Genomic DNA, 227,300 nt, shown 5'->3' on the forward strand with positions numbered 1-227,300 from the left:
CGGCGCAGCGCTCGAGTGGCGAGACGGCTCGCGCCATGGTCGGTCAGGCGGACGTCCTGCGCCGCGAGTCCTGGACGCTGACCAAGCGCGTCCACGTCCTGCACCGCCAGGCGAGCGACGCGGAGTTGGACGCTCTGACGAACAAGCGTGCGGCCGAGAGCCCTGTCGAGGTGCTCGAGTACCTGAGCGAGCAGGGGATCGCCTGGCGCGACATCGCGAGTGTGGTCGGCGTCAGTGTCGCTGCCGTGAAGAAGTGGCGTCAGGGCGAGACCATGACGGGGGAGAACCGGCTCCGTCTTGCGGGTTTCGCGGCTGTTCTGGACAAGCTGCACGACCGGATGATCTCGGACCCGGCTTCCTGGCTCGAAATGCCGATCGTGCGCGACGTCTTCGTGACCGGTCTCGATCTCCTCATCGCCGACAGGAGAGATCTCCTGATCCAGCACGCGGTCGACTACGAATCCGTGCCGAAGGAGGCCGTCTTGGACGCCTTCGACCCCGAATGGAGGACGACCCGCGTCGACGACTCGTTCGAGACGGTCGTCGGAGCAGACGGGAAGCTCTCGATCGCACCGAAGTCCTCGTTCTAGTGCTCCAGCTTCAGACACCGGCATCGCTGCTCGACCTCTACGCGGCACTCGGCGAAGAGGTGGAGCCCCACCGTCCGCTCTTCACCGGAGACGTGTTCGAGTCGGCGGACGAGCTGGTGCAGGTCGTCCAGCACCCGTGCGCGCTCAGACGTGGGCCGGAGCTCTTGCCGCGTCTGCTCGTCGTCCCTGTCCGCCCCTGTTCGCGGCCGCGGTCCGACTGGGCGAAGGCGGACTACAAGACCATGCCGTTGCCGGCGCTGCTCGGCCCAGCGGGGCACCATGAGGGACTTTTCGCCGAGCCGTCGGTGATCGAGTCGTCCGCGCTCGTCGCACTCCCTCGGATGGCCACGCTGGCGCCGACGGGCGTCGATCTCCTTCTGCAGCGATTCGTCCACCATTCCTCGAGGGTGATCGTGCCGATCGACCGGCTCGACGAGGTGACGAGCGGCCCGTTCGAAGAAGCGGACCTGCATGCGGAGTGGGTCGAGGGCCGACGGACTGCGCCTGAGGAGGCTGCGCTCGAGTTCGACACCTGGATCAGGGAGGAGGAAGGGGGAGATACTCGGCAGTCGCGTTTGGACGTTCCGGCATTCCGATCGACCATCCGTCGCGCTCTCCGTGCAGAGCTGAAGAGGCGGAACGCTCAGAACTCCTCGTAGTCGTAGGGCTCCGGGTCCGGCTCGACCACGGGGCGGGCGACGGTGCGCTTGTTGTTCTTGATCCGCGAGCGGATGTCCTCGACGGCCGAGGCGACGGCCTCGTTCGTCGCGGCCTCGTCGTCGACGGCCACCTCCACGGGCACGGCGACGAGCTCGCTGCTCGCGTCGAGCGTCATCTTCGCCTCGATGAGCACGCCGTCGTCGGTGAACGCCGGGACGGTGACCGCCTCCGAGTGCTCCTGCCGGTCGATCGCGGTCACGAGGTCGAGGAGGGCCTCGGTGACGGCGTCGGTGGTGACGATGCTCTTGGAGGCGTAGGTCAGCTGCTGCATTCCTCCAGTCTGAACGGGGCGGATCCGGATCTCTCGGGGTTGCGGCGGGGGCGGGCGGGCGTCTACCGGGCGGCGGGCTCTCGTGCTCCGTTCACCTCGGAGGCCTTGCGGCGGGCGTGGCGCGCGCCGCAGTCTGGAGGCATGCGAGACGTGCTGAGGAGATCCAGCGGCGGCGAGATCGCCGGCGCCGTCCTGATCGTGCTGGCCTCGATCGTGCTCCTGATCGGCGCGTTCGCCGCCGGCGCGGGCAGCGTCTACGGGATGCTCGGCGTGATCGTCGCGTTCGCCGCCGGCGTCACCGGCCTCGGCGTGCACATCGCCGGCCGCGAGGCCCGGCTCCGCCGCGACGGGCACTGACGCGTCCATGTTGATCGAGTAGCCCTCGGAGAGGGCGTATCGAGATCCACCGTCGTCCGGTGGGTGGGTCTCGATACGCGCTGCGCGCTACTCGACCAGCATGGAACGGGCGTGCCCGCCCGTGCTGTGCGGCGCGCTTGCGCCCGTCCCTGCTGATCGAGCAGCCATGTCGAGGGCGGCCGTCTCATGTTGATCGAGTAGCCCTCGGAGAGGGCGTATCGAGATCCGCCCACCGCCGGCACGTGGGTCTCGATACGCGCTGCGCGCTACTCGACCAGCATGCAAGGAGCGCGGTCGGCCCCACCCGTGCTGTGCCGCGGGTCAGCGGTCGACGAGGGTGATCTCGAAGGAGTAGAGGTCGGGGCGGTAGCAGTGCTGGCCGTACTCGACGGCGCGGCCGGAGTTGTCGAAGGCGGTGCGGGTCATCGTCAGGACCGCGGCGCCCTTGCGGAGGTCGAGGAGCTGGGCCTCGCGCGGGGTCGTGGCGCGGGCGCCGATGCGCTGCTTGGCGACGCGCATCGCCACTCCGCGGGCCCGGAGCAGCTGGTAGAGGCCGTGCGTCTCGAGGGCGCCGAGGTCGAGGTCGACGAAGTCGGCCGGCAGCGTGTTGTCGAGCACGGCGAGCGGGACCCCGTCCGCCGACCGCAGGCGCACGAGGTGCAGGACGGGCGAGCCGACCTCGACGCCGAGCGCCTCGGCGGTCCTCTCGTCGGCCGTGCCGACCGTGGAGGAGAGGGTGCTCGTCGTCGGGCTCTGGCCCGAGCGCTGGAGGTCCTCGAACAGGCTGGTGAGCTCGACGTTGCGGGTGACCCTGCCGTGCACGACCTGCGTGCCGATGCCGCGGCGGCGGACCAGGAGGCCCTTGTCGACGAGGTCCTGGATGGCGCGGCGGATGGTCGGCCGCGACATGCCGAGACGGTTGCCCAGCGACACCTCGTTCTCGAGCCGGGAGCCGGCCGGGAGCGTCTCGTCGAGGATGGCGCGCTCGAGGCGGGTCGCGATCTGGTGGTAGAGCGGGATGGGCCCGGAGCGGTCGAGGTCCATGAAGAGGTCCATCGGCAGGGCGTGCTCCTCCTGCAGCGCCATGTCGTCCCCCTCCGCCCGCCGGCTCACCGCTGGCTGTCCTCGACACCTGTCGGCGTCACTACATTATGCAGCGCACATCAGCAGCTCAGCAGTCCGTCCCATTGTGCTATTGTAACGACATTACAGACCGCCCTCTCGAGGAGTTGTACACCGTCGTATGGTCCAGATGATCCGCCGCGCCCTCGCGCACGCCGCGCCTGCGCTCGCCGCCCCCGTGCTCGCCGCCCCCGCGCTCGTCGTCCCCGGAGCGTCCCGATGAAGGCCGCGGTCGCCGGCGCCCCCGTCAGCTTCGGCGTCTTCGAGCTCACCCCCGAGGGCGCCGACGTGGTCTCGCCCGACGACCTCGTCGACGTGCTCGCCGAGGCGGGCTACACCGGCGTCGACCTGGGACCGGCCGGCTACCTCGGCCGCGGACGAGAACTGCGCCAGCGCCTCGAGCGCTCGGGACTCGACATCGCCGGCGGCTGGATCCAGCTGCCCTTCTCGGACGACGAGGCCTTCGCGGCGTCGCTCCCCGAGCTCGACGCCGCGCTCCGCCTCTTCGCCGAGGCGTCCGAGCACGGCCCCGCGCGGCTCCCCCTGCCGACCCTCGCCGACGACGGCTCCGCGGCCCGGCGCTCCTCGCCCGGTCGCGGCGCCGGCGCCGACCCTCTGGACGACGCCCGCTGGTCGCGGCTGGTCGCCAACGTCGAGCGCGCCACCGCCGCCGTCCGCGCGGCCGGCTTCGAGCCGACCTTCCACCACCACGCGGGCACGTACATCGAGTCGCCGGAGGAGATCGACCGGTTCCTCGGCGCCGTCGACATCGGGCTCACCCTCGACACCGGCCACCTCCTGATCGGCGGCGGCGACCCGGTCGCGGCCGTCGAGCGCTGGGGCTCCCGGATCAACCACCTGCACCTCAAGGACGTCGACGTCGCCGAGCTGCGCCGGGTCCTCGCGGCCGGCGGCGGGATGCGCGAGGTCTGGTCCTCCGGAGCGTTCGTCGCCTTCGGCCGCGGCGACATCGACCTCGACGCCGTGATGACCGCGATCGACGCCCAGGGCTATGACGGCTGGGTCGTCGTCGAGCAGGACGTCCTCAACGCCCCCGACGCCGACATCACGGCCTTCCGCGACGAGCGCCGCGACGACCAGGCCGTCAACCGCGAGGCCCTGCGCGCCTGGGCCTGACCCGCCGCCACCCACTCCCGCCGCCACCCACTCCCGCCGCCACCCACTCCCGACACCCGAACCCCGACCACCCCGACCGCCCCCGGGCAGCAAGGACATCGCCGTGACCGACACCCCTCTCCGCTTCGGACTCATCGGCACCGGCCGCATCGGCCAGGTGCACGCGGCGAACATCGCCGCCGACCCCGAGGCGACGCTCGCCTGGGTCTGCGACCCGTTCGTCGACGGCGCGAACGCCGTCGCAGCCCGCTACGGCGGAACCGTGACGACCGACGCCGCCGAGATGCTCGCCTCCGGTGAGATCGACGCGGTGCTGATCGCCTCGCCGACCGCGACCCACGTCGACCTGCTCGAGGCCGCGATCTCGGCCGGGATCCCCGCGCTCTGCGAGAAGCCGATCGACCTCGACATCGCGCGCGTCGACGCCCTGCTGCCCCGCGTCACGTCGTCGGGAGTGCCGATCGCCCTCGGCTTCAACCGCCGCTTCGACCCGGCCTTCGCCGAGGCGCGCGCCCGCGTCGCCGCCGGCGAGATCGGCGCGCTCGAGCAGCTCTCGATCATCAGCCGCGACCCCGCCGCCCCGCCCGCGGCCTACATCGGCGTCTCCGGCGGCATCTTCCGCGACATGACGATCCACGACTTCGACATGGCGCGCTTCTTCCTCCCCGACATCGTCGAGGTCACCGCGACCGGCACGACGACCTTCGACCCCGGCGCGCGCGAGCACGGCGACTTCGACACCGCCGTCGTCACGCTCCGCTCCGCCTCCGGCGCGCTCGTCTCGATCACCAACTCGCGGCACAGCTCGGTCGGCTACGACCAGCGGATCGAGGCCTTCGGTGCCGACGGCTCGATCGAGGTCGCGAACGCCCTCACCAGCCTGGTCAGCGTCTCGAACGGCACCAGCGTGCAGGCCAAGCCGCCGTACCAGGACTTCTTCCTCGAGCGGTACTCCGTGGCCTACCGGGCCGAGCTGAGCGAGTTCATCAAGCTCGCCCGCGGTCAGGAGTCGACGAGCCCGACGTTCGCCGACGGTCGCGCCGCCCTGGTCCTCGCCGATGCCGCCGCCCGCTCCGCGGTCGAGCGCGTCTCGGTGAGCGTCGAGCTGTAGGGCGCCGGCCGTGACCGTCCGTCTCGCCGCCTCCGCGGAGATGCTCTTCCCGGAGCTCGAGTTCGTCGACCGCGTCCGCCGCCTGCACGAGCGCGGCTTCGAGGTCGAGATCTGGGACTGGTCCACCAAGGACCTGCCCGCGCTCGCGGCGACCGGAGCGACGTTCTCGTCGATGACCGGCTACCTGACCGGCGACCTGATCACCCCCGACGGCATCGCCGAGACGGTCCGGACGGCCGAGCTCTCGCTGGCGGCCGCCGAGATCATCGACAGCCCGCGGCTGAACCTGCACGGCACCGGCCTCGCGCCGGGCGGCCTGCCCGTCCGGCCCGGCACCGAGGTGACGCCCGCGGACCGCGAGCGCGCCGAGGACACCCTTCGTCGGCTGGCCGCGCTCGGCGAGGAGCGCGGCCGGGTCTTCACCCTCGAGAACCTCAACACCGCCGTCGACCACCCGGGCACGCCGTTCGCCCGCGCCGAGGACACCCTCGCGCTGGTCAGCGCGGTCGACCGACCGGGTCTGCGGCTGAACCTCGACCTGTACCACGCGCAGATCGGCGAGGGGAACCTGCTCGAGCTCGTGCGCCGCTGCCTGCCCTGGATCGGCGAGATCCAGGTCGCCGACGTCCCCGGCCGCTGCGAGCCGGGGACCGGCGAGATCCGCTACCCGGCCGTCGCCCGGGAACTGCGCGCCCTCGGCTACGACGGGGTCGTCGGGCTCGAGGCGTGGCCGTCGACCGACTCCGAGTCGGCGCTCGACGCCTTCGAGGCGGCCTTCGCTCTCTGAAGGCCGCCCCGCGGGGGCGTCGGACGGCTCAGGCGTCGTAGGTGACGTCTCCGCTGACCGTCCCGACGCTCTCCCACGCCCGCGAGCGGTCGCTGCGGAGCGCCGCCTCGACGATCTCGGCGGCCGACCAGGCGTCCGCGGCCGACGGCGCGAGCTGGCGACCCTCGAGCACCGAGGTGAGGAAGAGCGACGCCTCGATGGTCTTGAGGTCGTCGAAGCCCATGCTCGTCCCGGCGCCCGGCTGGAAGCGCGAGAAGTCGCCGAAGCCCGGCTGCGCCATGATCGTGCGGTAGCCGCTGGGGTCGTCGGCGAGCTGCAGCTCGTTCAGCCGCTGGAAGTCCCAGCGCAGCGAGCCCTTCGTGCCGTACACCTCGAGGGTGTACTCGGCGCGCGGCCCGACCGCGACCCGGCTCGCCTCCAGCACCGCGACCGCGCCGGACTCGAAGCGGCCGAGGACCGCCGCGTAGTCCTCGTTCTCGACCGCGCCGCGCTCGCCGCCCTCGGAGCCCTTGCTGAAGTGGCCCGCCGCGGCGGAGCCGGGCAGCGGGCGCTCGCGCACGAAGGTCTCGGTGAGCGCGGAGACCGAGTCGATCCGCCCCACCAGGTACTGCGCCAGGTCGGCGCCGTGCGAGAGCAGATCGCCGAGCACGCCCGAGCCGGCCCGCGCCTGCAGGAAGCGCCAGGTGAGCGCGCCGAGCGGGTCCGCGGAGTAGTCGGCGAGCAGGCGCACGCTCACGTTCGTGACGCGGCCGATCGCTCCCTCGCGGATCAGGGCGCGGGCCTGCGCGAGCGCCGGCGCGTGCCGGTAGTTGAAGCCGACCGAGGTGACGACGCCGGCGTCGGCCGCGGCGCGCGCGATCTCGGACGACTCGGCGGCGGAGCGGCCCATCGGCTTCTCGATCCAGAACGGCTTGCCGGCGGCCGCGGCGGCGAGGGCGACCTCGCGGTGCAGGAAGTTCGGCGCGCAGATCGAGACGATGTCGACCTCGGGGTCCGCCAGCACTTCGCGGTAGTCGGCCGTCGTCCGGCGGTAGCCCAGGACGTCCTCCGCCAGCGAGCGCGTGCCAGGATCGGTGTCGGCCGCCGACACGAGGTCCACGGCGACGCCGAGGTCCGGGTAGTGCTCCGGGACCGCGCGGTACGCCCGCGTGTGCAGGCGCCCCATCCAGCCGACCGACACCAGACCCACTCCGAAACGGTGCACCATTGCGCGCTCCTCCCTGCTCTTGACAGCAGCTCGGCACCCGATGTCTCTCACCGGTGAGCCGCTCCGAGCGTAGCGCAATGACAATATGTATTGACATTTGCAACCAGCGATTTCATACTCGACCCGACAACGACGTTCCGGACCGTCAGAGACGACGCCGTCCGCAGAGAAGGAGCTCTCCATGAAGAAGCGATTCCTCGCCGGCCTCGGCCTCGCAGCCTCGGCCGCCCTGCTGCTCAGCGGGTGCACGGGCACCGGGCAGGAGCCCGCCGCGACCACCGGCGGCGGCGGTGGCGCGGGCGGCGGCGGCGACTACACCTACGCGGTCGTCACCCACTCAGGCCCCGGCGACGCCTTCTGGGACCGCGTGAAGTCCGGCGCCGAGGCGGCCGGCGGCGACTACGGCGCGACCGTCACCTACAACGCCGACCCCGACCCGGCGAAGCAGTCGCAGCTGATCGACAACGCGGTCGCCCAGCAGGTCGACGGCATCGTCGTCTCGATGGCGAACCCCGACGGCGTCAAGGACAGCGTCGAGAAGGCCGTCGCGGCCGGCATCCCGGTCGTCACCATCAACTCCGGCATCGAGCGCTCCGCCGAGTTCGGCGCGCTGACCCACATCGGCCAGAGCGAGACGGTCGCGGGCGAGGCGGTCGGCACCAAGCTCGCCGAGGCCGGCGCCACCAACGCCCTCTGCGTCATCCAGGAGGCGGGCAACGTCGGCCTCGAGGAGCGCTGCAAGGCGGCCGCCTCGACCTTCGGCGGCAGCATGAGCAACCTGCAGGTGGACGGCACGAACGACGCCGACGTCAAGGCGACCATCAAGTCCAAGCTGCAGGCCGACCCGTCCATCGACGGCGTGCTCACCCTCGGCGGTCAGTACGCGATCGACGCCGTCGGCGCCGTGTCGGAGTCGGGCAGCTCGGCCCAGGTCGGCACCTTCGACCTCTCCGAGGACGTCGTCACCGCGGTCGAGGACGGCTCGATCGTCTTCGCCGTCGACCAGCAGCCCTACGTCCAGGGCTTCCTGGGAGTGACCGCGCTCCAGCTCTACACGACCAACGGCAACGTCATCGGCGGCGGCCAGCCGGTCTACTCCGGACCCGCCTTCGTCACCAAGGAGAACGCGGCCGCGGTCGCCGAGTTCGCCGCGAACGGCACCCGCTAGCGGCCCCGGCCCGTCCCCGACAGGAGTCAGCAGTGACGACGACAGACATCGTGACGATCGCGACGAGGCCCCGCCTCGAGCGCCGTCCGCTCCGCAAGATCCTGGCCCGACCCGAGACCGGCGCGTTCGTCGCCGCCCTCGCCGTGCTCGTGTTCTTCTCCCTCTACACCCCGCAGTTCCTGAGCTTCGCCGGCGCCGGGGTCTGGCTGGAGTCGGCCTCGACCTTCGGGATCATGGCCGTCGCCGTGGCGCTGCTGATGATCGGCGGCGAGTTCGACCTCTCCGCCGGCGTGATGACGGGCTTCTCCGCCCTCATCGTCGGGATCCTGACCACCCACTACGGACTCAGCATCTGGGTGGCGGTCTTCGTCTCGCTGATCGTCTGCCTCGGCGTGGGCGCCCTCAACGGCATCCTGGTGATGAAGACGGGGCTCCCGAGCTTCATCGTGACGCTCGGCACCTTCTTCGCCCTCGCCGGCATCGACCTGGCGGTGACGAAGATCATCACCGGCCAGGTCGCGATCCAGGGCATGACCAAGGTCCCGGGCTACGACGGCATCCAGCCGCTGTTCGGCTCGTCGGCCGGCATCGGCGGCGGCACCTTCTACGTCTCGGTGCTCTGGTGGTTCGTGGTGGCGGCCGTCGCGACCTGGATCCTGCTGCGCACCCGCGCCGGCAACTGGATCTTCGCCGTCGGCGGGGCGCAGACCGCGTCGCGCCAGGTCGGCGTCCCGGTGCTGAAGACCAAGATCGGCCTCTTCATGGGGACCGCCGGCGCCGCGTGGCTCGTCGGCATGATCTCGCTCTTCCGCACCTCGACGGTGCAGGCGAACACCGGCGTCGGCCAGGAGTTCATCTACATCATCTGCGCGGTCGTCGGCGGCTGCCTGATGACCGGCGGCTACGGCTCGGCGATCGGCGCCGCCCTCGGCGCGCTGATCTACGGGATGGTCTTCCAGGGCATCACCTTCGCCCAGTGGGACACCAACTGGCTGCGCACCGTCCTCGGCGGCATGCTGCTCGCCGCGGTGCTCCTCAACAACTTCGTCCGGACACGAGCAGGAGGCGGACGATGAGCGCCGACACGACGAGCGGCCCCTCGACCGGACAGCCGGCCGCGCCCCGCACCCCGGTGGGCACGACGATCGTCGAGGTCCGCGACATCGGCAAGAGCTACGGCGCCGTCAACGCGCTCGCCGGAGTCTCGACCACGGTCAACGCCGGCCAGGTCACCTGCGTCCTCGGCGACAACGGCGCCGGCAAGTCGACGTTCATCAAGATGCTCGCCGGCGCGCACACCCCCTCCGAGGGCGAGCTGCTCCTCGACGGGACGCCGGTCACCTTCTCGTCGCCGCGCGCCGCGCTGCAGGCGGGGATCGCGACCGTCTACCAGGACCTCGCGGTCGTGCCGCTGATGCCGGTCTGGCGCAACTTCTTCCTCGGCTCCGAGATCACCAAAGGGCGCGGACCGCTGCGCCGCCTGGACGTGAAGCGGATGAAGGAGATCACGCAGAGCGAGCTGGCGAACATGGGCATCGACCTGCGCGACGTCGACCAGCCGATCGGCACCCTCTCCGGAGGCGAGCGCCAGTGCGTCGCCATCGCCCGCGCCGTGTACTTCGGTGCCCGCGTGCTGATCCTGGACGAGCCGACCGCGGCGCTGGGCGTCAAGCAGTCGGGCGTGGTGCTCAAGTACATCGCCCGCTCCCGCGACGCCGGGCTCGGCGTGGTCTTCATCACCCACAACCCGCACCACGCCTACCCGGTCGGCGACCGCTTCCTCCTCCTGAACCGCGGCACCAGCCTCGGCAACTTCGAGAAGAACGAGATCACCCTCGGCGAGCTGACCAGCCTGATGGCCGGCGGCGCCGAGCTCGCCTCCCTCGCCCACGAGCTCGAGCGCTCGATGCCCGACTCCGCGGTCACCGCCGAGCTCGCGCACGAGGCCGCCGCGAGGCCGGAGTGACGGACGCGCCGGCGCCCTGCGACGTCCTGACCATCGGCCGGGTCGGGGTCGACATCTACCCGCTGCAGGACGGCCTCGGGCTCGAGGACGTCGAGACCTTCGGCAAGTACCTCGGCGGCAGCGCCGCCAACGTCGCCATCGCCGCCGCCCGGCACGGGCACTCCGCCGCGCTGATCTCGCGGGCCGGCGACGACCCGTTCGGCCGGTACGTGAAGCGCGAGCTGGTCCGGCTCGGCGTCTCGGACGAGTTCGTCGGCACCGAGCCGGACCTGGCCACGCCGGTCACGTTCTGCGAGATCCTCCCGCCGGACGACTTCCCGCTGTACTTCTACCGCAAGCCCAAGGCGCCCGACCTGGCGATCACGGCGCAGTCGCTCGACCTCGACGCGATCGTCCGGGCGAAGGTCTACTGGTCGACCGTCACCGGGCTCACGGAGGAGCCCAGCCGGTCCGCGCACTTCGTCGCCTGGCAGGCGCGCGACCGCCGGCCGTTCACCGTGCTCGACCTGGACTACCGGCCGATGTTCTGGCGCTCGCCGGAGCGGGCCTCGCAGGAGGTCGCGAAGGCGCTGGAGTGGGTCACCGTCGCGGTCGGCAACCGGGAGGAGTGCGAGGTCGCCGTCGGCGAGACCGACCCGTCGCGCGCGGCCGACGCGCTCCTCGACCGGGGCGTCGAGCTCGCGATCGTCAAGCAGGGGCCGCGCGGCGTGCTCGCGAAGACCCGCTCCGAGACGGTCGAGGTCGCGCCCTTCCCGGTCGAGGTCGTCAACGGCCTCGGCGCCGGGGACAGCTTCGGCGGCGCGCTCATCCACGGCCTCGTCGAGGGCTGGGACCTCGAGCGCATCCTCCGCTTCGCGAACGTCGCCGGCGCGATCGTCGCCTCGCGGCGCGAGTGCTCGACGGCGATGCCCACCACAGCCGAGGTCGAGGCCTTCCTCGAGGAGCGCACCGATGTCACGCTCTGATCGCGACTTCGCGGAGCTGCGCCGGCTCCGCGCCGAGGACCCGACCGCCGTCGCACGGGCGCTCGCCGGGCGCCGCCGCCGTCCGCTGCTCGGCGGGAACGGCCGGCTGCTGCTCGTGGCCGCCGACCACCCCGCCCGCGGCGCGCTCGGCGTGCGCGGCGAGGCGATGGCGATGGCGGACCGCTACGACCTGCTCGACCGCCTCGCGACCGCGCTCTCGCGGCCGGGAGTGGACGGCGTGCTCGGCACGCCGGACATCATCGACGATCTCGCCCTGCTCGGGCTGCTCGACGACAAGGTCGTGGTCGGATCGATGAACCGCGGCGGCCTGCGCGGCGCCTCCTTCGAGATGGACGACCGCTTCACCGGCTACGACATCGACGGGATCGTCCGCGACGGCCTCGACTTCGCGAAGACGCTGCTGCGGATCAACCTCGCCGACGCCGGCTCGGTCGCGACACTGGAGGCCAACGCGGCGGCCGTGACCGCGGCCGCGGCGGCCCACGTGCCGATCATGCTCGAGCCCTTCCTGAGCGAGTGGGTCGACGGCGCCGTCGTCAACGACCTCTCCGCCGACGCCGTCATCACCTCGATCGCGATCGCCTCCGGGCTCGGCTCGTCCTCGGCCTACACCTGGATGAAGCTGCCCGTCGTCGACGAGATGGAGCGGGTGATGGCCGCCACCACCCTCCCGACGCTGCTGCTCGGCGGCGACCCGACGGGGAGCCCCGACGAGACCTACGCGGCATGGGGCGCGGCTCTCGCGCTGCCCGGTGTCCGCGGCCTCGTCGTCGGGCGCACCCTCCTCTACCCGGCCGACGGCGACGTCGCGGCAGCGGTCGACACCGCCGCCGCGCTCGTGCACGGCTGACCGCATCCCCTGACCGACAAGCCCCTCTCCCACGAACCCCCTCTCCCACGAACAGAGACAGGAACCATGTCCGAGACCATCGGCACCACCCCGCTCCACCAGCTCGCCGTCGTCCCGCACTGGATCGACGGGCGCGAGTCGCCCTCGACCTCGGGCCGCACCGCCCCGGTCTTCGACCCCGCGCTGGGTGTCGCGACCAAGGAGGTCGCCCTGGCCGATGCGGACGAGATCGCCGCGGCGATCGCCTCCGCCAAGGCCGCGTTCCCCGCCTGGCGCGACCTCTCGCTCGCCAAGCGCCAGCAGATCCTCTTCACGTTCCGCGAGCTGCTCGAGGCGAAGAAGGGCGAGCTGGCCGAGATCATCACCTCCGAGCACGGCAAGGTCGTCTCGGACGCGCTCGGCGAGATCACCCGCGGCCAGGAGGTCGTGGAGTTCGCGACGGGGCTCGCGCACCACCTCAAGGGCGAGTACTCGGAGCAGGTCTCCACCGGCGTCGACGTCTACTCGACGAAGCAGCCGCTCGGCGTGGTCGGGATCATCTCCCCGTTCAACTTCCCGGCGATGGTGCCGATGTGGTTCTTCCCGATCGCGATCGCGGCCGGCAACACCGTCATCCTCAAGCCCAGCGAGAAGGACCCGACCGCGGCGATCTGGCTCGCGAAGCTGTGGAAGGAGGCCGGCCTGCCCGACGGCGTCTTCACCGTGCTCAACGGCGACAAGCAGGCCGTCGACGGGCTGCTGACCTCGCCCGACGTCCGCTCGATCTCGTTCGTGGGCTCCACGCCGATCGCGCAGTACGTCTACGAGACCGGGACGAAGCACGGCAAGCGCGTGCAGGCCCTCGGCGGGGCGAAGAACCACATGCTGGTGCTGCCGGACGCCGACCTCGACCTGGTCGCCGACTCGGCGATCAACGCCGGCTTCGGCTCGGCGGGGGAGCGCTGCATGGCGATCTCGGTCGTCGTCGCCGTCGAGCCGGTCGCGGACGAGCTGATCACCAAGATCCAGGAGCGTGCGTCGCAGCTGCGGATCGGCGACGGCCGCCGCGGCTGCGACATGGGCCCGCTGGTGACCGAGGCGCACCGTGACAAGGTCGCCTCCTACATCGGCATCGCCGAGCAGGACGGCGCCGAGGTCGTCATCGACGGCCGCGGCATCGAGGTCGACGGCGACGAGAACGGCTTCTGGCTCGGCCCGACGCTGCTCGACAGGGTGCCGACGACGTCGCGCGCCTACACGGAGGAGATCTTCGGACCGGTGCTCTCGATCGTCCGCGTCGCCTCCTACGAGGAGGGCGTCGAGCTGATCAACAACGGTGCGTTCGGCAACGGCACCGCGATCTTCACCAACGACGGCGGGGCGGCCCGCCGCTTCCAGAACGAGGTCCAGGTCGGGATGATCGGCATCAACGTGCCGATCCCGGTGCCGGTGGCGACGTTCTCGTTCGGCGGCTGGAAGTCCTCGCTGTTCGGCGACACCAAGGCCCACGGGGCCGAGGGCGTGCGCTTCTTCACGCAGCAGAAGGCGATCACGTCGCGCTGGCTGGACCCGTCGCACGGCGGCATCAACCTGGGTTTCCCCCAGAACTGAGTCGTTGTGCCTCGCTCCTCCTTCGTCGTCGCTCGGCCGCGGTCGGCTTCGCGAAGGGGGAGCGTCCCGCAGAGCGTCCTGCGTCCGCGCACGTCGAATCGCTGGCACGCGATTCACCGGTTGCGCTCCACCCTTGCGCAGACGCATCGGGCTCACATGCTGGTCGAGTAGCCGCCGCAGGCGGCGTATCGAGACCCGCCCCGCCAGCACCCCCGCACCGAGACACGACGGAAGGCCCGAGATGACCACGCACAACGAGTGGCTGTTCCCGCGGGGCGCGCTCGCCCGCGACGGCTGGGAGTCCGTCGTCGACGCCGGCCTGCCCGGCTGGCGGCACACGGGCCTCCGCGTCGCGGACCTGGGCCCTGGCGACGAGGTCGCGCTCCCCGCGGCGGGCGTCGAGCGCCTCGTCGTCCCGCTCTCCGGCTCCTTCACCGTCCGGCACGAGGCCGGCGGCCCCGCCGAGACCACCGTCCTGGCGGGCCGGGCCTCGGTCTTCGACGGACCGAGCGACGTCCTCTACCTCTCGACGCTCTCCTCCGCGACGGTGTCGGGGGAGGGTCGCGTCGCGATCGCGGAGGCGCCCGCCGCGACCGCGCATCCGAGCCGCTACGTCCCGCGCGTCGAGGTCCCCGTCGAGCTGCGCGGCGCCGGCCGCTCCAGCCGCCAGGTGCACAACTTCGGCACCCCGAGCGCACTCGAGGCCGACCGCTTCATCGTCTGCGAGGTGATCACTCCGGCCGAGAACTGGTCGAGCTACCCCGCGCACAAGCACGACGAGGACGTCCCCGGGCACGAGTCGCGGCTCGAGGAGATCTACTACTTCGAGACCGCCGTCAGCCGCGGCGTCGAGGCGCCCGCGGGCGCCGAGCCGTTCGGGATGTTCAGCACCTCCACCTCGCCGGCCGGCGAGATCGCGATCGACGCGACCGTGCGCACCGGCGACATCGCCCTCGTCCCGTTCGGCTACCACGGCCCCGCCGTCGCGGCGCCGGGCTACGACCTCTACTACCTCAACGTGATGGCCGGCCCGGGCGAGGAGCGCGCCTGGCTGATCAGCGACCACCCGGCGCACGGCTGGATCCGCAGCACCTGGGACGACCAGGCCGTCGACCCCCGACTCCCGTACACGCCCGACAGCACACCCAGCACCACCGGAGGACAGCACTGATGGCCGACAAGACCCAGCGGATGACCGTGAGCCAGGCGCTCGTGGAGTTCCTCGCGCGGCAGTGGACCGTGGACGGCGACCACCGCGAGCGCACGATCCCGGGGATGTTCGGCATCTTCGGGCACGGCAACGTCGCCGGGATCGGCCAGGCGCTCGCGCAGTCGAACGCCCTCGACCCGACCCTGATGCCGTACCACCAGGCCCGCAACGAGCAGGCGATGGTGCACCAGGCCGTCGGCTACGCCCGCATGCACCGCCGGCTCGGCACCTACGCCAGCGCCGCCTCCGTCGGCCCGGGCGCCGCCAACATGCTCACCGGTGCCGCCCTCGCGACCGCGAACCGGCTCCCGGCGCTGCTGCTGCCCAGCGACACCTTCGCGACCCGCGTCGCGGACCCCGTCCTGCAGCAGCTCGAGCTGCCGCACGACATCGGCATCACCGTGAACGACGCCTTCCGGCCGCTCTCGCGCTTCTTCGACCGCGTGCAGCGGCCCGAGCAGCTCTACTCGATCGCCCTGGCCGCGCTGCGCGTGCTGACCGACCCGGCCGAGACCGGCGCGGTCACCATCGCCCTGCCCGAGGACGTCCAGGCCGAGGTGCTCGACGTCCCCGTCGCCTTCCTCGAGGAGCGCGAGTGGCACCTGCGCCGTCCGGTCCCGGAGCGCGGACCGCTCGAGCGCGCGGTCGCCGCGATCGCCGCCGCGCGGAACCCGATCGTCGTCGCCGGCGGCGGCGTGATCTACTCCGGCGCCGAGGAGGCGCTGCGCGCGTTCGCCGAGGCCACCGGCGTCCCCGTCGCCACCACCCAGGCCGGCGGCGGTGCCCTCGCCTGGGACCACCCGCAGTACCTCGGCGGGATCGGCGCCACCGGCTCCACCGCCGCGAACCGCCTCGCGGCCGACGCCGACGTCGTCATCGGCATCGGCACGCGCTACAGCGACTTCACCACCGCGAGCCGCACCGTCTTCCAGAACGACGGCGTCGTGTTCGTGAACATCAACGTCGCCGCGTTCGACGCGTACAAGCACGGCAGCCGGCTGCCGATCATCGCCGACGCCCGCGAGACGCTGGAGGCGCTGCGCGAGCAGCTGAGCAGGTTCCACGTCTCCGAGGAGTACGCCGAGCGCCTCCGCCGCGAGAAGGCGGAGTGGGACGCCGCGGTCGACGCCGCGTTCGCCCCCTCCGGACTCGCGCTGCCCGGCCAGGCCGAGATCATCGGTGCGGTGCAGTCCGCGACCGACCCCGAGGACGTCATCGTGCAGGCGGCCGGCTCGCTGCCCGGCGACCTGCACAAGCTGTGGCGGGTGCGCGACAGCCTCGGCTACCACGTCGAGTACGCCTTCTCCTGCATGGGCTACGAGATCGCCGGCGGCCTCGGCGTCAAGCGCGGGGCGGAGGCGTCGGGTTCGGACCGCGACGTCGTCGTCATGGTCGGCGACGGCTCCTACCTGATGCTGCACACCGAGCTGGTGACCGCGGTGGCCGAGGGACTGAAGATCATCGTGGTGCTGATCCAGAACCACGGCTACGCCTCGATCGGGCACCTCTCCGAGACCGTCGGCTCCGGCCGCTACGGCACGCAGTACCGCGGGCTCGACGACCGCGAGATCCCGCTCGATCTCGCCGCGAACGCGCGCAGCTACGGCGTCGACGTGATCGAGGTGGCGCCGAGCGGGTCCTCGATCGACGACCTGCGCGCCGCGATGGCCGCCGCGAAGGCGTCCGACCGCACGACCCTCATCCACATCAACAGCGACCCGCTGCTCTACGCGCCGAGCGGCGAGGGCTGGTGGGACGTGCCCGTCGCCGAGGTGTCCGAGCTGCCGAGCACGCAGCGGGCGTTCGAGGAGTACACGCGGCAGCGGGCGGCGCAGAAGCCGCTGCTCGGCTGAGCGCGCGGATGTCCGTGCACCAATGTCAGGACATTCGGACAGATAAAGGCTAGGATGAGAGCATCCGCCACCGGCGCCGCGGCGCCCGATCCCCTGGAGAAGACCATGAGCGCCACCGCCACCGCCCCGTACGAGCCGCTCCGGGCCGGCGCCGCGACGGCGACCAGCCTCTGGAACGACTCCGCGGACCTCGAGGAGCTGCGCCGGTCGATCGCGTTCGGCGCGGTCGGAGCGACCTGCAACCCGGTCATCGCGCTGACCACGATCGAGAAGCACCTCGACGTGTGGGGTCCGCGGATCGCGGCGCTCGCCGAGCAGCACCCCACCGCGGGGGAGAGCGAGCTCGGCTGGCTGGCCATCGAGCAGATGTCGATCGAGGCGGCCGAGCTGCTGCTCCCCGCGTTCCGCGCGAGCGGCGGACGGGACGGGCGCCTCTCGGTGCAGACCGACCCGCGGCTGCACCGCGACGCCGACGCGCTCGTCGCGCAGGCCGTGCACTTCTCGGAGCTGGCCGAGAACATCATCGTGAAGATCCCCGCGACGGCGATCGGCATCCGCGCGATCGAGGAGGCGACCTACCGCGGCGTCAGCATCAACGCGACCGTGTCGTTCACCGTCGCGCAGGCCGTGGCGGTCGCCGAGGCGATCGAGCGCGGCTTCGACCGCCGCGCGGCCGAGGGGCTGCCGGACCACGAGTTCGGCTCCGTCGTCACCATCATGGGCGGGCGTCTCGACGACTGGATCAAGGCGTCGGTCGCGGCCGACCGCCGCCTCGTGCAGCCCGGCCACCTCGACTGGGCGGGCGTCGCGGCGCTCAAGGAGGCGTACCGGATCTTCCGGGAGCGCGGCTACCGCGCGCGCATCCTCTCGGCCGCGTTCCGCAACCACCTGCAGTGGTCGGAGCTGGTGGGCGGCGACCTCGTCGTCTCGCCGCCGTTCGAGTGGCAGCTGCTGATCCACGAGAACCGCATCGAGGTCGACCCGGCGCAGATCGACGTCCCGGTCCCCGCCGAGATCCTGGCCGCGCTGCTCGAGCTGCCCGAGTTCCGCCGCGCCTACTTCGAGGACGGCATGACCGTCGACGAGTTCGGCTCGTTCGGCGCCACCCGCCGCACCCTCCGCCAGTTCCTCGACGCCGACGCCCGCCTCGACGCCCTCGTCCGCGAGATCCTCCTCCCGACGATCTAGCCCGAGCGTGCCGATGCGCGCCTTCATGCTGATCGAGTAGCCCGCGGAGCGGGCGCACTCCATGCTGATCGAGTAGCCCGCGGAGAGGGCGAATCGAGATCCACCGTGCTGCAGAGGTCGGGTCTCGATACGCCCCCGCGGGGCTACTCGACCAGCATGGAACGCGCTGCGCGCTACTCGACCAGCATGGAACTGACGCGCTGCGCGACCAGCAAGGAAGTGCATGCTGCACGCTGCGCGACATGCAGGGGGCGCACTTCATGTTGATCGAGTAGCCCGCGCAGCGGGCGTATCGAGATCCACCGTTGTGCAGAGGTCGGGTCTCGATACGCCCCTGCGGGGCTACTCGACCAGCATGGAACGCGCTCTGCGCTACTCGACCAGCATGGAGCGCGCTGCGCGCTACTCGACCAGCATGGAACGCGCTGCGCGCTGCTCGACCAGCAGGGAAGGGCGGCGTCAGCGGGCGAGGTAGGCGCGCCAGCCGCCGAAGGCGGTGATGTCGTCCGCGCCGGCGAGGGCGATCGGCTCGACGAGGAAGCCGCTGACGAGCGAGCCGTCGGCGAGGGAGACGGAGCCGATGGCCATCGGCTGCGGGAGCGCCGCGACGAAGGAGCCGAACGCGGCCTCCGTCAGCCGGTAGACCTCGACCTCGAGCGCCGCGCCGCCCTCGGCGACCCGCACGACGCCGGGCTTCGGCGGCACGGTCGACAGCGCGTAGAGCCGGTAGTCGGCGCTCGTCGTGGTCGCCTCGACGAACTCCGCGTCGCGATCCGCGAGCTGGTGGTGCAGCGGCTGGTCGCGCAGGTGCGCGCCGGCGACGGCGAGAAGGACGGTGTTCGCGGCGGTGCTCATGAGCGGCTCCAGACGAGGTCGGCGAGCTGGTGGTCGGTGAAGGCGGGGCCGATCAGCTGCACGCCGAACGGCAGCCCGTCGACGACTCCCGCGGGGTAGGCGACGGCCGCGAGGTCGAGCAGGTTCGCGAAGTTGGTGAAGCGCCCGAGCCGCGAGTTGACGCCGATCGGGTCGGCGGCGACGGCCGCGAGCGTCGGGTGCTCGGTCGTCGTCGGCAGCAGCAGCGCGTCGATCCGCTCGAACACGGAGTCCGAGGCGACCCGCGCCCGGTCGAGCCGCTCCTGGTCCTGGAAGAGCTTCCAGGCCGGCAGCTCCCGCGACCGCGCGACGATGCCGCCGACCACCGGGTCCACCTCGTCCGGGTGCGCGTCGACGAACGCGCCGACCGCCGCGTAGCGCTCGGCCACGAACGCGCCGTCGTAGAGCATCCGCGCGGTCTCGAGGAACACCTCGATGTCGAGCTCGACCAGCGTCGCGCCCGCCTCGGCCCAGCGGGCGACCTCGGCGTCGAACGCCTCGGCCCAGCCGTCAGCCAGCTCGCCGAGCTGCCCGGGCCGCGGGACGCCGATCCGCGCGGTGGCGGCGAACGGCTCGGCGACTCCGCTGCGGCTGAGCGGATCGCGCGAGTCAGGCCCGGCCATCACGTCGAGCGCGCGCCGGGCGATCGCGGGATCCGCCGCCATCACCGTCACCACGTCCAGGCTCCGGCAGGCCGGCACCACGCCGGCGGCGCTGACCCAGCCCTTGGTCGGCTTGAGCCCGACCAGCCCGTGGAACGCGGCCGGCACCCGGCCGGAGCCCGCGGTGTCGGTCCCGAGCGCGAAGTCCGCGCCGCCGAGCGCCACCGCGACCGCGGAGCCGGAGGACGAGCCGCCGGAGATCCGCGACGGATCCACCGCGTGCCGCACCGCGCCGTAGGGCGAGCGGGTGCCGACGAGGCCCGTCGCGAACTGGTCGAGGTTGGCCGAGCCGAGCACCACGGCTCCGGCCGCGCGCAGCCGCGCCACGACGGTCGCGTCCTCGGCGGGCGCGTACGCGAACGCCGGGCAGGCCGCGGTCGTCTCCAGACCCGCGACGTCGATGTTGCCCTTCACCGCGAACAGCAGCCCGGCGAGCGGGAGCGCCGGATCGACGGCGGCCAGCTCCGCGGCCACCTCGGCCTCGGGCCGCAGGGCGATGAACGCCTCGGGCCGGGCGGCCAGCCGCCGGTAGCGCTCGGCGACGTGCGCCGCGGGGTCCTGGTGCGCGGGGTCCTGCGCCGGGTCGTCCCTCATGCTGCGTCCTCTTCCTCGGCCTGCTCGGCCCTCGTCTCCAGCACCACGAGCACCGTGCCCGCGGCCACGTGCGCCCCGACCTCGGCGACCACGGCGACCACGCGCCCGGCCGCCGGAGCCGTCACGGGCGCCTCCATCTTCATCGCCTCGAGGGCGACCAGCGTCTGCCCGGCGGCGACCGCATCCCCCACGGCCACGTCGATCCGGAACACCGTCGCCACGAACGGCGCCTCGACGCCCTCGCAGCCGTCCGGGATCTCCACGGCGGAGGACGCGGGCGGCGCGGGCACCGCCTCCACGCGGTCGAACTCGCCGGACGCCTCCCAGGCGGCGCGCTCGGCGCCGAACGCCCCGGCCTGCACCGCGCGGAAGTCTGCGATCGACTCCGCGTTCTCCGCGAGGAACTCCTGGTACTCCGCGAGCCCGAACTCGCCCTCCTCGATCCGCAGCGGCAGCCGCCCCGCGGCCATCTCGGAGCGCAGCTCGAGCAGCTCCTCCGGCTCCACCGGGTACCAGCGGATGCGGTCGAAGAACCGCAGCAGCCACGGCACGCCGGTCTCGAACGCTCCGGCCTGGTGGTGCGTCGACCAGATCGGCACCGTGCGGCCGACGAACTGGTAGCCGCCCGGGCCCTCCATCCCGTAGATGCAGAGGTAGGCGCCGCCGATGCCGACGGCGTTCTGCGGCGTCCAGGTGCGCGCCGGGTTGTACTTGGTGGTCACCAGGCGGTGCCGCGGGTCGAGCGGAGTCGCGACCGGCGCGCCGAGGTAGACGTCGCCGAGCCCGAGCACCAGGTACTCGGCCTCGAACACCGTGCGGTAGACCTCGTCGACGCTGTCCAGGCCGTTGATCCGGCGGATGAACTCGATGTTCCACGGGCACCAGGGCGCGTCGTCGCGGACGCCGGCCATGTAGCGGCGGATCGCCTCGCGCGTCGACGGGTCGTCCCAGGCCAGCGGCAGGTGCACGGTGCGGCTCGGCACGCGCAGGTCGGCCGTCGCGGGCAGCAGCGCCTCGGCCGCGAGCACCGCCTCGGAGACCGCGTCGGTCGAGGTCGTCCGCGGGTCGAAGTGCACCTGCAGCGAGCGGATGCCGGGGGTCAGCTCGATCACGCCCGGCAGCGCCGCCTGCTCCAGCGTCTCGGCGATGGCGTGCACGCGCATCCGCGAGGCGAGGTCGAGACTCATCTCGCCGATCTCGACGAGCAGGTTCGCGTCGCCGCTCCGGCGCAGCACCAGCGACGGGTCGCCGTCGTGCGCGGGCCGGCGGTGCAGCACGCCCTGGTCGTCGACCGCCGCGCGGCCCGCCGCCGACTCGTCGAGCGGAGCGTCGAGCAGCCCGGTCGCCTGCGCCGCGGTGACCGGCACGAAGCGCACCGTGTCGCCGGGGCGGAGCTGCCCGAGCCGCCAGAGGTGGCCGGTCGCGACGCTCGCGGGGCAGGTGAAGCCGCCGAGGCTCGGGCCGTCGGGTCCGAGCAGGATCGGCAGGTCGCCGGTGTAGTCGACGGCGCCGACCGCGTACGGGGTGTCGTGGATGTTGGAGGGGTGCAGCCCGGCCTCGCCGCCGTCCTCGCGCGCCCAGCGCGGCTTCGGGCCGAGCAAGCGGACGCCGGTGCGCGCCGAGTTGAAGTGCACCTCCCAGTCGGTGGCGTAGAAGACGGCCATGTCGTCCTCGGTGAAGAACTCCGGAGCGGCGTGCGGGCCCTCGAGCGCGGCGAGGGTCCAGGCGTGCGGGAACGCGGGGCGCTCCTCCGCCGGCACGATCGCCACGGCGTTCGGGACGCTCGGCGTCCGCAGCCCGAGCACGTCGCCCGGGGCGAGCGCGCGCCCCGCGTGCCCGCCGATCGCGCCGAGGTCGAAGGTGCTGGCCGAGCCGAGCACGAGCGGGATGTCGAGCCCGCCCTCGACCAGCAGGTACAGCCGCATGCCGCTCTCGGCCGTGCCGATGGCGAGGACGCCGCCGGCCGGCACCGCGACCGGCTCCCACTGCGCGATGGGCGCGCCGTCGAGGGTCGCCGGCGCGGGTGCCCCGGTCAGCACCACGCGGGTGGCGGTGTGGAAGCGGAGGGTCGGCCCGCTCATCGTGATCTCGAGCCCCGGCGCGTCCTCCGGGTTGCCGAGCGCGGTGTTGCCGAGCCGGAACGACAGCGGATCCATCGGCCCCGACGGCGGCACGCCGACCGGCCAGTAGCCCAGGCGCCCGGTCGCGTCCTGCACGGTGGTCAGCATCCCGCCCTTCAGCACCTCGACCCGCGGGCTCGCGTCGCGCAGGTCGTCGAGGGTCGCGGTGGAGTGCTCGGCCGCGAGCACCGAGGGCTCGGCGGCGATGGCCCGCAGCAGTCCGACGTTGGTCGCGATGCCGTCGACCCGGGTGGCGGCGAGCGCCCGTCCGAGCGCGGCCCAGGCCCCCTCGCGAGTCGCGCCGCTGACGACCACCTTCGCGAGCAGCGGGTCGTAGGAGGTGGAGACGTCGCTGCCGGGGCGGATCCAGCCGTCCACGCGGACGTCGTCCGGGAACTGCAGCCCGGTGATGGTGCCGGAGCTCGGCGCGTTGCCGAGGTCCGGGTTCTCCGCGTAGACCCGCGCCTCGACGGCCGCCCCGCTCGGCTCCGGGACCGCGTCGAGGAACGCCGTCTCGCCCTGCGCGAGCCGCAGCATCCACTCGACCAGGTCGATGCCGTAGCGCGACTCCGTCACCGGGTGCTCGACCTGCAGGCGGGTGTTCACCTCGAGGAACGCCGCCTCCTGCCGGACCGGGTCGTAGATGTACTCGACCGTGCCCGCACTGCGGTAGCCGGCCTCGGCGCAGAGCCGGCGCGACGCCTCCGCGATGCGCTCGCGCACGGCGTCCGGCAGATCCGGCGCGGGGCTCTCCTCGACGACCTTCTGGTTGCGGCGCTGCAGCGAGCAGTCGCGGTCGCCGAGCGAGACCACGCGGCCGGCGCCGTCGCCGAAGACCTGCACCTCGACGTGCCGGGCGCGCTCGACCAGCCGCTCCAGGAACACGCCGGCGGAGGAGAAGCCGGCCTCGGCCAGGCGCCGCACCTCGCGCCAGGCGGCGCGCAGCTCGGCCTCGTCGCGGCAGGCGCGCATGCCGATGCCGCCGCCGCCCGCCGTCGCCTTGAGCATCACCGGGTAGCCGATCCGGTCGGCCTCGCGGGCCGCGTGGTCGGCGTCGTCGAGCAGCCCGGTGCCGGCCAGCAGCGGCACGCCCGCGCGCTCGGCTGCGTCGCGCGCGGTGTGCTTGGCGCCGAACACCTCGAGCTGCTCGGGAGTGGGGCCGACGAAGACGATGTCGGCCGCCGCGCAGGCGCGCGCGAACTCGGCGTTCTCGCTGAGGAAGCCGTAGCCCGGGTGGATCGCGCCGGCGCCGGTCTGCGCGGCCGCCGCGAGGATCCGGTCGATCCGTAGGTAGCTGTCGGCCGCGGGCGCCGGGCCGAGCCGCACCGCCTCGTCGGCGAGCGCGACGTGCGCGGCGCCGAGGTCGGCGTCGGAGTAGACCGCGACCGTGCGCAGGCCCATGGCCTTCGCGGTGCGGAGGATGCGGACCGCGATCTCGCCGCGGTTGGCGACGAGGAGGGTGTCGAAGGTCATGCGGTGCCCGTTCCCGCGTTCTCGCCGCTGTGCACGATCATCTCCGCGCGCGACGGGTCGAAGCCGTTGCACGGGTTGTTGATCTGCGGGCAGTTCGAGACCACGACGAGGGTGTCCCGCTCGGCCCGCAGCGTGACGCTGAGGCCGGGGGAGGAGATGCCGTCGACGATGCCGAGCGCGCCGTCCGGGTCGACCGGCACGTTCATGAACCAGTTCACGTTCGAGACCTGGTCGCGCTTGCCCATCCCGTGCCGGGAGAGCTCGGCGACGAAGTTCTCGGCGCAGGCGTGCTGCGCCGTGGTGTGGAAGCCGTAGCGGAGGGCGTTGCTCTCCTTCGAGCAGGCGCCGCCGAGGGTGTCGTGGCGCTCGACGTCGGTCGCCACGACGGTCAGCAGCGGGCGGTGCTCGGCGTCGCGGAGCACCGAGCCGGTGACGAGGTACACCGTCTCCTGCGCCTGCAGCGTCGCGGCGGCGGAGTAGGCGGTGCGGTCCTCCGCGTCGTAGGCGAGGAAGTCGACGGCCTGGTTGCCGTCGACGTCGACGATGGTCAGGAACTCGCCGCGCTTCAGGAGGCGCGACCAGGGGGCGCGGGCGGCGACCGTCTCGCGGTGGGTCTCGGTGCCGTAGGCGGTGGTGGTGTCGCTGCTGCTCGTGCTCGTGTCGGTGCCGGTGGTGCTCATGCGATGCCCCTCGCGCTCAGGTACTCGTCGGTCTGCAGGAAGGCGCGGCGGCCCTCCGGAGTGGCGGCGCGCTCGTCGGCGCTCGCCGGCCCGCCCGCCCAGGCGTGCACGTCGACCGCGCCGACCGTGAACTCCGGCCGCGGGTCGAGCGGATGCGCGGTGTTCGCCAGCAGGACGATCGCCGGCATCTCCAGCCGCAGCGTCACCGAGCGGCCGGGCCCGGCGCCGCCGAGCCACTCCGGGCTGCCGTCCTCGCGGATCCGCACCCCCTGGAAGTACGAGACGCTCGGCGGCAGATCGCGCCGCCCGAGCCCGTGCTTGGCCGCGCCGAGCAGCAGCAGCTCGCGCCCGGCCGGCGACGGGCCCTGCGGCGAGCCGTCGCCGTAGCGCTCGACGTTCCGCGCCAGCGCGGTCGTGCCGTAGATCGTGTCGTGGCGGCCGGAGTCGTCGGCGACGACGCTCGCGAGCACGCGGCCCTGGTCGCTGAGCAGCAGCTGGCCGGCGCCGGCGTAGACCTGCCACTGCACCTTGACGGTGTCCGCGACGTTCAGCCGCTCGTGCGGCTCCAGCGCGTTGTACACCAGGAGCGAGACGCAGGCGTCTCCCGTGACGTCGGTCAGGCGGAGGTGCGTCCCGCGGGCGAGGACGCGGTGACCGTAGCCGCCGCCCTCGATCCGCTCGGACCAGCGCAGGTCCGCCGGGGCGACGCCCTCCGGCGCGTCGGGGCGCGTGCTCGCCGCCGCCGCCTCCTGGGCGCGGGCGTGCTCGCGCGCGCCCGCCGTGGTCGAGGTGCCTGATGTCGTCATGCTGCGCCTGCTCCGTCTGCTGGTCCGGTCGCTGCCGGGGTTTCTATCGCTCGACAGGAAGTCAACCGCGCCCCCGTGTCGCTGCTGTGACCCCGACGTTGCGATCGTGTTTCGCGCGCGTCCCACCCCACCCCACTCTCCAGAAGTTGTCGTACTCGACCGCCGAGTACGACAACTTTCGAGGAGCGGAGGGGGCTCCGGGCGCTGCTACGGTCGAGCGCATGGCCAGCGCACCCCCCGGACGGCCGCGCGCCTCCGGGGCGTCGCTCACCGGGCTGGGCACGCGGGCGGACATCCTCGCGGCGAGCGCGGCGCTCTTCTGCACGGAGGGGTTCGGCGGCACCAGCACGCACGCCATCGCCGCGGCGGCCGGCATCCGCCAGGCGTCGCTCTACCACCACTTCGGCGGCAAGCACGCGGTGCTGCTCGAGCTGCTGCTCGGCACGGTGCAGCCCTCGCTCGACACCGCCGCCGTGCTGCTCACCCGCGACGAGCCGCCGGCCGCGCGCCTCTGGGCGCTCTGCGTCTCCGACGCCCGCCTGCTCGCGGCCGGCGAGCACAACGTCGGCGCGCTCTACCTGCTGCCCGAGCTCGGCGACGAGCGCTTCGCCGTGTTCCGCGACCGCCGCTCCGAGCTGGAGACCGCCTACCGCACCCTCGTCGCGGCCTGCGGCGCCGCCGACCCCGCGACCGGCGCCTCCCTCGTGCTCGCCCTCGTCGAGAACGTCATCCTCCAGCGCCGCCGGCAGCCCGCCGAGCCCGGCCCCTCCGCGGAGGCGGTCGCCCTCGCCGCCCTCCGCGTCCTCGACCTCCCGCGCCCCGCCGTCGCCGAGGCGCTCGCCGAGGGCCCGGCCCTGCTCGCCCACCTGCGCTGACGCCCCGCCGCCACTCCTGAGTGCCCACCCACTCCCGAGCGCCCGCCCACTCCCGAGCGCCCGTCCACTCTCCAAAAGTTGTCGTACTCGAGCGCCCGATACGACAACTTTTGAGGTGTGGCCGAGGGGCCCGCGCGCCGGAGTTAACAGGATCGACCCACGCCCGAAAAGAACCGCGACCGAGCGCGCGGCAGGATCCGTGTCTATCAACCGATAGAAACACCCCGCCGCACCACCCAGCAGCTCGGAGCACGCATGATCATCCTCGGAGTGGGGATCACCGTCGTGGTGATCCTCGCCGTCGGCATCGCGGTCGCCCGCAAGATCGACGGCGACAGCGCCAACTACCTCGTCGCCGGACGCCGCCTCGGCATCCCGCTCGTCGCCGTCAGCCTGACGGCCGCCGCGGTCGACTCGAACGCCACCGTCGGCAACACCGACCTCACCTCGCAGTTCGGCTTCTGGGCGGGCGCCTCGCTCGCGATCGGCCTGGCGATCTGCCTCCTGATCACGGGCCTCTTCCTCGCCAAGCCGATGAACGCGATGAAGCTCTTCACCCTCGCCGACTTCTTCCGGATGCGCTACGACCGCACCACCGAGGTCGTCGCCTCGGTGATCATGGTCTTCTCCTTCACGATCCTGCTGGCCGGCAACCTGGTGGCCTGCGGCTTCCTGCTCGAGCGCTTCGCCGGCATCCCGTACGCCTGGGGCGTGATCCTCTCGGTCGCCCTCGTGCTCAGCTACACGATCGCCGGCGGCCTCTTCTCCGACGCGTACACCGCCGCCATCCAGACCGTGATCACGGTCGTCGCGGCGATCTCGCTGCTGGTCTGGGTCGCGCTCGCCTACGGCATCGTCATCCCCGAGGGCATGGGGCCGTTCGACTTCGAGCAGCTCACCGACCCGGCGATGGGCGCCCCCGTCAACTGGGCCACCCTCGTCGCCCTCGGCATCGGCGACCTCGTCGCGATCGACTTCATGCAGCGGATCTTCGGCGCCAAGTCGCCCGAGGTCGCCCGCCGCGCTTGCTACGCCGCCGCCGTCGGCACCGCGGCGATCGGCTCGATCTTCGCCATCGTCGCCCTCAGCGCCACCGCCGTCCTGGGCCTCTCGGCCGCCGACGGCCCGGTGCTGTTCACGCTGCTCGACGACTACGCGCCGCCGGTCATCGCGATCCTGGTGCTCTCCGGAGTCGTCGCCGCGTCGTTCTCGACGGCGTCCGGCGCCATCCTCGCCACCTCGGCGATCGTCGTCCGCAACGTGCTCTCGGTCCGCCGCCACTCCGGCAGCGGCCCGGACCCGCTGCTGCGCTGGACCCGCGTCGCCATGGTGCCGATCGTGATCCTCGGCTCGTTCCTCGCGATCCGGGTCAGCCAGACCGGCATCCTGCTGACGCTCGCGTTCGACATCATGCTCGCCTGCCTCGCCGCGCCCTTCCTGCTCGGCGTCTTCTGGAAGCGCCCCGGAGTCGTCGCCGCGCTCACGGCGGCCGGCGTCGGCCTGGTCGTCCGCCTGGTCTTCCTGGCGCTCACCCCGACGCTCTACGGCGTGCCGAACGACATCCTCTACGTCCCGAACGACCTGATCGGCGCCGGCTTCGACGGCTACGCCACCCTCGTCGCCGCGGCGATCGGCTTCGGCACCTTCATCGTGGTCGGCCTCCTCGCCCCGCGCACCCCGCGCGAGCTCGCCGGCGAGCGCTCGGTCCGCACCGAGCTCGACCGCGAGCAGCAGGGAGCCCTGGAGCCCGCGGGAGTCTGATCCCCTCCGCGAGCCTGCCTCTCTCCGCGAGATGCCACTTGTGAGCGCTTTCCACGGCGTGTCGCGCTCATAAGTGGCATCTCGCGGGGAGCGGCTCACGGCAGGGGGAGCAGGACCGTCGGGGCGGGCGCGGCCTCGCGGCCCTCGAAGGCGACCGGCTGGCAGACCATCAGGTAGTCGCCGGGCTCGACCTGCGCGAGGTCCGCGTTCTCGAGGATCACGACGCCGGCGCCGCAGAGGATCACGTGGGTCGGCCACTCCTCGGTGTGCGCGGGCGCCTCCATCGTCATGTAGTCCAGCCCCGCGAAGAGCACGCCGTGCTCGACCAGCCAGCGCGCCCCGCTCGGCGCGAGGCCGACCCAGGTCTCCGACTTCACCGCGCGGGTCAGCGCGTCGGTCGAGTTGCGCGTGCGGAACAGCACGCGCACCGCCCCCTCGGCACCGGCCGCGACGAGGTCCTCGTCCGTGATCTCCTCCGCGACGTGCCGCAGGTCGAGCACCCGGACCGGCCCGACCACGCTCTCGAGCGCGATCTCGTCGACGGTCGCACCGCCCGGCACGAAGTGCGAGGGCGCGTCGACGTGCGTGCCGGTGTGCGCACCGATCAGCCAGCGCGAGACGTCGGAGGGGTAGCCGTCCACGATCTGCTCGACCATCTCGTAGGTCGGCCGACGGCCCCAGTGGAGCATCTCGGTAGTGATCGGGATGTTGATCGGGATGGCGCCGGTCATGCGAGCCCTCGTCTCGTGCGGAAGGATGGTCGTGGATTCATTCACGACTATATTGGATCCAATCCGAAGAGCTGCAGGAGGTTCCCGTGATCGCCGACGACTGGCCGGGCGCCCTTCCGCTCGGCCGCCCCCGCCGCCTCGTCCCGCTCGTGCTCGGCCACGAGCCGATCGCGGAGTCGATCTCGCTCCGCGGCGGCGACCCGGCGCGCTTCCTGCTCGAGCCGGTCACCGGCGCCGCGATCGACCTCGGCGACTCCTGGATCCTGATCGACGGCGGATTCCACCTCGACCGGGTCCGCGACCCCGCCCAGCGCGCCGCGCACTACGACTACGAGAGCTACACCGCCGTCGTCCCGCCCGGCGACGCGCTCGCCGAGCAGGTCGCGGCGGCTGGCCTGGGCTGGAGCGACCTCGCCCTCGTCGCCCTCTCGCACCTGCACCTCGACCACACCGGCGGGCTGCGCCTCGCTCCGGCCGGCACTCCGGTCGCCCTCCAGCGGCGCGAGTGGGAGTGGCTCGGCGAGGGCCTCGGCCGCCGTGAGACCGTCGTCCCGCAGGACCTCCTCGACGCCGACGTCCGGGTGCTGCTCCTCGACGGCGACACCGAGCTCGCCCCCGGCGTCACCGCCCTCGACACCCGAGGGCACACCCCGGGCCACCAGTCGTTCCGGATCGACCTCGCCGACCGCTCGATCGTGCTCGCCTGCGACGCGGCGGACCTCCGCCGCAACCTCGACGAGCGCACCGCCTGCGGCTGGACGGCGCGTCCCGGTGACGCCGAGGCGGCCCAGCGCTCGATCGAGCGCCTCGCCGACCTCGCGGCGGAGCCCGGCGTCGAGGTCTGGCCCGGTCACGACCCGGAGTGGCCCGCCTGGCAGCGCTGAATCGCGCGTCTCCGGCGGAACCGGTACACAACTAAGGCTGGATGCCCCGATCGACGCGATCTCTCGCGATTTCGGGCCGTTCAGCCTTAGTTGTGCACGCCTTCCGCGCGAGACGAGGCGTCCGTCACTCCGCGGCGCGGCCCGAGTCCTCGATCAGCCGGACCTTCACGTTCACGGCGAGCGGGCCGGTCACCGTCGGCTCCGCGTCGAGCAGGCGCCGCAGCTCCTCGCCGACCGCGCGCAGGGTCTCGGGCGCGGGCAGCGCCGCGGTCGCCGCGATGTGCGCGCTCACCGTGGTGAAGCCGTCCGAGCGGTCGATGTCGACGAGCACGTCGGGCTGCCGCAGGGCGAGCGTCACGGCCAGCGCATCGGCGGCCGCCTCGAGGATCGGCTGGGCCGGATAGACGCCGGTGACCCCCTCGGAGTCGCGGATCGCCGCGGTGAGGCGCTGCGAGAGCGCGGTGTCGTCGCGGGCGGTGTCCTCGCGGGCCGAGTCGACGAGGGCGCTGTCGTCGAGGGTGCTGTCGTCGGTCCCGGTGCTGTCGATCCCAGTGCTGTCGGTCGCAGTGCTGTCGGTCACGGCTGGTCCTCCCTGCTCGGGTACACGTCGTCCACGGTCACGTCGATCGCGCCGACGACGAGCTCGGTGTGCCGCTCGAGGGCGTAGCGGATCCGCTCGCGCAGGCGGTCCGCGACCGTCGCGACGGGGATCCCGAACTCGAGCGCGAAGGTGACGTCGACCCGGATCACCGCGCCCGGCGTCCCGACGTCGCCGTCGAGGGTGCAGCGGCCCATGATGACGCCGCCCATGGTGTCGCCGGCGCGCCGGATCATCCCGCGCACCGCCGCCTCGGTCAGGGCGAGCCGCAGCGTCGGGTCGGGGTGGCGGATCGGCACGTCGCGCCCGGAGCGCACCTCGGAGCGGATGGCGTCGAGGAGTCCGGCGATCCAGACCTCGTCGCGGTCCGGCTCCGCGTCGGCGCGGCGGCGCAGCGCGGTGGCCGACAGCTCGTTCAAGCGGGTGAGGTTCGCGAGCGCGAGCCGGCAGGCCGCGGAACCCTCGATCGAGGGATCGACGGGGGTGCGCCCGCGGTCGAGGTACTCGCCCAGCTCCTCGAGCGTGTGGCCGTCGAGGTCGTCGTCGGGCACGTCGTTCTCGGGCACGTCGTTCTCGGGCACGGCGCTCTCGGGCACGGCGTTCTCGTCCGGCTCGGCGGTGGGCATGTCGTCGGTGGTCATCGCCATGCCTCCAGTTCGTGAAGCAGGAAGCGGCGGGCTCGGGCGAGCAGGCCGCGGACCGTCGAGACGGGGAGTTCGAGAGCGTCGGCGATCTCCTGGTAGCTGTAGCCGGCGGTCTCGCGGAGCAGCCAACAGCGTCGCTGATCGGAGGGCAATCGGTCCAGTGCTTCCCAGACGGCGTCCAGCTGGAGCCGCGCCTCGACGATCCGCTCGGGCGAGTTCTCGGCGGGCGCCGGCGGGTCCCAGTCGTCGATGTCGTCGTGACGGCGCCGGACGCGGATCCGGTCGATCGCCTTGTGCGAGACGATCCGCATCAGCCAGTTGCGGATGTGCGCGGGGCTGTCGAGGTCGCCGAGGCGGCGCCAACCGGTGAGGAACGCCTCCTGCACGATGTCGTCGGACTCCGCCTCGGAGCCGAGCAGCTTGGCGGCGTAGACCCGCATCAGCGCGCCGTGGCGCCGGGCGAGCTGCTCGAACGCGGCGACGTCGCCGTCCACGGCCCGCGAGGCGAGCGTGGCGTCGGAGGCGCGGAGCAGCGGGTCGTCCGGCTGAGCGTCGTCGGGCCGGGCGTCGTCGGGCCGCGCGTCGTCGGGCTGCGCCGCGGGCAGTGCCTCCGCCACGATCGCCACCTCCCGCCGTTCCGCCGTCGTTCCGCGCCTGCGGGCGTTCTCCGCAGGCGCCGCTCCGAATGCCTATCAGCCTCCACCCTCCCCGGCGAATCCGCTGGCCGGATTGCGAGCACGCCCCGGATCCGTGACGTTTCCGGCCGTCGACCCGTCTGTATCTGTAGAGCCCCGAGGCCCACCCCCGTCCGCCTCTGATCTCCCAGACCCCGAGAGAAGCCCGACCATGCACACCTCCCCGCCACCGACGGCACGCCCGGCCGTCCCCGGCTCGACCGCGACCCCCGGCTCGACCTTCACGATGGGCAGCCCCTTCGCCTCCGCCGGCGACCTCTCCGGCGGCACCGAGCGCCGGTTCGAGGCCGCCGGAGCCGACCCGGCCGAGGCGTCCGCGGTCTACGCCGAGGCCTACGGCGGCGGCTCGTTCCGCGTGGAGCCGGGCTCACGCGGCTTCTCCTTCCGCTACGCCTACCGCGGGAGCGAGCGGGTCACCCTCCGCACCTCCGACTGTGCGGGCGCGCTGACCGGCGAGATCGCGCACCTGCGCGAGTACGTCGTCGGCTGGTTCCGCGCCGGCGGCGGCCAGCTCAACCTGCGGCCCTTCACCCGCACCGGAGCCGCGTCCGCGCCGTTCCTGCTGCCCGCCGAGCGCCAGTTCGGCCTGGCCTACCAGCCGCACCGCCAGAACCTCGTGCACTTCGCGCCCGGCTTCCTCGAGGACGTCGCGACCGAGTCGCACTCCGGCCCCCGCCAGCCCGTCTCCTTCGACCACGAGGCCGACGCCGACCCCGGCGTCCTCGCCCGCTGGCGCACCGCCGTGACCGACGCGACGGCCGCGCTCGCGAGCGCCGCGATCGCCCCGCTGGTGCGCTTCACCGCCGAGCTCAACCTGGCCCGCGCGCTGCTGCTGCTCTTCCCGTGGCGCGCCTGGGACGTCCCGGCCGTGCTCCGCCGCCCCTCCGCCTCGCGCACCCGCGTCGCCCTGGACTTCCTGCAGCACCACGCGCACGAGCCGATCACCCCGGCCGACGCCGCCCGCGCCGCCGGCCTGCACACCCGCACCCTGCAGCAGGCCACCCAGCGCCACCTCGGCGTCTCGCCGTCGGTCTACCTCCGCGACGTCCGCCTCGACCGCGCCCACCACGACCTCGTCGAGGGCGACCCCTGCTCGACGACCGTCGCCGCCGTGGCCCGCGACTGGGGCTTCGGCAACCTCGGCCGCTTCGCCAGCGCCTACCAGGCCCGCTTCGAGGAGCTGCCGAGCCACACGCTGCGCCGCTGAGCGCGCGGCCGCCGCGCCGCGGACGTCACTGCCCGCCGATCATCGCGAGCGACGGCGCGCGGCCCTTCTCGATGTGGGTGAAGGCGATCGACTCGGCGAGGCGGTCGTTGCCCGCGCGGATCGCGTCGAGCAGGCCGTGGTGCTCGTCGGACTGCTGGCGCTGGTCGCGGGCGCTGGTCAGGTAGAACAGCCAGGTCATCCGGCCGGTGACGGCGCGCATCAGCGAGGAGAGCAGCGCGCTGCCGGCCACCTCGACGATCGCCTCGTGCACGACGGTCGAGGTCTCGGCGACCTCCAGCCAGTCCTCGCTGTCGAGGGCGCGGTGCTCGGCGTCGATCGCGTCGAGCAGCGGAGCGAGGGAGGCGCCGCGGGCGACGGCCTGCGCGGCGAGGCGCGCGGCGAGCGTCTCGAGGCTCAGGCGGACGTCGAAGAGCTCGACCACGTCCTCGACGCTCCACTGCGCGACGCGGGTGGAGCGACGGGGCAGCATCCGCACGAAGCCCTCGTTGGCGAGCTGCGGCACGGCCTCGCGCACCGGCAGCCGAGAGACGTGCAGCTCGGCGGCCAGCGAGGCCTCGACGAGCCGCGACCCCTGGGGGTGCTGGCCGAGGATGATCTGCCGGCGCAGCGTCCGGTAGGTCTGGCTGGCGAGCGACTCCTCGGTGCTGGCGAGTGTCATGACGGTCCTCCTCGCGACGCCGGTGCGACCATTCAACACGCTCGGCCCGGCCTGCGCGGTCGGCCGGCCGCCGCGCCCGTCCGCGTGCTCAGCCGCCGGGCCAGCTGCGCTCCTTCGGCAGCGGCCGGGCGTAGCTGTCGATCCGGCTGGTGCCGAGCCGCTGGCGGACGAGGGTCTCGACGAGCGCGGCCGCCGCGGCGACCCCGTCGACGACCGGCACCGGCAGCCGCGCGCCGACGTGCTCCTCGAGCCCCGCCATGCCCGCGCAGCCGAGGCAGATCACCTCGGCGCCGCGGGCGATCGCGCGCTCGCCGGCGGCGACGAAGGCATCGAGGGTGGCCTGCGGATCCTCCTCCAGCTCGAGGACGCCGAGCCCCGTGTCCTCGATCGCGGCGCAGTGCGCGATCAGGCCGGCGGTGGTGAGGCTGTCCTCGATCTGGCCGACCGCGCGGCGGACCGTGGTGACCACCCCGTAGCGGCGGCCGAGCAGCATCGCGAGATGCGCCGACGCCTCCGTGATGTCCACGACGGGCACGTCGAGCAGCTCGCGCGCGCCCTCGCGGCCGTGCTCGCCGAAGCCGGCCATCACGACGCCGTCGATGCCGGCCGGCAGCCGCTCCAGGGTGTGCAGGACGGCCGCGGCGCTGAGGAAGCTGTCGTACCAGCCCTCGGCCGAGGCGACGCCCCAGCTCGGCGTGATCGCGACGATCTCGGTGCCCGGCCCGACGGCGAGCCGGGCGCGGGCGGCGGCCGTCTCGGTCATCGACTCGGTCGTGTTGCAGTTGACGACGGCGATGCGCATCAGCGGCCCGCCGCCGCGGGGACCCCGGACAGCCGGACAGTGCTGCCCGCGTCCCGCAGCCGCGCGAGGTCGATCAGCGCGGCGGCGACGGCGAGGTCCTGCGCGGCGAGGCCGACGGAGTCGAAGACGGTGATCTCGTCGTCGCGCGTGCGGCCGGGAGCGGTCCCGGCCACGACGTCGCCGAGCTCGAGCAGCCCGGCCGCGGCGTCGAGGGCGCCCTCCGCGATCGCGAGGACGAGGTCGCCGGACTTCGCCCGCGCGGTGGCGGCGCTGTCGACGACGAGGGTGCCGAGCGCCATCGCCGCCGAGTCGAGCTCGCGGTGCTCCGGCCGCGGGCGGGCGCCCACGGCGTTCACGTGCTGGCCGGCGTGCAGCCAGGCCCCGCGCACGATCGGCTCGACCGACGGCGTCAGCGTGCAGAGCACGTCGGAGCGCTCGGCGACGGCCCGCGGATCCGCGGCGCGGGTCACGGGGCGCCCCACCGCCTCCTCGAACCGGTCGAGCGTCGCGTCCGACCGCGACCAGACCACGATCTCGTCCAGGTCGCGCACCGCCTGCAGTGCGCGGACGTGCGCGACGGCGAGGTTGCCGGCGCCGATCAGCCCGAGCACCCGGCTGTCCGCCCGGGCGAGGTGCCGGGTGGCGACCGCGGAGGCGGCGGCGGTCCGGGCCCGGGTGATCAGCGCTCCGTCCAGGACGGCCACGCACTCCCCGGTGAGCAGCGAGGTGACCAGGATGGTCGAGCGCTGCGTCGGCAGCCCGCGCGCCGCGTTGCCGGGCAGGTCGGCCATCAGCTTCACGGCGGCCAGGCCCAGGGCGTCGGAGCGGACCGCCATCGGCAGGATCAGCCCGTCGTCCTCGCCCGCGAGGGCCGTCGGCGCGCCCTGGTGCAGCGCCCCGGAGCCGAGGTCCGCGAACACCTGCTCGACGGCGCCGAGCACGTCGACGTCGGGGAGCAGCCCGGCGATCTGCTCGGAGGCGAGGACGAGCGTCATCAGCGCGCGCCGACCGTCGTGCGGCCGGTCAGCTCGGCGAGCGAGGGGGCGCGGGTGACGAGCCCGGCCTCCGCGAGGATCCGCATCCAGCGGTCGGAGGCGGCCTCGTCGATCACGGTCGTGTCCCAGACCCCGCCGGCGGCCATCTCGTCGGCGGCCTCGTGCAGCAGCACCGAGTCGCGGTCGGGCCAGCGCGCGGCGAGCACCGCGTCGATCTCGGCGCCGGCCTGGCCCGCCGTGATCCGCTGCATCGCGGTCTCGATCGCGTCGACGAAGCGCTCGGTGCGGTCGGCGAGCTCCTCGACCCGCTCGGTGCGGGTGTAGTAGACGCTGTTGGGCATCACGCCCGCGTCGAGGTGGCGGAAGACGATCTGCCCGCCGCCGGCCGCGACGAGCTCCTTCGCCGAGAGCAGGTCGAGCACGATCGCGTCGCCGAGGCCGTCGCGGTAGAGCTCGAGCATCATCGCCGTGGACAGGTCGCGCGCCCAGCGGGTGGCGGAGACGTCGAGGCCGGCCTCGCGGATCAGGCCCGCGGTGAACTCGAACGGCGCGCTGCCGCCGGCGCCCGGGGCGAGCACGACCTTGCCGGCCAGCCAGTCCAGGCCGACCGGTCCGGAGCCGTGGCGGGCCACGATCGTCATCGGGAAGCGGTGGTTGAGCTGGCCGACGACGGTCAGCTCGCGGCTGGTGCCGGCGTACATGCCGGGGACCCAGAGCCCGCCGAGGGCGAGGTCGGCGGCGCCGGAGTCGAGGTCGTCGAGGACGCCGGTCCAGGGGTCGCAGGCGGTGGCGGTGACGGCGAGGCCGCGCTCGGCGAACAGGCCGCCGACATCGGCGACGTACTCGGGGAGGTAGTTGAGTCCGTTGGCGGTGGCCGAGACGGTGAGGGTGTCCATGGTGCTCCTTGAGGTGCTGTCCGGTGGTGGGTCGCGCCCCCGGCGCCGGAGCGCCGGGGGCGGGGGCGGGTCAGTGGGCGGCGGCGGCGATCGCGTTCTCGTTGACGTCCTCGAGCGAGCGTCCCCGGGTCTCCGGGGCGAAGCGGGAGGCGACGACGAGCACCGCGTACATCACGGCGGCGAGGCCGAAGACGCCGGCGAAGGCGAACGAGCCGTAGAGCGCGACGGCGAGGAACGGCATGACCGCTCCGGCGATGTTGCCGATGCCGTTGACGATCGAGGCTCCGGAGGCGCGGATCGCGGTCGGGAAGATCTCGGCGGTCCAGGTGGCGAGGGTCGTGTTGGTGACCATCGTGAAGAACTGGAAGAGAGCGCCGAGCACGAGGATCGCCCCGGTGCCGTTGCCGAACCCGGCGAAGGCGAGCGCGGTGAGGCAGCCGAGGACTCCGGCGGCGCCGACGGCGGTGCGGCGGCCGACGCGACCGGCGATCAGGGCCGCGGTCGTCGCTCCGAGGAGCGAGCCGATGTTCATGATCATCGTGTAGAGCAGGCTCTCCGAGACGGAGTAGCCGCGCTCGACCAGCAGGGTCGGCATCAGGAAGTTCAGCGTGACCTGCGAGCCGAAGGCCATCCAGGACGCGATGCCGAGGGCGGCGGTGCGGCGGATCACCGGGCGGCTGAACACCGCGGCGGGGGAGGCGGACATCCGCACGGGCGGCAGGTCGTCCGGCGAGAGCTCGACGGGCGGGCGGGCGGTGGTGGGGGTGAGCGAGTTCGAGGCGAGGATCGCGAGCGAGCGGTTCGCCTCCTCCGTGCGGCCCTGCGAGAGCAGCCAGCGCGGCGTCTCCGGCAGCTTGCGGCGGTAGAAGACGACCAGCAGCGCGGGGACCGCGAGGATCACGAACGACCAGCGCCACACCGAGTCGGGGCCGCCGAGCGGAGTCTCCAGCGGGCCGAGCAGCAGCAGGAACAGGCCGTAGGAGAGGAAGTTGCCCAGGCCCCCGGCGCCGACGTTGACGGCGCCGATCGCGGTGCCGCGGAAGCGGGTGGAGACCATCTCGGAGAGCATGACCAGGCCGATCATGAACTCGCCGCCGATGCCGATGCCGACGATCAGGCGGCTGACGAGCAGCATCTCGTAGTTCATCGCGACGGCGCTGAGCAGTCCGCCGAGCGTGTAGATCAGCAGGTTCAGGCTGAGCGAGAAGCGGCGGCCGTAGCGGTCGGCGAGGTAGCCGGCCAGCAGGCGGCCGATCAGTCCGCCGATGACCGTGGCGGTGTTGATCGTCGTGAGCTGGATGTCGCCGATCTGCAGCGTCTCCTTGATGTGGCTGCCCATGGCACCCACCGAGTTCTGCTCGAGCGTGTTGAAGAACTCCCCGGCGAGGATCAGCAGGAAGATCCAGAACTGCGCGCGGGTGAAGCCGATGGAGTCGAGGACGGAGGCGACCGTGTGTCCGGAGGCGGGCGGAGCGGTGGTGCGGGATACAGCTGACATGTGTAGCTCCCAGCAGGGCGAGGGGTGAGGCGGCTCCAGAGTGATGGTCACCGCGAGGACTCCTCTTTTGTATCCCAAACACCGTTTCGGGCAGGTTTCCACGATGCTACAACCTGCGCACACGGGCGTCGAATCGCGCGAGAGGGCGCCGACCGTGCGGTGTTTCTGCGTCCGCTGTATACAAAACGGGCCTGGGCGCAGTGGGGAGCCCGCCCCGAGACCGCGCAGGGTCCACCCGGAGCCCACCCGGACGCCCGCTTCACCGACAGCTGCCGCGCATCTCCCCGGCCTGTGGACGGCGCTGGCCGCAGAGCGCGTCGTCGCTCGATGTTTCCTGCGCACTGGCTGATCCGGCGGGACGATCCCGGAGCCCCGCACGTCTGATTCATGTGCGACGGATCGTCGTCACCGCGACCGAGTCGCGCATCACCTTCTACCAGGGAGAGCATCATGACCAACGTCACCCCCAGCACCGTCGCCACCACGACCGCGAAGCACGGCACCGAGACCTCCACGGGCAAGAACACGATCGCCGACGGCGTCGTCGAGAAGGTCGCCGGCATCGCCGCCCGCCAGGTCGCCGGCGTCCACGACCTCGGTGGCGGAGCCGCCCGCGCCATCGGCGCCATCCGCAACGCGATCAACGCGCAGGACCGCGGCCAGGGCATCTCCGTCGAGGTCGGCGAGAAGCAGGTCGCCGCCGACATCACCGTCGTCGCCGAGTACCCCGTCGCGCTGCAGAAGCTCGCCGACAGCATCCGCTCCGCCGTCTCCGAGGCCATCTCCTCGGTCGTCGGCATGGAGGTCACCGAGGTCAACGTGACCATCGCCGACGTCTACATCCCCTCGGACGACAAGGACGAGGACACCGAGAGCCGCGTCAAGTGACTCCGTCCCACCTCGGCCTGATCCTGGGCGCCGTCCTCGCCGTCACCGGCCTGGTCTTCGGCTTCTGGGCACTCCTCTGGGTCGCCCTCGCCATGGCCATCGGCTACGGCGTCGGCCGCGTCGTCGAGGGCAAGCTCGACCTGAGCTCGCTCGCCGACACCCTCCGCGGGCGGCGGTCCTCGTGACCGCGGCGGTGATGGCCGACCAGGCCCGCCACGGCCGCACGACGATCACCTCGCGCGCCGTGCGCAGGGTCGTGTCGGCCGTCACCGCGGAGGCGCTCGACGTCGACGCGTCGGACGTCTCGGTCGAGCTGGACGACGACGGGGGGAAGCTGCACGTCACCGCGCAGGCCCCCCTGCGCATCCGTCCGCTCGGCGAGGGGGACCGCCGCTCCGGCACGGTCCTCAGCCGTCTCAGCACGGCCCAGTCCACCATCCGCACCCGCTGCCTCGAGCTGACCGGGTCCACCATCGGGCGCGTCGACCTCCGGATCACCGGGGCCGACCTGCGCGAGCGAAGGAGAGTCTCGTGACGACCCCCGCAGCCTCAGGGACCCGCTCCACCGGAGCCCTCTATCCCCGGCTCGTCCGGCGCGAGATCACCTCGTCCCGCTCCACCTCGGCGATCGTCCTCGCGGTCCTGCTCATCCTCGTCTTCGCGTGGATCGGCACGGAGGCGGTGCTCGCCGCCCTCGGGCAGCCCGCGCTGCTCGTCGCCCCGCAGGACGGAGCGGCCGCGGTGCTCGGCGCCGCGAGCGCTCCCGTCCCGCTGATCGTGGCCGGCGGAGTGGTCGCCGCGCTGATCGGGCTCGTCCTGATCGTCGTGTCCTTCTCCCCGGGTCGTCGCGGCCGCCGCCGCGCCGCCGCCGACCGCACCGCGGCCGTCATCGACGACCGCGTGATCGCGCAGAGCCTCGCCCGCACCGCCGCCTACGCCGGCGACGTCGACCCCGACCAGGTGTCGGTGTCGATCGGCGGACGCACGGCCGGCGTCACCGTGGGCCGCACCTCCGGGCGCAGCCTCGACGTCGGCAGCATCCGCGAGGCGGTCGACGCCGAGCTCGCGGGCTACGACATCAGCCCGAAGCTCACCGCGCGTGTGCGCCTGTCCGAGAAGGGGACGGTCCGATGACCACCACCAACCGGTTCCTCAACCGCCTCCTCCTGTTCGTCGTGGGCCTCGTGCTCCTGCTCGCCGGCGGTGCCGTCGCTGCGGGCGCGCTGTTCCCCGACGTCCAGCAGACGGTGTCCACCGGCGCGGAGGACGCGACGCAGCCCACCAGCGACGCCCTCTCCGGCGGGCAGCCGTGGATCCTCTGGGTCTCGGCCGTGGTCGCCCTCGTGCTGATCCTGCTGCTGGTGCGCTTCATCGTGCGCCAGGGCCGGGGACGCACGTCGACCCTGCTGCGCGTGGGCTCCGGCTCCGGCGCGGGCACGCCGACCGGCGGCTCCGTCACCATCGACGCGAAGGTCGCCGAGCACGTCCTCGAGGAGGCGCTGTCGCACGATCCCTCGATCGTCGCGCTCGACGTCACCGCCTTCGAGGTCAAGCACCGCACCGTCCTCCGCGTCACCGCGCACACCCGCCGCGGCGTCTCGCCGATGCGGACCCGCCGCGCGATCGACGACGCGGTGAAGAGCTGGGACGCTGTGCTGGGCGAGGAGACCCCCGTGGTCATCCAGATCGTCAGCGGCCTCCGCACCAGGATGAGCAGCAGCGCCCGCGTGCAGTAGCGGCGTCCGCGCCGCCCCGTGCCGCGCACCCGCCGCACCGGACGATCCGGCCCTCCCGCTCGGGAGGGCCGGAAGACCACTGAGGAGTACCCCATGACCGACACCGTCGGAACGAACGACCTCCGCGCCATCGACGGCGCGCACCCGGAGGACGAGTCGATCGAGCGACTGCTCGCGACCGCCGCCGCGGAGACCACCGCCGGTGTCACCGGCGTCCACCACCTCGGCGGCACCGCCGCCCGCACCCTCGACCGCGCGACCCGCGCCGTCCTGGGCACCAGCACGAGCCCCGGCGTGAGCATCGCCCGCGTCGACGGCGCGCTCGTCCTCGACCTCGACCTGGTGTCGGAGTACCCGCGCCCCGTCCAAGAGGTCATCGACGCCGTCCGCGAGCAGGTCGGCAAGGCCGCCGCGCAGCTGACCCGCGAGCGCGTCGTCGTCAACGTCAACGTCACCGACGTGCACGGCCCCTTCGACCCGATCGAGGTGCCGGACTCCGAGCGCGAGGACGGCCCCTCGCTGGTCGAGAAGGCCGGCGACGCGATGGACTCGGCCCGCGAGAAGGGCGGCGCCGCCCTCGACTCCGCCCGCGAGAAGGGCGCCGCGGCGCTCGACACCGCCCGCGAGCGGACCGCCGACGCGCTCGACGACGCCTCGGACCGCCTCGACGAGGCCGCCGACCGCGCCGCCGAGTCGGACGCCACCGCGGACTCGCTGTCCGACGAGGTCGCGACCCGGCCGGCTGCGCCCGTCACCGACGCTCCTGACGCCGAGCGCGCCGACGACTCCGACTCCGACGCCGTCGAGACCGTGGTCGTCACCGCCGATGCTCCCGCCGCCGAGTTCGTCGTCCGCGTCGAGGTCGAGCCGGTGGACGCCGACACCTCGGCCACCGATGCTTCGGCCGACGACACCTCTGCCGACGACGTCTCTGCCGACGACATCTCGGCCGACGACGCCGATGTGATCGTCGCCGAGCGCCGCGGGTCGGAGTAGACCGTGCGCACCCGCTCCTACGGCTCGCGCCGGAAGCCGCGCGCGGCCTGGGCCGCCCTCGCGACCGGCGTCGTCGTCAGCTTCCTGATCGTCGTCGGCGTGCTGCTCCCGGTGCTCGGCCTGATCGGCGCGGCCGACGCGACGACCGCGGGCGTCCTCGACGTCCCGGTCGGCGCGATCACCCTCTCGATCGTCCTGAGCTACCTGGTCGCCCTGGCGTTCCTCGCCCTGGCCCTGGTCTCCCGGAACGCCGCCCTCGCCTGGGTCGCCGCGGTCGCCGCCGTGATCGCCACCCTCGTCGGCTCCGTCTGGCCGCTGCTCGCCACCGCCTTCGCGAGCGTCGACCAGGCCGGCGACGTCATCCCCTTCATCCAGGACCTGATCGCCCGCGTCACCGGCTGACCCCGCTCCGCATCCCGCCGGTCGAGCAGGCGAAGCCGCTTCGAGCCTCCGCGATGGGGAGTGGACGCGGCGGCCGCCCTTTTTCATGCTGGTCGAGTAGCCCCGAAGGGGCGTATCGAGACCCACCGTCATCCGCAGGGCGGTCTGCAGACTCGCCTTCCGACGCGAGCGGACCTCCACACGCCCGCTGCGCGTGCTGTGCGACCACCGGAGGGCCCGCTCGAACGGTGTGGAGCGCTCGAGCGCTGCAGAACATCAGCTGAGAAGGGGGGGCCTCCGCTGTCAGGGGAGGCCCCCTGCTCTCAGCTGATGTTGTGCGCACCCCTGCCGGTCGAGGAGCCAGTAGGGGGGTTTCGAGACCCGCCGTCACCAGCAGGGCGGATCTGCAGACTCGTGTTCTGACTTCGGTGGATCCACCGGGAAGAGGCGGCGGCGAACATGCTGGTCGAGTAGCCCCGCAGGGGCGTATCGAGACCCGCCGTCCTCAGCGCGGCGGGTCTGCAGACTCACGTTCTGACGTCGCTGGATCTCGATACGCCCGCTCCGCGGGCTACTCGATCAGCATGGGCACCCCGAGGCGATCTGCACCCCCCCGCCCGTAGCGTGGCGGGATGACCACCAGCACCCACCCCGACGACCTCCGCGCGCAGTACCTGCGCGTCTACGACGAGCAGCTCCGCACCGACGCCGAGACACCGAGCGCCGTGGCGGTGACTCTCGCCGGGCCGCTCCGGCTGGTGACCTTCGCCGGCGGGCGCGGCTTCGTCACCTACCGCGACCTCGGCGGGGCGGACGAGTCGGCGATCGACGCCCTCGTCGCCGCCGCCCGCGCGCACTTCGACGCCGACCCGGAGATCCGGAAGGTCGAGTGGAAGACCCGCGGCCACGACCGGGCGCCCGGTCTGCACGAGGCGCTGCTGCGGCACGGCTTCGTCGCCGAGGAGACGGAGTCGATCATGATCGGCCCGCTCGAGGCGCTCACCCGCGACGCTCCGGTGCCCGACGGCGCGACCCTGCGCCGCGTCGTCGACGAGCCGGACGTCCGCGCGTTCAGCGCGATGATCGACGCCGCGTTCGGCGAGGACGTCGACACGGACATCGCCGACGCGCTGGTCGCACGGCTCGCTCGCGGCGACGGCATGGAGCTGTGGGTCGCCGAGGTCGACGGCCGCATGGTCGGCGGCGGCCGGCTCGAGCCGGTCGCGGACTCCGACGTCGTCGGCGTCTGGGGTGGCGCCGTGCTCGAGGAGTACCGCGGCCGCGGCATCTACCGGGCGCTGACGGCCGCGCGCGCCGCCGCCGCGCTCGAGGCGGGCCGCACCCTCGTGCACAGCGACTCGACGGAGTACTCCCGCCCGATCCTCGAGCGCTCGGGCCTCGTGAAGGTCTCGACGACGACCCCGTACCTCTGGCGCCGCCCGTGAGAGGCACCTGCTGATCGAGTAGCCCGCGGAGCGGGCGTCTCGAGATCCGCCGTTCTGCAGGGGCCGGGTCTCGATACGCCCCTGCGGGGCTACTCGACCAGCATGGACGCGGCCCGTTTCATGCTGATCGAGTAGCCCGCGGCGCGGGCGTATCGAGATCCACCGTCCTGAAGACGCCGGGTCTCGATACGCCCCTGCGAGGCCACTCGACCAGCATGGGCGGCATAGGCGCTCAGCTCGGCGAGCTGATCTCCAGCGCGATGTTGTCGGGGTCGCGGAACTCGAGGATGCTCTGGCCGCCGGCGTCCTTGATCGGCTCGTGCGCGATGCCGAGCTCGTCGAGCGCGGCGGCGGCGGCCTTCAGGGCGTCGAGGTCGGCGACGGCGAAGCTGAGGTGGTCGAGGCCGATGCGGTCCTCGTCGAAGCGGTCGCCCGCGTCGGCGACCGGGCGCAGGCCCAGCAGTCCGCCCGGGAACTGGTAGATCACTCCGCCGAAGAGGAACGCGAGCTGCTCCTTCTGCTCCTCGGGGGCGTCCGCGGGCGGCGCCTCGAAGGCGACGGCGAAGCCGAAGACGGAGTCGTAGAAGGCGCGCGAGACGGCGATGTCGCGGACGGTCAGGCGGATGTGGGCGTAGTCGACAGCGGGGATCGGCACGGTGGTTCCTCTCGGGAGCGGAAGGGCAGGAGTCGCCCTCCTCCCATCATTCGGAGCGGGCGCCACACCCGGAGAGGGCTGGCGCCGCGCTCCGGGATCGGGTAGCGCCGCTCACTCCAGCTCGGCGGGCCGCGCCGGCTCGGCCAGCAGCGCCCGCGCCGCCATGCCGATCACCGCGCTGTAGGTCGGGTAGGCGAACCGCACGTTCGCCAGGGTCGCGACGTCGACGCCGGCCGCCATCGCGGTCGTCACGGACTGCACGACCTCGATCGCGTTCTCGCCGACCGCGTGCGCGCCGAGCAGCAGCTCGCGGCGGCGGTCGGCGATCAGCGTCAGGAATCCGCTCTCGCGGTCGTCGATCACGGCGCGGTCGACGCTCGAGAACGGCACGGACGCGACGATGCACTGCGGGTCGCGCTCGCGCGCCTGCTCCTGCGTGAAGCCGACACCCGCGTAGTCCGGGTCCGTGAAGCCGCCGGCCGGCAGCAGGAACTGCGGGGTGCGCCGGTTCGCGCCGAGTACCGCGTTCTCGGCCGCCGCCTCCGCCTCGAACTGCGCCGCCTGCACGAGCATGTCGCGCCCGTTGGCGTCGCCGACCGCGAACACGTGCGGCACGATCGTGCGGAAGTACTGATCGGCCGGGATCGCCGAGCGGACGACCTCGATGCCCGCGTTCTCCAGCCCCAGGTCCTCGACGTCGGCGGGCCAGCCGGTCGCCATGATCACGGCGTCGACGCCCTCGGTGCGGGCGGAGCCGTCCTCGCGCCAGGTGATGTCGATCGAGCCGTCCTCCGCGCGCTCGAGGCGCTCGACCGTCTCGATGCCCAGGTGCACGCGCACGCCCTGGCGCTCGAAGGCGCCGGCGACGTGCTCCGAGATGCTCGCGTCCGAGGTCGTGAGGATGCGTGGCGCGAGGTCGAGCAGCGTCACCTCCGACCCGAAGGCGTTGAACACCGTGACGAGCTGCGCGCCGGTGTTGCCGCCGCCGATCACCGCGACCCGGCGGGGGAGGGCCGGCAGCGCCAGCACGTCCTCGGGGACGGTGGCGAGCTCGGCGCCCGGGATCGGCAGGCGGCGCGAGTGGCCGCCGACGCAGATCAGGATCGAGCGCGCGCGGATCCGGCGGCCGCTGTCCAGGACGAGGGTGCTCTCGTCGACGAAGCGAGCGCGGCCCTCGTGGATCAGCTCGACTCCCGCCTCCTCGAAGCGCTGCGCCTCGCGCTTGATCGAGCGGACCTTGTCGACCCGCGCGTGCACGTGGCGGACGGTCGCGGCCCAGTCGACGACGGGCGTGCCGACGTCGACGCCGTAGTCGCCGGCGGTGCGGGCCTCGCGGACGATGCGCGCGGTCTTCGCGAGCACGCGGGTGGGCACGCAGCCGGTGTTGACGCAGGTGCCGCCGACGCGGCCGGCCTCGAGCACGACCACCTTCGCGCCGAGCTCGGCCGCGCGGAGGGCGGCGGCGGTGCCGGCCGGGCCCGCGCCGATCACGGCGACGTCGTACTCCTGCGGCGCGGTGGTGCCGGAGTCGGTGGCGGCGGTGGCGTTCTGGGTGCTGGCGGGCACGGCGGGGCCTCTCAGGTCGGTGCTCGGCGGAGCGGGCGGATGTCCCCGCATCCTGGCGCCCGCGCCCTCGGTTTCTCTGAGCGCCCGCGCAGGCTTGACAGGCGCGTTCAGCGCTCGGTGCTCGCGCCGTCAGGACCGCCGGGCGCGGAGGAGCAGCTCCCGGTGAGCGCGAAGGGCGCCCTGGGCCTCCGTCGCCGAGATCGGCCGCGCCGAGTAGCCCGCCTTGGTCTTCAGCGAGAGGAGCCGCTCCAGGTGCTTGGCCGCCTCCGGATCGGCGCGCCGGAGCAGCGCGACGGCCTCGGCGTGCGAGCCGGTGGGCGAGTAGCGCCCGAGGCGGCGGATGCAGATCACGTCGCTCGCGGCGATCCCCGCGTGCACGGCCATCGTCGTGAAGGCGTCGGTGCTCTCGATGGTGCCGTCCGAGCCGACGAAGACCGCTGCGGCGTCGGCGAACTCCTCCGCCTTGGAGAGCCGACCCGCGGCGACGGCCAGGTCGGCGTCGCGGTCCGCGGTCATCGCGCGCCCACGAGCCGGCGGAAGGCGAGGGGCGAGCCGATCAGGGGGATGCCCTCGTCGACGATGGACCGGAGCACCGGCTCGTCCGCGGCGGCGTCGCGCAGCTCGCCCTCGGACATCTCGAGGACGCGCGGGTCGTTCCCGGTCCAGGCCTTCGCGTCGCGCACGAGGGCGGACACCTGCTCGTGCCAGGCGTCCGTCGGTGCCGCGGGCTGCTGGAGGAAGAGATCGAGGTCGCTGCCCGCCCGCATCTCCCCACGGGCGGCGGAGCCGAACATCGCCGCGTAGCCCGGCTGGGGCGCCCAGCCCTCGAGGGTCGAGACGAGACGCTCGTGCAGCGTCTCGTCGAGGCGCGCGAGCTCCATGATCGCGCCGGCGGCCAGATGGGAGCGATTGAGCCGGTAGATGGTCGTCCTGCCGACCGCCTGGCTCGTGACGATGCCCTCCTCGACGAGGCGGGTGAGCGTGCGGCGGATGCCCTCGAGGGAGCGGCCGCCGATCCGTGCGCGCAGCTCGCCGACGGTGAACCAGTCGTCGGCGCGCGCCAGAACGGTCAGCACGTCGCCGTCGACGGTCGGCGTCACGACGGCGAGTGGGCTCTGCGTCCGCATGCGGTGCTCCTCACTCAGAAAGGTTGGTGATCACCAATAATAATACGCGTGCGGCGCTACTGCGATCTTCGGCGCAGAAGTGGCGCCGCTCACGCCTCCGGGCCCGGCGTGGCGACGAGTTGGAAGCCGCCCTCGACGGAGCCGTCGGGGCGGAGGGTGACGCGCGTGTAGACCGGGGTGTCGTTGCCGGTCGCCGTGCCGACGACGTCGAGGGCGTCGCCGGCGAAGAAGGCCTCGAGGCCGGTGCAGCCCGCCGAGAGCGAGCCGTCGGGGCGCTCGAGGGCGAGGCAGATCCGGGTGGCGTCGGGCGCCGTGAGCAGCAGCCGGTCGTCCTGGGCGGTCTCGAAGGTGGGGCTGTAGACCTCGGCTCCGCCGGAGATCAGCGATAGGCCCGGGGGGACATCGGTTGTCGCCGCCCAGCCCTCGACGAGCGCGGCGAAGCGGTCGGCGGCGTCCGGAGTCGGCGTGGGGGAGGCGATGGTCGAGACCGGATCGGGCGTCGCCGCGCCGATGACGGAGGCGGTGGCCGCGCCGACCACGAGCCCGCCGACGAGCAGCCCGGCGCCGAGGAGGACGAGGCGCGACCGGGCGGGGGGCGCGGCGGGCGAGGGTTCGCCGGCCGTCCGCGCGGGTCCGGCGCCTCGCGGGCCGGGCTGCGCCTCCGGGGCAGCGGCGGTCGGGAGCCGACGCTGCGCTTCGGCTTGCAGTGCTTCGGCGCGCTGCGCCTCTATCCGCTGCGCCTCGACCCGCAGCGCTTCGGCCCGCAGCGCTTCGGCCCGCAGCGCCTCGTCGCGGTCGTCCCCGGTCGGGCGGGCGTAGAGCGCGCGCTCGAGATCCTGGCGCTCGTCGTCCTCGTCCTGCACGCCGTCAGTATGCCGGAGGGTCGCGAGGCCGGCGGGTCGATCGGCGGCTCAGGGCCCCATCGTCCCGGTGCCGGGCGTCCCGTCCACCCGCAGGTACTGCAGGCGCACGACTCCGCGCGGCGAGGTGACGGCCGGCCCGTCGAGCCGCAGGTTCGTGGGCACGGCACCGCCGCCGAAGACCGGCTTGCCGGAGCCGAGCAGGATCGGGTGCAGCCACAGGGTGAGCCGGTCGAAGAGCTGCTCGGCGAGCAGCGTCTGCACCAGGTCGAGGCTGCCGATCACGTGCACGGCGGAGTGGCGCTCGCGCACCTCGCGGACGGCGGCGGGCAGGTCGGCGCCGAGCTGCACCGAGCCGGACCAGGGGAGTGGCGGGGTGCCGCGGGAGGCGACGTACTTCGGGATCCGGTTGAACAGCTCCGCGATCGGCCCCTGCTGCTGCGGCCAGTAGCCCGCGAAGATCTCGTAGGTGCGCCGTCCGAGCAGCAGGGCGTCCATGCCGGCCATCCCGTCCAGGACCTGCTCGCCGACCGCCTCGTCGACCAGCGGCGCCTGCCAGCCGCCGAACGCGAAGCCGCCGCCAGGGTCCTCCTCCGGTCCGCCGGGCGCCTGCGCGACCCCGTCGACGGTGCTGAACAGATCGATGTCGAGGGTTCCCACGGTGCGCTCCTCTGCGTCGGCGGCTGTGGCCCACGGTCCCACTCGAGCGGGGGCGGGGCAAGAGGCCGCCGCGTCATCGCGGCCTCGGCCGCGTCACGTGTCCGGGGACACCGGCGCAACGGCAAGGAGTCCCCCGTTAGGGTGACACTCCGTCGATCCGCGCCCGGATCCCCGGCAGATCCGCGCCGGGCCGGCGATCGCGCCCTGTACTCCTGCTCAGGCCCGGGGCTACGGTTCGACTCCACTCACCTCGGGTGTCACGAGCCCACGCTGTCGTGGGCGGATCGCTGCGCAACGATGCCGCACGGAACTCCTTCCCACGTTCGACGAGACCGGGCCCGTTGGAAGGTGGGGATCGCAGCGTCGACCGGGATCCTGCTCCTGTCCGCGGGGCTCCTCTCCGCGACCGCCGCCCAGGCGGCGACGGCGCCGACGCTCGGGAGGGCGGGGAACTTCTCGGTCCTCGGCGGCTCGACCGTCACCAACACCGGCGACACGCTCCTGCCGCTCGACCTCGGCGTGAGTCCCGGCACCGCGATCACCGGCTTCCCGCCCGGCGAGGTGCTCGGCGCGACCCACGCCGCGGACGCCGACGCGATCGGCGCGCAGTCCGACCTGGTCAAGGCCTACGACCAGCTGACCTCGCAGGCCACCACCGAGTCCGTCGCCGGCGACCTCGTCGGCCGCACCTTCACTCCCGGCGTCTACACCGCCTCCGGCCCGATCGACGTCACGGGCACCGTGACCCTCGACGCCGAGGGCGCGAACGGCGCCGTCTTCGTCTTCAAGGCCGCCTCGACGCTCATCACGGGCTCCGGGAGCCGGATCGAGCTGATCAACGGCGCGCAGGCCTGCAACGTCTTCTGGCAGGTCGGCAGCTCCGCGACCCTCGGCACCTCCTCCGACTTCGCGGGCTCGATCCTCGCGCTGACCTCGATCACCGTGACCAACGCGGTCACCGTCGACGGCCGCGCCCTCGCCCGCAACGGCGCCGTGACCCTCGACGACGACACCTTCGTCTCGTCCTCCTGCACCCCGGCGACCACCGCCCCGCCGACCACCGCGCCGACCACGGCACCGCCGACGACGCCGCCGACGACCCCGCCCACGACGCCGCCGACGACCCCGCCCACGACCCCGCCGACGACGCCGCCCACGACTCCGCCGACCACGCCGCCGACCACGCCGCCGACCACGCCGCCGACGACCCCGCCGACCACGCCGCCGACGACCCCGCCGACCACGCCGCCGACGACCCCGCCGACGACGCCGCCGACGACCCCGCCGACGACCCCGCCGACGACTCCTCCGACGACTCCTCCGACGACTCCTCCGACGATTCCGCCGACGACGCCTCCGACGACGCCTCCGACGACGCCTCCGACGACTCCGCCGACGACTCCTCCGACGACTCCTCCGACGATTCCGCCGACGACTCCGCCGACGACGCCTCCGACGACGCCTCCGACGACGCCTCCGACGACGCCGCCCACGACTCCTCCGACGACTCCTCCGACGATTCCGCCGACGACTCCGCCGACGATTCCGCCGACGACTCCGCCGACGACGCCGCCCACGACTCCGCCGACGACGCCGCCCACGACGCCTCCCACGACGCCGCCGACCACCCCGCCGACGATTCCGCCGACGACTCCGCCGACGACGCCGCCCACGACGCCGCCGACGACTCCGCCGACGACGCCGCCCACGACGCCGCCGACAACGCCTCCGACCACGCCGCCCACGACTCCGCCGACCACGCCGCCCACGACTCCGCCGACCACCCCGCCGACGACCCCGCCGACGACGCCTCCGACGACGCCTCCGACGACGCCTCCGACGACGCCTCCGACGACGCCTCCGACGACGCCTCCGACGACGCCTCCGACGACGCCTCCGACGACGCCTCCGACGACGCCTCCGACGACGCCTCCGACGACGCCTCCGACGACGCCTCCGACGACGCCTCCGACGACGCCTCCGACGACGCCTCCGACGACGCCTCCGACGACTCCGCCGACGACCCCGCCGACGACGCCTCCGACGACGCCGCCCACGACGCCTCCCACGACGCCGCCCACGACGCCTCCAACGACGCCGCCCACGACGCCGCCGACGACTCCGCCGCCCACGACGCCTCCGACGACGCCGCCGACGACGCCGCCCGTGGTGACGCCGACCCCGACACCCACACCCACCCCGACGCCCACGCCCACGCCCACGCCCACGGTCCAGCCCACGCCCCGGGCCTCCACCCCGCCGGTGATCCCGGCGAAGTCCGGGACGCCGCCGACCAGCGGACTCGCCTCGACCGGAGTCGAGACCGGTGCCGGTCTGTCGCTCGCGTTCCTCGCCCTGGGCGGCGGCGCACTGCTGCTGCTCCAGCAGCGACGAGCACGACGCCGCAACCGCAGCTGATCACCGCGACGCGGCGCTGCCGCTGAGAGGGGGAGCCGGGCCTCCCCCTTCCGGCCGGCGGGTGCCGTGGTGACAGCACTGCGGCACCCGCAGAACACAGGCTGAGAGCGCCGGATCCCTGACTGACAGGGGGTCCGGCGCTCTCAGCCTTCTCTGCGCCGTGCGGCGCGCGCCCGGTTCAGCCGGACGGGTTCTCGACCGGGTCGCCCTCGGGGTCGGTCGCCGTCTCGGGGTCGACCTCGTCGGGCTCGACCGGCTGGGTGTCGGGGGTGCTCTTGTCCGTCATGGGATCCTCCTCGTTGCTCGTTCCGCGGTCGGTCCTGCTCCAGCGGGTGTTCGGATCGTGCGTCGGCCACGCTACGGTCCGCCCGGCCCGCCGTGACCCCCGTTGACGCGAGCGGGGGGAGCGTGAACGGGGCCGTTCCGCGCGTGTCCTGCGCAGAGTCCGCGAGCGCGCGTGGCAGTCCGCCGCCTCCTCCGCAAGGCCTGGCTGCACTTCGGCGCGATTCGTAGGGTGAGGGCTCCCGAGTCGAGGAGCAGGCGCGCCAGATGATCCGAACCACCGTCACCATCGAGGGCAAGACCTACGGACTCTCCCAGGGGACGGACGTCGACGATCTCAAGGAGTCCGCGACCCGCGCGACCCAGGCCGGCGGCGGACTCATCGACTTCGTCGTGGTCGGCAACCGGCAGGTCAGCGTGCTGATCTCCTCCGGCGTGCCGGTGATCTTCGAAGAGGTCCAGGTCCCCGACGACGACCGCGACACCGGCGACCTGCAGGAGCCGTGGGACGACATCGACTACCTCGACTGACCCCGAACCTCCGCCCGGACGCCTCCCGAGGGAGCGCCGCCCGCGCGGTCTCAGACGCCTGAGGGGCGCCGCCGGCTGGACCCGGCGTCCCTCGGGCTCCTTCCCTTCTGCTCCTTCCCTCCCGCACCCGCCGCTGCGATCCGCGTGTCAGAGGGCGGTGTTCTCGGCGTCCTCCGCGCCGGCGTCGGCGAGCTCGCCCGCGACGAGGATCGCCGCTGCACTGCCGAGGGCCGAGCGCACCTGCTCGGCGCTGATCTCGAGGAGGTCGGCGATCACCGCGATCTCGTGCCCGCCGGTGTGGCGCAGCAGCCAGCAGTGGCGCTCGAGGGCGGGCAGGCCGTGCAGGCGGCGGTGGAACGCGGAGCGGAGCAGGTCGTCCTCGCGGAGCCCGACCGGAGCGGACGCCGGAACGAGCGCGGCGCGGCGGCCGACGCTGTGACGGCCGATCTCCGTCCGTGCGATCTCGAGGGCCGACTGCTCGTCGACGACCCGCGGTGATCCCGAGCGGAGGGTGACCGCGGCCTGGTGCAGGGCGGCGGTGGCCATCGACTCCGAGAGCGTGAGCCGGTAGGCGTAGGCGTAGAGGCCGGCGGTGCGGTTCAGCGCGGGGGACTGCGCCTTCTCCGCTCTCGTGGGCTGGGCTATCGCGGGCAGGGCCGTCGCGGGCAGGGCCGTCGCGGGCAGGGCGTTCGCGCTCACGGGTCTCTCCTCGTCTCTGCGCGGCCGGGGCGGGCTCGCGTCGAAGCCGATGCTAGAGGTGTCGAGAACGATCGTTCTACCCTTGACATTCTCAGACGATTATCGATACATACGCATCCTTGCCCTCCGTCACTCGCGTGCGGAGAGGATGCAGAACTCGTTCCCCTCCGGATCCGCGAGCACCACCCACGACTGCTCGCCCTGGCCGACGTCGATCCGGGTGGCGCCCAGCGCGATCAGCCGGTCGACCTCCGCGGCCTGATCGTCGGGCACGAAATCGAGGTGCAGGCGGTTCTTCACGGTCTTCCGCTCCGGGACGTCGAGGAAGAGGAGGCTCGGGCCGCGGCCGGATGCGGGCAGCAGCTCGATCCCCTCGTCGTCCTCGTCGACGATGTCCCAGCCGAGCGCCTCCTGCCACCAGTGCCCCAGGGCGCGGAAGTCGGTGCAGTCGACGATGATCTCTTCGAAGCTCAGGCTCATGCCGCCGACGCTAATCGGCGTCCGCGGTGTCGCGGAAGGGGTCGCGGAGATCGGTGGAGAGAGCCCCGCACTCGGCACCTGGGGAGGAGCCCGTGCCGAAGCGGCACGACGGCTGGCTCCGGAGCGCGCGGTCCGGCATCCTCGAGCGGAGCCGGACGCACGCGCCGCGCTCGCCGGAGGGAACGACATGAGCAGCGAGCACGAGCACGAGCACGACACCGAGCCCGGCAGCGCCCGCGAGCACTGGGAGGCGCGCTACTCCGACTCCGACCGCGTCTGGTCGGGCCGGCCGAACGCGACACTCGTCGAGCTCGTCGGCGACGTCACCCCCGGCCGCGCCCTCGACCTGGGCTGCGGCGAGGGCGGCGACGTCCTCTGGCTGGCGGCGCAGGGCTGGACCGTCACCGGCCTCGACCTCTCCGAGACCGCGCTCGAGCGCGCCCGGGCCGAGGCGCTCGCCCGGGGTCTCGTGATCGACGTCCGCCAGGCGGATCTCAGCGCCGACTGGCCGGTCGAGGGCGTCTTCGACCTGGTCGCGTCGAGCTTCCTGCACTCGATGGTGGAGCTGCCGCGGATTCCCATCCTGCGCCGTGCCGCCGATCTCGTGGCGCCCGGCGGCGTCCTCGCGGTCGTCTCGCATGCCGCTGCGCCGCCCTGGTCCGCGCACTCGCACCGGCACGAGGGCGGGCCCGTCCTCGCCTCGCCGGAGGAGGAGCTCGCCGCCCTCGCCCTCGATCCGGCGGAGTGGACGCCCCGGCTCGTCGAGACCCGCGAGCGGACGGCGACCGGACCCGACGGCGAGGACACGGTCCTCCTGGACGGGGTCCTCCTCCTCGAGCGCGCTGCGCCTGCACGCTGAGGCGCCCGCGCCGCCGCCGTCGCTCCTCCACAGGAGCTCTTTCGCGGAGTTGTCTTAGGGATGCTCAAGACGGCAAAGCGGGTGTCGGCGGTCCCTGCTTCGATACTCGTATGGATGAGATCAGCGACGCGAGCAGCGCGGAGGAACCGAACGGGCCGGTCGCCGCGGTCGGCGCGGTGCTCGGCGTCGCCGCCGATCTCGGTGTCACGTCGGCGCGGTTCCTGCTCACGCGGGCCGAGGCCGTGCATCTGGCGTACCGCACGGCGCTCACCGCTCCCGAGGAGTTCGCGCGGGGCGGCGGCCTCTCCCGGAGCGAGGCGAGCAGCCTCGTCGAGCGGTCGATCCGGGCGCAGTTCGCGGTCGCGCTGCGCCTGTCGGAGCGGGCGGCGTCGAAGGTGATCGATCACGCGATCCTGCTGGTCGAGGAGCTGCCGTGCACCCGCGCCGCGGTGGCGGAGGGACGCCTCCTCTGGGAGTCGAGCGAGGTGATCTGCGCGATCGCCGCGACCCTGCCCGCCGCCTCTCGCGCCGCCTTCGACGAGCGCGCCGCAGGCGTCGCGCCGGACGTGACGCCGACGCAACTGAGGCGGATCGTCGCCCGGCTCCGCGACGAGCTGCACGAGGAGCCGTTCGCTCAGCGCCACGCCCGCGCCCGCCAGGACCGCGCCGTGTGGATCTCGCCCGAGATCGACGGGATGGCGACTCTCTGCGCGCTCCTCCCCGCACCGGACGCGATGGGCGTCGGGGATCGTCTCGACCGCATCGCCCGCTCCCTCCGGGAGGGCGGCGACGAGCGCACGCTGGCTCAGCTGAAGGCCGATGCCCTCACCGATCTGCTGCGCGACGGCGACATCGCCGGGACGACACCCGCGAGCGACGGTCCTCAGGTGTCCGAGTCGTACGTCCCCGGGATCCGAGCCGAGGTGCGGCTCACCCTCGCCGCGTCGACCGCCGCGGGACTCGACGACGCACCAGCCGATCTCGACGGCTACGGCCTCATCCCGGCCGACCTCGCCCGCGCGCTGGTCGAGACCGGCGCCTCCTTCACCCGCGTCCTCACGGATCCGGACACCCGCGCGGTCGTCTCCGTCGGCCGCACCTGCCGGGTCCCGCCCCCGCAGATGCGCCTGCATCTGCAGCTCCGAGACCAGACCTGCCGCTTCCCGGGCTGCACCCGCAGCGCCTCGAGGTCGGAGGCGGACCACACGATCGAGTGGCGCAACGGCGGCGAGACCGCCCTGGAGAACCTCGTCTCCCTCTGCACATCGCACCACCACGTGCGCCACGGCGACCGCTGGACCTACGTCCCCCTCCCCGACGGCGGCATCGTCTGGACCACCCCGACCGGCCGCACCGTTACGATCCGCCCGCCCGCCCTGGCCGGGGCGCCGCCGGGCCCCCGCTTCGAGGACGTCCCGCCCCCGTTCTGACGCGCGGGTCTCGATACGCGCTGCGCGCTACTCGACCAGCATGCTCCGCTCCGCGGACACCGGGCTGGAGCGATCCATGCTGATCGAGTAGCCCTCGCAGAGGGCGTATCGAGATCCACCGTTCTGCAGAGGGCGGGTCTCGATACGCGCTTCGCGCTACTCGACCAGCATGGGTGATTCATGCTGATCGAGTAGCCCTCGGAGAGGGCGTATCGAGACCCACCGTCCTGCAGAACGCTGGCTACCGTGGTCTCCGTACCCCGCACCCTCCAGGAGGCACCGTTGCCGCTCGATCCCTACCTCGCCGCCCGCCTGCCGCTGCTCGACGGCGTCGCCTACCCGCTCGACGCGGCGCAGGCGGCGAAGGTCGCCGAGTTCGAGGAGGACCCCGGCCCGTGGTCGCTCCCCACGGGCGTCACCGTCTCCGACGCGGCGATCGACGGCCCGCACGGCCCGATCCCGCTCCGGATCTACGCGCCCGCAGAGCCCGCTGCCTCCGCCCTGCTCTGGGTGCACGGCGGCGGCTTCCAGGCCGGCGACCTCGAGATGCGCGAGTCGCACGTCGTCTCCGCCGAGCTCGCCGCCCGCGCCGGCAGTCGCGTCGTCTCGGTCGGCTATCGCCTCGCGAGCGCCGAGGTCCGCTTCCCCGTCCCGCTCGACGACGTGCAGGCCGCCTGGCGCCACCTCCGCGCCCAGACCCCCGAGGCGCTGCCCGTCGCGATCGGCGGCGCCAGTGCCGGCGCCGCCCTGGCCCTCGCCGCGACGCTCCGCGAGCGCGACGCCGGCACCCGCCTCCCGGACCACGTGCTGCTCGCCTACCCGTTCGCGCACTTCCCGAACCCGGCGCTCGACGACGCCGTGATCCGCGAGCTGTTGCCGCTCCCGCCGCTGCTGCGCTTCCCGACCGCGGGCATCGAGGACATGGTCCGCATCTACGTCGGCCGACTCTCCGACCTGCCCCCGCACGCGCTCCCCGGCGCGGCGCCGCTGCACGGACTGCCGCCGACCTCGGTCCTCGTCAACGAGTTCGACGAGCTGCGCAGCTCGGCCGAGCTCCTGCTCCGCCAGCTCGCGGAGGCGGGCGTCGCCGCGACCGGCTACCTCGCGCAGGGCATGCCGCACGGCCACCTCAACCGGACGCCCGCGCTGCCCGAGGTCGACCGCTCGCTGGCCTTCTTCGCCGCTCAGCTGCGCGCGCTGACGCAGGACAGGCGGTGAGGTCCCCGAACCCGCCCTCGGCGCCCCGGCCAGCACATGGTGATGAGATGTCCTGTCTGCGCGGTCACCGGTCGTCGGTGCTGGGCTGTGAGTGATGGCCGGAGCCGTACGCTGCCCACCGCGTGACAGTGGGCCGGATTGACCGCCGGCCCGACGGTGTGTGCTCGCTCCGGTGCGCCTACCGACTCACCGCCCGACTGCGCCCCGCAGGGCGCTCCGGCTCACTCCTGCAGCAGATCGACCTCCCAGTTGGTGCGCTGGATCGCCGCGTCGAGGTCGCGCAGCTCACGCGCGAGCACGTCGGCCCGCGCGCGCAGCTCGCGCACCGGCAGCGCCGGCAGCCGCCGCAGCTCGCTGCGCAGCTGCCGGTAGCCGCGGTCGCCCGCCGCCGCGTCGGCCGCGCGCACGACGATGCTGTGCTGCGACCGGAGCGACTCGCGCCGGGCGAGCGCCGCGGTCAGCCGCACGCCGTCGGGCGTGGTCGCCGCCGTGTTCGTCAGATTGACCGCCGTGACCAGGCGCTCCAGCGCGTCCAGCGCGCGCAGGCACTCGGCCAGCAGCTCCGACGGGTCCTCCGTCGGCTCCTCGCCCTCCTGGTAGGAGGCGTTCGCGACGATCCGCGACTGGAGGGTCTCGATCCGCTTCTGCAGATCGGCCCGCTCGAGGAGTGCTTCGGCAAGCTTCATGCCCCCAGGCAACCACACGCGCGGCGTCCTCGCTGCCCGTCTAGGCTGCCGATCGTGCCGCTGCAGAATCACCCGGGAGACGTCGAGTTCCCCGTGCGCTCCCGCCTGCGCTACGCGCGTGCCGCGGACGCGCACCGGCGCGCCCCCGGCGGCGGGATCGGCCGCCGCGCCCTGCTGGTCACGGCCGTCGCCTCTCCGCTCGGGATCGTCGGCTTCGTGCTCGGCCTCGCGAGCGCGGACGGCAGCACCGGGCTGCCGATCTTCACCTTCGGCATCGGCCTCGTCCTCGGGCTGGCCCTCGCGTCGATCGCCTTCCAGATCCGCGACGCCGGAGCGCCCCGCCGGCAGCAGCTCGCCTACCGCGCCGAGGCGCGGACGCCCGCGCCGACCCTGCGCCAGCAGCAGCTGCTCGCCCTCGACGCCGTCAGCGACTTCTCCTTCGGCGGCTGGAACTCCTCGCTCGCCTTCCAGCCCACCTGGGCCGAGCTGCCCGCCGCGCTCCGCGCCCGCTTCGCCGACGGCGCCAAGGGCTCGCCCTGGCCGGAGCTGCCGATGCCCGCGCTCACCGAGCAGCGCGGCGCGCTCGACCGCGACTTCCGCATCGCCTCGGCAGAGGACGTCGAGCTGTTCGTCGCCGACGTCCTCGCCCGCGGTCCGCTGTCGACGCGCTTCGCCGAGGTCTCCGCCTCGGAGGACGCCGAGCGGATGCGCTCCCGCATCGCCGCCCTCACCGGCGAGAGCGAGTTCCACCTGCTCGAGCGCGCGCAGCCGGTCGGCGGCCGCCCGCCGGTGCTGCTGCTCGCCGGCGACGCCGAGCGTACGATCGGAGCGATCCGCTACGCCTACGTCGCCGGCTACCTGACCGCCGACCGCGCCTGGGAGCTGCTGGAGAGCATCGGCTCCCGCGTCTTCGCGCAGTACAGCGGCTGGGACGGCTACTGGCGCGACGCCGCCGTCGCGATCGCGTTCCGCACCGACTCGCTCAGCGCCGTGCAGCAGTACCACCGGCTGCGCGGCGAGCTGCTGGCCTCGGACTGGCCGGCGGCGAGCACGCCGTATCCGGAGAGCGCATCGTGACCGGGTCGCGTCACGATCGAGACGCCCACGATCCCGAAGTCCCGGACGACCGCGACCCCGCCCAGCAGGCGCTCGAGGCGATCCAGCGGATCAGCAGCGGAGGCGATCCCGCCGCCGCGGCCTTCGCGCTGTCGAACGCGTGGACCGACCGGCAGGTCGACCGGCTCAAGGCCTTCTGGCGGCGTTCGCGCCGGGACACCAGCGGCTCCTGACATCGGAGGCTCATAGGCGACGCAAAGGGTCCCGCCTGCCGCGCCGGTCACTCTGGGGTTCCCCGAGCCCCCGAGTGACAAGGATCCCCCGATGTCCCGCATCCCCGAGCCCGACCGCACCCCCGACGGCCTCCGCTACGAGGGCCGTGCCCTCGTCCGCCCCGACGACGAGGTCGTCGACCAGGGCCTCTCCTTCGACGTCGGCACCCTGCTGAGCCGCCGGATGTTCGATCGCCGCCGCGTGCTCGGCCTGATCGGGGTCGGCGCCGCCACCACGGCGCTGGCCGCGTGCTCGGCCGTCGCGGGCAGCGCCTCCGGAACCGCGACGAGCAGCGCGAGCAGCGGCGCCGCCGCGACCACCGGCGAGATCCCCGACGAGACCGCCGGCCCCTACCCCGGCGACGGCTCGAACGGCCCCGACGTGCTGAGCGACTCCGGCATCGTCCGCAGCGACATCCGCTCGAGCATCGACGGCGGCGCCACCGCGGTCGGCGTGCCGCTCGCCTTCACCCTGACGATCCTCGACACCGCGAACGGCGGCGTCCCGTTCGAGAACGCCGCCGTCTACGTCTGGCACTGCGACGCGTCCGGCGGCTACTCGATGTACTCCGACGGCATCACCGAGGAGACCTACCTCCGCGGCGTGCAGATCGCCGACGCGAACGGCGAGGTCGGCTACACCTCGATCTTCCCGGCCTGCTACTCCGGCCGCTGGCCGCACATCCACTTCGAGGTCTACCCCGACGTCGACTCGATCAGCGACTCCGGCAACGCGATCGCGACCTCGCAGCTGGCCGTCCCCGAGGACGCCTGCACCGCGGTCTACGCGCTCAGCGGCTACGAGGGCTCGAGCGAGAACCTCGCCCAGGTGAGCCTCGACGACGACAACGTCTTCGGCGACGACGGCGGCGAGCTGCAGCTGCCGACCGCGACCGGCGACGCCACCTCCGGCTACCGCTTCGCCCTCACGGTCCGCGTCGACACGACGACCGAGCCGACCGGCGGATCGGTGCCCTCGGGCGGCGGCGGCGCGGGCGGGGGACGTCCGCCCTCGGCCTGACGGCACTGGGCGTGCCAGGCTTGCCGCATGGCTGTCGAGGTGGGTGCGGATCTCGAGGTGTCCGCGCGCCTGACGATCCCCGCGTCCGAGCTGCAGTGGCGGTTCTCCCGCTCCTCCGGCCCGGGCGGGCAGCACGTCAACACCTCCGACAGCCGCGTGCAGCTCACCTGGAGCGTCGCGGAGTCGGCCGCGCTCACGGACGACCAGCGGGAGCGCCTCCTCCAGCGGCTCGCCCAGCGCCTGGTCTCCGGAGCGATCACCGTCACGGTCTCGCAGGAGCGCTCGCAGCTGCGCAACCGCGAGGTCGCCCTCACGACCCTCCGCGACCTCGTCGCCACCGCCCTCGCCCCGCCCGCCGCCCCGCGCCGGCCGACCCGCCCCACCCGCGGCTCCGGCCGCCGCCACCTCGCGAGCAAGCAGCAGCGCTCCGCCACCAAGCAGCAGCGCCGCCGCCCGACGGAGGACTGAGCACGCAGGACCGGCGCTAGAGCCGGTCGCTCCGCCACTCCGCCGCGAGCTCCTCGCCGCGGGCGAAGGCCTGCTCCTCGCGCTCGCGCAGCTCGACGCGGCGGATCTTGCCCGAGATGGTCTTGGGCAGCTCGTGGAACTCGATCCGGCGCACCCGCTCGAAGGAGGAGAGCAGCTCGTCGGTGTGCCGGAAGATCGCCGCGGCGGTCTCGGCGGTCGGCTCCCAGCCGTCCGCGAGCGCGACGTAGGCCTTGACCACGCTGTGCCGGGTCGGGTCGGGCGCCGGGACGACCGCGGACTCGGCGACGGCCGGGTGCTGCAGCAGCACGCTCTCGACCTCGAAGGGCGAGATCTTGAAGTCGGACGACTTGAAGATGTCGTCGGTGCGGCCGAGGAAGGTGATGGTGCCGTCGACGGCGCGGACGGCGACGTCGCCGGTGTGGAAGTAGCCATCGGCCCGCGCGCGCGAGGTGCGCTCGTCGTCGCCGTGGTAGCCGGACATCAGGTTGACCGGCTCGGTGGACAGGTCGAGGCAGATCTCGCCGGTGGAGGAGGACTCGCCGGTGACCGGGTCGATCAGCGCGATCGCGACGCCCGGCAGCGGCCGGCCCATCGCTCCGGAGACGACCTCGGCACCGGGCGGGTTGGCGATGATCGCCGTGGTCTCGGTCTGGCCGTAGCCGTCGCGGATGGTGAGGCCCCAGTCGCGCTCGACGGTCGCGATCACCTCGGGGTTCAGCGGCTCGCCGGCCGAGAGGATCTCGCTGAGCGCGCGCGGGCGGGCGCCGAGGTCGGACTGGATCAGCATCCGCCAGACCGTCGGCGGCGCGCAGAAGGTGGTGACGCCCGCGCGGTCCAGCTGCTCGCGCAGCGCGACCGGCGAGAACCGGGAGTAGTTGTAGACGAAGACCGTCGCCTCGGCGTTCCACGGCGCGAAGAAGCAGCTCCAGGCGTGCTTGCCCCAGCCCGGCGAGCTGATCGCCGAGTGCACGTCGCCCGGCTGCACGCCGAGCCAGTACATCGTGCTGAGGTGCCCGACCGGGTACGACTCGTGGGTGTGCACGACCATCTTCGGCTTCGAGGTGGTCCCCGAGGTGAAGTAGATCAGGCAGGCGTCGGTGCTGTCGACGACGACCCTCGGCGCGATGCCGGGGGCCTCGATCGAGTCGGCGTAGTCGAGCCAGCCCTCGGGCACGTCCGCCGCGCCGCCCACCGCGATCAGCCCGACGTCCTCCGTGAGGCCCTCGAACTTCGCGGTCTCGGTCGCGTCCGCGATCACGTGCGCGACCTCGCCGCGCTCGAGGCGGTCGGCCAGGTCGGCGGGGGAGAGGAGCGTCGTGGTGGGCAGGATGACCGCGCCGAGCTTCATGATCGCGAGCATCGACTCCCACAGCTCGAGCCGGTTGCCGAGCATGAGCATCACGTGGTCGCCCTGCTCGACGCCGACGGAGTGCAGCCAGGCGGCGACCTCGTCGGAGCGCCAGCGCATCTCGTCGAAGGAGACCTTCGTCTCCGAGCCGTCCTCCTCGACGATCCAGAGGGCGGTCCTCTCGTTGCCGATGGCGATCTCGTCGAACCAGTCGACGGCCCAGTTGAAGTGCGGGCCGATGTCCGGCCAGCGGAAGGCGTCCGTGGCGGCCGCCGCGTCGGTGCGGTGCTCGAGCAGGGTGTCGCGCGCGGCGCGGAGGCGCCCGGTGGGGTTCATCCGACCATCCTCTCGCGCCGCGGCGCCCAAGGGTGTGGGCGACTAGTACTTGATCGACTGCCCGCCGTCGATCGGCAGCACGACCGCGTTGATGTAGGAGGCGTCGTCCGAGAGCAGGAAGGCGACGACCGAGGCGATCTCGGCGGCCTCGCCGTAGCGCTTGGTCGGGTTCACCTGGATGAACTCCTCGGCGGCCTTCCGCGGGTTCTCGGCGTCGAGCTGCTTCATCGAGTTCTCGACCATCGGCGTCCAGATGGCGCCCGGGGCGATCGCGTTGATGCGGATGCCGTACTGCCCGTACTCGATGCCGGAGTTGCGGGTGAGGCCGACGACGCCGTGCTTCGCCGCCGCGTAGCCGGACTGGTTGCCGATGCCGGTGATGCCGCCGACGCTCGCGGTGTTGACGACCATGCCGGAGCCCTGCTCGCGCATCACCTTGAGTACCTTCTCGAGACCGAGGAACACGCCGCGGAGGTTGATCGCGACGACCTTGTCGAACTCGTCGGCGGTGAAGTCCTCGGTGCGGTTCTGGCGGCCCTCGATGCCGGCGTTGTTGAAGAAGCCGTCGATGCGGCCGAAGCGCGCGAGGGTCTGCGCGACGTAGTCGTCGACGTCGGACGCCTTCGACACGTCCGCGATCACGGTGAGCGACTCGGTGCCCTCGGGGAGCGCCTCGACGGTCGCGGCGAGACCCTGCTCGGAGACGTCGACGAGGGCGAGCTTCGCGCCCTCCGCGGCGAGGCGGACGGCGGTGGCGCGGCCGAGGCCGGAGCCGCCGCCGGTGATGAGGACGACGCGATCGGTGAAGCGGGTGCTGCTGATATCCATAGGTGCACTATATACCTAGTAGTACTCGGGAATCTGGGCGCGGGCTCCGCGGATCCGATGCCCGGAACCGCCGCGTCCGGTGCTCCGCGTCCCTGTTAACCGCCGCAGAGACCGTCCCGCTCGGCGGCCGCCTCGGGTAGACCGGAGGGACCGACACGACCGCCGACACGAGCAGGGGGAGCCGTGAAGAGCAGGAGAAGAACGATGACCACGGGGGCCGCCCTGGCCCTCACCGGGCTGGCGCTGGCCGCCTGCACCGCCCCGGCGGAGAGCGGAGCGGAGGCGACGCCGACCGTCTCGGAGGCGCCCGCGGCCTCCTCGACCGCCTCGGCCTCCGCCTCGCCGGGCGACCGCCCGATCGGACCCGTCCGGCTGCCCGAGGGGGCGACCGCCGCCGTCGAGTGGGTCGACGAGACCGGCGCCGTCGAGCCGCGGACCGTGCGCCTGACCGGCGAGCCGCTGCACGTGACCGTCTCGGTCGCCTGCGACACCGCCGACGCCGAGGTGACCGTCGAGGTCGAGGGCCTGATGACCACCGGCTCGTCCTGCGTCTACGACCCGGGCACCACCCGGACGACGAGCAACGGCGGCGGCAACACCGGCTCGATGGAGATCGCCGTCGACCAGGACGCGCGCATCACCGTGACGACCGACCCCGCCGACGCCCACTGGTCCGGCGCGGTCTCGACCGGCCCGCAGACCGTGCCGCTGGGCTGATCCAGAGGCGCCGGCTCGGCGCTAGCCCAGCGGCACGCCCAGGGCGGCCATGAACGGCACGGCGTCGACCGCCTCGCCGTCGACGCGGGTCTCGAAGTGCAGGTGGCAGCCGGTGGAGGCGCCGGTCGAGCCGCGGGTCGCGATGACCTCGCCCGCGACGACGGTGTCGCCGACGTCGACGAGCAGGTCGGTGTTGTGCGCGTAGCCGGTCTCGATGCCGCCGCCGTTGTCGAGCAGGATCCAGTTGCCGTAGCTGCCGGAGTAGGCCGCCTCCTCGACGGTGCCGCTCGCGGCCGCGAGGACCGGGGTCCCGCAGGCGCCGGCGAGGTCGGTGCCCTTGTGGAAGAGGTTCACGCCGGCGACCGGCTGGTCCGGGCGGGGGCCGTAGCTGCTGCTGATGTGGCCGGCGATCGGGAGCACCCAGGTGCCGGAGACCCCGGCGGCCGCGGCGGTCGACTCGCCCGCGCCGGCGGTGATCGCGTCGAGCGAGGCGGTGGGCACGAGGACCTCGGGCTTGGCCTCGGCGGCGAAGGCGTCGCGGGTGACACTCTGCTGCACGACGCCCGCGGCGACGAAGCTCTGCGGGCGGGCCGCGGCGACGGCGTTCGCGGTGTCGGTCGCGACGGCGGACTCCGGGGTGTCGCCGACGGCGAAGGCGGGCATCGTCGAGGTGACGGCCAGGCCGACCACGAAGGTCATCGCGGCGAAGGCGGACACGCGGCGCGTCGAGGGGCGGCGGACGGCGGTGCTCCGGGCCGTGCTGCGCGCGGCGGCGGTGCGGGCGGCGGCGGTGCGGGCGACGCTGCGCGCGGCGACCTGCTCGGCCTCGCGCTGCTCGCGCAGCTGCCGGCGGGTCGGGAGGGCCTGCGCGGTCGCGGCGGAGACGGGGGCCGGCGCGTGGTCGGAGTGGTGCATGCAGTCGTGGTTTCCGGGTCGTTCGCCGCGGGGGAACGGGGGCGCGGCAGGGCGGGTCGGGGCGGCGGAGCGCTCAGCAGGGCTCAGCAGGTGGTGCTCAGGGGGGTGTCAGCCGGGGCTCAGGGGACCGCGCGGCGACCCTCCAGAGTACCTGCGCAGCTCCGGAACGCCACTGGGAGAATGCCGAGTGGTGCACGGTATCGATGCCGCAGGCTCAGGCGAGCGCCTCCGCGCAGTGGCGGAGCAGGGCGTGCAGCTCGCGGATCCGCGCCCCGTCCAGCCCCGTCAGCATGCGCTCCTCGACCGCCCGGACGGCCGCGCTCGCCTCGCCCAGGAGCTCCTCGCCGGAGGCCGTGAGCCGGATCGGCAGTGCTCGGCCGCTCGGCGCCGTCTCGGCCCGGATGAGGTGGCCGTCGCGCTCGAGCGACTGCAGCAGCACGTGCATCGACTGCCGCGTGACGAACGCGCCCCGCGCCAGCTCGGAGCTGGACAGCCCCGGCCGGTGCGCCAGCAGCTCCAGGCAGGAGTAGGCGGTGACCGTGATCCCGAGCGGCCGCAGCGCCGCCTCCATCACGACGCGCAGGGCGCTCGACGCCTCCTTCAGCACGTAGCCGACGGAGGTGTCCAGCTCGATCCGTGCCGTGCTCTCGCCCTGTTGACTCATGTCAGTAGTCTGACATACGCTCCATGTAAGAAAACTGACACCCACCCCCGACGTAAGGCGCTCCCATGGCGATCACCGGCCCCGACTTCCTCTCCCTCCAGGTCCGCGACCTCGAGCGCTCCGCCGAGTTCTACGAGACCCGCCTCGGCCTCTCCCGCCGCCCCGGCCCGCCGCACGCCGTCGTCTTCGACACCGCGCCGATCCCGTTCGCCATCCGTGACGTGATCCCCGGCACCGAGCTCCCCGCCGAGCCCGGCCGCGGCGTCGCGCTCTGGCTGCACGCGACCGAGGTCGCCGCCCTGCACGACGACCTCGCCGCCGCCGGCGTCCCGATCACGTCGGCTCCCGCCGAGGGCCCCTTCGGCCTGACCTTCACCTTCGCCGACCCGGACGGCTACCTGATCACCCTCCACGACCGCGCCTGACGCGGCTGCGACTGCGAGACGCTAGGCGTCCGCGCCCGCCGGCTGCCAGAGCTGGAGGCGGTTGCCCTCGGGGTCGTGCAGGTCGGCGAAGCGGCCGTTGGGGTAGGTCTCGGGGTCGATCTCGACGGGGATGCCCGCGGCGCGGAGCTGGGCGACGAGCGCGTCGAGCGAGCGGACGCGGAGGTTCAGGGTCCAGCCGGCGGGGCCGAGCGGCTCGGAGCCGGCCGGCATCGGGGCGAGGACGGTGGTGCCGGCGTCCTGGCGCCAGGAGGGGGCGCCGTACTCCATCGGCACCTCGTCGATGCCGAGGTGCTCGGCGTACCAGCGCGCCAGCGCCGCCGGGTCGCGCGCGGCGAAGAAGAAGCCGCCGATGCCCGTGACCCGCTCGCGCGACACGATCAGTACCGGCCGCTCGTGAAGACCAGCAGGGCGATCAGGCCGGCGACGGTCGCGGCGACGCCGGAGCCGAGGCGCCACCACATCCAGCGGTCGCGCTTGGGGCCGCGCATCGGGCGGCGCAGGGCGTTCCGGCCGTGATAGCCGCCGGGGTTCGGAGTGAAGACCATGACTCCAGCCTGCCTCACCAGGCTCGCCGGGTCACGGCCTCAGGCACTCCACTCGCTGTCGTCCCGCCAGGGCGCGAGGTCGACCTCGTTGCCCTCCGGGTCGGCGAGGGTCCACCACTCCGGCGCGTTCGAGTCGTCGACGACGCGGCCGCCGGCGGCGAGGGCCGCGGCGAGGCGGGCGTCGACGACGTCGCGCGGCAGGTAGAGGTCGAGGTGGATCGTGTTGCGCTCGGGGCGCGGGCCCTCGATCCGCTGGATCCAGAGGTTCGGGCCGAGGGCGCGCGGATCGGCGAGGTCGGCGTCCTCGACGGGGGCGTAGCCGAGCACGGCCCGCCAGAAGGCGCGGACCGCGGCGACGTCGACGGCGTCGATCGCGATCTGCAGGCTCTGCACCGCGGCCGGCTCGGCGGGGAGGCCGAGCGCGCGGGCGGCGGCCGAGATCTCGCGGGCGAGGGCCAGGTCGCGCTCGCTGATGTCGCCGACGTCGTGGCTGATCAGGCGCACGCCGACGCCGCCGTAGCGCAGATCGACGTCGGGGTGGTGGCCGGCCTGCTCGGCGAGGGCGGCGATCGCGGCGACCAGGGCGGCGCCCGCGGCGAAGGAGTCGGCCCCGCGATCGCCGGTGCGGAAGTAGGCGCGGGCGCCGTCGCCGACGACCCGCCAGTCGGCGGTGCCGGGGGCGGCGCGGAAGTCGCGCGGGGAGATCGCATCGGTCATGCGGCAGTTGTACTCCCCGGCCGGCCGTTCTGCCCAGGCCCGGCTGCCCAGGCCCCGTGCGGTGCCCGCTCGCTACGGTGGACCCACGACCGATCGGGTCGACGAGTGTGAGGAGCCGGCATGGCGCAGAAGAAGAAGTCCGATTCGAAGAAGTCGTCGCAGAAGACCGACGACAAGGCCGCGCAGAAGCGCGCGAAGAAGGCCCTGGCGAAGGCGGAGAAGTCGGTCCGCGCGGCCCACGACGCCGTGCGCGACTCCAGCAAGAAGCTGCGCAAGAAGGCCCGCAAGCTCGCCGAGCAGACCGACACGCTCAAGCGCCGGCAGGAGAAGGCGGCGAAGAAGGCCGCCCAGGCCGAGAAGCGCAGCGCGCCCTCCGCGCCCAAGCACGTGGTCGAGCGCGAGCACATCGCCGTCGGCGCGGCCGACCCGTCGGTCACGCCCGACTTCACGCCGCCGCTGCCGAGCGCGGCGCACGACGAGCAGGACCAGGAGCAGGACAAGGCTCCCGAGGAGCAGGCCGAGCAGCAGCCCGAGCAGCAGCCCGACGCCGACCCGGAGCACGTGCCGGACCTCACGCTGCCGCTGCCGCACTCCTCGAACTGAGCGGGCCCCGCGGGACGCCCCTACCCTGAGAAACTGCACAGGGTAGCCCGGCGCGCCGCTCGGAGAGGTGAACAGCCGGTGAACGCCCCGGCGAACCCTTCCGAGCGGCTTGCGCGGGCGAGAGGATCTCCTCCGTGGATCCCTTCATCCTTCTCGCGCTCGTCATCGTCACCGCTCTGGCGTTCGATTTCACCAACGGCTTCCACGACACGGCGAACGCGATGGCCACGTCCATCGCGACCGGCGCGTTGAAGCCGAAGGTGGCCGTCACGCTCTCCGCCGTCCTCAATCTGGTCGGCGCGTTCCTCAGCATCGAGGTGGCGCTGACCGTCACCAACGCGGTCGTCAAGATCCAGGACTCCACCGGCGCGCCCGACCCGGCGCTGCTCGAGGGCGGCGGCTCGGCGCTCCTGCTGATCGTGCTCGCCGGCCTCATCGGCGGCATCGTCTGGAACCTCCTCACCTGGCTGCTCGGTCTGCCCTCCAGCTCGTCGCACGCCCTCTTCGGCGGCCTGATCGGCTCGGCGCTCGCAGGCCTCGGCCTCAACGGCGTCAACTGGGCCGGCGACGGCTCGAAGCTCGACGGCGTCGTCGGCAAGGTGATCCTGCCCGCGCTGATGTCCCCGGTGCTCGCCGGCGCGGTCGCCGCGATCGGCACCTGGCTCGTCTTCCGTGTGATCGGCAACCTCGCCGACCGCCGCATCCACCGCGGCTTCCGGATCGGCCAGATCGGCAGCGCCTCGCTCGTCTCGCTCGCGCACGGCACCAACGACGCGCAGAAGACCATGGGCGTCATCACCCTCGCGCTGATCGCCGCGGGCGGCTGGAGCGACACCGAGTCCGTCCCGTTCTGGGTCAAGCTCAGCTGCGCGCTCGCCATCTCGCTCGGCACCTACATCGGCGGCTGGCGCATCATCCGCACCGTCGGCAAGGGCCTCGTCGAGATCGACACCCCGCAGGGCATGGCCGCCGAGAGCGCCTCCGCCGCGGTCATCCTCGCCTCCAGCCACCTCGGCTTCGCCCTCTCGACCACGCACGTCGCGACCGGCTCGATCCTCGGCTCCGGCGTCGGCCGCCCCGGCGCGCAGGTCCGCTGGCGCGTCGCGCTCCGGATGGTGATCGCCTGGGTGATCACGCTCCCGGCCGCAGCGCTGATGGGCGCCGTGATGTGGTGGATCGGCCACCTGGTCGGCGGGGCCGCCGGCGGCATCCTGATGACCGCGATCCTCGTCGCCGTCGCCGTCTTCATCTACGTCCGCTCGCGCCGCGACAGCATCGGCGCGCACAACGTCAACGACGAGTGGTCGGACGCGGGCACCGCGGCGAAGCAGACCGCCGGCGTCTAGCCCGGATCCCTCCGTACCGACTCGAAAGGACCGACCCGTGCTCTCCCTCTTCTTCACTGCCGCCGGCCAGGTGGCGCTCATCGCCGTGCTCCTCGGCGCGGGCCTGCCCGTGCTCTTCGCCGTCGGCGTCCGCTCGTTCGCCCTCGCCGGCGGTGACGGAGCCACCGGAACCGCGGCCTCGACCTCGCAGGCTCCCGGCCTCCCCGCGCCGCTGCTGCGCGCACTCGGCGTGCTCTGCTTCGTGATCGTGGTCGCCGCCGTGGCGGTGGGCCTGAGCATCATCATCGCGACCGGCCTCGGCCAGGCCGTGAGCTTCGAGCACGTCTTCCCGACGTTCGTCCCCAAGGGCTGAGCATGGCGGCGACCGACCCGGCGGCGACCGACCCGGCGGCGTCCGATGCGGCGGCTCCCGCTCAGGCGGACGGCGTCGTCGCGCGGGTGGTCAGCTGGCTCCGTGCGGGCTACCCGACCGGGGTGCCCGAGACCGACTACCTGCCGTTGCTGGGCATCCTCCAGCGCAGCCTCACCCGTGACGAGCTGGAGCAGGTCGTCCGCGAGCTGCTCTCCGACGCCGTCCGCGCCGATGCGGCCGGCGAGGAGCTCTCGGCGGCCCGGATGCGCGCGCGCATCGAGGAGACGCTCCTCGGACCCGCGCTGCCCGAGGACCTCGTCCGGGTCTCGGCGCGGCTCGCGAGCGCGGGCTGGCCGCTGGCCCGCCCGGAGGAGCTCGCCGAGCCGGAGCGCCCGGCCTCGGAGCGCGCCGGACTCGTCACGCGCGTCGTCCGCTGGCTGCGCGCGGGCTACCCCGCGGGGCTGCCCGAGCAGGACTTCGTGCCGCTGATCGCGCTGCTGCGCCGCCGGCTCTCCGACGAGGAGGTCGCCGAGGTCGCGACCCGCCTGGCCGCCGAGGGCGGGCTGCCGGCCAGCCGCGTCGACGTCGGCACGGCGATCGCCGCGGTCACCTCGGAGCTGCCGTCGGACGCCGACATCGAGCGGGTCCGGCTCTCGCTGGCCGAGCACGACCGGCCGGAGGAGTTCGCGAGCTGAGCGCGCCGGTGCAGCCGGCTCAGGCCAGCAGCACGCGCTCCGGGTAGGGGTCGTGGCTGAAGCACAGCGTGATCCCCGCCTCCTCGAGGCGCTCCAGCTCGAGCGACGTGCGGTGGTGCGCCTCCGCGTCGTGGCTGATCAGCCGGGGGAGGAAGCGCAGCCGGTCCGACCAGGTCAGGAACTCGCGGCCCCAGGCCGCGTCGCCGGCCAGCAGCACGCGGCCCTCGACCAGCGCGCCGAGGTGGCCGCTCGCGTGCCCGGGCAGCGGGGGGATCACGAAGCGGCCGTCGCCGAAGAGGTCGTAGCCGGAGACGCCGCTGGGAGTGGTCGCCACCGGCTGGTCGTCGACGAGGGTCGCCGTGTCCACCCGGGTCGGGATCAGCGCCGCGAAGACGCCGTCGGTGATCCGGCTCCGCTCGATCGTCTCGAGCTGGCCGCGCGAGAGCACGAGCGTCGCGTCCGGGAACCAGCGCAGGCCCCCGACGTGGTCGGGGTGCAGGTGCGAGAGCACGACCGTGTCGATGTCGGACGGCGCGAGGCCGACGGCCGCGAGCCGCCGGTCGATCGTCTCCTCGGCGCCGACGCGGGCCGGCAGGATCCGCCGGTAGAGCGCGCCGACGGCGCCCGTTCCGCGCAGGGTCGGCGGGTAGCCGGTGTCGAAGAGCACGCGCCGGCCGCTCGGGTGCGTGTAGAGGAAGGCGGCGGAGGGGAAGGTGCGGCGCGCGGGGCTCCCGCCGCGGAAGACGCGGGAGAGCGGGAAGCTCGTCTCGCCGCAGGCGAAGACCTGGAGGGCCGGCCCGTGCTCACTCATGCAGTCCTCCGGTAGTGCTCGCCGACCCTCCGCAGGCCCTCCGCGAGCGGCACCCGCGGTGCGTAGCCGAGCTCGGCGCGCGCCCGGGAGATGTCGAGGGTCTGCGCGTAGGCGAGGGTGGCGACCGTGTAGCGGGTGAACGGCGGCTCGGCACCGCCGGGGAGCACCGCGTACACCCGCTCGAGGACGGCCGCGAGCGCGCTGAGCACCCGCAGGTCCACCGTGAGGTAGCGCGGCTCCTCGCCCATCGCGGCGAAGAAGCGGTCGAGCAGCTCGCCGAGCGGGGCCGGCTCGCCGTTGGTGATGTTGTAGACACCACCGTTCGCCACCGGGGCGTCCGCGGCGAGGCGGAGCGCGAGGGCCGCGTTCTCGACGCAGGTGATGTCGACCGGGTTCCGGCCGCCGTCGAAGAGCGGGACGCCGCGGCGCCGGCTCGCGGCGACGAAGCGCGGGATGAGGCTCGGGTCGCCGACGCCAATCAGCCCGCGCGGTCGCAGGATCACCAGCTCCGGGATCCGCCCGGCGGCGTGCGCCTCCTGCAGCAGCCGCTCGGCGGCGATCTTGCTGCGGATGTAGAGGCTCATCCGGCTGCGGTGGTCGACGTCCTCCTCGCGGATGCCGAGCCGGTGGCGCCGGGCCGAGTAGATGCTCGGCGAGGAGACGAAGACGAGGCGGCGGATCCCGCAGCGCTCCGCGAGGTCGATCATCGCCGCGGTGCCGGCGACGTTCGCCGCGTGGAACTCGCGCCAGCGGCCCCACGGGCTGGAGAGGGCGGCGGCGTGCACGAGCACGTCGGCGCGGACGTCCTGCGTCGCGAGCTCGGCGAGGTCGGCCGCGATCGTCTCGGCGCCCGTCGCGCGCAGGCGGGCGAGCGCGTCGGCGTTCCGGCCGGTCGCGATGACCTCGTCGCCCGCGGCCAGGAACTCGGCGACCGCGTGGCCGCCGAGGAAGCCGGTCGCCCCGGTGATCAGGACGCGGCGGGGCCCGGGCTGCTCAGCGGACTCCCGCGCGTCAGCGGACTCCCGCGCGTCAGCGGACTCCCGGGCGTCAGCGGACATCGACGACCTCCGCGGCGCCCGCGCGGCCCCAGCGCTTGCGGCCCCAGTACCAGAGCAGGATCCCGAGGTAGCCGAGCGCCTTGCCCTTGCGGATCGACATCCGCACCACGGCCTTCCGGTCGAGCCGCGCCTGCGCCCGCGGGATCACCCGGCAGACCTTCAGGTGCAGCTCCAGGTCCTCGTCGGTGTCGTCGATGCTCGAGCGCGGGAAGCCGCCGACCTCGAGGTAGAGCGCGGCGTCGATCGCCAGGTTCGAGCCGGCCGCCATGAACATCCGGTAGCGCTGGCCGGGCCGGCGGTAGAAGATCCCGGGGGCGTGCTCCATCAGGCGGATCATCGCGGTGCCGATCACGCCGTCGTACCAGCGGTAGACCGGCTCGTCGGTGCGGGGCACGAGCCTCCCGCCGATGAAGCGGACCCCGTCGGCGACGTCGGCCTTCAGGCGCGCCACCCAGTCCGGGGCGGGCAGGCAGTCCGCGTCGGTGCGCGCGACCGTCGCGGCGCCGTGCGCGACGGCGTGGCGGAAGCCGGTGTCCGAGGCGGCTCCGGTGCCCTTCTGCGGCTCGTCGATCACGAGGACCGGGCGGTCGGGCCGCCGGGCCCGGAACGCGTCGATCACCGCGCGGGAGCGGTCGGTGCTGCCGTTGTCGACGAGCAGCAGGGTGAAGCCGGGGTCGGTCTGCCCGGCGAGGGCGTCGAGGGCGCCGCCGAGCAGCTTCTCCTCGTCGTAGAAGGGCACGACCACCCAGAACGCGCCACTCGTCGACTCGGTCACGCCGGACCCCCCTTCCGTCCCGCCGGAGCCTAGCGCGAGCGGGCGCGGGCTCATCGGCGCTATACAGGACCGTGGCCGACGCGCTCCCGCTCCTGCTGCCCGTCCGTGTCCTCGGCACCGGCGAGGCCCTGCCGTCGCGCGTCGTGCCGACCGCCGAGGTCGCCGCGCTCTGCGGCATCGACGCGGAGGAGGCGGCGCGCCGCTCCGGAGTGCTGACCCGGCACTGGCTCGCCGACGACGAGGATCCGCTGGAGCTCGGCCTGCTCGCCGCCCGGCGGGCGCTGGACGCGGCGGGGATCGACGCGCGCGACGTCGACGTCGTGCTGAACGCCTCCGGGACCCAGCTGCAGGCGATCCCCGACGGCGGCGCGCTGATCGCCGCAGGCCTCGGCCTCGAGGACGTCTCCGCCTACAGCCTGAACGCGACCTGCCTCTCGTTCCTCTTCGCGCTGCAGGAGGCCGGCTTCCTGCTCGCGACCGGCCGCGCCGAGCGGGTGCTCGTCGTCTCGACCGAGGGCGGCAGCCGCGGCATCGACGTCCGGCAGCCCGAGAGCGCGCTGCTCTTCGGCGACGCGGCGGCCGCCGTCGTCCTCGGCCGTGCCGAGCGCCCGGACCAGGGCATCGTCACCTCGCGCTTCGAGACCCGGCCGAGCGGCGTCCGGCACGCCGAGATCCGCGGCTTCGGCTCGCGCATCCGGATCGAGGACGCCCCGGGCCGGCTCGACGACTTCCGCTTCGACATGCACGGCGGCGCGCTGCTCGTGGACGCGCTCCGGCACTTCCCGGCCTTCCTCGAGCGGGTGCGGCCCGGCCTCGGCACCGGCCTGCCGGGCATCGACCGCGTCGTGCCGCACCAGACCAGCAAGGCCGGCCTCGACGGCATGGCCCGACTCTGGGGCCGCGAGCGGATGGTGATCACCCTCCCCGAGGTCGGCAACACGATCGGCGCGGCGATCCCGCTCGCGCTGCACCGCGCCCGCGTGCAGGAGGGCGAGTCGGTGCTGCTGGTCGGCACCGGCGCGGGCACGCACTACGGCGCGGTGATCCTGCAGGCCTGAGGCCCGCCGGATCGAGCGCTCACCACGTGCTGACGGTCGTGCGGGTGATCACCCACTCGTCGCCGACCGGCACCAGCCGGCTGGTGAGCTGCAGCCGCCAGGTGGCGTGCAGCGAGCCGATCGTCGCCTCGGTCAGGGTGCGCGAGACGAGCACCGGGTGCGCGGCCGTGCCGGAGACCGCGCTCTCGACGTGGTCGATGGCGTGGTACTCCTTCAGGCCCTCGGCGATGTCGTCCATCCAGTCGAGCTTCGACTGCACGAGCCCGGTCGGGTGCTCGATCACGAAGCGGGTGTCGAGCAGCGCGTCGAGCACGGGCAGGTCGACGAACACCAGCGCGTCGAAGAGCTCGTCGTGCGCGTCGCGGGGCTCGGGATCGCCCTCGCCCGGTGTCAGGTCGTCCGGTGTCAGGCCGTCCGGTGTCAGCGCGTCCGGCATCAGGGTGTCCTCCGCATCGAGGGCGGCGCGGTCGTCGCGCGGCGCACCAGCTGGGTCGGCAGCTGCACGTGCAGCGAGGCGGGGGTGCCGCCCGCCATCAGTGTGATCAGCATCTCGGCGGCCGTCGCGCCGAGCGTCTGCATCGGCTGCCGGATCGTGGTCAGCGGCGGGTCGAAGCGGGCCGCCTCGGGCACGTCGTCGAAGCCGACCACCGAGAGGTCCCGCGGCACGTCGAGCCCGAGGTGCGCGGCCGTCTCGATGATCGCGAGGGCCGAGACGTCGTTCGCGGCGAAGACGGCGGTCGGCCGGTCGGCCAGCGAGAGCATCGTCGAGGCCGGCAGCCGCGCCGTGTCGTGGTGGTAGCTGCCCACCCGGAGCAGCCGCTCGTCGAAGGCGATCCCCGCCTCCGAGAGCCCGGCGCGGTAGCCGGCCTCGCGCAGCCGGGCGGAGCGGAGGTCGACGCGGCCGGCGACGAAGCCGATGCGCCGATGGCCGAGGGCGACGAGGTGGCGCACGGCCTGGAGGGCGCCGCCGAAGCTGTCGGACTCGACGGTCGGCACGTCGGCGCGGCCCGTGTGCGGGTCGACGGCGACCAGCGGGATGTCCGACGGCGTGCTCACCACCGAGGGCGTCACCACGATCGCGCCGTCGATCAGGGTGCCGCTGAGCCGGCTGAGCGAGCGCCGCTCCCAGCCCTCCTGCTCGCCCTCGTGCGAGCCGCTGTAGGCGAGCAGGTCGAAGCGCGACCGGCGCAGCACCGAGCCGACGCCCTTGAGGATCTCCGCGCTGAACGGCTCGAAGCCGGCGACCAGCACGCCGATCACCCCGGTGCGCCGCGAGCGCATGCTGCTGGCGACCAGGCTCGACTCGTAGCCGAGCTCGCGCACGATCTCGAGCACGCGGTTCGCCGTCGCGGGCGCGATGCCGTAGCGGCCGTTCATCGCCTTCGACACGGTCGCGACCGAGACGCCGGCGGCGGCGGCGACGTCGTGGATGGTCGGGCGGAGGGACATGCGGTCGACCCTAGACCCCGGAAGCGCGCCGATGAGAGCGCGATCCGAATCCTTGACCCGGCGCTTCGAAAATGGTTTCGAAAACGTTTGCCGATCCTTTCGGCCGCTCTGAGACTGATCGGGCCCGTCCTGGACGGGCGCACCCCGGCGCCGCTCTCCCTGGCGGCGCCTCTCAGCGAAGAGAACGGTTCGAACGATGAAGTTCACGAGATCAGCATTCAGGAAGACGGCGGTGGCCACCGTGGCCCTGCTCGGCGCGGCGGCGGCCCTCAGCGGCTGCTCCGCCCAGGACGCGGGATCCTCCGACGGCACCGTCGCGATGACCCTGTGGCAGAACTCCACCACCGGCCCCGGCCAGGAGTTCTGGGAGAAGACGATCGCCGACTTCGAGGCCGCCAACCCGGGCGTCACGATCGAGTCGCAGGCCATCCAGAACGAGGACCTGGACGGCAAGCTGCAGACGGCGCTCAACTCGGGCGACGCCCCGGACATCTTCCTCCAGCGCGGCGGCGGCAAGCTCGCCGCGATGGTCGCCGGCGGCCTGGTCAAGGACCTCACCGGCGGCATCTCGGACCAGGCGCGCAGCGAGATCCCCGAGGGCTCGTTCCTGGCGAACACGCTCGACGACAAGGTCTGGGCGATGCCCGTGGCCGTGCTCCCCGGCGGCCTCTTCTACAGCCAGGACCTCTTCACCGAGGCCGGCATCACCGAGACGCCGAAGACCCTCGACGAGCTCGACTCCGCGGTCACCGCGCTCAAGAGCGCTGGAGCGCAGCCGATCGCGCTCGGCGCGAAGGACGCCTGGCCCGCCGCGCACTGGTTCTACTTCTTCGCCCTGCGCGAGTGCAGCGCGGACACCATGGCCGAGGCGGCCGACTCCAAGGACTTCTCGGACGACTGCTGGCTGAAGGCGGGCGAGGACCTGCAGTCCTTCGCCGGCACCGAGCCGTTCAACGAGGGCTTCCTCACCACCGCCGCCCAGCAGGGCGCCGGATCCTCGGCCGGACTCCTGGCCAACCACCAGGCCGGCATGGAGCTGATGGGCGCCTGGAACCCCGGCGTCATCGCCTCGCTCACCCCCGACGAGAAGCCCCTGCCCGACCTCGGCTGGTTCCCCTTCCCCGAGGTGGACGGCGGCGCCGGCGCGCCCGGCTCGATCATGGGCGGCGTCGACGGCTACTCCTGCTCCACCGCGGCGCCCGACGAGTGCGTCGACTTCCTGAACTACCTCGCCACCTCCGACGTGCAGAAGGAGTACTACGCCGCCTTCAACGCGCCGCCGGTGAACACCGTCGCGCAGGAGGCCGTCACCGAGCCGTACCTGAAGGACATCCTCGCCGCGTACAACTCGGCGCCCTACGTCTCGCAGTGGCTCGACACCGTCTACGGCCAGAACGTCGGCAACGCGCTGAACGTCGCCGTCGTCGACCTGCTCGCCGGCAAGAGCGACCCGGAGCAGCTCGTCGAGGCCGTCGACGCCGCCGCGGCCAAGGCCTGACCGTGACGACCACAGCGCTCCGCGAGGACGCGCGCCCCGAGGCCCCGGCGGCGAAGCGACGCCGCCGGGGCCTGCGCCCTCGAGGATTGGGCTGGTCGGGCCGCCTCGAGGTCGCGATCCTCGTCGGCCCGGCGCTGATCGTCTTCCTCGCCTTCGTGATCTTCCCGGTCGTGATGGCGGCCTACTACGGCTTCTTCAGCTGGCAGGGCTACGGCGTCCCCACCGACTTCGTCGGCTTCAAGAACTACCTGACGATCCTGCAGGACCCGACCTTCCACGAGGCGCTCAGCCACAACGGCACGATCGTGGTGCTCTCGCTCGTCCTGCAGGGGCCGGCCGCGATCCTGATCGCGCTGCTGCTCAACCGCAAGCTGCGCGGGCAGTCGATCATCCGCGTGCTGATCTTCGTGCCCTACGTCATCTCCGAGGTCGTCGTCGGCACCGGCTGGAGCCTCATGCTCCAGACCAGCGGCGCCGTCAACGGCTTCCTCGAGAAGGCCGGGCTCGGCGCTCTCAAGCAGGACTGGCTCTCGGACCCCTCGATCGCCCTCTGGACCCTGATGCTGATCATCACGTGGAAGTACATCGGCTTCGCCGTGATCCTCTTCCTCGCCGGCCTCCAGGGCATCCCGGAGGAGCTGTCCGAGGCCGCGTCGATCGACGGCGCGTCCTACTGGCAGGTGCAGCGGCGGATCACCCTGCCGCTGCTCGCGCCGACGCTGCGGATCTGGGCGTTCCTGTCGATCATCGGCGCGCTGCAGCTGTTCGACCTCGTCTACATCATCTGGGGGCAGTACGTGTCCTCGACCGCCGGCACCTCGACCATGGCGACGTACCTCGTCACCAACGGCCGCAACGCCGGCAACTACGGCTACGGCAACGCGGTCGCCGTGGTCCTGTTCCTCGTCTCGCTGATCGTCGCGCTGCTCTACCAGCGCTTCGTGCTGCGGCGGGACACCGAAGGCGCCCTCACGGGAGACACGAGGAAGGCCGGAGCCAAGAGATGACGACCCTGACAGCGGTGCCCCCGGGCATCGAGCCGCCCACCGCGACCACGCCGCTCTCGCCGCGTCCGCCCAAGCCCCGCCGCCGCCCGCTGGGGCGCGGCACGATCATCGCCTACGTCGTCGCGATCGTCGTGATCGCCCTGATGCTCGCGCCGGTGGCGTACATCATCATCGGCGGATTCCGCACGAACGCGCAGATCACCACCGACCCCTCGGGCTTCCCCGCGCCGTGGAACGTGCAGAACTACCTCGACGTGATCACCGGCGGCATCTTCTGGCGCGAGGTCGGCAACTCCGCCATCGCGGCCGGAGCGACCACCCTCGGCGTCGTCGTGCTGGGGCTGATGGCGAGCTACGTGCTCGCCCGCTACAGCTTCAGCGGACGCGGCGTGTTCTACGCGCTCTTCGCGGCCGGACTGATGTTCCCGATGACCGTCGCGATCACCCCGCTCTACCTGGTGATCAAGAGCCTCGGCCTGATGAACTCGCTCGCCGGCGTCGTGCTCCCGCAGATCGCGTTCGGCCTGCCGACGACGATCATCATCCTGGTGCCGTTCCTGCGGGCGATCCCCGACGAGATCCAGGAGGCGGCCTTCATCGACGGTTGCAGCCGGATCGGCTTCTTCTGGCGGATGGTCGTCCGCCTGGCGATGCCGGGCGTCATCACGACGGGCATCCTCGCCTTCATCGCGAGCTGGAACAGCTACCTGCTGCCGCTGTTCATCCTCAGCGACGAGTCGAGCTTCACCCTGCCGCTGGGCGTGCAGGCCTTCTCGTCGCAGTACTCCGTCGACACCGCGAAGGTGCTCGCCTTCGTGTCGCTGTCGATGATCCCGGCGCTGATCTTCTTCAGCGTCTTCGAGCGCCGCATCGTCGGCGGACTCACCGGAGCGGTGAAGGGATGACCCCCATGAACGAGAGCCCGACCACCGAGACTCCCGCCCCGTCCGCGCGCGTCGCCGACCTGATCGGCCGGATGACGCTGGAGGAGAAGCTGACTCAGCTGGTCGGCTACTGGGTCGATCAGGGCGGCGAGGTCGTCGCGCCGCTGGCCGGCGAGATGGCCACCTCCACCGGCTACGCCGACGCGACCCGCGAGGGCATCGGCCAGCTCACCCGCGTCTACGGCACCCGCCCGGTCGACCCGGTCGAGCGCGCGCAGTGGCTGTGGGCCGAGCAGCGCCGGCTGGTCGAGGAGACCCGGCTGGGCATCCCGGCGATCGTGCACGAGGAGTGCCTGACCGGCCTGGCGGCGTGGAAGGCGGCGACCTTCCCGACTCCGCTGGCCTGGGGCGCCTCGTTCGACCCGGAGCTGGTCGAGGAGATGGCCGCGGCCATCGGCGGCTCGATGCGCGAGCTCGGCATCCACCAGGGCCTCGCCCCCGTGCTCGACGTGATCCGCGACCCCCGCTGGGGCCGGGTGGACGAGTGCATCGCCGAGGACCCGTACGTGGTCGGCACGATCGGCACCGCCTACGTGCGCGGGCTGCAGTCGGCGGGCGTCGACGCGACGCTCAAGCACTTCATCGGCTACTCCGCCTCGCGCGGCGGCCGCAACCACGCGCCGGTGCACGCCGGACCGCGCGAGATCGCGGACGTGCTGCTGCCGCCGTTCGAGATGGCGATCCGCGACGGCGGGGCGCGCTCGGTGATGAACTCCTACGCGGAGATCGACGGCGACCCGGTCGGCGCGACGCCGGCCTACCTCACCGGCGTGCTCCGCGAGCGCTGGGGGTTCGACGGCGTGGTGGTGGCCGACTACTTCTCGGTCGCCTTCCTGCACCTGATGCACGCCGTCGCCGCCGATCTCGGCGAGGCCGCGCAGCTGGCGCTCGAGGCCGGCATCGACGTGGAGCTGCCGACCGGCGACGCCTTCCTCGCGCCGCTCGCCGAGCGGATCCGCTCCGGCGGCGCCGACGAGGCGATCGTCGACCGCGCGCTGCTGCGGGTGCTCGCCCAGAAGGAGCGGCTCGGCCTGCTCGACGCCCGCTTCGACGACCCGCCCGAGTCGGTCGACCTCGACTCGCCCGCGCACCGCGACCTCGCCCGCCGCCTGGCCGAGGAGTCGCTCGTACTGCTGACGAACGACGGGCGACTTCCGCTCGCCCAGCCGCGCCGGATCGCCCTCATCGGCCCGAACGCCGACAGCGCGCCCGCCCTGATGGGCTGCTACTCCTTCGCCAACCACGTGCTGGCGCACCACGAGGGCGTGCCGCTCGGCTTCGAGATCCGCACGGTGCGGGAGGCGCTCGCCGCCGAGTTCCCGGGGAGCGAGCTGCTCCTCGCCGAGGGCTGCTCGGTGGAGGGCGAGGACTCCTTCGCCGACAGCGCCTCCGACGACACCGCAGGGATCGCGGAGGCCGTCGAGGCCGCCCGCGGCGCGGAGATCGCCGTGGTCGTCGTCGGCGACCGGGCCGGGCTCTTCGGCCGCGGCACCGTCGGCGAGGGCAACGACGTCGAGAGCCTCGAGCTCCCCGGCCGTCAGCGCGAGCTGGTCGAGGCGGTCGTCGCCACCGGCACGCCGGTCGCCCTGGTGCTGCTCACCGGCCGCCCCTACGCGATCGACTGGGCGATCCGCGGCGCCTCCGCCCCCGCGGCGGTGCTGCAGGCGTTCTTCCCGGGGGAGGAGGGGGCCGGCGCGATCGCGGGCGTCCTCTCGGGCCGCGTCTCGCCGTCCGGCCGGCTGCCGGTCTCGCTGCCGCGCTCGGCCGGCGCGCAGCCGTTCTCCTACCTGCACCCGATCCTCGGCGGGCCCTCCGACGTGACCAGCGCCGACAGCACGCCCGTGCTGCCGTTCGGGCACGGGCTGACGTACACGGCGTTCACCCGGTCGGAGCTGGCGCTGGAGTCGGCGGGTCCCGGAGCCGCGGAGGCACCGACCGACGGCGCCTTCACCGCGACCGTGCGGCTGCGCAACACCGGCGACCGCGACGGCGTCGACGTCGTCCAGCTCTACGCGCGCGACGTGGTCGCCTCGGTGACCCGGCCTGTCGCGCAGCTGCTCGGCTACGCGAGGGTCGAGCTCGCGGCGGGGGAGGAGGCGCTCGTGCGCTTCGACGTCCCCTCCGCGCGGCTCGCCTTCACCGACCGGCGCGGCGTCCGCTCGGTCGAGCCGGGGCTCGTCGAGCTCTGGGTCGGGCCGGACTGCGCCACGAAGGAGGCGACCGCCGAGGTCGTGCTGACCGGCGAGGTGTCGCCCGTCGGCGCCGAGACCCGGCGCACCGTGCTGACCGAGGTCGTGCGCGAGGACGCTCGGGTGGCGGTGCTCTGACGGCGGGGCCAGGCTGGGGGGATGAGCAGTGATCAGAGCGCCATCGATCCGAGCAGCGCCCATCAGAAGCAGACTCTCCTCCGCTATCTGCAGGAGGGCCGCAACGCCCTCCTGCAGAAGCTCGACGGCCTGGGCGAGTACGACCTCCGCCGGCCGCTGGTGCCCACCGGCACCAACCTGCTCGGCCTGGTGAAGCACGTCTCGGGGACGGAGGCCGGCTACCTCGGCGCCGTCTTCGGCCGGCCGTTCCCCGAGCCGATGCCCTGGATGGAGGACGAGTCCGAGCCGAACTCCGACATGTGGGCGACGGCGGAGGAGTCCCGCGAGCAGGTGGTGGAGCAGTACCGCCGGGTCTGGGCGCACTCCGACGCGACGGTGGCCGCGCTGGACCTCGACGCGCCGGGCGTCGTGCCGTGGTGGACGAATCGCGACGTGACGCTGCACCGGATCCTCGTGCACCTCACCGCCGAGACCCACCGGCACGCGGGGCACGCCGACATCGTGCGCGAGCTGATCGACGGCCGGGTCGGGCTGCGCACGCCGGGCGACAACCTGCCGCCGGTCCCCGCCGAGTGGTGGCCGGAGCACGTCGCCCGGCTGGAGACGGTGGCGCGCGCGGCGGAGCAGTAGCGCTCCCGGCGGGGCTCCCGGGCGCCACCTCCCCCGTAGGGGTGGCATCCGGGCTGAGAGGGCTCGCAGGGACTCGGCTGGCCGTCAGGTGTCGGTTAGCGTGGGCGCGTGTCCCCGGAAGGGGGACCCCCCGCGCCGACGTCTGGAGACGACATGACCACCGCCCCCTCCCGCCGCACCACTGCATCCCGCACCACCGCATCCCACACCCTCGGCCGCCGCACGATCACGACCGCCGCCGCCTGGAGCGTCCCGATCGTCGCGGTCGCCGCCGCCGCCCCGCTCGCCGCGGCCTCGACCACCCCGCCGCCCGCGCCGTCGGTCCGCTCGGTCGAGTACACCTCCTTCACCGCCGAGAGCTTCCGCGAGGAGCAGATCAACGTGAACCGCCCGCTCGCCATCGCGATCACCGGGCAGCTCACCGCCGGCGAGCTCGTCACCCTGACCGTCGCGCCACGGATGACCCGCTCCGGCTCCGGCGACTCGCGCGCCACTCCGCTGCGCATCACCGCCGCCGACGGCCCCAACTTCTCGGTCGTCTCCTCGAGCGTCGGCTCCGACGGGTCGCAGACGCTCCTGCTGCGCACCAACCGGGACCTCGCCGACGGCTCGTACCGCAAGACCATCGCCTGGGTCCCGGTCGACGGCCGCACCCAGGAGCAGACCGCCGATCTGCTGCTGACCTGGCCGCTCGGCACCTACACGGCGCCGATCACGGTGATCGTCGCGGGCGTGGCCGGCAGTGAGCAGGCCTACACGCTCAACCGCACGCCCGTCGGCGGCGCGGAGGAGTAGGGGGAGAGGAGCTCTCGGGCCCTCCGTCAAGGGGGTGGGAGCTCTCAGCGCCGCGTTCTAGCGTCGGATCTCGGCGCGGTCGTGCGCGCGAGAGGGGAAGACGATGCAGAAGCTGTACTACGCGAGCGGATTCGTGCTGCTGGGGGACGCGGTGTGCACCGCGGTCGTCGAGTACGCCCAGGCCCTGGCGAACGTCGGGAAGTCCGACCTCGTCGTCGTCCCGGGGCTCTCCGACGAGGGGCTGCGCGGCGAGACCCGCCTGCTGCTCGGGCCCGCCAGCCAGCTCTTCACCAGCCCGGCACTCGACCGCGGGATCGACCTCGACGACGACGAGGCGGTCGAGTCCATGCGCGACAAGACGCGGCGGCTGCTGCCGGCCCGGCCCACCACGGAGGCCCGCGCGAGCGAGGACCACGACAGCGGCGGGGACTTCTTCTAGGCGCCGGTCACTCGGGCGCCGGTCACTCGGGCGCGCGTCACTTCTCGAGCGTCGTGCTCGGCCGCTCGCCGAAGCGGTGCGCGTACGACGCCGAGAAGCGGCCGAGGTGCGCGAAGCCCCAGCGGTGCGCCACCTCGGTCACGCTGACCTCGCCCGAGGCCTTGGCGCGCAGCTCCTTGCGCACGGCGTCGAGCCGGATGCGGCGCAGGTAGTCGACGGCGGTGAAGCCGAACTCGCGGCGGAACTCCGACTGCAGGGTGCGCAGGCCCACGCCGCAGGCCTCGGCGATCGTCTCGGTGCGGATCGGCTCGTGCGCGTGCGCGTACATGAACTCGATCGCGGTGCGCAGGCGCCCGCTGCGCGGCACGGCGAGGTCGGTCGGCGCCGCGAGCGACTCGTGCGGGAACGTCTCGAGCAGCGCCACGGCGACGGCGCGGTCGGCCTCCTGGCGCAGGAGCGCGGAGCTGTCGACGTCGTAGATCACCCGGGCGACCGCGGCGACGGTGGCCGACCAGCGGCGCAGCGCCTCGCCCTCGGGGCGCGCGGTGGTGTCGAACAGCAGCGGTCCGCCCGCAGTGCCCTCCACCTCCTGGGCGACGCCCTCGAGGTAGCCGCCGTCGAAGTGGATGAGGTTCTGCCGGTAGTCGTGGAACTCGAAGGCGTTCGGCCGGCCGGTGACGAAGATCGCGGGGCGGCCGTAGATCTGGCGCATCGGCGCGTGGTCGAGGTCGGTGACGCCCTCGCCCGCGGTGAGCCAGGAGACGACGTACTCGCCGTCGGTCTGGATGCGGCCCTCGATCGAGCCGGCGAACTGGCTGCCGCGGAGCGTGACGTCGCTGTCGCCGACCGAGGTGTAGCGGTAGGAGAAGTCCTCGCCCGGCTCCACCGAGAAGCGGTGCCCGTTGTACACCGACTCGAGCAGTGCGCGTGCCTGCTCGAAGTCCCGCCCGCCGATGTCGGAGCGGATGACCTCGCCGTTCGAGTCGTCCATCGCGACCAGCGTCGCATGCGTGCGCATCGAGGTCGAGAGCAGCGGCGCGGAAGTTCGCTGGGCGGATACAGCCTGCGGCGACGGCCTAGGCGGCGGCGCGGCGCTTCCGCGGCCCGAAGGCCTGCGTCATGGCGACCACCGTGGCGCCGCGGAACTGTGAGAGCAGCACCACCGAGTGCCGGGCTCCGGACTCGACGGCGAGCGAGAAGGTGCCGCCGGTCGGGGTGTCCCACCAGGAGCGGATGTCGAGCGCCCGCAGCCGGACGGTCGGCTGCGTGCCGCCCAGGACCAGCAGTCCCTCGGTGACGCAGAGCGAGCCGGTCACACCGCCGAGCGTCGTGGAGCAGGCGAAGTCCGCGTCGCGGTGCGCCGGCCCGGCGAGCCGGAGGAAGTCGGGGGCCCAGTGCTCGGTGCCGTGCATCATCGTCTCCCCGCCCCCCGGCTGCGTGGCGGGATCAGGCCGCGGCGGTGGCGACGGCGGAGTCCGGCTGCTGCGCCGGCTCGGGGACGATGCGCAGCCCGCGGCCGCTGTTGGCCTCCTCCATCAGCGCGCGCACCCAGGCGGCGTTGATGGCGGGGACGCGGCTGCCGTGGAAGGAGAACTGCAGCGGGATGGTCGGGTGCAGCCAGAGCGTCTGGCGGCCGGTGCCGTGCGCGCTCGAGGCGTCCAGCTGGAAGGCGAAGGCCTCGTTGCGGCGGAACTTGTTGATCATCACGATCTGCAGGTGCGCGAGTGCGCGGTCGTCGATCTCGTGGGAGGTGGCCGGAGTGCCGTAGAGGAGAGCGCCCATGTGCGGAGCCGCCGTTCTGTGTGGGAGTCGCGGTGTCGGCCGCGACGGGACGTGGGGGAACCGGCGGAGCGCCGGGACGTCGTGCGAGTCGGAGGAGGCCGACCCACCGCCGGGCGCGAGGGGCCCTGGCGGCGACTCCCTCTGCCGGGTGCCGGGCGGAGGGGGGAGTCGAGCGAGTGGTCGCAGGAACGACCGTTCTCCGAAGGTACGGGGAGCGGCCCTGGAACGGGGGCCGCTATCCGCTTTGCGAAGCAGCGCCCGGGTGCCGCGGGCGGACTCCCAGGAACGCGATGCCGCGTGCTCAGAACGCGTAGCGGACGCGGCAGTAGGGCAGCCGCTCGGCGAGCAGGGCGAGGAAGCGGTCGAGGGCGGCGCGCTTGAGGTCGCGGCGGTAGCGGATGTTGACGGCGCCGTTCTCGGAGACCTTCGACTCCTGCATCCGGGGCGCCCAGAGCAGGTCCTCGGCCTTGGGGTGCCAGCCGAGGTTGACCTCGTGCAGGCCCGCGTTGTGGGTGAGCAGGATCACCTCGGCGGCCAGCTGCGCCTTCGCCCGCGGGTGCAGGGCGGCGTCGAGCTGCTCGAAGAGCTCGGTCCAGTCGCGCTGCCAGGTCTCGGTGAGGATCACCGGCGAGAAGTTGACGTGCACCTCGTAGCCGGCGTCGACGAAGTCGTTGATCGCGGCGATCCGCTCGGCCATCGGCGACGTGCGCACGTCGGTGACCTTCGCCGTCTCGGCGGGCATCAGCGAGAAGCGGAGGCGGGTGCGGCCGAGCGGGTCCCACTCGAGCAGCTCGCGGTTGACGTACTTGGTGGCGAACGAGGCCTTGGCGGTCGGCGACATCCGGAACAGGTCGCAGAGGTCGCGGACGTTGTCGCTCAGCAGCGCGTCCACCGAGCAGTCGCTGTTCTCGCCGATGTCGTAGACCCAGGCCTCGGGGTCGCACTGGTTCGCCTCGGCCTTCACGCCCTGCTTCGCGATGTGGCGGGCGAGGTGGCGCTGGATCTGCTCGATGTTCGCGAAGACGGTGATCGGGTTGCTGTAGCCCTTCCGCCGCGGCACGTAGCAGTAGACGCAGGCCATCGCGCAGCCGTTGGCGGAGGAGGGGGCGATGAAGTCGGCGGAGCGGCCGTTGGGGCGGGTGACCAGCGACTTCTTCACGCCCACGACGAGCGCCTCCGTCTTGATCCGCACCCAGCGCGCGACGTTCGCCTCGTCGCCGTGCACCTCCGGGATGTTCCAGTGCGAGTCGACCGGCACGATCTCGGCCGCGGGCCAGCGCTCGACGATCTCCTGCCCGCGGGGCAGCTCGAGCGCGGCCGGCTCGGCGTAGATGCGCCGGACGTCGAGGAGGGTGCGCTGACGGGTGCCGGACATGCGTCCGTTCTACCGGCGACCACCGACAGGGATCGGGATCGGCAGTGCCGACCCGCCGACGGTGCGGGTGACCTCGGGAGTAGAGTCCCGCGCATGGACGCCGCCGTCTCCTCCGCCCTCGGCGCCGCCGCCGTCACCGAGCTGCCGCCCGACTTCGTGCTCGCCCTCGCGGCCGTCGGCGAGGCGCTCGCCGCGATGGCCGCGGGCGACGCGGAGCCGTACCGCCGCTGCTGGGCCGACACCGCGGACTCGACGCTCTACGGCGCGTTCGGCACGATCGAGCGGGGCCGCGCGGCGATCGACGAGACGCTCGGCTGGGTCGCGGGCCGCTTCGCCGGCGGCGGGCTGACGCCGCACTACGACCTGATCCACGTCGCCGGCGACCTGGCCTACACGGTCGGCCGCGAGATCGGCGCGACGCGGATCGACGGGCGCGAGAGGGGTCCGCTGATCATCCGGGTCACCCACGTCTACCGCCGCATCGACGGGCAGGGCTGGCGGATCGTGCACCGGCACGGCGACCACCCGCCGCACCTGGAGCGCTGAGGTCAGCGCGGGCGGCGGGCGGGGTTCCCGCCGTCGCCGATGTAGCGCGAGGAGCCGTAGCCCACGACCAGGTAGCCGATGATCGCCAGCAGCCAGAGCAGCACGATGCTGAACAGCGCGCCCTTGCCGAACGCCCGGCCGACGCCGAGGGCGATGAAGATCGCCCAGATCACGTTGACGAACGGGATGAGGAAGAGCAGCACCGTCGCGCCGTGGTAGCCGGCGATCTTGGTCAGCAGGTAGGTGTTGTAGATGGGGATGAGCGCACCCCAGCCCGGACGGCCCGCCTTGGTGAAGACGGGCCAGAGTGCGACGACGGCGATGACGTAGCCGATCAGGCCGCCGAAGAAGCTGCCGACCGAGGTCGCGGCGTTGAGGCCGGTGGGGACGTCGTTCTGGCTGAGCAGGGACGTCTGGGCGAGGGTGATGACGGCGTCGAGCACGGCGGGGTCCTCTCGGAGGGGTGGATGTCCGCTCACCGTAGCGGCGCGGGGGCGTGCTGAGGGGATCCCGTTCGCGGGGCATCGCGGAGGATGGAGGCATGGAGCCGACCGCCGACCGCTACCGCCGCGCCGCCGTCGAGCTGGCGCAGACCTCCGAGCTGCAGGTCGAGTGGGCGCTCGCCGTCGCCGGCGACGGGGCGCTGCTGGCGCTGATCGACGAGCTGCCGCCCGCCCACCGGCAGCCGTCGCTGCTGTTCTCGGTGGCGCGGCTGCTCGGGGCGCCGGCGGTGGACGGCGCGGCCTTCGCGGAGTGGCTGCGGCGGGAGTGGCCGCGGGTCGCGCCGGTGGCAGCGGAGCGGCTCACCCAGACGAACGAGGCGCTGCGCTGCGCCCCGCTGGTCGCGGCGCTGGAGCGCATCACGGAGCCGGGAGAGCCGGTCGCGCTGATCGAGATCGGCGCGTCGGCCGGGCTGTGCCTGGCGCCGGAGCGGTACTCGTACGTGTTCACGGGGGCGCAGGGGACGACTCGGCTGGGGCGGGGCGAGCCGGTGCTTGAGTGCGCGGTGACCGGGGGAGCGGCGCCCTCGCGGCTCCCCGTCGTGGCCTGGCGGCGCGGGCTGGACCTGCGTCCGCTCGACGTCGGCTCCGCCGAGGACCGCGCCTGGCTGGAGGCGCTGCTGCCGCCGGACCGGCCGGAGCGCACCGAGCGGCTCCGGGCCGCCGTGGCGACGCTGCGGGAGGACCCGCCCGCGATCGTCGCGGGCGACGCGGCGGAGGCGCTGCCGGAGGTGCTCGCCGCGGTGCCGCGGGGGCTGCGGACGGTCGTGGTGTCGCTCGGGACGCTGGTGTACCTGCCGTGGGCCGCGCGGGAGCGGGTGCTGGCGACGGTCGCCGAGTCGGGCGCGAGCCTGGTGACGCTCGAGGCGGAGGCGCTGCTGCCGTCGCTCCGGGAGCGGACCGCCTCGCTGACAGCGCCCGAGCGCACGCCGTTCCTGCTCGCGGCGGACGGGGTGCCGCTCGCCTTCGCGGCGCCGCACGGGGGCCGGCTCTCCTGGCTGAGCTGAGGCGGCGGGTCTCGATACGCGCTGCGCGCTGCTCGACCGGAAGGGGGTCCGCACAACATCAGCTGAGAGCAGGGTCCCTCGCCTGACAGCGGAGGCCACCCCTTCTCAGCTGATGTTCTGCAGCGCTCGAGCGCTCCAGACCGATCCGGCGGCACCTCTGCTGATCGAGTAGCCCGCGCAGCGGGCGTATCGAGATCCGCCGGCGTCGAGACGGAGGCTGCCGACCACCGTGCTGACGACGGTGGGTCTCGATACGCCCCTGCGGGGCTACTCGACCAGCATGGGCCGCCCCCGCTGCGGGGCTACTCGACCGGCATCCTGCTAGAGGGCGTCGACGAAGAGCTGGGTGGCCTGGGGGACGTAGGAGGTGTTCGTCGACGGGTCCCAGCCGACGAGGGCGACGACGTCGCCGCCGACGCGGGTGGTGATGCCGACGAGGGTGAAGGGGGCGCCGCCGACGTCGCCGGTGACGGTCCAGCCGACGGCCTCGTCGGTGCCGGTGATCGTGGGCTCGGTCTGCTCGACGGTGGTCTGCACGGGGGTGCCCTGCAGGGCGAACAGCTCGGAGCCGTCGGCGCAGCGTTCGAGCGCGTCCTCGGCGGAGGCGACGAGGGCGGAGGCGGTGTCCGCGTTGCCGGTGCTCGCGACGACCGAGGTCATCGAACGATCGGCGCTCGTCCCGTAGGCGAGGCCGGCGTCGGTGAGCGTGTCGTCCGCGTCCCAGCCGACGCCGAACGGCGCGAGGCAGGAGGCGTCCGTCGCGGTGAGCCCCGGGTAGACCGAGCCGAGCATCTCCTCGGTGCTGGTGAACTCCGCGGGCACGAACTGGATGTCGTCGAAGATCGTCGCGAGCTCGGCGTCGGTGTGCTGCGGCAGCGCCTCGGCGGTCGGCTCGGGCTCGGCGGCGGCGGTGCAGCCGGTCAGCGCGAGCAGCAGAGCGCCCGTGAGGGCGAGTCCGGCTCGGGCGACTCCGGCTCGGGCGGCGGTGGTGTGCGTCATGGTGGTTCCCCCTCTGCTCCGCCGTGCGTCGGGGCGGAGGCGGCCCGAGGCTAGCAGAGGCCTCGGACACTCCCGCCGCAGCCCGGCCCGCCCCGTCCCGCAGGCCCGCCCGCTAGATCTCCGTGTGCCCCAGGTCCGCATGCGCGAGCAGCCGGATCTCCGGCTCCGCGATCGACTCGAACTCCAGCACGACCACCTCGTTGCGCCCGACCCGGGTGACCGGCGACGGCACGATCAGCGTGCGCTGCGGCCCGCGCCGCCAGTAGCGGCCGAGCAGGAAGCCGTTCACCCAGACCAGGCCCTTGCCCCAGTGCAGCGTGTCGAGGTGCAGGTCGGCCTGCGCGTCGAGCTCGAAGGCGCCGGAGGCGAGCCCCGGTCCGGCCGCGAACGACCCGCTCCCGGGCACCCGGCCGCACTCGGGCAGGCACTCCAGCGCGAGCGGCCGGGCGACCCAGCCGCCCAGCTCCGCGCCGTCCAGCCGCACGCCGCCGATCAGCCCCTTGTGCTCGCCGATCCGCTCGCCGTAGTTCACCCGGCCCTGGTCCTCGACCAGGACCGCCAGCTCGCCGGTGCCGCGGGGGAGCGTGATCGCCCGCTCGTGGTCGTCGCGCGCGAGCACGCCGACCGGGACGCCGTCGAGCAGCACCCAGGCGCGATCGCGCACCTCCTCGCCGACGACGAGCCGGGCGGGAGCGTCGCCTGCCGCCAGCGTCGTCGTGAACAGCGCGAACCCGCCGGCCAGCCCGAGGTCGTCGAAGCTCGCCATCGACTCCAGGCGCGTCGCCGGCCCGAAGACCGCGTCGAGCCCGAGCAGTGCGGGGCCGGGCACGAGCGGCGCGGTGAGCACCGGTGCCGGGGGGGAGACCGCGGGCACCTCCTCCGGCACCGGCGCGTAGCGCGCGATGACCTCGCGGAAGGCCCAGTACTTCGCCGTCGGGTCGCCGCTCTCGTTCAGCGGGGCGTCGTAGTCGTAGCTCGTGGTGATCGCGGCGTAGCGGCCCTTGTCGTTCGCGCCGCTGGTCAGGCCGAAGTTGGTGCCGCCGTGGAACATGTAGATGTTGACCGAGCCGCCGACCGCGAGCAGCGCGTCGAGCTCGCTCGCCGACGCCGCCGCATCCGTGGTGTGGTGCTGGGTGCCCCAGTCGTCGAACCAGCCGCACCAGAACTCCATGCACATCAGCGGGCCGGTCGGCTGGAACTCGCGCAGCGTCGCGAGGCGCTCGGCCGTCCGCGAGCCGAACGAGCCGGTCAGGTGCAGGCCGGGCAGGCTGCCGTCGGCGAGCATCTGCGGGGTCGGCTGGTCGATCGTGGTGAGCGGCACCGTGATGCCGCTGTCGCGGGTGACCCGGACCAGCTCGGCGAGGTACTCCTTGTCGGAGCCGTACGCGCCGTACTCGTTCTCGATCTGCACGAGGACGACGGGCCCGCCGCTGTCGATCTGCCGCGGCGCCACGATCGCGGAGATCCGGCGGAGGTAGTCGCTGACCGCGGCGAGGTAGTGCGGCTCGGAGCGGCGCACGCCCACCTCGGGGTCGTGGAGCAGCCAGGCGGGCAGGCCGCCGTTGTCCCACTCCGCGCAGATGTAGGGGCCGGGGCGCACGATCGCGTGCAGGCCCTCGGCGGCGATCAGGTCGAGGAAGCTTCCGAGGTCGAGCCCGGCGTCCTCGCGCCAGGCGCCGCGCTGCGGCTCGTGCGCGTTCCAGGCGACGTAGGTCTCGATGGTGTTCAGGCCCATCAGGCGGGCCTTGCGGATCCGGTCGGCCCAGAGGTCCGGGTGGATCCGGAAGTAGTGCAGCGCTCCCGACAGGATGCGGTGCGGCCTGCCGTCGAGCTCGAAGTCGGTCGCGCCGATGGCGAAGCGGCTCTGGGGCGCGCCGGTCGGCGCGGCGGCCGGCGCGGCGGAGTCGGGAGCGGTGGTCATGCGGGATCCCCCTCAGGATCGTGGGACGGGTCGAGGCCGGCCGGAGCGATCCGACCGGCCTCGAACGCCGCCAGTGCTACTTGAGAACAGTGCTACTCGGAGACGGTGAAGCCCTGAGCGTTGCCGTACTCGACGAGCTTGCTCTGCCAGGCGGCGATGCCGTCGTCGAGGCTCGACTTGTTGGCGTAGGCCTGGCCGACGGTGTCGCCGAAGACGCTGTTCGCGTAGACCTGGAAGGGCAGGTACGACCAGCCGGGACGGACGTCCGTCGAGGCCTGGGTCAGCACCTCGTTGATCTTCTGGCCGCCGAAGTACTCGGACTCGGCGCCGGTGAAGTCCGGGCTGCTGAGGTCGGCCGAGGTCGACGGGAATCCGCCGCTCTCGAGGAAGACGTCGACCGAGGCCTCGTCGCTGTTCAGCCAGCGCAGGAACGCGGCGGCCAGCGCCGGGTTCTCGCTCTGCTTGGTGACGGACTGGCCGCCGCCGCCGTTCTCGGCGCTGACGGCGGTGCCGTCGTAGGTCGGGATGGGCGCGACGGCCCAGTCACCGGAGGCGTCGGGGACGCTGGACTCGAGCACGCCGGGCATCCAGGCGCCGGTGATCAGCGAGGCGATCGAGCCGTCGCCGAGGCCCTTGTACCACTCGTCGCCCCACGCGGGGGTGTCGGAGAGGAGGCCGCCCTCGACGAGCTGGTTCCAGACGCCGGTCCACTTCTCGGTGCCCTCGTCCTCGAGGTTCACGGTGACGTTCGTTCCGTCGGTCGTGAAGGGCTCGCCGCCCGCCTGCCAGATCATGCTGGTCGCGAAGCCGGCGTCGCCGGTGTCGGCGGTGATGAACTTCGACGGGTCGGCCGCCTGCAGCGCCTTGGCCGCGGCGATGTACTCGTCCCACGTGGTGGGGACGGCGATGCCGTACTGGTCGAAGACCGTCTTGTTGTAGAACATCGCCATGGGGCCCGAGTCCTGCGGGAGGCCGACGAGCTTGCCGTCGATGTTGACGCTGCCCCAGGTGGACGCCGAGAACTTGTCCTCGAGGTCGCTCATCCCGTACTGGGAGAGGTCGAGCAGCGAGTCCGACAGCGCGAACTGCGGCATGGCGTAGTACTCGATCTGGACGACGTCGGGGGCGCCCGAGCCGGCCTTGATCGCGTTCTCGAGCTTGGTGTACTCGTCCTTGTTCGTGCCGGCGTTGACCAGCTCGACGTCGACCTTCGGGTAGGCCTTCTCGAACGCGGCGACCTGGGCCTCAGCGCTGGGGGTCCAGCTCCAGTAGGTGATCTTGCCGCCGGTCTCGAGCGCGGCGTCGAGGTCGGCCGCGGTGCCGGAGGCGGTCGTGCCGCCGCCGGTGGTGCCGCCGGACGAGCAGGCGGCGAGCGAGCCCGCGGCGAGTGCTGCGGCCGCGACGACCGTCAGGGTCCGCCGGAGGGCGGAGTGGGCGATCTTCATGGTGATTCCCTTCACTTCTTCGTGCTGTGGGGTGGTGCGGGTGGAGTGGTGCGGGGCAGGACGCTCCGACCGGGGAGTGGGTACGGGGGGAGGGCCTAGCCCTTGACGCTGCCGGCGCTCAGGCCGGACTGCCAGAAGCGCTGGAGGCCGAGGAAGGCGACGACGATCGGGATGATCGTCAGCAGCGAGCCGGTGATCACCAGGTTGTAGATCGGCTGCGCGCTGACGCCGGTGGCCTGCGCGTTCCACTGGTTGAGGCCGACGGTGAGCGGGTACCACTGCGGGTCGCTCAGCATGATCAGCGGGAGGAAGTAGTTGTTCCAGGTCGCGACGACCGAGAACAGCAGCACGGTGACGATGCCGGGGGCGAGCAGGCGGATCGAGATGGTGAAGAAGGTGCGGAACTCGCCCGCGCCGTCCATCCGAGCCGCCTCGAGCAGCTCCGTGGGCACCGACTCGACCGCGTAGACCCAGACCAGGTAGAGGCCGAAGGGGCTGATCAGCGAGGGGATGATGATCGCCCACGGGGTGTTGGTGAGGCCGAGCTGGCTGAACATCAGGAAGGTCGGGACCGCGAGCGCGGTGCCGGGGACGGCGATCGCACCGAGGACGACCGCGAAGACCGCCTTGCGCCCGGCGAAGCGGAACTTCGCGAGGCCGTAGCCGGCGAGCGTGGCGAGCAGGGTCGCTCCGCCCGCGCCGACCACCACGTAGAGCAGCGTGTTGCCGAGCCAGCGGAGGAAGATGCCGTCGCGGTAGGTGAGCGTCTCGGCGATGTTCTGGAAGAGGACGAAGTCGCCGTCGAACCAGAGGCCGAAGCTCGAGAACAGGCCGGCCTGGGTCTTGGTCGCGTTGATCACGAGCCAGGCGAGCGGCACGAGGCTGTAGAGGATGAACGCCGACATCAGCAGGGTGAAGGCGATCGACTTCTTCGGGGCGACCGAGGAGCCGCGGCGGGCGGGGCGCTTCGCCGGGGCGGCCTTCGTGGGGCGGGGTGCGGTTGCGATGGCCATCAGTTCTCCTTGCGCGCGCCGCGGAGCTGCACGACGTAGGCGATCACCGCGGTGATCACGCCCATGACGATGGCGACCGTGGCCGACGCGTTGTACTGCTGACCCGCGAAGGACAGGTTGTAGGCGTACATGTTCGGCGTGAAGTAGGTGGTGATGATGTTCGGCGCGAGCGTCCGGAGGATGTTCGGCTCGTTGAACAGCTGGAAGCTGCCGATGATCGAGAAGATCGAGGCGATGACGATCGCGCCGCGCAGGGCGGGCAGCTTGATCGAGCGGATGACCCGCAGCGGGCCGGCGCCGTCGATCTCGGCGGCCTCGTAGAGCTCGCCGGGGATGGTCTTCAGCGCGGAGTAGAAGATCAGCATGTTGTAGCCGACGAACTCCCACGTGACGATGTTGCCGATCGAGACCAGGATCCAGTCGCGCGAGAACGGCGCGATCAGGTCGGAGCCGAGCAGGTCGTTGACGTTGGCGGTGAGGCCGAAGTTGTCGCCGTAGATGAAGCCCCACATCAGGACCGCGACGACCGCGGGGACCGCGTAGGGGAGGAAGACGACGATGCGGAAGAAGCCGGTGCCGTGCAGCCGGCCGCTGTCGATCGCGAGGGCCGCGACGAGAGCGAGGACCAGCATCACCGGGACCTGGACGACCAGGAACAGCAGGACGCGGCCGAAGCCCTCCCAGAAGTTCGGGTCGCGGAAGATCGCCAGGTAGTTCTCGAAGCCCACGAAGGCGTTGCCGCCGATGAGCTGCTCGCGGAACAGGCTGAGGTAGATCGAGTAGATCACCGGCGCGATGAAGACCAGCAGGAACACCACGAGGAAGGGGGCCACGAAGGCCAGGCCCTTCCACTCGCTCTTCGCACGACTGCGCGGAACGGCGAGGGGTGCGGCCGGAGGGGTGACCTCGCGCAGCGGGACAGGGGGAGACGTCGTCGTCATCGAGGAGATTCCGTTCGGGGTCGGTTCCGACATGTTCACGTCAACATGGCAGGACGCCACCGTAGCATGGCCACGTCAACACGCGCACGATCCGTTAGGTTTCGATGGGGAAACGATGTTCCGCCACCGGCGCGGGACTCGTGGAGGGACGGCATGGCCATCGAGACGAACGCGGCGACCGCCGTCCCACGCCGACGGAGCGTGTCGATGGCCGACGTCGCGCGACGCGCGAACGTGTCCGGGCAGACCGTCTCGCGGGTGTCCAACGGGAAGCAGAACGTCGACACCGAGACGCGCGAGCGCGTGCTCGAGGCGATGCGCGCCCTCGGCTACCGGCCCAACAGCGCCGCGCGGGCCCTCCGCACCGGCCGCTTCCACAGCATCGGCGTGATCATGTTCACGCTGTCCTCCTTCGGCAACATGCGCACCCTGGACGCCATCGCGGTCGCCGCGGCCGACGCCGGGTACTCGATCACCCTCATCCCCGTGCCGCACCCGACCCAGGGCGAGGTGTCCGTCGCCTTCCACCGCCTGAGCGAGGAGGCGGTCGACGGCGTCATCATCGTCATGGAGGCGCACCTGCTCGACGAGGCCGACATCGTGCTGCCGCCGGATCTGCCCGTCGTGGTCGTCGACTCGGCCGGCGGCGACCGCTACCCGGTCGTCGACACCGACCAGGTCTCGGGCGCGCGCCAGGCCGTCGAGCACCTGCTCGGGCTCGGCCACCGCACGGTCCACCACATCGCCGGGCCGGAGCGCTCCTACTCGGCCGAGCGGCGCCGGGAGGCGTGGGAGTCGACGCTGCGCGCGCAGGGCGCTCCCGTGCCCGAGGCGCTCGTCGGCGACTGGTCGAGCGCGTCGGGGTACCGGATCGGCCGGGAGCTGGCCGCGGACCCGGCCGTGACGGCGGTCTTCGCCGCGAACGACCAGATGGCGCTCGGCGTGCTGCGCGCCCTGCACGACGCGGGCAAGGCGGTGCCGGGTGAGGTCAGCGTCGTCGGCTTCGACGACATGGAGGAGTCGGCGAGCTTCTGGCCGCCGCTGACCACCGTGCACCAGTCGTTCGGCGACACGGGGCGCCGCTCGGTCGACATCCTGCTGCGCGAGCTGGAGTCGGGCGAGCGCTCGGGCGTGACGCTGACGCCGACGGAGCTCGTCGTGCGGGAGAGCACGGGGCCGGCGCCGCGCTGAGGCGCCCGGGCCGCCCCGAGCCGCCCCGAGGTGTCGACTGCGGGCGATACTGTGAGGCTTCTCACCCGTCCTCGCTAAGGAGCACCCATGTCGGTCGGCCTGCTCGCCGTCGTCGATGACATCCTCACCGCCGCCCTGAAGGCGAGCGCGAAGACGGCCGGTGTCGTCATCGACGACGCGGCCGTCACTCCGCAGTACGTCCAGGGGCTGACGCCGGCGCGCGAGCTGCCCGTGGTCGGGCGGATCGCGCTCGGCAGCCTCGTCAACAAGTTCGTGATCATCATCCCGATCGCGCTGCTGCTCTCCTCGTTCGCGCCCTGGGTGCTGCCCTACCTGCTGATCGTCGGCGGCGCCTTCCTCTGCTTCGAGGGCGCGGAGAAGGTGCTCGAGTGGTTCGGCGTGCACCACGCGGCAGGCGAGACGGAGGCGCGCGACGAGAAGAAGCTCGTCTTCGGCGCCGTCCGCACCGACCTGATCCTCAGCACCGAGATCATGCTGATCGCGCTCGACGGGCTCGACACCGACCTCGGCTTCGGCGGGACGCTCGGGGCGCTCGCCGTGGTCGGCCTCGGCATGACGCTGCTCGTCTACGGCGCGGTCGCGCTGCTGGTGAAGATCGACGACGTCGGGCTGCGGCTGATGAAGAACGCGGCGCGCGGCGTCCGGCGCTTCGGCGTCCGCATCGTCGCCTCGATGCCGGCCGTCTTCCGCACCATCAGCATCATCGGCACGCTCGCGATGCTCTGGGTCGGCGGGCACCTCGTCACGGCGAACCTGGCCGAGACCTTCTGGCACGGTCCGTACGACCTCGTGCACGTCGTCACCCACGCGGTCGAGGGCGCCGGCCCGGTCGTCGTCTGGATCGCCGACACCTTCGTCTCGATGATCTTCGGCCTCGTGCTCGGGCTGATCGTCGTCGCCGCCGTCACGGGCGTCCGCCGCGTCCTGAAGCGCGGCGAGCCGGCCGAGGCCCACTGACGGGTCAGGTCTCGATACGCCGCTCCGCGGCTACTCGACCAGCATGCAGGTGGCCCGCGGGCCTTGCCTGTTGATCGCGTGGCCCGTGGGCCGGCCTCCCTCTGTTGATCGAGCAGCCCCGCAGGGGCGTATCGAGATCCCGCGTCCTCAGCTCTCCAGGTGCGAGTACTCCGGCAGCGCGATCGCGTCGGCGGGCGGCGTGAAGAACCGCCCCATCGTCCGCCCGATCACCGGCGTCGCGGCGACCTTCACCGCGAGCCCGAACGCCGCCACTCCGAGCCGCGACACCGGGTTCGCGACCCGCGGCACCCCCGGCGGCAGCGCCTGCGCCTGCTTGACGTAGGGCCGCATGATCCGCTCGTACCCCGCGAAGCCGTCGCGCGGATCCACGTGCGCCGCGAGCTCGCCGGCCAGCACGTACGCGCCCGCGAGCGACAGGCTCGTCCCCATCCCGCTCACCGGGGAGGCGCAGTAGGCGGCGTCGCCGATCAGCGCGACCCGCCCGCTCGACCAGCGCGGGGCGTGCACCTGGCCGATCTGCTCGTAGTAGAGGTCGTCGGCCTCGTCGAGTCCGCGGAGGACGCGCTGCGCCTCCCAGCCGGCGTCGCCGAAGACCGCGCGGAGGTGCGCGCGCTGCTCGTCGAGCGAGCGGCGCTCGGTGCTCGCGCGGTCGAGGCGGCGGTCGATCACCTGCGAGAGCGCGACGCGGAGCGTGCCGTGCGGGTCTGGGCGGAGGGTGATGCTGCGCCCGCCGGCCGCGCTGTACCAGCGCCACCAGTCGTCGTCCGCGGCGGTGCGGGGGATGGTGGCGTAGGAGGTCTCGAGGCCGAGCGAGCGGATCTCCGGCTCGGTGCCGAAGACGAGGCGGCGGGTGCTCGAGCCGATGCCGTCGGCGGCGACGACGAGGTCGAAGCGCTCGTCGGGGGCGTTCTCGAAGGAGACGGTGACGCCGGTGCCGTCGTCGTCGAGGCCGCTGATGCGGTCGCCGTAGCGGTACTCGGTGTGCTCGACGGTGCGGTCGACGAGGAGCCGCGCGAGGTCGCCGCGGAGGATCTCGAGCTCGGCGGTCGCGCCGCCGCTGTCGGTGGTGCCGGCCGGGAACTCGGCGAGGGTGCGTCCGCCGCGGCCGACGAAGCGGGTGCCGACCTCGCCGGTGGTCGCGGCCCGGATGTCGTCCTCGAGGCCCATCCGGCGGGCGACCTCGCGTCCGGCGCCCCGGACGTCGACGTTCTGCCCGCCGAGCCGCAGGGCGGGTGCGCGCTCGACGATCGTCGCCTCGACGCCGTAGCGGTGCAGCCAGAACGCGAGGGCGGGTCCGGCGATGCTGGCGCCGGAGATCAGGACACGGGTCACGTTTGCCGCCTTCGTTGATAATCAATGAGATTGGCAATCTACACCGTTATCGTGGAGGCATGAGTGACAGCGCGCCCGATCTCGGCATCCGGACCCGCGTGCGCCAGGTGACGGAGCGGCAGCGGCTCTTCGAGCAGTCGCTGACCCGCGCGCTCGCGGTCGACGCCGTCGGGCTCGACGCGATGACGCACCTGATGTCCGCGGGTCCGCTGACGCCGACCGAGCTCGCGGGGCGCCTCGGCGTCTCGACGGCGGCGATGACCCTCGTGCTGAACCGCCTCGAGGCGGCCGGCCACGTCCGCCGCGAGCGGCACCCGACGGACGGGCGCAAGCTGATCGTCACGGCCTCGGAGGAGTCGGCGCGGCGTGCGCAGGAGCGGGTCGCCCCGCTGATCGCGGGCGTCGAGGCGGTCGTCGCCGACCTCGACGAGGCCGAGCGTGCGACGGTGCAGGCCTTCCTCGACCGCCTGCTCGCGGTCTACGACGCGGTGACGGACTGACGCGCCGGCGTCCTGGCCGTGGTGGGTCTCGATACGCCGCTGCGCGGCTGCTCGACCAGCAGGGAAGGGGCGCGCCGCGTTCCGTGTGAGTCGGCGTCTTCATGCTGATCGAGTAGGCCGCGGAGCGGGCGTATCGAGATCCACGTGTTCGGAGGGTGGGTCTCGATACGCCGCTGCGCGGCTACTCGACCAGCATGAGCGCGCCGCTGCGCGGCTACTCGACCAGCATGCAGTGCGCGGCTAGGTGGCCAGCATGAGGGTCAGCAGCTGCGCGCGGAGTACGCGGCCGGGATCACCGTGGTGACGGGGGCGCCGTCGACGGTGGCGGTCGCGGTGACGGTGGCCTGGCCGGCGGGCACCGAGGCGGCGCGCGTCGAGAAGGCGGCGGAGGCGTTCTTGCCGGGCAGGATGCCGGTGAACTCCTTCGAGCCGTAGGCGGAGGCGACGGTCATCGAGACGGGGACGGTCGCGTTGTTCTGCGCCGTGACCGTCAGGGTGACCTTGCCGGCGATGCAGCGGGTCGTGGCCGTCGCCGCGACGGCGAGGGCGGCGGGCGCCTTCAGCGTCACGGTCACGGTCGTCGTCTGCGAGACCGTGCCGTCGGCCGACGTGATCACCACGGTGCCCACTCCGCCGTTCGCGGTGGTCGGCTGCGTCACGCGCACCCGGGCCGCCGAGTCGGTGGCCACCGCGGTGAGCACCGGCATCGACGTGCCGTCGACGGTCACGGCGTAGGAGCCGCGGGCCGGCTCGAAGCCGGCGACGCCGACTCCGTTCACGCGCAGGGCGCCGAGGGTGGCGACCGCGGCGGGCGACGCCACCGACTCGTACAGCTTCGTCTCCGACACGATGAGGTGCGTGTTGGCGTAGGCGTTCATCACGACGCGGAAGGCCTTGGCCGTGACCGGCGCGAAGGTCGCGTTCAGCGTCGGCGCGGTGCCGTCGGCGGGCGCGGCCAGGGCGACCGCGGACTCGTAGCCGGGGACCGCGGTCCACGTGCTGCTCGAGGCGCCCTGGTACTGCAGCTGGTAGCTCTGCGCCCAGCTGGTGCCGCCGTCGCGCTGGAACTGCACCGACGCCTGCTGCACCTGGCGGGTGGCGGGGAAGGTGTAGGTCAGGCTGCTCTGCGCGGCCTTGGTGCCGCTCGTCCAGTTGGACCAGCCCTTGTCGCCGTCGACGCCGTTGCGGGTGCGCTCCGGTCCGTAGCCCGACTCGGACGAGGTCGCGGTCGCGACGATGCCCGCATCGGGGTTGAAGTTGCGGAGTGTGCCCGCGGTGACCAGCACCGTCAGCGTGGCGGGGAGGGTCTGGCCGTCGGCCGTCGCGGTGCCGGAGATCGTCACCGATCCGGGCGCCGCGAGCGAGGCGGTGGTCAGCGGCGTCCAGTCCCAGGTGACCGGCACCGCGAAGGTGCTGGTCGAGGCGCCGACGCGGGCCGGCACGGTGGCGGGGGCCGCGGCCTGCACCGCGGCGACGGAGGCTCCGGCGGCGACGGTGAGCGACGCCGGGTCGGTGGCGGTGAGGCCGCCGACGTCGACGAGCGCGGTGACGGGGATCGACTGGCCGAAGAGGTCGGTCGCGGTGCCGGTCACCTCGACGCGGCCGGCCGCGGCGTAGGCCGAGTCGGCCGGGCGCTGCCAGGTGACGGCGACCGGTGCGCCGGTGCCCCAGGCGTACTGCGGGGCGATCGAGGCGGGCAGGGTGGGCGCGACGCCGACGGTGGTGCGCACGGCGACCGTCTGCGCGGAGGACGGGGCGAGGTCGCGCAGTGTCCAGGACTGGTTCGCTCCACCGTTCGAGCCGTAGACGCCGACCGTGGTGTTCTCGGTGCTGGACTGGCCGTTGACGTCGAGCGAGAGCCCGATCGACTCGTTGACCAGCGTGTAGGCGGTGCCGTCGGTGGTGCTGACGATCCAGCGGGTGGCGGCGTCGGCCTTGGCGGCGTCGACCGAGAGCGTGCGCAGGTCGGTGCCGGCGCTCGTGGCGCCGAGCACGCGGCCGTCGGCGTTCTGCAGCACGACGCGGCGGGTGGCTTCGCGCTCGCCGGGGGCGACCTCGCGGACGGTCCAGCTCTGCTTCGCGGCGGCGGCGGAGTCGGTGGCGAGGGTGGTGATCGTGGTCGCGGCGCCGGTGGGGTTGCCGGTCAGCGCCTTGCCGCTCTGCGTGCCGACCAGCTGGTAGCGGTGGCCGTCGCGCAGGGCGGGGGCGGAGTCGGCGACGCCGGAGACGCCGTCGATCGAGAAGGAGGTGACCGATTTGGCGGGCACCGTGACGGTCGCGGTGCGCGACTCCCGGTCGATGGCGACCGCGGGCTTCGCGACGAGTGCGTTGCCGGTGGGCGCGGCGGCCGAGGCGGCCTGGGTCGTCACGTACGGGGTGACCGTTGCGCCGGCGGCGATGCTGCCGAAGCGGGAGAGGTCGAGCACGACGGTCTTCGCCGTCGCGGCGGTGTTGGTGTGCACCACGGTCGCGCCGCTGCCGTCGCCGCGGACGGCGGCGGTGGAGGAGGTGTCGTTCGTGGGCATCAGGTGGTCGCCCTCGTGGATGAACTTGGTGAAGTTGCGGATCGTGTTGAACTTCGAGTTCGTCTCGACGCCGCAGGCCGGGGCCTTCGTGGAGTCGCCGCCGGCGTCCGCGACGCGGCGCGCCGACTTCCAGACCTCGGCTCCCGCCTCCTGGTAGGGCTTGCAGTCGAGGTCGATGAAGATCGAGCCCCAGTTGAGGTTCTCGCCCTTGGGGCTCATGTTGTAGAGGTCCTCGACCGGCTGCCAGAGCACCCAGGCCTTCGGCTCGAGCTCGCGGAGGTCGTCGTTGATGCGGCCGGCGATGCCGAGGCCGTTCTCGATGTTGACCGGGTCGTAGCCGGCGACCCAGTTGCCCTCGATCTCGCTCATCCAGAGGTCCTTGTCGGCCTGCTTGGCGAGGTCGCGGACCGCGAGGCGGTCGGAGGTGCCGTAGGTGTGCACGTTCATCCGGTCCACCTCGGCGCGGACGGCGGCGGAGTAGGCGGCCCAGTTCGTCTTGAAGATGCTGGGGTTGGTCTCGTCCATGGCGGCGATGCCGGCGTCGCTCGACGAGGCGTCGAGGGCTGCGGCGACGTCGGGGATCAGGTCGGCCTGGCGGGTCGGGCCCATGTGCATGCCCTCCTGCCGTCCGCCGGTGGGGACGCCGTTGGTGAGCTGCGTGCCCCAGTAATTGGTGTTGGGCTCGTTGAATGGGTCGAGGGTGTCGAACTCGATGCCGTACTCGTCCTCCATGTGCGCGGTGACGGTCGCGAGGTACTGGGCGAACTTCGCCTCCGCGGCGGGCTTCAGCTGCTCGCTCGAGGCGTTGAAGCCGCCGGAGACGTAGCCGCTCTCGGTCATGAAGTAGGGGGCGGAGTTGGCGAACGCCTCCCAGTGCGAGATCTGCTTCTCCTCGGCGAGCTTCTCGACCCACCAGCGCTGCGTCTCGTCGCTCGTCCAGTCGTAGGAGGAGGCGTCGCCGGCGTTCCACTTCGCCAGGAGCGCGTCGCGGTCGGCGTAGTTCGTGCTCGTGCCGCCGTAGGTCGCGGCGTCGCCGGCCGGGTTCTGCTTCCACCAGCCCTCGACCGCGCCGCCGGGGCGGAGGTAGTCCTTCACGTCGGAGGCGTTGCCGCCGCCGATGTTGTAGCGGGCGATGTTGAGGTCGAGGCCGTCGTCGCCGAAGACCTTCTGGTAGAGCTCCTCGCGGAGGGCCTCGGGGTAGTTCCCGGTGGCGTTCGCGAACCAGACGAGGCTGGTGCCCCAGCCCTCGAAGGACTCGCCCGCCGCGGCGGGGTTGGGGGTGATGCGGAAGGCGTCGGCGGCCTGCGCGGGGGCGGCCGCCGCGGGGAGCGCGAGCAGCGCTCCGGCGGCGAGGGCGGCGCTCGTGGCGAGCGCGGCGATGCGGCCCGCCTTCCGGCGAGTGCGTCTGGCAGTGGACATCGACATCGATGCGTCTCTCTTTCAACTCTGAAAGGGGAGCTGTTCACGTGAACACACCCGTGGCCTCCGACTGTACATGTTGACGTCAACAGGCGGAAGGGCGACGGGCGTGCTCGCGACTCCGCAGAAGTTGTCGTGCTGAAGCGCCGAGTACGACAACTTTCGCGGAGGCGTGCCCGCTTCCGTCGCGGCCCTGCGCAGAAGTTGTCGTAGTGGGGCGTCGAGTACGACAACTCTTGCGGAGGAGTGGGGAGGAGTAGCGGCGGGGCGGCGCTCAGATCGCGTGCGGGCGCTCCGGGAACGCCTCGGGCTCGCACTGGATGGTGGCGTGGTCGATGCCGTGGCCCTCGCGCAGGACGGCGAGCACTCCGGCGAGGGCCTCGCGGTAGTCGGCGTCGGGGGCGACGACGATGTGGCCGGTGGCGCTCTCCATGCCGGAGGTGATGGTCCACACGTGCAGATCGTGCAGCGCGAGCACGCCGGGGACCGCGCGGACGTCGCGCTCGACCGCGGCGAGGTCGACGTGCGCGGGCGCCGACTCCATCAGGATCCCGAGGGCCTGGCGGGTCAGCGACCAGGTGCGCGGCAGGATCAGCAGGCCGATCAGCACGCCGACGATCGGGTCGGCCCAGGCCCAGCCGGTGGTCAGCAGCACGATCGCGGCGAGGATCACGCCGATCGAGCCGAGGGCGTCGCCGAGCACCTCGAGCGAGGCCCCGCGCAGGGTGATGCTCTCCTTCGCGCCGGCCGAGAGCAGGCGCAGGCTGACCAGGTTGACCGCCAGGCCGATGATCGCGGTGATCAGGAGCGGCGCGCCGGGCACCGCGGGCGGCTCGGCGAAGCGGCGGACCGCCTCCACGATCACGAAGCCGGCGACGCCGAAGAGCAGCACGCCGTTGGCGAGTGCGGCGAGCACCTCGAGCCGGTAGGAGCCGTAGGTGCGCGCCTTCGCGGCGGGGCGGGCGGCGAGCGAGATCGCGGCGATCGACATCCCGAGCGCGATCACGTCGGTGCCCATGTGCGCGGCGTCGGAGATCAGCGCGAGCGAGCCGGTGGTGAGGCCGACGACGAACTCGACGACCGCGAAGGCGGCGGTGAGCACGAAGGCGATGACGAGGGGGCGCCGGTGGCGGGCGGCGGCGGAGCCGGCGTGCCCGTGGTCGTGTCCCATGCGACTCCCTGTGCCCCACTCGCCGCGACGACCGCGGACGTATTGTCGTATGCACACTCTTGCACATATCGGCTCGGATGCGAAGGGTGCCCGCGCCGATCCGCCTGCGGCACTGGAGAGGTGTCGTCCTCCCGCTCGCTCCGCACCCTCCGCGGTGTCGTGGCGGCGACGGTGGCGACCCTCACGGCCCTGTTCTTGCACGTCGCGGGCGGCGGCGAGGTGCCGGGCCTGCTCGGACTCGCGGTGCCGCTCGTGCTCTCGGTGCCGGTCTGCGTCGCACTCGCCGGCCGCGGGCTCTCGCTCGCGCGCCTGGCCGCCTCGGTCGGAGTGAGCCAGCTGCTCTTCCACGCGCTCTTCGAGATCGGCGCCGCGGCCGGGCCGGCCGGTGCGGCGCACGCCCACGGCGGCCCGATCGACGTCAGCGCCGCGACGGCCCACGCGGGCGGGCACGACTCCTCGATGGGGATCGCGCACCTGCTCGCGGCGGTCGTCACGATCGCGGTCCTGCACCGGGGCGAGGCGCTGCTGATCGCGGTCGCCGCGACGACGGTCCACGCGGCGGCGCGACTCGTGCGGGTGCCGGCCGTCCCCGTCCTCGCGGCGGCGACCGGGCGCCGCTGGTCGTCCGCGCCGCGCGCGATCCTCCCGGTCGTGGCGGACGTGCTCGCCGACGCCGTGCCCCGCCGCGGGCCGCCCGCCGCCCCCGCCTCCTGATCCTCGACGCGCGCTGCGCGTCCTCATCGACCCCTGCCCGCGGGCGGGGTCTGTGCGCGATGCCCCGTCCCTCCGGACCGGCCGCGCGAAGGGAGCCACTGCTGTGGCGCACGCACCGTCCTCCACACCCCTCGGCCACGACGACCACGGTCCCGGCGGCCCCGGCGGTCAAGGCCCCGACGACGACCTCCTCCCACCCGGGCGGCCGGCCGCCGCTCCGCTCCGCGCGGCGGAGGCGACCCTGCTGCTCGCCGTCCCCGCGGCGGTCGCGGTCGCGCTCGCCGGGCTCACCTGGACCGGCGCGTTCTCGACCGAGACGCGCCTGATCGACCCCGGCGAGCTGGTCACCCGTGGCCTGCCGATCGCGCGGGTCGTGCACGACACCGCCGCGTCGCTGACGATCGGCCTGCTCGCGGCCGCGACCTTCCTCCTGCCCGGGCAGCGGATCGCGCCCGGGATCGTCTCGTACTCGCAGAACCGGGCGCTGCGCTGGGCGACCTGGTCGGCGGCCGTCTGGGTGGCGTCGGCGCTCGCCGTGCTCGTCTTCACGGCGGCGAACGCGATCGGGCAGCCGCTGGACGCGCCGGGCTTCCGGACCCAGCTGGTCTTCTACGCCACGCAGCTCGAGCTGGGGCAGACGCTCGTCGCCTCGACCGCGTGCGCGACGGCGGTGCTGCTGCTCACCCTCTTCTCGCGGCGGCTGGGCTGGGTGGCGGCGGCGACCGCGATCGCGGTGCTGGCGCTCCTGCCGCTCTCGCTCTCCGGGCACGCGGCCGGCGCGGACGAGCACGCGAACGCGGTGAACAGCCTCGCGGTGCACCTGATCGGAGTGACGGCCTGGGCGGGCGGGCTCGCCGCGGTGATCCTGCTGCGGCGGACCGTCGGCGGCGAGATCGGCACCGTCGTCGCGCGCTACTCGGTGCTGGCCGGCTGGGCGTTCGGAGCGGTCGCCTTCTCCGGGCTGGTCAACGCGTCGCTCCGGATCGAGGGGCTCGAGGACCTCGGCACGCCCTACGGGCAGCTGCTGATCGTGAAGGCCGTCGCGCTGCTCGCGCTCGGCGGCGCGGGGGCCTGGCACCGGCTGAGGCTGATCCCGCGGCTGCGCGCGGACCCGGCCGACCGCCGTGCGTTCGTCGCGGTCGCCGTCGGCGAGGTGCTGGTGATGGCGCTGACCATCGGCGTCTCGGTGGCGCTCTCGAACAGCGCGCCGCCGGTCTCGCAGGACCCGGTGAGCGGCGACGCGCGGCGCAGCCTGCTCGGCTTCCGCTACCCGCCCGAGGTGACGCCGGAGCGGATGCTCGACCAGTGGCACCTCGACGCCGTCTGGCTCGGGATCGCCGTCGTCGGCGCCGCCCTCTACGTGCACGCGGTGCTGAAGCTCCGGCGTCGCGGCGACGCCTGGCCGCTCGGCCGCACGCTCGCCTGGGTGGCCGGCTGCGCCGCCCTCGCCTACACGACCAGCGGCGGGCCGGGCGTGTACGGGCAGGTGCACTTCAGCACGCACATGATCCAGCACATGCTGCTGATGATGGTCGTGCCGCCGCTGCTGGTGCTCGGCGGGCCGGTGCTGCTCGCGCTGCGGGTGCTGCCGGTGCGCCGCGACGGCGGTCGGGGGCTGCGCGAGTGGATCCTCGCGGTCGTGCACTCGCGCTACCTCGCCGTGCTGTCGCAGGCGCCGGTCGCCGCGGTGCTCTTCGCGGGGAGCCTGGTGGCGTTCTACTACACCGGCTGGTTCGAGTGGGCGATGTTCAGCCACCAGGGCCACGTGCTGATGACCCTGCACTTCCTCGCGACCGGCTACCTCTTCTTCTGGGTCCTGATCGGCGTCGACCCGGGGCCGGATCGCCCGGGGCACGTGCTGCGGCTGCTGGTGATGCTCGCGACGCTGGCCTTCCACGCCTTCTTCGGCCTGGCGATCATGTCGCAGACCACCGTCCTCGCCGCGCCCTGGTGGACGGCGCTCGGGTACACCGACACGGACGCGCTGCTCGCCGATCAGGGTGTCGGCGGCGGGATCGCCTGGTCGGCGGGCGAGATCCCGATGGTGCTGATCGCGCTGGTCGTCGTCGCGCAGTGGGTGCGCTCGGAGGAGCGGACGGCCAAGCGCTACGACCGCCGGGCCGACCGGGACGGCGAGGCCGAGCTCGCGGCGTACAACGCGCGGCTGGACCGGCTCGACCGCCGGGGGTCCCGAGCGGCGGGGTGTCCTGAGCGGCGGGGCGACCGGCCCCGCCGGTGCGCGTCAGGGGCGCGAGGCGGCGTCCGCGTCCCAGAGGGCCTCGAGCGGGTCGTCGGCGTCCTCGCCGGCGAGGAGCTCGGCGTGCCGGCGCTCCGCCTCCTCGGCGGAGATCTCGCCGAGGTCGATCGAGGCGCGCAGGGCCGCGGCCCGGCCGCCCTCGCGGGTGAGGAACGGGTCGGCGGGGGTGGCGTGCCGGACGCCGTCGCGGGCGTCGAACGCGGAGGCGGTGATGCCCGTCACCGCGGGGGAGGAGGCGAGCAGGGCCATCGCGACCCGGTCGGCCGCCTGCCAGGCCGAGGCCGACGAGCCGCGCTCGGCGATGATCGGGCCGTCGGGGGTGCCGATGGTGAGCCGCTCGATGTCGGGGAGGAGGCGGAGGATCCGCGCCGCGGCGTCGAGCGCCTCGGCGGGCACGGAGTCGACGGGGCCGGAGAACAGCGGGGTCCAGTCCTCGATCGGGAGACGGTGCCTCCAGGTGTCCATCCGGGCTCCTTCCGTGATCGTTCACGGCGTCGTCACGACGTGCACGTGCCTGAAGGCTAGAGCGGGCCCCCGCGCGCGTCGACCCCCGGATCGAGGGAGTGCGTTTTCGGGACCACTCCGGTCGGGGGCGGCGAGGCCGTCCCTCCGGGCGACCTGTCGAGCTGTGCGGGCGCTGTGCCGCGCGGAGCGCGGGTGGGTGCCTGCGGCGTGATGCCTGGTCGATCCACGTGCCCCGGGGTGACCCCGGAGAGGACGGAGCAGCGCGTGCCCCGTCCGCCTCGCCCGGAGGGGCGGTGCCGCCCAGCCTAGGCTGGAGCGCACGAGGCGGGGGGGGTCGTCGTGCACGGACGGGACGCGGTGGTCGAGGCGCTCGCGCACGCGTTCCTCGGCGCGGAGTGGACCCCCGCCGGGCTGCGCGCCGCGGCCGCCGACTCCCTCGGCGCCCGCCGCCGCTGGATCGGCCCGCTGGTCACCGCCGTGCTCGTCGCCTTCCCGCATCCGCCGCTCGACGCGCCGCGCGAGCTCGCGCAGGTGGTCGCGGGGCTGCTCCCGGAGCGCGCGCAGCCGGTGGTCGCGCACCTCGCGCCGGTTCCCGCTCAGGCCGTGCCCTCCTCCTCGCCGGTGCCCGCGATCGACGGCCGGGACGACCTCGCGCGGCTGCTCGGGCTCGCGGCGGCGCAGCTGGACGGGTTCGCCGATCTCGGGCAGTGGAACCGCCGGACGCCGCACGGTGCTCCGCACCCCGGCGCTCTCCAGAACTACGACCACGTCTGGCGCTCGCGGCCGGGCCGCGCACCGCGGCTGCTCGAGGTGCCGCGCACGCGGCTGCGGGCGGTGCAGCGGAGCGTCCTCGACGAGATCGTCGGACTGGCTCCCGTGCATCCGGCCGCGCACGGCTTCGTCCCGGGCCGCAGCGCGATCACCGGGGCGGCCGTGCACGCAGGCTCGGCGATGCTGGTCACCCTCGATCTGCAGCGCTTCTTCGCGCAGGTCACCGCGGCGCGGGTCTTCCGGCTGCTGCGCGGCGAGGGGCTTCCGGAGGCGGTCGCCTTCGCGCTGACCGGGCTGTGCACCCACGCGGTGCCGGTCGCCGCGATCCACCGGATGCCCGCCGGCGGCGAGCCGGAGGAGCGGGCCGCGCTGCGCCGCTCCCTCGCCCTCGCGCACCTGCCGCAGGGCGCGCCGACCTCGCCCGCGCTGGCGAACCTGGCGCTGCGCCGCCTCGACGCCCGGCTGACCGGCTACGCCGAGGCGGCCGGCGCCCGCTACACCCGCTACGCCGACGACCTCGCGTTCAGCGGCGACGCGCGCTTCGCCCGGCGGGCGGAGGCCTTCGCCCGCGGGGCCGCGCGGATCGTGGAGGACGCGGGCTACGCCGTGAACCCGCGGAAGACGCGGCTGCGGCCCGCCTCGACGCGGCAGAGCGTGACCGGGATCGTGGTCAACGCGCACCCGGCCGTCCGGCGGGCCGACGTCGACCGGCTGCACGCGATCCTGCACAACTGCGCCGTGCACGGGCCGGGCGGGCAGAACCGGGCGGGGGTGCCCGACCTCCGGGCGCACCTCCTCGGCCGGATCGCCTGGGTGAGCGCGGTGCATCCTGGCCGCGGAGCGAAGCTGAGGGCGGTCTTCGAGCGGATCCCGTGGCCGGAGCCCTCGGGGGCCTCCCCGTCCCTCGATCCCGCGGGGCCGCGCCCGTAGGATTCAGCGGTGCCCGTCACCCTCCCCGCTCCGCGAACGATCGACCCCGCCTCCGTCCCCGCCCTGCGCTGGGGAGTGATCGGCACGGGCATCGCCGACGCCTTCGTCGCGGCGATCCACTCCCGCTCGGTGCAGCGCGCCGTCGCCGTCACCGCGCGGGACGCCGAGAAGACCCGGGCCTTCGCGGACAAGCACGGCATCGCGACGGTGCACGCGACGGTCGAGGAGCTGGTCGCCGACTCCGGGATCGACGCCGTCTACATCGCGACCCCGCACCCGCTGCACCGCGCGCAGGCGCTCGCCGCGCTCGCGGCCGGCAAGCACGTGCTGATCGAGAAGCCGATCGCGATGTCTGCGGACGAGGCGCGCGAGATCACCGACGCGGGCCGCGCCGCCGGCCTGCTGGTGATGGAGGCGATGTGGGCGCGCTACCTGCCCCAGGCCGACGTCATCCGCCAGGTCGTCGAGAGCGGGGTGCTCGGCGAGCTCCGCCTGGTCACCGCGGACTTCGGCTTCTCCGTCCCCGTCGATCCGACCGGTCGGCTCTGGGCGAAGGAGCTCGGCGGCGGCGCGCTGCTGGACGCCGGCGTGTACCCGATCTCGTTCGCGTCCTCGGTGCTCGGCGCGCCCGTCTCGGTCGTCGCCTCCGGGACCGTCGACCCGGGCACGGGCGTCGACGCGAGCGCCGATCTGCTGCTGACCACCGGCTCCGGCGCCCGCGCGCTGCTGTCGACCTCGCTCCAGACGTCCCTGCCGGTCGAGGCGATGGTCCTCGGCTCGGAGGGGCGGCTCGCGGTGCACAGCCCGTTCTTCGGCCCGAGCGGCGTGACGCTGACGCTCGGCAGCATGAGCTCGGGGCAGGACTCGGAGGTCTGGACCGACGAGGGGCCGTGGCCCTACGGCGCGCTGTCCTTCCAGGCGACGGCGTTCGCCTCCTACGTCGCCGCGGGGCTCGTGGAGTCGCCGGTGCACCCGCACCACGAGGTCGTCTCGGTGCTGGCGACGATCGACGAGGCCCGGCGGCAGGTCGCGGCGCAGGCGCAGGCGCAGGCGCAGGCTCAGGCGGCCCCGTCCACCCCGGCCGCGTCTCCCGCTCCGGCCGTCTGATGCGCATCCTCACCTGCCTGCACACGATGGAGGTCGGCGGCAGCCAGATCAACGGGATCGAGCTCGCCGGGCGGATGGCCGCGCTCGGCCACGAGGCGGTGGTCTACGGGCCGGACGGCGATCTGCGCCCGCTGGTCGCCGAGCTCGGGCTGGACTGGGAGGAGGCGCCCGAGAAGGGGCCCCGCCTGTCCTTCCGGAGCATGGCGCGGCTGCGGAGGATCGTCCGCGAGCGGCGGATCGACCTGATCCACGCCTACGAGTGGGCGCCGACGATGGACGCCGCCTTCGGGCCGCACCTGATCGACGGCGTGCCCGTGGTGACCACGGTGCTCTCGCCGGAGGTGCCCGACTTCGTGCCGGCCGCGTTCCCGATGATCGTCGGCGTGGTCGAGCTGCTCGAGGAGGAGTCGCGGCGCCGGCCGACGCTGCACCTGATCGAGCCGCCGGTGGACACCGAGCTGAACGCGCCGGTCGAGGACGCCGCGCGGACGGCGGAGCTGCGGGCGCGCTTCGACGTGCAGGACGGCGAGATCGCGGTCGTCACGGTGGCGCGGCTGGTCGTCGACCTCAAGCGCGAGGGGATCCTCGCGGCGATCGAGGCGGTCGGCGCGATCGGCGACGAGCACCGCCTGCGGCTGATCGTCGTCGGCGACGGCCCGGTCCGCGGCGAGCTGCAGGCTGCGGCGGACCGGGTGAACGCGGGGCGCTCGCGCGAGCTGGTGACGCTGACCGGGCAGATGCTCGACCCGCGCGACGCCTACGCGGTCGCCGACATCGTGCTCGGGATGGGCAGCAGCGCGCTGCGGGGGATGGCGTTCGCGAAGCCGCTGGTCGTGCAGGGCGAGAAGGCGTTCTGGCGACTGCTGACGCCGGAGTCCCTGCCGTTCTTCCTCGACGGCGGCTGGTACTCGCTCGGCGACGGCGTCGACGGGCCGGGGCGCCTCGCCGGGATCCTCGCGCCGCTCGCGGCCGACGCGGAGCTGCGGGAGCGGCTCGGCGCGCTCGGGCGCGAGGTGGTCGTCGAGCGCTTCAGCCTCGCGGCCGCGGCGCGCACCCAGGGGGCGATCTACGCGGAGGCGGTGGCCGCGCGGAGCACGCTGCCGCGGCGGCTGCGCGCGCTGGCCCACCCGGCGGTGCGGTACGCGGCGTACCGGCTGCACCCGCTCAAGCGGCGCGTCCTGGGGCTGCTCGGGCGCTGATCCGGGCGCTCCCCGACAGCTGTTGCCCACGCCGGCGATTCCGTCAAGGGTCTCCTCCTGGCCGCTGAGCGCGTCCTACAGTCCTGTCATCCGGCCGCATCCGGAGACGCCGTCGTCCCGCGACGGCTGCGGGCGCGGCCCCGACGACGGGGAGGACCAGATGTCCAGAGACGACGTGATGCCGGGCCGGTTCGCCCGCTTCGTGAAGTGGGTGCACCGTGCCGACGGCTGGGAGCCGCAGTACCTGCGCGGCCGCGTGCTGGCGAAGACCGACGGCGCCTGGATCGTCGCGGTCGACGGCCAGGAGACCCGCGTGATGAAGAAGGAGTGGAGCGTGTACCGCTGAGACTGCCCGATCGCCGGACGCCGGAGATCCGTGAGACCGGCCCCGGCGCGTTCGTGCTCGAGTTGCGCCGCACCCGCCGCCGGCCGTCCGAGGAGCTCGGCCTGCTGCTGCGCGACCGCGGCCGCTGGATCGCGATCGGCCCGGAGGGCGTGCTCGCCTCCGCGGAGAGCTTCGACGAGGCGCTCGCGACCCTGCAGCCGCCATGCTGATCGAGTAGCCCGCGGAGCGGGCGTATCGAGATCCGGCGACGCCGGGAGGTGGGGTCTGCCGGCTTGCCTACCGGGACACGGTGGGTCTCGATACGCCCCTGTCGGGGCTACTCGACCGGCAGGGGGCGTGCAGGCGGTGGTGGGTGCCGCAGAACATCAGCTGAGACGGGTGGGCCTCCTCTGTCAGCGGAGGGCACCCCTTCTCAGCTGATGTTGTGCGGAGCTCGCGTCCCTCCATGCTGATCGAGTAGCCCGCGGAGCGGGCGTATCGAGATCCGGCGACGCCTGGAGTGGGGTCGCCGGGCCCGCCGTGCTGGGGAGGGCGGGTCTCGATACGCCCCTGTCGGGGCTACTCGACCAGCATGGGCGGCGGCGGCGGCTCCTCCGAGGAGACCCGGCGCCGGCCGGGGCGGCGGCGTCAGCGGTGCTTGCCCGGGGCCTGGACGCCGAGGACGGCGAGGGTCAGGGTGCCGGAGGTGCTCTGCGCGGCGGACGGGGACGACTCCGGGAGCCGGAGGGTGAGGCGGAGGTGATCGGTCGCTCCGATGGCGAAGGCGGGGGAGGCGGGCAGGTCGATGCGGGCCGTGGCGGGGCGGTCGGCCGCGACGGTGGTCGTGGTGCCGGGGCAGGTGGCGGCGTCGGACGACCAGGCCACCGAGCAGCGCTCGAGGGCGAGCTGCAGGCCGTCGGAGGCGCTCGCGCCGACGGTCGTGGCGGCGGACGCGAGCTGCAGGGCGCCCATCGAGACGGTGCCGGCGTTGGTGAGGTCGACGAGGCGCCGGGCCGTGCCGCCGGGCAGCAGATCGGTGACGGGGACCTGCACGGTGGTGACTCCCGTGGCGTCGAACTCCGCGACGACGGTGCCGGCGCCGACCTGGGCGCCGGCGGTCGCGCGGTCGAGGAAGAGAGCGGATGCGGAGGCGCCGGCGCCGAGCACCAGCGCGATCGCCGCGGCGAGGGCGAGCGGTGCGCGGGAGCGGCGGCGGGCCGGGACCGCGCGCCGACGGCCGTGCGCGCGGGTCGCGGGCGTGCCGCTCACGACCGCACCTCCGCCGGCCGGCGCCAGATGACGACGAGCACCGCGCCGACGAGGAGCGCCCCGCCGATCGCGAAGAACGCGAAGCGCGCCTGGGGCTGCGCAAGCGCGATGCTCGGCCAGCCCAGCAGCGGCACGACCGACTCCTCGCGCCAGATCCGCTGATCCGCGATGGTGACGATCCACGGGTCCGCCTGCGGGTTGTTGTCGCCCTTGGTGGTCAGCGCGAGGAGTCCCGGCGACCAGCCGCGCAGCTCGGCGGCCTCGGCCTCGGAGTAGACGAGCGTGACGCGGTGGATCACTCGGCGCTCGGGCACGTCGGGGTCGGTGAAGACGATCACGTCGCCGGCGCGCACCGCGGCCTGGTCGACGGGGAGGGTGACGGCGAGCGAGCCGACGGGCATGTCCGGCGCCATCGAGTTCGAGAGCACGGGCACGAGGCGCACGACGCCGAGGGCGGACGCGACGAAGACGGCGACGCCGGCGATCGCGACGAGCGCGACGACCAGGCCGAGGAGGCGGCGGAGGCCCGTGACGACCGATCTGCTCGCGACGGGTCCGCTCACGACTGCGTCGCTCCTGTCCGTGCTGCTCACGATCGAGCCTCCTTCCGCCGGCGGCCGGTGGCGGCGAGCAGCAGTCCGGCGCCGAGGGCGAGCAGGCCGCCGAGCAGCGCGGCGCCGACGTCGCGGCCGGTGACGGCGAGGCCGTTCCCCGGTCCGCCGTTCCCGAGGGCGCCGGTCCCCGAGGCGCCCTCGCCGACCGCGCCGTTCCCGGAAGGGCCGTCCCCGGGAGCGCCGGAGTCGTCGATCGCCCCGGTCTCGCGCACGAGCACGCGCAGGGCGGCCGACGTGCTCTCGAGCGCGTTGCCGGAGCCGGCCGGGAAGCTCACCCGGACCCGCACGCCGACGGTCTCGCCGAGGTCGAGCGCCCGGGACCCGTCGAGCCGGCCGAGCGACGCGGCCGGTCCGGTGCCCATCGGCTCGACGCCCTCGGGGCAGCGGTAGCGCTCGACGGAGCGGCCGTCGGCGACGAGGACGTCGTCGATCGTGAAGGCGGCGGGGCAGAGATCGACGACCAGCTGGAGCCCGGCGCGCGGGTCCGTGGCGAGCGCGTCGCCGCCGTCGACCGCGAAGGCGACCGACACCTGGTGCGCCGACGAGCCGACGTTGGTGACCTCGGCGGCCCACTCGGTGGTGTCGCCGGGGGCGAGGCCGGTGAGGGCGGCGGGAGCCGTCAGCTCGCGCACGTCGAGCAGGGCGGCGGGCGGAGCGACCGACGCCGCGGACACCGCGGGCGCGAGGAGGACCGCCGCGAGGACGGCGCCGATCGCGCGCAGGGCTGGCATGGGGCTCCGAGGGGAAGAAGGCGGGAAGAAGAGGGAGAGGGGAGAAGGGCAGGAAGAGGAGGGGGAGCTCCCGCCCCGGCCGCGCGTGCGGGCGGGCACGGCGCCGGGGCGGGAGCGGTCGGCTACTTCTGGATGCCGGCGCGCTGGATGGCGGCGGCGGTGAAGGTGATCTGCGCGGCGGCGTTCTCGTAGTCGTTGTCGGCCGCGGTGGGCAGCACGAGCTCGATCAGCGTGTTCAGCGAGACGTCGCCGGCGTCCGACGGGAAGGTGCCGGTCGCCGTGGGGGTGAGGCCGAAGTTCGCCGGCGTGAAGTTCGCGGCGTTGGCGACTCCGCCGATGGTCGACAGCTTGCCGCTGCCGGTCGTCGTCGTGGTCCCGGCGCAGGTGTACGGGCCGTTCACCGCGGGGGCGGTCGCGGCGGTCGTCCACGCCACGGTGCAGGTCAGCAGGCGGTAGTCGAGGCCGTCGGTGCCGGTGACGAGCGACTCGCCGGGGCCGGCGAGCAGCGGGTCGTCGGTGCCCGTGGTCTCCGAGGTGACGTCCTGGTAGAAGCGCACGGTGGAGACGAGGTCGCCGTCGTTGGTCGCGTTCGGGAGCACGAGGGTCAGCGGGCGCTGGATCGTGTCGCCGGGCGCGATGTCGGTGACGGTGAAGCCGCCGGTGACGTTGATGTCGGTCTGGCCGGCGTCGACGTTGCCGACCGCGGTGCCGGAGTCGGTGAAGACGGCGAAGGCGCCGGCGCCGGCGAGGGCGCCCGCGGCGAGGAGGACACCGCCGGTGAGGGCGATCCTCTTCCAGGGGGCGCGCTTGCGGGAGTCGTTCTCGGTGTGGGCTGTGGCGGTCATGACGGTTCCTTTCAGATGGGTGCCCGGTGCGGGCCTGGTCTCCCTCACGCGGGCGTGTGCAGGACGGGTGGGAGGGTTCGTGGGGCGAGGCGGCCGCGGCATCAGCAGCCCCTCGCGGTGGTGACGGCCGGCTGCGCGACGGCGGTCGAGGGGGCCGACGCGACGCCGAGCCAGCGCTGCAGGTCGGGTCGGACCCGCCACTGGTAGCTGCGGCCCTCGCCGAGTCGGTCGTCGGTGAAGGAGGTGGCGCTCGCCGCGGGCGTCGCGACGACGGTCCAGGCGCCGGGCGTCGCTCCGGCCAGGCGGCGCTCGAGGGTCCAGCCGGTGGCGCCGGGTGCGGCGGACCAGCTCACGAGCGTGCTCGGGCGGTTCGCGGTGCAGCTCGCGACGGGGGTGGCGACGACGGAGGAGCGGGTCCAGGCGCCGAGGCCGATCGCTCCGCTGGTCGTGTCGGTGTCGGTGAAGCCGCGGGGGACCAGCGGTGCCGGATCGACGAAGACCGTGATCGTGCTGCTCGCGGTGAGTGCGCCGTCGCTCGCGGTGTAGGCGATCGGCACGGTGCCGGTGAAGGCCGCCGCCGGCGTGTACGTGCAGGTCGCGCCCGTGCAGGAGAATGTGCCGCTGCTCGCGGTGCCGACGGCGCTCAGGGTCAGCGTCGTGCCCGCGTCCTCGTCGGTGTCGTTCGCGAGCGGCGAGACGGTGACGGCGGGGCCGCCCGCGGTCGCGACGGCGCGGTCCGGGCGGGCGATCGGCGCGTGGTTGAGCGCGGTCACGGTGATCGTGACGCGGACGTTCCAGGTGCCGTAGGTGCCCGAGAGCGCGTAGTCGAAGACGTCGGTGCCGACGAAGGCGGCGATCGGGCGGTAGGTGCACTGCCCGCGGGTGGCGCCGCTGTCGACGCAGCTGACCGAGCCGGAGACCGGGGTCGCGGGGGCGGGGGTGGCGGCGCCTCCGACGACCTTGGGGGTCGCCGAGAGCTGAGCCCGGGAGAAGGTCGCGCCGGTCGCCGCGGCGCCGTCGTTGGCGAGCACGTCGACGACGACCGAGCCGCCCTGGACGACCGTCGCCGCGTCAGGCAGCGGGTCGGGGATCACCGAGATCGTGACGGAGGCGGTGCGGGTGATCGCGGAGCCGGTCGGCGGTGTCGCGGTGGCGGTCGCGGTGTTCGAGATCGTGCCGGCCGTCACGTCCGCCGCGGTGGTCGTATAGGTGGCGGTCGCGCTGACGACCTGGCCGGGCGTGAGCCGGCCGGCGGTGCCGGGCCAGCTGAAGGTCAGCGCCGAGAGGCCGGACTTCGGGTCGGTGATCCCGACGCTGGTGAGGGTCGTGTTGCCGGTGTTGGTGGCGCGGAAGGTGTACGTGACGACGGTGCCCGCGGTGCTGATGAAGGCGGGGTTGGCGGTCTTGGTGAAGGCGAGGTCGGCGGCCCGGGTGAGCGTGATCGTCCGGGTGGCGGTGCTGGTGACGGCGGCGCCGGTGGGCGGGGTGCCCGTCGCGGTGGCGGTGTTGACGACCGAGCCGGCGTCGACGTCGGCCTGGGTCAGCGGGTAGCTGGCGGTCGCGGTGACCTGCTGGCCGATGCCGAGCTGGCCGGCGGTGCCGGGCCAGGCTCCGTAGACCACGGTGACCTTGGGGTCGGCGATCGCGACGGACGTCAGCGGCACGTTGCCGGTGTTCACGAGGGTGAAGGAGTAGGTGATCGTCGAGCCGACCGCGGCGGCGCCGTTGAGCGCGCCGTTCTTGGTGAGCGTCAGGGCCGGCGCGTAGCGGATGGGCGTGGTGGTGCTCGAGCTCGCCGTGACCGTCGTGGGGCTCGCCGCGAGGGTGCGGCCGGTGACCGTGGCCGTGTTGGGGATCGCGGTGCCGCTGTTGATGTCGGCCTGGGTCACGGTGTACGCGGCGGAGGTGAAGACGGCCTGCGCGGTGGGGGCGATCGTCGCGGTCGCCGGGGTGATCGAGGCGACCTTCGTGTCGGTGACGGCGACGTTCTGCAGCGTGACGTTGCCGGTGTTGGTGGCGCGGAAGGTGTAGACGATCTGCTCGCCGACGTCGGCCTGCAGATTGCCGTTGGTGTCGGTGAGGGCGCCGGACTTGACCAGGGTGATGACGGGGGCGGGCGTGCTGATCGGGGCGGTGACGGTCGCAGTGCGGCTCGTGACGGTGACGGTCGTCTGGCCCGGAGTCGTCTTGGTGGCCGAGGCCGTCGCCGTGTTGACGAGGTTCCCGGCGACCGCCTCCGCCGCGGTGACGGTATGGCTGCCGGTGCAGATCACCGACGCGAGTGGGGCGAGGGTGGTCGTCGGGCAGGTGACGGTCGGCACCTTCGGGTCGGAGACGGCGACACCGCTGAGCGTGCCGGTGACCGAGCCGTTCGTGACGACGAACTGGTAGGGGATGACCGAGCCCTCGTTGTAGGCGGCGGGCTGGGTCGTGGTGCGGTCGATCTGCTTCACGAGCGAGATGTCGTCGAGGTCGTTGATGGAGGAGACCGAGACGTTGCGGATCAGGTGGGTGTCGCTCGATCCGCCGGTCGACGCGGTGAAGCCGAGCTTGTAAGTGGAGGGGGCGGCGGTGGTCATCGTGAACTGCAGCGCCTGGGTGAGCGAGGCGGCGGCCATGCCGGCGGTGGCGCCGTAGTAGACGGTGACCACCGGGAACGCGGCCGACGAGACGGTGACGCGGATGGTGCGTCCGGCGCCGGTGCCGGGAGCGCTCGTGTCGCTGAGGTTGACGGTCGGGCGGAGGGAGGCGAGCGTTCCGGGCGGGGCGGTGCCCGCGATGTAGCAGTAGCCGGTCTTGCCCTGCCCGGGTCCGCGGGCGACGATGCGGTTGGCGGTCGTGCCCGGAGGAGTGGGCGGGGTGGCGCAGCCCGCGCCGAGACCGCCGCCGGTGCTGGAGAAGTTGCCGAAGACGTCGAGGCCGATGCCGAGGTAGCCGCCGTTCACGCCGTCGACGGTCGTGGACTGGCCGTAGCCGAGCGAGCCGCCGGGAGCGCCCGCAGCGGTGAGGCTGCGCGAGCCGTCGGTGAGGAAGAAGCCGATGCCGTCGGCGCCCTGCAGGCCGAGCGCCGCCTGGTACTGGTACTGGTCGAACTGGACGTCGAGGCCGCCGGTCGCGGGGATCGGGCGGTTGAAGACCGCGCCGCCTTTGGCGTTGGTGCGGGTGTCGGTGAGCTGCAGGAAGCCGGGGGTGGTCGCGGCGGCGGGAGCCTGCGTGCGGTTGGCGCAGACGCCGAGGGTCGAGGTGCCGGCGGGCGGCGCCGTCGTGGCGCGGGTGATGCAGGCGCTGTCGAGGGCCTGCCAGGCGGGGTCGACGACGCTCGCGCCGCCGAAGCCCTCCTGGAGCAGGACGGTGGCGGCCTCCGCGCGCGGGGCGGGCAGGACGACGAGGACGGCGGCGAGCAGGACGAGGATCAGCGTCAGGGCGAGTGGGCGCGGTGCTGCCGAGGTCGGGGTCTGCGGAGTGGGGTGACGGTGGCGGGCGAGCGCGCGCACTTCCGTCATGATCCGATCCCTCCGGGCTGCTCCAGCGGGCGGTCCGGGTGGAGCAGGCATCAAGATACGTTTCGGGTCGACGCGTCTTGACCCCCGGACTGGGCACTCGCAGGTCCAATCCAGTGACGTGCTCTCAGGCGGCGTGCAGGGTGCGCTCAGCGGCGAGTGGTCACCGATGGCGACGCGCGGCGGCGGCGGCGCGCGGGCTGGGCGGCGGGCGCGCTGCGGGCGGGCGCGAGTGGTGGCGTCGGACCGCGGGATCAGCGAGTCGTCGCGGTCAGCGCGGGGGAGCGGCGGCGGGCGAGCCGCCACCGCGGGCGGCGGACGAGGCGGTGGTGTGCCGGGGTGGAGCGGTGATCGCAAGCCCCGGCACTGGCGGCGATGGGCGGACGACTGGCGCGACGGCGCGGTCGGCCCGGGCGGGGCGCGCGCCGCGCGTCCGTCATCCTGCGCCGATACAGGGTCTCGATACGCGCTGCGCGCTACTCGACCAGCATGTCTGCGCGCACTTCATGCTGATCGAGTAGCCCGCGCAGCGGGCGTATCGAGATCCACCCCCTGCAACCGCCGTGTGCCTACCCGCGCCGCCGGATGCGCCACGGCAGCGCCAGCCAGATGCCGGCGATGAGGACCGCCGTGATCGACGCCATCGTGATCGCGAGCGGCCGCGTCGTGACGACGTCGAAGATCAGCAGCACGGTCCCCACGAGGACCAGCGCCACCGCCATCAGCGTCAGCCGCAGCAGGACGTCGGCCGCGCGCACCAGCGTCCGCTTCGCCCGGCGGCGGAACAGCTCGCGGTGCAGGCTGACCGGCGCCAGCCCGAGCAGGGTCGCGAGCACCGAGCCGCTGATCAGCACCAGGTAGACGTCGGTCTGGAAGAGGTCGAGGTCCTCGAAGCGCTGCTGGAAGGCGATCGCCAGCAGGAACCCGGTGAGGATCTGCGTCCCGGTCTGGATGACCCGCAGCTCCTGCAGGATCTCGCTCCAGTTGCGGTCGAGCCGCTCGTTCTCGGTCTCGTCGCGGCCGTCGCCGGGCAGGTCGTCGCGCGGATCGGCGGCGGGGTCCGGCTGCGGATCCGGGCGCGGGTCGGCGGAGGTGGGCGGCACCGTCCCATTGTGCCCGGCGACGTCCGTTCACCCCGCGTTCGCCCGAGCGCGGCCCTCCGCACCGGCGGGACGGGCGCCGGCGAGGCACCCTGGTCGCATGACGAGGCGGTGGTGGCTCCCCCTGGCGGCGGTCGCCGCGACCGGTCTCGCGGTCGGCGTGAGCAGCGACGGCACGCAGTCGGACGGCGTCGACATGGTGCAGGTCACCGCCCCGGAGAGCGAGCAGGCCGCCATCGAGGCGGCGCTGCGCGAGTCGGGGCTGTCCATCGCGGACCTGCCGGTGCGATTCCTGCCCGAGTCCTGAGCGCGGATCCCTCCGCGCTGCCCCGCTACAGGTGCAGCAGGCTCCAGTCGATGATGACGGCGAGCGCGGTGAACAGCGCCGCGACCGCCCCGACCGCCTTGCCGGCCCGGTCGAGGTCGCTGCGGGGGCCGGGCCGCATGTCCGCGACGACGCGCAGCAGCGCCCCGAGCAGCGCGATCACGGTGACGGCCAGTATCCAGACCTTCAGCGAGACGTGCGAGTCGACGTCGAGCAGGGTGAGGGTCACCACCGGCACGAGCACGGCGAGGACCGACACGACGACCAGCAGGACGCCGCGCCGCGTGAGGTCGGTGGGGCCGTAGGAGCCCTGGCTCAGCCAGGCGCGGAGCGGGCGGCGGGCTGCTGCCTCGACCTCGGCCTCGGCTCCGTCGGTCCCGGTCTCGGCCTCGGTCGCGGCGGAGGCCTGGGGTGCGCTCGTGCTCACGGGCGGGCTCCTGAAGTGGATGCGGGAGTGGCGCTGCCGCGGACGCAGAGGGGATCGGTCGAGTCTGACGCCGCCCGGCCGCCGGCGGAAGAGCCGCTTGCGGACGTGTCCGGAACCGGACAGGGGGTCGACTCCGGCTCAGGCGCTGGTCACGGCCGGAACGCTGGCGAGGTACTCCTCCGAGGCGACCTCGGTCCGGAACTCGAGGATCTCGACGGCGTGCGCCTTGAGAACGCCGAGTACTTCGTCGGGGGTGACGTAGAAGAACTCCCGCCGGAGATTCACGCGATTGACGCGCTTCTCCGAGAAGGTCTGGTGGAGCATCGTCTCGATCCCGACCGCGTCGTCGGCGAAGAACAGCGCGTGGACATCGAATCGGAAAGGCACGGAGGCATCGCCGAGCTCGTTCACCCGGTCCATGGGCTCGAGGCGTCTGGTCATCCCGATCTTCACCATGCGGTCACCGAACGCGCCCCTGTTCGAGATGACGTAGACGTATCCCGCGCGGATGTTCGCAGCGCGGTAATCCACGTCGTGCAGTGCTCGATCGACATCGGCGATCCGGGCGCGGAGCCTCTCAGCACCCTCCAGATCCCCGTTCGCCTCCAGTGCGAGGAGAGTAGCCGTGTAGTGCGCCTTCTCCTTGTCGAGCCGCTCGTGCTCGCGTGCCAATTCCTGCTCCGCCTTCCGCTGCTCGCGGAGTTCCTCCCGCCGAGCGCGTTCCATCTCCTTCTCCCGCTGCAGCGCCTGGAGATGCTGATTGGCCAGCTGGATCTCCGTGAGCCTCAAGTGGTGGTACTCGGGATCGATGGTGAGAGCGATCATCGATCCTTGACGCTCGATCATCTCCGCGGCCTTGCTCAGTCTCGCCTGGGCCACCGCGAGGTTGCCCGCGCGGACCGTCTTCACGCAGTTCTCCGCCTCCGCGTTGTAGGCCCGCAGGAGGATCTTCGTCATGTCGCTGACGAAGCGCTTCCCCTGGGCCTGGGAGTTGTTGAAGGTGAAGCCGCTCGCCGCCCGCGCGGCGTTCTTGTCGCGGATCGCCGTCTTGATCCGGGAGCGGACCACTTCGAGTCGCGTCGCAAGATCTGCCGAAGCCTCCGCAGGGTGCTCGTAGTCGTAGAGTCCGAGCTCCTGGATGTCGATCGTCTGCCGGACGCCGATGATCTGGTCCGCCAATTCCTCGAACTCCCGGCGCCGACGGGCGACGTGCGTCTCGATCTCCTCGAGGACCGTGCGAGACGCGGCTGCGCGCGTCTCCTCCTGAGCTGCGCGCATCGCGACATCGCTCTGCCAGCGCGCCTGCTCCTCGGCGATCTCGGCACGCCGACGGATCTTCTCCGCGTCGAGCTCCGTCAGCTCGAGCAACCCGTACCGCTCCTGGGCGCGCTCCAGTTCGGCGACGCGCGCCGCGAGCTCCTTCGCCGCCTTCCGCGCTCCGAAGAACGGGATGTCGGGAGTGCTCTCCGCCGCTGCCCCGGCGGTCGACTCGCTCCGGCTCTGCACCGCGTTCTGCTCGGCCTGCCGGTTCTCGCGCCGAGAGGTGGACGGCTGAGCCGCCGTCGCTTCGGCAGGTGCGACGGGATGGGTGTGCTCCGTCCAGGCGGTGCCGTCCCAATAGCGGAGAAGTGACGGGTCGGCGGGGTCGGGATACCAGCTGGCGGCGGCGGTCATAGGTCTGAGCGTAAAGGGATGGAATGGTATGTCCGATGCCTGCGCGACTATCTGGTCATGCCCGGATCACTCCATTCCCACATCGTCGAAGGATCGCGACTCCGAGTGGATGTGATCTCGGATCAGGGAGCGACGCTCTTCTTGGTCGGCGACTACACCGATCTCGAGCCGAGTGTCGAGAGCGGCGGTGTTCTCGAGAGCAATACCGCGCTCCGCAGCAACATGTGGGCCTTTGCGAAGACTTGGCACGCGGCCCGGACGGCGTCGAATCTGGACGCACTCGGCATCGCCGATCCTGCGGAGCAGAAGGCCGCCCTGAAGATGCTCGAGATCGAGCGGAAGACCGCGGAGAAGCGCGCGGACGAGTACGCGAAGACGGCCCAGTGGATCGCCGACGTCGCGGACGACGTCTCGCTCCTCACGGTGGAGCGCGGCTGGTGCTCGTCCTGCTTCTTCCGCACGGAGCACCGGAAGTCGAATCGACCCGCTGGCCAGCTCCCGGTCTACGTCTGCCAGGGCTGCGGCTCTCCGACCCTCCCGTGCATGGCTCCGGGCTGCGACAACATGGCGGTCCGGGATCGCGGTGCCCTCCGCGTCCCGCAGTTCTGCGCGGAGCACAAGCGCGAGATCCCGGGCTTCGAGAAGGCCCAGGGCTCCTTCGGGGAGCTTCACGACTACGAGGACTTCCTCAAGTACGAGAAGCCGGACCTCGATGCGATCTCGAAGATCGCTGTCGGCAGTGTCGTCGCTCTCGGCGTCGCCGCTCCGCTCGCTCTCGTCGCCGCGCCCGCCATCGGCGGAGCGCTGGGCTCACTCGGAGTGTTCGGCGGCCTGTCCGGCGCCGCGGCGAGCTCGCACGGCCTGGCTCTGCTGGGCGGGGGCACACTCGCCGCCGGCGGGCTGGGGATGGCCGGTGGCACCGCGGTCGTCACCGCGGTCGGTGCGGCGGTCGGCGGCGCGCTGGGCGCGTCCGTCTCGAACGCCTACCTCCGTGAGGACAAGTCGTTCCGGATCGAGCTGCTCCGGCCCGGCAGGGGCGGAGTGCCGGTGATCGTCGCGAACGGGTTCCTCACCGACGGCAAGAGCGAGAAGTGGGGTGGCTGGAAGTCGATCGTCGATGCGCGCTACCCGGACTCGCCCGTCTACCGGATTCATTGGGGCTCTAAGGAGCTCGACGACCTCAGCGACCTCCTTGCGGGCGTGGTCGGCAAAGTCAGCGGGCTCGGGCTCGTCAAGGCTGCCGCAGCGATCGGCACCAAAGCCGGCGCGAAGTTCCTGGGGAACGTCGTCGGTCCGGCGTTCATCGCCGCTGATCTCCTCAAGAACCCTTGGCATGTCGCGAAGAGCCGGGCGGACAAGACCGGTGTCATCGTCGGGGATCTCCTGGCCCGGACCGACGCCGAGTCCTACGTGCTCATCGGGCACAGCCTCGGAGCGCGGATGATGGTCGTCGCCGCCGAGGCTCTCGGCACCAAGCCCGGCGGGCCGCGGATCGAAGCCGCGCACCTGCTCGGCGCCGCCATCGGCGCGAAGAGCAACTGGGACTCCTTGACCGCCGCCGTGGACGAGGCGGTCTACTGCTACCACTCGCTCAACGATGCCGTACTGAAGTACGTCTACCGGACCGCACAGGGCGGCGAGACGGCCGCAGGGCTCGTCGGCTTCAGCCCGGTGTCGAGCAAGCTGCAGAACATCGACGTCTCCGACGCCGTCAAGACGCACTTCGACTACCAGGACGAGGTCCGCCTCCGCGCCGACAAGTGATCGACTCGCCCAAGAAGGCTCGTTCTCCGGGTGGGGAACGAGCCTTCTCGGGCGAGTGAGCGGCCGGGTGAGCGGCTGGCGGCTAGCGGCAGGCCGTCAGGCTCGCCACTCCGTCGGAGAGGGTGCCGGTCCCGCCGAGCAGCACGACGCTGGTGGCGCCGAGGCTCTTGATGTCGTCGAGGACGGGCTGGGGGACGCAGTCGGGCTTCACCGTGTAGAGCGGGTTGCGGGTGAAGCCGGCGGCGGCCGCTCCGGAGAGGGCGTCGGGGAACTTCTCGCCGGTGGCGAGGTAGACCGTCGACGCGGCGGTGAAGGCGGCGCGGTTCAGCTGGACCGAGGTGTCGTAGCGGTCGACGCCGCCGATGCGGATCGGCGTGATGCGGAACGAGTTCTCGATGCCGGTGCTGACCGAGAGCGGGTCGCCCGCGATGGTCAGCTTCTTGACGCCGAGGCCCTGCACCAGGGAGCGGGTGGTGTCGTCGACGGCGCTGAGTCCGCCGTTCACCAGGAGGACGGGCGCCCGGACCGAGCCGGCCGCGGCAGCCGCGGCGAGGGCGTCGGGGAACTTCTCACCGGTGGCGAGCCAGGCCTGCGAGGAGCCCTTCGGGAACGCGGCTTCGACGAGCTTCGCCGCGGTGTCGTAGCGGTCGACGCCGCCGATGCGCTGGACCTCGCCGGTCTTCGCGTAGGCGGCGAGCTCGGTCACGAGGCGGTCGCTGACGCTCAGGTTCGAGCCGACGACGACGATCTTGCTCGGCTTGAGGCGGCGCAGCTCGTCGCGGACCGGCTGCGACATCGAGTCCTGGTCGACCAGCAGCAGCGGGCCATTCTGCTTCGCGGCGGCGGGTGCCGCGGCGAGAGCATCGGGGAAGTTGCCGCCGGTGGCGATGAAGACGACCGGCACGTTCGCCTTGAACGTCGCGGCCGAGACCTTCGCGGCAGTGTCCTGACGGTCGACGCCGGCGATGCGGGTGACGACCACGGGGCCACCGGGCGTGGGAGTGGCGGTCGGCGTGGCGGTCGGGGTCGCCGTGGGCGTGGCGGTGGGGGTCGCGGTCGGAGTCGCCGTCGGCGTGGCCGTCGGCGTGGCGGTCGGCGTGGCCGTCGGCGTGCCGGTGGCGGTCGGGGTCGGCGCGGGCGTCGACCCGTCGTCGCAGGACGCGGCGGTGACGTCGTAGGTGTACTGCACGTTGGCCGAGCTGCCGGCCCAGACCACGAGGCGGTCGCCCGTCTTGACGGGCACCGGGGCGAAGGCGAACGGGCCGCCGGTCGCCGGGACGGTCGTCTGGGTGGCGGTCGTGCCGTTGACGGCCAGTCCGAGGTTCGTGGCCCCCGTGCCGGCGACCGGGCCGCCGGTGTCGCCGGCGACGACGGCGCTGACCGGGGCGCCGTCGGTGCAGGTGACGTCCGTCGAGGCGGTGGGGGCGGCGGCCGCGCTGAGGGCGGGCGTGAGGCCGACGGTGCCGGCGATCACCGCGGCGGCGATCAGGGCGACCCGTGAGCGGCGCGGGGCCCTCACAGTGCCACCACCGCGGCGGTCGGCGTGCAGGAGAGGTGGAGCGATGACGACATCGTGTCGCCTTTCTCGAGAGGGCGGATCGGGCCGCTCCGGTCCCTCGTCGCGGTCCCTCCTCCCTCGCGGCCGCGGCGTCGCGGGCGGGGTGTCGGGGTCGACAGGGGAACGGATCGGTGCTCGAAAGCTAGCGAGACGGCCACCGCCTCGGCAATGGGCACCGGCAGAGGGTCCCCCTGTCGGGGGGCGTCAGGCCCTCACTCGATCCACCCCCCGCCCCTCACCCCTGCCCTGCCGCGAAGCGCCGCACCACGGGCCGCTCCACCACGCTCACCAGCGCGTACAGCGCGACGGCGACCGCGACGACGACCACCGTCTCCGACCACAGCGCGCTGAAGCGCGAGGCCGCGTAGTCGCGGACGAGCATGCTGCCGAGGCCCTCACCGGTCGCGAGCCACTCCGCCAGCGTCGCACCGGCGAACGCGCCCGGCACCGCGATCCGAGCCGAGGCGAAGATCGCGGGCAGGGCGTAGAGCAGGCGGACCTTGCGGGTCACCATCGCGGTCGAGCCGCCCATCGAGACGACGAGGTCGCAGGCGAGGACCGGCGCGGCGCGCAGGGCGGCCGCGACGCTCACCAGCGTCGGGAAGAAGGTCACCAGCGAGACGATCACCGTCACGCCGAGCAGCCCGCGCCCGAAGACGAGGGCGAGCAGCGGGGTCATCGCGACCAGCGGGATCGACCGCATCACCACGGCGGCCGGCAGCACCGTGCGCTCGACCCAGCGCGACAGCACGATCCCCACCGCGACGAGGCAGGCGAGCGCGGTGCCGATGGCGTAGCCGACCCCGGCGTCGCGGAGCGTGATCGCCAGGCCGTCGAGGATGAGCCCGCGATTCTCGGCGGCGTCGGGAGCCGCGAAGAGGTGGGTCAGCACGTCCAGCGGCGTCTTCGCGAAGTACGGCGAGAGGTCGAACGCCAGGATCGCGCCCCACCAGACCGCGACGACCACGGCGATCGAGCCGAGCAGCCCGAGGAGCGCCGTGACGGCGCTCCGGCCGCCGCGCAGTCCCGACGCGGTCGCGATGCTCTGGCCGACCGCGGTCGAGACGTCGCGCGAGACCCACGGAGTGGCGGCGCGTCCGATCAGTCCCGCCGCGAAGTAGACGAGCCCGGCCAGCGCCGACATCGTCAGTGCGACCGCCCAGGTCCGCGGCACCTGGAACGACGACTGCGCCTGCACGAGCATCACGCCGAGGCCGCGGGAGGCGCCGAGGTACTCGCCGAGGATGGTGCCGAGGATCGCGGCGGGCGCGGCGATCTGCAGGCCGGCGAAGAGGCCGGGGAGCATCGCCGTCAGCCGCGCCTTCCGCAGGACCACGCGGTCCGAGCCGCCCATCGAGCGGACGAGGTCGACCGTCGCGCCGTTCACCGAGCGCAGGCCCAGCAGGCAGGACACGAGGGTGGTGAACAGCACCGACAGCCCGGCCAGGATCTACTTGGGCATGTCGCCCGGGAAGACCACGACCAGGATCGGCGTGATCGCCACCAGCGGCACGCAGAAGCTCATCACGGCGATCCGGAGCAGCACCCGCTCGGTCCACGGGACCTGGACGAACAGGATCGCGGCGAGCACGGCGACCGCGTTGCCGACGACGTAGCCGATGCCCGCGTTCGCGAGGGTCGCGCCGACGTTCATCGGCAGCACGGACAGGTCGTCGACGAACGCGCCCACCACGGCCCACGGCGTCGGGACGACGCGCAGGGGAGCGGCGACGAGCGCGACGAGCCACCACAGCGCGATCAGCCCGAGGATCGGGACCACGCGGCCGACGACACCGCGCGGCCGACGGCGGATCAGCACGGCGCTGGTGCGGGTGCTCGGCTGCTCCGGCGGGGCGAGCGCCGTCACCGCGGCACTCCCGCCGCGATCGTCTCGCCGAACAGTCCGCGGGAGAGCCGGTCGCAGTAGGCGTGGAACTCCGGCGTCTGCTGCAGCTCCGCGGTGCGCGGGCGCGGCAGGTCGATGTCGACGATCTCGACGATCCGGCCCGGTCGCGCCGCCATCAGCACGACACGGTCGGCCAGGAACACGGCCTCGCTGATGCTGTGGGTGACGAGCAGCGTCGTGGTCGCGCGCTCGGTCCAGATCCGCTGCAGCTCCAGGTTCAGCCGGTGCCGGGTGACCTCGTCGAGGGCGCCGAACGGCTCGTCGAGCAGCAGCGCGTCCGGCTCCATGGCCAGCGCGCGGGCGAGGGACACCCGCTGGCGCATGCCGCCCGAGAGCTGCGCGGGCTTGGCCTTCTCGAAGCCGGTCAGGCCGACCAGCTCGATCAGCGCGGCGATCGCGGCGCGGTCGGTGCGCCGCCCCGACACCTCGTAGGCGAGCGCGATGTTGGACGCGGCGCTGCGCCAGGGCAGCAGCGCCGAGTCCTGGAACGCCACTCCGACGCGGTGGTCGATCCGGGCGCGCTCCGGGTCGGCGCCGTGCAGCTGCGCGACGCCCCCGCTCACGCCCTCGAGACCGGCGAAGATCCGCAGGAGCGTCGACTTGCCGCAGCCCGAGGGCCCCAGGAGGGCGGTGAACTCGCCCTCCCGGGTCTCCAGGTCGACGCCGTCGAGCGCGCGCACCGTGCCGCGGCCGACGTCGAACTCCTTGACGACGCCCGCGGCGGAGAGGCCGAGGGTCACGCCTTCCACTCCCCGGCGGCGCGGAGGCGGAGGATCTCGTCCTTCAGCGCGCTGTCGCGGCCCGCGACCTCGTTGACCAGCTCGGAGCCGCCGCCGTCGCCCCAGAAGTCGTCGACCGAGCGGCCGGCGAGCTGGCCGCGCCGGGTGTGCACGTCGAGCGCGTACTCCGGGATCTCGAACGGCTTCTCGGACGCGTTGATGAGGTGCATGGTCAGGTTCGCGAGCTCGTCCGAGGTGCGGTCCTTGGTGCGCTCGGAGAGGAAGCGGATCGCGTGGGTCGCGAACAGCCAGCGGTCGCCGAACGAGCGGTCGAGGCGCTGGTGCATCAGGTAGAGGCTGTTGACGACGACGGGCTCGGAGTAGCTGCCGTCGCCGACGTCCTCGCAGGAGACGACGTTGAGGCGGGCCCACATCATCTCCTCGAGGTCGGCGCTGGACTCGAACATCTCGCGGCCGACGAGCAGCGCGAGCTGGGTGTCGCCGCGGCGGATCGACTTCTGCAGGGTCGAGATGAGCTCGTCGGCGGGGTAGCCGCGGACGGAGGTGACGCGGGTCCAGGGGTCTTCGGAGAAGTGCACGGGCATGGGAGGTCTCGCTTTCAGGAGGAGCGTGTCGGTGGAGAAGGGTGGGCGCGGCGTCAGCCGGCGTGGATCTCGTCGAGGATCGAGGTGTCGAAGAGCGAGTCGAGGTCGCCCTCGACGCCCTGGCCCTCGAGGGTCGCGATGTTCGCGGCGATGCCCTCGGGGCTCATCGTGAGGAGGCCGTTCTGCTCGGTCTCGGCGGTCTGCACGAGCGGGACGAACGCCTCCGCGGCGAGCTTCTGCTGCTCGAGGTCGAGGTTCTGGCTCTTGCCGGGTCCGTCGACGACGTAGGCGGCCGCGTCGTCGGGGTCGGCGAGCGCGGTGGTCCAGCCGGCGATGGTGCCCTCGACGACGGCCTTCACGGCGGCGCGCTGCGTCTCGTCGGCGAGCGCCTCCTCCGTGGTGAAGAGCACGTTGCCCCAGGCCTCGTAGCCGTAGTCGCTGAGAGGGAAGGCGACGGTGTCGATGCCCTGCAGCTCGAGGGTGACCGGCTGGTTGTTGAGGAAGGAGACGAACGCGTCGCAGTCGCCCGCGACGAGCGGCGACGGGTCGAAGTCGGCCGTCACGTACTCGACGTCCGAGGGCTCGATGTCGTTGGCGGTGAGGATGCCGTCCATGATCGAGACGCCCGAGGTCTGGATGCACAGGCGCGAGCCGACCAGGTCGTCGAGCGTGTTCACGGGCGACGAGGCGAGCGACATGATGCTCATCGGGTTGACCTGGAGGGTCGCGCCGACGATGACCAGCGGCGCGCCCTCGTTGCGGGCGCGGGCGACGACGTCGGCCGAGGAGAGGCCGACGAGCGCCTTGCCGCTGGCGACCAGCGGCTCGACGGTCGTGCTCGGGCCGCCGGGCGTGATCGTGATGGCGACGCCGGCGTCGGCGTAGTCGCCGTCGCGCTCGCCGATGAACGGGCCCATGTTCTCGACGTTGGCGATCCAGCCCAGCTGGAGGGTGGCGGCCTGGGTGCCGCCGCCCTCGGACGCGGAGCTGTCGGAGCCGGCGCAGCCGGCGAGGAGGCCGACGGTGCAGGCGCCGGCGAGGAGGGCGAGGGCGGCGCGGGGAGCGCGGCGGAGCAGGGGTGCGGGCATGACGACCTTCACGGGGAGGGGAGCGCGGAGCGCTCGAGAGGAGGTGCGGGCGCGCTGGAGGCGTCCGCGACGGACCGCGGCAGGGCGCGGTCGGGAGCGCGCACGACGGAGCCGTCGGTGCGCGGAGGAGGGGTGGTGCCGGCTCAGCCCGCGGCGGGCGCGCGCGAGTTCGAGAGCCGCCAGGTGCCCAGACGCCAGGCACCGCTGAGGCGGTGCAGGGGCGTGGACTCGGGCACGGCGGGACTCCTCGGGCGGGGCGGGACGGCGGCGGGACGGCCGCGGGCGACGGATCAGGGGGACCGTCTCCGAAGGACCCTATGCGGCCCCTGCGCGCCCCGACGAACCGACGACGGAAGGTTTACGCGCCCGAAACCTGGCGAAACGAGTCGGTGATCCGTCGCCGCATAGTGTCGACGGGCACGGGAAAAACGACAGGCGGGGCACCTCGTCATCGCGACATTCCCGATCCTGCTGTCGCGATCACGGAAGAGGCACCGCCATGACCACCCCCGCCATGACCACCCCCGCCACGCCCACTGTCGGCGTCTACCTCGCCGGATTCGAGGTCTTCGCGCCCGACGGGCCGGCCCTCGCCGAGCGGATGCGCGCCACCTGCCGCCGCTACGGGCTCGAGCCGATCTCGCCGCTGGACAAGGGCGCCGACGCCGATCAGGCCGACGCCGACCAGGGGCCCGCGCTCGAGGGCGAGGCGCTCGCGGATCTGATCTACGCGAACAACATCGCGATGATCGAGCGCGCCGACGCGATCCTCGCCAACCTCAACCACTTCCGCGGCCCGGATCCCGACGCGGGCACCTGCTTCGAGGTCGGCTACGCCGTGGCGCGCGGCAAGGCCAGCTACGTCTACGCCTCCGACGGCGCCACCGCGGTCGAGCGCACCCGCGACTTCTTCGGCCCGGTCACCCCCGACGGCGCGGGCGGCTTCACCGACGCGGACGGCTTCACGGTCGAGAACTTCGGCGCGCCGTTCAATCTGATGCTGTCCTCGTCGAGCACCGTCGTCCTCGGTGACTTCGAGGCGTGCGTCGCGCGGCTCGCGGCGGACGCGGCGGCGGGGCGCCTGCTGAAGCGGGCAGCGGTCGTGAGCACCGGGTCGTGAGCGTCGGGAGCATCGCCGAGCTGCGCGCCGCGCTCGCCGTCGGGGCCGTGTCGGCCGTCGAGGTCGCCGCCGATCGGCTCGCCGCGGTCGCCGCGCAGTCGGGCACGGTCGTGGCGTGGGACGAGGCGGCGGTCCTTCGCGCCGCCGCCTCGGTCGACGAGCGCCGCAGGCGGGGCGAGCCGCTCGGGGCGCTCGCGGGCGTCCCGCTCACGGTCAAGGACTCGTTCGACGTCGCCGGGCTCGACGGCAGCGTCGGCACCGCCGAGAGCGTGCACCGCTCCGTCGCGGACGCCCCGGCGGTCGCCGCGCTGCGGGCCGCCGACGCCGTGATCCTCGGCAAGACGGCGGTGCCGCCGTTCCTCGACTCGTTCGACACCGCGAGCGCGCTGCACGGCCGGGCGGTCAATCCGTGGGGCGCGCAGCTGACGGCGGGCGGCTCCTCCGGCGGGTCCGCCGCCGCGGTCGCGTCCGGCCTGTCCTGGGGCGACCTCGGCAGCGACCTGACCGGGTCGATCCGCGTGCCGGCCGCCTGGAACGGCGTCTGCGGGCACCGGCCGAGCAGCGGAGTGATCTCCAAGCGCGGGCACCTGCCCTGGCCGGTCGGCACCCGGCTCGAGCCCTCCGCGTCCGCCGCCGGGCCGATCGCCCGGAGCGCCGACGATACCGCGGCGCTCTTCGCGGTGCTCGCCGGGTCGGTCTCCTCCGGACCGTGGCGGCTCGCGCTGCCCGAGCCGCGGTTCTCCCGGCTGAGCGAGCTGACCGTGGGGCTGTGGCTCGCGGAGGAGAGCGCACCGGTCGACGACGAGACGGCGGCGGCGCTCGCCGGCCTCGCCGACCGGCTGCGCGATGCCGGGGTGACGGTGGTCGATCTCGGGCCGTCCGTGCTCGGCACCGCGGCGGCCGAGGCGCTCTTCGACCGGCTGGTCCTGCACGAGATCAGCTACCCCGGCGGCCCGGGCGCCCCTGTGGCGCAGGTGTGGGCCGACTGGGACGAGCAGCTGCGGCTGCGCGCGGAGTGGGAGCGGGCCATCGCCGGCGTGGACGTCGTGCTCGCGCCGGTGGTGCCGTTCGCGGCGCCCGCGTTCCCGCTCGCCGAGGCCGACCGCCGGGCGATCGGCCGCTGGAGCTGCCTGGCGAACCTCGCGATGGGCCCGTCGACGGTGCTCCCGATCGGTCTCGGCGCGACGTCCGGCCTGCCGCTGGCCGCGCAGCTTATCGGCGCGCACGGCGACGACCTCGCGACCCTCGGCGCGGCCCGGCTGCTGGCGGCCGAGGGCCTGGCGCCGCAGACGCTGCGGGCGCCCGAGACGGCCTGACCCGGCGTCCTCCGCTCGGGACAAAGAGAAAACCCGGCCCCAGAGGGGCCGGGTGGTATTCGAAAAGCATAGCCGAACGCCGCCTGCGGGCGGCGACGTGGCGCCGGATTGTCACCAACCGTCTGGTCGGGAGAGCCTGTCGATCCGCTCGGGAAGCTGCGAACTCCGAAGGTCGTGGTCGGTCAGCTCGTACCACCAGTGACCGCCCGCACCCTCGCCGGGTTCTCCCGCGAGCGCGCCGGCGCGGTAGGCGGGAGTGGGGTTGACCACCCCGACCGGCACTCGACGACGCGCTTCGCGGATGGGGAACTCGAGATCGCTGTCGTTGCTGATGACGACGGCGCGTCGACCGAGCGTTCCAGCACATCGATCAGGAGGTGCGAGGCGACGTTCACGTCGGATCCCTTCTCCTCCCGTCGGGCGATCGAGGCCATGAAGGTGGCTCCCGGGGCGTCGGCTCCGTCCCGGTCCCTGATCATCAGCGGCCAGGAGGGGGTGCTGAGGACCGGTCGCCCGCGTCGGTCCGGCGTCGCGAGTGGAGCGGTCGCTACCCGCGAGACGTAGCTCCCGAGAGCGAGGACGTCGATGGATCCATGCCGCTGCAGTGCACGGAGGTAGGTGTCCTGATCGCGTTGCCCCTGCGGATGAGAGGCCCCGCTGACGCGTGCGGTGCAGAAGACGATGCGCGTGCTCGATACCGCACCCCATCCTGCGCCGGGACCGGTGAGGAGGCCCGCGGCGAGTGCGCGCAGGTCGAGCCAGCGCCACCCCGGTGTGCCGCGGCCGCAGATCCGGCGCGCTCCGTAGTAGAGGTTGAACCCATCGATGTAGACGCCCACTCGCATGGACGGACGATAGACGCGTCGATGTCCGACCGGAGGCCGGTGGCGCCTGATCCGCGCCGCGCCTCACCCGCGCCGCTTCACCATCCGCCAGTTCACCAGCTCCACGCCCGCGCGCACCGGGTACTGCTCGGCGACCGCGACGAAGCCGTGGTGCTCGAAGAAGGGGCGCGCGGTGATGCTCACGTCCGCCGACAGCTCCGGCGCGTCCCGTGCCTGCGACTCCGCCTCGGCGAGCAGGCGGGTCGCGACGCCGCGGCGGAGGAAGCGCGGGGCGACGAACATCATGTCGATGTACCCGTCGGCGCTGACGTCCGAGAAGCCGGCGAGCTCGCCGTCGATGATCGCGACGAAGGCGTTCCGCGTCAGCATCGCGGCGTGCCAGGTCGGCACGTCGCGCTCGCCGGCCCAGGCGCGGATCTGCTCGGGGGAGTAGTCGGCGGCGGCCGTCTCGGTGACGGCGGCGAGGAAGACGGCCAGGGTTCCGGCGGCGTCGGACTCGGCGTAGGGGCGGATCGCGATCGGAGGCACCTCGACACCCTCCGCGCGAGATGCCACTTATGAGCTCGACACGCCGTGGAATCGCGTCATAAGTGGCATCTCGCGGGGTGGCGCGGGGGTCAGCGCCCCAGCACCCGCGCGTACACGCGGAGGTAGTCGTCGACCATCCGCTCGACGGCGAAGCGGCGGACGGCCGTCTCGCGGACCAGCGCGCGGTCGAGCCGGCGGGCGCGCGGCACGGCGGCGACCGCCTCCGCCGCGGATGCCACGACGAAGCCGCTCACGCCCTCGTCGACGATCTCGGGCATCGATCCGCGCCGGTACGCGATCACGGGGGTGCCGCAGGCCATCGCCTCGACCACCGACAGGCCGAACGGCTCGTCGAAGCCGATCGGGTGCAGCAGCGCGACCGCCGAGCCGAGCAGCGCCGCGCGCTCGGCCGGCCCGACGGAGCCGGCGTAGACCACGCGGTCGCCGTCGACGTGCGGCTCGACCTCCTCGCGCCAGTAGCGCTCGTCCTGCACGATGCCCGCGATCACGAGGCGCAGGCCCGCGCCGGCGGCGATGCGCACCGCCTCCGCCGTGCCCTTGTCGGGGTGGATGCGGCCGAGGACCACCAGGTCGTCGGAGCCGGGCTGCGCTGAGAACGGCAGCTCCGACAGATCGATCCCGTGGTGCACCGCGGCGACGTAGTCGAGCTCGGGCGAGCGGTCGCTCTCCGAGATCGAGACCAGGTTCGCGGTCAGCGGGTGCCGCAGCGCCTCGCGGTACGCGGGCAGGATGCCCGGGCCGGAGAAGCCGTGCACCGTCGTCACCAGCGGCACCGGCCACTGCGCGGCGAGCGCGAGCGGCAGCCAGTCGAGGTGGTTGTGCACGAGGTCGAACTCCCGCGAGCGGGCGAGCGCGTGCGCGATGTGCAGCGACTCCTGGACCCGCCCGTCGGCACCGGACTCGGCGTAGCCCTCCGGCACGACGCTCGAGAGCCGGCCCGCGGTCTCGGAGTCGCCGGTCGCGAACAGCGTCACGTCCACCCCGCGGCGAACCAGGCCCTCGGTGAGCAGGCTCGCCACCCGCTCCCACGGCCCGTAGTGCCGCGGTGGGGTGCGCCAGGCGACGGGCGCGAGCATCCCGACGCGCAGGCCCGCGATTCCCGGGACGCCCGTCACGCCGCGGCCGCCTGCGCGGGCTCCGCGCGGCGGACGACGAGCGAGGTGTGCAGGGCGGCGATGGTCGACTCCGCGCCCCGGTTCTCGTTGCGGCCGGTCGGCGTCAGGCCGTCGTAGCCGGCGCCGGTGACCGGGTCGATCATCACGGTCCCGGAGTCGTTCACCCCGTGGAACCAGGCCCAGCACGCGGCCAGGCCGTCGCGCCAGAGCGGGTCCTCCTCGATCGTCAGCGCGCGGGCGCAGGCGGCCGCGAGCGCCGCGACCTCGATCGGCTGCTGGTCGAACAGCGCGCCCGTCTCGCCGGGGCCGCGGCCGGCGACTCCGCAGACCGACAGGCCGTTCTCGCCGGACTCGAGCGCGAGCAGGAACGCCAGCTGCCGGAAGCCGCGGGTGAGCAGGACGGGGTCGCCGAGCGCCGCGCCGGCCGCGAGCAGCGCCTCCGGGAGGCAGCCGTTCGCGTAGCGCAGCCGCGGCTCGGGCCAGGGCCAGTCGGCCTCGGTGATCGGGAGCAGCGGCGTGATCGGGAGCAGCGGCGTGATCGGGAGCAGCGGCGCCTGGTGCAGCAGCGCCGAGCCGTCCGCGACGAGCTGCGCGGCGGCGGCGTTCTCGGGATGCGCCGCGAGCACCTCGACGGCGCCGAGCACGGCCGAGGTCATCGCGCGCAGGTGCGGCGAGCGCCGTGCCGCGAGGCGCAGGAACAGCCGCATCCCGCGGTGCCGGCTGAGCGGCAGCTCCGCCCGCGCCGCGACGACGCCGGCGGCCCAGACGGCGCGGCCCCACCAGTCGCCGAGCGACGGCTCCTCCGGGGAGTCGCCGTCGGCCGACACGCGGTTCCGCACCGTGCCGTCCGCGGCGCTCGCGCGCTCGAGGAAGCGCAGGTACTGCTCGGTCAGCCGCCGCGTCACCTCGGACTGCTCCGGCTCCTGCGCCACCACGATCAGCGCGCGCGCCACGTCGTCGACGCAGTAGCCGTGCTCCCGCCGCGGCACGTCGAGCAGCGCGTGCTCGAAGAGCCCGCCCGCATCGGTGAGCGCGTCGAGGTGGGAGTAGGGGAGCGCGGTCGAGAGGACCGGCGCCGTGCCGTCCACTCGGGAGGTCACGCCGCGCGCTCCACCCGGAGGCGCTCGACCAGGTCCAGGTAGCGGCCGGCCGCGGCGGGCCAGGACAGCGCCTCCGAGGGCAGCGCCGACGAGGGCAGCCCCGTGGTGGACGGCCCCGTGGTGTCGGACGCGGCCCCCGCGGCCCCGGCGAGCACCTCCCGCAGCGCGTCGGCCATCGCCGCCGGGTCCTCGAGCGCGACGGTGCGGCCGCGCGGCGCGGTCAGCAGCTCGAGTGCGTGCGGGAACGCGGTCGCGACGACGGGGCGCCCCGCGGCGAGCGCCTCCACCAGCACGCCGGAGGTGACCTGGTTGCGGGAGTCGTAGGGGAGCAGCACCGCGTCGGCCTCCGCGACCGCGGCGGCGAGCTGGGCCGGGTCGAGGTAGCGGCCGTCGAGGTCGACCCGGTCCCCGAGACCGAGCTCGGCGACGAGCGCGGCGAGCGACTCGCGGTACGCCTCCCCGTGCGAGGCGACGACCTTCGGGTGCGTCTGCCCGAACACCGTGTAGCGGGCGTCGACGCCGGTGTCGCGGAGGAGCGCCGTGGCGCGGATCCCCCACTCGATGCCCTTGCCGGGGCCGATCAGGCCCCACGTGATGATCTGCGGCGTGTCGCCGGAGTCGGCGCGCGGCGCGGTGCGCTCGGCGCCGCCCGTCCAGACCGGCACGCCGTGGGCGATGACGCCGACCTTGCGGGTGTCGACGGAGTAGTGGCGCTCGAGGATCTCGGCGGCGACGGCCGTCATCACCACGACCGCGTCGGCGAGAGCGGCGACGCGCTCCAGCACCGAGCGCTGCGAGTCGCTGGGGGTCTCGAGGACGGTGTGCAGCACGACGATCGCCGGGACCGTGAGCTGCTCCATCAGCGCGAGGACCTCGTCGCCGTCCGGGCCGCCGTAGATGCCGTACTCGTGCTGGATCACGGCGACGTCGCTGCGGCTGAGCTCCGCCGCGGCGTGCGCGATGCTCGCCGGGTCGCCCGCGACGAGCTCGGCGACGACACTCCGGCCGACGGCCGAGCCGGGGACGGCGAGCTCGTCCATCACGCGGACGGTGCGGATCGTCGCGCCGTGCTCCGCGGCCAGGGCGTCGCCGAGCGACTGGGCGAAGGTGGCGAGGCCGCAGCGGGTCGGCGGGAAGGTCGAGAGCATCCCGACGACGGCGCCGCCGCCGTGGACGAAGGGGAGGTGCTGCGTGGGGGTGAGGGGGTGCGCCATGCTGACTCCAGCCGCGGTCGTGCGGCCTCGGGGGAGCGACCGCGAACGGGCGAGGCGACTGCCGACCGGCACCCCTCGCGGGATCGCGGCAACCGGATCCGGTCCATCGCCGGCGGACCGGTCCTGAGTGACGTCACCCTAGAGGGGGTGGATGAACATCCGGGGTCGACGTCGTTCTCCGGCCATCGAGATGCCACTTGTGCACGCCTTTCACGGCGTGTCGCGTGCACAAGTGGCATCTCGCGGCGGGGGTCAGACCCTCGCGGGCGTCAGGGCGGTGGCCACCAGGGCGGCGCAGAGGAGGGCGATCGCCGTCAGAACCGCGGCGACGCCCAGGGGCGCGGCCAGGAGGGGGGTCGCCAGCACCGCGAGGGCGGCGGGCAGGACGAGGGAGGCGCGGAGCGGGCGGCCCTCGGCGAGGGGCAGGTGCACGGCCCACAGCATCACCAGGAAGGCGGCGACCGGCACGGCGACCGCGGCGCCGATCACGGTGTCGCTCGCCTCCAGGTGCCCGGCCGTCGCCGCGACCGCCGACTCGAGGCCGGCGCCCAGGCCGCCGAGCGCCGCGAAGATCACGAAGTGCGCGTACCCCCAGCGGAAGGAGAGGTCGCGCCGCCGCGCGAGCAGCTCGCCCGAGGGGTGCAGGAACGACAGCCACCACAGCGCGAAGACGATCACCAGTGCGCAGGCCGCGACGATCACGAGCGAGAGGCTCACGCCCGACTCCGTCACCGCCTGCTGCACCCCGGTCACGGCCGCGAGCACGCCCTCGCCGAGCAGGATGATCGTGAACAGCCCGTAGCGCTCGGCGATGTGGTGCGGATGCCAGCTCGACTCGCCCGCCCGCAGCGCCCAGAGCGGCACCGCCAGCTCGAGCGCCGCCAAGACGACGAAGCTCACCACTCCCCCTCTCTCGGGCAGGAGCAGCTCGTCCGGCAGCAGGAGCCGCAGCAGCCAGCCGACCTGCACGAGCGAGAATCCGCCCGCACTGCGCAGCGCCGACACCCGCTGCTCCGGCGTCGACACCGCGACCCGCAGCCACTGGCTCACCAGCGCGAACCGCATGATCGCGTAGCCGACGGTGATCGCCGTGAAGTCGCCCTCCTCGAACGCCGTCGGCACGCCCGCCGCGAGCACGAGCACCCCGCCCATCTGCGCGAGCGTGAGCAGGCGGTAGGGCACGTCGTCGGTGTCGTAGCCGGAGGCGAACCAGGTGAAGTTCATCCAGGCCCACCAGATCGCGAAGAACACCATCGCGAAGGGGAGCACCGTCTCGCCGAGGTGCCCCTCCTCCGTCGCGTGTGCGAGCTGCGCGGCGATCTGCGCGATCGCGACGACGAAGGTCAGGTCCACGAGCAGCTCGAGCGGCGACGACACCCGGTGCGGCTCGTCGACGGCGCGCGGGCGCATCCGGACGCGGAGGAGGGTCATGCGCTCATCCTGCACCCGCGTGCCCCGCCGCCGCGCTGCCGTACTCTGCTGCCATGCATCGAGGGGCGGCCGTGCGGTGGGGGCGCGCCTACTTCGCCGTGCAGGCGCTCGGCGGGGCGGCCTGGTGGCTGGCGGTCGCGCTCGTTCCGGCGGTGCGGCTGGCGACGCTCGGGCCGCTCGATCCGGTGCCGGTCGCCGTGCTCGACCTGCCGCTCTTCGTCGGCGCCTCCGCAGTCGCGGCGCTCGGACTCCGCTGGGCGGCGTGGACCGCGACCGTCTGGACCCTGCTCGTCACCCTCGCGCTCGCCGTCGTCGCGACGGTCACCGGCGAGGCCGGCTGGGGCGTCGTCCTGATGCTCGCCGCGTCCGGCGGCTCGGTCGCGGCGCTCTGCCTGCTGACGCTCGGGCGCATCCCGACGCGCTGGCTCGCCTCCGGGCCGTTCGCCTTCCGGCTCGCCGCCCGCGGCCGGACGCCGCTCGCGCACCTCGCGGCGACGCTCGGGCAGATCGCGGTGTTCTGGGGCGGCGCGCTCGTCGTGATCCCGCTGGTCGTCGCGGCGCTGGAGTCGCGCTGGGGGCTCGCCGTCGCGTTCCCGGAGCCGCTGCGCGCGGTCGGGCTCGCGCTGCTCGTGCTCGCGAGCGCGCTCGGGCTGTGGTCGGGGGCGACGATGTCGCTGCTCGGCGACGGCACCCCGCTGCCTGTCGCGATGACGAACCGCCTCGTGATCGCCGGCCCCTACCGCTGGGTGCGCAACCCGATGGCGGTCGCGGGGATCGGCCAGGGCGTCGCGGTCGGGCTGCTGCTCTCCTCCTGGCTGGTCGTCGTCTACGCGCTGCTGGGCGCGCTGGTCTGGAATCTCGCGGTGCGCCCGCTCGAGGAGGCGGACCTCGAGGCGCGGTTCGGCGCCGAGTTCCGGCGCTACCGCGACGCCGTGCGGTGCTGGCTGCCGGGGCGTCCGGTGCCCGGCGCGCGCAACATCAGCTGAGAGCAGGGGGCCTCCCCTGAGGGGCGAGGGACCCTCTTCTCAGCTGATGTCGTGCGGCGACCCGGCGCCTACGATGGTCCGGATGACGATCGACAGGGCGACCGCCACCTCCGAGCGCGGAACGACTCCGCCCGGGAGCGACCGCTCCGTCCTCGCCCGCCGCGCTGTCCTCCTCCGCCGGGTCGGCCTCGGCCTCGCGCTCGTCGCGGCTGCCGCGCTCCTCCGCGTCCTCTCGCCCGACGCCGCCGGCGACGTCCTCTCCGACGCCGTCCGCGACTTCCTCACCCTGGCGATCAGCGTCGTCATCGAGTCGCTGCCGTTCGTCTTCCTCGGCATCGTGCTCTCGATCGCCGTGCAGCTCTGGGTGCCGGAGGCGGTGCTGCTGAGGATCCTGCCGAAGCGCGCCCTGCCGCGCCGCCTGGTGATCTCGCTGCTCGGCGTGCTGCTGCCGGTCTGCGAGTGCGGCAACGTGCCGCTCGCGCGCGGGCTGATCGTGAAGGGCCTGTCCGTCTCGGAGTCGATGACGTTCCTGCTCGCGGCGCCGATCGTCAATCCGATCACCATCGTCACGACCTATCAGGCCTTCGGCTGGGCCGACGGGATCCTGGTCTGGCGCATCGTCGGCGGCTTCGTGATCGCGAACCTGGTCGGCTGGATCTTCAGCCGGCACACCGACCCGATGGCGCTGCTGACCCCTCGGTTCCGCGCGGCCTGCGAGGCGGGCGAGCGGCCCTCCCGCACCGTCCGCGCCAAGGCCCGCCGCAGCGTGCTGCTCTTCGCCGAGGAGACCGGCGCGATGCTGCCCGCGCTGTTCGTCGGCGCCGCGATCGCCGGACTCATCCAGGTCGGCGTCTCGCGCGACGTGCTGACCACCCTCGGCGGCGACCCGCTCTGGTCGGTGCTCGCGCTGATGGTCCTCGCCTTCGTGATCTCGATCTGCTCCAACGTCGACGCGTTCTTCGTCCTCTCCTTCGGCTCGACGTTCCTGCCCGGCGGCATCATCGCCTTCCTCGTCTTCGGCCCGATGATCGACATCAAGATGCTCGCGCTGCTGCGCACCACCTTCTCCGCGCGCACGCTCGTGCGGATCACCGCGCTGGTCGGCCTCTGCGCCGCGGTCCTCGGCCTGGCGGTGAACCATGCGCTCTGAGCGCCTGCTGGCCCGCTGGAAGGGCGTCGTCCTCAGCCTGATCGGCGTCGTCTCGACGCTCTGGCTCGCGGCGACCGGCCGCCTCGGCCTCTACATCCACCCGCGCTACTTCGAGTTCTCGGTGATCCTCGCGGCGGTCGCGGCGGTGCTGCTGATCTGTGCGTTCGCGATCGTGCCGGGCGCGGAGGAGGACGACGGGCACGCGGAGGACCACCTGCACGAGCACGCCCCGCGCCGGCGCTGGGGGGCCGGGCTCGCCGCGCTCGGGAGCCTCGCGGTGATCGCCTGCGCCGCCGTCGCGCTGCTCGTCGTGCCGCCCGCCGCGCTGACCGCCTCGACCGCGACCCAGCGCGAGGTCAACACCAGCGCCGTCGACGCCTCCGTCACCGCGCAGGCGCCCACCGGCGACACCGCGTCCTTCACCGTCCGCGACTGGGCGACGCTCCTGCGCCAGGGGGCGAGCGAGCAGTTCCTGGCCGGCCGCACCGCGACGGTCAGCGGCTTCGTCACCCCCGACGCGAGCGACCCCGAGAACGTCTTCTACGTCGCCCGCTTCATCGTCACCTGCTGCGCCGTCGACGCCCAGCCGGTCGGCGTGCCGATCCACCAGCCGGGCTGGGCCGACACCTACACCGAGGGCGAGTGGCTGGAGGTGACCGGCGGCTTCGGCGCGAACCCGAGCGTCACCAGCGCCGAGGCGGTCGTCCTCGAGCCCGACGTCGTGACGCCGATCGACGAGCCCGCGATGCCGTATGTCTACTGAGCGCGCGTTCTCCCGCGTCTTCTGGAGCGCCACCGCCGTCCTCGTCCTCGCCGTCGGCGGCCTCACCGCCGCCACGATCGCCAAGGGCCCGCGCGTCGCCTCGCTCGAGGTGAGCACCTCCGGCGTCGTCGAGCGCGACGGCGGCCGCGCCCGCGTGCACCTCGACCAGGCGATCGAGCCCGACGCCCTCGACCGGGTGCGCGTCACTCCGGATACCCCGCACACCGCCGAGCTCGAGGGCGGCGTGCTCACCGTCACCTTCGACGACACCCTCCGCTACGCCACCGAGTACGAGATCGCCATCGACGGCGCGCAGGGCACCGCGACCGGCGCCGAGTCCGACCTCTCCGCCGCGTTCACCACCAAGGACCCCGACCTCTACACCCTCGACCGCACCGCCGACGATCCCGCCCAGCCCGACGCGATCCGGGTGCGCCCGCTCTCCGGCGGCGACACCCGCGTCCTCTACACGGCGGACCGGATCCAGGACTACGCCGTCGTCGGCCCGGTGCTCGTCGTCGTGACCCTCGAGCCCGACGACACCACCCTCCTCCGCACGCTGACCCTCGACACCGGCTCGGAGGGCGTCATCCCGCTGCCCGGCCCCGGCGTCGTCCGCGAGCTGCACGCCTCGCCCGAGAAGGGCGTGCTCGGCTGGACCTTCACCGGCTCCGCGCCCGCCGGCCCGCTCGACCGCGCGCTCTACGCCTACGACCTCACCGACCAGAAGGCGGAGGCCGTGCCGATCACCGGCATCGACGGCGGCCCGCTGCGCGCGACCGACTGGATGTTCGTCCCCGGCACCACCTCCGTCGTCACCCACTCGCTCGACGACACCGTGCTGCTCGTCGACCTGCTGACCCCCGGCACCATCAGCCCTCTCGGCCAGCACGCCGAGCTGCGCGGCTTCGTCCCCGGCGCGAACCGGCTGGTCGTCGCCGACCCCGACTCCGGCTCCGTGATCGACCTCGCCGACGGCTCCGTCGAGACCCTCGCGCTGCCGCCCGCCGACGTCGGCCCGACCACGTCGCCCGTGCAGCTGCTGCTCCTGGACTCGTCGAGCTACCTCGAGCTCGAGGCCGACTACTCGCCCGAGACCGGCACCGCCCAGTACTCCGTGGTCCGCGTCGACGCGAGCGGCACCACCGAGATCTTCCGCACCTCGCCGACCGGCCGGATCCGCGGCGTCTGCCTCTCGCCCAACGGCCAGTTCGCCGCCGTCGAGGCCGTCTCGGCGGAGGGCGTCCCCGACGACTACCCCGACGTCCCCGGCTTCAGCGCCACCTCGACCGTCCTCGTCGACCTCGGCACCGGCGACACCTCCCGCAGCGTCAACGGCGTCTCCCGCGACTGGTGCTCGTAGCCCCCGCAGGGCTGCACTTCATGCTGGTCGAGTAGCCCCGCAGGGGCGTATCGAGACCCACCGTCACCCGCAGGGCGGACCTGCAGACTCACGTCCCGACGCCGGCGGATGTCGATACGCCCGCTGCGCGGGCGACTCGATCAGCATGAGCGTCCCCACCTCGTCGAAGTGCGTGCCCGGTTCGACAAGCCCCAGGTGACCTGCGCCCCGCAGCCGCACGCCGCCGGTACCTCGATGAGCGTGGTAGTGCGCTAACAATCACGCAAGCGAACAGCAGCTAGTCTATTGCGCAGCGCTGATAGTGCGCTAACATCGCTTCATCCCACCCCACAACAAAGGAGTTGACGTGACTGAGCCGTACACCGTCGTTGCCCTCTCGCCCCTGCAGATCCCGATCGTCGAGCCGGAGGACGCGGTCCGCAACACCAAGCGGATCATCGGATTCATGCGCACTGCCGTCGGCATCGCCTCGACCGAGGGCTACCCCGTGAAGCTCGTCGTGATCCCCGAGATGGCGATCCAGGGCATGCACATGGCCTTCAAGGCGGGCGACCGCGAGGCCGAGAAGAAGTTCGCCCGGACCATCCCGGGCCCCGAGACCGACGAGCTGGCGAAGGCCGCCCGCGAGCTCGGCACCTACATCGCCGGCGAGCTCTACCTCGTCGCCGACGACGACTTCCCCGGCCGCTACTTCAATGTCGCGTTCATGATCGACCCGGCCGGCGAGGTCGTCTACCGTCGCGCGAAGGCGACCAGCGACGGCTTCGAGGGCGGCACCCTCGGCACCACCAACCCGCACGACCTCTGGGACGAGTGGGTGGAGAAGAAGGGCGGCGGCGACGCGCTCGAGGCGATCTACCCCGTCGCGAAGACGCCGGACATCGGCAACATCGGCTACGTCATCTGCCACGAGGGGGCCTACCCCGAGATCGCCCGCGGTCTGGCGATGAACGGCGCCGAGGTCATCATCCGCGCCACCCTGATCGAGCCGCAGACGATGAACGGGATGTGGGAGGTCCAGAACCGCGCTCACGCGATGTTCAACAACGCGATCGTGGTCGCCCCGAACCTCGGCCCCGAGCTCGGCCCGGACGGCGTGCTCAACGACCTCTTCGGCGGCCAGTCGATGATCGTCGACCACAAGGGCACGGTCATCGTGAAGCAGGAGGGGCTCACCCCCGGCGACAGCTTCGTCAGCACGGTCATCGACATCGACGCCCTGCGCCGCGCCCGCCAGTCCAACGGCGTCTTCAACGGCTTCAAGGATCTGCGCACCGAGCAGTACGCGGCGATCTACGCGAAGCCGATCTACCCGAAGAACCAGTACCTCGAGGCGCCGCCGGAGGCCGGCTGGCTCGCCCGCGAGCGCGCCACGCGTCAGCGCAACATCGATCTGCTGATCGAGCGCGGTGTCTTCACCGCGATCGACACTCCCGCGGCGAGCGAGCTGCAGGCCGACGAGGAGACGCTCCAGCTGCAGGACTCGGCGCTCTAGGCGCCGGCCGCAGGCCCTCTGCCCCTGCCCCTGCCGGGCCGGGCCGCCCTCCCCGCGGCCCGGCCCCCTCCTCCCACGACCTCCCCCGCACGCCCCTCCCTCCTCCCACGACCCCCCTGCACGACCCCCCCGCACGACCCCGATCACCCTCACGAAGAAGTGGAACGCATGATCATGTCCGAGAACACCCGCATCCGGCGCCGCCTGCTCGTCGGCACCACCCTCCTCGTCACGGCGGCCTTCGCCCTCAGCGGCTGCCGGGCCGGCACCGACGAGTCGTCGGCGGACAAGGCGACCGGCCAGGGCCTCGTCATCGGCTGGAGCCAGCGCGGCATCAGCGGCAGCGACTGGTGGAAGACCCTCGTCGAGGGCGGCCAGGCCGAGGCCGAGAAGCTCGGCGCGACCATCCAGCTCCTCGACGCGAACGGCGACACCGTCCGGCAGAACTCCGACGTCCAGACCCTCGAGACCAAGAACGTCGACGTCGTCGTCATGAACCCGAACGACCCGATCGGCGTCGGGCCGTCCGTCGCCTCGCTGGCGGACGCCGGCATCCCGCTGGTCACCGTCAACTCGAGCCTCGACGCGTCCCTCGTGCCCGACATGTTCTGCTACGTCGCGGAGGACCAGGAGTACACCGGCTCGCTCGCCGGCACCGAGGCCGCGAACCAGGCGCTCGCGCGCTTCGACGGCGGCGCGGTCAAGATCCTCGGCATCGGCGGCTTCCCCGGCGACGTGCTCAGCGACCTCCGCTTCAACGGCTTCAAGGAGGGCTTCGACGCCGTCATGGCGGAGCACCCCGACACGGAGGTGACCTACCTCGACACGAAGTACGGCGAGTGGAAGCCCGACAAGGCACTCGACCCGATCCGCGACGCGGCGACGGCCAACCCCGACCTCAACGTCGTCTACAGCATGAGCGACGTGATGAACGGCGGCGTCGTCCAGGGGCTGCAGCAGGCCGGGCTCTGGGGTCCGGACGTCCTGCTCGCGAGCTACGACGGCGGGATGGTGTCGGTCCAGCAGATGGTCGACGACCCCACCGGGCCGCTGATCGCGACCGCGTCGAACCAGCCGTGGGACCAGGGCGCCGAGGCCGTCCGGATGGCGGTGGCCGCCTACAACGGCGACACCGAGGCCTGCCCCGACAAGACGCTCTACATCGACACGACGGTCGTCACGCCGGAGAACGCCGCGGACTACCTCATCCCCGAGGACACCTACGTCCGCGCCAAGGACGACGAGTGAGCACCGCCGCCGCCGTCGACGAGCGACCGGTCGAGCTGGTCCTGGAGGGCGTCACCAAGTCCTACCCCGGCGTCCAGGCGCTGAAGGGCGTCAGCTTCGCAGTCCGCCGCGGCAGCATCCACGCCCTGGCCGGCCAGAACGGCGCGGGCAAGTCGACCCTCGTGAAGATGCTCTCCGGTGCGGAGGCCCCGGACGCGGGCACGATCACCCTCGGCGGGGTCGTGCAGCGCTTCCGGGACCCGGCCGAGGCGCAGGCCGCCGGCATCCACACCATCTACCAGGAGCTCAGCCTCGTGCCGTCGCTGACCGTGGCCGAGAACATCTTCCTCGGCCAGCTGCCGCTGAAGGCCGGTCGCGTCGACTGGGCGCGGATGAACGCCGAGGCGCGCACCGCCCTCGCCCGGGTCGGCTTCGACCTGGACGTCCGGCTGCCGGTCTCCCGCTTCTCGGTCGCCGAGCAGCAGGCGGTGGAGCTCGCCAAGGCCCTGCGCAAGAACGCGCGGGTCCTGCTGCTCGACGAGCCGACCTCGACCCTGCCGCGCCCGGACGTGCTCAAGCTCTTCACCGTGCTGCGCCGGCTGGCGGAGGAGGGCGTCGCGCTGATCTTCATCTCGCACCGGATGGACGAGGTCTACTCGCTCTGCGACTCCGTCACCGTCCTGCGCGACGGGGTCGCCGCGGCGAGCATGACCACGGCGGGCAGCACGCCGGCCGACGTCGTCACCGCGATGATCGGCAAGAGCCTCGAGGGCTCGATCGCCGACGCCGCGCTGCGCGGCGAGCGCAGTCCGCGGCTGGGCTCCGGCGGTGGCGAGGAGGTCCTCCTCTCCGTCTCCGGGCTGAGCGAGGAGGGCCGCGTCGAGGACGTCTCGTTCGAGCTGCGCCGCGGCGAGGTCCTCGGGATCGCCGGTCTGATCGGCAGTGGGCAGTCCGAGCTGGCGGGGCTGCTCGCCGGCGCCCGGCGCTCGACCTCGGGTCGGATGCGCGTGGCCGGCGAGAAGGTGGCCTTCTCCTCGCCGCGGGACGCGATCCGCCGCGGGATCGGCCTGCTGCCGCAGGACCGGAAGGCCCAGGGCTTCGTGCCCGAGCTCGGCGTCGCCGCGAACATCACCCTCGCGAGCATGCCGATGTTCAGCCGCTTCTCGGTGCTCGACATCCGGCGCGAGCGCCGGGTCGCGCTCGAGATGATCGAGCGGCTCGGGATGAAGGTCTCCGGCGTCGACCAGCCGATGAGGACCCTGAGCGGCGGCACGCAGCAGAAGGGCATCCTCGCCCGCTGGCTGGTCCGATCCTCCACGCTGCTGGTCTGCGACGAGCCGACCCGCGGTGTCGACGTGGGCGCCAAGGAGGACATGTACGAGCTCCTGCGCGCCTTCGCCGACTCCGGCGGCACCGTGATCCTCGCGAGCTCGGAGATCTCCGAGGCGATGATGTGCGACCGCGTCCTCGTCATGGCCGGCGGCCGCGTCGTCGCGGAGTTCGACCACGACGACATCGATCCGAGCGGCACCACGCTCCTCGAGCGCCTCGCCTGACGGGCGATCCGCGACTCTCCCTCCCGCCGGCGCCGCCGGCCCCCACGACCTCAAGGACGAGAACACCATGCCGAAGAACACCCTCGACCGGCCGCCCGCCTCGCGGCGACCGGACACCTCCTCCTTCGCGGCGGTGACGCAGCGGCCGACGTCCGCGGCGGGCGCCCTCGCCCGCCGCGTCCTGCCCAAGAGCTACCTCGTGCTCGTGCTGATCGCGATCATCATCGCGGGCTACTACGTCTCCGCCGACTTCCTCACCCTGCGCAACGCCGAGAACGTCATCGCGGCGGCCTCGATCGTCGCCGTCCTCGCGGTCGGGCAGTTCTTCGTGGTCCTCACGGGCGGCATCGACCTGTCCGTCGGCTCCACGCTGGCTCTCTCGACCGTCGTCGTCGCGCTGACCCTGCAGTCCGGGCTGTCGGCCGAGGCCTCGGCCGCGGTCACCCTGCTGTGCTGCGCCGGAGCGGGTCTGATCAACGGCCTGCTGATCGTCTGGCTGCGCATCCCGCCGTTCATCGCGACCCTCGCGACGATGAGCGCGATCAAGGGCTTCAGCTACATCATCCAGTCGACGAGCCTGATCCAGATCCTGGACGAGCGCTTCATCGACGAGTTCTCCCGCGCCGAGGTGCTCGGGGTCCGCAGCCCCGTGCTGATCTTCGTGGTCGTCGCGATCCTCGCCGGACTCGTCGCCCGCTTCACCACGTTCGGCCGCTCGCTCTACGCGATCGGCGGCAACCCGGAGGCGGCGAGACTGTCGGGCCTGCCCGTCGCCCGCAACCTGATCATCACCTACACGCTGTCGGGACTCCTGGCCGGGCTCGCCGGGCTCATCGCCGCCGCGCAGCTCCGGCAGGGCTCCTCGCTGATCGGAGTCGGCTACGAGCTGGACGCCATCGCGGCGGTGGTCGTGGGCGGCGCCTCTCTGATGGGCGGCAAGGGCGATCCGATCAGCGCCGTGATCGGGGTGTTCGTCCTCGCGACGATCATCAACATCATGAATCTGGTCGGGATCTCGTCCGAGCCCCAGCTGGTGATCAAGGGCGGGGTGATCATCCTCGCGGTCTTCCTCTCCAGCGCCGGCGGAGTCGCCAGGATCGGCGCGTTCGGCGGGAAGCACGCCCCCCGCCGCCGCGCCGCCCGGACGGCCTGACCCGCGTGGCCAGGGGCGCGGCGGGGCCGGGAGGCGCCCGCGGGGCGCGGATGGTCGACGTCGCGCGCCTGGCCGGGGTCTCGCAGCAGACGGTGTCCCGCGTCGTCAACGGCTCGGACAACGTGGCCGCCGATGTCCGCGAGCGGGTGGAGCGGGCGATCGCCCAGCTGCGCTACCGCCCGAATCCGGCGGCACGGGCCCTCGCCAACCGGCGGTCGATGAACATCGGCATCGTCAGCTTCGGCCTGGCGCAGTACGGTCCGTCCGTCGCCCTCACCGGCATCGCGGACGAGGCCCGCCGCTCCGGCTACGCCACCAACCTGGTCACGCTCGGAGCGGTCGACCGCTCGAGCATGCGCTCCGCACTCGATCACCTCGTCGCCGATCTCGTCGACGGGATCGTGGTCCTCGCGCCGCTGACCTCGGCGGTGCACGCCGTCCAGGGCTTCGACGCGGCGGTGCCGCTGGTCGCCTTCGAGCCGGGCGGCGTCCCCTCCGGCTCGACCGTCGTGACGGACGAGGAGGCGGGGGCGCGGCTGGCGACCGAGCACCTGCTGGGGCTCGGCCACCGCACGGTGCACCACCTCGCCGGACCCGCCGGCTGGCTGGCCACCGAGGCGCGGATCCGCGGCTGGACCTCGGCGCTCGGCACGGCCGGCCGGGTGCTGCGTCCCGCCCTCGCCGGCGACTGGTCCACCTGCTCCGGCTACCGCGCCGGCGCCGAGCTGGCGGCCGACCCCGACCTCACGGCGGTCTACGCCGCGAACGACCAGATGGCGCTCGGCCTGCTCGCCGCGTTCGCCGACGCGGGCCTCCGGGTCCCCGCCGACGTCAGCGTCGTCGGCTTCGACGACATCCCCGAGGCGCGCTACTTCCGCCCCGGCCTCAGCACCGTCCGCTTCGACTTCGAGGCGGTCGGCCGCCTCGCCGTCGACCGCATCCTCGCCCTGATGGGCGCCGACGACGTCCAGCACGTCACCATCCCCGCCGTGGGCGCCGACCTCGTGCCGCGCGCCAGCACCGCGGCGCCCCGCTCCAGCCATCGACCACCCGCCTGACCAGGCCTCTCGAGAGAAGGAACCACCATGACCATCGACAGCACCGGAGCCGCCGTGCGCGCGTTCGGCCGCACCGACCTCGCCGTCTCGAGCGTCTGCGTCGGCACCAGCGCGCTCGGCAGCTTCCCCGCCCAGTACGGCTACGAGGTGAGCACCGACGTCGCCGTCGCGACGATCCGCCGCGTCTTCGAGGGGCCCTTCACCTTCATCGACACCTCGAACGAGTACGGCGGCGGCGACAGCGAGCGCCGCATCGGCTCCGCGATCCGCGAGAACGGCGGAGTCCCCGACGGCGTCGTCGTCGCGACGAAGGTCGACCCGCTGCCGGGCTCGAGCGACTTCTCGGGCGACCGCGTGCGCCGCTCCGTGGAGGAGAGCCGGGAGCGCCTCGGCCTCGACGTCCTGCCGCTCGTCTACCTGCACGACCCCGAGAAGATCACCTTCGAGGAGGGGACCGCTCCCGGCGGCCCGCTCGAGGCGCTGCTCCGGCTGCGCGACGAGGGCGTCATCCGCTACCTCGGCGTCGCCGGCGGACCGATCGATCTCGAGCTGCAGTACCTCGCCACCGGCGCCTTCGACGCCGTGATCAGCCACAACCGCTACACCCTCGTCGAGCAGACCGCGGTGCCGCTGATCGAGGACGCGCACGAGCGCGGCGTCGCGTTCGTCAACGCCGCGCCCTTCGGCGGCGGCATGCTCGTGAAGGGCCCGCGCGCCGTCCCGCGCTACTGCTACGCGCCCGTCGGCGATCGCACCCTCGCGCGCGTGCTCGAGATGGAGCGGCTCTGCGCCGACTTCGGCGTGCCGCTCGCGGCCGCCGCGCTGCAGTTCTCCACCCGCGACCCGCGCGTCGCCTCGACCATCGTCGGCATGTCCGAGCCCGACCGGATCCAGCAGACCCTCGACCTCGCCGAGACCCCGATCCCGCAGGAGCTCTGGGACGCCCTGCTCCCGCTCGCCGCGGTCGGCCGCGACGGCCTCGAGAAGTGATCCCGCGGTCCCCGGCCCGCGCGGTCCTCGACACGAAAGGAACACCCGCATGACCAGCATCAAGAACCCCGAGCCCGTGGACGTCGTCATCGTCGGCGCCGGAGCGGGCGGCGCGACCGCCGCGAAGGTCCTCACCGAGGCCGGGCTGCGCGTCGTCGGCCTCGAGCGCGGCCCCTGGCTGAAGCCCGAGCACGCCTCCGGAGACGAGCTGAAGTACCTCAACCGCAACTTCATCTGGCAGGACCCGAAGCTCAAGCCCCGCACGTACCGCCAGAACGAGAGCGAGGAGGCGGTCGTCACCAACTTCTCCGCCACCCCGCAGGTCGTCGGCGGCGGCACCACGCACTGGGGCGGCATGGTCCCGCGCATGACCGAGTCCGACTTCAAGCTCCGCTCGCTGCACGGCGACGTCGAGGGCGCGAGCCTGGTCGACTGGCCGATCAGCTACGACGAGCTCGAGCCGTACTACACCCGGGTGGAGTGGGAGTTCGGCACCTCCGGCCTCGCCGGCGCGAACCGCTGGGAGGGCCGGCGCTCGAAGGGCTACCCCACCAAGCCCTCGCCGCTCAGCCAGATCGGCCGCACCTTCGCCACGGCGATGGACCGGCTCGGCCACTCGACCTTCCCGATGCCGCAGGGCATGGTCACCGAGCCCTACCGCGGCCGGCAGCCGTTCAGCGAGAACGGGTTCTGGCAGCAGTACCCGGACCCGGGCACCGGCAAGTCGTCCACGCTGATCAACTTCATCCCGGACGCCGTCGCGACCGGCCTCTACGATCTGCGTCCCGACTGCTACGTCAGCGAGATCCTGGTCGGCCCGGACGGCCGGGCCACCGGCGTGCGCTACCAGGACGAGGACGGCAACGAGTTCGTGCAGAAGGCGAAGGCGGTGATCGTCGCCGGCGGCGGCATCGAGACGCCGCGTCTGCTGCTGATGTCGAAGTCCGCGCTGTTCCCCGACGGGCTCGCGAACGGCAGCGGTCAGGTGGGGAGGAACGCCACCTTCCACCAGTACTCGTTCTCCGTCGGGCTCTTCGACCGCGAGGTGAGCGACCCGCTCTACGGCTGGGCCGGCCACTACATGAGCCTGTGCTCGTTCGACTTCTACGAGACCGACGCCAGCCGCGGCCACATCCTCGGCTCGCTGATCTTCCCCTCGATGATCGGCCACCCGGTCAACTGGAGCTTCCCCGGCCGCCCGAGCTGGGGGCAGGCCGCCAAGGACGCGGACCGGGAGCTGTTCAACCACTCGATGAAGATCGGGATCCTCCTGCACGACCTCCCGCGCGAGAGCAACCGGGTCGACCTCGACCCGACGGTGAAGGACGCCTGGGGCCTCCCGGTCGCCCGGATCACCCACACCCCGCACCCGAACGACTTCGCGCAGGAGAAGTGGCAGGTCGCGAAGAACGGCGAGATCCTCGAGGCGGCCGGTGCCGCGAAGGTCGTGCCCGTGAACATGGAGCGCATCACCGGCAACACCTCGCACGAGCTCGGCACGGTGCGGATGGGGAACGACCCCGCCACCTCCGTCGTCGACCGCTGGTGCCGCTCGCACGAGGTGCCGAACCTCTACGTCTTCGACGCGAGCTTCTTCCCGACGGCGACCGGCATCAACCCGGCGCTGACGATCATGGCGAACGCCTGGCGCTGCAGCGACCGCATCATCGCGGTCGACTCCCGCGGCTGGTCGTCGGACGACTGAGCCCGCGCGCGGCACCGCGCACCACATCATCACGAACCGGCAAGAGAGGACATCATCATGGGACAGGCAGAGTGGGTGACCGTTCCCGTCTCGACGCGAGACGTCGACGGGCCGCTGTTCTTCGACCAGCACGAGTGGGACACCATCGAGGCCGCGACGGCCCGGATCATCCCGACCGACCACCATCCGGGCGCGCGAGAGGCGAAGGTCGTGCGGTTCATCGACCGCATGCTCTCGGGCACGCGGTTCGTCTTCCCCGCGGCGGACGGCGTCGGCTGGCTCCGGATGGAGGGGCTCGAGGAGCAGGCCTGGCAGGAGCGGATCGACAGCCGCCGCACCTTCTACCGCGAGGGCGTCGTCGAGCTCGACCGCCTGGCCGCCGAGGCGCACGGGCGGCCGTTCGTCGAGCTGGACGACGAGCAGCAGGACGCGGTGCTCGTCGCGCTCTCGCGGGAGGAGAAGCCGGCGCGCTTCCTCTTCGCGGAGTCCGACGGCCAGGGCAGCGGAGGAGCGCCGGCCGGCAACCAGCCGGTCAACGAGGACTTCCTCGAGTTCTTCCCGCTGCTCGTGCTGAACACCCGGCAGGGCTTCTACGGCGACCCGGTCTACGGAGGGAACGAGAACCGGGTGGGCTGGGGCGTCATCGGCTTCGACGGCCCGCCGACCCTGAAGTCGACGATGGACGGCAGCTACACCACCACGCAGTACATGGTGCCCGAGGCCGAGTGGCCCTACGAGCGCCACCCCGCGGTGCTGCGCTACCGCCGGCCCTAGGACGGGCGGGGCGCGAGACAGGGCGGCGGTCCGGCGCAGGTCATAATCGGGTATGCCCTCGACCGGATCGCCGCCCCCTCCCGCCGGCCGGGCCGCGGCGTGAGCCGGGTCTCCTCGCGGGCGCACGGCCCGCGGATGGTCGACGTCGCCGCGCTCGCCGGGGTCTCCCAGCAGACCGTCTCGCGGGTGATCAACGGCGCGCCGAACGTGTCGCCCGAGATCCGCGAGCGGACCGAGAAGGCGATCGCGCAGCTGCGCTACCGTCGCAACACCGCCGCGGCCGCCCTGGCGAGCAACCGGACGATGAACATCGGCGTCGTCAGCTACTCGCTCTCGGTGCACGGCCCGTCCGTCGCGCTCTACGGCATCTCGGAGCAGGCGAGGCGGAACGGCTACTCCACGCGGCTGATCACGCTCGGCGACGTCGGCCGCTCGAGCATCCGCCACGCCCTCGACGAGCTGACCGCCGACGAGGTCGACGGCATCATCGTCCTGGTCCCGCTGGGGAGCGCGGTCGAGACGCTCCGGGGGCTCGACTCCCGCGTCCCCATCGTCACGTTCGAGCAGGGCTCCGCCCCCGGCGCGTCCAGCGTCTCGATCGACGAGGTGCACGGCGCGCAGCTCGCCGTCCGGCACCTGCTCGAGCTCGGGCACGAGACCGTCGCCCACGTCGGCGGACCGGAGGGCTGGATGGCCTCCGAGGCCCGGGAGCGCGGCTGGTCGACCGAGCTCGCGCTCGCCCGTCGCGTGGCGCGCCCCGTGCTCCGGACGACGGACTGGAGCGTCGCCGAGGGCTACCGGGCCGGCGTCGAGCTCGCCGCCGATCCCGACGTCACCGCGGTCTTCGCCGCCAACGATCCCTTCGCGCTCGGCGTGATCAAGGCGTTCGACGACCACGGGATCCGCGTTCCCGCGGACCGCAGCGTGGTCGGCTTCGACGACGTCCCCGAGGCGGGCTACTACCGGCCCAGCCTCTCGACGGTGCACCTCGACTTCGCCGAGGTCGGCCAGCTCGCCGTCGACCGGGTGTTCGCGCTGATGCGCGGCGAGGCGGTCGAGCCGCTGCCCCTGATCGCGCCCACTCTCGTCGCGCGGGGGAGCAGCGCCGCGCCGCGCTGAGCGTCGCTGCTCCGGTTCTCCGGTTCTCCGGCTGGCGGCTCAGACGCCGTGGATCTCGACCGGCAGTCCGTCCGGGTCGCGGAGGAAGAACATCGCCCGCCCGGTGTGCGGGTCCGTGCGCAGGGGCTCGCACGCGACCCCGCGTCGGACGAAGTCGGACCGCACCGCCGCCGGGTCCGCCGCGGCGAGGGCGAGGTGCCGCAGCCCCAGCGCCTCCGGATCGGACACCCGCTCGGGCGACGACGGGAAGGTGAACAGCTCGAGCAGGTACTCGCCGTTCAGGCTCAGGTTCGCCATCCACGATCCGCGCTCCTCGCGCAGCACCTCCGAGTCGAGGCGGAAGCCGAGCACGTCGAGGTAGAACCGCTTGGCGCGCTCGTAGTCGCTCACGATGATCGCGACGTGGTGCAGCCCGAGCAGCGCGCTCATCGGGGATCCGTTCCGGTCACGGTGCCCCAGCGTAGCGACGCGTCCTTCCGCCGCAGGTCCTTCCAGCGCAGGTCCTTCCAGCGCAGCGCCGGCCGCTCGACCAGCCACCACGAGGCCACCGCGAGCAGGAGCGTCACCGCCACGACGAGCGCCAGGTCCGCCGCCGTCGGCAGCCGCCCCAGTACCTCGAGCACGATCTGCTGCACCGGATAGCTCCACAGGTACAGCCCGTAGGAGAAGTCGCCGAACCGCGCCGCCCGCCGCAGCACCGGCAGCGACCCGGTGCCCACCACGATCACGAGCACCGGCAGCGCGATCCAGAGCGCGACCTGCTGCAGCGGAGTCCCGGCCGCGAGGAGCAGCACCGTGAGCGCCACGACGCCGGCCGGCCAGCGCAGCCATGCGGCCGGCACCAGCAGCCGCACCGCCGCGGCCGCCGCGAAGAACGCGCACAGCTCCGCGGAGGACCCGAGCGCTCCGCCCAGCCCCGTCACCACCGCGAGCCCCACGAGCGCCACCACCGCGAGCACACCGCGAGCCCGCCCCGGCACCCACCGCAGCGCCAGCACCCCGAGGTAGCAGCAGAACTCCACCCCGAGCGTCCAGAGCGAGCCGTTCACCGCCGGCCGCGCGTGCACCGCCGAGTCGAAGACGCCCGGCAGCTCGTACTGCGCCAGCAGCGGCACGTTGAGCGCGTAGGCCCAGGTCTGCGGCGACGAGAAGTACGCCCCGGCCGGCAGTGACGTCACCAGCGGCCCGAGCACGAGCATGCTCAGCGCGACCACGACGATCAGCGCCGGGAAGATCCGCAGCACCCGGTGCCAGAGGAACCGCCCCACGCTCGGCGCGCGCTCCATGCTCCCCGCGATCAGGAACCCGCTGACGCAGAAGAACACCGAGACGCCGAGCGAGTGCACGGGCAGCCCGAGCAGCCGCGGCGCCGGCTCGCCGAGCAGCACGGCGCCGTGCCCGACGACGACCATCAGTGCGGCGACCAGCCGCAGGGCGTCGAAGTCGTTGCCGCGCGCAGTCACGCCCTCACCGTAGAGGGCGCGAGCGACACTGCGAGCATCAGTCGAAGCGCATCCCCTCCGGCCGCGGCGGCAGCACGAACAGGATCAGCAGGAACACCGCGCCCGCGATGGGGATGAACAGCGCGAAGATCCACATCCCGCTGTGGTTCACGTCGTGCAGCCGTCGCCAGATCAGCGCGAGCGAGGGCACCAGCGTGCCGAGCGCGATCGCCCCGGCCAGCACGGCGACCCACGGCGTCGCGAAGTCCAGCTCGCCCGAGCGGAACGGCGTGAACGACAGCTGCAGCCCCGGCTCCGAGCCGTCGATCAGCTGCAGCGCGAGGTTCAGCAGGGTCCCCGCGAGGATGATCCACCAGTACTCCGCGCGGCTCGCCCTGCCGCGGAAGCGCGCGTACTGCGAGAAGAAGCGCCGGATCGCGGCGAGCGGAGGAGCACCGTAGTACGGCTGCCCGGGGACGGGGATCGTGCTCTGACTCATGCGCTTCACGCTATCCCGCACTCGTCGGGCAGGTCGTCGTCCGCGGGGAGGAGGCGCCTCGCCCTAGCGGACCGCCGCGGCCTGCTCGCGCCGCACCGCCGCCGACGAGCGCGCCTCCACGATCAGGCTCACCACGAGCCCGATCGCGATCATCACGATCGCCACCCACGGCAGCAGGTCGAGTCCGCTCAGGTCGATGGTCAGCCCGCCGACGATCGCGCCGCCGCCGATGCCGATGTTGAACGCGGTCGTCTGCAGCGCCGCGGCGAGGCTGCGCAGCTGGAACGAGGAGGTGCGCAGCATCCGCGTCTGCAGCATCGCCGGGATGCCGCCGAACGCGATGTTCCAGACGATCGCCGCGACGACGATCGCGACCGTGGCCTGCGAGCCGGCGGCCAGCCCGAGGGCGACCAGCGCGAGCACCACGGCGATCGCCGCGACCACGAAGCCGGAGCGCGGGAAGCGGTCGGTCGCGAAGCCGGCGAGCACGAGGCCCACCGCGCCCGCGCCGCCGAACGCGAAGAGGAGGAGCGGGACGCTGTCGGGGGAGAACGACGCGTTCTCGAGCCACGGCGTGACGTAGGTCGAGAGCGTGTTCTGGCCGATCAGCACCAGCAGGATGACCACGCAGACGCCGATGATGCGCGGCAGGCTGCGGTCCTTCCGGGCGGGCAGCCGGATCTCGCCGGTGCGCAGCGGGATGCTGTGGTCGACCGCCGGCAGGAACTTCACCACGAGCAGCGCCAGCAGCAGCACGATCGCGCCGAGGATCGCGAACGTCGGCCGCCAGCCGAACACGTGGCCGAGCGCGGTGCCCACCGGCACGCCGAGGACGAAGGCCGCCGAGCCGCCGCCGGCCGTGATCGCGGTCGCCCGGCCGAGGTGCTCCGGAGCGACGAGGTGTGCCGAGTAGGCCGCGACGATCGCCCAGAACAGCCCGTGCGCGAGCCCGCCGAGGATGCGCGCGCCGACCAGCAGCGCGAACGTCGGCGCGAGCGCGGCCAGCACGTTCGCGACCGCGATCGTGCACAGCGCGACGAGGAGCAGGCTCTTCCGCGAGAACCGCTGCGTCACCAGCGTCAGCGGCGTCGTCGCGATGACGACGGTCGCCGCGAAGATCGTCACCAGCTGACCGGTCAGCGGGATGCTCACGCCGAGGTCCCGTGACATGTCCGGGATGAGGCCGGTCGGCAGGAACTCGCTGGTCACCGACACGAAGACGGCGCCGGCGAGGGTGAGCAGGCCGATCCAGGGGAAGGCTGCGGGGGAGGTCGTGCGGGTGCTGGAGCTGGTGCGCGGAGGGGTGTTCACGGTGTCCTGAGGGAGGAGGGGCGGGCGGCGACCATCAAGCCTCGCACGCCCGCGCCTCCCTCAGGTGTCCGGGGGATTACTTCACGACGGTGCTCACTTCACGGCGGTGCTCACTTCACGACGGTCTTGGCCGCGCTGGTCTTGCTCAGCGTCGTGTAGCCCGCCTTCGTGCCGGTGACCGTCACCGTGATCGCCTTGCCCGCGTCCGCCGACACCGTCTTGTAGGTCGCCGACGTCGCGCCCGAGATCGCCGTTCCGCCGCGCTTCCACTGGTAGCTCAGCGTGACGGGGGCGGGGCTCCAGGTCCCGGGCACCGCGGTGAGGGTCTGGCCGACCTTCGCGGTCCCGGTGATCGTCGGGGTGGCGCCGGTCAGCACGCCGCCGGTGACGAGCGCGGTGGTGGCGCTGGTCTTGGTGGCGGGGGAGTAGCCGGTCTTCGTGGAGGTGACGCTCACGGTGATCGTGGCGCCGGCGTCGGAGGCCTTGAGCACGTAGGTCTTCGCGGTTGCGCCGGAGATGTAGGTGCCGCCGTTCTTCTTCCACTGGTAGCTCAGCGTCGTGCCCGCGTCCCAGGTGCCGGGGTTGGCGGTGAGGGTCGAGCCGACCTTCGTCGTGCCGGTGATCGTCGGCGTCGGCATCAGCGTCTGCAGTGCCGCCTTCGCGGTGACGGCGGCGCTGGTCTTCGTGACCGCGGTGTAGCCGGACTTGGTGCCGGTGACGGCGACGGTGATCGCCGCGTCGGCGTCGGCAGCGACGAGCGTGTAGGTCGTCGCGGTGGCGCCGCTGATCGCGGTGCCGTTGCGCTGCCACTGGTAGGCGAGGGTGACGGGCGAGGGCGTCCAGGTCCCGGGGACCGCGGTCAGCTTCTGCCCGACGGTCGCCGTGCCGGTGATGGTCGGCGTCGCTCCCGTGATGACCGCGCCGTTGGTGACGGCGGCGGTCGTCGCGCTGGTCTTGGTCGCGGGCGAGTAGCCGGTCTTGGTGCCGGTGACGCTCACGGTCAGCGTCGCTCCGGCATCACTGGCCTTGAGGACGTACGTCTTCGCGGTGGCACCGGAGATGTACGTGCCGCCGTTCTTCTTCCACTGGTAGCTCAGCGTCACGCCGGAGTCCCAGGTGCCCGGATTCGCGGTGAGCGTCGACCCGACGGTGGTGCTGCCCGAGATCGTCGGCGTCGGCATCAGCGTCTGCAGCGGCAGCCCGACCTGGGTGGCCGAGCTCGTGCGGGTCGCGGTCGTGTAGCCGTACTTCGTGCCGGTGACGCTGACGGTGAGCGCGGTCCCCGAGTCGGCGGAGGCGACGACGTAGCTGCTGCCCGTGGCCCCCGCGATCGCGGTCCCGTTGCGCTTCCACTGGTACGCCAGCTCGACGGGCGCGGGACCCCAGTTGCCCGGGTTCGCCGTGAGCGTCCCGCCGATCGCAGCTGACCCGGTCACGGTCGGCACCGAGTTCGTGAGCGAGCCGGAGGTGACGGTGACGGCGGCACTGGTGCGCGCGGCCGTCGCGTAGCCGGCCTTCGTGCCGGTGACCTGGACGGTGATCGACTCGTTGAAGTCCGAATCGGCCACCACGTACTGCGGACCGGTGGCGCCGTTGATGGGATAGCCGTCGTTCAGCCACTGGTAGCTCAAGGCCACGGGCTGCGGTCCCCAGGTGCCGGGCACAGCGGTCAGCGTGTTTCCGACTGTTGCCGAGCCGGTGATGGAGGGCGTCGGCGCGGTCAGTGTGGCGACGTTGCTGAGCTTGAGGACGAAGTCGCCGCGGTTGAAACCGAAGTTCGAGACCTGGATGAAGTACGTCTTACCGGCGACGGTGGTGAAGTCGGTGTTCGCCCGGTCATAGGAGTAGTCCTCACCGGCTTCCGTCGACTGGTCCGGGCACTCGAGCAGAGTTCCGGGAGTGACGCCGTCAGAGTCGTAGACCCCTACATTCGCGGGGAAGTAGCTCTCGCCGAGATCTGCGTGCACGGTGCCGGAGCTGGCGGCGCGGTACTTGTACCAGACCGACCCCATGAAGGCGTTGAAGTCGCAGCCGCTGTATGGCCGGTACCAGTTGCGGTCGATTTTGGAAGTCGAGCCGTTGATCGTGGCAGGAAGCGCCGAGACGACAGATGCGGAGGAGTACGTGGTGTTGGGGATCGCAGCACTTGCGGAGAGGAAGAACTCCGCGGTGCCGGCCGGTTCGGTCGAGGTCGAGTAGTAGTCGGCGCTGACCTGGAAGTAGTAGGTCTTCCCCGCTTCTGCCTGCACGAAGTTCTCTGCCCGGAAGCCCGATTCCGTGCAGCTGATCCTGGTGCTGTCCGTGATCGGACCATCGACGAAGGCGCTGACGGTCGATGTCGACTCAGGCACCGTGCCGCCGAAGGTGAGGGTCTGCCGCTTGGTCGAGACGTACTTGAACCAGACCGACCCGCGGCCCTCAGAGAAGTACTCGGTGTTGTCGGGGTCGGTCGTCCGGCACGACGCCGTCTCCCCGTCAGAGAGCGTTGCCCCGTCGTACTGCGCGCTGTAGGTCGAATACGGCAGGCTCGTGACGACGGTCGCGTTCTCGCGCAGGTCGTTCGCGGGCGGAGTCGCGGCGACCAGCGCTCGCGGCTCCACTGCCTGTGGTGCGGCCTGCCGGGCGGCCGGTTCCTTCGTGTGCCACTCACCAGAGGTCTCGGAGACCGGCGCAGCCGAGGGCGCAGCCTCCGCCGCCACAGCCGCCGGAGCGACGAGGAGCCCGAAGCCGACCGCGAGGGCGGTGGCGAGGGCGAGGACCCGCGCGCGAGCGGGACGGGGTTCGGGCATGACGACTCCAGGGCGAGCGGCGAGCGGGTGGCAGTGCTGTGCCTGCGGGACCCGAGCGCGGCTGAACCACGTTCGTCGAGAAGGCTCCTCAGTGTGATGAGATTCACAGGGAGTGGATACCACCCGTTCGGGGCAGTCTGGAGAGAACTACTCAGCCGGGTGCGCTGCTCGGCCGAGCCCCGGCCGCTACTGCAGCGGGTACGCGCGCCCGTTCACCAGCAGCGTGTCGCCGGTGGCGCTGTCGGGGCCGAGGTGGTCCTCGAGCGACGCGGCGGCCGTGTCGGCGGCGGCGCCCTGGGCGGCCACTCCGGTCGAGAGCAGCAGGCCGCAGGCCAGCGCGGTGATCACGGTGGTGCGGTTGCTCGGCATGCGGTTCATCGGCGTCGTCCTTGGCGTCGTGGGGGTCGCCGCCCCCGGGGTGTGGGAGCGGTTTCAGAACGCTCCGAGCCTACGGCTCCGACCCGATGCACCGCCTGGCACCTTTCTGGGGTTCCCCTGTGCGCCTTGTGGTTCGGCAGAGCGGAGGCCCCAGTCACGGACGCGCGGAGATCGCGTCCGACGCTCGGCTCGTGCTGAGGATCTGGTCTCGGAGGTCGGGCGAGAGCGAGCGGGCGACGAAGACGAGCGAGCGGCGGATGTTCTCGGGACGGCGGTCGAACACGGACTCGTTGTGAGCGAGACGGTTCCTGACATCTCGCAGGTCGGTGAGGGCGGCATGGATCTTCACGCGATCGGTGCCGGGCCGGTACGCCCGATTCAGTGCCGGCACCCACAGCGTCTTCTCGTGGAGCCCGTCCGAGAGGTAGGTCCAGAAGCCGAACATCAGTTCCGCGATGACCTTGCCGCGGGGCGTCCGCCCGCCGGCCGTGTACCTCGCGTACCTGCGGGCGGTCTTGATCGCGGCGCGCGGGGTCGCGTTCTTGTCCTGAGGCACACCGTGAGAGTCGAGAGAACGATGAACGGGCAGCAGTTGCTCGAACGACGCCTGTTCGATCCAGTCGCCGCCGCGAATTCCAGGGTGGGCGAGCAGTGCCCGGTCGTACGCGTTCCGCAGACCGACCTCGAGGTGACCGAGGTCGTGGAGCAACTCCGCCGACAGGCGTGCGTTCCACTCGTAGAAGGCGAGAGCGCGAGAGTGGTCGCCCCCTGCGGCTCGAACGTATTTAGCCAAGCGCTCGACGGTGAGCCAGTCGACGATCCATGATTCAGCACTGCTCGGCATGCTCCGCCCTCCCGGCGTACAATCGACCCATCGAGAGCCTTTGATGACCGATGCCGCTCAGGCGGCATGTCCCTCTGGCCACGACACGGGAACCCCGGTATCAGGCTACTGACCCGGGGTTTTCCTCTGCCCGCCCTGGCGCCCCGCGCTGCCGCGCGCACGCCCGCCGTAGGCTGGCCGGATGACGTCCCGGGTGCGCCTCCTGCTGGCCTCGTCGCACCCCGGGCCGACCGTCACCGTCACCGTGCTGGCGACCGTGCTCGCCGCGGCGTCCGGGCACGCACCAGGGATCGTCGTCCTCGTGGCGCTCGCCGTCTTCGCCGGGCAGCTCTCGATCGGGCTGGCGAACGACTGGATCGACGCCGACCGCGACCGCGCCGTCGGCCGCACCGACAAGCCCGTCGCGCTCGGCCGGATCGGCGTCGGCGAGGTCCGCGCCGCCGCACTCGGCACCGCCGCGGTCGCCGTCGTGATCTCGCTCCTGCTCGGGCCGGTCGCCGCAGTCGCGCACCTCGTCCTCGTCGCCGCGGGCTGGGCCTACGACGCCGGGCTCAAGCGCACCGCGTTCTCCGTCGTCCCGTTCCTCGTCGCCTTCGGGCTGCTCCCCGTCGTCTCCGTCGCAGCGGGTGGCGGGCAGCTGCCGGCCTGGTGGGCGGTCGTCACGGGCGCGGTCTTCGGCGTCGCGATCCACTGCACCAACGTGCTCCCCGACCTCGTCGACGACGAGGCGACCGGCGTCCGCGGCTTCCCGCACCGCCTCGGGCTGCGCCTCTCCGGCGTCGTCGCGTTCGGCTCGCTGATGCTCGGCGCGGTGCTCGTGCTGCTCGGCCAGGTCGCCGGCGACGATCCGGTCGGCGGCCCGGGAATCGTCCTCGCCGTGGTCGCGACCGTGGCGGTCCTCGTCCTCGCGGCCGCCGGCATCCGCCTGGTGCTCACCGGCCCGCCGACCCGCACGCTGTTCCGCCTGGTGATCGCCTCCTCGCTCGTCCTCGTCGTCGAGCTCGGCCTGGCGGGCGCGCGACTGGTCGCCTGAGCCGGCCCCACCAGCAGCCCTACGACCACCGCATCGAGTACACCCGCGCCAGCAGGTCCGAGGTCGGCAGCGCCAGCAGCGCCCGCAGCAGGCCCTCGCGCCCGAGCAGCCCCGCGCCGCCGGTCGGCCGCCCCGCCGCCATGTTCAGCTCGGCCTGCCGCGCTGCGCGCCGCGCCACCCGCATTCGCCGCCGGGCGAACGCGGGGAACGGCCCCGCCGAGCCGCTGCGCACGGCGTCTGCGAGCAGCGGCGCGAGCTCGGCCGCGTCGAGCCAGCCCAGGTTCATCCCCTGCCCGCCGATCGGACTGATCTCATGCGCGGCGTCGCCGATCAGCACCACCCGCCCGACGCCGATCCGCTCGGCCGCCCGCCGGCGCACCTGGAAGCCGCTGAGCATCGTGCAGGTCGCCGGGTCCGGCTCGGCGCCGGTCCGCGCCCGCACCACGGTGCTGAGCGCCAGGGCGGAGGCCGGATCGGGCGCCGCGTCCGGCCGCCACGCGGGCGCCACCAGGTCGTCCCCCGCGAGCGCCACGTAGCGCCGCCGCCCGCCCGGCAGCGGGAACGACTCCACCACGCCGTCCGGCCCGACGTCGACGAGCGCCGACGACGCCCGCGCGGCCGGCTCCGGGTCGGCGAAGTCGCCCATCACGTAGGAGTCGGGGTAGTCGCGGCCCGTGCTGCGGATCCCGAGCAGCTCGCGCACTGCGCTGCGCGCCCCGTCCGCGCCGACGACGAAGGCGGCGCGCACCGTCACCGGAGCGCCGTGCTCGTCCGCCCCGGTCGCGTCGACGTGGTCGCGCCCGCGAGCGAGCCCGGTCAGCGAGACACCCGAGCGCAGCGCGCCGGGCGCCGCAGCCTCCAGCCGCTCCCGCAGGATCGACTCGGTCCGGTGCTGATCGAGGGTGACGACGTACGGATGCGTGCGCGAGGCCCGCGCGAACGACAGCGCCCCGAGCACCCGGCGCCGGCTCACCGCGACGCCCTCCGCGACCCGGACGCCCTCGGCGAGGATCCGCTCGGTGGCACCGACCTCGGCCATCGCGTCGAGCGAGGGCGGATGGATGCCGATCGCCCGCGACCCGGCGGGCACCGCGGTCCGCCGCTCCCAGACCTGCACATCGACCCCGCGCCGGGCGAGCAGCGCGCCCAGCAGCACGCCGACCGGTCCGCCGCCGACGACCAGCACGTCGGTCCGCTGCAGGCTCATCCCCCCATGCAAGCAGACGCGCGGGAGCGACAGGCCGGGGGAGAACGTCACGGCCCCGAAACAGCCCCGGCATCTGCGCTCCCTAGCCTGGCCACGGTCTCCGCGGTCGGCGCGGAGCACGACGCCGCTGAACGGGGCACACATGAGTGGGAACACGGTCCGCCGCGACGCGATCAAGGACGTCGAAGCCTACGTCCCGCCCGCGGTCGTCTTCGATCAGACCGAGGCGCCGGGAGAGATCTTCGGCTCGAACGTCTTCAGCACGATCGTGATGCGGCAGCGCCTGCCGAAGTCGGTCTTCAAGTCGGTCATGGCCACCATCGAGCACGGCGCCGTGCTCGACCCGCTGGTCGCCGACGCCGTCGCCTCGGCGATGAAGGACTGGGCCCTCGAGAAGGGCGCCACCCACTACGCGCACGTCTTCTACCCGCTGACCGGGCTCACCGCCGAGAAGCACGACAGCTTCTTCGAGCCGGTCGGCGACGGCTCCGCTCTGGCCGAGTTCGCCGGCAAGACCCTGGTCCAGGGCGAGCCCGACGCGTCGAGCTTCCCCAACGGCGGGCTCCGCAACACCTTCGAGGCCCGCGGCTACACCGGCTGGGACGTCACCAGCCCGGCCTACGTGCTCGAGAACCCGAACGGCAACACCCTCTGCATCCCGACCGTCTTCGTCTCGATGACCGGCGAGGCCCTCGACCACAAGACGCCGCTGCTGCGCTCGCAGCAGGCGATGGGCGAGCACGCCGTCCGCATCCTGAAGCTCTTCGGGCACGTCGCGCCGAAGCCCGTCGTCTCGTTCTGCGGACCGGAGCAGGAGTACTTCCTGATCGACCGGCACTTCTTCCTCGCCCGCCCCGACCTGCTGAACGCCGGCCGCACCCTCTTCGGCACCAAGCCGCCCAAGGGCCAGGAGTTCGACGACCACTACTTCGGCGCCATCCCGGAGCGCGTGCTCGGCTTCATGATGGACACCGAGCGCGAGCTGTTCAAGCTCGGCATCCCCGCGAAGACCCGGCACAACGAGGTCGCGCCCGGGCAGTTCGAGATCGCCCCGATGTTCGAGCGCGGCAACATCGCGGCCGACCACCAGCAGCTCCTGATGACCACGTTCAAGTCGGTCGCGAAGAAGCACGGGATGGAGTGCCTCTTCCACGAGAAGCCCTTCCTCGGGGTCAACGGCTCGGGCAAGCACGTCAACTTCTCGCTCGGCAACAGCGAGCTCGGCTCGCTCCTCGTCCCCGGCGACACCCCGCACGAGAACGCGCAGTTCCTGGTGTTCTGCGCCGCGGTCATCCGCGCGGTGCACCGCTACGGCGGGCTGCTGCGCGCCTCCGTCGCCTCCGCCTCGAACGACCACCGCCTCGGCGCCAACGAGGCCCCGCCCGCGATCATCTCGATCTTCCTCGGCGACCAGCTCGCCGACGTCTTCGAGCAGCTCGCGAAGGGCCCGGCGACCTCGTCGAAGGGGCGCGGCGCGATGCAGATCGGCGTCGACACCCTGCCGATCCTCCCGACCGACCCGGGCGACCGGAACCGGACCAGCCCGTTCGCCTTCACCGGCAACCGCTTCGAGTTCCGCGCGCCGGGCTCGATGCAGTCCGTCGCCGGCCCGATGGTGACGATCGCCACGATCATGGCGGAGTCGCTCGACTTCGCCGCGACCGAGCTGGAGACCGCGGTCGCCGCCGGCACCGACTTCGACACCGCCGTTCAGGACCTCCTGACCGCGATCATCACCGAGCACGGCGCGGTCGTCTTCAACGGCGACGGCTACGCGGACGCCTGGCCGATCGAGGCCGAGAAGCGCGGGCTCGCCAACCTGCGCACGACGCTCGACGCCCTGCCCGAGCTGATCACCGACTCCGCCCTCGAGCTCTTCGAGAAGTACAGGGTCTTCAACCACCGCGAGATGCACAGCCGCTACGAGATCGGCCTCGAGCAGTACGCACTGTCGGTCGGCGTCGAGGCGCGGCTCACGCTCGAGATGGGCACGACCTCGATCCTGCCGGCCGCCGTGCGGCACCAGACCGAGGTCGCGCTGAACGTCGGCGCGCTGAAGTCCGCGGGAGTGGAGCCGGATCTCGCGCCGCTGCACGAGGTGAGCGCGCCGATCGCCGACCTGCGCACGGCGCTCGCCACGCTGAAGGACGCGCTCGCCGCGGAGCCGGGCCACACGGCCCTCGCCGAGGCGGAGCACGCCCGCGCCGCGCTGATCCCGGCGATGGCGGCGGTCCGCGAGGCGGCCGACACCATCGAGAGCCTCATCGCCGACGACCTGTGGCCACTGCCGACCTATCAGGAGATGCTCTTCATCCTGTAGCCGGGCAGGCCTGATCGCCTCGCCCTGCTCGCCGCCTCAGCGCGCGCGGAGCAGGGCGAGGAACTCGTCCGCCATCGCCAGCTGGTCCTGCAGCTTCGCGCGGCGGAGCGACGCCTCCTCCTCGAAGGCGGCCAGCCGCGCGCGGATCGCGGCGGTCTCCTCCGGGGTCTCCGCCTGCTCCAGGCTGTCGACGACGCGCAGCAGCTCGGTCATCGCGTCGAGCGTGTAGCCGAGCGGCTTCATCCGGCGGATGAGCAGCAGGCGGTCGAAGTCGCGCTCGGTGTAGAGGCGGAACCCGCCCTCGGTGCGGCCGCTCGGCCGGAGCAGCCCGACCTCGTCGTAGTGCCGGATCGTCCGCAGCGACAGCGACGACCGGTCGGCGAGCTCGCCGATGCGCATGGTCGCCTCGACCTCCTCGGCCGTCAGCTCGGTCGTGCGGTCGTCCGCCATCGTCTCTCCGTTCCGGTCAACCCTCACGTTGCGGTAGGTTTGCTGTCGAGGGTCCCGCACCATTCTCCCCGTGCGCGGGTCCGGCTCGCGCGACGCCGCGCTCCTCCCCTTCCGACCGCCGCTCCCACCGAGCCCGTCCGCCCCTGGAGACCGTCGTGTCCGTCCCCACCAGCCCGACCAGCCTGCCCGGGCCCCGCCCCGCCGTCGCGAATCGCGCGATCACCGTCCTCGACGCCCTCCGCTCGCCGCGCCAGCTCTCCCGCGAGGTGCTCGCCGGCATGGTGACGACGCTCGCGCTGGTGCCCGAGGTGATCTCCTTCTCGGTCGTCGCGGGAGTGGACCCGATGGTGAGCCTCGTCGCCTCGATCGTCCTCGCGCTGACCATGTCGATCCTCGGCGGGCGCCCCGGCGTGATCACCGCGGCTGCCGGCTCCGTCGCGCTGGTCATCGCGCCGCTCGTCTCGGAGCACGGCGTCGAGTACGTGCTGCCGACGGTGATCCTCGCCGCGGTCATCCAGATCGTCTTCGGCTTCGCGGGCCTCGCCCGGTTGATGCGATTCATCCCGCGCTCCGTGATGATCGGCTTCGTCAACGCGCTCGGGATCCTGATCTTCCTGGCGCAGGTGCCGCATGTCATCGACGTCCCGTGGATCGCCTACGCGCTCTTCGCCGCGACCCTGCTGATCATCTTCGTGCTGCCCCGCTTCACCACCGCGGTGCCGGCCCCGCTCGTCGCGATCGTCGTCGTGACGGCCGTCGTCATCCTCGCGAACCTGGCCGTCCCGGACGTCGCGGACGAGGGACCGCTGACCGGGCAGCTGCCCGGCATCACCCCGTTCCTGGTGCCGCTGGACCTCGCGACCCTGCAGCTGATCCTGCCGACCGCGCTCAGCGTCGCCTTCGTCGGCCTGATGGAGACGCTGCTCACCGCCAAGCTCGTCGACGAGATGACCGGCACCCCCTCGCACAAGGGCCGCGAGTCCTGGGCGCTCGGCGTCTCGAACCTGCTCGCCGGCTTCTACGGCGGCATCGCCGGCTGCGCGATGATCGGCCAGACCGTGCTCAACGTGAAGACCGGCGGCGCGCGCACCCGGATCTCGACGATCGTCGCCGGCGTCTTCCTGCTCGCGCTGGTCACCGGCCTCAGCTCGGTGATGGGCCGCATCCCGATGGTGGCGCTCGCCGCGGTGATGATGATCGTCGCGATCAGCACCGTCGACTGGCACAGCCTCCGCCCCTCGACCCTGCGCCGGATGCCCGTGCCCGAGACGCTCGTGATGGTCGTCACCGTGGTCGTCGTCGTCGCGACCGACAACCTCGCGCTGGGCGTGCTGGTCGGCGTGATCCTGGCGATGATCCTCTTCGCCCGCCGCGTCGCCCACGTCATCGCGGTCGAGCGCGCGGTCGCCGCCGACGGCGCGTCCGTCCGCTACACCGTGACCGGCCCGCTCTTCTTCGGCAGCAGCAACGACCTCGTCGACCGCTTCGCCTACTCCGACGACCCGGCCGCCGTCGTCATCGACCTCGGCCGCGCCCAGATCTGGGACGCCTCCACCGTGGCCGCCCTCGACTCCATCGAGACGAAGTACCGCGACCACGGCGCCATCGTCACCATCGAGGGCCTCGACGAGCGCAGCACCGGCTTCCACCGCCGCCTGACAGGCCGCCTCGGCAGCTGAGCAGCGTCCATGCTGATCGAGTAGCCCGCGGAGCGGGCGTATCGAGATCCACCACCGTCAGAACGCGAGTCTGCAGCCCCGCCCTGCTGATGACGTCGGGTCTCGATACGCCCCTGCGGGGCTACTCGACCAGCATGAAAAGGGGCGCGGCGCGTCCTCTCCCTCGTCCGGCACGGTCCGGGTTGCGCGCGGGGGACCGAGTGGAGGAGCCTCGGAGGCCCCCGGAGTACGCTCGCGCGCATCCCTTCCGACGCTCAGCAAGGAGTACGACCATGACCGACGACGCTCAGGGCTTCACCCTCACCCGGCTGTTCGACGCGACGCCCCAGGAGATCTGGAGCGCGTGGACCGACCCCGACGAGCTCGCCCAGTGGTGGCACCCCCGCGGGCTGACCACTCCGCGCGACACCGTCGAGGTCGACCTGAAGGTCGGCGGCCGCTATGCCTACACGATGGTCTCGACCGCGAGCGGGGAGACCTACCCGACCGGCGGCGTCTACCGCGAGATCACGGCTCCCGAGAAGCTCGTCTTCACCTGGGGCGAGCCCGGCGACGCGGACGCGCCCGTCGTGACCGTGTCGATCCGCTCGGCCGGCGAGCTGACCCGGCTGACCTTCGAGCTGGCCGGCGTCGACGGCGAGCAGGGCGACGACTCGTTCTACGACGGCTGGGACCAGGCGATCGACGCGCTGGCCGACCACCTCGATCCCGCCGCCTCCGTCGCCGGCTGAGACCTTCGCCTCCCTGCTCGGAAGCGTCAACCCCTGGAGCGGACGCCGCTGCGCGGGGTTGTCTGGTGGGCCCGCTCGACTCCGAGACGCGGGAGAGACGGAGGCCGCCCTTGAGCGCGCACACCAGCAGGAGCGGCGACCGCATCGCCGCGATCGAGACCTACGCCGACGACGCCGGCTGGCACAACCGCATCGCGGGCGCCGCCGTCCCGCTCACCCGCCACGACTCCCGCGAGGAGGCCGAGCGCCTCGGCGCCGAGATGGCGCGGCAGCGCGGCGGCGGCCACCGGGTCCTCGCCTAGCGGCGCTGCCCCGCCCCCGCCGCCGCTGCCCAGGGCCTGCCCAGGGCGCGGTGACAGGCTGGCGGCAGCCGATGACGGCGAACCGGACGAGGGAGCAGTACCCGGCAGCACGACAAGACTGACTCGAAGGAGTGAGTCGTCGTGTCCTGGATCGTCCTGATCGTCTCCGGTGTCCTCGAGGCCGTGTGGGCCACCGCCCTCGGCAAGTCCGAGGGGTTCACCCGACTCTGGCCGTCCGTGATCTTCGGGTTCGGCGTCGTCGCCAGCCTGTCCGGCCTGGCCTACGCGATGCGCGATCTGCCCACCGGCACGGCCTACGCCGTCTGGGTCGGGATCGGCGCCTCGCTGACCGTGCTCTATGGCATGTTCATCGGCGGCGAGGGCTTCTCGCTCGTCCGCACACTGCTGGTCCTCGGGATCGTCGGCTGCGTGATCGGGCTCAAGCTGCTGCACTGAGTCGGCGCCTTTCCAGGCGACGTTCCGCGCCATCGCATTGCAGGAGAACGATCGTTCCCCTAGGCTCGGAACCCCAGGGAGAGCACCGGTACGGCAGGTGCTCCCCGCCCCGAAGGAGGAACCATGCCCACTCGTTCTGCACGCACCGCCTGGAACGGCTCGCTCGAGACCGGCGAGGGCCAGGTCGAGCTCTCGAGCTCGAAGCTCGGCACCTACGACGTCTCGTTCCCCAAGCGCGCGGCCGACGACGCCAACGGCTCGACCAGCCCCGAGGAGCTCCTCGGCGCCGCGCACTCCGCCTGCTACGCCATGCAGTTCTCGGCCGTCCTCGGCCAGGCCGGCGGCACCGTCGAGGCGCTCGACGTCCGCGCCGACGTCTCGCTCGGCCCGGACTCGGCCGGCGGCTTCAAGCTGACCAAGATCGCCCTCGTCGTCAGCGGCGAGGTCTCCGGCATCGACGAGGCCGCCTTCCTCAAGGCCGCCGAGGACGCGAAGAACACCTGCCCCGTCAGCAAGGCGCTCACCGGAGTCGAGATCACCCTCGACGCCACCTTCGAGGGCTGACGCTCCTCGCTCACGCACACGAGCACCCCGTCGCGCATCGCGGCGGGGTGCTTCTGTGCGTGCGGTGGGGGATCTCGATACGCCCGCTCCGCGGGCTGCTCGATCAGCAGGGAGGGACCCGGCGTCAGGCGTCCGCGCGGTAGCGGAAGCCGGCGCCGAGGTGCTCCTCCGGCAGGCGGTCGCCGCGGCCGTGCAGCTTCTGGCGGAGGGTGCCCTCGACGTACTCGTCGGGGTAGGCGCCGCGGCGGCGCAGCTCCGGCACGATGAACTCGACGACGTCCTCGAAGGTGCCCGGGGTGATCGCGTAGGCGAGGTTGAAGCCGTCGACGTCGGTGTCCTCCACCCACTCCTGCAGGTGGTCGGCCACCTCGGAGGGCGAGCCGACGATGAACGGGCCGAGGCCGCCGATCGCGCCGAGCTTCGCGATGTCGCGGACCTTCCACTCGCTGCCGTCCTCGTTCGCCTCCTGGAAGTTGGCGACGGTCGACTGGATCGCGTTGCTCTTCACGTTGCCGATCGGCTCGTCGAGGTCGTACTGCGAGAGGTCGATGCCCATCCAGCCGGACATGAAGACCAGCGCGCCCTCCTCGCTCGCGTAGGAGAGGTAGTCGCGGTGCTTCGCGTGCGCCTTCTCGCTGGTCTCGTCGGTGATGATCGTCAGCAGCGTGTAGATCCTCGCGGAGTGGCGGTCGCGGCCGGCCGCCTCGAGCGCGTCGCGGATCCGCGAGACGGTGGCCTTCAGGCCGGCCTTGGTCGATGACGCGACGAAGATCGCCTCCGCGTTGCCCGCCGCGAAGCGGATCCCGCGCGGCGACGCGCCCGCCTGGTAGATGACGGGGGTGCGCTGCAGCGACGGCTCCGAGAGGTGGATGCCGGGCACGGTGAAGTTCTTGCCGCGGTGGCCGATCTCGTGCACCTTCGCCGGGTCGGTGAACACGCCGGACTCGCGGTCGCGGAGGACGGCGTCGTCCTCCCACGACCCCTCCCACAGCTTGTAGAGGACCTCGAGGTACTCGTCGGCGACGTCGTAGCGGTCGTCGTGCTCGAGCTGGTCCTCGTGGCCCATGTTGCGCGCGGCGCTGGGGAGGTAGCCGGTGACGACGTTCCAGCCGACGCGGCCCTTGGTCAGGTGGTCGAGCGTCGACATGCGGCGTGCGAACGGGTACGGGTGCTCGTAGGCGGTGCCGGCCGTGATGCCGAAGCCGAGGTGCTCGGTCGCGGCGGCCATCGCCGAGACGAGCAGGATCGGGTCGTTCACCGGGACCTGCGCGCCGTGCCGGATCGCGGCCTCGTTCGAGCCGCCGTAGACGTCGTAGGTGCCGAGGACGTCGGCGATGAAGATGCCGTCGAAGGTGCCCCGCTCGAGCAGCTTCGCCAGATCGGTCCAGTAGGAGAGGTCCTTGTAGCGCCAGGACTGGTCCTGAGGGTGGCGCCACATGCCCGAGGACTGGTGGGCGACGCAGTTCATGTCGAAGGCGTTGAAGCGGATCTGACGAGTCATCCCTCGATCGTGCCCAGAGTCGCCGGGAATCGGCACCGCTGTCGTCGCACGACGTCACAAAGCGATGCCCGTCGGACTGCGCCTGCAACCCGAAACAGCGCGACCGCTGATTCGGGTTGTAGCCTTAACCCGAAACAATGCACCCGCTGATTCGGGTTGTCGAGGGGAGCCGGATGACGTCCGAGTGGCCGGCGCACGAGTACGAGACGCGGCCCTGGCGACAGACCGTCCGGGCCGGCACGCGCGCTGACCGGATGCTCAGCGAGGTCGTGGTCGCCCTGCCGCCGCTGATCGCGGAGTCCTCCTGGGAGCCGCCGCCCGCCTCTCGGCCGGCCCTCGACGACGCGCGGCACGCGGTCATCGCCCTGGACGCCGAGTACGGGAACCGGCTGGGGGTGCTCGGTCGGCTCCTGCTCCGAACCGAAGCCGTCTCCTCCTCCAAGATCGAAGACGAGGACGCGACCCTGGAGGACTACGCCCGCGCCACCGTCGGCATCCGGGCGAACTCCAGCGCGACGTCGATGGTGGCGGCGGCCGACGCGATGACGGGCATGGTCGACGCCGCCGGCCGGACCGGACTGATCGACGAGGCCGCGATCCTCACGGCGCACCGGATCCTGATGGCCGACGACCCGGTGGACGCCCGCTACGCCGGGGCCTGCCGGCCGATGCAGAACTGGATCGGCGGCAGCGACCACTCCCCGCGCGGTGCGGTGCACGTCCCGCCGCCGCCCGAGGCGGTCCCGGCGCTGATGGCCGACCTGATCCGGTTCTCGAATCGGAGCGACCTCGACCCGATCGTGCAGGCCGCGATCGCGCACGCGCAGTTCGAGTCGATCCACCCCTTCACCGACGGCAACGGGCGCATCGGCCGCGCGCTGATCACCGCGATCCTCCGCCGTCGCGGGCTGACGAGGACCACGGTCGTCCCCGTGGCGTCGGCGCTGGTCGCGGATCGCGAGCGCTACTTCGAGCTGGTGAACGACTATCGGGATGGGGCGCTCGCGCCCTTCGTCGACGAGCTCGCGCGGGCCTGCGCGGTCGCGGCTCCGGAATCGGCCCGGACGGCCGCCGTCCTCGAGGCGCTCCCCGCGGCGTGGTGGGCCGCCGTCCGGCCGCGCGCGGGGAGTGCGGCGGCGCTCCTCCTCGACGGGCTCCTCGATCACCCGATCGTCACGACTGCCCGCGCGATCGAGCTGACCGGACGGGCGCCCTCGAGCGTCGGCGCGGCGATCGGGCAGCTCGTCGCCGCAGGCGTGCTGACGGCGCTGACCGACCGCAAGCGGGACCAGGCCTGGGTGGCGGTCGACGTCCTCGACGAGCTGGCCGACCTGGAGGACCGCATCGGCACGGCGATGCTCGACGCGCAGTCGGGCTGAGCCGGTCGAGCTGCTCGCCCTCTACGCCAGCTCGCGGGCCAGGAAGCGCACGTGCTCGCGGATCTGGAACACCTCGCCGCCCTCGTGGCCGTTGAACGGGTAGACGCGGATCTCGCGCGGGCCGGCGTAGCGGTTGTAGGAGGCGTAGACGGTGGAGGGCGGGCAGATCTCGTCGAGCAGGGCGACGGAGAACATCGCCGCGACCTCGGCGTGCGGGGCGAACGAGGTGCCGTCGAAGTAGGACAGCGTGTCGAAGACGAACGACTCCGAGCCGCGGTGGGTGCGCAGGTAGCGCACGACCTCGCCGTAGGGCATGGTCTCCACGATCCGCACGGCGTGGCCGATGTGGCTGAGGAACGGGACGTCGATGATCGCGGCGCGCGCCGACTCCGACTCGCCGAGCAGGCCCAGGATGCCCGCGACGGCGAGGCAGATGCCGCCGCCCTGGCTGCCGCCCGAGATCGCGACGCGCGCGGGATCGATGGCGGGGTGGGCGCGCAGCACGTCGAGCGCGCGGACCGCGTCGGTGAAGACGCGGCGGTAGAAGTGGTCCGCGGGCGACTCGATGCCCTGGGTCATGAAGCCGCTGACGTGCGGGCCGCTGCCGACCGGGTCGGGGGTGTCGCCGCCGCGGTGGCCGGAGCCCTGGCCGCGGGTGTCCATCACCAGGTGCGCGTAGCCGGCGGCGCTCATCGCGGTCCACTCGTCGACCAGGCCGCGGCCGCCGCCGTAGCCGATGTAGGTGACCAGGGCGGGGAGCGGGCCCTCGACGCCGCGGGGGAGGATCAGCCAGCCGCGGATCGGGTGGCCGCCGAAACCGGAGAAGGTGACGTCGAACATCTCCAGGAGCGGGAAGCCGGCGTCGACGGGCTCGAAGACGGGCTCGGTCGCGAGGCCGCGGGCCTCGGCGATGGTCTCGCGCCAGAAGTCCGCGAAGCCCTCGGGCTCCGGCAGGTCGGGCTGGTACTGCTCGAGGAGCTCGAGCGGGAGGTCGAACTGCGGCATCGCGGTCTCCGGGGTCGTTCGTCAGCGGACGCTCGAACCTATCGCGGCGACACGCGTCCGCGGTGCCTGGACGCGGCGTGGGAGTGCGCCCCAGGACGGAATTCCTCCCCTCCGCGGGCGTTCCCTTCCCCATGACCACTTACGGAATCATCGGAGCAGGCAACATCGGCAGCCAGGTCGCGCGCGCGGTCCTCGCCCAGGGCGACGAGGTCGTGATCGCGAACTCGCGCGGTCCCGAGACCCTCGCCGACCTCATCGCGGAGCTCGGCCCGAAGGCGCGCGCCGCCACGGCGCAGGAGGCGGCCGAGGCCGCGGAGATCGCGGTCGTGACCGTGCCGCTGAAGAACCTCGAGGAGGTGCCGGTCGCGCCGCTCGCCGGGAAGATCGTCCTCGACACGAACAACTACTACTTCGAGCGCGACGGCCGCATCGAGGCGCTCGACAAGGGCGAGACGACCACGAGCGAGATGCTGCAGAAGCACCTCCCGGAGTCGAAGGTCGTCAAGGCGTTCAACCACATCATGGCCGCGGACATCACGACCGACGGCACCCCTGCCGGCAGCGAGGACCGCCGCGCCCTCGCCACGTCGAGCGACTACCCCGAGGCCGTGCACTTCGTCACCGACCTCTACGACCGCCTCGGCTTCGACACCGTCGCGATCACGCCGCTGAGCGAGTCCTGGCGCGTCGAGCGCGACCGCCCCGCCTACGTGGTGCGGCAGAACCGCGAGGAGCTCGAGGCCAACCTCGCCAAGGCGCCGCGCACGGTCTGACCGAGCGGTCGGTCCGACCCCTCGTCCCACGGGAGGGGGGCAGCGCCTGCGACACTGGAGCGAGACCCACCGCGCACCAGTGAGCCCGCCGGCTCCGAGAGGAGAGGTCCGCGCATGCCCCCCGAGATCCCCGACGTCCCCGCCGTCGATCGGCTGACCCGCCGCGGCCTCACCCGCCGCGGCGTCGTGCTCGGCGGCCTCGCCGTCCTGCCGCTGCTGAGCGCCTGCACCTTCGACTCCGCGTCCCCCTCGGACTCCGAGCCGCAGGAGGCGCCGCGCACGCAGGCCGCCGCGCCCGCCGGTCCGGTGGCGCTCGCCGCCGACGCCGCGAGTGCGAGCGCTCTGCTGTTCACCGCGGCGCCGCTCGTCGTCGTGGTGGAGGACGTGCCCGCCTCGGTGCTGCTCGCCGCGCAGGTGAGCATCGCCTGGGGCGTGCCGCTGCTGGTGGAGAGTGCCGGATCCACGTCGACCGCGACGGCCTCGGCCTCGCCGTCCGACTCCTCGATCGACGCCGAGCTCGCCCGGCTCGGCACCACCCGAGTCGTCGCCGTCGGCGCCGTCGCGGAGCACGCGGGTGTCGACACCGTGACCGCCGCCGCCGAGGCCGCCGCGATCGAGGAGGCGACCGGAGTCGCGGTCGGCGCGCTCGACGTCGCCTCCCTCGTCGCCCTCGCGCCCGGTGCCCCCGCGGCGCCGCCCTTCGGCGCGCTGCCGACGCGGGCAGAACCGCTCGCCGGGGTGACCGCCCTCGCCCAGGCCGCCGACGTCGCGGCCGTCGCCAACGCGCGCGCCGTCGGCGTCCCGGTGACCCTCGTCGGCGACTCCGTGACCGACCTCCTCGCCTCGGGGCCGGCCGTCACCGCGATCGCCGACGCGGGCGCCTCCTGCACCCTGCTGCTCGGACCCGTGCTCGCTGCGCAGTCGCTGCCGGAGTGGTCCGTGCGCGCCGCCGCGAGCGGCTGGCAGCTGCCCGGCGGCGGGCAGCGTCTCTTCGGCGGGCACCTCTACGTCGCGATCTACGGCACGCCCGGCGCACCCGTGCTCGGCGTGCTCGGCGAGCAGGGCCTCGACGCGACCATCGCGCGGGCGGAGGCGGTGGCCGAGCCGTACCGCTCGCTCACCGATCTGCAGGTGGTGCCGAGCCTCGAGATCATCACCACCGTCGCGGCGGGCAGCGCCGGCGGCGACGGCGACTACTCCAACGAGCTCGACCCCGCGGGCATACGCCCCTACATCGACGCGGCCGCCGCGGCGGGCATGTACGTCGTGCTCGACCTGCAGCCGGGCCGCTCCGACTTCCTCACTCAGGCGCAGGCCTACGAGGAGCTGCTGCGCCTCCCGAACGTCGGCCTCGCCCTCGATCCGGAGTGGCGGCTCGCGCCCGACGAGGTGCCGCTCGCGCAGATCGGCCGCGTCCAGGCCACCGAGGTCGACAGCGTCTCGAGCTGGCTCGCGGACCTCGTGCAGCGCGAGGGCCTGCCGCCGAAGATGTTCGTGCTGCACCAGTTCCGGCTGTCGATGCTGCAGGACCGCGACAGCATCCGCCGCGACCGCCCCGAGCTCGAGTTCCTGATCCACGTCGACGGCCAGGGCGGCCAGCCCGACAAGCAGGCCACCTGGAATGCCCTGCACGAGGGCGCCCCCGAGGGCATCGCCTGGGGCTGGAAGAACTTCTACGACGAGGACCTCCCGATGCTGACCCCCGCCCAGACGATGGCCCAGGTCGCCCCCCTCCCCGACCTGATCACCTACCAGTAGCCCCCCCTCCGCGAGATGCCACTTGTGCACGCGACACGCCGTGAAAAGCGTGCACAAGTGGCATCTCGCGGTCGGGGTCAGCGACATGAGCGCCGTCGAGGGAGACCTCGTCGATGTCGACGGTCGTCCTGGTGAGGAGGCGGGTCATGCTTCGTGCAGGCCACGCTCCAGGGTGTCCCCGGAGTGTGCGCTCGCGACCGCCGAGAGGAGTCACGTCCACCCGCTGACGTCTGAGTTCTCGCGAGATGCCACTTATGAGCGCGACACGCCGTGGAAAGCGTGCACAAGTGGCATCTCGCGGAGGGGGACGGACGGGGCCGGGGTCAGGAGGGCTGGTGGGCGGCCTCGCGGCGGCCCTCCTCCTTGGCCTGCTCGACGAGGGTGGCGACGCGGCGGCGGGAGCGGGTGCGGCCGGCGAGCAGCGCGGCGAGGATCAGCGCGAGGCCGAGCAGGACGGCGAGCTGGGGCAGCGGGACGGCGGCGGTGGTGGTCGACTCGGTGAGCGGGGCGATGTCGACGGGGTCGAGGCCCTCGGGGGTGACGACGGTGGGGGCGACGGTGAGGTCGGTGCCGACGGCGAAGAGGGGCCAGACGTCGTCGAGCTGGAGGGTGACGGCGCGGCGGTCGCCGGGGAGCAGCTCCTGCTGGGCGGCGTCGGCGGCGACGAGCGGGGCGGAGGCGCCCTGGGCGGTCGCGCTGCCGTCGAGGAGGAGGCGGACGTTGCCGGTGTTGACGATGTCGGCGGTGACGGTGAGGGAGCCGGGCTGGAAGGGGTTCCAGGAGAGGCGGTAGTCGCCGGTGAGGTTCTCGACGGCGACGGCGGGGGCGACGTCGCCGGTGACGCGGGTCATCACGCGGAAGCCGATGCGGCTCTCGACGCCGACGGAGGAGCCGCCGACGTCGGTGCCGACGGAGACGAGGGAGGCGGCGAGGCCGGCGGCGTGGTCGCCGGGCTCCGCGTCGTCGGGGACGGTGACGGTGAAGGGGACGATGCCGGTGCCGCCGGGCTCGACGGTGACGGTCTCGGGGGCAGTGATCCAGGTGCCGGCGTCGACGGACTCCTGGTCCGAGGGGAGCATGTTGAAGCGGCCCTTGTCGGTGAAGTAGCCGTCGGCCGCGTCGATGCGGAACGTGACGGTCTGGTCGCTGAGGTTGCGGACCGCGGCCTGCTCCTCGGCGGTGGCGCCGGGGTCGAGGTCGAGCTCGACCCAGGAGCGCTTGTCGACGGCGCCGTCGGTCGCGGGGCTGACCGCCCAGGTGATCTGGTCGGTCGCGGCGAGGGCCGGGGGAGCGGCGGTGAGCGCGAGCGCGCCGACGAGGACGGCGAGGAGGGCGCGGAGCACGGAGGTCATGGGGAGTCCAGGTTCTCACGGGGTGGGTCTCGATACGCCGCCTGCGGCGGCTACTCGACCAGCATGCAAGGAGCGGGCGGGGCCGCTGCATGCGGATCGAGTAGGTCGCGGAGCGGGCGTATCGAGATCCACCGTGTCCAGCACGCCGGGTCTCGATACGCCGCCCATGGCGGCTACTCGACCGACATGGACAGCGCGGGCCGACCGCTCGCGGGACCAGCCCGCGGAGCGGGTCCGTTCCATGCTGATCGAGTAGGCCGCGGAGCGGGCGTATCGAGATCCACCGTGTCCTGCAGGGTGGGTCTCGATACGCCGCCTGCGGCGGCTACTCGACCAGCATGACGGGGCCTACTCGAAGAGGGAGAGGGTGAGGGTCGAGCTGTAGTCGCCCGCGTCGACGGTGGTCGGGGTCTTGAGGGTCAGGGCCGCGTTCGCGGTCCAGGAGCCCTCCTCGGCCACTCCAGCGCTGTCGTTGGTGATGGCCAGGAGCTCCTGGTCGACGAGGCCGACGCCGTCCGGGCCGCCGTCGATGGCGGTGTCGACGACGTCGCCCTCGGCGACGAGTCCGGAGTCGCCGCCGTCGATCAGGTTCGGCGCCCAGCCGAGGTTCTCCGCGCCGATGGTGTCGCCGGTCGACGAGGTGAAGTCGCTGGCGGTGCCGAGGACGTACCAGCCGGCGCCGGCGGGGATGTCGGCGGCGTCGCGGGTGTCGGTGACGGTGACCGTGGGCAGGGTGCCGGTGAACTGGCGGACGACGCTGGTCGAGCCGTTCTCGGTCAGGGCGGTGGAGTCGCTCGCGACGGTCATCGAGAGGGCGCCGCCGCCGGTGAGCGGGGCGATCTGCACGTTGACGTCGACGTCGTCGGCGCCCTGCTGCTCGTCGGCGAACGCGGTGCCGGCGACGCCGAGCAGGAGCAGGCCTCCGGCGATGCCGGCGGTTCCGCGGAGGAGGAAGGAGCGAGTGTTCATCAGGGTGTTCTCCGTTCTCGAGACGGCGTCGTCGCCGTCCGGTTCAGTGGTGTCGGGTGGTCAGTGGAGTCTTGGAAGGAACAGGGTTCAGCCGCAGCTCGCCGCCGCGTACGGCGCCGTGGCCGTCGCGGTGGCGGGCTTGCCCGCGACGAACGCGGTGGCTGTGGCGGTCGCGGAGCCGGCGGGCAGCGCGGCGGTGCGGGTCGTGAACGAGTGGGTGACGGACTTGCCGGCGGCCACCTCCTCGAACGTCTTCGAGCCCGAGGTCGAGGTGACGACCATCTTCACCGGGAAGGCGTTCGGGTTCGTCGCGACGACCGAGAGGACGACCTTGCCCTGCACGCAGCGGGTCGACGCCGTGGCGGTCGCCGTGATGGCAGGGGCCGCGGTCGGCACCGTCTGCGGGCTGACGCTGGTGAGGGTCGGGACGACCTTCTGCATCAGGCCGGTCGCCGGGTCGAAGGTCACCTTGTCGATGGTGGTCTCGCGGTGCTGGCCGTCTCCGCCGGGGATGGCGAAGCGGTGGTAGGCGATGTACCAGTCGTCGGTGCCGGGGACGTTGATGATCGAGCTGTGGCCGGTGGCGAGGATGCCCTGCGAGGGGTCCTTCTCCAGGATCACGCCGCGGTAGGTCCACGGTCCGTCGATGCTCGTCGAGGTCGCGTAGCCGACCTTGTAGTTCTCGGAGCCGGTGTCGTCGATCGAGTAGGTCAGGTGGTAGAGCCCGTTGCGGTGGTTCATGAACGCGCCCTCGCGGAAGTCCGTGAGACCCGAGATCGTCTTGATGGTGCCCGCCTTGACCGAGAGCATGTCGTCCGAGAGCTCGGCGTACACGGGTGCGCCGTTGCCCCAGAAGAGGTAGCTCTTGCCGGTGGCCGGGTCGGTGAACGCGGCCGGGTCGATGGCCTGGCCGGACTTCACGGACTCGCCGTTGGTGATCATCGGGGACTGCTGCGCGGTGAACGGGCCCATCGGGCTCGACGCCACGGCGACGCCGATCGTCTTGCGGTCGAGCGCGGCGTTGTGGCCGGAGAAGTAGAAGTAGTACTTCCCGCCCTTCTCGATGATCGTCGGCGCCCAGGCGTTGCCGGTCGCCCACGGGACGTTCCCGTTCGCGCCGTCGAGGGTCAGGATCGGCTGCGCGGAGCGGGTCCAGTCGACGAGGTTCTTCGACGACCAGGCGTAGAAGGTCTTGCCGCCCCAGCCGGGGAAGCCGTCGGACGTCGCGTAGAGGTAGTAGGTGTCGCCGAAGACCGCGATGTTCGGGTCGGCGTAGAGGCCCGGGAGGACGGGGCTCTTCATCTCGACGGCCTTGAGCGTCCAGGTGGTGGTCGCTCCGCCGCCGGCCGGGGTCAGCACGACGGTCTGCGGGGTGCGCAGGTCGCGGACGGTGCCGGAGGCGGGGCTCGCGGTGACGCCCGCGGCGGTCGAGTAGGTGGCGGTGAGCTTCGAGCGGTCCGTGCCGGGCTTCACCGGGAGGGTGACGGTGCGGGTCCCCTGGTCGACGATCGGTGCGGTCTTCAGCACGTCGCCGGTGAGCGTCACGTCGGCCAGCACGGTGGTGTTGCCGGAGGAGGCGAGCACCTCCGCCGAGCTCAGCGCCCGGTTGTAGAGAGCGAACTCGCGGACCTGGCCGCGGAAGCGGTTGTCGGCGTCGTAGTTCGAGCGGCCGATGGAGTTCGCTGTGGTCGTGCCGCCGCCGATGTCCTTCGGGTCGGCCGTGACGGTGCCGCCGCCGACGCGGACGCCGTCGAGGTAGAGCGTCGCGGTGGTGCCGGAGAGTGTGTAGGTCAGTTGCGCCCACTGCCCGCGGGGCACGGCCGAGCCGGAGGAGACGGTCTGCTCGGTGGTGTAGTTCCCGGTGGTGAGGCTGGTGCGGTAGTTGTTGCCGGAGGTGAAGAGGTAGCCGTCACCCGCGCCGTTGGTGGTGTTGCCGAGGCCGTAGAGGAAGTACGCGCCGCTCTGCGCGGGGTCGATCCAGACCTCGGTCTGCACGGTGACGTCGGTGACGCCGGCGAGCAGGTCGTCGGGCAGCTCGATGTAGTCGTCGGTGCCGTCGAGCTTCACCGAGCCGGTCTGCCAGGTGCCGCCCGAGACGATCGTGCCGTTCAGGCCGTTGCCCGAGCTGTCGGTCACGGTCGTGCCGGAGCCGCCGTCGAAGGTGTAGCGGAGGATCTCGCCCTTCGAGTTGACGGGCTTCGGGGTCGGGCCGGTGCTCGTGGCGCCGTAGGCCGCAGTGATGCGGGCCTCCTCGGCGCTGGAGAGCCGCAGCACCGAGCCGTGGCGGAAGGGCTTCGAGAACGAGTAGGTGTTCGCTCCGGTGGTGCCGACGGGCAGGGCCGTGAACCGCATGTCCGCGAGGGTGTCGGTGACGTAGGCGGAGTAGCCGAACGAGTCGCCCATCACGACCCAGCGGCCGTCGGGCAGCTGGTAGACGGTGAGGCCCTCGAGGTGGTCGGCGAGGCCGCGGGAGGTCTCCTCGCCGCGGGCGATCACGCGGGTCCACGGGCCGGCCAGGCTCGAGGCCTTGTCGACGACGGTGCGCCAGTCGGAGGTGGAGAAGCGGTAGTAGACGCCGTTCTCGACGGCGATGGTGGTGTCGATGATGTTCGGGCCGTCGGCGTTGTTGGTCGACGAGTTCTCGTCGAGCCAGACCTTCGGGGTGGAGAAGGTCTGGAAGTCGCGGGTGGTGGAGACGTAGACGCGCAGCGCCCAGTCGTCGGTGCTCACCTGCGTCCTGTCGCGGCCGGACCAGTAGACGTAGTACTGGCCGGTGGCCTCGTCCCAGATCGCCTCGGGCGCCCAGACGTTGCCCGCGTTCGGCGCGCCGGCGAAGACGAGGTTCTGCTGGCCCCAGGTCACGAGGTCGGTGGAGCGCCAGACGACGAGCTTCTGGCTGGCGTTCACCTGGTCCCAGGAGCCGCCGCCGGCGGTGCCCTCGGCGTGCAGGTCGGTGCCGAGGATCCAGTACTCGTCGCCGGTGGGGGAGCGGACCAGGTGCGGGTCGCGGACGCCGAGCGTGCCGGCGAGGTTGGCGAGCACGGCCTTGTCGTTGTTGAGCTTCGACCAGTGCAGGCCGTCGGTGCTGGAGCCGAAGTAGATCTTCTCGTAGTCGGTCGAGGCGAAGTGGGTCCAGAGGTAGCCGGCGTCGTACTCGGTGTCGAGGTCCGCGGGCGCGGCGGTCACGGTGACCGGGAGCTGCCGGGTGGCGGTGGTGCCGGGGACGGTCGCGGTGAGGGTGACGGGGGTCGAGGCGGCCTGGCGCTTCACGACGCCGGTGGTGCTGACGACGGCGGTGTTCGAGGAGGTCCAGGTGACGTCGTAGGAGCCGGCCTTCGCGGGCAGCGTGACGTTGCCGCGGACGTCGCCGGCGTTGACGATGCTCAGCGCGTCGAGCGCCTTCTGCGCGTCGGCGTTCGCGTCCTGCGCGGGCACGGTGGCGGTGAAGGTGCGGGTCTGCGTCGCGGAGCCGCGGGTGACGGTCGCGGTGAGCACGGCCTGGGCGGTGCCCGTGGCGGGCCGGGTGACGACTCCGCTCGAGGAGACGACGGCGGCGTTGCTCGAGGACCAGGCGATCGCCGAGCCGTTGGGCCCGGTGGTCGGCAGGGTGAGGTTCGCGGTGACGGCGGAGAGGTCGCCGAGGCTCAGCGCGGCGGCGTCGCGGGTGGTGCGCGTGCCGTCGCTCGCCTGGAGGGTCGCGACGTCGGCGGCGCTGAGCGCGCTGCTGTAGATGCGGAAGTCGCGCACCGAGGCGGCGAGGAACTTGTCGCCGGTGTAGACCGAGCGGCCGATCGCGTTCGCGGTGGTGCTGCCGCCGCCGATCGCGCCGGGGGTGATGGTCACGCCGGTCTGCTGCGCGACCTGGGTGCCGTCGAGGTAGAGCCGCGCGGTGTCGGAGGCGTCGTCGAGCGTGTAGGTGAGCGTCTTCCAGACCCCGCGGGCGAGGTCGGCTCCCGAGTTCACGGTCTGCTCGGTGGTCCAGTTGCCGGTGGCGATGGAGGTCTTGTAGCTGTTGCCCGTCGTGTACAGGTAGCCGTTGCCCGCGTTGTTCGTCGTGTTGCCGAGGCCCCAGATGAAGTACGGGGTGCCCTGGCTCGGCTTCACCAGCACCTCGGTGCTCACGGTGATCGAGCTGAGGCCGGCGAGCACGTTGTCGGGCAGCTTCACGAAGTCGTCGACGCCGTCGAGCGTCACGCCCGCGGCGCCCGAGGCGACCGCGCCGCCGGAGAGGACGCCGTCGCGGCCCTTGCCGGAGCTGTCGACGGCGGTCGTGCCGCTGGTCGCGTCGAGCGCGTAGCGGAGGACGAGATCGTCGGCCGGAGCGGCTGCGGCGGACTGCGCCGTCAGCAGCGGGACGGTGAGCGCGAGAGCCGTCACGAGGACGACCGGTCGCAGGAAGGGCTTCATCGCACTTGCTCCTAGTTCGGCACCATTGCTGAAGGGAAAGGCTCCGGCACGCACCGGCGATGTTCACGGTAACACGATGTTGACGTCAACGCGACGGGAATCCGAAGGGGATTTCCGCGCCTCGGATCGGTCGCGCCGAGACGTCGAGAACGGTCGCCCCGAGAGTTCCGAGGCGACCGTTCATGACGGATCGAGTGGCGCTGCGCCCGGACGTCAGGTCCGGTTGCGGGCCATCACTGCGCGCTGCAGGAGCACGAAGACGAGCAGGATGCCGCCGGTGATGATGGTGGTCGCCTCGGGCGGGATGCCGCCGTCGCGGGTGATCAGGACGTTCATCAGGCCGAGGACGAGGGCGCCGATCACCGAGCCGAGGACGAAGCCGACGCCGCCCGTCAGCAGCGTGCCGCCGATGACGGTCGCCGCGATGGCGTCGAGCTCCCAGCCGGTGCCGGTGATGTTCTGCGCGCTGCCGAGGCGGGCGGTGTAGACCACGCCGGCGAGGCCCGCGAGGGTGCCGCTGATCACGTAGATGAGCAGCTTGGTCCGGACGACGGGCAGGCCCATCAGCGCGGCCGACGGCTCCGAGCCGCCCATCGCGTAGACCGTCCGGCCGAGGCGGGTGCGGTGCAGCACGAAGAACGCGGCGGCGACGACGAGCACGGCGATGATCACGCCGGGGCTGATCACGAAGTCGTTGACCTTCGGTCCGTCGATCAGCTTCATCGGCGTCGCGAGCGACAGCACGGCCGAGTCCTCGGGGAGGCGCTCCGGGACGGTGCTCAGCATCGAGGCGAGGCCGCGGGCCAGGAACATCATCGCGAGGGTCGCGATGAACGGCTGGACGTTGAAGTACTGGATCAGCACGCCCGAGATCAGGCCGAACGCGGAGCCGATCAGCACCATCAGCAGCATCACGAGCCAGGGGTTCCAGCCGCTGTTGATGAGCAGCACGCCGCTCACGCTGCTGAAGGCGATCACCGCGCCGACCGAGAGGTCGATGCCGCCGGTGAGGATCACGAAGGTGAGGCCCACGGCGAGGATGATCAGGTGCGCGTTGTTGATCAGCAGGTTCGAGATCGTGCTCGCCTGCAGGATGCGCCCGTAGGCGACCTCGCCGTAGACGATCATGCCCAGGAAGATGACCAGGGCGGCGAGGGTCGGCAGCTTGTCGAGGTGCTGGCTCAGCCACGAGGTGGCGGAGGAGCGGTTCGACTTCGCCGGCGGGGCGGGTCGGGTCAGCACGGCGCTCATGCGGGGATCGCCTCTTTCTGCGGGACGCTGCGGCGCGCCTCGCGACGGTTCTTGAAGGCGGAGCGGACCCGCTCCGACTGCAGCAGGCACAGGGCGACGATGACGATCGCCTTGAAGGCGGGTGTCGCCGAGGACGAGACGCCGAGGAAGACGACCGTCTTGTCGAGGGTGGCGATCAGGATCGCTCCGACGGCCGCTCCGGTGATGTTGAACTTGCCGCCCGCGAGGGAGGTGCCGCCGACCACGACCGCGAGGATCGCGTCGAGCTCGAGCTGGTAGCCGGTGCGCGAGACGTCGACCGTCATCACGCTCGCGGTGGCGAAGACGCCCGCGACGCCGGCGAGGACGCCGGAGCCGATGTAGGCGGTCATCAGCAGGCCGCGGCGGTTGATGCCGGCGAGGCGGGCCGCCTTCGGGTCCATGCCGATGGCCTCGATCATCAGGCCGAGCGCGCTGCGGCGCACCAGGACTCCGACGACCACGACGATCGCGATGGCGAGCAGGAAGACGACGGGGAGTCCGAAGACGTAGCCGTTGGCGAGCCAGCGGAACGGCTCGTTCGTGGCGGCGGTGTTCTGGCCGCCCGTGATGACCTTCGCCAGGCCGCGGCCGGCGAGCATCACGACGAGCGTGCTGATGAAGGGCTGGAGTCCCACCACCGAGACCAGGACGCCGTTCACGGCGCCCAGCACTCCGGCGACCAGCAGCGCGAGGCCGAAGGCGGCCGCGGCGGCGCCGAGCGAGTCCGGCGCGCCCTGGGCGTTGAGGAACTCCATCGAGACGGCGCCGGCGACGACCATGATCGAGCCGACCGAGAGGTCGATGCCGCCGGTCGCGACCACCAGGCACATGCCGACCGCGATCATCAGGATCGGGGCGGCGGCGCGGGCGATGTCGATCACGTTGCCGACGAGATAGCCCGTGGTCGGGCTGACGGTGACGCCGAGGTAGCTCGGGTCCTTGACGACGTTGACGAGCAGCAGCAGCACGATGGCCACCGCTCCCCAGAAGTACTGACGACGGATCAGGCTCGCGAGGAGCGAGCCCCGGTCCGGTCGCGTGTCGCTGCTCATGATGCGGCCTCCTGCGTGGCGCCTTCGAGAACGACGACGTCCTCGTCGACGACTCCCTCTGCGGCGATGGTAGTGACGATCGACTCCGCAGTGACAGCGGGTCCGTTGAGGATCTCCGCGATCACGCGGTGGTCCTTGAGGACGATGATGCGGTCGCTGAGGCGGACGACCTCGTCGAGCTCGGACGAGATGAAGACCACGGCGACGCCCTCGCCGGCCAGGGCGACGACCTTCTCCTGGATCTCGGCCTTGGCTCCGACGTCGATGCCGCGGGTCGGCTCGTCGAGGATGAGGATCTCCGGGGCGGTGGCCAGCCAGCGCCCGAGTAGCACCTTCTGCTGGTTGCCGCCGGAGAGCTTGCTGATCGGGCGGTCCGGGTCGGCGGGGCGCACGTTGAGCTCGACGAGGTACTTCGCGACGATCTCGTCCTTCTCCTTCTTGGAGAGGGGGCGGGCCCAGCCGCGCTTGGCCTGGACGGCGAGGATGAGGTTCTCCCGGACCGAGAGGTCGCGGATGATGCCCTCGTCGCGGCGGTTCTCGCTCGAGAAGGCGATCTTGTGCGCGAGTCCGGCGGTCGGCGTCGGGACGTCGACCTTCTTGCCGTGCAGTGTGATCTCGCCGGTGTCGGGCTTGTCCACGCCGTAGATCAGGCGGGCGAGCTCGGTGCGGCCGGAGCCGAGGAGGCCGGCGAAGCCGACGACCTCGCCGCGGTGCAGGGTGAGGTCGGTGGACTCGATGGAGCCCTTCTTGGCCAGGCCCTTCGCGGTGTAGAGCGGGGCCTCGCGGTAGAGGTGGTCGCTGTCCGCGCGCTCGGAGTCGAGGGAGCGCAGGGCGGCGATGTCCTTGCCGATCATCTTGGAGATCAGCGAGGTGCGGTCGAGCTCGTGGGTGAGGTACTCGCCCACGTAGGTGCCGTTGCGCAGCACGGTGAGGCGGTCGCTGATCGCGTAGACCTGGTCGAGGAAGTGCGAGACGAAGAGGATCGCGACGCCCTCCGCGCGGAGGCGGCGGATGACGACGAAGAGGTTCTCGACCTCGTTCGCGTCCAGGCTCGAGGTCGGCTCGTCGAGGATGAGCACGCGAGAGTCGCTCACCGTGGAGCGGCTGATCGCGACCAGCTGCTGCATCGCGATCGAGAGCGAGGAGAGCGGGCGGCGCGGGTCGAGGTGGCCGAGGCCGAGGCGCTCGAGGGCGCGCTTCGCGGCGTCGTGGGTCGCCCGCCAGTTGATGCCGAAGGGACCGCGCACCTCGTAGCCCAGCATGACGTTCTCGCCGATGCTGAGGTTGGTGCAGAGGTTGACCTCCTGGTAGACGGTCGAGATGCCGGCCGCCTGCGCATCCGCGGTGCCGGCGAGGCGCCGGGGCGTCCCTCCGACGACGATCTCGCCGCTGTCGATCTTGTAGACGCCGGTCAGCGCCTTGATGAGGGTGGACTTGCCGGCGCCGTTCTCGCCCATGAGGGTGTGGACCTCGCCCGGGAACAGGCGGAAGTCGACACCGTCGAGGGCTTTGACGCCGGGGAAGCTGATCGAGATGTTCTTCATCTCGACGATCGGAGGCGAATCCGCCATGTCGCGTCGTTCCGTTCTCGAGTGGCGCTGCTCTGCGCCGGAGGTGGGAGCGACCGGGACCCGCGGTGGGGTCCCGGTCGCTCCGGAGGGGGGTGGTGCTTAGAGGTGTTTTCTAGAACTTGCGGTCGGGCAGGGCGGTCGCCGCGGCCTCGGGCGAGTCGAAGGTCTCGCTCGGGACGACGATCGAGGACTCGACGGTCTCGCCGGCGAGGGTCTTCTCGACGGCGTCGAGGGCGGTCTCGCCGAAGAGCGGGTTGTACTCGGCGACGAAGCTGAGCTCACCGTCGGCGAGGGCCTGCAGGGCGTTCTTGGTGCCGTCGATCGTGGCGATCTTGACGTCGACGCCCGGGGTGAGGCCGGCCTCCTGGACGGCCTGGACCGCGCCGAGACCCATCTCGTCGTTCTGCGCGAAGACCATCTGGACGTCGTTGTTGTTCGACTTCAGGACGGTCTCGAAGACGCTCTTGGCCTCCTCGGTGGACCAGTTGGCGGTCTGCGCGCCGACCTTGGTGAAGGCGGAGTCGGCGCCGATGACCTCGTCCCAGCCCTCGTTGCGCTCGTTGACGACGGAGACGCCGGCGGGGCCCTCGAGGGTGAAGTACTTGGCGCCGTCCGGGAAGGCGCTCTTCGCCCAGTCGGCGACCGAGGTGCTGACCGCGATGTTGTCCGGCGCGATGCGGGTGACGTAGAGGTCGCTGTTGTCCGGCTCGATGCCGCGGTCGATCAGGATGACCGGGATCTCGGCCTCCTGAGCGCGCTCGAGCGAGTCCTCCCAGCCGGAGCCCTCCGTGGCCGACAGCAGGATGATGTCGACGCCCTCGTCCACGAAGGACGTGAAGGAGTCGATCTGCGACTTCTGGTCGCCGTTGGTGGCGGGGGCGTACTTGAGGTCGTAGCCCGCGTCGGCGGTGAACGTCTCCTCGATGTTGGTCTCGTTCGCCTGACGCCACGCGCCCTCGGGGCCGACGGCCACGAAGCCGATGGTGGTGACGTCGTCTCCTCCGCCGCCCGCGGCCGTGTCCGAGCCGCCGGAGCAGCCGGCGAGGCCGAGCGCGAGTGCGCCGACTGCTGCGAAACCGAGGAACTGGCCGAAACGCCTCGTGTTGTACATGGATCTCCTCCTTGAGATCACGGACGCGCGGGAGCGCCCGTGGGTGCGGGCCCAGGGGCCCGGATGTGATGAGTGCAGTGCGGGCCTGGCGCCCGAGGTGCAGTGAGTGCAGGATGTGCGGTGGACGCCCGTCGTGAAGTGACACGTCCGGATGCGTCCTGGGCAAAATGTTACCGTGAACAATTCTTGTGACGCAACAGCGCATCGGCGTCTCCGGTAACGATCGTGCATTAACGCCGGAGACCCGCCGCCTCCCGGGGGAGGGGCGGGTCTCGATACGCCGCTGCGCGGCTACTCGACCAGCATGGAGGCCGCTGCGCGGCTACTCGACCGGCATCAGGCGGGTGCTACTCGCCGTGCTGCAGGCGGCGCCGCAGGAGCAGCGCCCCGCCGCCGAGCAGGAGCGCGAGCGCTCCGAGCGGCAGCAGCGACAGGTCGGTGCCGGTGGCGGCCAGGTCACCGTCGGGTCCGGCGACGGGCGCGGGCTCGTGCGGTGCGGGATCGCCCGGCGCCGGAACCACGGGCGGCGCGGTCTCGGTCGGCATCGGCACGGGCGTCGCGGTGGCGGTCGCGGTCGGCTCCGGAGTGGGCGTCGGCGTCGGCACCGGCTCCGTCCCCTCCTGCGCCAGCACCGGGACCGTCGACCAGTCGATGTCGCTCGCCAGGCCGTACGAGGTGTACGACGGCTGGTTGTACGCGGTCTGCTGGCGCGCGACCTCGACCCGGTACTGCGGGTCGTGCATCAGCGTCGTCAGCTTGCGGTCGGTGACCTCGGTGCTCGAGTAGATCCGGATCGCGCTCGAGTCCGCGGTCGGCAGCAGCAGCTCCTCGCGCCAGTCGCCGAGCACGTCCGCCACGAGAGACGGGTTGCCCTTCGTGCCGTTGTTCGTCACGGTGCCCTCGGCCGAGAGCAGCACGGTGCCGTCACCGGTGACGATCGTCGGAGTGACGGGCGTCGCGTCCTGCATCGTCGTGCTGGCCACGATCTGCGTGGTCATGTCCGCGGCCCAGCGGATGCTCTGGTTGGTGCCGGGCTGCTCGGCGGGATCCCCGCCGTCGAGCGGGTCGCCGCTCGCCGAGAGCTTTCCGATCGCCCAGACCTCCTGGCCGGGGATCGCGGGGTCGATGTCGCCGATCATCCCGCGGCCGGTGTCCTTGCCGGAGTAGGCGCCGAAGAGCACCTCGCCGGTCGCGGCGTCGCGCAGCGCGTAGCCGTAGGGCGCGCCGACGCCGCCCTCGTGCACGCTGAAGATCTCGAGCCCGGGGTTCGCCGGGTCGATGTCGGTGACGTGCATCGCGTCGCCGTGGCCGAGCTTGGCCTCGGTGCCGGGCGCGCTGCTGCCCTCGGGCAGGGTGTCGTAGGAGCTGTAGAGCAGGCTGCCGTCGTCGTCGAGGGTGGCGGAGCCGTAGACGATCTCCTGCCGGCCGTCGCCGTCGACGTCCGCCGCGCTGAGCGAGTGGAAGCCCTGGGTGGTGAGCGTCGCCCACTCCGGGCTGGAGCCCTCGCGGCCGTGCGGGGTGTCGTTGAAGGGGTTGGTCAGCGGGACGTGACCGCTGTCGGCGACCCAGCGCTGCGACAGCTCGCTGCCGTCCCAGTCGTAGGCGACGACGACCGCGCGGGTGTAGTAGCCGCGGGCGAAGACGGCGGACTGCGTCTCGCCGTCGAAGGAGGCGACGCCCGCGAGGAAGCGGTCGTTGCGGTTGCCCGGCTCGATCCGGGAGTAGGCGTAGTCGCCCCAGAGCAGGCCGTCGTCGCCGCGGGCCGGCTCGTAGGCGACGGTCTGCAGCTCCTCGCCGGACTCGCCGTCGAAGACCGTGAGGTACTCGGGGCCGGTCAGGATGAAGCCCTCGAAGGTGGTCAGGTCGTTGCGGTCGCTCCGGCTCGGCGCGTAGACGTCGATGAAGTAGTCGGCGAGCTCCGTCGCCCCGGCGCGGTCGAGCGGGTAGGCGTGCGTCGGCGCGATGCCGAACGCCTCCTCGAGTGTGGCGGGCCACTGACCGGAGGTGACCTCCTCGCGGGTGCCCCAGCCCTCGAAGATCCCGATGAGGTGCTCGCGGTAGCCGGCGGCGGAGAGGCGGTAGTCGTCCTGCGGGGTGACGCCCGCGGCGACGTCCTCGGGGAGGAGCGTGATCGACTCGGCGCGGGCGGTGTCGCCGCCGGGCAGGATCGTCGTGCCCGGCGCGGTCTTCGTCATGATCTCGGAGCGGCCGTCGCCGTCGAAGTCGGAGACGAGGAACTGCGTGTAGTGCGCGCCGGAGCGGATGTTCACGCCCAGATCGATGCGGTGCAGCAGTGTGCCGTCGGCCTCGTACGTGTCGAGATAGGTGCTGCCGGTGTAGCCCTTCTGCGAGACGTCCTTCGCGTTCGAGGGGTACCACTTCACGACGTACTCGTAGTCTCCGTCGCCGTCCATGTCGCCGACGCTCATGTCGTTGGCGCTGTAGGTGTAGGCCTCGCCGGCCGGAGTGACGCCGTCGGCCGGCTTCTGCAGCGGCAGCGTCTCGAAGGCGTCCGCAGAGGCGGTGGCCGGAGCGCTCGGTTCGCCGGGCTCGCCGTCGACGAGCGGGACGACGCGGTACTCGTCACCGGGCGCACCCGCCGGGTCGTGCAGGTTGGTGCTGTCGGTGACGACGCCGATCCGCTCCGCCCCGCGGTAGACGGCGAAGTCGGCGCCGACCATCCCACTGTCGGAGGAGCCGGTCACCTCCGTCGCGAGCAGCCGCCAGCTGACGAAGACGCCGCCGTCGGGCGAGGCGAGCGCCACGACCCCGCGGTCGAGGTCCTCGAGCTGCGCGGTGAGGACGGGGTTGGCGGGGACGGCGGGCGGCGCGGTGGTCTGCGCTGCGGCAGTGGACGCGCCGGTCAGCGCGAGCCCCGCGGCGAGCGCGAGGCCGAGGCCGGAGCGGAGCGCCCCGGCGGCGGTGGTCGGACGGAACGGACGTGAATTCGGCATTGAATCCCTCGGCATCGATGGTCCGGGATGCAGGAATGCGCTTTCCCCGGTCCCGCGCCACCCTACGTGAGACGTTTCACAGGGGTCAACCGTGTCCCCCGGATCTCGATACGCCCTCTGCGAGGGCTACTCGATCAGCATGAGGCGCGTCACCAGGCGTCGTCGGCCGCGTCGTCGTCCGTGGTGTCCGCGGCGATCATCTCGACGATGGTGTCGACGGTGAGCCAGGGGCCGTTGCTGACCTCGCCGATCTTCTCGCGGTCCTTGAAGACGACGATGCGGTCGCTGAGGCGCACCACCTCCTCCAGCTCGGAGGAGATGTAGACGATGGAGACCCCCTCCTTGGCGAGCTGGGCGATGTGCGCCTGGATCTCGACCTTCGAGGCGACGTCGATGCCGCGGGCCGGCTCGTCGAGCACCAGCAGGCGCGGCCGGGTGGCGAGCCACCGCGCCAGCACGACCTTCTGCTGGTTGCCGCCGGAGAGGTACTTCACCGGCATGTCCGGGTCGGCCGGCGTGATGTTCAGCGCCTCGACGTAGGTGGCGACGAGCGTGTCGGTCTCGGCGGCCGACAGCGGGTGCGCCCAACCGCGCAGCGCCTGCAGCCCGAGCACGAGGTTCTCGCGCAGCGACAGGTCGCCGATGATCCCGTCCTCGCGGCGGTTCTCGCTGGAGTGCGCGATGCGGTTCCGCAGCCCCGACACCGGGTCGACGATGTCCGCGTGCTCGCCGTCGATCAGCACCTCGCCGCTGTCCGGCCGCTCGACGCCGCTGAGCAGCGACGCCAGCTCGGTGCGTCCGGAGCCGCGGAGGCCCGCGAAGCCGACGATCTCGCCGCGGTGCAGCTCGATGTCGGTGGGGGAGACGGCGCCCCGGCGGCCGATGCCGACCGCGCGGTAGATCGCGGGGCCGGTGGGCTGGCGGCGGTGCTCGCGGCGGTCGGAGCCGATCTGCCGGAGCGCGTCGATGTCCTTGCCGATCATCTTCGCGATCAGCTCGGCCCGGTCCATCCGCCCGGCCGGGTACTCGCCCTCGGTGCAGCCGTCGCGGAGCACGGTGATGCGGTCGCTGAGGGTGAGCACCTGCTCGAGGAAGTGCGAGACGAAGACGATGGCGACGCCCTGGCCGCGCAGCCTCCGCAGCACCGTGAAGAGCCGGGCGACGTCGCCGAGGTCGAGGCTCGAGGTCGGCTCGTCGAGGATCAGCACCCGCGGCCGGTCGACCATCGCGCGGCCGATCGCGACCAGCTGCCGGATCGCGGGCGACAGCGAGCGCAGCGGCAGGCGCGGATCGAGGTCCTCGAGACCCAGCTCGGCCAGCATCTCGGCCGCCCGCGCGTGGGTGCGCGACCAGGAGATGCCGAGGCGCCCGCGGATCTCGTGCCCGATCATCACGTTCTCGCCGATGCTGAGGTTGTCGGTCAGCCGCTCGTCCTGGAAGACCGCGGTGATGCCGGCGGCCTTCGCGTCGGCCGGTCCGCTGAAGCGCCGGGCGACGCCGTCGACGACGATCTCACCGGCGTCGGGCTGGTGGATCCCGGTGAGCGTCTTGATCAGCGTGGACTTGCCCGCGCCGTTCTCGCCCATCAGGCCGTGGATCTCGCCCGGCACGAGGCGCAGCCGCGCACCGGCCAGCGCGGGCCCGGAGGAGAAGGAGACGTGGATGCCCGTCATCTCGACGACCGGGTCCGGGCGTGCGGGACCGGGGCGTGCGGGAGTCGTCGTCGACTGAACTGACACGTGCCGTCCTCGGTTCGTGTGCGGGGCGGCGCCGGGGGAGCGTCGCGCCAGGGGTGCCGCCGATGATACGCGAGCGCCGGTCGCGAGCGTCAGCTGCGGGGCGGCGCCGTCGACTCGCGCACCACGAGCTCGGTGGGGATGCGGGTGCGCTGCGGGATCTCCTGGCCGCGGATCCGCGCGTGGATCACCTCGGCGACGGTGGTGCCGAGCTTGTCGAAGTCCTGCCGCACCGTGGTCAGCGGCGGCAGGAAGTGCCGGGCGGTGGGCAGGTCGTCGAAGCCGACGATGCTGACGTCCTGCGGCACGCGGATGCCGCGCTCGACGAGACCGTGGATGACGCCGAGCGCCATCTCGTCGTTCGCGACGACCATCGCGGTGAACTCCGGGACGGACTGCAGGCTGCGGGCGAACTCGTAGCCGGAGTCCGGGGTCCAGTCGCCGATGACGATCGGGCGCTCGCGCATCCCCCACGCCTTCGCCCGGCTGTGGAAGGCGCGCTCGCGGGCGCGGGCGTCGAGCCAGTCGAGCGGGCCGGACATGTGCAGCACGTCGCGGTGGCCGAGCGAGGCGAGGTGGTCGACCGCCTGGCTCATCCCGGCCTGCTGGTCGACCGAGACGGTGAGGAAGTTCGCGTCCTTGTCGGACTTCACGACGAGCGTCGGCACGCCGATCTCGACGGTGCGCAGCGTCGCGACGGAGGAGGAGCGCGGCGCGATCACGCAGAGCGCGTCGATCCCGAGACCGGAGAGGTGCCGGATCGCGTCGACGGGGCTCATGTCCTGGTCGTCGCGCAGCGCGACGGAGGTGACGGAGTAGCCCTTCTCGCGCGCGGCCCGCTCGATGGCGCGGAGGGTGCTGGACGGGCCGAACTCGGCGCCGCTCTCGATCATCACGCCGATGCGGTCGGTGCGCTGGGTGACGAGCGAGCGCGCCGCGATGTTGGGGCGGTAGTCGAGCTCGGAGACGGCCTCGAGGACCTTCTGCCGGGTCGACTCCTTGATGTTCGGGTGCCCGCTGAGCACGCGGGAGACCGTCATGTGCGAGACGCCGGCGACCGCGGCGACATGCCGGAGGTTGGGCCGATCGGCCATGGCGCGGACCTCCTCCGCTCCCCTGAGGGGAGAGCCGGGCACCCTCGGTGCGGCGGGATGACGAGGGCTCGACATCGCGGGTCCGTTCAGCATAGTCAAGCGGACCCGTGGGATCGCTCTCTCGGGAGTCGGCCCGCGTCGTGCAGGACGAACGAGCGGGCGCCCGGCTCCCCGGCGATGGAGCGGACGGTGAGCAGGCCGGCCCCCGCGTCCCAGCGGGTGGCCCAGGCGGGCAGGCTCGCGGGGAAGGCCGTCCGCACCTCGACCGCGCGGCCGAGGAGGCTGGGGAACGCGAGGGTCGTCTCGCCCGCGTCGTCGCCGCGGTCCCAGAGCGAGAGGGAGATCGCGTCCGGTCCGCGCAGCGCGGAGGCGACCCAGCGGTCGGTCCAGCCCGGCAGGCCGAGCGGCCAGAGCGGCACCGACGCGACCAGGTGCGCCCGGAGTTCGCCGGCGGTGCGCACGGCCTCGGCGACGAGCGCGCGCTGCTGCGCCGTCATCCGATCCAGGTGGCCGGTGAGGAGGAGCCGGCCCGCGAGGCCCGTCACCAGCGTGAAGGCGATCGCCTCGTCGCTCATCTCCGGCTGCGGGCAGGCCCAGTTCGCGGCCTGCTCGGGGAGCATCGAGAGCGGGGCCGCCGCGGCGATCGGCGGCGCGAGCAGCGGATCCTCCTGGTCGGAGGTCGACTGCAGCTGCAGCCGGGAGAGCATCGCGGAGTCGGCGCGCATCGCTCCGGAGGCGCAGTTCTCGAGGATCAGCTGCGGGTGGCGGTCGAGCACGCCGTCGATCCAGGCGAGGTGCGCGCGGGAGTGCTCGAGGAGTCCGGCGCCGGCGCTCGTCGCGTCGCGGTCGGTGCCGGGGCCCGGATCGATGTTGTAGTCGAGCTTGACGTAGCCGATGCCGAACTCGCGGACGAGCCGGTCCACGGTCTCGTCGAGGTGCGCACGGGCTGCAGGATGGCGCAGATCGAGGTGGTGGCGGCCGCTCTCCTCCACCCGGATCCCCGAGCGGGAGAGGAACGCCCCGTCGGGCAGGGATCGGGCGAGCGGGCTTCCGGTGCCGATCACCTCGGGCTCGAGCCAGAGCCCGGGCACCATGCCGTGGCCGCGGATCGCGTCGACGACCTCGCCGAGTCCGCCCGGGAAGCGCCGGGTCGACGGCGTCCACTCGCCGACGGTGTCCCACCAGGACTCGGTCTCGGCGTACCAGCCGGCGTCGACGCAGAACACCTCGGCGCCGACCTCGGCCGCCGCGGCGATCAGCGGCAGGAGCTTCGCGGTCGTCGGGTCGCCGCCGAGGGTGTTCAGGTAGTCGTTGAAGACCAGCGCGGGGCGGCGGTCGTCGGGGTGGGCGCGCCGGGCCGACCGCTTCGCCCGGGTGAGGGCCGCGGCGGCGTGCTCGAGGCCGGTGCCGACGGCGACGAGCGCCGGCACCGAGGTGAAGGGCTCGCCGGGCGCGAGGAGCACGGACCACTGGTGGTCGCGGTCCGTGGGGCCGGAGGCGGCGAGGTAGGCGTCGCCGATCTGCTCGCCGGCCTCCCAGCGCCACGGGCCGTTGTGCGCGACCTCGCAGAGCCAGGTGACGTCCTGCCGCCGTGAGCGGAGCGCGGCGAGCGGGAGGGCGCCGCCGGTCGACCAGGTGCCGGTCGCGGTGCGGACGACCGACTCGCGCGGGGGCTGCTCGGTGTGCTCCGGATGGAGGTCGGGCAGGAGTGCGCGCAGCTCGCGCGCCTCCCAGCGGCCCTCGCCCAGCCACTCGCTGCGGCCCTCGAGCAGCTCCCAGTCCGCGGCCGGGTCGGCGGCGGCGCCGACGTCCAGCCGGGTGCCGAGAGGCATCGCCCAGCTGGTGACGGCGGTGAGCAGCACCGGCCCGGTGCCCGCGTTCTCGACGGTCGTGCTCACGCGGAGGGCGGTGCCGAGCGCGTCGATCGTGGTCGTGGCGCGCAGGCCGTCGGCGCTCGCCGAGACGATCCGAAGGACGGTCGCCCCGGCCTCGCCCCCGCCCCCGGCCTCGTGCGAGACGTAGCGGAGGGAGTCGCCGATCGCGGTCTGCACGAGCCGGTCGGTCGAGGTGACGTGGCCCCGGCCGGCGGTGAGGATCCCGACCAGCGGCAGTGCGTGCTCGAAGCGGATCTCGAGCTCGCCGGAGACGAGTCGCGCGAGGCTCACGGGGGCGTCGGGGGAGCGGCGGAACTCGAGCTCGAGCGGCCCGGCGCGCCAGGAGAGGGTCTGCGCTGACATGGGGGATCTCCGATCGCACGAAACGTTCGCCTCGGACTCTAGGCGGGGTGCGCGGGAGGGATCAAGCGCGGAAGCGAAACGTTTCGCCCCAGTGGTGGGAAAGGGCGGGAGAAGGGTTGCTCGGAGGGGTTTGACCTTGCGCAACTGCCGCTGTTACCGTGAACAAATTCTCGCCCCGGCTCTCGGGGCCGCGCTCTCGCGGCCCGACGGGGGCGCCCGCATCACGATCGACGACGGAGTCATCCATGCACCTGACCGCGCCCGCACCGGGCCTGCGCCGCCGGCTGATCGCCGGTCTCCTGATCCTGCTGGCGACGATCGTGGCGCTGCCGCTGGCCGCCGCGAGCCCCGCGGCCGCGATCGGCGAGTCGACCTTCACGAATCCGCTCGAGCCGGACACGGCCGACCCGACGATCGAGTTCCACGACGGGAACTACTACCTGGTCGCCACGACCTGGGACAACCGCGTGGTGATGCGCAAGGCGCCGACGCTCGCGGCGCTCGGCACCGCGACTCCGGTGACCGTCTACTCCGACACGAACCCGGGCCGGAACGCGAACATGTGGGCGCCCGAGCTGCAGCGGCTCGAGGGCCCGAACGGCTGGCGGTGGTACCTGATGTACACGATGGGCACCGCGGGGAACTTCGACGGCCAGCACCTCCAGGTGATCGAGAGCGCGGGCGACGACCCGATGGGCCCGTACAGCTACAAGGGCCGGCCGGTCCCGGTCGACTCCTGGAACATCGACGGCGCCTATCTGCAGCTGAACGGCGAGCTCTTCATGACCTGGTCGGCGTTCCAGCCGGGCAACGGGCTGCAGAGCAACTACATCGCCCGGATGTCGGACCCGTGGACCGCGGTCGGCCCGCTGAACGTGCTGTCCGAGCCGGTCGAGCCGTGGGAGACCATCGGCATGCCGGTCAACGAGGGTCCGATCCCGCTGCAGAAGGACGGCCGCACCTGGATCGTCTACTCGGCGAGCTTCTGCGGCACCGAGGACTACCAGCTCGGCACGCTCGAGTACGACGGCACCGGCGACCCGGTGCTCGCCTCCTCCTGGACCAAGAGCGACGGCCCGGTCTTCTCGAAGGCGAACGGCGAGTACGGCACCGGTCACAACGACTTCTTCGACTCGCCCGACGGCACCGAGACCTGGAACCTGTACCACGCGAACCCCGGCCCGAACGACGGCTGCAGCCGCCAGCGCTCGGCCCGCGCGCACCTCGTCGACTGGACCGCCGAGGGCGAGCCCGACTTCGGCGTCCCGCTCGGCACCGCCGCGCGGATCCCCGTGCCCAGCGGCGAGAACGCGCCGATCACGGCCCGCGTCGAGGGTGCGGCCTGGCAGCTGGTCAGCCGCAGCACCGGCCTCTGCGCCACGGTGTCCTCCGCCCAGAGCGGCGACGGCGCCGGCGTCGTGCAGGGCTCCTGCGCCACGCCCCGCGCGAGCTGGACGCTCGACAGCACCGGCGACGGCTTCGTCCGCGTCGTGAACGCGAGCAGTGGGACGTCGCTCGGGCCGGTCGGCTGCTCGACCGCCTCGGGTGCGTCGCTGCAGCAGTCCGCGTGGCTGACCACCTCCTGCCAGCAGTGGACGGTGGCTCCGGGTTCCGGCGGCTACTCGACGCTGACGAACCGCACCAGCGGCAAGGCGCTCGACGCGGCCTCCGGAGCGATCCGCCAGTCGACGCCGAGTGCCGCCGCCTCTCAGGAGTGGGCGCTGCGCCCGGTCGGCGCGGTCGCCGTCACCTCGCTCGTCACCGGCAAGTCCTTCGACCTGCCGAACTGCTCCACCGCCGACGGCGCGGTGCTGCAGCAGCGGGAGTGGCTCGGCTCGCCGTGCCAGCGCGTGACGTTCACGGCCGCCGCGGACGGCGCCGTCGAGATGCACCCCGTCTCGGCCGCGGCCAAGTGCCTCGCGGTCACCGGAGGCTCCACCGCCGACGGCGCGACCGTCACGCAGGGCGCGTGCGGCGTGACCGGCAGCAGCTGGCGGCTCCGCCCGGGCAACGACGGCACCGTCGAGCTCCGCGCCGTGCACAGCGGCAAGGCGCTCGACCTGTCGAACTGCTCGGACCAGAACGGCACCCGGATCGGCCAGTGGAGCGTGCTGAACAACGACTGCCAGCGCTTCCGCGTCTCGCTCGGTGCGCCGGCCGCGCCGGTCGCGCTGCAGCTCGCCGCCACCTCGTCGGTGCGCTGCGTCGCGGGCAAGCCGGTGCTCACCACGACGGTGAAGAACACGGACGACCTGCCCGCCGACATCACCGTCACCACCGCCTCCGGCACCAAGACCTTCCCGGCGGTCGCCGGCGGGAAGAACGCCACGGCGAGCTTCACGGTGCGCCAGCCGACGCTGGCCGCCGGCTCGGCCTCGGTGACGGGCGCCGGAGTCGACGACGCGGGCCGTGCGGCCACGCAGTCGGCCGCCTACCCCGCCATCACCTGCTGACGCCGGGTCTCGACAAGCCACCCCCCCCGTGCAAAGGAGCACCATGCCCACCCCCACCCGCCGCGCGCCCTTCCGCGCGGCCCTCGCCGCCCTCGGCCTCGGGGCGGTGCTCGCCGCCGGCCTCGTCGCCCCCACCGCGACGGCCGCCGACGCCGCGGTCCCCACCGCCGGCCTCCTCGCCGACTACCGCTTCAGCCAGACGACCGGCGCGACCGTCCCCAACTCGGCCGGCGGCGCCGTGGGAGCCGCGCGCGTCGTGAACGGGACGGACGCGCTCTGGACCGGCACGTCACTCCGTCTCGCCGGCGGCGCGAAGACCAGCGCGGCCCCCTGGGTCGAGCTGCCCGACGACCTGCTCACGGGCAAGACGTCAGGGACGGTCACGATCGAGACGCGCGCCGACGCCTCGATGCTGTCGACCTTCCACTTCCTCTGGAACATCGGCAGCGACAGCACCTCGCAGTACTGGTTCGCGTCCGTGCGCGACAAGGTGCGCACCGCGATCACGACCACCGGCGGTGGCGGTGAGAACAACGCCCGCGGCGCGTCCGGCATCGCGGCCGACCGCTGGTACAGCCTCAGCTCGGTGATCGACGGCGCCGCCGGCACGATCTCGTTCTACGTCGACGGCACCCGCGTCGCCTCCGCGCCCACCGCGCTGCGGCCCGCCTCGGTGACGGATCAGTCGCTGAACGCCATCGGCCGCGCGCCCTACCCCGACCCCTTCTACAAGGGGGAGGTGTCGACGTTCCGCGTCTACGACCGCGCCCTCACCGGCGAGGAGGTCGCGACGGTGTCGACCGTCGACGCGAAGCTGCACGCCTCGTCGTTCGCGCCGCTCACCGCGGCCGTGCTCGACGGCGTCACCCCGCTGACCATCGACGACTCGACCACGAACCTGCCCGACTACGGTGGCACCGTGACCTGGGCCTCGAACGACCCCACCCTCCGCGTCTCCGCCGACGGCCGCAACCTCGCCGCCGACCGCCCCGCCGCGGGCCAGGCCGCCCGCACATCGTCGCTGACCGCGACCGCGTCGATCCGCGGCGTCGCGCAGTCCCGTGCCGTCGCCGTCACCGTCGAGCCGCAGGTCGGCGTGGACACCCCCTACGGCTATCTGATGGTGCACTTCGTCGAGGACGCGCAGGGCTACGCCGAGAAGATCTACCTCGACGTCTCCCGCGGCGACGACCCGGAGAAGTGGGACCCGCTGAACGGCGGGAAGCCGATCCTCGCGTCCGACCTCGGCACGACCGGCGTCCGCGACCCGTACCTCACCTACAACCCCGAGACGAAGAAGTACTACATCATCGCCACCGACCTCCGCGTCTTCGGCGGCGACCAGGGCTCGGGCTCGTGCACCACCTGGTGCTACTGGACCACGCAGGGCAGCACGAAGATGAACGTCTGGGAGTCGAGCGACCTCGTCTCCTGGAGCGACCTGCGCCAGTTCGACGTCGCGCTCGACGCGGCCGGCACGAAGCAGCTCGAGGCCGGCATGATGTGGGCGCCCGAGGCGACCTGGGTCGCCGACTACAACGGGGCCGGCAAGGGCGCGTTCGTCGTCTACTGGTCCTCGACCGTGTACCCGAACGCCGCGCACACGCCAGGCACCGGCGCGTCGCGGGTGCTCTGGGGTGCGACCACCGACTTCACCCAGGCCACGTACTCCTACGGCGGCACCTTCATCGACACCGGCGCCGACGTCATCGACACCACGATGATCCAGGACGGCGGCACGACCTACCGCATCTCGAAGGACAACGGCACCGGCCGCGGCATCTACATGGAGTCCACGACCGCGAAGCAGTGGTGGCTCCCGTCCACCGCGTGGACGCAGCTGCAGGACCGCATCGGCGCCGTCTGGGCCGGCGGAAACGCCGGGGGAGTCGAAGGACCGGCCGTCTTCAAGGACCACGACGCCGATCGCTGGTACCTCTACGTCGACGTCATCCCCTCCACCGGCTACCGGCCGATGGTGACCACCGACCTCGACGCCGGCTGGACCCAGCTGAACGACCCCGGCTTCTCGCTGGCGCCGTCGACCAAGCACGGCGGCATCGTGTCGCTCACCGCCGGTCAGTACGCCGAGGTCCGCGCGGCCGACGCCGCGACCGCCGTGCGCTCCGACCTGGGTGAGGTGGGCTCCGTCGCCGCGCTGCCCGCCCGTGCCGACGTCGTCCTCGCCTACGACCGCGGCACCGCCTCGCAGCCGGTGACCTGGGACACCTCCTCCGTCGGCGCCGCTCCCGGCCGCTACCCGGTCACCGGAGTCGTGCGCACCATCGGCGCGAACGACAACCAGTGGGTCGGAGCGGGCGGATCGACCGAGTACAACGCGCCCGGCCGCGTGCTCTCCAGCTCGACGGCCGTGCGGGTGACCGCGACGGTGGTCGTGGCGGCGTCCACGGCGACGCTCACCGCGTCGACCCGCTGCGTGGCCGGCAAGGTCGTCGTGACCGGAGTCGTGAAGAACGCCGGCACCTCGCCGCTCACAGTCGTGATCCGCTCGGCCTGGGGCACCTCGCCCACGCTGACCGCGGCCCCCGGCGCGAACGCGACGCACGCCTTCACGACGCGCGCCACGTCCGTCGCCGCGGGCACCCTCACCGCGACGGCCGGCGCCGCCACCCTGCAGGCCCCGTACACGGCCCGCACCTGCAACTGACCCGAACACGCTGGTCGAGCAGCGCGCAGCGCGGCCCATGCTGGTCGAGTAGCGCGCAGCGCGGCCCATGCTGGTCGAGTAGTGCGCAGCGCGGCCCATGCTGGTCGAGTAGCGCGAAGCGCGTATCGAGACCCACCCCTCAGGCGACGGTGGATCTCGATACGCCCTCTGCGAGGGCTACTCGATCAGCATGAAGCGGCGCGGGTGCCGGGCGTGCGTGAGCGGGCCGGCGCAGCATGAAGTGCCGCATGCGCATGCGCACCCCATGCTGGTCGAGTAGCGCGAAGCGCGTATCGAGACCCACCCATCAGGCGACGGTGGATCTCGATACGCCCTCTCCGAGGGCTACTCGATCAGCATGGATCAGGGCCGGCGTGCTGTGCCGGGATGTGCGACCCCTGTTGGTCGAGTAGCGCGAAGCGCGTATCGAGCTGAGGGGGCGCCTTCGGCGCCAGCGCAGGGCGGGGAAGAGACCGACGTCCTTGCGGTGGTGGGTCTCGATACGCCCCTGCGGGGCTACTCGACCAGCATGTCTGCGGGCGTCTCTTCCAAGTAGACCCACCCATCAGGCGACGGTGGATCTCGATACGCCCTCTCCGAGGGCTACTCGATCAGCATGGGGCGGCGCGGGTGCCGAGCGTGCGTGAGCGGGCCGGCGCAGCATGAAGTGCCGCATGAGCATGCGCACCCCATGCTGGTCGAGTAGCGCGCAGCGCGTATCGAGACCCACCCGCCGGGTGGTGGTGGATCTCGATACGCCCGCTTCGCGGGCTACTCGATCAGCATGAGCGGCGCATGCTGGTCGAGGGGCGCGCAGCGCGTCAGGACCCGCGTTCGTCAGAACGGGGGTGGTGAGTCCTCGAAGCGGGGGCCCGGCGGGGCGCCGGCGAGGGCCGGTCGGCGGACGGTGACGAGGCGGCCGGTGGGGGTGGTCCAGACGATGCTGCCGTCCTTGCGGGGGACGTAGGTCCAGCGGTCGCCGTGGCGGATGTGGTGGTGGGACGTGCAGAGGCAGACGAGGTTCTCGAGGGACGTCTCTCCGCCGTTCCTCCATTCGAGGGTGTGGTCGGCCTCCGCTCGGGAGGCGGTGCGGGTGCAGCCGGGGAAGCGGCAGGTCTGATCGCGCAGCTGGAGGTGCAGGCGCATCTGCGGGGGCGGGACTCGGTAGGTGCGGCCGACGGAGACGACCGCGCGGGTATCGGGGTCGGTGAGGACGCGGGTGAACGACGCGCCCGTCTCGACCAGCGCTCGGGCGAGATCGGCCGGAATGAGGCCGTAACCGTCGAGGTTCGCGGGGGCATCGTCCAGACCGGCAGCAGTCGATGCGGCGAGGGTGAGGCGCACCTCCGCGCGGATCCCGGGCACGTACGACGCGGACAGCTGAGGCCCGTCGCCCGCGGGCGTGGTGCCGGCGATGTCGCCGTCACGCAGCAGATCGGTGAAGACGTCGGCCTTCAGCTGTGCCAGCGTGCGCTCGTCGCCGCCGTCGCGGAGGGAGCGGGCGATGCGGTCGACGCGCTCGGCGATGCCCATCGCGTCCGGCGCGGGCAGCAGCGCGCAGAGCGTCGCCATGCCGTCGACCTCCGGCGAGATCCAGACGGCGCGGTCCTGCCGGGCGCGGACGTGCCGCTGGGCGAGGGGCTCCTCGTGCAGCTCGTCGCGGAGTCGGGCGACGATCCGCCTCAGCTGCGTCGGGGTCACGTCCGGGGCGACTTCGGCGGCGCGCTCGTCGAACCGGGCGCGGGAGGCGGGAGGGAGGGTGGCGGCGGTGGCGCAGACGATCTCGCTCGAGTCCCACAGCAGCCGGCCGTCGGCCAGCAGGGTGCGGGTGCAGGGGAGGTCCTCGACGAGCAGCCGGGCGTGCTCGAGGACCGTCTCCGTGGCCCGCTCGGACAGGCGGAGCTTGACCGCGAACTCGGCGCGGATCGATCGCTCGACCAGGGAGTGCGCCTCGCTGCGGGAGAGCGACTTGCCGCGGGCGAACGCGTCGGGGACGGTGACCGCGGAGCGGTAGGCGAGGTGCAGGGTCTGCGCGCGGGTGAGGAGCAGCTGTGCGGAGGTGCGTCCGATCTCCGCGGCGATGTCGGTCAGCGCGTCGACGGCGGCGAGCGCGCTCGGCTGTCCTGCCGCTCCCGGGTCGCTGTGCTCATCCATACGCGTATTGAACCAGGGACCACCGACACCCGAGCGGCCGTCGGGCGGAACCCTCGGACAACTCCGCGAGATCGGATCTGTGGAGGAGAGCGCTACTCCCGCCGCCACTCCTCGAGGAACTCGGCGGTGGTCTTCGTCTCGAGCTCCAGCTCGATCTGCCCGAGCAGGACGTAGGGGTCGCCGATGTCGGCGGGCGTGCGGATGACCTCGGCGCCGGTGTCGAGGCGGGTGACCACGAGGTCGTGCGTCGTCATCACGCCGCCGCCGAGCAGGGCGTCGATCGTCATCCGGAGCCAGGTCAGCGTCCGGGGCCGCAGCTCGGCCCGCAGGTACTCGGCCGCGACCTCGCGCTCGCCGTCGTCGTCCCGCCCGTCGTCGTCCCGCCCGTCGTCCTCGTTCACGCCGTCACTGTAGCGAGCGCCCCCCCCGGCTCGGCGTCAGTGGCGCACCTGGAACCAGCGGATCAGCTCGCGCAGCGCCGGCAGCGTCGCGCTCGCGTCGACGTCGGTGTCGATGTCCTCGAAGGTGCTGCGGTAGCCGGGCAGCTCGGTCGTCATCGAGTCGGTGATCGCCTCGTACGCCATCGTCCAAGAGGGGAACAGCCGCTGCGCCGGCGCCTCCTCGAGCAGCACGCGCAGCCCGGCGTGCCGGGGGTCGTCGGCGATGATCGCCATCCGCTCGCGCAGCGTCGCGCTCGGTCCCTCGAGCAGCTGCAGGAACCGCCCGTCGCGGAACAGCAGGATGCCGGTCAGGCCGAGGCGCTCGTTGTTCGCGCGGCACTGCTCGAGCAGCGCGGGCAGGTCCGCCTCCTCGAGACCGGCGGCGGTGTGGCTCGCGTAGACGATGGAGCGGAGGTCGTCGTCCTGGGACGGGCGAGCAGCGGAGTCGGACATGACGCCATCCCATCAGGGGTGCGGGGAGACGGCAGCCCCCTGCCCTGATCCGCGCGGCCCTGCTATGCGTCGCGCCAGGAGGCCTCACAGCAGGTCCGCTCCGCCGCTCCTTCGAGCCCGCTCAGCCCGCGCACCGAAACCTCACCGAAAGCTAATTGTTCACGGTAACATCGCGCTCAGTACCGATCTCAACGACGAGAGGCCCCACGAATGACGACGAGACGACGGATCCCGATCGCGACCGCGGCGGTGATGGCGCTGACGGCGGGACTGCTCGCGGTCGGCCCGACCGCGCAGGCCGCACCGGCCACCTCCCTCGACAGCGCGAAGGTGCTCGAGCTGCCCTTCGACGGCAGCATCACTGACACCAGCGGTCGCGGCAACACGGTCGGGATGCAGAAGGGCACCGCCGCCTACGGCACCGGTCTCGCCGGCCAGGCCTTCGAGTTCACCGGTTCCAACGCGGTGTCGCTCGGCACCGACGCCCGGCTCCAGCCCGCCGACCTGACGGTCTCGTTCTGGTACAAGCCCACCGCAGCGATGACCGGCGAGCAGGTCTTCACCTGGAACAAGACCGCCTACAACTCCGACGGCTGGTACCTCACCTCCGAGAGCGACGCGACCCCGCTCGCGCTCTCGATCGGACCCTCGACCGGACAGCCCTACAAGGTCGCGATCGACACCGCCCGCGCCGGCTTCTTCCCGACGAACGAGTGGACCCATGTCGTCGCCACCTACGACAGGGCGACCAAGCAGGTCGCGTTCTACCGCAACGGCGTCAAGCAGCCCACCGTCACCAAGTCCGAGGCGACCGGAGCGGCCACCGGCGTGCTCGGCTCCGAGGGCACCTCGACCAAGACCCTCGGCTTCAACGGCCCGCAGTACAACGGTGCGCACCTGCGCGGACTCCTGGACGACTACGTCCTCTACGGCAAGGTCGCCACGACCACCGACGTCGTCGCGCTGACCAAGGCGCACAACGCGTCCTTCGACCCGGCCGCCGTCGCGAAGGCCGACCTCGACGCCGTCACCCTGCCCGCGAGCACGAGCACCGGCTTCTCCGTGCCGACCCGCGGCGCGAAGGGCTCCGACCTCAGCTGGACCTCCTCCGACGAGTCCGCGATCGCGATCTCCGGCGGCACCGCCACGGTCACCCCGCCCACCGGCGCCGCGACGACCGTCACCCTCACCGGCTCCTCGACCTACGGCGGCAGCACGGCCGTCACCCGCACCTTCGCGATCCAGGTGCAGCCGAAGGGCGTGAAGAGCTCGAGCTACCTGCAGGAGGCCGGCCTCTCGGACGTCACTGTCCAGGACCCGTACCTCGACAACGGCGAGCAGCAGACCGTCGAGTACCTGCTCAGCCTCGACCCCGAGATGTTCCTGCACTCCTTCTACACGCAGGCCGGGCTCACCCCGACCACGGCCGGCGGCTACGGCGGCTGGGAGCGCGAGAGCGGCACCCGGTTCCAGGGCCACTTCTTCGGCCACTACATCTCCGGCCTCTCGCAGGCCTACGCGAGCGATCAGGACCCGACCACCAAGGCCGCTCTGCTCGCGAAGCTGACCGCCTCCGTCGACGGCCTGAAGAAGGTCCAGGACGCCTACGCGCTCAAGGACCCGGCCAATGCCGGCTACGTCTCGCCGTTCCCGGTGAGCTACCTGCCCTCCGGCGCCGACGGCCTGCTCGTGCCGTTCTACAACCTGCACAAGGTGCTCGCGGGCCTGCTCGACGCGCACCAGTACGCGCCGAGCGCCGTGTCCGCGGAGGCGCTCGTCGTCGCCGACGGCTTCGGCTCCTGGATCACGACCTGGGCCGGCCGCCAGGCGGACCCGGGTCAGCTGCTCAACACCGAGTACGGCGGGATGAACGAGGCGCTCTACCGCCTCTACGAGACCACGCAGAAGCCGGCGCACAAGCGCGCGGCCGAGTACTTCGACGAGACCGCGCTCTTCCGGAAGCTCGCGAACAACGAGGACGTCCTCAACGGACTGCACGCGAACACGACGATCCCCAAGCTGATCGGCGCGCTCAAGCGCTACACCCTCTTCACCGACGACCCCGCGCTGTACGCGACGCTGACCGCATCCGAGAAGGCGGACCTCGACATGTACCGCCGCGCCGCCGAGAACTTCTGGCGGATGGTGGACGAGAGCCACAGCTACGCGAACGGCGGCAACAGCCAGTCCGAGCACTTCCACGGCGCGGACACCCTCTACCAGTACGCGACCAACGGGCAGACGACCGGCTACGGGGAGAACTCCACCTCCGAGGGCTGCAACATCTACAACATGCTCAAGCTCACCCGGGCGCTGTTCCAGGTGACGAAGGACGTGAAGTACGCCGACTTCTACGAGAACGCGTTCATCAACGGCGTGCTCTCGGTGCAGAATCCGGAGACGGGCATGGTCACCTACTTCCAGCCGCAGACCGCGGGCTACGCGAAGGTGTTCGGTGAGGAGCACGACGAGTTCTGGTGCGATCACGGCACCGGCGTCGAGAGCTTCACCAAGCTCGGCGACTCGATCTACTTCGAGGGGCCGAAGACGGTCTACGTGAACCAGTTCCGCTCGTCGGTGCTGAGCTCGGGCGGCAGCAATCTGAAGGTGACGCAGACGGCCGACATCCCGAACACCGACACCGCGCGCTTCACGATCGCGGCGCTCGGAGCGGGAGCGGTCGCCGAGGGCACCACGCTGCGCCTGCGCATCCCTGCCTGGGTCGACGGCGCGCCGACGCTCACCGTGAACGGCGCCGTCCGCGACGTCGCCGCGCTGACCGAGGGCGGCTTCGCGGTCGTCCCGGTGGCGGCGGGCGACACCCTCACCTGGAAGCTGCCGGCCGCGGTCGCCGCGGTGGCGAACACCGAGAACGCGAACTGGACGGCCTTCACCTACGGGCCCGTCCTCCTCGCGACCGAGCTGAACCGGAACAACGTCGACGCCTCGTACCCCGCGGGCGTGCTCGTGCAGATGAGCGTCGCCGACAAGACGGTGAACTCGAACGTCGTCGTCGCGAACGCGGCCGCGTGGAAGTCCGCGGTGAAGCAGAACCTGCTCCGCCTGCCGAACGGCGCGAACGGCAACGGGGCGACGACGATGCGCTTCGGCATGACGAACGTGGACACCGCCTCCGAAGCCCGGATCTTCCAGCCGTACTACAGCCTCTACAACGCGCGCTACGCGACCTACATGACGCTCATCGCCCCCGACTCCGCGGAGGCGCAGGCGCTGATCCTCAAGCAGAAGCAGCAGCTGCGGGTGGAGGAGACGACGATCGACTCGCTGACCTCGTTCGACAACAACAACTCGGAGGCCGACAAGAACTACCGGTACAACCGCTCGGCGGTCGGGACCTGGCGCGGCGAGGGCTACCGCGACGGCGAGCGGTCGGCGGACGCGTACTTCCAGTACGACATGATCGTCGACCCGGCGCTGCCGAAGAACTACCTCGGCGTCCGCTACTACGGCGGCGACGCGGGGCGCACGTTCGACGTCTACGTCAACGACGTGAAGCTCAAGACCGAGGTGGTCTCGGGCGCTGCGGGCGCGCTGAACTGGTACGTGCAGTACGACGAGATCCCTCGGGCGGTGCTCGACGGGATCGCGGCGAAGGACAGCTGGAAGCGGAACCAGGCCGGCGCGTACGTCCTCGACGCGCAGGGGAACAAGGTGCCGAAGGTGACGGTGCGCTTCCAGGGCACCGGGACCGCGAGCAACGTCGGCGGCGTCTTCGGCGTCTACACGACGGAGTCGACCGGGTTCGCGACGAACGCGGAGCTGACGAAGCTGACCTCGTCCGTCGGGACGTTCTCGCCGGCGCTCGCCGCCGGAGTGCGCGACCTCACGCTGACCGTGCCGGTCTCGACGACGAGCGTCGCGCTCGACCTCGACCCGGCCGTGGCCAGCGGACTGGTGAAGGTCGACGGCGTGCTGATCGACGACACCGTCGCCCGGACCGTGACCCTCGCGGCCTCGGGGACCACGGACGTCGTGATCACCTCCTCCGCGCAGGACCACACGACGCTCGCGACCTACCGGCTCGCGATCGTCCGGGCCGCTCCTGCCGCCGTGATCGACCTGACGGTCTCGGCCACCACGCGCTGCGTCGCCGGCAAGGTCGTCCTGACGACGACGGCCCGAAACGACTCGAAGGCCGCCGCGTCGATCTCGATCGCGACGCCCTACGCCACGAAGTCCTACCCGGGCATCGCGGCGGGCAAGAGCGCGACGCAGGCCGACACGACCCGCGCCGTCTCGATCCCGGCCGGCACCGCGACCGTCACCGCGACGGCCACGATCGACGGCAAATCGGTGACGACGACGAAGGCGGCCCCCTACTCCGCCCGCGCCTGCGGCTGACCCCGCGCACCGACAGCGGCCGCCCGGGGACCCTTCCGGGCGGCCGCTCCGTCCTTCTTCCCTCCGCGAGATGCCACTTATGAGCAGTTTTCACGGCGTGTCGCGCTCATAAGTGGCATCTCGCGGCGGGGATCGGGGCGGGGGGAGGCGCCGGGCGTTATCTATTCGTTACACATCTCGACCAAACCGGCACCACACTGCGAACGGGCAGGTCAAGGGCGGAGCATGACTCCCATGGAACAGACAGGGAAGAACCCGCGCGTGCCGAAGCTGCGGTTCATCGCGCTCTCGGCCGTGGCCGGCATCGTCGTCGCGGGCGTGCTGCTCGCGATCGCCGAGCTCGTCGCGCTCGTCGTCGCGAAGAACGCCAGCCCGGTGCTCGCACTCGGCGCGTTCGTGGTCGACATCGTGCCGCGCCCGCTCAAGGAGTTCGCGATCGAGACCTTCGGCGCGAACGACAAGATCTTCCTGCTGGCGAGCATCGGCGTCGCCGTGCTGGTCGCCGCCGCCCTCGCCGGCGTGCTGCAGCTGATCCGCCCGCCGCTCGGCCAGATCCTGCTCGTGATCGCCGGCGGCCTCTCGATCGCCGCGATCGTCACCCGCACCGGCGCGACCCCGCTCTCCGCGGTGCCCACCCTGGTCGGCCTCGTCGTCGCGATGATCGTCATGCACCTGACCGTTTCGCGCCTGCGCCGCTGGCGCGCCGCGTCCGCCGCCGAGAAGACCGGGGCGGCCCCCGCCGCCCGCCCGGTCGGCATCGAGCGCCGCGGCTTCTTCCGCGTCACCCTGATCGCCGCCGTCGGCGCCGCCGTGATCGGCGCCGGTGCCCGTGCCGTCAACGCCGCCACCTCCTCGCTCGCCAGCGTGCGCGACGCCCTGCGCCTGCCCAGCCCGCGCAGCACCGTCTCGGTGCCCGCCGGCGCCGACCTCGGGATCGACGGACTCACTCCGCTCTACACGCCCAACGCCGACTTCTACCGCGTCGACACCGCGCTGACCGTGCCCTCGATCGATCCCTCCACCTGGTCGCTCAAGATCTCCGGGATGGTCGACCAGGAGGTCACGATGTCGCTGCAGGACATCTTCGACATGGGCCTGGACGAGTACGGCATCACCATGACCTGCGTCTCGTACCAGGTCGGCGGCGACCTGGTCGGCAACGCCAAGTGGCTCGGCGTCCCGCTCCGCGACGTGCTGAAGAAGGCCGGCGTCCAGAGCGGCGCGGACATGCTGCTCTCCACGAGCGTCGACGGCTACACCGCCAGCACCCCGCTCTCCGCGGTCACCGACGAGAACCTCGACGCGATCCTCGCCGTCGGGATGAACGGCGAGGCGCTGCCCTTCGAGCACGGCTTCCCGGTGCGGATGGTGATCCCCGGCCTCTACGGCTACGTCTCCGCCACGAAGTGGCTGACCGAGCTGAAGGTCACCACCTTCGCCGCCGACGAGGCCTACTGGACTCCGCGCGGCTACGACGCCGAGGCTCCGATCAAGATGTCCTCGCGGATCGACACCCCGCGCATCGACGCCGCGATCCCCGCCGGTGCGACCAAGATCGCCGGCGTCGCCTGGGCGCAGACCACCGGCATCGCCAAGGTCGAGGTCAGCGTCGACGACGGCGACTGGCAGGAGGCCACGCTGTCGACCCCGGTCAACCTCGACACCTGGGTGCAGTGGTACATCGACTGGGAGGCCGCGAGCGGCGCCCACTACGTCGCCGTCCGCGCGACCGACGCCAACGGCATGCTCCAGATCGAGGACCGCGCGGGCGTCGCCCCCAACGGCTCCTCCGGCTGGCAGCGCACCCTCGTCCGCGTCAGCTGACGCCTCGAGGCGTCTGGGCGACCCAGGTGCCTGCGGTGGGCGGATCTCGATACGCGCTCTGCGAGCGCTACTCGATCAGCATGAATCGGGGCCGACCCGCGACACGGCGCGGCCACCCCATGCTGGTCGAGTAGCCGCGAAGCGGCGTATCGAGACCCGCCGTTGCCAGCAGTGCGGCCGTGCAGACCCGGCTCCGGACGGTGGTGGATCTCGATACGCGCTCTGCGAGCGCTACTCGATCAGCATGATCGCCGCATGCTGGTCGAGGAGGCGCGGAGCGGCGTATCGAGACCCGCCGGCTCAGGGGCGGAAGGTGGCCGCGTGGTGCTCGGGGGCGAGGTGCGGGCCGGTGCCGAGCATGCGCTCGCGGAAGGTGGCGCCGGTGGGCTCGGGGTCGAGGCGGCCGCGGCGCCGCAGCTCGGGCTGCACGAGCTCGATGAAGTCGCGCATCGAGGCGAGGCCGAAGACCGCCTCGAGCATGATGCCGTCGAGGTCGGTCTCGTCCATCATCCGCTCGAGCTCGTCGGCGACCTCGACGGGGTCGCCGGTGATCGCGAAGCCGCGGGTGCCCTTGCCCTTCAGCTCGTCGAGGATCTCGCGCACGGTCGGCGCCGTGCCGTCCGGGCGGGTGAGGAAGCGGTCGATGTTGCTGGTGCCCATCTGGCCCGCCTGGTCGTCGAGGACCAGCTGCTCGGCGAGCGTGCGGTCGAGGTCGTAGGCCAGCAGATCGACGCCCGTGTTGCCGGCGTAGTAGTGCGCGGCCAGCTCGTCGGTCTGCAGGGCGTCGAACTCGGCGCGCAGCTGCGCCGCCTCCGCCGAGGTCGGAGCGACGACGATCGTGACGCCGACCATGACCTTCACCGACTGCGGGTCGCGGCCGTTCTCCGCGGCCCGGCGGCGGATGTCCACGATGTCGGCCGCGACCTTGCCGTAGGTCGAGCCCTGCACGAACACGCACTCGGCGTTCTTCGCGGCGAAGGCGCGGCCCACCGGCGACGTCCCGGCCTGGAAGAGCAGGGGCGAGCGCTGCGGCGACGGCGGCAGCGTGTGGTAGCCGTGCGAGCGGTAGAACTCGCCCTCGTAGGCGACCGGGCGGATCTTCTCGGGATCGGCGAAGACGTTGCGCTCGTGGTCGAGCACGATGACGTCGTCGTCGTTGCCGCCCTCCCAGAACGAGAAGGCGACGTCGACGTACTCCTGCGCGGCCCGGTAGCGCTCGTCGTGCGGGACCATCGCGGACTGGCCGAGCATCGCGGCCATCGTGTTCTGCGAGGCGCCGGTGACGATGTTCCAGCCGATGCGGCCGCGGGTGACGTGGTCGAGGGTGGAGAACTTGCGCACCGCGTGCAGCGGGTGGTCGGCGCCGGTGGTGCTGGTGACCACGAAGTTCAGGCGCTCGGTGCCGACCGCCAGCGCGGGGATGAGGTACGCGCCGTCGAGCGCGAAGGTCATGCCGGCCTCGACGAGGACGTCCGAGAGCTCGCCGCGGCGGGAGGAGTAGCCGAAGGAGCCGCCCGCGAAGAAGAGGAAGTCGAAGCCGGCGTCGTCGAGGAGGCGCGCCATCCGCTGCCAGTAGTCGATGTCGCGGAAGTCGCCGTCGCGGCTGCGCGGGTGCGACCAGCTGATGGTGCCGCCGACGTGCGGGGTGCCCGCTTCGAAGACTCCGAGGACGATCCGCTTCTGCATGCTCTCCCGCGTTCCGGCCGGCGTCCGCCGGCACTGCTCCGGGAACCCTAGCGAGCGCGCGTTTCGGGGCTGTTGCGGGGGAGTGCGTGGGGTGGGTGGGTGGGTCTCGATACGCCCGCTGCGCGAGCTACTCGACCAGCATGGAGGGCCACGGGCGGGCCGCTCGGCCAGCAGGTGCGCGCCTCATGTTGGTCGAGTAGCCCCGCAGGGGCGTATCGAGACCCGGCGTCCTCAGCAGGGCGGGTCTGCAGACTCCTGCTCTGATGCTGGTGGGTCTCGATACGCCCGCTGCGCGAGCTACTCGACCAGCATGGGAGGCGTGGGCTGCCGCCGACCCCGCACAACATCAGCTGAGACGGGGGTCCCTCCGCTGACAGGGGAGGCCCTGTGCTCTCAGCTGATGTTGTGCGCGGCGGGGTCTCGATACGCCCGCGGCGCGGGCTGCTCGACCAGCATGGAGGGCCGCGGCCCGGGCTACTCGACCAGCATGGAGGGCCTCGGCGCGGGCTGCGCGACCAGCACAATGCGCGCGACCGGCAGAGGGCGCGCCAGCATGCTGGTCGAGTAGCCGCGCAGCGGCGTATCGAGACCCGGCGTCAGCCGCCGATGCCCGTCAGGCCGAAGCGGAACTCGAGGCGGCCGTCGAGCGGCCGGACCTCGTACTCGGGGTGCGGGCGGGCGCCCCAGGAGTCGTCGCCCGCGACGCCGCGGCGGCGCAGCGCCGGGCGCAGCACGGTGCGCTGCACCGGCGGCAGCTCGTTCGGGTGCTGCGCGTTCTCGATCTCGTAGGGCGTCCACGGCAGGGCCGAGAACTCCATCCCGCCGGCGCAGTCGAGCAGCAGCCCGAAGCCTGCGTCGTCGGTCACCTCGGCCCAGCGCACTCCCGTGCGGCTTCCCGACTCCTGCGGCTTCAGGTACGGGGTCAGCTCGCGCGCGACGTCGCTCTCCCAGACGTCGAGACGCGCGCCGAGCCGGCGGTCGGAGTAGCACTCGTCCGGTCCGTCGCCGTACCAGCGCAGCCGGTGCGCGTCGGCGCCGGTGGTGAGCTGCATCCCGAACTCGGGCAGATCGGGCAGTCCGTCGGGCACCGTCATCGCGACGGTCACCTCGATTCGCCCGTCGCCGGTGACCCGGTAGTCGACGTCGCAGACCGCCCGCGGAGTGGTCGGCAGCTCGTAGCGGAAGCCGACGACCACCGCGTGCTCCTCGACGGACACCCGCGCCGTCCGCAGCGCCTCGCCCGCGGCCCGCGCGTAGCGGCTCGCCAGCAGCCACTGCCCGTCCTCGAAGGGACCGCCCCAGCCGCGCTCGTTCGAGGTGGGCGCGTGCCAGAAGGACGGCGTCGGGATCGAGGTGAGCAGCTCCCGGCCGCCCTCGGGCCCGCCACCCCAGCGGTACGACATCAGCCCGCCGTGCAGGCGGGAGAAGAGGACGCTGAAGTGCTCGCCCACGACGCCCACGTTGTGGGTGCCGTCGATGAGCTCGGGCCGCGGCGCGTGCTCCGGCCGCGAGAACCCCGCGACCTCGAAGACGTGCTGCCCGCGCGCGACGACGTGTCCCGCCGTCGCCCACCGCGTGTCCTCGCGCAGCCGGAGCTCGACGTCGAGCGTGTACTCGCCCGGCAGCTCCGGCAGCGGCACCGGCTGCGGGTACGACCCCGTCGCACCCGCCGCGACATCCGTCGCGAGCTCCCGCTCCGCCAGCACGCGTCCCTCCCGCCGCAGCACGACGACCGCCGCGTACGCGGAGGAGGAGGTGGCCAGCAGCCGGTTCCCGATCACGATCTCCGCCGCCGAGACGTCGACGCGGAACGACTGGTACAGGTGCGCGACCTCCTGCAGCTTCGGCGTCGGCGTGCGGTCGGCGAAGAGGATGCCGTTGCCGCTGAAGTCGCCGTCGTGCGGCGACTCCCCGCTGTCGCCGCCGTAGCCGAGGAACGGCACCCCGTGCCGGTCGGTCATCGCGACGGCCTGGTCCGCGAAGTCCCAGATGAAGCCGCCCTGGAACAGCGGCTCCCGCTCGGCCAGATCGAGGTAGCGGTCGACCGCGCCGAAGGAGTTGCCCATCGCGTGCGCGTACTCGCAGAGCAGGAACGGCTTGTCGCGGTGCTCCGCGAGGTACTGCTCGATCTCGGCGGCCGGCGTGTACATCTGGCTGACCACGTCGGTCGTCTCCGGGTAGCGGGAGTCCCAGTGCACCCCCTCGTAGTGCACCGGACGGTCGTCGACCGCGCGGAACCAGTCGGCGAGATCGCGGAGGACGGTGCCGCCGAACGACTCGTTGCCGAGCGACCACATCACCACGCTCGGGTGGTTCTTGTCGCGCTCGAGCAGGCTCCGCGCCCGGTCGTGCAGCGCGGGCGCCCAGCGGCCGTCGTCGCCGGGCACCGACTCGGCGAGCGGCGCGTCGAGGTAGCGGACGCGGTCCCACAGCCCGTGCGTCTCGAGGTTCATCTCGTCGATCACGAGGAAGCCGTACTCGTCGGCGAGGTCGTAGAAGTAGGAGTTGTTCGGGTAGTGGCTGGTGCGGATCGCGTTGACGCCCACCCGCTTGAGGATCCGGAGGTCCTTCTCCGTCTGCGCCCGGTCGACGACCCGCCCCTGCAGGCCGAACTCGTGCCGGTTGACCCCGCGGAAGACGACCCGCCGCCCGTTGAGGCTGAGCACGCCGTCCTCGATCGTGAAGCGGCGGAGCCCCACGGTCTGCGGGACCACCTCGGTCACGGCGCCGTCCGCGTCCCGCACGCGCACCGTCAGGCGGTGCAGGTGCGGGTCCTCGGGGCTCCACAGCCGCGGCTCCGCGAGCCGGAGGCGGTGCACGCCGTCCGGATCGAGCCGCAGCGGGCCGACGCCGTCGAGCTCGACCGTCGCCGAGCCCGCCCCGTCGAGCCGCAGCTCGACCGAGACCCCGGCACCGTCGTCGTCGACCGTCGTCCGCACGCGGAGGTCCTCGACGTGCACGCGCGGGCGGCGCAGCAGCACGACGTCGCGGAAGATGCCGGAGAAGCGGAAGAAGTCCTGGTCCTCGAGCCAGGAGCCGGCGCTCCACTTGACCACCTGCGCGGCGAGCAGGTTCTCGCCGGGCAGCAGCGCCTCGGTGAGGTCGAACTCGCCGGGCGAGAAGCTGTCGGCCGAGAAGCCGAGGTAGACGCCGTTCAGCCAGAGCGCGATCGTGCTCTCGGCGCCGCGCACGTCGAGCGCGATCCGCTCGCCGGGCGCGAGCGGCGCGTCCAGCTCGAAGGTCGTCCGGTAGGAGGCCGTCGGGTTGAACCGCTCGGGGGCCTGCCCGGGCAGGATGCTCTCGCGCCCGTCCCAGGGGTACTGCGTGTTCACGTACTGCGGGCGGTCGTGGCCGTGCAGCTGGATGTGCGCCGGCACGGGGATCAGCTCCCAGTCGCCCGCGTCGAAGTCCGGCCGCTCGAAGCCGGCCGGTGCGTCGGCCGGCCGGGGCGCGCAGTGGATCCGCCACAGCCCGTTCAGCGACTGCTCGAACGAGCTGACGCCCGTCGCGGCCTCCTCCGAGGAGCGGAACCAGCGGTGGTCGGAGTGCGCCGGCCGCCGGTTCTCGGCGAAGAAGCCGGGGTCGGAGAGCCGCGCGAGGTCGAACCCGGCGGCGGGCGCATCGGTGCCCGGGAGCTCCGCGAGGCTCACTTGATCGCCCCGGTGATGCCCTCGGCGAAGGAGCGCTGCAGGACCATGAAGACGATGACGGTGGGCACCGAGGCGAGGAAGACGGCCAGCATCAGCACGCCGTAGTCGACGACGTAGCCCGCGCTGAGGTTCGAGATCAGCATCGGCATGGTCTGGAAGTCGTTGTTCACCAGGATGACCTTGGGCCAGAGGAAGTTGTTCCAGGCGGTCATGAAGGTGATGACGGCGGCCGCGGCATAGGTCGAGCGCATCGACGGCAGGTAGATCCGGGCGAAGATCCCGAGCTCGCTGACCCCGTCGATCCGCGCGGCCTCGATGATCTCGTAGGGGAACGAGCGCGAGGCCTGCCGGAACAGCAGGATCAGGAACGGGGTCGAGATCGCCGGGATGATGACCGCGCCGAGGGAGTTGATCATCCCGACCTCGGCGAAGACCTGGAAGAGCGGGATCATCGTCGCCGCGAACGGGATCATGATCGCGATCAGCAGGACCGCCATCAGGAGGTCCTTGGCCCGCGAGTGGAAGACCTCGAAGCCGTAGCCGGCGATCGAGCAGACGATCAGCGCGAGCACCGTGGTGCCCACCGCGACGGTCGCCGAGTTCCACATCGCCGAGCCGACGTCCTGCAGATCGAGCAGTCCGGCGAAGTTGTCGAAGAGCGCCAGGCCCGGGATCATCCGCGAGTCGAGGACGTCCTGGCTGGTGTTCGTCGCCGAGACGGCCATGAAGTAGAGCGGGAAGATCGAGAAGAGCGCGAAGACCGAGAGGAAGAGGTACTTCGGCAGGCCGCGCAGCCGCGAGGAGAGTGGCGCGCTGCGGACGGGGACGGACTCGCTCGGAGTGACGGACTCGACGTCCTCGATCGCGGGCAGGGTGCTGACGCGCTCAATCACGCTTGTCACCGACTTTCAGCTGAACGAACGCGAGGACCGCGACGAGGATGAGGATCACGTAGGAGAGTGCGGAGGCGTAGCCGAAGTTCGGGTTCTTCAGGAACGAGACCTCGTAGAGGTAGTGCGACATCGACATGGTCGTGTAGGCCGGGCCGCCTCTGGTCAGCGCCCACGACTCGTCGAAGAGCTGCAGCGTCCCGTTGGTCGACATGATCGCGGTGAGCAGGATGATCGGCTTCAGCTGCGGGATCGTGACGTGCCAGAAGGTCTGCAGCGCGTTCGCGCCGTCCATCCGCGCGGCCTCGATGCTCGAGTAGTCGACGTTCTGCAGCGCCGCCAGGTAGAAGACCATGTTGTAGCCGGTCCAGCGCCAGAGCAGTCCGAGGATGATGACGAAGCGCCCGGTGTCCGGATTGCCGAGCCAGTTGATCGGCGAGTCCATCAGGCCGATGCCCATCAGCACGTCGTTGACGAAGCCGTCGTTGGCGAAGATCGTGCGGAAGACGAGCGAGTAGGCGACGAGGGAGACGGCGCACGGCAGGAAGATCGCGGTGCGCCAGAAGGTCTTGAACTTCAGGTTCCTGGTGTTGAGCAGGTTGGCCAGCACCAGCGCCATGATCAGCATGACCGGCACCTGGATGATCAGGTAGATGAAAGTGTTCTGCAGCGTCAGCCGGAAGATCTCGTCCTGCAGCAGGCGCTCGTAGTTCAGCCAGAACGGCTGCGCGTAGCTGAGGTTCGCCCCGCGGCCGGTCTGCAGCGAGAGCAGGAAGGCCTGGATCATCGGCAGGAAGCTCACCAGGAAGATGAGCACCGCCGCCGGCAGGAGGAAGGCCCAGCCGGTGAGGCTGCGGCGGCGCTCACCGGTCATGCGGATCGGGCGGCTGCGGAGATCGCGCTGCGGCCGGGGTGGGACGCGCAGGCGCGGGCGCGGAGGGGCGGAGGTCGACACGGGCGGGCTCGCATTCTCGGAAGGAGAGGGACGGGGAGGGACGGGCCGGGGAGGAGGAGTCCTCCCCGGCCCGGGGTGCGAGCCGGCTCGCGGTGACGTCGGGTCTCGGCGACGTCGGGTCTCGGTGACGCCGGCTCGCGGCGAGCCCTAGCTCATGGCGAACTCGACGTTCTTCTGCGCCTCCTCCAGCGCCGAGGCGGGGTCCGCACCGCCGATGATCTGCGTGATCGCGGCGCTCACGGCGTCGCGGCCCTCGTAGTAGTAGGCGCCGGTGTTGTTGCTCGGCACCTCGGCGCCGAACTCGGCGACCTCGGCGAAGATCGGCTGGCCGGCGAAGAACTCGTTCGGCTGCTCGTAGGCGGTCGAGGAGCCGGCGGGCAGCCAGTTCGCGACGGCGCCGGACTTCGGCAGGATCGTGTCGTAGAGCTCGGTCGAGCCGGCGAAGGTCGAGGCGAGGAAGTCGGCCGCGAGGTCGACGTCGGCGTTCGCGCTGATCGCCCAGGACGATCCGCCGCTGGCCGTGTAGTTGGTCGCGCCGGAGATGCCGTCGAGCGAGGGGACGTTCGTGATCGCCCAGTCACCGGCCTGGTCCTCGGCGGTCTGGATGGAGCCGACGATCCAGATGCCCTGGATGGTGCCGCCGACGGAGCCGTTCACGAAGGTGCCGAGGTACTCGTCCCACGAGTTGACCTCGACGAAGACGCCCGAGTCGACGAGCTGCTTGTAGACGTCGATCGCCGCGAGCAGTGCGTCGTTGTCGGTGATGGTGGGGTTGCCCTCGTCGTCGAAGAGGCTGGCTCCGGCGCTCTGCAGCATCATCATGATCATGTCCGAGGAGCCGGCCTGGCCCGAGAGCAGCGGCGATCCGGTCTTCGCCAGGACGTCCTTGCCCTTGGTGAGGAACTCCTCCCAGGTGATGTCGGTGAAGTCGTCGATCGTGTAGCCGGCCGCCTCGAGGACGTCGGTGCGCAGTGCGGTGACGGCGGTGCCCGAGTCGAACGGCACGCCGTAGTGCACGTCGTCGAGGGTCGAGTAGGCGGCGACGGCCTCGGGGAACTCCGCGAAGTCGACGGCGTCGGCGGGCAGCTCGCTGAAGATCTCGGGGTAGTTGACGAGGTTCTTCTGGAACGCGTTGTTCTGCATCAGGAAGACGTCGGGCAGCTCCTCGTACTGCTGCGACTGGGCCAGAGTGGTCAGCTTGGGCTGCAGGTCGTCCCAGGGGGTCTCGATGATGTCGAGCGTGAAGTCCGGGTGGTCCTTCTGGTAGATCTTCTCGGCCTCCTCGAGGGCCGCGATGTTGAACACCGGGTCCCAGGCCCAGACACTGAGCGTCTCGTCGCCGTCGCCTCCGCCGGCGGCGTTCCCGCCACCACCGCCGCCGGCCGCGCAGGCGCTCAGCGCGAGGACGAGGGGCAGGGAGACGGCCACGACGGTCGTGAACTTCTTGGAGCTTCTTCGCACGGATTCGTTCCTTCTGTGTGGGTGGGGTGCTGCTGCGGTTGCAGTGCTGCTGCGGATGCAGTGGTGCTGCGGGAGAGAAGACAGTGGTGCTGCGGGAGGGAAGGAGGAGGGGCGCTCGGGCTCAGCCGAGCGGCTGCCAGGGCCCGTACGGGTCGCCCGGGGCCTGGTTGTGGGTCCACCACTTCGCGCGGTAGCGCTGGCCCTGGTGGACGACGACGTCGCCGGTGTCGAAGATGCGCGAGGCGGTCCAGACCGCGGTGCCGTCGGGTGCGGTCGCGAGCTGCTGCCACGGGCCGTTCGGGTCGCCGGGGGTCTGGTTGCTCGTCCACCACGAGGCCCGCCAGAGCGAGCCCTGGAAGAGCACGCTGTCGCCCTGCTGGTAGACGGAGGTCGCCGACCAGGTGGCCGCGGCCTGGCGCCGGAGGGCCAGCGCGTCGACCGTCAGGCCCGCGCCGCCGGGGCCGCTCGCCAGGATCGCGACGGTGGCGGTGCCGGCCGGCAGCGAGAACTCCGCCGAGCGCACGTCGGCCCAGCCGCTCGTGGTGGGGATCTCGGTGCGGTGCTCGACGCCGTCCGCGCCGGTGACCACGATCCGCGCGGAGTCGAGTCCGCCCGGCCGGTCCGCGCGGAGGGACAGCGTGTAGACGCCCGCGGGGACCTCGTCCTGCTGCTGCACGCCGCCCGAGAAGGCCTGCGCCGCGCCGAGCCGGAGCGCGAAGCGCGAGCCGTCGGCGCCGGGCGAGGGGTTCGAGACGAAGCCGGTGGTCGTCGAGGCGGGGTCGGTGGTCTGCGTCCAGCCGGTGACCGTGGTCACCGCGATCCGGTCGGCGGCGAAGTCGGGGTTGAGGATCCAGTTGTTGCCGGCGCCGACCTGCCACTCGCCGGAGCGGGCATCGATGTCCCACTCGCTCAGCGACTCGAAGCGGACGTCCGCGCCGGTCCCGCTGAGCGGCAGCCACTGGTTGTAGCCGAGGCCGTTCCAGGCGAAGTCGGCCCAGCGGTCGCCGGCGTAGATCACGGTGTCCTGCTCGGTGCCCTGCACCGTCAGGAAGAAGCCGCTCTGGGTGACGTGGCTGTAGTCCTTCTCGGTGCCGGGGAGCACGTACATGCTCGAGTACGGCCCCTGGATCCGGCCCTCGAGCGAGCGCACGAGGTAGGTCTGCGAGGTGTTCCAGCCGTGCAGGTCCGAGCTCGCGACGTAGTACTGGCCGTCGAGCTTGAACATCGCGTTGCCCTCGCGGCCGGCGCCGCGGTAGACCTCGACGGCCGTCTCGACCGAGAGCGAGTCGGTGTCGCTGATCCGGCCCACGTAGGTCCGGCTGCGGCCGTCGCGGTAGGAGAAGACGAGGTAGTCCGCGCCGTCGTCGTCCGTGAAGACCGTCTGGTCGCCGGTGCCCTGCTCCCAGCCCGGCTTGCTCGGGTTCCGGTAGACGCCGGGGATATGGGTCTGCAGGTTCGCGTACTCGAAGTCGGCGACGGGCGAGTCCCCGCTGAGGAAGAGGACTCCGGCGTTCGTGACGCGGGCCGGGTCGGGGCTCTCGAACTGGGTGAGCAGGACGTACTTCCCGGTCTGCTCGTTGTAGGCGACGCCGAGCCGGCCGATCCAGACCGCGTCGGCGAGCGTCTCCATGTCCGAGAAGTAGCTGCCCGTGACGTCCTTCGAGGCGGGGATGTGCAGCGCGGTGTCCCTCGTGGCGACGTCGTTCTCGAACGTCCAGTTCACGAGGTCCTCGGAGGAGTACGCGGTCACCGCGACGAAGTCGCCCTCGCCGGCCCGGGTGTAGGTGCGGGTCGGGGAGTCGTAGTAGAGCTGCGAGCCGGTGTACTCGACGCCGTACCAGTAGTAGCGGTCGCCGAAGCGGAAGATCCCGCCGCCCTGGGAGAAGATCGGGTCGCCTGCGGTGTCGAGCCAGAACCGGTTGTTCTCGATCGTCTCGAGAGTGCCGTCGGCGAGCGGGACGAGGGCGGCGGCGGTGGTCTGCAGGCCGTTCTTCGCGGCGACGACGGCCGCGGCGCTCGCTGCGGGGTCGTCGAGGAGCTCGCCCGCGGTGACCGTCGCCGCGGCGAACGGCGCCCACGACGCGGCGGTGTAGGCGGAGGGGACGCGGGTGCGGTACTCGTCGAGCCGCTCGCGCAGTCCCGAGATCCGGACGAGGCCGGTCTCGGCCGCCTCGAGGGCGCTGCGGGCGGCCAGCAGGGCGGCGTCGGTCGAGGCGGCGTCGTCGCGGGTGGCGGTCGCGGTCGCGAGGGCGGTCGAGAAGGGGGCCCAGGAGGCGGCGGTGAAGTCGCCCGCGGCGAGCGCGCCCACCCGGTCGAGCGCGGCGGCGAGGCGGGCGCGCTCGTCGACGAGCACGGTGCTGGTGAACTCGGCGGAGGCGTGGTTGATGAAGCCGACCGTGACGACCCGGAGGACGTGGTCGCCGGGGGCGAGCCCGGTGAAGGACGCGATCGGGACCGTCGTGGTCGACCGGGCGCCGCGGTAGTCGGCCGAGCCGATCCTCACGCCGTCGACGAAGACGTCGGCGGTGCCGTTGGTGGTGGCCTTCCGGCCCGAGAGGGCGACCGTCTCGCCGGTGAAGGCGATCTCGAAGGCCGCGCCGCCGGTCGCCCAGGTGTGCGTGCTGTTCTTCGACCAGGCGCCCTCGTAGAAGGTGGCGTCCGGCGTGCCGCGCACGGTCGTGGTCTCGGTGAAGGCGACCGTCGTCGTCCGGATCTCGGCGGCCTCGGCGGTCTGCCCGGCGAGGGGCGACAGGCCGGCGAGCACGAGCAGCCCGGCGAGCAGAGCAGCGATCAGGGCGGGGAGCCGCCTCGTCGTCGTACGCGTCATGTCGTGCCTCCGTCATCGCAGGTCCACCGTGGTACAGCGCTGTACCACGAACGCGAATCTAGCCTGGAGGATCCTGTGAGGGCAAGGAGACTTTTCTCTGATCAGCGTGTCGTGCCGCGGGCGACGACCTGCGACCGGGCGAAGAGCGTGGTCGCGGGAGCCTCCACCCGGTCGATCCGCGCGACCAGCCGCTCGAGCGCCGTGCGGGCGATCCACTCGATCCGCGAGTCCATCGAGGTGAGCGGCGGCGAGAGGAACGCCGACTCCTCGATGTCGTCGAAGCCGATCACCTGCACCTCGTCCGGGATGCGCAGTCCGCCCTCGCGCAGGGCCGAGATCGCGCCGGTCGCGAGGACGTCGTTGAAGCAGACCAGGCCGTCGAACGGCACCCCCGCCTCGACGAGCGCGCGGGCGACCCGGAAGCCGGAGCCGATCGTCCAGTCGTAGCCGGTGACGCCCACCAGGCGCGGATCGAGCGCGCGGCCCGCGGCGGCGAGCTCCTCGACGACCCCGCGCAGCCGCTGCTCGGCGTTCCCCTCGCGGGCGGCGCCGATCCGGTCGGCGTCGAAGGGCGAGTGCGCGCCGACGACGGCCAGCGCGGTGCTGCCGCGTGCGAGGAGGTGCGCCGTGGCCGCGCGGGCGTCGGCGACGTCGTCGGTCGTCACCCGGTCCACCAGCTCATAGGTGTCGCGGGTCCCCAGGCAGACCAGGGGGTACTCGACGGCGAGCGCCGAGCGGTCGAGGGTCTCGTGCTCCGACAGCGAGAGCAGCAGCCCGTCGGTGAGCTGCGAGTTGAAGCGCTGCAGCAGCCGGCGCGAGCCGTCCCCGCCGTCGTCGGGGTAGGTCGTGACGGAGACCGCGAGGTCCATGTCGCGGGCGGTCTCGATGACCGCCTCCGCCAGCTCGGCGAGATAGGCGGCCTTCAGGGTCGGCACGGCGAGCGTCACCGCATCGGTTCGTCCGCGGGTCAGATTTCGGGCCGCGACGTTCACCGTGTAGCCGAGCTCCGCGACCGCGGCCCGGACGCGCTCCCGCGTGCCGTCGGCCATCCGGCCCGTGCCGTTGACCGCGTTCGACGCCGTCTTCAGCGAGACCCCGGCGCGCTCGGCGACCGACTCGAGCGTCGCCTTCCGGCGCGGTGGGGCCATGTCGTCGCGCCTTCCGTCGTCCCGGGCGGTCCGCCTGCGCCCTCCCCATGGATACACCACGGCTCGGATCTCGTCCTGCGCGAGGGCCGAGGTCAACCCTCCCCGGCGGTCCGAGCACGCCGACGGAGAGCGGCGGATACTGGAGGGGCACCCGATAGCAGACAGATGTCGGACTGCGCGGAGCGCGGCCCGGCGAAGGAGGAACCGTGAAGGCACTGCGCTACACCACCGTCGGACAGGCCCCCGAGGTCGTCGAGATCGAGAAGCCCGTGCCCGGTCCGGGCGAGATCCTGCTGAAGGTGACCGCCGCCGGCGTCTGCCACTCCGACGACTACGTGATGAGCCTCCCCGAGGAGGACTACCTCGCCCAGCACTACCCGCTGCCGCTCACCCTCGGCCACGAGGGTGCGGGCGTGATCGAGGAGTTCGGCCCCGGCGTCGAGACCGGCCTGCGGACCGGCGAGGCCGTCGCCGTCTACGGACCGTGGGGCTGCGGCCACTGCCTCAACTGCTCGCGCGGCGCGGAGAACTACTGCACCAACGCCGAGGCCGAGGGCATCCGCCCGCCCGGCCTCGGCAACCAGGGCTCGATGGCGGAGTACATGATCGTCGACGACGTCCGCCACCTGATCCCGATCGGCGACCTCGACCCGGTGAAGAACGTCTCGCTCACCGACGCCGGGCTCACGCCGTACCACGCGATCAAGCGCAGCCTCCCGAAGCTCGGCGCGGGCACCTACGCCGTCGTCATCGGCTCGGGCGGGCTCGGCCACGTCGGCATCCAGATCCTCAAGGCGCTCTCCGGCGCGACGGTGATCGTGCTCGACGTCAGCGAGGAGAAGCTCGAGCTGGCGAAGCACGTCGGAGCGGACGTCACGCTGATCAGCGACGCCTCCGCCGCCGAGAGGATCCGCGAGATCACCGGCGGGCTGGGCGCGGACGCCGTCTTCGACTTCGTCGGCGCCGGCCCGACCATCGCGACGGCCACGGCGGTCGCGGCCGTCGAGTCGGACGTCACCATCGTCGGCATCGGCGGCGGCCAGGCGACCGTCGGCTTCGGCACGATCGCCTACGACGCGGCCCTGCGGATCCCCTACTGGGGCTCCCGCAGCGAGCTGATCGAGGTCTTCGAGCTCGCCAAGGCGGGCCGCATCGACGTCGAGGTGCAGCGCTACGCCCTCGCCGACGCCCCCCGGGCCTACGCCGACCTGCACGACGGCACCGTCCGCGGCCGCGCGGTCATCGTCCCGTAGGCCGCGATTGCCCGCAGGGGCGGCGACCCATGCTGGTCGAGTAGCCCGCAGGGCGTATCGAGACCCACGTCCGGCAGAACGGCGGACCTCGATACGCCCTCTCGAGGGCTGCTCGATCAGCATGGAGGAGACCCACCCGTCTAGCCTTCGAGGATGCGCTCCCGGCTCCTGCACGCCCGCGAATCGTTCTGGTTCCTGCCCACCCTGTTCGGCGTCCTCGCCATCGCCCTGGCCTTCGGGCTGATCGAGCTCGACCGGCTGCTGATCCGCGCGGGCATCCAGGACCTCCCCCTCGTCGAGGACCTCTCCGCGACCGGCGGCCGGGCGATCCTCTCCGCGATCGGCGGCACGATGCTCGGGGTCGCCGCGACCTCGTTCTCGATCACGATCTCCGTCCTCGCCACCACGTCCTCCGCGTACGGGCCCCGGCTGGTCCGCAACTTCATGGCCGACCGCGGCAACCAGGTCGTCCTCGCGGTGCTGACCTCGACGTTCCTCTACTCGCTGATCGTGCTCCGCTCGGTGCACACCGAGGAGGATTCGACCCTCGCCTTCGTACCGGTCGTCGCAGTCGGCTTCGCGGTGGTGCTGGCCGTCGGCGACGTCGCGGTGCTGGTCTACTTCATCCACCACATCGCGCTGTCGGTGCAGGTGACCACGCTGCAGAAGCGCGTGCTCGGCGAGCTCGAGGACGTCATCGCGGAGCTGTCGGGCGACGAGGACGAGCGGGACCGGCGCGAGGAGCCGTTCCCCGCCGGCGGTGTCGTGCTGACGGCGCCGCGCTCCGGCTACGTCGAGCAGCTCGAGTTCGAGCGCCTCGTCGCGCTCGGCGCCCGCCACGACGCGGTGCTGCGGACGCTCGCCTCGCCCGGCGACCACGTGCTGGCCGGCGACCCCGTGCTCGAGCTCGTCGGTGGGAGCGACCTCGAGGAGGCGGCGCTCGCCGCGGTCGTGATCGCCGACGCGCGCACCCCGCACCAGGACCTCCGCTACGCCGTGCAGCAGGTCGTCGAGATCGGCGTCCGCGGCCTGGCGACCGGCACCAACGACCCGTACACCGCGGTCAGCGCGCTCGACGCCCTCACCGGCGCGCTCGTCGAGCTCTGCCGGGGCGACGGCCCGCGCACCCGCTTCCGCGACGCGGACGGCGTCGCCCGGCTGTGGTGCACCTGGCCGACCGCCGCGGACCTCCTGGCCGAGGTCTACCTCGCCCTGCGCGCCTACGCGCTGGACCAGCCGCTCGTCGTCCGCGCCGGCCTCCGCCTGGCGCAGCGCCTCGAGCCCGTCGCCCGCGGCACCGCGCGCACCGAGCTGCACCGCCAGCTCGAGGCCTTCGCCGGTGCCTACGACGCCGCCGACCGCGACGCGCTCGAGGCCCCCGTGGTGCGCCGCGACCTGGCCGAGCTGGTCGCGCGCCTGTCCGCCGTGGAGTCCGCGCGCAGCTGAGGTCCAGCTGCGCCGCACGATCCGTGCCGTTCTGCCGCGTCGGTGTCAGAGGTTGGGCGCGAGCGCGGCCGGGGTGCGACCCTGTCCGGGCTCGACCCCCGAACCCCGCTCGCCACCCCTGAGGAGCGCCCGTGTCCCGTCCTCGCCCCCGGCCCCTCCGCACCCGCCGTCGCCACCGCGGCCCCGCGGCCGCCGCCTCCGTCCTGATGACCGTCGCGCTGCTCGGCGCGGCGGCGACCACCGCCCAGGCCGCGGATCCGGCGCCGACGCCCTCGGCCTCGCCGAGTCCGGCGGCCGAGCACCCCGCCGTCGAGACGAGTGTGACCGGAGCGTTCGTCGTCGAGCCGGGCCGGCCGATCGTGGTCGGCACCCCGGTCACGTTCACCTACCGCTGGAAGAACACCGGCGACGTCCCGTTGAAGGGCCTCCGGGAGGAGCTCGCCGTCGGTGCGACATACGAATGGATCGAGAATCAAACTGTCGAACCGGAGGACCTCGTCCTCGGGGTCGTCCGGACGGCCGGCGACGAAGGCACCCTGAGGACTCCCGCGGGCGCGACCGTCCCGTACTCCATCGCCGAGTACTTCCTCCGGATCCCCGGCGCCGGTCCGCAGCCGTCCGTCGCGGTCGAGCACCCCGGGATCACGATCACCGTCACCGGACGCTTCGACCTGAGGCCGGGGGAGACGGTCTCGGTCGAGACCCCGTTGCACATCTTCCGCCACGTCGTGAACACGGGTGATGTCCCACTCGTCATCGAGGGGATGCTGCTCCAGCCCGGCCACTCGGTCGACCTCCCCCTGATCGCGGACGCCAGTCCGGAGCAGTTGAAGCAGGGCTTCGTGCAGGTCGAGGGGAGTCTCGGGCGGGTGCCCACGCCGACCGGTTTCTACACCACTCCGTCCTACTCCGTCCGGATCCCGATTCCGGGTGCGACGCTGACGGTGGACTCCGGGCCTCCTGCTCCCGCGCCGACCGTCGCCCCGTCGCCGACGACCGTCCCCACGCCGACGTCCGCTCCGTCGGCGGGACCCGTGGTCGAGCATCCCGGGATGACGATCACCGTCACCGGCAAGTTCCTCATCAAGCCGGGCGAGACGGTGCAGGTCGGCATTCCGGTGCAGTACACGCTGCATGTCGCGAACACCGGCGACGTCCCGCTCACGCTGGCCGGCACCCGGATCGAGCCGGGGCGGTCGACGGACGTCGTCCAGAACAGGACGGTCACGCAGCAGGATCTCGACAGGGGATACGCGGAGACCGCGGGGAGCTTCGGCCGGATCCCCACTCCCACCGGCTCGTATGCGAGTCCCGACTACTCCTACCGCCTGCCGATCCCCGCCGTGACGCCGACTCCTGCCCCGACGCCGACTCCGACGGCCACACCCACACCCACACCCACACCCACACCCACACCCACACCCACACCCACGTCCACGCCCACGCCCACGCCGACCCCCGCGGTCGAGCACCCCGCGGTGCCCGGGCTCGCCGGCCGCGTCGCCGGCTCGCCGGCCCTCGCTCCGGGGGAGAAGCCGAGGATCGGCACGAGGGTGACGTGGACCGTGACGGTCACCAACACCGGCGACGTCGAGCTGCAGGACGTGCGGCTGCGCGGCGGGAAGGAGCGGGTCTTCCTCGCGCCGGGCGAGACCCGGACCCTCACCCGGTCGACGACGCTCTCGGCGCACGACCTCGAGACGAGGCGCGTCTCGAGCATCACCCAGGTGTCGGGCCGTACTCCGGAGGGAGCGCTCGTCCACCTGGAGGTCCGGGGAGCCCGCCTGATCCGCCTCCCGTAGACGGGCGCCCAGCGGACTCACGAGGCCGGCAGCACACCGGTCGAGCCGCATCCCGTGCTGGTCGAGCAGCCGCGGAGCGGCGTCTCGAGACCATGTCCTGCAGCACGGTGGATCTCGATACGCCCTCTGCGAGGGCTACTCGATCAGCATGAGGCAGGCGGCTCTTCCCATGGTGGTCGAGTAGCCGCGCTGCGGCGTCTCGAGACCGCGCATCAGCGCAGCGGCGCCGTCGACGAGCGCAGCACCAGGCGGGCGGTGACCGCCGTCCGCTCCTGGCGCTCGCCGGTGCGGATGCGCGCGGCCAGCATCTGCAGGGCCTTCTCGCCGAGCAGCTGGTGGTCGAGGTGCATCGTCGTCAGCGGCGGCGAGTAGTACGCGGAGTCGGGCATGTCGTCGACGCCGACGATCGAGTAGTCGCCGGGCGCCGTCCGGCCGCGCTCGGACATCGCGCGGAGGAAGCCGAGCGCGATCTGGTCGTTGGCGGCCGAGACCGCGGTGAACGACTCCGGGTCGACGGCCCGGCCCTGCGCGGCTCCCGACTCGGCGTCCCACTCCGCACAGCGCAGCACCTCGAGCGGGGCGACCCCCGCCTCCGTCAGCGCCGCCCGGTAGCCGCGCTCGCGGTCGACGGCCTCGTTGCGGTCGCCGGGGCCCGCGAGGTGCAGGATCCGCCGGTGCCCGAGCTCGAGCAGGTGCCGGGTGCCGAGGTAGCCGGCGCCGTAGGAGTCGGCGTAGGTCGAGTCGCCCACGGGGCCGCCGCGCTCGGAGCGCGTCACGACCGGCACCGAGGCGGCGATGTACTCGACCAGCTCGTCGAGCCCGCCGTAGGGCGTGCCGACGATGATCCCGTCGACCTGGAAGGAGAGCAGCTTGTCGACCGCGTGCCGCATCTCCTCGCGGGCTCCGGGGGCGTCCGGCCCGACCTCGAGCAGGGCCGTGATCAGCGAGAGCCCCTCGGCGCGCGCGGCGCGGCTCACCCCGGTCAGCAGCTCGGAGTGCCCGTAGTTCAGCGGCCCCATCGCGAGGAAGCCGACGGTGTCGGTGCGCTGGACCCGGAGGTTCCGGGCGACGCGGTTGTGCCGGTAGCCGAGCTCGGCGATGGCCGCCTCGATGCGCACCCGGGTCGCCGGAGCGACGTAGCCGCCGGTGAAGAAGCGGGAGACGGTCTGCGCCGAGACCTCGGCGTGCCGCCCGACGTCGGCCATGCTCGGCCGCGCGCGGGGCAGGGACGTGCTCGGCATCGAGGCTCCCTCCCTGGCGGCGACCCGCTCACTCTACTGAGCCGATTCCGGGCCGATCGCCGTTACCCGATCGTGACCCATCAACCGGTTGCGCGCATTGTCGCCCGAATGTGTTATCGATAACGTATCCCTCATCCACCGCCGTTGGAGCTCCAGTCCCGGCCCTGATCGGCGGATCC

The 227,300-nt window shown here is 72.6% G+C and carries 200 protein-coding genes, 2 pseudogenes and 1 riboswitch; of the genes and pseudogenes, 97 read left to right on the forward strand and 105 right to left on the reverse strand.

Going from position 1 to position 227,300, the window contains the following annotated elements; all coding sequences use genetic code 11:
• Positions 1-35 precede the first annotated feature (35 nt).
• Positions 36-590 carry a transcriptional regulator gene (locus EDF45_RS00270; RefSeq protein ID WP_148070796.1) on the forward strand — a complete coding sequence of 185 codons (555 nt, stop codon included), beginning with the start codon at positions 36-38 and terminating at the stop codon, positions 588-590.
• The gene (locus EDF45_RS00275) at positions 503-1,249 is read left to right on the forward strand and encodes a hypothetical protein (RefSeq protein WP_148070799.1); all 747 of its coding nucleotides are present in this window, start codon (positions 503-505) and stop codon (positions 1,247-1,249) included. The genes EDF45_RS00270 and EDF45_RS00275 overlap by 88 nt, the downstream gene beginning before the upstream one ends.
• Here the strand turns inward: EDF45_RS00275 and EDF45_RS21100 are convergent.
• Positions 1,234-1,581: a hypothetical protein gene (locus EDF45_RS21100; RefSeq protein WP_185020051.1), complete on the reverse strand. Its 348-nt coding sequence runs from the start codon at positions 1,579-1,581 to the stop codon at positions 1,234-1,236. The genes EDF45_RS00275 and EDF45_RS21100 overlap by 16 nt on opposite strands.
• Positions 1,582-1,731: 150 nt before the next feature.
• On the opposite strand from EDF45_RS21100, the gene EDF45_RS00285 reads away from it, so the two are divergent.
• The gene (locus EDF45_RS00285) at positions 1,732-1,938 is read left to right on the forward strand and encodes a hypothetical protein (RefSeq protein ID WP_148070801.1); all 207 of its coding nucleotides are present in this window, start codon (positions 1,732-1,734) and stop codon (positions 1,936-1,938) included.
• Positions 1,939-2,259: 321 nt separating this feature from the next.
• Here EDF45_RS00285 and EDF45_RS00290 read toward each other — a convergent pair whose 3' ends face one another.
• Positions 2,260-3,024: a GntR family transcriptional regulator gene (locus EDF45_RS00290; RefSeq protein WP_123734522.1), complete on the reverse strand. Its 765-nt coding sequence runs from the start codon at positions 3,022-3,024 to the stop codon at positions 2,260-2,262.
• Between the two features lie 255 nt (positions 3,025-3,279).
• On the opposite strand from EDF45_RS00290, the gene EDF45_RS00295 reads away from it, so the two are divergent.
• The 3 genes from EDF45_RS00295 (at position 3,280) to EDF45_RS00305 (ending at position 6,095) form a co-directional block, all read left to right on the forward strand.
• A complete protein-coding gene (locus EDF45_RS00295) occupies positions 3,280-4,197 on the forward strand; it encodes a sugar phosphate isomerase/epimerase (protein ID WP_123731630.1) in 918 nt (305 codons plus the stop codon).
• Positions 4,198-4,300: 103 nt separating this feature from the next.
• On the forward strand, positions 4,301-5,308 hold the full coding sequence (iolG, locus tag EDF45_RS00300) for an inositol 2-dehydrogenase (RefSeq protein ID WP_123734523.1): 1,008 nt from the start codon (positions 4,301-4,303) through the stop codon (positions 5,306-5,308).
• A gap of 40 nt (positions 5,309-5,348) precedes the next feature.
• On the forward strand, positions 5,349-6,095 hold the full coding sequence (locus EDF45_RS00305) for a TIM barrel protein (protein WP_123735519.1): 747 nt from the start codon (positions 5,349-5,351) through the stop codon (positions 6,093-6,095).
• 28 nt (positions 6,096-6,123) lie between these two features.
• Here EDF45_RS00305 and EDF45_RS00310 read toward each other — a convergent pair whose 3' ends face one another.
• The gene (locus tag EDF45_RS00310; RefSeq protein ID WP_123734524.1) at positions 6,124-7,302 is read right to left on the reverse strand and encodes a Gfo/Idh/MocA family protein; all 1,179 of its coding nucleotides are present in this window, start codon (positions 7,300-7,302) and stop codon (positions 6,124-6,126) included.
• 181 nt (positions 7,303-7,483) lie between these two features.
• On the opposite strand from EDF45_RS00310, the gene EDF45_RS00315 reads away from it, so the two are divergent.
• The 9 genes from EDF45_RS00315 (at position 7,484) to EDF45_RS00355 (ending at position 18,113) form a co-directional block, all read left to right on the forward strand.
• On the forward strand, positions 7,484-8,470 hold the full coding sequence (locus EDF45_RS00315) for a sugar ABC transporter substrate-binding protein (RefSeq protein ID WP_123734525.1): 987 nt from the start codon (positions 7,484-7,486) through the stop codon (positions 8,468-8,470).
• Positions 8,471-8,502: 32 nt separating this feature from the next.
• Positions 8,503-9,546 carry an ABC transporter permease gene (locus EDF45_RS00320; RefSeq protein WP_123705871.1) on the forward strand — a complete coding sequence of 348 codons (1,044 nt, stop codon included), beginning with the start codon at positions 8,503-8,505 and terminating at the stop codon, positions 9,544-9,546.
• The gene (locus tag EDF45_RS00325; protein WP_123734526.1) at positions 9,543-10,436 is read left to right on the forward strand and encodes an ATP-binding cassette domain-containing protein; all 894 of its coding nucleotides are present in this window, start codon (positions 9,543-9,545) and stop codon (positions 10,434-10,436) included. Before EDF45_RS00320 ends, EDF45_RS00325 begins: the two co-directional genes overlap by 4 nt.
• A complete protein-coding gene (iolC, locus tag EDF45_RS00330; protein WP_123734527.1) occupies positions 10,433-11,401 on the forward strand; it encodes a 5-dehydro-2-deoxygluconokinase in 969 nt (322 codons plus the stop codon). The genes EDF45_RS00325 and iolC overlap by 4 nt, the downstream gene beginning before the upstream one ends.
• Positions 11,388-12,272: a deoxyribose-phosphate aldolase gene (locus EDF45_RS00335; RefSeq protein ID WP_123734528.1), complete on the forward strand. Its 885-nt coding sequence runs from the start codon at positions 11,388-11,390 to the stop codon at positions 12,270-12,272. Before iolC ends, EDF45_RS00335 begins: the two co-directional genes overlap by 14 nt.
• Positions 12,273-12,338: 66 nt before the next feature.
• A complete protein-coding gene (locus EDF45_RS00340; protein ID WP_123734529.1) occupies positions 12,339-13,862 on the forward strand; it encodes a CoA-acylating methylmalonate-semialdehyde dehydrogenase in 1,524 nt (507 codons plus the stop codon).
• A 241-nt stretch (positions 13,863-14,103) separates the two neighbouring features.
• Positions 14,104-15,033 carry a 5-deoxy-glucuronate isomerase gene (iolB, locus tag EDF45_RS00345; RefSeq protein ID WP_123734530.1) on the forward strand — a complete coding sequence of 310 codons (930 nt, stop codon included), beginning with the start codon at positions 14,104-14,106 and terminating at the stop codon, positions 15,031-15,033.
• Positions 15,033-16,925, forward strand: coding sequence for a 3D-(3,5/4)-trihydroxycyclohexane-1,2-dione acylhydrolase (decyclizing) (gene iolD, locus EDF45_RS00350; RefSeq protein ID WP_123734531.1), 1,893 nt, complete (start codon positions 15,033-15,035; stop codon positions 16,923-16,925). The genes iolB and iolD overlap by 1 nt, the downstream gene beginning before the upstream one ends.
• Before the next feature lie 54 nt (positions 16,926-16,979).
• Positions 16,980-18,113: a transaldolase family protein gene (locus EDF45_RS00355; RefSeq protein ID WP_311316328.1), complete on the forward strand. Its 1,134-nt coding sequence runs from the start codon at positions 16,980-16,982 to the stop codon at positions 18,111-18,113.
• A gap of 459 nt (positions 18,114-18,572) precedes the next feature.
• On the opposite strand, the gene EDF45_RS21515 is transcribed toward EDF45_RS00355, so the two are convergent.
• Genes EDF45_RS21515 through EDF45_RS00375 form a run of 5 tightly spaced genes read right to left on the reverse strand, consistent with a single transcriptional unit; the run spans position 18,573 to position 25,321 of the window.
• Positions 18,573-18,968, reverse strand: coding sequence for a hypothetical protein (locus EDF45_RS21515; protein ID WP_207901611.1), 396 nt, complete (start codon positions 18,966-18,968; stop codon positions 18,573-18,575).
• Positions 18,965-20,242 (reverse strand): allophanate hydrolase, encoded by a 1,278-nt coding sequence (atzF, locus tag EDF45_RS00360; protein ID WP_221181065.1) that lies wholly within the window; start codon positions 20,240-20,242, stop codon positions 18,965-18,967. Before atzF ends, EDF45_RS21515 begins: the two co-directional genes overlap by 4 nt.
• The gene (uca, locus tag EDF45_RS00365; protein ID WP_123734533.1) at positions 20,239-23,835 is read right to left on the reverse strand and encodes an urea carboxylase; all 3,597 of its coding nucleotides are present in this window, start codon (positions 23,833-23,835) and stop codon (positions 20,239-20,241) included. Before uca ends, atzF begins: the two co-directional genes overlap by 4 nt.
• On the reverse strand, positions 23,832-24,515 hold the full coding sequence (locus EDF45_RS00370; RefSeq protein ID WP_123734534.1) for an urea amidolyase associated protein UAAP2: 684 nt from the start codon (positions 24,513-24,515) through the stop codon (positions 23,832-23,834). The genes uca and EDF45_RS00370 overlap by 4 nt, the downstream gene beginning before the upstream one ends.
• Entirely contained in the window at positions 24,512-25,321 is an 810-nt protein-coding gene (locus tag EDF45_RS00375; RefSeq protein WP_123734535.1) for an urea amidolyase associated protein UAAP1, read from the reverse strand. Before EDF45_RS00375 ends, EDF45_RS00370 begins: the two co-directional genes overlap by 4 nt.
• Before the next feature lie 221 nt (positions 25,322-25,542).
• Here EDF45_RS00375 and EDF45_RS00380 point away from each other — a divergent pair, with 221 nt between their 5' ends.
• Positions 25,543-26,196: a TetR/AcrR family transcriptional regulator gene (locus EDF45_RS00380; RefSeq protein WP_123734536.1), complete on the forward strand. Its 654-nt coding sequence runs from the start codon at positions 25,543-25,545 to the stop codon at positions 26,194-26,196.
• A 255-nt stretch (positions 26,197-26,451) separates the two neighbouring features.
• Positions 26,452-27,957 (forward strand): sodium:solute symporter family protein, encoded by a 1,506-nt coding sequence (locus EDF45_RS00385; protein ID WP_123734537.1) that lies wholly within the window; start codon positions 26,452-26,454, stop codon positions 27,955-27,957.
• A 95-nt stretch (positions 27,958-28,052) separates the two neighbouring features.
• On the opposite strand, the gene EDF45_RS00390 is transcribed toward EDF45_RS00385, so the two are convergent.
• On the reverse strand, positions 28,053-28,688 hold the full coding sequence (locus EDF45_RS00390) for a cyclase family protein (protein ID WP_123731646.1): 636 nt from the start codon (positions 28,686-28,688) through the stop codon (positions 28,053-28,055).
• 86 nt (positions 28,689-28,774) lie between these two features.
• On the opposite strand from EDF45_RS00390, the gene EDF45_RS00395 reads away from it, so the two are divergent.
• Positions 28,775-29,572: an N-acyl homoserine lactonase family protein gene (locus EDF45_RS00395; RefSeq protein ID WP_185020052.1), complete on the forward strand. Its 798-nt coding sequence runs from the start codon at positions 28,775-28,777 to the stop codon at positions 29,570-29,572.
• Between the two features lie 124 nt (positions 29,573-29,696).
• On the opposite strand, the gene EDF45_RS00400 is transcribed toward EDF45_RS00395, so the two are convergent.
• From EDF45_RS00400 to EDF45_RS00410, 3 genes are read right to left on the reverse strand one after another with little or no spacing between them, the layout of a single operon-like run.
• Entirely contained in the window at positions 29,697-30,152 is a 456-nt protein-coding gene (locus EDF45_RS00400) for a hypothetical protein (RefSeq protein WP_123734539.1), read from the reverse strand.
• On the reverse strand, positions 30,149-30,811 hold the full coding sequence (locus EDF45_RS00405) for an Asp23/Gls24 family envelope stress response protein (protein WP_260311722.1): 663 nt from the start codon (positions 30,809-30,811) through the stop codon (positions 30,149-30,151). The genes EDF45_RS00400 and EDF45_RS00405 overlap by 4 nt, the downstream gene beginning before the upstream one ends.
• Positions 30,808-31,431 (reverse strand): RNA polymerase sigma factor, encoded by a 624-nt coding sequence (locus tag EDF45_RS00410; RefSeq protein ID WP_311316329.1) that lies wholly within the window; start codon positions 31,429-31,431, stop codon positions 30,808-30,810. The genes EDF45_RS00405 and EDF45_RS00410 overlap by 4 nt, the downstream gene beginning before the upstream one ends.
• Positions 31,432-31,660: 229 nt before the next feature.
• Between EDF45_RS00410 and EDF45_RS00415 the strand changes: the two genes are divergently transcribed.
• The gene (locus EDF45_RS00415) at positions 31,661-32,716 is read left to right on the forward strand and encodes a helix-turn-helix domain-containing protein (RefSeq protein ID WP_123734540.1); all 1,056 of its coding nucleotides are present in this window, start codon (positions 31,661-31,663) and stop codon (positions 32,714-32,716) included.
• A gap of 25 nt (positions 32,717-32,741) precedes the next feature.
• Here EDF45_RS00415 and EDF45_RS00420 read toward each other — a convergent pair whose 3' ends face one another.
• From EDF45_RS00420 to EDF45_RS00440, 5 genes are all read right to left on the reverse strand, one after another.
• On the reverse strand, positions 32,742-33,395 hold the full coding sequence (locus EDF45_RS00420; protein ID WP_123734541.1) for a GntR family transcriptional regulator: 654 nt from the start codon (positions 33,393-33,395) through the stop codon (positions 32,742-32,744).
• An 88-nt stretch (positions 33,396-33,483) separates the two neighbouring features.
• Positions 33,484-34,197 carry an aspartate/glutamate racemase family protein gene (locus EDF45_RS00425; protein WP_104226500.1) on the reverse strand — a complete coding sequence of 238 codons (714 nt, stop codon included), beginning with the start codon at positions 34,195-34,197 and terminating at the stop codon, positions 33,484-33,486.
• A complete protein-coding gene (locus EDF45_RS00430; RefSeq protein WP_123734542.1) occupies positions 34,197-35,192 on the reverse strand; it encodes an ornithine cyclodeaminase family protein in 996 nt (331 codons plus the stop codon). The genes EDF45_RS00425 and EDF45_RS00430 overlap by 1 nt, the downstream gene beginning before the upstream one ends.
• Positions 35,192-36,088: an ABC transporter substrate-binding protein gene (locus EDF45_RS00435; RefSeq protein ID WP_123734543.1), complete on the reverse strand. Its 897-nt coding sequence runs from the start codon at positions 36,086-36,088 to the stop codon at positions 35,192-35,194. Before EDF45_RS00435 ends, EDF45_RS00430 begins: the two co-directional genes overlap by 1 nt.
• Before the next feature lie 70 nt (positions 36,089-36,158).
• Positions 36,159-37,586 (reverse strand): MFS transporter, encoded by a 1,428-nt coding sequence (locus EDF45_RS00440; RefSeq protein WP_243581528.1) that lies wholly within the window; start codon positions 37,584-37,586, stop codon positions 36,159-36,161.
• Positions 37,587-38,036: 450 nt separating this feature from the next.
• On the opposite strand from EDF45_RS00440, the gene EDF45_RS00445 reads away from it, so the two are divergent.
• The 8 genes from EDF45_RS00445 (at position 38,037) to EDF45_RS00480 (ending at position 43,032) form a co-directional block, all read left to right on the forward strand.
• Positions 38,037-38,474 carry an Asp23/Gls24 family envelope stress response protein gene (locus EDF45_RS00445; protein WP_123734544.1) on the forward strand — a complete coding sequence of 146 codons (438 nt, stop codon included), beginning with the start codon at positions 38,037-38,039 and terminating at the stop codon, positions 38,472-38,474.
• Positions 38,471-38,659 carry a DUF2273 domain-containing protein gene (locus tag EDF45_RS00450; RefSeq protein ID WP_123734545.1) on the forward strand — a complete coding sequence of 63 codons (189 nt, stop codon included), beginning with the start codon at positions 38,471-38,473 and terminating at the stop codon, positions 38,657-38,659. The genes EDF45_RS00445 and EDF45_RS00450 overlap by 4 nt, the downstream gene beginning before the upstream one ends.
• Positions 38,656-39,009, forward strand: coding sequence for a hypothetical protein (locus EDF45_RS00455; RefSeq protein WP_243581525.1), 354 nt, complete (start codon positions 38,656-38,658; stop codon positions 39,007-39,009). The genes EDF45_RS00450 and EDF45_RS00455 overlap by 4 nt, the downstream gene beginning before the upstream one ends.
• Positions 39,006-39,608 (forward strand): DUF6286 domain-containing protein, encoded by a 603-nt coding sequence (locus EDF45_RS00460; RefSeq protein ID WP_123734546.1) that lies wholly within the window; start codon positions 39,006-39,008, stop codon positions 39,606-39,608. Before EDF45_RS00455 ends, EDF45_RS00460 begins: the two co-directional genes overlap by 4 nt.
• Positions 39,605-40,210 carry a hypothetical protein gene (locus tag EDF45_RS00465; RefSeq protein WP_123734547.1) on the forward strand — a complete coding sequence of 202 codons (606 nt, stop codon included), beginning with the start codon at positions 39,605-39,607 and terminating at the stop codon, positions 40,208-40,210. Before EDF45_RS00460 ends, EDF45_RS00465 begins: the two co-directional genes overlap by 4 nt.
• Positions 40,211-40,303: 93 nt before the next feature.
• Entirely contained in the window at positions 40,304-41,206 is a 903-nt protein-coding gene (locus EDF45_RS00470) for an Asp23/Gls24 family envelope stress response protein (protein WP_123734548.1), read from the forward strand.
• A gap of 3 nt (positions 41,207-41,209) precedes the next feature.
• Positions 41,210-41,608 (forward strand): hypothetical protein, encoded by a 399-nt coding sequence (locus tag EDF45_RS00475; protein ID WP_123734549.1) that lies wholly within the window; start codon positions 41,210-41,212, stop codon positions 41,606-41,608.
• 611 nt (positions 41,609-42,219) lie between these two features.
• On the forward strand, positions 42,220-43,032 hold the full coding sequence (locus EDF45_RS00480) for a GNAT family N-acetyltransferase (protein ID WP_123734550.1): 813 nt from the start codon (positions 42,220-42,222) through the stop codon (positions 43,030-43,032).
• A 232-nt stretch (positions 43,033-43,264) separates the two neighbouring features.
• On the opposite strand, the gene EDF45_RS00485 is transcribed toward EDF45_RS00480, so the two are convergent.
• The 6 genes from EDF45_RS00485 to EDF45_RS00510 form a co-directional block, all read right to left on the reverse strand.
• Entirely contained in the window at positions 43,265-43,687 is a 423-nt protein-coding gene (locus EDF45_RS00485) for a VOC family protein (protein WP_123734551.1), read from the reverse strand.
• Between the two features lie 111 nt (positions 43,688-43,798).
• Positions 43,799-45,253 carry an NAD(P)/FAD-dependent oxidoreductase gene (locus EDF45_RS00490; RefSeq protein WP_260311723.1) on the reverse strand — a complete coding sequence of 485 codons (1,455 nt, stop codon included), beginning with the start codon at positions 45,251-45,253 and terminating at the stop codon, positions 43,799-43,801.
• A gap of 129 nt (positions 45,254-45,382) precedes the next feature.
• Entirely contained in the window at positions 45,383-45,769 is a 387-nt protein-coding gene (locus EDF45_RS00495; protein WP_123734553.1) for a hypothetical protein, read from the reverse strand.
• Positions 45,766-46,380: a nucleotidyltransferase domain-containing protein gene (locus EDF45_RS00500; protein ID WP_123734554.1), complete on the reverse strand. Its 615-nt coding sequence runs from the start codon at positions 46,378-46,380 to the stop codon at positions 45,766-45,768. The genes EDF45_RS00495 and EDF45_RS00500 overlap by 4 nt, the downstream gene beginning before the upstream one ends.
• A gap of 89 nt (positions 46,381-46,469) precedes the next feature.
• Entirely contained in the window at positions 46,470-47,243 is a 774-nt protein-coding gene (locus EDF45_RS00505) for a hypothetical protein (protein WP_123734555.1), read from the reverse strand.
• A gap of 48 nt (positions 47,244-47,291) precedes the next feature.
• Complete coding sequence (locus EDF45_RS00510; protein ID WP_123734556.1) at positions 47,292-47,900, reverse strand: dihydrofolate reductase family protein; 609 nt, start codon at positions 47,898-47,900, stop codon at positions 47,292-47,294.
• A gap of 297 nt (positions 47,901-48,197) precedes the next feature.
• Here EDF45_RS00510 and EDF45_RS21105 point away from each other — a divergent pair.
• From EDF45_RS21105 to EDF45_RS00520, 3 genes and pseudogenes are all read left to right on the forward strand, one after another.
• A pseudogene (locus tag EDF45_RS21105) lies at positions 48,198-48,854 on the forward strand (ice-binding family protein); the annotation flags it as partial.
• Positions 48,855-50,066: 1,212 nt separating this feature from the next.
• Positions 50,067-50,318, forward strand: a complete 252-nt coding sequence (locus tag EDF45_RS21110; protein WP_185020126.1) for a hypothetical protein — start codon at positions 50,067-50,069, stop codon at positions 50,316-50,318.
• A 549-nt stretch (positions 50,319-50,867) separates the two neighbouring features.
• Positions 50,868-51,131: a hypothetical protein gene (locus EDF45_RS00520; protein ID WP_123447479.1), complete on the forward strand. Its 264-nt coding sequence runs from the start codon at positions 50,868-50,870 to the stop codon at positions 51,129-51,131.
• 147 nt (positions 51,132-51,278) lie between these two features.
• Here EDF45_RS00520 and EDF45_RS00525 read toward each other — a convergent pair whose 3' ends face one another.
• Positions 51,279-51,830 (reverse strand): sigma-70 family RNA polymerase sigma factor, encoded by a 552-nt coding sequence (locus tag EDF45_RS00525; RefSeq protein WP_123734557.1) that lies wholly within the window; start codon positions 51,828-51,830, stop codon positions 51,279-51,281.
• A gap of 129 nt (positions 51,831-51,959) precedes the next feature.
• Positions 51,960-52,310, reverse strand: coding sequence for a VOC family protein (locus EDF45_RS00530; RefSeq protein ID WP_123447481.1), 351 nt, complete (start codon positions 52,308-52,310; stop codon positions 51,960-51,962).
• 187 nt (positions 52,311-52,497) lie between these two features.
• Here EDF45_RS00530 and EDF45_RS00535 point away from each other — a divergent pair, with 187 nt between their 5' ends.
• The 3 genes from EDF45_RS00535 (at position 52,498) to EDF45_RS00545 (ending at position 55,817) form a co-directional block, all read left to right on the forward strand.
• Positions 52,498-53,169: a cyclopropane-fatty-acyl-phospholipid synthase family protein gene (locus EDF45_RS00535; RefSeq protein WP_123734558.1), complete on the forward strand. Its 672-nt coding sequence runs from the start codon at positions 52,498-52,500 to the stop codon at positions 53,167-53,169.
• Positions 53,170-53,279: 110 nt separating this feature from the next.
• Positions 53,280-54,599 (forward strand): HNH endonuclease signature motif containing protein, encoded by a 1,320-nt coding sequence (locus EDF45_RS00540; RefSeq protein ID WP_123734559.1) that lies wholly within the window; start codon positions 53,280-53,282, stop codon positions 54,597-54,599.
• A 282-nt stretch (positions 54,600-54,881) separates the two neighbouring features.
• The gene (locus EDF45_RS00545) at positions 54,882-55,817 is read left to right on the forward strand and encodes an alpha/beta hydrolase fold domain-containing protein (protein ID WP_123734560.1); all 936 of its coding nucleotides are present in this window, start codon (positions 54,882-54,884) and stop codon (positions 55,815-55,817) included.
• A 221-nt stretch (positions 55,818-56,038) separates the two neighbouring features.
• Here the strand turns inward: EDF45_RS00545 and EDF45_RS00550 are convergent, their stop codons facing one another.
• Complete coding sequence (locus EDF45_RS00550; RefSeq protein WP_123734561.1) at positions 56,039-56,503, reverse strand: DIP1984 family protein; 465 nt, start codon at positions 56,501-56,503, stop codon at positions 56,039-56,041.
• A gap of 54 nt (positions 56,504-56,557) precedes the next feature.
• On the opposite strand from EDF45_RS00550, the gene EDF45_RS00555 reads away from it, so the two are divergent.
• The 4 genes from EDF45_RS00555 to arfB all read left to right on the forward strand — a co-directional run bounded on the left by EDF45_RS00555 (position 56,558) and on the right by arfB (position 59,320).
• Positions 56,558-57,580 (forward strand): DUF1266 domain-containing protein, encoded by a 1,023-nt coding sequence (locus EDF45_RS00555; RefSeq protein ID WP_123734562.1) that lies wholly within the window; start codon positions 56,558-56,560, stop codon positions 57,578-57,580.
• Positions 57,577-57,792, forward strand: a complete 216-nt coding sequence (locus tag EDF45_RS00560; protein ID WP_123734563.1) for a hypothetical protein — start codon at positions 57,577-57,579, stop codon at positions 57,790-57,792. Before EDF45_RS00555 ends, EDF45_RS00560 begins: the two co-directional genes overlap by 4 nt.
• 91 nt (positions 57,793-57,883) lie before the next feature.
• Positions 57,884-58,852: an intradiol ring-cleavage dioxygenase gene (locus EDF45_RS00565; RefSeq protein ID WP_123734564.1), complete on the forward strand. Its 969-nt coding sequence runs from the start codon at positions 57,884-57,886 to the stop codon at positions 58,850-58,852.
• Between the two features lie 27 nt (positions 58,853-58,879).
• Positions 58,880-59,320: an alternative ribosome rescue aminoacyl-tRNA hydrolase ArfB gene (gene arfB / locus EDF45_RS00570; protein ID WP_123734565.1), complete on the forward strand. Its 441-nt coding sequence runs from the start codon at positions 58,880-58,882 to the stop codon at positions 59,318-59,320.
• A 16-nt stretch (positions 59,321-59,336) separates the two neighbouring features.
• On the opposite strand, the gene EDF45_RS00575 is transcribed toward arfB, so the two are convergent.
• On the reverse strand, positions 59,337-61,025 hold the full coding sequence (locus EDF45_RS00575; RefSeq protein WP_123734566.1) for an AMP-binding protein: 1,689 nt from the start codon (positions 61,023-61,025) through the stop codon (positions 59,337-59,339).
• A gap of 42 nt (positions 61,026-61,067) precedes the next feature.
• Positions 61,068-61,853 carry a glucose 1-dehydrogenase gene (locus EDF45_RS00580; RefSeq protein WP_123734567.1) on the reverse strand — a complete coding sequence of 262 codons (786 nt, stop codon included), beginning with the start codon at positions 61,851-61,853 and terminating at the stop codon, positions 61,068-61,070.
• A gap of 204 nt (positions 61,854-62,057) precedes the next feature.
• Here EDF45_RS00580 and EDF45_RS00585 point away from each other — a divergent pair, with 204 nt between their 5' ends.
• Complete coding sequence (locus EDF45_RS00585; RefSeq protein ID WP_123734568.1) at positions 62,058-62,570, forward strand: hypothetical protein; 513 nt, start codon at positions 62,058-62,060, stop codon at positions 62,568-62,570.
• A 21-nt stretch (positions 62,571-62,591) separates the two neighbouring features.
• Here the strand turns inward: EDF45_RS00585 and EDF45_RS00590 are convergent, their stop codons facing one another.
• Positions 62,592-63,485: a M23 family metallopeptidase gene (locus tag EDF45_RS00590; RefSeq protein WP_123447495.1), complete on the reverse strand. Its 894-nt coding sequence runs from the start codon at positions 63,483-63,485 to the stop codon at positions 62,592-62,594.
• A gap of 214 nt (positions 63,486-63,699) precedes the next feature.
• Positions 63,700-64,149, reverse strand: a complete 450-nt coding sequence (locus EDF45_RS00595) for a MarR family winged helix-turn-helix transcriptional regulator (RefSeq protein WP_123734569.1) — start codon at positions 64,147-64,149, stop codon at positions 63,700-63,702.
• A 65-nt stretch (positions 64,150-64,214) separates the two neighbouring features.
• Between EDF45_RS00595 and EDF45_RS00600 the strand changes: the two genes are divergently transcribed.
• On the forward strand, positions 64,215-64,574 hold the full coding sequence (locus EDF45_RS00600; RefSeq protein WP_123734570.1) for a VOC family protein: 360 nt from the start codon (positions 64,215-64,217) through the stop codon (positions 64,572-64,574).
• A 21-nt stretch (positions 64,575-64,595) separates the two neighbouring features.
• Here the strand turns inward: EDF45_RS00600 and EDF45_RS00605 are convergent, their stop codons facing one another.
• The 3 genes from EDF45_RS00605 to EDF45_RS00610 are packed head-to-tail and all read right to left on the reverse strand — an operon-like array spanning position 64,596 to position 65,857.
• A complete protein-coding gene (locus EDF45_RS00605) occupies positions 64,596-64,970 on the reverse strand; it encodes a VOC family protein (RefSeq protein WP_123734571.1) in 375 nt (124 codons plus the stop codon).
• A gap of 2 nt (positions 64,971-64,972) precedes the next feature.
• Positions 64,973-65,140, reverse strand: coding sequence for a hypothetical protein (locus tag EDF45_RS21115; RefSeq protein WP_165908993.1), 168 nt, complete (start codon positions 65,138-65,140; stop codon positions 64,973-64,975).
• A gap of 39 nt (positions 65,141-65,179) precedes the next feature.
• A complete protein-coding gene (locus EDF45_RS00610) occupies positions 65,180-65,857 on the reverse strand; it encodes a VOC family protein (protein WP_123734572.1) in 678 nt (225 codons plus the stop codon).
• A 120-nt stretch (positions 65,858-65,977) separates the two neighbouring features.
• Between EDF45_RS00610 and EDF45_RS00615 the strand changes: the two genes are divergently transcribed.
• The 4 genes from EDF45_RS00615 to EDF45_RS00630 all read left to right on the forward strand — a co-directional run bounded on the left by EDF45_RS00615 (position 65,978) and on the right by EDF45_RS00630 (position 68,853).
• A complete protein-coding gene (locus tag EDF45_RS00615; RefSeq protein ID WP_123734573.1) occupies positions 65,978-66,460 on the forward strand; it encodes a hypothetical protein in 483 nt (160 codons plus the stop codon).
• Between the two features lie 134 nt (positions 66,461-66,594).
• Positions 66,595-67,806, forward strand: coding sequence for an inorganic phosphate transporter (locus tag EDF45_RS00620; protein ID WP_123734574.1), 1,212 nt, complete (start codon positions 66,595-66,597; stop codon positions 67,804-67,806).
• 37 nt (positions 67,807-67,843) lie between these two features.
• Positions 67,844-68,158: a hypothetical protein gene (locus tag EDF45_RS00625; protein WP_123734575.1), complete on the forward strand. Its 315-nt coding sequence runs from the start codon at positions 67,844-67,846 to the stop codon at positions 68,156-68,158.
• 2 nt (positions 68,159-68,160) lie between these two features.
• Complete coding sequence (locus EDF45_RS00630) at positions 68,161-68,853, forward strand: DUF3349 domain-containing protein (protein WP_123734576.1); 693 nt, start codon at positions 68,161-68,163, stop codon at positions 68,851-68,853.
• Between the two features lie 19 nt (positions 68,854-68,872).
• Here the strand turns inward: EDF45_RS00630 and EDF45_RS00635 are convergent, their stop codons facing one another.
• Genes EDF45_RS00635 through EDF45_RS00645 form a run of 3 tightly spaced genes read right to left on the reverse strand, consistent with a single transcriptional unit; the run spans position 68,873 to position 71,497 of the window.
• On the reverse strand, positions 68,873-69,664 hold the full coding sequence (locus tag EDF45_RS00635) for an MBL fold metallo-hydrolase (RefSeq protein ID WP_123734577.1): 792 nt from the start codon (positions 69,662-69,664) through the stop codon (positions 68,873-68,875).
• A complete protein-coding gene (locus tag EDF45_RS00640; RefSeq protein WP_123734578.1) occupies positions 69,661-70,722 on the reverse strand; it encodes an NAD(P)-dependent oxidoreductase in 1,062 nt (353 codons plus the stop codon). Before EDF45_RS00640 ends, EDF45_RS00635 begins: the two co-directional genes overlap by 4 nt.
• Entirely contained in the window at positions 70,712-71,497 is a 786-nt protein-coding gene (locus EDF45_RS00645; protein ID WP_185020053.1) for a glycosyltransferase family A protein, read from the reverse strand. The genes EDF45_RS00640 and EDF45_RS00645 overlap by 11 nt, the downstream gene beginning before the upstream one ends.
• 71 nt (positions 71,498-71,568) lie before the next feature.
• On the opposite strand from EDF45_RS00645, the gene EDF45_RS00650 reads away from it, so the two are divergent.
• Positions 71,569-72,555: a 3-oxoacyl-ACP synthase III family protein gene (locus EDF45_RS00650; RefSeq protein ID WP_123734580.1), complete on the forward strand. Its 987-nt coding sequence runs from the start codon at positions 71,569-71,571 to the stop codon at positions 72,553-72,555.
• 19 nt (positions 72,556-72,574) lie between these two features.
• Here the strand turns inward: EDF45_RS00650 and EDF45_RS00655 are convergent, their stop codons facing one another.
• Both EDF45_RS00655 and EDF45_RS00660 read right to left on the reverse strand, forming a co-directional pair.
• Complete coding sequence (locus EDF45_RS00655) at positions 72,575-72,991, reverse strand: nuclear transport factor 2 family protein (protein ID WP_123734581.1); 417 nt, start codon at positions 72,989-72,991, stop codon at positions 72,575-72,577.
• Positions 72,991-74,004: a LacI family DNA-binding transcriptional regulator gene (locus EDF45_RS00660; RefSeq protein ID WP_123705810.1), complete on the reverse strand. Its 1,014-nt coding sequence runs from the start codon at positions 74,002-74,004 to the stop codon at positions 72,991-72,993. The genes EDF45_RS00655 and EDF45_RS00660 overlap by 1 nt, the downstream gene beginning before the upstream one ends.
• 196 nt (positions 74,005-74,200) lie before the next feature.
• Between EDF45_RS00660 and EDF45_RS00665 the strand changes: the two genes are divergently transcribed.
• The 7 genes from EDF45_RS00665 to EDF45_RS00695 all read left to right on the forward strand — a co-directional run bounded on the left by EDF45_RS00665 (position 74,201) and on the right by EDF45_RS00695 (position 81,644).
• Positions 74,201-75,502 carry an extracellular solute-binding protein gene (locus EDF45_RS00665; protein WP_123731686.1) on the forward strand — a complete coding sequence of 434 codons (1,302 nt, stop codon included), beginning with the start codon at positions 74,201-74,203 and terminating at the stop codon, positions 75,500-75,502.
• Positions 75,503-75,573: 71 nt separating this feature from the next.
• On the forward strand, positions 75,574-76,509 hold the full coding sequence (locus EDF45_RS00670) for a carbohydrate ABC transporter permease (RefSeq protein ID WP_260311930.1): 936 nt from the start codon (positions 75,574-75,576) through the stop codon (positions 76,507-76,509).
• A complete protein-coding gene (locus EDF45_RS00675) occupies positions 76,506-77,414 on the forward strand; it encodes a carbohydrate ABC transporter permease (RefSeq protein ID WP_123734582.1) in 909 nt (302 codons plus the stop codon). The genes EDF45_RS00670 and EDF45_RS00675 overlap by 4 nt, the downstream gene beginning before the upstream one ends.
• A gap of 5 nt (positions 77,415-77,419) precedes the next feature.
• Positions 77,420-79,780 carry a glycoside hydrolase family 3 N-terminal domain-containing protein gene (locus tag EDF45_RS00680; RefSeq protein WP_123734583.1) on the forward strand — a complete coding sequence of 787 codons (2,361 nt, stop codon included), beginning with the start codon at positions 77,420-77,422 and terminating at the stop codon, positions 79,778-79,780.
• 21 nt (positions 79,781-79,801) lie between these two features.
• Positions 79,802-80,410, forward strand: coding sequence for a DinB family protein (locus EDF45_RS00685; RefSeq protein WP_123734584.1), 609 nt, complete (start codon positions 79,802-79,804; stop codon positions 80,408-80,410).
• A gap of 153 nt (positions 80,411-80,563) precedes the next feature.
• On the forward strand, positions 80,564-81,205 hold the full coding sequence (locus EDF45_RS00690) for a hypothetical protein (protein ID WP_123734585.1): 642 nt from the start codon (positions 80,564-80,566) through the stop codon (positions 81,203-81,205).
• 103 nt (positions 81,206-81,308) lie between these two features.
• Positions 81,309-81,644: a hypothetical protein gene (locus tag EDF45_RS00695; protein ID WP_123447513.1), complete on the forward strand. Its 336-nt coding sequence runs from the start codon at positions 81,309-81,311 to the stop codon at positions 81,642-81,644.
• 37 nt (positions 81,645-81,681) lie between these two features.
• Here the strand turns inward: EDF45_RS00695 and EDF45_RS00700 are convergent, their stop codons facing one another.
• The 4 genes from EDF45_RS00700 to EDF45_RS00715 form a co-directional block, all read right to left on the reverse strand.
• On the reverse strand, positions 81,682-82,635 hold the full coding sequence (locus EDF45_RS00700) for a helix-turn-helix transcriptional regulator (protein ID WP_159423744.1): 954 nt from the start codon (positions 82,633-82,635) through the stop codon (positions 81,682-81,684).
• A gap of 85 nt (positions 82,636-82,720) precedes the next feature.
• Positions 82,721-83,056, reverse strand: a complete 336-nt coding sequence (locus EDF45_RS00705; protein WP_148060198.1) for a hypothetical protein — start codon at positions 83,054-83,056, stop codon at positions 82,721-82,723.
• Positions 83,057-83,090: 34 nt separating this feature from the next.
• Positions 83,091-83,426 carry an ATP-dependent DNA ligase gene (locus EDF45_RS00710; RefSeq protein ID WP_123447516.1) on the reverse strand — a complete coding sequence of 112 codons (336 nt, stop codon included), beginning with the start codon at positions 83,424-83,426 and terminating at the stop codon, positions 83,091-83,093.
• Positions 83,427-83,727: 301 nt separating this feature from the next.
• Positions 83,728-84,801, reverse strand: coding sequence for a spore photoproduct lyase family protein (locus EDF45_RS00715; RefSeq protein ID WP_123734588.1), 1,074 nt, complete (start codon positions 84,799-84,801; stop codon positions 83,728-83,730).
• 93 nt (positions 84,802-84,894) lie between these two features.
• Here EDF45_RS00715 and EDF45_RS00720 point away from each other — a divergent pair, with 93 nt between their 5' ends.
• A complete protein-coding gene (locus EDF45_RS00720; RefSeq protein WP_123734589.1) occupies positions 84,895-85,347 on the forward strand; it encodes a DUF4440 domain-containing protein in 453 nt (150 codons plus the stop codon).
• Between the two features lie 2 nt (positions 85,348-85,349).
• Here EDF45_RS00720 and EDF45_RS00725 read toward each other — a convergent pair whose 3' ends face one another.
• Positions 85,350-85,790, reverse strand: coding sequence for a DUF5684 domain-containing protein (locus EDF45_RS00725; protein WP_207901608.1), 441 nt, complete (start codon positions 85,788-85,790; stop codon positions 85,350-85,352).
• Positions 85,791-85,888: 98 nt separating this feature from the next.
• On the opposite strand from EDF45_RS00725, the gene EDF45_RS00730 reads away from it, so the two are divergent.
• Positions 85,889-86,854 (forward strand): DUF2332 domain-containing protein, encoded by a 966-nt coding sequence (locus EDF45_RS00730; protein WP_123734590.1) that lies wholly within the window; start codon positions 85,889-85,891, stop codon positions 86,852-86,854.
• 321 nt (positions 86,855-87,175) lie between these two features.
• Here EDF45_RS00730 and EDF45_RS00735 read toward each other — a convergent pair whose 3' ends face one another.
• The 5 genes from EDF45_RS00735 to EDF45_RS00755 all read right to left on the reverse strand — a co-directional run bounded on the left by EDF45_RS00735 (position 87,176) and on the right by EDF45_RS00755 (position 93,173).
• Positions 87,176-87,853, reverse strand: a complete 678-nt coding sequence (locus tag EDF45_RS00735) for a hypothetical protein (protein WP_123734591.1) — start codon at positions 87,851-87,853, stop codon at positions 87,176-87,178.
• 112 nt (positions 87,854-87,965) lie between these two features.
• Positions 87,966-89,774, reverse strand: a complete 1,809-nt coding sequence (locus EDF45_RS00740; protein WP_123734592.1) for a beta-galactosidase family protein — start codon at positions 89,772-89,774, stop codon at positions 87,966-87,968.
• Between the two features lie 92 nt (positions 89,775-89,866).
• Complete coding sequence (locus EDF45_RS00745; protein ID WP_123734593.1) at positions 89,867-91,219, reverse strand: sugar ABC transporter substrate-binding protein; 1,353 nt, start codon at positions 91,217-91,219, stop codon at positions 89,867-89,869.
• 95 nt (positions 91,220-91,314) lie between these two features.
• Positions 91,315-92,232 (reverse strand): carbohydrate ABC transporter permease, encoded by a 918-nt coding sequence (locus EDF45_RS00750; RefSeq protein ID WP_123444435.1) that lies wholly within the window; start codon positions 92,230-92,232, stop codon positions 91,315-91,317.
• The gene (locus tag EDF45_RS00755; RefSeq protein WP_123444496.1) at positions 92,232-93,173 is read right to left on the reverse strand and encodes a carbohydrate ABC transporter permease; all 942 of its coding nucleotides are present in this window, start codon (positions 93,171-93,173) and stop codon (positions 92,232-92,234) included. Before EDF45_RS00755 ends, EDF45_RS00750 begins: the two co-directional genes overlap by 1 nt.
• Before the next feature lie 153 nt (positions 93,174-93,326).
• Between EDF45_RS00755 and EDF45_RS00760 the strand changes: the two genes are divergently transcribed.
• Together EDF45_RS00760 and EDF45_RS00765 are read left to right on the forward strand one after the other, a co-directional pair.
• Positions 93,327-94,364: a LacI family DNA-binding transcriptional regulator gene (locus EDF45_RS00760; RefSeq protein ID WP_123731700.1), complete on the forward strand. Its 1,038-nt coding sequence runs from the start codon at positions 93,327-93,329 to the stop codon at positions 94,362-94,364.
• Between the two features lie 87 nt (positions 94,365-94,451).
• Complete coding sequence (locus EDF45_RS00765) at positions 94,452-95,342, forward strand: DUF808 domain-containing protein (protein ID WP_123731701.1); 891 nt, start codon at positions 94,452-94,454, stop codon at positions 95,340-95,342.
• Positions 95,343-95,489: 147 nt separating this feature from the next.
• On the opposite strand, the gene EDF45_RS00770 is transcribed toward EDF45_RS00765, so the two are convergent.
• Positions 95,490-96,695 carry an FAD-dependent monooxygenase gene (locus EDF45_RS00770; RefSeq protein ID WP_123734594.1) on the reverse strand — a complete coding sequence of 402 codons (1,206 nt, stop codon included), beginning with the start codon at positions 96,693-96,695 and terminating at the stop codon, positions 95,490-95,492.
• 59 nt (positions 96,696-96,754) lie between these two features.
• Here EDF45_RS00770 and EDF45_RS00775 point away from each other — a divergent pair, with 59 nt between their 5' ends.
• Positions 96,755-97,195 carry a MarR family winged helix-turn-helix transcriptional regulator gene (locus EDF45_RS00775; protein WP_123734595.1) on the forward strand — a complete coding sequence of 147 codons (441 nt, stop codon included), beginning with the start codon at positions 96,755-96,757 and terminating at the stop codon, positions 97,193-97,195.
• Positions 97,196-97,455: 260 nt separating this feature from the next.
• Here EDF45_RS00775 and EDF45_RS21880 read toward each other — a convergent pair whose 3' ends face one another.
• Together EDF45_RS21880 and EDF45_RS00785 are read right to left on the reverse strand one after the other, a co-directional pair.
• Positions 97,456-101,139: an Ig-like domain-containing protein gene (locus EDF45_RS21880; protein ID WP_123734596.1), complete on the reverse strand. Its 3,684-nt coding sequence runs from the start codon at positions 101,137-101,139 to the stop codon at positions 97,456-97,458.
• A 274-nt stretch (positions 101,140-101,413) separates the two neighbouring features.
• Positions 101,414-102,310 carry a cation diffusion facilitator family transporter gene (locus tag EDF45_RS00785; protein ID WP_123734597.1) on the reverse strand — a complete coding sequence of 299 codons (897 nt, stop codon included), beginning with the start codon at positions 102,308-102,310 and terminating at the stop codon, positions 101,414-101,416.
• 120 nt (positions 102,311-102,430) lie between these two features.
• On the opposite strand from EDF45_RS00785, the gene EDF45_RS00790 reads away from it, so the two are divergent.
• The 7 genes from EDF45_RS00790 to EDF45_RS00820 all read left to right on the forward strand — a co-directional run bounded on the left by EDF45_RS00790 (position 102,431) and on the right by EDF45_RS00820 (position 110,308).
• Complete coding sequence (locus EDF45_RS00790) at positions 102,431-103,024, forward strand: hypothetical protein (RefSeq protein WP_123734598.1); 594 nt, start codon at positions 102,431-102,433, stop codon at positions 103,022-103,024.
• Positions 103,025-103,127: 103 nt separating this feature from the next.
• On the forward strand, positions 103,128-105,806 hold the full coding sequence (locus EDF45_RS00795) for a cytochrome c oxidase assembly protein (protein WP_221181066.1): 2,679 nt from the start codon (positions 103,128-103,130) through the stop codon (positions 105,804-105,806).
• 279 nt (positions 105,807-106,085) lie between these two features.
• A complete protein-coding gene (locus EDF45_RS00800; protein WP_123734599.1) occupies positions 106,086-107,447 on the forward strand; it encodes a reverse transcriptase family protein in 1,362 nt (453 codons plus the stop codon).
• A gap of 9 nt (positions 107,448-107,456) precedes the next feature.
• On the forward strand, positions 107,457-108,554 hold the full coding sequence (locus tag EDF45_RS00805; protein ID WP_123734600.1) for a Gfo/Idh/MocA family protein: 1,098 nt from the start codon (positions 107,457-107,459) through the stop codon (positions 108,552-108,554).
• Entirely contained in the window at positions 108,554-109,753 is a 1,200-nt protein-coding gene (locus EDF45_RS00810; protein ID WP_123734601.1) for a glycosyltransferase family 4 protein, read from the forward strand. The genes EDF45_RS00805 and EDF45_RS00810 overlap by 1 nt, the downstream gene beginning before the upstream one ends.
• Before the next feature lie 160 nt (positions 109,754-109,913).
• Positions 109,914-110,099: a hypothetical protein gene (locus EDF45_RS00815; RefSeq protein ID WP_123734602.1), complete on the forward strand. Its 186-nt coding sequence runs from the start codon at positions 109,914-109,916 to the stop codon at positions 110,097-110,099.
• Entirely contained in the window at positions 110,081-110,308 is a 228-nt protein-coding gene (locus EDF45_RS00820; protein WP_123444448.1) for a hypothetical protein, read from the forward strand. Before EDF45_RS00815 ends, EDF45_RS00820 begins: the two co-directional genes overlap by 19 nt.
• Positions 110,309-110,726: 418 nt before the next feature.
• Here EDF45_RS00820 and EDF45_RS21885 read toward each other — a convergent pair whose 3' ends face one another.
• The 6 genes from EDF45_RS21885 to EDF45_RS00850 form a co-directional block, all read right to left on the reverse strand.
• A complete protein-coding gene (locus EDF45_RS21885; protein WP_123734603.1) occupies positions 110,727-111,347 on the reverse strand; it encodes a peptidase in 621 nt (206 codons plus the stop codon).
• Positions 111,344-111,940 carry a signal peptidase I gene (locus EDF45_RS00830; protein WP_185020054.1) on the reverse strand — a complete coding sequence of 199 codons (597 nt, stop codon included), beginning with the start codon at positions 111,938-111,940 and terminating at the stop codon, positions 111,344-111,346. The genes EDF45_RS21885 and EDF45_RS00830 overlap by 4 nt, the downstream gene beginning before the upstream one ends.
• Positions 111,937-112,692 (reverse strand): sortase, encoded by a 756-nt coding sequence (locus tag EDF45_RS00835; protein ID WP_123734604.1) that lies wholly within the window; start codon positions 112,690-112,692, stop codon positions 111,937-111,939. Before EDF45_RS00835 ends, EDF45_RS00830 begins: the two co-directional genes overlap by 4 nt.
• Positions 112,693-112,814: 122 nt before the next feature.
• Positions 112,815-113,537, reverse strand: a complete 723-nt coding sequence (locus EDF45_RS00840; RefSeq protein ID WP_123734605.1) for a TasA family protein — start codon at positions 113,535-113,537, stop codon at positions 112,815-112,817.
• Positions 113,538-113,638: 101 nt separating this feature from the next.
• Positions 113,639-117,040, reverse strand: coding sequence for an Ig-like domain-containing protein (locus EDF45_RS00845; protein ID WP_123734606.1), 3,402 nt, complete (start codon positions 117,038-117,040; stop codon positions 113,639-113,641).
• 566 nt (positions 117,041-117,606) lie between these two features.
• A complete protein-coding gene (locus EDF45_RS00850) occupies positions 117,607-118,140 on the reverse strand; it encodes a DUF6328 family protein (protein WP_260303504.1) in 534 nt (177 codons plus the stop codon).
• Positions 118,141-118,237: 97 nt separating this feature from the next.
• Here EDF45_RS00850 and EDF45_RS00855 point away from each other — a divergent pair, with 97 nt between their 5' ends.
• A complete protein-coding gene (locus EDF45_RS00855) occupies positions 118,238-118,444 on the forward strand; it encodes a hypothetical protein (protein ID WP_123734607.1) in 207 nt (68 codons plus the stop codon).
• A 25-nt stretch (positions 118,445-118,469) separates the two neighbouring features.
• On the opposite strand, the gene EDF45_RS00860 is transcribed toward EDF45_RS00855, so the two are convergent.
• The 3 genes and pseudogenes from EDF45_RS00860 to EDF45_RS21665 all read right to left on the reverse strand — a co-directional run.
• The gene (locus tag EDF45_RS00860) at positions 118,470-118,889 is read right to left on the reverse strand and encodes a hypothetical protein (protein ID WP_123734608.1); all 420 of its coding nucleotides are present in this window, start codon (positions 118,887-118,889) and stop codon (positions 118,470-118,472) included.
• Positions 118,890-119,027: 138 nt separating this feature from the next.
• Positions 119,028-120,167, reverse strand: coding sequence for a DUF4041 domain-containing protein (locus tag EDF45_RS00865; RefSeq protein ID WP_260311934.1), 1,140 nt, complete (start codon positions 120,165-120,167; stop codon positions 119,028-119,030).
• Positions 120,168-120,464: 297 nt separating this feature from the next.
• Positions 120,465-120,563: pseudogene (locus EDF45_RS21665) on the reverse strand (DUF2510 domain-containing protein); the annotation flags it as partial.
• A gap of 105 nt (positions 120,564-120,668) precedes the next feature.
• Here EDF45_RS21665 and EDF45_RS00870 point away from each other — a divergent pair.
• Positions 120,669-122,327, forward strand: coding sequence for a TMCO4 family protein (locus tag EDF45_RS00870; RefSeq protein WP_260311724.1), 1,659 nt, complete (start codon positions 120,669-120,671; stop codon positions 122,325-122,327).
• A gap of 82 nt (positions 122,328-122,409) precedes the next feature.
• On the opposite strand, the gene EDF45_RS00875 is transcribed toward EDF45_RS00870, so the two are convergent.
• The 6 genes from EDF45_RS00875 to EDF45_RS00900 all read right to left on the reverse strand — a co-directional run bounded on the left by EDF45_RS00875 (position 122,410) and on the right by EDF45_RS00900 (position 128,203).
• On the reverse strand, positions 122,410-123,846 hold the full coding sequence (locus tag EDF45_RS00875) for a cell wall-binding repeat-containing protein (protein ID WP_123734610.1): 1,437 nt from the start codon (positions 123,844-123,846) through the stop codon (positions 122,410-122,412).
• Positions 123,847-124,120: 274 nt separating this feature from the next.
• A complete protein-coding gene (locus tag EDF45_RS00880; RefSeq protein ID WP_311316334.1) occupies positions 124,121-125,335 on the reverse strand; it encodes an ABC transporter permease subunit in 1,215 nt (404 codons plus the stop codon).
• Positions 125,336-125,752 carry a hypothetical protein gene (locus EDF45_RS00885; protein ID WP_123734612.1) on the reverse strand — a complete coding sequence of 139 codons (417 nt, stop codon included), beginning with the start codon at positions 125,750-125,752 and terminating at the stop codon, positions 125,336-125,338.
• Complete coding sequence (locus EDF45_RS00890; RefSeq protein WP_243581452.1) at positions 125,749-126,531, reverse strand: ABC transporter ATP-binding protein; 783 nt, start codon at positions 126,529-126,531, stop codon at positions 125,749-125,751. Before EDF45_RS00890 ends, EDF45_RS00885 begins: the two co-directional genes overlap by 4 nt.
• Positions 126,528-127,115, reverse strand: a complete 588-nt coding sequence (locus tag EDF45_RS00895; RefSeq protein WP_123444462.1) for an AAA family ATPase — start codon at positions 127,113-127,115, stop codon at positions 126,528-126,530. Before EDF45_RS00895 ends, EDF45_RS00890 begins: the two co-directional genes overlap by 4 nt.
• A gap of 53 nt (positions 127,116-127,168) precedes the next feature.
• A complete protein-coding gene (locus tag EDF45_RS00900) occupies positions 127,169-128,203 on the reverse strand; it encodes an ABC transporter substrate-binding protein (protein ID WP_148060199.1) in 1,035 nt (344 codons plus the stop codon).
• Between the two features lie 499 nt (positions 128,204-128,702).
• Here EDF45_RS00900 and EDF45_RS00905 point away from each other — a divergent pair, with 499 nt between their 5' ends.
• The gene (locus EDF45_RS00905) at positions 128,703-129,323 is read left to right on the forward strand and encodes a nucleoside 2-deoxyribosyltransferase (RefSeq protein WP_221181067.1); all 621 of its coding nucleotides are present in this window, start codon (positions 128,703-128,705) and stop codon (positions 129,321-129,323) included.
• Complete coding sequence (locus EDF45_RS00910) at positions 129,320-130,639, forward strand: amidase (protein ID WP_185020055.1); 1,320 nt, start codon at positions 129,320-129,322, stop codon at positions 130,637-130,639. Before EDF45_RS00905 ends, EDF45_RS00910 begins: the two co-directional genes overlap by 4 nt.
• A gap of 182 nt (positions 130,640-130,821) precedes the next feature.
• Here the strand turns inward: EDF45_RS00910 and EDF45_RS00915 are convergent, their stop codons facing one another.
• From EDF45_RS00915 to EDF45_RS00940, 6 genes are all read right to left on the reverse strand, one after another.
• Positions 130,822-131,484 carry an NYN domain-containing protein gene (locus EDF45_RS00915; RefSeq protein ID WP_243581448.1) on the reverse strand — a complete coding sequence of 221 codons (663 nt, stop codon included), beginning with the start codon at positions 131,482-131,484 and terminating at the stop codon, positions 130,822-130,824.
• A gap of 63 nt (positions 131,485-131,547) precedes the next feature.
• A complete protein-coding gene (locus EDF45_RS00920; RefSeq protein ID WP_123734616.1) occupies positions 131,548-132,012 on the reverse strand; it encodes a GNAT family N-acetyltransferase in 465 nt (154 codons plus the stop codon).
• Positions 132,013-132,101: 89 nt separating this feature from the next.
• Positions 132,102-133,148 (reverse strand): glycosyltransferase family 4 protein, encoded by a 1,047-nt coding sequence (locus tag EDF45_RS00925; RefSeq protein ID WP_260311725.1) that lies wholly within the window; start codon positions 133,146-133,148, stop codon positions 132,102-132,104.
• Positions 133,145-134,248: a glycosyltransferase gene (locus EDF45_RS00930; protein WP_260311726.1), complete on the reverse strand. Its 1,104-nt coding sequence runs from the start codon at positions 134,246-134,248 to the stop codon at positions 133,145-133,147. The genes EDF45_RS00925 and EDF45_RS00930 overlap by 4 nt, the downstream gene beginning before the upstream one ends.
• Entirely contained in the window at positions 134,245-135,462 is a 1,218-nt protein-coding gene (locus EDF45_RS00935) for a glycosyltransferase (RefSeq protein WP_123734617.1), read from the reverse strand. The genes EDF45_RS00930 and EDF45_RS00935 overlap by 4 nt, the downstream gene beginning before the upstream one ends.
• Positions 135,463-135,714: 252 nt before the next feature.
• Positions 135,715-136,893 carry a low temperature requirement protein A gene (locus EDF45_RS00940; RefSeq protein ID WP_123734618.1) on the reverse strand — a complete coding sequence of 393 codons (1,179 nt, stop codon included), beginning with the start codon at positions 136,891-136,893 and terminating at the stop codon, positions 135,715-135,717.
• Positions 136,894-136,946: 53 nt separating this feature from the next.
• On the opposite strand from EDF45_RS00940, the gene EDF45_RS00945 reads away from it, so the two are divergent.
• From EDF45_RS00945 to EDF45_RS01005, 13 genes are all read left to right on the forward strand, one after another.
• On the forward strand, positions 136,947-137,879 hold the full coding sequence (locus EDF45_RS00945; RefSeq protein ID WP_123734619.1) for an isoprenylcysteine carboxylmethyltransferase family protein: 933 nt from the start codon (positions 136,947-136,949) through the stop codon (positions 137,877-137,879).
• Between the two features lie 82 nt (positions 137,880-137,961).
• Positions 137,962-139,029, forward strand: coding sequence for a permease (locus tag EDF45_RS00950; RefSeq protein ID WP_123444472.1), 1,068 nt, complete (start codon positions 137,962-137,964; stop codon positions 139,027-139,029).
• The gene (locus EDF45_RS00955; protein ID WP_123734620.1) at positions 139,019-139,792 is read left to right on the forward strand and encodes a TIGR03943 family putative permease subunit; all 774 of its coding nucleotides are present in this window, start codon (positions 139,019-139,021) and stop codon (positions 139,790-139,792) included. The genes EDF45_RS00950 and EDF45_RS00955 overlap by 11 nt, the downstream gene beginning before the upstream one ends.
• Positions 139,782-141,155 carry a hypothetical protein gene (locus EDF45_RS00960; RefSeq protein ID WP_123734621.1) on the forward strand — a complete coding sequence of 458 codons (1,374 nt, stop codon included), beginning with the start codon at positions 139,782-139,784 and terminating at the stop codon, positions 141,153-141,155. Before EDF45_RS00955 ends, EDF45_RS00960 begins: the two co-directional genes overlap by 11 nt.
• A 346-nt stretch (positions 141,156-141,501) precedes the next feature.
• On the forward strand, positions 141,502-142,650 hold the full coding sequence (locus EDF45_RS00965; RefSeq protein ID WP_123734622.1) for a nitrilase-related carbon-nitrogen hydrolase: 1,149 nt from the start codon (positions 141,502-141,504) through the stop codon (positions 142,648-142,650).
• Between the two features lie 168 nt (positions 142,651-142,818).
• Positions 142,819-143,898, forward strand: coding sequence for a substrate-binding domain-containing protein (locus EDF45_RS00970; RefSeq protein WP_243581125.1), 1,080 nt, complete (start codon positions 142,819-142,821; stop codon positions 143,896-143,898).
• Positions 143,895-145,433, forward strand: a complete 1,539-nt coding sequence (locus EDF45_RS00975; RefSeq protein WP_123734623.1) for a sugar ABC transporter ATP-binding protein — start codon at positions 143,895-143,897, stop codon at positions 145,431-145,433. Before EDF45_RS00970 ends, EDF45_RS00975 begins: the two co-directional genes overlap by 4 nt.
• 67 nt (positions 145,434-145,500) lie before the next feature.
• The gene (locus EDF45_RS00980) at positions 145,501-146,586 is read left to right on the forward strand and encodes an ABC transporter permease (protein ID WP_123734624.1); all 1,086 of its coding nucleotides are present in this window, start codon (positions 145,501-145,503) and stop codon (positions 146,584-146,586) included.
• 50 nt (positions 146,587-146,636) lie between these two features.
• Positions 146,637-147,644: a LacI family DNA-binding transcriptional regulator gene (locus tag EDF45_RS00985; protein ID WP_123734625.1), complete on the forward strand. Its 1,008-nt coding sequence runs from the start codon at positions 146,637-146,639 to the stop codon at positions 147,642-147,644.
• Positions 147,645-147,671: 27 nt separating this feature from the next.
• A complete protein-coding gene (locus EDF45_RS00990; protein ID WP_123734626.1) occupies positions 147,672-148,634 on the forward strand; it encodes an aldo/keto reductase in 963 nt (320 codons plus the stop codon).
• A 49-nt stretch (positions 148,635-148,683) separates the two neighbouring features.
• Positions 148,684-150,339, forward strand: coding sequence for a GMC family oxidoreductase (locus EDF45_RS00995; RefSeq protein WP_123734627.1), 1,656 nt, complete (start codon positions 148,684-148,686; stop codon positions 150,337-150,339).
• Positions 150,340-150,396: 57 nt separating this feature from the next.
• A complete protein-coding gene (locus EDF45_RS01000) occupies positions 150,397-151,113 on the forward strand; it encodes a gluconate 2-dehydrogenase subunit 3 family protein (protein ID WP_123734628.1) in 717 nt (238 codons plus the stop codon).
• 99 nt (positions 151,114-151,212) lie between these two features.
• Positions 151,213-152,232: a LacI family DNA-binding transcriptional regulator gene (locus EDF45_RS01005; protein WP_308197366.1), complete on the forward strand. Its 1,020-nt coding sequence runs from the start codon at positions 151,213-151,215 to the stop codon at positions 152,230-152,232.
• A 39-nt stretch (positions 152,233-152,271) separates the two neighbouring features.
• Here EDF45_RS01005 and EDF45_RS01010 read toward each other — a convergent pair whose 3' ends face one another.
• The 7 genes from EDF45_RS01010 to EDF45_RS01050 all read right to left on the reverse strand — a co-directional run bounded on the left by EDF45_RS01010 (position 152,272) and on the right by EDF45_RS01050 (position 159,495).
• Positions 152,272-152,661, reverse strand: a complete 390-nt coding sequence (locus EDF45_RS01010) for a VOC family protein (protein ID WP_123734629.1) — start codon at positions 152,659-152,661, stop codon at positions 152,272-152,274.
• Positions 152,658-153,695 carry an acyltransferase gene (locus tag EDF45_RS01015; protein ID WP_123734630.1) on the reverse strand — a complete coding sequence of 346 codons (1,038 nt, stop codon included), beginning with the start codon at positions 153,693-153,695 and terminating at the stop codon, positions 152,658-152,660. The genes EDF45_RS01010 and EDF45_RS01015 overlap by 4 nt, the downstream gene beginning before the upstream one ends.
• A gap of 37 nt (positions 153,696-153,732) precedes the next feature.
• Positions 153,733-154,173, reverse strand: a complete 441-nt coding sequence (locus EDF45_RS01020; RefSeq protein ID WP_127888163.1) for a DUF805 domain-containing protein — start codon at positions 154,171-154,173, stop codon at positions 153,733-153,735.
• A gap of 63 nt (positions 154,174-154,236) precedes the next feature.
• On the reverse strand, positions 154,237-155,484 hold the full coding sequence (locus tag EDF45_RS01025; protein ID WP_123734632.1) for an MFS transporter: 1,248 nt from the start codon (positions 155,482-155,484) through the stop codon (positions 154,237-154,239).
• A 110-nt stretch (positions 155,485-155,594) separates the two neighbouring features.
• On the reverse strand, positions 155,595-158,273 hold the full coding sequence (locus EDF45_RS21120; RefSeq protein WP_185020056.1) for a hypothetical protein: 2,679 nt from the start codon (positions 158,271-158,273) through the stop codon (positions 155,595-155,597).
• Positions 158,274-158,459: 186 nt separating this feature from the next.
• Positions 158,460-158,651, reverse strand: coding sequence for a hypothetical protein (locus EDF45_RS01045; RefSeq protein ID WP_123734636.1), 192 nt, complete (start codon positions 158,649-158,651; stop codon positions 158,460-158,462).
• Positions 158,652-158,805: 154 nt separating this feature from the next.
• Positions 158,806-159,495 (reverse strand): Abi family protein, encoded by a 690-nt coding sequence (locus EDF45_RS01050; protein ID WP_123734637.1) that lies wholly within the window; start codon positions 159,493-159,495, stop codon positions 158,806-158,808.
• Positions 159,496-159,676: 181 nt separating this feature from the next.
• Between EDF45_RS01050 and EDF45_RS01055 the strand changes: the two genes are divergently transcribed.
• Positions 159,677-160,528 (forward strand): UbiA family prenyltransferase, encoded by an 852-nt coding sequence (locus EDF45_RS01055; protein ID WP_123734638.1) that lies wholly within the window; start codon positions 159,677-159,679, stop codon positions 160,526-160,528.
• A 19-nt stretch (positions 160,529-160,547) separates the two neighbouring features.
• On the opposite strand, the gene EDF45_RS01060 is transcribed toward EDF45_RS01055, so the two are convergent.
• Positions 160,548-161,735, reverse strand: a complete 1,188-nt coding sequence (locus EDF45_RS01060) for an NAD(P)/FAD-dependent oxidoreductase (protein WP_243581120.1) — start codon at positions 161,733-161,735, stop codon at positions 160,548-160,550.
• Positions 161,736-161,877: 142 nt separating this feature from the next.
• On the opposite strand from EDF45_RS01060, the gene EDF45_RS01065 reads away from it, so the two are divergent.
• A complete protein-coding gene (locus tag EDF45_RS01065; RefSeq protein ID WP_123734639.1) occupies positions 161,878-164,055 on the forward strand; it encodes a glutamine synthetase III in 2,178 nt (725 codons plus the stop codon).
• A 36-nt stretch (positions 164,056-164,091) separates the two neighbouring features.
• Here the strand turns inward: EDF45_RS01065 and EDF45_RS01070 are convergent, their stop codons facing one another.
• Positions 164,092-164,505, reverse strand: coding sequence for a MerR family transcriptional regulator (locus EDF45_RS01070; protein WP_123734640.1), 414 nt, complete (start codon positions 164,503-164,505; stop codon positions 164,092-164,094).
• Between the two features lie 182 nt (positions 164,506-164,687).
• Here EDF45_RS01070 and EDF45_RS01075 point away from each other — a divergent pair, with 182 nt between their 5' ends.
• The 5 genes from EDF45_RS01075 to EDF45_RS01095 all read left to right on the forward strand — a co-directional run bounded on the left by EDF45_RS01075 (position 164,688) and on the right by EDF45_RS01095 (position 168,237).
• Complete coding sequence (locus tag EDF45_RS01075; protein WP_260311935.1) at positions 164,688-166,184, forward strand: SulP family inorganic anion transporter; 1,497 nt, start codon at positions 164,688-164,690, stop codon at positions 166,182-166,184.
• A 272-nt stretch (positions 166,185-166,456) separates the two neighbouring features.
• Positions 166,457-166,915: an SRPBCC domain-containing protein gene (locus EDF45_RS01080; RefSeq protein ID WP_123734641.1), complete on the forward strand. Its 459-nt coding sequence runs from the start codon at positions 166,457-166,459 to the stop codon at positions 166,913-166,915.
• A 110-nt stretch (positions 166,916-167,025) separates the two neighbouring features.
• Positions 167,026-167,217, forward strand: coding sequence for a DUF2188 domain-containing protein (locus tag EDF45_RS01085; RefSeq protein WP_123734642.1), 192 nt, complete (start codon positions 167,026-167,028; stop codon positions 167,215-167,217).
• A 61-nt stretch (positions 167,218-167,278) separates the two neighbouring features.
• Positions 167,279-167,345: riboswitch (guanidine-III (ykkC-III) riboswitch) on the forward strand.
• A gap of 13 nt (positions 167,346-167,358) precedes the next feature.
• Positions 167,359-167,673, forward strand: coding sequence for a multidrug efflux SMR transporter (locus EDF45_RS01090; RefSeq protein ID WP_123734643.1), 315 nt, complete (start codon positions 167,359-167,361; stop codon positions 167,671-167,673).
• A 123-nt stretch (positions 167,674-167,796) separates the two neighbouring features.
• Positions 167,797-168,237 carry an OsmC family peroxiredoxin gene (locus EDF45_RS01095; RefSeq protein ID WP_123444486.1) on the forward strand — a complete coding sequence of 147 codons (441 nt, stop codon included), beginning with the start codon at positions 167,797-167,799 and terminating at the stop codon, positions 168,235-168,237.
• Positions 168,238-168,361: 124 nt separating this feature from the next.
• Here EDF45_RS01095 and EDF45_RS01100 read toward each other — a convergent pair whose 3' ends face one another.
• On the reverse strand, positions 168,362-169,738 hold the full coding sequence (locus tag EDF45_RS01100; protein WP_123734644.1) for an LLM class flavin-dependent oxidoreductase: 1,377 nt from the start codon (positions 169,736-169,738) through the stop codon (positions 168,362-168,364).
• 173 nt (positions 169,739-169,911) lie between these two features.
• On the opposite strand from EDF45_RS01100, the gene EDF45_RS01105 reads away from it, so the two are divergent.
• Positions 169,912-171,117: a Fic family protein gene (locus EDF45_RS01105; protein WP_123734645.1), complete on the forward strand. Its 1,206-nt coding sequence runs from the start codon at positions 169,912-169,914 to the stop codon at positions 171,115-171,117.
• Positions 171,118-171,138: 21 nt separating this feature from the next.
• Here the strand turns inward: EDF45_RS01105 and EDF45_RS01110 are convergent, their stop codons facing one another.
• Complete coding sequence (locus tag EDF45_RS01110) at positions 171,139-172,122, reverse strand: acetylxylan esterase (RefSeq protein WP_123734646.1); 984 nt, start codon at positions 172,120-172,122, stop codon at positions 171,139-171,141.
• Between the two features lie 131 nt (positions 172,123-172,253).
• Here EDF45_RS01110 and EDF45_RS01115 point away from each other — a divergent pair, with 131 nt between their 5' ends.
• Positions 172,254-172,895 carry an NADPH-dependent F420 reductase gene (locus EDF45_RS01115; RefSeq protein ID WP_123734647.1) on the forward strand — a complete coding sequence of 214 codons (642 nt, stop codon included), beginning with the start codon at positions 172,254-172,256 and terminating at the stop codon, positions 172,893-172,895.
• Positions 172,896-173,009: 114 nt separating this feature from the next.
• On the forward strand, positions 173,010-174,653 hold the full coding sequence (locus EDF45_RS01120; protein ID WP_123734648.1) for a hypothetical protein: 1,644 nt from the start codon (positions 173,010-173,012) through the stop codon (positions 174,651-174,653).
• Positions 174,654-174,976: 323 nt separating this feature from the next.
• Here EDF45_RS01120 and EDF45_RS01125 read toward each other — a convergent pair whose 3' ends face one another.
• From EDF45_RS01125 to EDF45_RS01175, 11 genes are all read right to left on the reverse strand, one after another.
• Positions 174,977-176,005 (reverse strand): WxL protein peptidoglycan domain-containing protein, encoded by a 1,029-nt coding sequence (locus EDF45_RS01125; protein ID WP_123734649.1) that lies wholly within the window; start codon positions 176,003-176,005, stop codon positions 174,977-174,979.
• A gap of 348 nt (positions 176,006-176,353) precedes the next feature.
• Positions 176,354-176,974 carry a hypothetical protein gene (locus tag EDF45_RS01130; protein ID WP_123734650.1) on the reverse strand — a complete coding sequence of 207 codons (621 nt, stop codon included), beginning with the start codon at positions 176,972-176,974 and terminating at the stop codon, positions 176,354-176,356.
• Positions 176,975-177,061: 87 nt separating this feature from the next.
• Positions 177,062-181,381, reverse strand: coding sequence for a family 43 glycosylhydrolase (locus EDF45_RS01135; protein WP_123734651.1), 4,320 nt, complete (start codon positions 181,379-181,381; stop codon positions 177,062-177,064).
• Positions 181,382-181,594: 213 nt separating this feature from the next.
• Entirely contained in the window at positions 181,595-182,632 is a 1,038-nt protein-coding gene (locus tag EDF45_RS01140) for an ABC transporter permease subunit (RefSeq protein ID WP_123446514.1), read from the reverse strand.
• Positions 182,629-183,705 (reverse strand): ABC transporter permease, encoded by a 1,077-nt coding sequence (locus EDF45_RS01145; protein ID WP_123446515.1) that lies wholly within the window; start codon positions 183,703-183,705, stop codon positions 182,629-182,631. Before EDF45_RS01145 ends, EDF45_RS01140 begins: the two co-directional genes overlap by 4 nt.
• Positions 183,702-185,276 (reverse strand): sugar ABC transporter ATP-binding protein, encoded by a 1,575-nt coding sequence (locus EDF45_RS01150; RefSeq protein WP_123734652.1) that lies wholly within the window; start codon positions 185,274-185,276, stop codon positions 183,702-183,704. The genes EDF45_RS01145 and EDF45_RS01150 overlap by 4 nt, the downstream gene beginning before the upstream one ends.
• A 112-nt stretch (positions 185,277-185,388) precedes the next feature.
• The gene (locus EDF45_RS01155; RefSeq protein WP_123734653.1) at positions 185,389-186,387 is read right to left on the reverse strand and encodes an ABC transporter substrate-binding protein; all 999 of its coding nucleotides are present in this window, start codon (positions 186,385-186,387) and stop codon (positions 185,389-185,391) included.
• A 347-nt stretch (positions 186,388-186,734) separates the two neighbouring features.
• Positions 186,735-189,341, reverse strand: a complete 2,607-nt coding sequence (locus EDF45_RS01160; RefSeq protein ID WP_165908984.1) for a rhamnogalacturonan lyase — start codon at positions 189,339-189,341, stop codon at positions 186,735-186,737.
• Positions 189,342-189,490: 149 nt separating this feature from the next.
• Positions 189,491-191,014 (reverse strand): sugar ABC transporter ATP-binding protein, encoded by a 1,524-nt coding sequence (locus EDF45_RS01165; RefSeq protein ID WP_123734654.1) that lies wholly within the window; start codon positions 191,012-191,014, stop codon positions 189,491-189,493.
• A 155-nt stretch (positions 191,015-191,169) separates the two neighbouring features.
• Positions 191,170-192,171 (reverse strand): LacI family DNA-binding transcriptional regulator, encoded by a 1,002-nt coding sequence (locus tag EDF45_RS01170; RefSeq protein ID WP_165908983.1) that lies wholly within the window; start codon positions 192,169-192,171, stop codon positions 191,170-191,172.
• A gap of 95 nt (positions 192,172-192,266) precedes the next feature.
• A complete protein-coding gene (locus tag EDF45_RS01175; protein ID WP_123734655.1) occupies positions 192,267-194,408 on the reverse strand; it encodes a glycoside hydrolase family 36 protein in 2,142 nt (713 codons plus the stop codon).
• Between the two features lie 245 nt (positions 194,409-194,653).
• On the opposite strand from EDF45_RS01175, the gene EDF45_RS01180 reads away from it, so the two are divergent.
• Both EDF45_RS01180 and EDF45_RS01185 read left to right on the forward strand, forming a co-directional pair.
• Positions 194,654-196,861 carry an RICIN domain-containing protein gene (locus EDF45_RS01180; RefSeq protein WP_207905688.1) on the forward strand — a complete coding sequence of 736 codons (2,208 nt, stop codon included), beginning with the start codon at positions 194,654-194,656 and terminating at the stop codon, positions 196,859-196,861.
• A 43-nt stretch (positions 196,862-196,904) separates the two neighbouring features.
• The gene (locus EDF45_RS01185) at positions 196,905-199,529 is read left to right on the forward strand and encodes a LamG-like jellyroll fold domain-containing protein (RefSeq protein WP_123734656.1); all 2,625 of its coding nucleotides are present in this window, start codon (positions 196,905-196,907) and stop codon (positions 199,527-199,529) included.
• Positions 199,530-200,366: 837 nt separating this feature from the next.
• Here EDF45_RS01185 and EDF45_RS01190 read toward each other — a convergent pair.
• The 3 genes from EDF45_RS01190 to EDF45_RS01200 form a co-directional block, all read right to left on the reverse strand.
• Positions 200,367-201,683, reverse strand: coding sequence for an HNH endonuclease signature motif containing protein (locus tag EDF45_RS01190; RefSeq protein ID WP_123734657.1), 1,317 nt, complete (start codon positions 201,681-201,683; stop codon positions 200,367-200,369).
• A 92-nt stretch (positions 201,684-201,775) separates the two neighbouring features.
• On the reverse strand, positions 201,776-202,084 hold the full coding sequence (locus tag EDF45_RS01195; protein ID WP_123734658.1) for a hypothetical protein: 309 nt from the start codon (positions 202,082-202,084) through the stop codon (positions 201,776-201,778).
• 36 nt (positions 202,085-202,120) lie between these two features.
• A complete protein-coding gene (locus EDF45_RS01200; protein WP_123734659.1) occupies positions 202,121-202,576 on the reverse strand; it encodes a BLUF domain-containing protein in 456 nt (151 codons plus the stop codon).
• Positions 202,577-202,786: 210 nt separating this feature from the next.
• Here EDF45_RS01200 and EDF45_RS01205 point away from each other — a divergent pair, with 210 nt between their 5' ends.
• Together EDF45_RS01205 and EDF45_RS01210 are read left to right on the forward strand one after the other, a co-directional pair.
• Complete coding sequence (locus tag EDF45_RS01205; protein WP_123734660.1) at positions 202,787-206,938, forward strand: beta-L-arabinofuranosidase domain-containing protein; 4,152 nt, start codon at positions 202,787-202,789, stop codon at positions 206,936-206,938.
• Between the two features lie 234 nt (positions 206,939-207,172).
• The gene (locus EDF45_RS01210) at positions 207,173-208,762 is read left to right on the forward strand and encodes a molybdopterin-dependent oxidoreductase (protein ID WP_123734661.1); all 1,590 of its coding nucleotides are present in this window, start codon (positions 207,173-207,175) and stop codon (positions 208,760-208,762) included.
• 300 nt (positions 208,763-209,062) lie between these two features.
• Here EDF45_RS01210 and EDF45_RS01215 read toward each other — a convergent pair whose 3' ends face one another.
• The 7 genes from EDF45_RS01215 to EDF45_RS01245 all read right to left on the reverse strand — a co-directional run bounded on the left by EDF45_RS01215 (position 209,063) and on the right by EDF45_RS01245 (position 221,379).
• Positions 209,063-210,448: an NtaA/DmoA family FMN-dependent monooxygenase gene (locus EDF45_RS01215; RefSeq protein ID WP_123734662.1), complete on the reverse strand. Its 1,386-nt coding sequence runs from the start codon at positions 210,446-210,448 to the stop codon at positions 209,063-209,065.
• Between the two features lie 596 nt (positions 210,449-211,044).
• Positions 211,045-214,098, reverse strand: coding sequence for a glycoside hydrolase family 2 TIM barrel-domain containing protein (locus EDF45_RS01220; protein ID WP_123734663.1), 3,054 nt, complete (start codon positions 214,096-214,098; stop codon positions 211,045-211,047).
• Positions 214,095-214,991 (reverse strand): carbohydrate ABC transporter permease, encoded by an 897-nt coding sequence (locus tag EDF45_RS01225; protein ID WP_243581115.1) that lies wholly within the window; start codon positions 214,989-214,991, stop codon positions 214,095-214,097. Before EDF45_RS01225 ends, EDF45_RS01220 begins: the two co-directional genes overlap by 4 nt.
• Positions 214,984-215,862 carry a carbohydrate ABC transporter permease gene (locus EDF45_RS01230; RefSeq protein ID WP_123446593.1) on the reverse strand — a complete coding sequence of 293 codons (879 nt, stop codon included), beginning with the start codon at positions 215,860-215,862 and terminating at the stop codon, positions 214,984-214,986. Before EDF45_RS01230 ends, EDF45_RS01225 begins: the two co-directional genes overlap by 8 nt.
• 228 nt (positions 215,863-216,090) lie before the next feature.
• Positions 216,091-217,404, reverse strand: coding sequence for an extracellular solute-binding protein (locus tag EDF45_RS01235; protein ID WP_123734664.1), 1,314 nt, complete (start codon positions 217,402-217,404; stop codon positions 216,091-216,093).
• A 121-nt stretch (positions 217,405-217,525) separates the two neighbouring features.
• Complete coding sequence (locus EDF45_RS21125) at positions 217,526-220,231, reverse strand: carbohydrate-binding protein (protein WP_185020057.1); 2,706 nt, start codon at positions 220,229-220,231, stop codon at positions 217,526-217,528.
• 101 nt (positions 220,232-220,332) lie between these two features.
• The gene (locus EDF45_RS01245) at positions 220,333-221,379 is read right to left on the reverse strand and encodes a LacI family DNA-binding transcriptional regulator (RefSeq protein WP_123734665.1); all 1,047 of its coding nucleotides are present in this window, start codon (positions 221,377-221,379) and stop codon (positions 220,333-220,335) included.
• A 206-nt stretch (positions 221,380-221,585) separates the two neighbouring features.
• On the opposite strand from EDF45_RS01245, the gene EDF45_RS01250 reads away from it, so the two are divergent.
• From EDF45_RS01250 to EDF45_RS01260, 3 genes are all read left to right on the forward strand, one after another.
• Positions 221,586-222,632: an NAD(P)-dependent alcohol dehydrogenase gene (locus EDF45_RS01250; protein ID WP_123734666.1), complete on the forward strand. Its 1,047-nt coding sequence runs from the start codon at positions 221,586-221,588 to the stop codon at positions 222,630-222,632.
• Positions 222,633-222,785: 153 nt separating this feature from the next.
• Positions 222,786-224,078 (forward strand): DUF2254 domain-containing protein, encoded by a 1,293-nt coding sequence (locus EDF45_RS01255; protein WP_123734667.1) that lies wholly within the window; start codon positions 222,786-222,788, stop codon positions 224,076-224,078.
• Positions 224,079-224,209: 131 nt separating this feature from the next.
• Complete coding sequence (locus EDF45_RS01260; RefSeq protein WP_123734668.1) at positions 224,210-225,880, forward strand: hypothetical protein; 1,671 nt, start codon at positions 224,210-224,212, stop codon at positions 225,878-225,880.
• A 212-nt stretch (positions 225,881-226,092) separates the two neighbouring features.
• On the opposite strand, the gene EDF45_RS01265 is transcribed toward EDF45_RS01260, so the two are convergent.
• Positions 226,093-227,121, reverse strand: a complete 1,029-nt coding sequence (locus EDF45_RS01265) for a LacI family DNA-binding transcriptional regulator (protein ID WP_123734669.1) — start codon at positions 227,119-227,121, stop codon at positions 226,093-226,095.
• Positions 227,122-227,300: the final 179 nt, after the last annotated feature.

Origin of the sequence: Rathayibacter sp. PhB186 (assembly GCF_003751825.1) — a bacterium.
In the GTDB taxonomy this organism is placed as follows: domain Bacteria; phylum Actinomycetota; class Actinomycetes; order Actinomycetales; family Microbacteriaceae; genus Rathayibacter; species Rathayibacter festucae.

Coding starts and splice junctions, on each gene's coding strand:
- EDF45_RS00270 (WP_148070796.1), top strand. CDS start 36: ATGGTCGGTCAGGCGGACGTCCTGCGCCGCGAGTCCTGGACGCTGACC.
- EDF45_RS00275 (WP_148070799.1), top strand. CDS start 503: ATGGAGGACGACCCGCGTCGACGACTCGTTCGAGACGGTCGTCGGAGC.
- EDF45_RS21100 (WP_185020051.1), bottom strand. CDS start 1,581: ATGCAGCAGCTGACCTACGCCTCCAAGAGCATCGTCACCACCGACGCC.
- EDF45_RS00290 (WP_123734522.1), bottom strand. CDS start 3,024: ATGGCGCTGCAGGAGGAGCACGCCCTGCCGATGGACCTCTTCATGGAC.
- EDF45_RS00295 (WP_123731630.1), top strand. CDS start 3,280: ATGAAGGCCGCGGTCGCCGGCGCCCCCGTCAGCTTCGGCGTCTTCGAG.
- EDF45_RS00305 (WP_123735519.1), top strand. CDS start 5,349: ATGCTCTTCCCGGAGCTCGAGTTCGTCGACCGCGTCCGCCGCCTGCAC.
- EDF45_RS00310 (WP_123734524.1), bottom strand. CDS start 7,302: ATGGTGCACCGTTTCGGAGTGGGTCTGGTGTCGGTCGGCTGGATGGGG.
- EDF45_RS00315 (WP_123734525.1), top strand. CDS start 7,484: ATGAAGAAGCGATTCCTCGCCGGCCTCGGCCTCGCAGCCTCGGCCGCC.
- EDF45_RS00325 (WP_123734526.1), top strand. CDS start 9,543: ATGAGCGCCGACACGACGAGCGGCCCCTCGACCGGACAGCCGGCCGCG.
- EDF45_RS00335 (WP_123734528.1), top strand. CDS start 11,388: ATGTCACGCTCTGATCGCGACTTCGCGGAGCTGCGCCGGCTCCGCGCC.
- EDF45_RS00340 (WP_123734529.1), top strand. CDS start 12,339: ATGTCCGAGACCATCGGCACCACCCCGCTCCACCAGCTCGCCGTCGTC.
- iolB (WP_123734530.1), top strand. CDS start 14,104: ATGACCACGCACAACGAGTGGCTGTTCCCGCGGGGCGCGCTCGCCCGC.
- iolD (WP_123734531.1), top strand. CDS start 15,033: ATGGCCGACAAGACCCAGCGGATGACCGTGAGCCAGGCGCTCGTGGAG.
- EDF45_RS00355 (WP_311316328.1), top strand. CDS start 16,980: ATGAGAGCATCCGCCACCGGCGCCGCGGCGCCCGATCCCCTGGAGAAG.
- EDF45_RS21515 (WP_207901611.1), bottom strand. CDS start 18,968: ATGAGCACCGCCGCGAACACCGTCCTTCTCGCCGTCGCCGGCGCGCAC.
- atzF (WP_221181065.1), bottom strand. CDS start 20,242: ATGAGGGACGACCCGGCGCAGGACCCCGCGCACCAGGACCCCGCGGCG.
- uca (WP_123734533.1), bottom strand. CDS start 23,835: ATGACCTTCGACACCCTCCTCGTCGCCAACCGCGGCGAGATCGCGGTC.
- EDF45_RS00370 (WP_123734534.1), bottom strand. CDS start 24,515: ATGAGCACCACCGGCACCGACACGAGCACGAGCAGCAGCGACACCACC.
- EDF45_RS00375 (WP_123734535.1), bottom strand. CDS start 25,321: ATGACGACATCAGGCACCTCGACCACGGCGGGCGCGCGCGAGCACGCC.
- EDF45_RS00380 (WP_123734536.1), top strand. CDS start 25,543: ATGGCCAGCGCACCCCCCGGACGGCCGCGCGCCTCCGGGGCGTCGCTC.
- EDF45_RS00385 (WP_123734537.1), top strand. CDS start 26,452: ATGATCATCCTCGGAGTGGGGATCACCGTCGTGGTGATCCTCGCCGTC.
- EDF45_RS00390 (WP_123731646.1), bottom strand. CDS start 28,688: ATGACCGGCGCCATCCCGATCAACATCCCGATCACTACCGAGATGCTC.
- EDF45_RS00405 (WP_260311722.1), bottom strand. CDS start 30,811: ATGACCACCGACGACATGCCCACCGCCGAGCCGGACGAGAACGCCGTG.
- EDF45_RS00415 (WP_123734540.1), top strand. CDS start 31,661: ATGCACACCTCCCCGCCACCGACGGCACGCCCGGCCGTCCCCGGCTCG.
- EDF45_RS00420 (WP_123734541.1), bottom strand. CDS start 33,395: ATGACACTCGCCAGCACCGAGGAGTCGCTCGCCAGCCAGACCTACCGG.
- EDF45_RS00425 (WP_104226500.1), bottom strand. CDS start 34,197: ATGCGCATCGCCGTCGTCAACTGCAACACGACCGAGTCGATGACCGAG.
- EDF45_RS00430 (WP_123734542.1), bottom strand. CDS start 35,192: ATGACGCTCGTCCTCGCCTCCGAGCAGATCGCCGGGCTGCTCCCCGAC.
- EDF45_RS00435 (WP_123734543.1), bottom strand. CDS start 36,088: ATGGACACCCTCACCGTCTCGGCCACCGCCAACGGACTCAACTACCTC.
- EDF45_RS00440 (WP_243581528.1), bottom strand. CDS start 37,586: ATGTCAGCTGTATCCCGCACCACCGCTCCGCCCGCCTCCGGACACACG.
- EDF45_RS00445 (WP_123734544.1), top strand. CDS start 38,037: ATGACCAACGTCACCCCCAGCACCGTCGCCACCACGACCGCGAAGCAC.
- EDF45_RS00465 (WP_123734547.1), top strand. CDS start 39,605: ATGACCACCACCAACCGGTTCCTCAACCGCCTCCTCCTGTTCGTCGTG.
- EDF45_RS00470 (WP_123734548.1), top strand. CDS start 40,304: ATGACCGACACCGTCGGAACGAACGACCTCCGCGCCATCGACGGCGCG.
- EDF45_RS00480 (WP_123734550.1), top strand. CDS start 42,220: ATGACCACCAGCACCCACCCCGACGACCTCCGCGCGCAGTACCTGCGC.
- EDF45_RS00495 (WP_123734553.1), bottom strand. CDS start 45,769: ATGACCGCGGACCGCGACGCCGACCTGGCCGTCGCCGCGGGTCGGCTC.
- EDF45_RS00500 (WP_123734554.1), bottom strand. CDS start 46,380: ATGCGGACGCAGAGCCCACTCGCCGTCGTGACGCCGACCGTCGACGGC.
- EDF45_RS00520 (WP_123447479.1), top strand. CDS start 50,868: ATGATCCGAACCACCGTCACCATCGAGGGCAAGACCTACGGACTCTCC.
- EDF45_RS00530 (WP_123447481.1), bottom strand. CDS start 52,310: ATGAGCCTGAGCTTCGAAGAGATCATCGTCGACTGCACCGACTTCCGC.
- EDF45_RS00535 (WP_123734558.1), top strand. CDS start 52,498: ATGAGCAGCGAGCACGAGCACGAGCACGACACCGAGCCCGGCAGCGCC.
- EDF45_RS00540 (WP_123734559.1), top strand. CDS start 53,280: ATGGATGAGATCAGCGACGCGAGCAGCGCGGAGGAACCGAACGGGCCG.
- EDF45_RS00550 (WP_123734561.1), bottom strand. CDS start 56,503: ATGAAGCTTGCCGAAGCACTCCTCGAGCGGGCCGATCTGCAGAAGCGG.
- EDF45_RS00565 (WP_123734564.1), top strand. CDS start 57,884: ATGTCCCGCATCCCCGAGCCCGACCGCACCCCCGACGGCCTCCGCTAC.
- arfB (WP_123734565.1), top strand. CDS start 58,880: ATGGCTGTCGAGGTGGGTGCGGATCTCGAGGTGTCCGCGCGCCTGACG.
- EDF45_RS00575 (WP_123734566.1), bottom strand. CDS start 61,025: ATGAACCCCACCGGGCGCCTCCGCGCCGCGCGCGACACCCTGCTCGAG.
- EDF45_RS00580 (WP_123734567.1), bottom strand. CDS start 61,853: ATGGATATCAGCAGCACCCGCTTCACCGATCGCGTCGTCCTCATCACC.
- EDF45_RS00585 (WP_123734568.1), top strand. CDS start 62,058: ATGACCACGGGGGCCGCCCTGGCCCTCACCGGGCTGGCGCTGGCCGCC.
- EDF45_RS00590 (WP_123447495.1), bottom strand. CDS start 63,485: ATGCACCACTCCGACCACGCGCCGGCCCCCGTCTCCGCCGCGACCGCG.
- EDF45_RS00595 (WP_123734569.1), bottom strand. CDS start 64,149: ATGAGTCAACAGGGCGAGAGCACGGCACGGATCGAGCTGGACACCTCC.
- EDF45_RS00600 (WP_123734570.1), top strand. CDS start 64,215: ATGGCGATCACCGGCCCCGACTTCCTCTCCCTCCAGGTCCGCGACCTC.
- EDF45_RS21115 (WP_165908993.1), bottom strand. CDS start 65,140: ATGGTCTTCACTCCGAACCCCGGCGGCTATCACGGCCGGAACGCCCTG.
- EDF45_RS00610 (WP_123734572.1), bottom strand. CDS start 65,857: ATGACCGATGCGATCTCCCCGCGCGACTTCCGCGCCGCCCCCGGCACC.
- EDF45_RS00615 (WP_123734573.1), top strand. CDS start 65,978: ATGGCGCAGAAGAAGAAGTCCGATTCGAAGAAGTCGTCGCAGAAGACC.
- EDF45_RS00630 (WP_123734576.1), top strand. CDS start 68,161: ATGGCGGCGACCGACCCGGCGGCGACCGACCCGGCGGCGTCCGATGCG.
- EDF45_RS00635 (WP_123734577.1), bottom strand. CDS start 69,664: ATGAGTGAGCACGGGCCGGCCCTCCAGGTCTTCGCCTGCGGCGAGACG.
- EDF45_RS00640 (WP_123734578.1), bottom strand. CDS start 70,722: ATGTCCGCTGACGCCCGGGAGTCCGCTGACGCGCGGGAGTCCGCTGAC.
- EDF45_RS00655 (WP_123734581.1), bottom strand. CDS start 72,991: ATGCCGGACGCGCTGACACCGGACGGCCTGACACCGGACGACCTGACA.
- EDF45_RS00660 (WP_123705810.1), bottom strand. CDS start 74,004: ATGTCCCTCCGCCCGACCATCCACGACGTCGCCGCCGCCGCCGGCGTC.
- EDF45_RS00665 (WP_123731686.1), top strand. CDS start 74,201: ATGAAGTTCACGAGATCAGCATTCAGGAAGACGGCGGTGGCCACCGTG.
- EDF45_RS00675 (WP_123734582.1), top strand. CDS start 76,506: ATGACGACCCTGACAGCGGTGCCCCCGGGCATCGAGCCGCCCACCGCG.
- EDF45_RS00680 (WP_123734583.1), top strand. CDS start 77,420: ATGAACGAGAGCCCGACCACCGAGACTCCCGCCCCGTCCGCGCGCGTC.
- EDF45_RS00685 (WP_123734584.1), top strand. CDS start 79,802: ATGAGCAGTGATCAGAGCGCCATCGATCCGAGCAGCGCCCATCAGAAG.
- EDF45_RS00690 (WP_123734585.1), top strand. CDS start 80,564: ATGACCACCGCCCCCTCCCGCCGCACCACTGCATCCCGCACCACCGCA.
- EDF45_RS00695 (WP_123447513.1), top strand. CDS start 81,309: ATGCAGAAGCTGTACTACGCGAGCGGATTCGTGCTGCTGGGGGACGCG.
- EDF45_RS00700 (WP_159423744.1), bottom strand. CDS start 82,635: ATGGACGACTCGAACGGCGAGGTCATCCGCTCCGACATCGGCGGGCGG.
- EDF45_RS00705 (WP_148060198.1), bottom strand. CDS start 83,056: ATGCACGGCACCGAGCACTGGGCCCCCGACTTCCTCCGGCTCGCCGGG.
- EDF45_RS00710 (WP_123447516.1), bottom strand. CDS start 83,426: ATGGGCGCTCTCCTCTACGGCACTCCGGCCACCTCCCACGAGATCGAC.
- EDF45_RS00715 (WP_123734588.1), bottom strand. CDS start 84,801: ATGTCCGGCACCCGTCAGCGCACCCTCCTCGACGTCCGGCGCATCTAC.
- EDF45_RS00720 (WP_123734589.1), top strand. CDS start 84,895: ATGGACGCCGCCGTCTCCTCCGCCCTCGGCGCCGCCGCCGTCACCGAG.
- EDF45_RS00730 (WP_123734590.1), top strand. CDS start 85,889: ATGGAGCCGACCGCCGACCGCTACCGCCGCGCCGCCGTCGAGCTGGCG.
- EDF45_RS00735 (WP_123734591.1), bottom strand. CDS start 87,853: ATGACGCACACCACCGCCGCCCGAGCCGGAGTCGCCCGAGCCGGACTC.
- EDF45_RS00740 (WP_123734592.1), bottom strand. CDS start 89,774: ATGACCACCGCTCCCGACTCCGCCGCGCCGGCCGCCGCGCCGACCGGC.
- EDF45_RS00745 (WP_123734593.1), bottom strand. CDS start 91,219: ATGAAGATCGCCCACTCCGCCCTCCGGCGGACCCTGACGGTCGTCGCG.
- EDF45_RS00750 (WP_123444435.1), bottom strand. CDS start 92,232: ATGGCCATCGCAACCGCACCCCGCCCCACGAAGGCCGCCCCGGCGAAG.
- EDF45_RS00755 (WP_123444496.1), bottom strand. CDS start 93,173: ATGACGACGACGTCTCCCCCTGTCCCGCTGCGCGAGGTCACCCCTCCG.
- EDF45_RS00760 (WP_123731700.1), top strand. CDS start 93,327: ATGGCCATCGAGACGAACGCGGCGACCGCCGTCCCACGCCGACGGAGC.
- EDF45_RS00765 (WP_123731701.1), top strand. CDS start 94,452: ATGTCGGTCGGCCTGCTCGCCGTCGTCGATGACATCCTCACCGCCGCC.
- EDF45_RS00775 (WP_123734595.1), top strand. CDS start 96,755: ATGAGTGACAGCGCGCCCGATCTCGGCATCCGGACCCGCGTGCGCCAG.
- EDF45_RS21880 (WP_123734596.1), bottom strand. CDS start 101,139: ATGTCCACTGCCAGACGCACTCGCCGGAAGGCGGGCCGCATCGCCGCG.
- EDF45_RS00785 (WP_123734597.1), bottom strand. CDS start 102,310: ATGGGACACGACCACGGGCACGCCGGCTCCGCCGCCGCCCGCCACCGG.
- EDF45_RS00810 (WP_123734601.1), top strand. CDS start 108,554: ATGCGCATCCTCACCTGCCTGCACACGATGGAGGTCGGCGGCAGCCAG.
- EDF45_RS00815 (WP_123734602.1), top strand. CDS start 109,914: ATGTCCAGAGACGACGTGATGCCGGGCCGGTTCGCCCGCTTCGTGAAG.
- EDF45_RS00835 (WP_123734604.1), bottom strand. CDS start 112,692: ATGCCAGCCCTGCGCGCGATCGGCGCCGTCCTCGCGGCGGTCCTCCTC.
- EDF45_RS00840 (WP_123734605.1), bottom strand. CDS start 113,537: ATGACCGCCACAGCCCACACCGAGAACGACTCCCGCAAGCGCGCCCCC.
- EDF45_RS00845 (WP_123734606.1), bottom strand. CDS start 117,040: ATGACGGAAGTGCGCGCGCTCGCCCGCCACCGTCACCCCACTCCGCAG.
- EDF45_RS00855 (WP_123734607.1), top strand. CDS start 118,238: ATGACGAGGCGGTGGTGGCTCCCCCTGGCGGCGGTCGCCGCGACCGGT.
- EDF45_RS00865 (WP_260311934.1), bottom strand. CDS start 120,167: ATGCGCGCAGCTCAGGAGGAGACGCGCGCAGCCGCGTCTCGCACGGTC.
- EDF45_RS00895 (WP_123444462.1), bottom strand. CDS start 127,115: ATGCCCGTGCACTTCTCCGAAGACCCCTGGACCCGCGTCACCTCCGTC.
- EDF45_RS00900 (WP_148060199.1), bottom strand. CDS start 128,203: ATGCCCGCACCCCTGCTCCGCCGCGCTCCCCGCGCCGCCCTCGCCCTC.
- EDF45_RS00905 (WP_221181067.1), top strand. CDS start 128,703: ATGACCACCCCCGCCATGACCACCCCCGCCACGCCCACTGTCGGCGTC.
- EDF45_RS00915 (WP_243581448.1), bottom strand. CDS start 131,484: ATGCGAGTGGGCGTCTACATCGATGGGTTCAACCTCTACTACGGAGCG.
- EDF45_RS00935 (WP_123734617.1), bottom strand. CDS start 135,462: ATGGCGCACCCCCTCACCCCCACGCAGCACCTCCCCTTCGTCCACGGC.
- EDF45_RS00940 (WP_123734618.1), bottom strand. CDS start 136,893: ATGACCCTCCTCCGCGTCCGGATGCGCCCGCGCGCCGTCGACGAGCCG.
- EDF45_RS00945 (WP_123734619.1), top strand. CDS start 136,947: ATGCATCGAGGGGCGGCCGTGCGGTGGGGGCGCGCCTACTTCGCCGTG.
- EDF45_RS00950 (WP_123444472.1), top strand. CDS start 137,962: ATGACGATCGACAGGGCGACCGCCACCTCCGAGCGCGGAACGACTCCG.
- EDF45_RS00955 (WP_123734620.1), top strand. CDS start 139,019: ATGCGCTCTGAGCGCCTGCTGGCCCGCTGGAAGGGCGTCGTCCTCAGC.
- EDF45_RS00960 (WP_123734621.1), top strand. CDS start 139,782: ATGTCTACTGAGCGCGCGTTCTCCCGCGTCTTCTGGAGCGCCACCGCC.
- EDF45_RS00970 (WP_243581125.1), top strand. CDS start 142,819: ATGATCATGTCCGAGAACACCCGCATCCGGCGCCGCCTGCTCGTCGGC.
- EDF45_RS00980 (WP_123734624.1), top strand. CDS start 145,501: ATGCCGAAGAACACCCTCGACCGGCCGCCCGCCTCGCGGCGACCGGAC.
- EDF45_RS00985 (WP_123734625.1), top strand. CDS start 146,637: ATGGTCGACGTCGCGCGCCTGGCCGGGGTCTCGCAGCAGACGGTGTCC.
- EDF45_RS00990 (WP_123734626.1), top strand. CDS start 147,672: ATGACCATCGACAGCACCGGAGCCGCCGTGCGCGCGTTCGGCCGCACC.
- EDF45_RS00995 (WP_123734627.1), top strand. CDS start 148,684: ATGACCAGCATCAAGAACCCCGAGCCCGTGGACGTCGTCATCGTCGGC.
- EDF45_RS01000 (WP_123734628.1), top strand. CDS start 150,397: ATGGGACAGGCAGAGTGGGTGACCGTTCCCGTCTCGACGCGAGACGTC.
- EDF45_RS01010 (WP_123734629.1), bottom strand. CDS start 152,661: ATGAGCGCGCTGCTCGGGCTGCACCACGTCGCGATCATCGTGAGCGAC.
- EDF45_RS01020 (WP_127888163.1), bottom strand. CDS start 154,173: ATGAGTCAGAGCACGATCCCCGTCCCCGGGCAGCCGTACTACGGTGCT.
- EDF45_RS21120 (WP_185020056.1), bottom strand. CDS start 158,273: ATGCCCGAACCCCGTCCCGCTCGCGCGCGGGTCCTCGCCCTCGCCACC.
- EDF45_RS01045 (WP_123734636.1), bottom strand. CDS start 158,651: ATGAACCGCATGCCGAGCAACCGCACCACCGTGATCACCGCGCTGGCC.
- EDF45_RS01050 (WP_123734637.1), bottom strand. CDS start 159,495: ATGCCGAGCAGTGCTGAATCATGGATCGTCGACTGGCTCACCGTCGAG.
- EDF45_RS01055 (WP_123734638.1), top strand. CDS start 159,677: ATGACGTCCCGGGTGCGCCTCCTGCTGGCCTCGTCGCACCCCGGGCCG.
- EDF45_RS01060 (WP_243581120.1), bottom strand. CDS start 161,735: ATGAGCCTGCAGCGGACCGACGTGCTGGTCGTCGGCGGCGGACCGGTC.
- EDF45_RS01065 (WP_123734639.1), top strand. CDS start 161,878: ATGAGTGGGAACACGGTCCGCCGCGACGCGATCAAGGACGTCGAAGCC.
- EDF45_RS01070 (WP_123734640.1), bottom strand. CDS start 164,505: ATGGCGGACGACCGCACGACCGAGCTGACGGCCGAGGAGGTCGAGGCG.
- EDF45_RS01080 (WP_123734641.1), top strand. CDS start 166,457: ATGACCGACGACGCTCAGGGCTTCACCCTCACCCGGCTGTTCGACGCG.
- EDF45_RS01095 (WP_123444486.1), top strand. CDS start 167,797: ATGCCCACTCGTTCTGCACGCACCGCCTGGAACGGCTCGCTCGAGACC.
- EDF45_RS01100 (WP_123734644.1), bottom strand. CDS start 169,738: ATGACTCGTCAGATCCGCTTCAACGCCTTCGACATGAACTGCGTCGCC.
- EDF45_RS01105 (WP_123734645.1), top strand. CDS start 169,912: ATGACGTCCGAGTGGCCGGCGCACGAGTACGAGACGCGGCCCTGGCGA.
- EDF45_RS01110 (WP_123734646.1), bottom strand. CDS start 172,122: ATGCCGCAGTTCGACCTCCCGCTCGAGCTCCTCGAGCAGTACCAGCCC.
- EDF45_RS01115 (WP_123734647.1), top strand. CDS start 172,254: ATGACCACTTACGGAATCATCGGAGCAGGCAACATCGGCAGCCAGGTC.
- EDF45_RS01120 (WP_123734648.1), top strand. CDS start 173,010: ATGCCCCCCGAGATCCCCGACGTCCCCGCCGTCGATCGGCTGACCCGC.
- EDF45_RS01125 (WP_123734649.1), bottom strand. CDS start 176,005: ATGACCTCCGTGCTCCGCGCCCTCCTCGCCGTCCTCGTCGGCGCGCTC.
- EDF45_RS01130 (WP_123734650.1), bottom strand. CDS start 176,974: ATGAACACTCGCTCCTTCCTCCTCCGCGGAACCGCCGGCATCGCCGGA.
- EDF45_RS01135 (WP_123734651.1), bottom strand. CDS start 181,381: ATGAAGCCCTTCCTGCGACCGGTCGTCCTCGTGACGGCTCTCGCGCTC.
- EDF45_RS01140 (WP_123446514.1), bottom strand. CDS start 182,632: ATGAGCGCCGTGCTGACCCGACCCGCCCCGCCGGCGAAGTCGAACCGC.
- EDF45_RS01145 (WP_123446515.1), bottom strand. CDS start 183,705: ATGAGCAGCGACACGCGACCGGACCGGGGCTCGCTCCTCGCGAGCCTG.
- EDF45_RS01150 (WP_123734652.1), bottom strand. CDS start 185,276: ATGGCGGATTCGCCTCCGATCGTCGAGATGAAGAACATCTCGATCAGC.
- EDF45_RS01155 (WP_123734653.1), bottom strand. CDS start 186,387: ATGTACAACACGAGGCGTTTCGGCCAGTTCCTCGGTTTCGCAGCAGTC.
- EDF45_RS01160 (WP_165908984.1), bottom strand. CDS start 189,341: ATGCCGAATTCACGTCCGTTCCGTCCGACCACCGCCGCCGGGGCGCTC.
- EDF45_RS01165 (WP_123734654.1), bottom strand. CDS start 191,014: ATGACGGGCATCCACGTCTCCTTCTCCTCCGGGCCCGCGCTGGCCGGT.
- EDF45_RS01170 (WP_165908983.1), bottom strand. CDS start 192,171: ATGGCCGATCGGCCCAACCTCCGGCATGTCGCCGCGGTCGCCGGCGTC.
- EDF45_RS01175 (WP_123734655.1), bottom strand. CDS start 194,408: ATGTCAGCGCAGACCCTCTCCTGGCGCGCCGGGCCGCTCGAGCTCGAG.
- EDF45_RS01180 (WP_207905688.1), top strand. CDS start 194,654: ATGCACCTGACCGCGCCCGCACCGGGCCTGCGCCGCCGGCTGATCGCC.
- EDF45_RS01185 (WP_123734656.1), top strand. CDS start 196,905: ATGCCCACCCCCACCCGCCGCGCGCCCTTCCGCGCGGCCCTCGCCGCC.
- EDF45_RS01190 (WP_123734657.1), bottom strand. CDS start 201,683: ATGGATGAGCACAGCGACCCGGGAGCGGCAGGACAGCCGAGCGCGCTC.
- EDF45_RS01200 (WP_123734659.1), bottom strand. CDS start 202,576: ATGTCCGACTCCGCTGCTCGCCCGTCCCAGGACGACGACCTCCGCTCC.
- EDF45_RS01205 (WP_123734660.1), top strand. CDS start 202,787: ATGACGACGAGACGACGGATCCCGATCGCGACCGCGGCGGTGATGGCG.
- EDF45_RS01210 (WP_123734661.1), top strand. CDS start 207,173: ATGGAACAGACAGGGAAGAACCCGCGCGTGCCGAAGCTGCGGTTCATC.
- EDF45_RS01215 (WP_123734662.1), bottom strand. CDS start 210,448: ATGCAGAAGCGGATCGTCCTCGGAGTCTTCGAAGCGGGCACCCCGCAC.
- EDF45_RS01230 (WP_123446593.1), bottom strand. CDS start 215,862: ATGACCGGTGAGCGCCGCCGCAGCCTCACCGGCTGGGCCTTCCTCCTG.
- EDF45_RS21125 (WP_185020057.1), bottom strand. CDS start 220,231: ATGACGCGTACGACGACGAGGCGGCTCCCCGCCCTGATCGCTGCTCTG.
- EDF45_RS01245 (WP_123734665.1), bottom strand. CDS start 221,379: ATGGCCCCACCGCGCCGGAAGGCGACGCTCGAGTCGGTCGCCGAGCGC.
- EDF45_RS01255 (WP_123734667.1), top strand. CDS start 222,786: ATGCGCTCCCGGCTCCTGCACGCCCGCGAATCGTTCTGGTTCCTGCCC.
- EDF45_RS01265 (WP_123734669.1), bottom strand. CDS start 227,121: ATGCCGAGCACGTCCCTGCCCCGCGCGCGGCCGAGCATGGCCGACGTC.